The following is a 165,329-nucleotide window of genomic DNA, read 5'->3' as shown; positions in this document are numbered from 1 at the left end:
TTTCTTTCCGCTTGTCAACACCTTTTTGACCTTTCTACCTTTTTGATAGTTATTTCTTCCGTTGTCTGCTTTTTTGCGCTATTTTGTACAATTATTCGTCACTTTGGTTACTTGTCCAGCTGGAACTTGGCCGTAGTTCCTATGATTTACCCGCCAAGTCTAATAATAATCCAAATAAACAAAATCGACCTGCACAGAGCTCACGCTCCGTACAGGTCTTATATAAATATAGAATATGCAGCTAATTGCCGAAAGCAGCCTCAAAACCGCCTCTGTTAAAGAACAGTTCTCTGATAGCAAGGGCACAACCGGAAAGGAATCTGTGCTTGTCCTCGATGATAGAAAGCTCTATTTTGCTTGATACCAGCGAGCCGCCGATCTCTGTTACTGCGTCCTTGATCTTCTGGAAAGTCTTTTCGTTCTGGATATCGAACTGGTGCAGCACGATCTTCTGCGGATTAGTAGAGAAATACAGGTTGTTCAGCAATACTGCAAGGAGCTTGAGCTCGCTGTCGAGTATCTCTCTTACAGCCTCGTCGTTCTTTTCATATGCCATTGTAATCATATCACGGGTGATAGACTCAAAATTGCCCCTTGCTACCTCATACAAGAACGGTGTCTTTTCCTGTGAGAACACCTCTCTCAGCTTGCTGAGGGTAGCGGAAGGCGTGAGCTCGCTTTCAACACAGCCTCTTCTGCCGCAAGCGCAGGTTCTGTCAGACATTGGGTTTATTATCATCTTGTCAACAAAGTTCGTTCTGTTGTCGTATGATACGATAGGGTCGTTAAGGTTCGTTACAACAAAGTGCATAGTGTTGCCATACTGCAAGAAGGCGATATTATGCCTGTTGATATCCTTAGTCTTGAGGAAGTCGATATTAGCCATAGCCGTGCCCTTGACAGAGTTGTCAAATACCAGCGGCAGCTCAGTCTTTTCTCTGATCTGCGCCTTGAGCTTGTTATAGTTCGGCTCGCCGTCCTCAACGTCAATGCCAAGTCTTGAATACATTGTTGGGAAAATGCCAAAGCCAATGCCAAGGATAGACTCCTTGCTGAGGCAGTTGTCGCCCAGCACTTCATTTATGGACTTCTCTGTAAAATCAAAGATAGTCTTATAATCTGTGCTTTCGTCGATAGCAAGATTTCTCTTATCGAGCACCGCACCTGCCAATGTAGACAGTCCAACGCTGACGATATCCTCCTCGATAGTCACACCGATAACGAACTTGTAATGGTGATTTATGTCGATAAGTATTTTCTTTCTTCCTCTAGGGGCTTTCTCAGTAACGTGCTTGTATTCGCCGATCTCCTGGATAATACCCTGCTCGATCATCTCATTTGTGATGATCGTTACCGCCGCTCTTGTGAGCTCCAATGTTCCTGCAATATCGATTCTCGATGTAGGGCCTCTCTGCTTGAGTATCTTGAGGACCTGCATACGGTTTCTGCGCTTCAAGTCAAGCTTGCTTATGCCGTGCTGCTCCATAACTTAACGTTTCCCTCCGGATATAATTCTTAAATTGTGTAATTGTGTACACATAATGTATAATGCGCCAAAAACGCATTAGGACAACGCCTCAGAATTCCTGCGGCTTTGTCCCGATAATCACACGTCTCGTCTATTTTCTAAAGAATTATAACAAACAAATTTAAACTAGCTATTAACAATCAATTATCATTTAACTGTTTACCGAAGCTTTACACTCTGTTAAAGAATCTCAGATTCGTCAATATCGTCCTCGATCTCTTCGCCGTTAAGGATAGCCTTGAGGGTCTCAACTTCCTCGTCTGTAAGGGTGATACCCTTGCCCATTCTGCTGTGATCGGGATTCCATTCTCTGAGATCGTATTTAGGCTCTCTCTCGTTCCAAGAAACCTTGTTGAGCTCCTTTGTCCAGCCCTTTGCGTTCTCTGAAAGCACACCCAGTCTTTCTGTGATCTCGAATTTCAATTCTGCCATAATAAAAACCTCCATTGGTGATATTGCGCAGCTTTTAGCCACACTTTTTACACTATTATAATTATATAAAAGCAATTCTATCGCAAGGATATGATCGCTTATTTACCTTTATATGCCCAGTCGATCATCTTATTCCAAATACGCTTTCTGTATATCACAAGAAACGCCAGTATCTCCACAGCCGCCGCAAGCACGCCGACCCATATTCCTGCATACGCCATCATAAGCAGATCAAGAGCGATAACGCTCACGCCGATATTTCTCACTCTTCTGCACCTTATGAGCATTGCCGCAGAGAGTATCACAAGGGCTGCGCTGAACGCAATAAAGCCGTGTCTGAAAACAAGGCTCAGCGGCATAAGCACAAGGAGTGTATACATGATCTTGCTGTTGTTTTTGTAAATTCCGAAACAGAACGCCGCAAAGAGCAGCGCATAGATTATAATGCCCTTTGTGAGCAGATCAAGCGCCACGAGCACAGCCAGCGCCGCAATGCCGATACAAAGCTTACCAGTGCTTATGCTGACAAATTTAGCTGCCAGCTTTGCAGGAAGAAGCCTGTAAAATACGCTTTCGATAGCCTTTCTGTTGAGGATAAACACAGCCGCAAAAAGCAGAGCGATAACGCCATAAAGCGGTATATTATGCATAAGGTCAGTTTCAAAAAGGCATATGAACATCATCACAAGCAGGACGATATTGTTTATTATCATCTTCTTGATATCAATTCTGAATGGCACAAGCTTTCTTGAGTCGATAGCTCTGATGATAAATACTGTCAGATAAGCCGCAACCGTTGATATCGGCGGGCCGTAAAGGCCTATCCTTGGGATAAGGATAACGTTTAGCCCCACGTTTATCACGCCCGAAACAAGGCTTGTGAAAAGCGAGCGCTTTGTCTCCTTTGCCGCAAGGTATATCGAGCCCATAAATGTTGTGAAGCAGGAATATATGGTTGCATAGATTATGATAGGCGAATATCTCACGCAGTCACGGAAATCTGCGCCTATCCAGAAATTAGTCACAGGCTGAACGATGAGCAGACAGCCTGCCACAAGGATATAAAGCAAGCTCTGGTTGAAGTCAAAAACATTCTCATAGAACTTGTCTCTGTCGTCGGAATCGTTCTCTGTTATGGCGGACATATTCCAAGCCTGTCCAAACATAAGATAAACTGTCGAAACAAGGTTCGGTATCTTATAAGCCGCCGAAAGCACGCCGTTTGCGTCCGAGCCGAGATAATGTGTTGTCATAAATGAGTCTGAGCTGTTTGTGATGAGCCACAAAAGCTGCGCAGGGATAAGGGGCACGGAATATTGCAGCATAACCTGCAAAAGCTCCCTGTCGATATCCTTGAAGTTGATATATCGCCAAAGTTTTGACTTGAAGGTGAGGAATATCACGGAAATAAGGTCGGAAAGTATTGTGGCAAGGAGATATTTCTGAATGCCCGTACCCTCGCCAAGGAAGCTGCTGGGCAGCACCATATAGAAGAGCGCCGTCCAAAACAGGGTGAAAAATGTGGTCAAAATGCCGTTAAAAGCGAACAGCTTCACCTGTTCCATTGCACGGACGAATGTTGAATACAGCGATTTCATACTTGAGGTGAAAACATACACATAGAGTATGACGCTGTAACCGCCTATATACTTATCCGCCACCCCTGTCAGCGACACAATAGGCAGCAAAATACCAAACACCGCCAAACCAAAGAAGCATATAAGATTGCCAAGCGTGAAAACTTTCACCTTGTCGTAAGCCTTATCAAGACCAAATCTTATTATCGCCTCTGTGATAGTCATTGTCACCAAAGGGATTATCCAGTTTGCGATCTGAGTGAGAACGTCCGTTACGCCAAGCTCAGCACGAGTAAGATAATTGGTATAGATAGGCACAAGCAGCAATACCAGCACTTTCGAGCTGAACGAGCCTATGGCAAATACCAGCGTATTTGAAAACAGCTTTTTATAGCTGCTCTGATTAGTAGTTTCCGACATTTATAAGATCCTCGCTGTAAATTTTCAAAACTAAAATATGGTATCAAATTTGCATATAGGATTATTATAACACATAACTTGAGTTTTTGCAAATTTTTTGACTGACAGGACGGAATTTTTACAAACCGCTTGCAATCGCCGCAGAATTATAGTATAATGATAACAAGTAAAAGACGGAGCAAATTGCGATAATGTGCAATGCGCAAAATAATTTTTAATAATTTTTATCGGGAGGTCTTAATAATGAGCAAAGGAATGAAAGTATTTCTGATACTGTTTGTATCTGTATTCACAGCAGGCGTTGCGGCAAATATCATCTGCGAAATTTTCAAAACAAGACTTCAGAAATATTACTCTGTGGACTAAATCGTTAAATTGTCCGCCGATAAACAAGGCGACCACGGACGGCATATTTTTTGCCGTCCGTTTTTTTCTGACAAATCGGCAGGTCATAACAAAACAATATAATGGGACGTCGAGGACGCCGTCCCCTACAAAAAACATAAATTTTTATTTTTGATCTGAAACTTTTTTGCCCATATTCCCGACTATTGCAATGAAAACACAAAAAATGAAAGGGGGAAATGCTGTGAATGACAAATTCAGCGATATTTTCGTCAAGACTTATAATGATACTTACGATTACATATGCAAATATCTGGCATTGAAATTTAACTGTCGTGAGCTTATCGAGGACGCTTTGCAAAGCGTTTATCTTGATTTTTACCGAGCGCTTATCAATACAGAGGGAAAGATACGAAATCCAAAACATTACATTCTGCGGATAGCAAAGCGCTATGTTGCCGACCATTACAAAGACAAAGAGAAAAACACTTTCGAGGATATCGACAGCCTTGACATTCCCGATGACAAAATGCTAAGAAAGCTTGAAAATGCAGACTTTTTCGACTATGAGCAGGTTATGGGGACGCTAAAAAAAGCGGACGAGCTCACCTATCGCATTTTCGTTTTGCATTATCAATACGGCTATACGATAAAAAAGACCGCCGCTATCACAAAGCTGCCCCAATCCACGGTGAAATCAAAGATATACCGTATGCTGGACAAGCTTAAAAAGACTTATTGTGAAAATTCAGACAACCAAAAAAATTTGGAAAAGGAGGACAAAAGCTATGAAAATGACAGAGATAATGGCTCAGGCTCATCAGCAAAACAAAGCCAGCGGGCTTGAAAAGCTTATGCAAAAAATAGACAGTAAGGCTTTCATCACCAGCACCACGTCTGAGATCATTGACGACACGCCCTTGCCGCAAAAGTCGCAAAAAATAAAAGTTAAAAAGAACAAAACAAGCGCTGTCATTATCGCAGCCTGCGCCGCATTGGTTGTGGGAGCTTTTTCATTCAGCCAGCTTTTGAATTCTGACATTCCCGATATCGCCGACAGCAGCAAGGCTTCCGCTGCGGCAGCCCCAACAGACGACCAATTTTTCACCATTCCCAATATGAAAAATATGTCCGCCGACAGCGTAAAACAGCTTGTCACCAAAGCAGGGGGCGTTGCGGTCATTCGAGAGATATATGACGACAACGTTGAGGCAGGCAATGTGGTCAAGACCGACCCGTCAGCAAATTCAGTCGTTCCGCAGGGCGATATCGTGACGATATATGTAAGCAAAGGCGCTTTGACCGAAACGAACTCAGAAGCGGAAGTTGAAAACAAAAATGACGTTTCTATCCCAATAGACCTTGAAAACGACCAGCGGCAGACCGCCCTTGAAAACGCTAGTGACACCGCCGTTATTCAGTCTATCCTAAACGCAAAGTCCGCAGAATTTGGCATTTTGTCCATTGAAAACTGCGTTGATTATCTTGACGTTGTGGCAGGAACTTCCGACAATGTTTTGCGCATAAAGGCGTATCTTGAGGCCTACGGCGTTGACCCTGCGCTTTGCGATGTTCACACATATTATAAAGAGCCAAGCGGCGATCTCACCGTCAGCGATGAGCCTGTCACAAGCTTAAAATCTATCCAAAATATCGTAAAAAAGCTTGCCGATAAAGGCTATCAGCCAAAATACACCAGTTGTGCAATATCCGAAACAGAGGGCGTTTGCTTGATAGGCGTTGCATACGAGCACAACATCAATGAAATGAAAGCCCTTTTGTCCGCCTGCAATGTTGACTTATCCTATGTTGAGATCAAAATCGACAGCCTTGTTGCCAACGCCGACATAGATATGCAGGCCATTGCAAAAGAGCTTGATGAAAACAAGACTGCATACAACATCGCCAATGTGGAATACATTTATCCCGAGACGGCAGCATGGGTCGAAGCCATAAAGATCGACTTTTCAAACAGCGAAAAGTTCAGCGATCTGATAGATCACGTCAGCCACAAATACGGCGATATTTTTTCGCAAATGCCCTTCTCCATTGGCGGCGGAGACTATTATTTCTACGGATAAAAAACATAACAAGACCGCTCTGCGATATACAGGGCGGTCTTGCTGTTATAAACATCACAAACAAAATCTATGGCTGCCGATGACCGTGACAGTTGGTTTTGAGTGCATATAGGCATTAGAGGTTTTCGCCGGGTTATAATAATAAATACAGCCCCCTGTTGGATCCCAGCCGTTGAGTGCGTCACGGGCGGCGTTATAGGCGGAATCCGCCACAGGCTCATTGAACTGGCCGTCCACGACTGCAGTAAAAGCGCCGTTTTGATAGATGACCCCCGACAGGGTATCGGGGAACGATGGGTGCTCGATACGATTTAAAATGACCGCTCCCACGGCGACCTGTCCGACGTAAGGTTCGCCCCTTGCTTCTGCGGAGATAATTCTAGCCAGCAAGTTGATATTCTGCTCAGTAGCGGAAGGCACAGAGCCGATTGATATACCCAGCGCTCTAAGAGTTTGCGACCCTGCGGTACCTGTTTGGCTTATTCCCTGTTGTTTTTGGAATTTAAGCACAGCCTGTCGTGTTTTTTCGCCGTAATATCCCGTAACAGAGTCGTTAAAAAGCCCACGCTCTTTAAGTCTTTCCTGTATAGCTTTGACCTCGTTTCCGCTTGACCCCATTTGCGAAAGCACGTTATCAGCTCGTCCGCTCGCCGCCGATATCCCAGCCAGCGACATCATAAGCGCAGTCACAGCTGCGGCGGCTTTTGCTCCGAGCCCTACTGATATTTTTGAAGATTTCATAGTTTGACCTCCTTTTCGGAGATAGTTTTTGCATATTATTTCAAAATATTCTTGTGACGTTGTTGTGTCGCAAAATCGCTAAAAGATAAAAAAAAGAAGCACAGCTTCTGCTATGCTTCTTGGAGGCTGTCGAAAAACTCAAAAGTAACGGGCGAACGATGTTCGACCCTACAAAAATACTGCAAATTCACGCTTTCTCTATTCCCCATTTTAAAATCCATCGCCGCTAGGCGATTCCTTCATTCCTCACTCCTCATTCCTCACTTAAAAGCTATGTTCTCTATTACGAAACTAATGCCATAACTACGCTCGAATACGCTCCATAAGATGTCACTCCATTGACGGTTTTATACGCTCTGACTTTAACAAACTTCAATGAAAATTTATCCAAGTTCTTCAAAGTCGCTGATGTTGCTCCCTTGACTGTACTAACTTTCTTGAACGCTGTTCCGTCGTCTGACAGGTACACCTCATATCCCGTTGCGCCGCCAACTGAATTCCAGCTAACTGTAAGCTGTCCCGATTTACCCGACTTCACTTTACAAGTTGCTTTCGCAGGCTTTGTCACGCCCTCGATAGCTGCTGACGGTTTCTTAGAGGCGAACTCTTTTCCGCCGACATATTTCAGCGCTTTGATCTTATAAGTATAGCCCGTTGCTCTCGAAAGCCCTGTATCGGTATATGTGAGCCCGTCGACTATTTTCAGTCTGACCCACTTTTTATCCTTAGTATCATATCTATAAACGATATATTTTTCTGCGCCATTTGTTTTCGACCAACTTATTTTAAGGCTTTTCTCGCCCGTAGCGGCTATTTTTCCGCCTGTGACCGTTGCAGGACGTATCTTGAATGTAACGCTCTTTTCGCCCTTATAATAGCCCTTGCCTGTGATCTTTATCGTGGCTGTGCCTATGGACTTATTTGCCGAATAGCTGAGAGTATAATCTGTGTTTTTCGTCAGCGTTTTCGTGCCGTCCGTGACCTTTGGCTGTGGTGATATCGCCTTGCCTGTGTATATCTGATCGCCGACTGCGGATATTTTGCAGTTTGATATCTTTGATGTTACTGTGACTGTGCATTTTGCGGTCTTTCCGCCTGTGGTATAGGCTGTGATAGTTGCCTTGCCAATGCCCTTTGCCGTGACCTTGCCGCTTGAGACCGCTGCGACCTTGCTGTCGGAAGATTTCCAAGATACATAGTCTGTAAGCCCTGTGCCGCCGTTCATTGCGGCCGTAAGCGATGAAGTCTTGCCCTTTTCGACTGTAAGGCTCGATTTGCTCAGCTTGACAGATGTTGCAAGCTTTATCGTCGTTTTGACAGTTTTTGTGGCTGTGTTGCCGTATTTGTCATATACTGTTATCTTTGTTACATATTCGCCGCTCTGATTTGAATGATCGGCGGTGGAGATATCAGCCTTTGCTGTGTTTCCGCTGAGCGTGCCGACAGCGAACTTCTTTGAAGCCTCGCCGCTCTTTGTGGTATAAGTCGGGAAAGTGACCTTTGCAATGCCGTTTGCGTCCGTGACCGTGCAGGAAATTTTATAGCCCTTTGCGGTTATATCCGTGACCTTTACCGCCGATATCTTCGGCGCTGTGGTATCGACATAAGTCTTTACAGTCTGCTGCGACTGATTGCCTGCTTCGTCCGTTGCTGTGATGACGGAAACATAATATCCGTCCTTGCTGCCGAATGACGAGGTCTTGACTGAATAAGAAAGGTCGTTCACCGCCGTGGTGAATGTGCGTGATATCTTATTTGATGAATCCCCCGAAAAATAGGTCGTGACATTCACCGAAGCAACGCCCCTGTTGTCGGAGATATCAGCCTTCAATGTATAGCCATTTTTTGTGATATTCTCGCTTCTGACATTGTTGATAGCGGGGGGCGTTTCGTCCATATCGAGAGACTGCTCAACGCCGTTTATATACAGGCGATAGAAATAATGGTTCTTTGTGAGCACCTTTCTGTTCACGACTGTATAAACCTGATTATTCCACGTCCACTTATAATTCTGCTCGATAAGGGTCGCCGTGCCGGCATTGCAGTCTTTTACGATTGCAACGTGGGAATAGTCCTTATCCTGCATAATATCGCCGGGCTTCGGGTTGGAAACTGTGCGCAGCTCTGCCTTTTTGCCCCACACATAAACGCTCGGCTTATCGTCAACCATATTGATATTATAGACCGTTACGCCGAATTTTTCCTCATAAAATCTTGAAACATATCCAGCGCAGCAATAATAGCCCGTGTCTGAATATCCCAGTACATACTGTGCGTCAACGCCCTCAAAGCTGTCAACAGTCTGATAGTTGTAATCGACTGTAACAGTCTGCTCGTTGTAATAAACTGCGTTCGCAGGCATAGTGAACAGACCTGCGAAAATTGCGCACACAAGCGCTCCCACCGCCGCAATGATATATTTTATCCTGTTGTTATGTGTTTGTGTTGCCGAAAAGGCTTGTGACGCCATTTGTGTTACGCCTCTTTTCTTCATAATATCCATACCTTAGCTTTATCGTTTTCGACGAAAGCGACAAAGCGCAGCCCGACCATTTTTCGGGCTGTAAGCTCATAATATCACAAAGGTTACAATTTGGCAACAAAAATTAAGCGTTTTCGCCGATATGACTAAAAAATTTGACATATTTCACAGGCACACAAGTTCGATATAGCAAAAACCCCCATTTTACGGGGATTTCGGTCTGTCGCAAAAGCCACAAATCAACGGGCGAACGCTGTTCGCCCCTACATATAAACAGCGTATTTACGCCAATTGTTTAGGGCTTATAAAAAATGAGCGGATAGAACCACTATCCGCCCAAAATTATTAAGTTATTTAAGAATGTAGTAAAGTCAGTTCAAGCCGCAACTGCCGAATTACTCATATATCTCGTCATTTTTGCAGGAGAAGTTCGTGAATGTTGCCTTGCCGCCTTTGCCCTCAACCTTGTGAGCGTAAAGACCTATCACAACGCCTGTGAAATTGCCTGCAACTTCCGTCGAAAGGAACTTCGCCTGTGCGCCGCCCATATCAATGGCTTTGCCGTCAAGCTCTGCGGAAAATGCGTAGGTGAAATTAGCCGCCTTACAGATAAGCTTTGTGGCGCTTTCGCCCTCGGGGAGCTTTGTGATATGATCTTCGTGACGGATATCGCCGATACAAAGGCGGCGGAAAAGCTCCGTGCCCTCGACTGTCTTTCTAAGGCCTATCTCATAATGCTGGTCGGGGGTCATATAGAACACAAGGCCTGCTTCGCCCTCTGTTATGGTTAGATCGCATTGGACAGTCTCGTTCATTTCTTTTTGTCTTATGCAGACAAATGCAGGCGAGCCGTCGGCTTCAAATATAGTATGATCGTTGGGCCTGAGAGAAAAGGCCTTGTCTGAAAGCTCATAAAGTGACATATCAGGGTTCTGCATAAAGCACCATTCTCTGCCAACTTTTGTGTTCTCGAATGTGAACTCGCTCCAATGCTCCTGCTTGACCGTGTCGGGGATAAGATCAGTGTTAAACTGAGCCTTTGTAGTGCCATTATCGCCCATTGTGAACCAGCCCTTGCTGTCGAATTTTACAGGCACAAGGTATACTTCTCTGCCCGTTGTATGGTGCATGACCCATTGATGGATCTGGCGGAAGCCAAGGTGCAAGCACCAGAAATTGCCGTTTTCATCTTCCACAAGATCGCCGTGACCGCAGCCCTGTATCTGATATCCGCCAAGGTTTCTGTTTGTGAGAACAGGGTTGTTTTTATAACCCTCGAACGGGCCATAAGGGGTATCGCCCTTTGCGTAAACTATCATATGGCCGTATTCTGTGCCGCCCTCGGAAGCCATAAGATAATAGCTTTTGCCGATCTTGTAAAGGTGTGGGCTTTCAAGAAAACGTCCGCCAGCCCCTGCCCATATCATCTTGCTTGGTGTGAGCTTTTCGCCGTTTTCGACATTTATCTCGCATTGTGTAATGCCGTGTCTGCCCTCGTCGTCCTCGCCGTTGGACATAAAGTACGCTTTGCCGTTTTCAAAGTAAAGCGACGGGTCAATGCCGCCCTGTGCAACATAGATCGGGTCAGACCATTCGCCGTGGATATCGTCGGTATAAACATAGAAATTTCCGCCGTTTGTGACATTGGTGGTCACCATATAAAATCTGCCGTCGTTATATCTGATAGTTGGCGCATAAATTCCGCCTGTTGAGCCTGCGCCCTCCAATGGCAGCTGGCTTTCACGAGTCAAAACGTGGCCTATCTGCGTCCAGTTCACAAGGTCGGCGCTTTCAAACAGCGGCACGCCCGGGAAAAACTGAAAAGAGCTTGTTACCATATAAAACTTATCTCCGGCTCTGCAAACGCTCGGGTCGGGATAAAAGCCCGATACGACAGGGTTTGAATATATCATATTTATACCTCCGTGATCTTCTATTGATTTTCTGTTTTTGTGTCTGTATCTGTATTTATACTTGTTCTCATTATATCGCAGTCAAAGGTGCAATGCAATAGCATTTTGTGCTTTTTTCGGTGTATTTTTGCGCCTTTTATGCTATCCGTTTTGTTGTGTCGTTTTTATATTTTTAGTCAAGATCGTCCTCTTCTTCATCAAGGCTGTCGAGGGCGCAAATTGTTGTGAGCCTTGTCGAACAACAATTTTCTCCTACATTAAGCTAACCATTTTTTATTATTGAATCTGCATAGACTGCATTAATAATACTTTCGTTCAATACAGCAAACTACTTGAAAAATTTGAATATGTATGTTATAATAACAAAGACATTATAAATAGTTATATAGACATATGACCCGTGATGTCAAGTTCCAAATTGCAAAACAACAAAAGAAAGAAATGGAGAACCTATGAAAATATTTAGCAAGACAGAAAGAATTTTATCATCAAAAAGGAAGCTCAGTCTTATAGCTTGTGCCGCATTGTGCGCAAGCCTGCTTTGCGCTTGCTCTGAAAGCGGTGCAAATTCCAGTTCAAACTCAAGCGCTGGGGAGACCTCTGCGGTATCAAAAGCCGAGGTAGTTTCAAAGGCTGATGATACAAGCTCTGCGGCAGAAAGCGGCAGCGATATAGATACCTCGGCGGCAGACAACACAAGCTCCGCCGCACAAAGCGAAAGCTCTGTCGACAGCAAGGCAGACGATGAGACTTCTTCTATCACACCTGCAATGTGGAAGGTAACAGACGATAAGGGCAGAACAATGACTATGCTTGGCTCTTTCCACGCACTCAAGGACGAATGTTATCCTCTGCCGAAAACGCTGACCGACGCTTACAACAGCGCCGATATCCTTGCCGTTGAATGTGATATCACTATGACGAACGAGGACGGCGAATATATGAAAAATCTTATGAAGCAAATGCTTTATAATGACGGCACCACCCTCAAAGATCACATTTCCGAGGGCGGAATGAAAATACTGGGCGAATATCTTTCCACTTGGGGAATGAGCACAGACGCTTTGCAAGCTTACAGACCTTGGGCTGTATCAAGCACGCTGGACTCTCTTCTCATACAGGATATGGACTTTGACAGCGACAAGGGCATAGACAATTATCTTCTCGAGCTTGCCCACAGCGAAAACAAGGAGATATATGAAGTCGAGTCTGTTGATTTTCAGATGAATATGCTTATAAACTTCTCTGACGATATTTACGATCTGATGTTCAGAAGCCTTGAGGGCGAGACGCAGGAGACACAGAAGCAGTCAATGGAAGAACTTTACGAAGCTTGGAAGTCGGGCGACACAGATAAGTTCATCGAAGAGGACGACAATGACGAACTTGCGGCGCAGACTGCCGACGATGAAAAGATCGCAGAAGATTACAATAACCAAATGCTTTATGACAGAAACAAAACAATGGCGGCAGCTATCGAAAAGCTGCTTGACGAGGACAAAAACGTGTTCTATGTCGTCGGTGCGGCACATTATGTCGGCGAGGGCGGAATACTCGACCTGCTGGAAAAGGACGGCTACACAGTCGAGAGGATAGAATACTAAATCACACACCATAACTACAACTTAAATCAAAAAATAGGGGGAAATCATTATGCCTCATTCATCGGGCGGAGGCTCTCACGGGGGCGGTTCACACAGCGGTTCGGGATTTTCAAGCAGTTCGTCGTCAAGTTCGGGCGAATCAAGCGCTAGACACGTCAGGACCACAAGCTTTCCCGGCGCAAGGCGATATGTTTACTATCATAACTATCAGCCTGTATATGTTTATGCCGATTATGACATTCGCAAGACAACGGCCACAGGCAAGTTTTTCAGCATTTTAGGCAGCGCCGTTATGCTGCTGTTCGGCATTTTGCTGCTGGCAATGTGTTATGAAAAGCCGCAGAAAATGGCTGCCGACCCGTCTTACAGCTGCGTAATAAAGGACTCTGCCTATGTCATAGACACCCCAAACAAGGTGCAAAACGCTATCGAAAGGTTCTATAACAAGACCGGTATCCCCGTTGAAATTATGACGGTCAACAATGAGGACTGGCAGAACGATTATTCCGACCTTGAGGACTTTGCATATGATACCTATGTGTCGGAATTTGACGACGAAAAGCATTGGCTCATCGTCTATTCTGAGCCGACTTTCCCCGACGCTGATTTCAATGACTGGTACTGGGAGGGTATGCAGGGCGATGAGACCGACAATATCCTCACGCAGGACAGCACGGACGATTTCAACGAGCTGCTGCAAAAATACCTCACCGCAAGCAGCCGCTATGACGTGAGTTCAGCCATCGCCTCGGCATTCAACGAGACCACTCCCCACATAATGGACGGACATATCGAATGGATATTCGTGCTTTGGGGACTGATATTTGTAGGCATTGGCGGATATGAGATATACAAAACAATGCTCACAAACCGAAAAGAGTTCCGCAGCGCTGTAAGATGTTCGGAGAGCTCAAAGGAGGACACCTGCGAATACTGCGGCAATGTTTACGTTGTGGGAACTTGCCTGCAATGCCACATTCATCGGGCGGAGGTTCTCACGGAGGAGGCTCACACGGCGGCTCTCATCATAGCAGCAGCCATTCCCACGGCGGTTCGGGGGGAAGCACTCGTCACACAAGGAGCACATACTTCCCAGGGTCAACAAGATATGTATATTATCATCACCACAGGCCTGTATATGTTTATGCAGATTATGACATAACACAAAAGCCCAGCAAGCTGAGATATCTGATATTACTCTTTTATGTACCGTTTATAATTGTAATATTCGGTATGATAGCGGACTGCTATCATCACCCCAAAAAGCTTCCGCAGAATTACGATTACCGCATTATAATAGAAGACAGAGCGAACGTGCTTGGTGATGAGACGACCCTAAAAAATTCGCTGATAGCCTTTTACAACAAGACTGGCATTTCTCCTGCGGTCATAACGGTGAACAATTCCGACTGGCTGGGGCATTATTCAAGCCTTGAAAATTACGCATACGATCTTTATGTAAATCATTTTACAGATGAAAGTCACTGGCTTATCGTGTATTCTCAGCCTAATGATTATTCCACAAGCGACAGCTTTGTAGACTGGTACTGGGAGGGTATGCAGGGAGACGACACCGACAGTATCCTCACCGACGCTGTTACAGATGATTTCAACAACAAAATGCAAAAGAACCTCACCGCAAGCACACGCTATACAGTCAGCTCGGCAATAATTTCGGCATTTGACGACACCACGCCCACCGTAATGAAAGCGACAATAAACTGGGAAATGATCGGTGTTGGCGGATTTATGCTGTTATTTATGTGCATACACGCATTCTTTATGATCGGCTTCAACCCGAAAGCAAAGAATTACGCCAAAGCACAAAAGTGCCCGACATACACGAGGGAGGAAAAGTGCGAATACTGCGACAACATTTACGTTGTAGGCACCTGCACAGAATGCCCACATTGCGGTGCGCCAATACCGCCCCACAATGAGCAGGCTTCGGCTGAACAGGCTAATGCTAATGTAAATGCTAATGGTAATGGCTATTCTTATCCAAATCAATAAATAACGAACGCAAAATTAAACAAACGAAGATAAAAAGCCACGGGCGAACAATTTTCGCCCGTGGCTTTCTTTATTAATACCTTATCGTCTGCTATTATCCATTAACCATACATTTCCGTCTGCTGTGCAAAGCTGTACACCTTTTCGGAATTCGGGTCTATGGCAACGCCCTTTGCGTGGAAAAGTTCTGTTATTGTGACGAATTCATATCCCTGCTCTTTAAGTGCCGGAATAATTTTGTCAAGCGCCGCAACAGTCTGAATGTTTCCGCTCATATCGTGGAGCAGGATTATTCCGCCGTCCTTTGCCTGCGCCAATACCTTTTCAACACGCTGCTCGATATCAACAGCATTGTTGTAATCCTCTGCGCCATAGCCGCATATGAACGGCATATCGATATTATCAAACATATGCTGGTCAACGGCAATATAAGGCGGACGGAAAAACTTCGGGCGTTCCCCTGTTATCTCCTCCACCTTATCGGAAGTGAAATCTATCTCCGCCTTTATCTCCTCAGCGGAAAGCTTTGTCATATCCGAATGGCTTTGTGAATGGTTCTGTATATCGCAGCCCATATCATATGCACGCTTCATAACCTTTGCGCTGTCCTCTGTGATGTTATTGCCAATAACGAAAAACGAAGCCGTTACGCCGTGCTCTTCAAGCTTATCGAGCACAAGTGGCGTTGTATCTGTGTTCGGACCGTCGTCAAATGTAAGGGCTATCACCTTGCCGTAATCGGAAGGGTCACGGAGCGGTCGGCGCTGAGCCTGTGAGCTGTCGTCCTTTGAATTGTCTGAGTTGGCTGAATTGCCTGAATTAGCTGAGCTTGCGTCGTTCTGAGCTGCGCAGCCTGCCGTCATTGCAAGGCTGAACGCAACTGCGCCCATAAAAATACTTTTAAGCACCTTTTTCATAGTTCTATCTTCCTTCACTTTTTTCACTTTGATTTTCTGTTTTATTCTTAAACTTAAAACACCTTCGGTATATAGTCACGGCTATGATAGCGTAGATCGTTGCTGTTATCATTCCCACGATAACGTCGCTTGGATAATGCACGCCCACATACAGCCTTGAAAGTGCAATAAGAAACGCCATTATCAGTGCAGGAACGCCGTATTTTTTCGGCAGCTCCATAAACATCACCACCGCCACGGCAAATGAAGCCGTGGTATGCCCCGAAGGGAATGAATAGTCCGACTGCGCCGAAACTATCCTGTTGAGCGCCTCGATAGCTTCATAGGGGCGAGTTCGTGCCACCACGTTTTTTATTATCAAGTTATTGATCGTAAACGCCGCCGCCAATGAACAGGCCGAGACAATTCCCGTCTGACGGGTCTTTTTGAAAATTATCATCAGTATGCAAAGGGCGATCCACAATATTCCTGCGTTGCCAAGGCTGGTGATGAATTTCATTATTGGGTCGAGCCAGCCTGTGCGCAGGTTGTCCTGTATCCACAACAGGATATCGCCGTCAAGTTTTATAAGTGCGTCCATTGAGTGTGTTCGCTCAGCTCCTTTACTTCCAGTTTTGGATATATCTACCTAACAAATATTTACACTAAAACTGACAAGCCCGTCAAAAAACGGACTTGTCCTTTGTTTATTAGTTTGCGTGTTCACATTTAGGCAACCTTAAATTATGAGAAGTTCATTTTTAGCACCAAAAGTCTTAATTTTCTTTGTGCCAAGCAAAACAAATTAAATTTTGCGCAAATCATAATTTCCAGTTGCAAATGCCTTAAAGCTTAACAGGCTCTATCTTCCAAATATTCTCCGCATAGTCCTTGATAGTTCTGTCGGAAGAGAACTTGCCTGCGTTTGCGATATTCAGCCAGCATTTCTTTGCGAAGGCAAGCTTATCCTTGTAATCAGCGTTGACTTTGAGCTTTGCCTGAACGTAGCTTTCAAGATCGCCGAGAACGTAATAATGATCTGGAACGTGCCAGCTTGCGCCGTCTGTAAGGGCTTTGTAAAGTTCCTTGAAGCTGCCCTCCTCATTTGAAGGCACGCCGCCGTCTGAAAGGCTGCCGTCGATAAGCTTGTCGAGGACACGCTTGATCTTTTCGTTCTTGAAGAGTATCTCACGAGGGTCGTATTTCGGCATAATCTCCGCAAGTTCTTCGACCTTTGCGCCGAAGATATAGTTGTTCTCCTCGCCGGCTTCCTGCACGATCTCGACGTTTGCGCCGTCATATGTGCCAAGGGTAACAGCGCCGTTGAGCATAAGCTTCATATTGCCTGTGCCGCTTGCCTCTGTGCCTGCTGTAGATATCTGCTCGGAAACGTCTGCCGCCGTAACAAGCTTTTCAGCGTAGGAAACATTGTAATTCTGAACGAAAACGACCTTGATGAGATCCTTTGTCTCAGGGTCGGAATTAACAAGCTTGCCGATCTCGCCGATAAGCTTGATGATAGCCTTTGCCCTGCGATAGCCCGGAGCAGACTTTGCGCCGAAGATGAACGTTGTCGGTGTGAAGTCCTTTATCGAGCCGTCCTTTATGCCATAATAAATATAAAGGATAGAAAGTGCATTGAGGAACTGTCTTTTATACTCGTGAAGTCGCTTGATCTGAATATCGAAAATTGTGTTCGGGTCGATATCAACGCCGTCGTGAGCCTTTACAAAGTCAGCAAGGCGGTTTTTCTGCGCTTCCTTGACAGCCATAAACTCCTTGAGCACAGCCTCATCGTCAGCATATTTTTCAAGCTTTTTGAGCTCGTCCAAATTCTTTACCCAATCTGCGCTGCCGAGAAGCTTTGTGATAAGCGCTGAAAGCTCTGGGTTGCAAAGTGCGAGCCAGCGACGCTGAGTAATGCCGTTCGTCTTATTCTGAAATCTTTCGGGATAAAGTTCGTACCAATCTTTGAGAGCGTCCTTTTTAAGTATCTCCGTATGGATAGCGGCAACGCCGTTTACATAGCTTGACACATAGATAGCCATAAACGCCATTTTTACCATACCGTCTGCCACCGGAGCAAGCTTTTCGATATACTTTCTGTCCTTTTTAAGGGAATACATATCCTTAATAAACTTTTCGTTTATCATAAGGATATAAGTATAGACCTCAGGCACGACCCTTTCAACAAGTCTGCTGTCCCATTTCTCGAGGGCTTCCGCCATAATGGTATGATTTGTATAATTGAACACCTTATGAGCGATCTCGAAAGCCTTATCGAAGGTATATCCGTGGCAAGCGCAAAGCTGTCTGATAAGCTCGGGAACAGCGATAACTGGGTGGGTGTCGTTGAGCTGGATAGTGATATAGTCGCCGAGGTTGTCGAGAGTGCCGAACCTAGCGAGGTGCTTTTTGATTATATCGGTGACGGAAGCGGAAGAGAAGAAATATTCCTGCTTAAGGCGGAGGATTTTGCCCTCCTCGCAGTTATCGTTAGGATAGAGCACCTTTGAGATATTCTCGGCGTCATTTTTAGCCTTAACAGCGCCGTCGTAATTGCCGCAGTCGAACTGAGCGAAGTCAAAATCGTCAACGCTTTCAGCCTGCCAAAGTCTGAGAGTGCCAACATTTTTCGTGCCGAAGCCGATAACAGGCATATCATAAGGAACGGCATAAACAGTCTGATCGCCGTACTTTACAATGACCTTATCGTTCTCACATCTTTTTGACCAAGGGTCGCCGTACTTTGTCCAGTTATCAGCTTCTTCCTTTTGGAAGCCGTCCACTATCTTCTGCTTGAATAGGCCGTACTTATATCTGATGCCATAGCCGTCAAGAGGCAGGTCGTGAGCTGCTGCTGAATCGAGGAAGCAAGCGGCAAGTCTGCCAAGTCCGCCGTTACCAAGTGCAGCGTCCTCGATATCCTCGAGGTCGTTAAGGCTTCTGCCGTGAGCTTTGAGCAACTCGTCAACCTCGTCGGTAATGCCAAGGCAGAGGAGGTTATTATAGACAGCTCTGCCCATCAGAAACTCCATAGACAGATAGCAGGCTCTTCTGCCGCCCAAATGTGCTTCACGGCTGGCGCTCCAGTCCTTGCTGATAAGCTCCATAGTGGTAGCAGAGATACTTTCGTGCAGCTGCCAAGATGCAGCGTTCTCTACTGTTGCGCCATATTTTTTATCAAGGTCTTTGCTCAGTTCGTTATAAAACAGTTCTTTATCCATAATTCTCTATCCCTTCTTGTTGATTTTCTATTATGCTTGACTATTACGTTGCTTAAGGGGGTGTAGTTATGTCGCAAAATCGCTCCGCTGCGCTAGTTTTTGGTACGAGTGCAAATTCGGACTTTTGGAACTTTCCAATTCAAAAATCATCGCCAACGGCGATACCTTAATTCCTCATTCCTCACTATGAGCGCTCCTCACTTTTGCGTTTCTCACTTAACCGTTCTTCCATACGTTTTCGTGAGCTTCAACAATCTATTCGCCACTTCATCATCAAGCTGCCCAAGGCTCTCCAGTCGCCATTGCCAATTGCCGCCCAACGTTGACGGCGTATTCATTCTCGCTTCCCCGTCAAGCCCCAATATATCCTGCATTTGCGCTATGGCTGTATCACACACGCTCGACCAGCAAAGTCTCACCATCGCCCAAGGCACTAACTCGTCCTTCGTTACGCCAAGATAATCTTTGCAATACTCCGCCGTTTTCTCGTCGCAGGACTTTATCCAGCCAAGTATGGTCTCATTGTCGTGGGTTCCAGTATAACAAATGCTGTTAGTAGTCTTATAATTGTGTGGCAGATAGCCGTTCGTGCTGTCGGAATCAAAGCCGAACTCCAGCACTTTCATTCCCGGATATCCGCTTGCCGCCAGCATTTTTACAACACGTTTTGTAAGGAAGCCCAAGTCCTCTGCGATTATCTTTACGTCGCCCAGCTGCTTCTTTACTTCCTTGAAAAGCTTCATATCAGGGCCTTTGCGCCACTTGCCCTTTTTGGCGTTCTTTGAGCCGTATGGTATGCAGTAATAGCTTTCAAAGCCCCTAAAATGGTCTATTCGCACGATATCGTATGTATCCTTTGCAGCGCTTATACGTCTTATCCACCAGCGGAATTTGTCCTTTGCTATATAGTCCCAGTTGTAAAGGGGATTGCCCCACAACTGTCCATCTGCCGTAAAAGCGTCGGGAGGACATCCTGCCACCTCAACAGGCTTTTTATCTTTGTCAAGGCTGAAATACTGCGGCGTGCTCCATACCTCAACGCTGTCATATGCAACGTATATCGGGATATCGCCGATTATCTCAATGCCCTTTTCGTTGGCATAAGCCTTTAGCTTTTTCCATTGCTGAAAGTATTTGTACTGTACAAAACACCAAAAGTCGATATCTTCGGCGTATTCTTTTCGTGCGTTCTTGACGGCTTTCGGCTTGTACATTTTAAGCGGTTCGTCCCATTCATACCAAGCCTTGCCCTTGTTGGCGAATTTCAGCGACATAAACAGGGCGTAATCATAAACCCAGTCTTTGTTTTCGATAACGAACTTTGAATAGCCTTTCTCGGGCTTTTTGCGAAAGCGCTTGTGGGCAGTCCGCAGAACTTTGAATATCGTCTCGTATATCCTGCCGTAATCAACTGCGGTCTTGTCGCCGCCCCAGTCAAGTTCTTTGTACTCTGCGGCTTTGAGCAAGCCCTCTGCTTCAAGGGCTTCCAAGTCTATAAAATATGGATTTCCTGCAAAGATAGAAAAGCTCTGATAAGGCGAATCGCCGTAGCTCGTAGGAGAAATGGGCAATATCTGCCAGCACTTCTGACCGGCCTTTTCAAGAAAATCCACGAAAGCATAGGCTTCCCTGCCCAGCTTTCCTATACCATAATCGTTAGGGAGAGAGGAAATGTGCATTAAAATTCCCGATTTACGCATAAAAAATGCTCCTTTCACTTTTTCGTACATTCTGACACGAAAAATACAATGCTCCGATTATAATTATACTACTTTTTTACCTTTTTGGCAATAGAAATATGACGTATTCTTTACGAATATGCAATTTTATGCGATTTTTTACAAAAAGCCCGAGAAAAAGCCGACGAATAGTTTTGACCTACTCGTCTCGAAACAGTCCATCGCCAACGGGCGACCACAAATTGTTATGAGCTTAGTCGAACAACAATTTTTCGCCCCTACATTTTTTTATTTTGCTTATAATTTTCCAAAAACGGGTCACAATACTGCTGAAACTTATTTTGATCGGAGGCAAGCAAAATGAATATGTCAAATCTTTCAAGGCGTACTGTTGTGAGGATAATATCCTTTGCGGCGGCGCTTATTTCGGTGCTTGTGGCAAGAAATTTCCAGCTTATGAGCCGTGCGGACAAGTCGCTGAGGTCGGTGGAATACACCTATTCACGGGCAATGGGCGACCTCTGCGACGCTGTTGAAAACGTCAGCGACACCCTTGAAAAAGAGCTTTACGCAGGCTCAGGCAAAATGCACCAGTCGCTGGCGGTTAAACTTTATCGTGAAGCGGCTTCCGCAAAGATCGCCCTTGCACAACTGCCGATAGAGCGGCTGGAGCTTGAAAACACCTACAAATTTCTTTCACAGGTGGGCAATTATTCCCTTTCCGTCAGCGAAAAGCTTATGAACGGCGAGGAGATATCTGATAAAGAATATGAGAACATTGCCGCACTTTATGACTTTGCAAAGTCACTTTCCCAGGATATGTGGGAGCTTGAAAGCTCAATATCAAGCGGAGAGATAGACCTTGTCTCGGCGACCACCAGCGACACAGCCGAGACTGATCCGCCCACAGTAACGGAAGGCTTTTCCGACTTTGAGGACAGCTTTGACAGCTACCCCAGCCTTATCTACGACGGACCATTTTCAGACAATATCCTCGAGCGCACACCGAGAATGACAAGCTCAGCGGAAGCGGTGACGGAGCAAAAAGCGCTCGAGCGCTGTTCACTAGGGCTGAACATCAATTCCACAGAGTTCACGGAAGTATCCAACGTTGAGGGCAAAATGCCCTGCTGGCGATTTTCAAACAACGATAAGACTATCGCCTGCGAAGTGACGAAAAACGGCGGCTATATCTCATATTTTCTCAAAAGCAGGATAGTTGAAGAGACTTCTCTCTCAAATGAGCAGGGCGTAAAAGCGGCGGAAGAGCTTCTTGACGATCTTGGCATTTTGTCGATGACGACCACCTATTATGAGAATATCGACAACGTGCTGACCGTTAATTTCGCATACAAGGACGTTGACGTCTGCTGTTATACCGACCTTATAAAGGTCTCCGTTGCAATGGACGATGGTGAAATACTGGGCTTTGACGCAAAGGGCTTTCTTGTGAACCATATGGAAAGGGAATATCCCGATAGCCTTATTTCCGAAAGCAGAGCCGAGGAAGCCGTATCACCAAGGCTGAAAATCAAGTCACAAAGGCTCGCACTTATCCCGACCGAAGGGCTTGAAGAGCGGCTTTGCTATGAATTCAAATGCACATCTGAAAGCGGCAGAAACGTGCTTGTATATGTCAATGCACAGACCGCCGAAGAGGAGCAGATACTCATACTTGTGGAAAGCGAATCCGGCACTTTGACGATATAAAGGGCGCAAAAACGTGTATGCCGCTTGCCACAAACTTTATATCAAAAACTTAACTATGATAAAAACAAAGGAGCATTGTTATGGAGAATTTTGCAAATTCAAAGACCAAAGAGAACCTTATGAGAGCCTTTGCAGGCGAAAGCCAAGCGAGAAATCGCTACACAATGGCGGAGGAGCAGGCGAAACAGCAAAAGCTTTTCGTCCTCGCCGACCTTTTTAAGTTCACGGCGAACCAAGAAAAAGTCCACGCCGAGATATTTTATAATCACCTCAGCGAACAGTCGGGGCAGACTATCCACATCGACGGCGGTTATCCCGTTGACATCTCAAAGGATGTCTGCTCCCTGCTGGATATGGCGGCGCACAACGAATTCCAAGAATCGGACGACGTCTACCTTGCTTTTGCCGATATGGCAAGGCAGGAAGGCTTCGGCAAGATCGCACAAGACTTTTCAAATATCGCCAAGATCGAAAAGGCCCACGGCGACAGGTTCAAAACATTTTCCCATATGATGAAAAACAACAAGCTTTTCACCTCCGACGAGAGCGAAACTTGGGTATGCCTTAACTGCGGATATATCCTAGAGGGCAGCCAAGCGCCGCAGAATTGCCCTGTCTGCGGCAAAGAGCAGGGATATTTTATAAGGCTGTCAATGGCGTCTTGGGGTGCGGCTTGCAGGAATTAAGGCGATATAAGTGTCAGTTATAGCGACAAAGCTTAGTCATAATACCGCCGCAAAGGCATAAAAAACGGGCGACCAAAGGTCGCCCCAAACTATCGCAAAAGTAGCAAATCAACGGGCGAACGCTGTTCGCCCCTACATATCGTCGTGTGATCTCAATTAACCAACATCGTACTTGAGAACAACAAATTAAACTCTGTACGGTTTAATGCTGTGTGCAGTTTAACGCCGGTCTGCTCCTCGGGCTACTATGTAAAGTCGCCCGAAGTACAGAATAAGCGAATTTGGTGCAGGGGCACGCCCCTATCAATGTGTGGTTTAACATTGGAATTTTCCAAGCGGCGCAAAAAAATACGCCGCAACAAAGTACGGCGTAATTAAATCGGGTGCAAGCACCCGTGGTGGAGGTGAGGAGAATCGAACTCCTGTCCGAAAACCTATCCCCACGAACTTCTACGAGTGTATTCTGTTATTTCGGATTTCTCCCATTCCCTTGCAGAAAGGCAAGCAGACACGCCTTCCTGCTCAGTAGGCTGTAATACATCCCAAGGCTACAACCATTGCCAAGAAACGTTCACCACTGATCGACGCCTTTACCAAAGCCGTGGTACTCTAAGGCAAGACGAGCGCTGACTTAAGCAGCAGCTAATTCAAAATTATCGTTGTCGTCTAATTTTTAAACGTACGCCGTTTAAAGAGTGTGCGCTCCTCTACTCGCTTATCGTGCTTCAAGATCCCCGTCGAAACCTTTACACCCCCGTGTATTTGCCCGACCGACTTGCGCAATTGTGTTATCCACGATCTTTCAAAGCCCGCTCAATATCACGCTGAGCCGCCTTTTTAGCCATATCGTCACGCTTGTCGTGAAGCTTTTTACCTTTGCAGAGCCCAAGCGCAAGCTTTACCCTGCTGCCCTTGAAGTAAAGCGCCATAGGAATAAGCGTCAAGCCCTCCTGCTGAACTTTGCCCATAAGCCGCATTATCTCACGCTTGTGGAGCAAAAGCCTGCGCACCCTCCTCGGATCACGATTGAAAATGTTGCCGTGCTCGTATGGTGAAATGTGCATACCATTTACCCACATCTCGCCGTCATCAATGGAACACCAGCTATCTTTCAGATTAACACCGCCGTTCCTTATGGACTTCACTTCCGTGCCCACAAGCTCAATGCCGCATTCGATCTGCTCAAGCACAAAATAATCGTGACGAGCCTTGCGGTTGTCTGCGATCTGCTTTGTTCCTGTCTTGTCAATAGCCAATACTTCCACCTCACTTTGCTTTTAAGGCGATCGTTGCCTTTTTTCCTCTCGTGGAATACTATTATAACACCATTTGCCCCCTTTGTCAACAGCGAACAAGGTCGAAATTTTACCCATAAAAACAGCGCCCGCCGGAAAATTATCCCGACAAGCGCTGTTTTATGGAAATTGTTATGGGGGGTAAAGTTAGTGCCGCCCCTTAGCATTGACCCATAAAGATCAACGCAATAAGGCAAAGCCCCGTTACAACACAGCTCAGCGCTGCGTTTATATTATCGATTTTTTCTGATGTAAGCTTTTTCATATTTAAAACCTCCTCTTTTAATTCGCATAAACTGTTGTTATTCCGTCCTAAGCGCAATAACAGGGTCTTTCTTTGCAGCGATCCTTGATGGGAAAAGTCCTGCGATGAGCGTAAGACAAATGCTTATGATTATCAGTATCACAGCCGCAAATATCGGTATCGTCGCCCTTATCGGAACTTCTGTCAAGCTCGAGATTATTGCGTTTATCGGGATAGTCAGCAGGTAGGATATGATGATTCCAAGTGCGCCTGCCACAAATCCCACAATGACCGTTTCAGCGTTGAACACTCTGGATATATCCTTCTTTGAAGCACCGATGCTTCGCAGAATACCGATCTCCTTGGTTCTTTCCAGTACGGAAATGTATGTTATAATACCTATCATTATGGACGATACCACAAGAGAGATCGCCACGAATGCGATAAGAACATAGCTGATAGCGTTTATTATCGAGGTGATAGAGGACATCATAAGTCCCACATAATCGGTGTATTCGATCTTGTCCGCTTCATCAACGCTGTTGTTGTAATCGTCGATAAGGTCGATTATCTTCTCCTTTGAAGCAAAGTCAACAGGATAAATGTTTATGCTGCTTGGCTTTTCAACCGTCGCATAACCCAGCGTTTTCATATTCGTGTCATAGTTTGAAGTGGAATATTTTCCGCTGTTTGCAAGATCGGCAGCCGCCGAGTCAGACTGCTCTTTGAGCATTTGCTGCATAAGCTCCATCTGCTCGTCCGTCAGCGAAGCGATATATTTCTTCTGCGTCTCCGTAAGGCTTGACATATCGCCGCCCTGTATTGCGGACATATCCATCGAGCCCATTGCGTCCATTCCTATATCCGCAAGATCGCCTGTGTCGGAAGCTCCGCTCTGCTCCATAAGCGCCTTGTATTGCTCTTCCGTCATTCCGTCGGGTATCTGCATTTGCGCCGCTATCTCTTCATCTGAAAGTGAACTGTCTGCAGTTTCAGCCTTGCTGTCCGCTGTGCTGTCTGTGATAATCGCACTATCTGCAACGCTGTCCGTGCTGTCGGAGCTGTCTGAATTGTCTGCACTATCAGAATTATCCGCAACTTCCTCGTCGCTCTTGAATTTAAGTCCTGTGAAAACGTCTATATCAGGGTTAGTTTTCTGCTCCTTAACTATCTCGCTTTCGTCAACTTGATCGATAAGATAAGTCATAAGATCGTGACGATAACCTATCGCTCCGTTGATAGAAGAAGCGGAAGCGTCCTCGTTAGGTCTCAGAATACCAACAACGCTAAGCTCTGTGCCCTTTGCAACGACCTTTTTCATATAGTCTTCGTCGCCCGTCATATCTTCCCAAACGCCGTCCTTTTTCTGATAGAAGTCCGGTGTAGGAACGACCTTGAACTTGAGATCAAGAAGCTCATCATAGGTGTAAGTGTGCTGGGTGTCGTCGATGGAGATATCCTCCCCGGCCAGCGCCCTCTTCACAATGCCGTTTAGATCCTTCGGGTCAAGAAGTCCCAAAGAGTAAAGATAATAGTCGTTGAGCTCATTGTTCTTGTCGATAACGAGCACAACTTCGTTGTATTTTTCGGGGAGACGACCTGCGATAACGTCATACTGGGTGTCGATAAGATCGTCATTGTCGATCATTTCCGCCCAAACATCGCTGCCCATTCCCATCATACCCATCGAGCCCATTGTGGACATCGCCTCAGTCTGAGTTGAGCTCATATAGCCCATATCCTCAAGAAGCGTTGAAGGGTTGACCTGCATAACGCCATTATCATTTTCCGTGAAAACGTTCAGCGTCGTTGAATAGCCGTACTGAACGTCGGAAGTAAGCTTCTTTATATCCTCGTTTTCATCGAGATATTCCTTGAACTTTTCAAGGTTGTTGACCTTTGTTTCCGCCATAAGGGTGTTTATCATCTCGCCCATTGCGTTCTGAGAATAAACTTTGTCCTTATCGTGGTTGCCCGAATTTTCGTGGGTCTCGGCCATTGTGTTCATAATCTCGCCGATACTAGCTGTGGTCTCCGTTATCTGAAGCGGATAGCTTGAAAGTGTGTCCGACTGCACCTGATCGATATAAAGCTGAACGCCGTTTGATACGGAAAGTATCAGCGCAATGCCGATTATACCGATAGAACCTGCAAAGGAAGTGAGCAGCGTTCTCGCCTTTTTGGTCAGCAGATTGTTTTTACTGAGGGAAAGAGCCGTAAGAAAGCTCATCGAAGTCTTTAGCTTCTTTCGGTCTTTCTTTGCCGCCTTTTTATCAGCCTTTGTTGGCTCTTTCTCCGCCTTTTTGATAGGCTCGATAACGTTCTTGTCAAGTGGGTCGGAATCGTCCGTCACTCTGCCGTCCAAAAGCTTTATTATCCTCGAAGAATATTTCATCGCAAGCTCGGGGTTGTGTGTTACCATTATGATGAGCTTGTCCTTTGAAATGCTCTTGAGCAGCTCCATTATCTGCACGCTTGTCTCAGTATCGAGTGCGCCCGTAGGCTCATCCGCCAGCAGGATATCCGGATTATTCACAAGCGCTCTTGCAATAGCCACACGCTGCATTTGTCCGCCCGACATCTGATTCGGCTTTTTGTCAAGCTGGTCGCCAAGTCCCACCTGCTCGAGAGCCTTGACAGCTCTCTCCCTGCGTTCAGATTTCGACACGCCCGAAAGTGTCAGCGCAAGCTCAACATTTGAAAGCACCGTCTGATGAGGGATAAGATTGTAGCTTTGGAACACGAAGCCGATAGAATGATTTCTGTAAGAATCCCAGTCGCTGTCCTTGAAATCTTTTGTAGACTTGCCGTTGATATTAAGATCGCCGCTTGTGTACCTATCCAGACCACCGATGATATTAAGAAGCGTGGTCTTTCCGCAGCCCGACTGACCGAGGATAGAAACGAACTCATTCTCACGGAAGTCAATGCTTACGCCCTTGAGGGCTGACACGGTGGTATCGCCAACGATATAATCCTTTTTTATGTCCTTTAAACTAAGCATTTCTCTCTCCTTACAAATCTGATATCTCTACGAGATATTAGATAATATTATCTCTATTATGGAATTATTATATCCCCATTTTATAAACTCAGTTTAAACATAACTCAAAAGGCAGAAAAATTTTGTCGCAGAGTGAAATGTTAATGTGATGTTAATAATTAAGTGATATAATAAAGCAGATATGACAAATATGACAAATTGCGATCAGCCGTGTGAGGAGGAAGTATAAAATGTTTCACATACTTGTTGTTGAGGACGACCCGAACACACGCAGGCTCACCTGTGATGTGCTCAGCGATAACGGCTACACGCCCATTGAAGCCAAGGACGGCGTTGAAGCCCTTGATATAATGGACGAAAAGCACGTCGACCTTATAATAATGGATGTTATGATGCCCCGAATGGACGGCTTTGAGCTGTGCGAGACCATAAGAAAGGCAGGCTTTCAGACCCCTGTGCTTATGGTGACGGCAAAGGAGACCGCTTTCGACAAAAAGCAGGGTTTCAAAAAAGGCACGGACGATTATATGGTAAAGCCCGTTGACGAGGAAGAAATGATACTGCGTATACAAGCCCTTTTGCGCCGTTCCAAGATAGTAAGCGACCACAAGATAACAGTCGGCGACACCACCCTCGATTACGATTCCCTCACAATTATCCACGGCGGCAGCGCAAAGGAGCTTCCGCCAAAGGAATTTATGCTCCTTTACAAGCTTCTTTCCTATCCAAACAAAATCTTCACACGCCGCCAGCTTATGGACGAGCTATGGGATATGACCTCCGACACCGACGAGCGCACCGTTGACGTCCACATAAACAGGATAAGAGAGCATTTGAAAGGCGCAGGCGTGGACGATTTCGAGATCGTAACAGTAAGGGGCTTGGGCTACAAAGCCGTCAAGCTGAAAGGATAGCGCAGGCTTATGAAAAAACATTCCATATCCACACGGCTTTCCGAGCGCAGGCGCAATTATACGATGAACGCCAGCATAGTCTCCGCCGTGTTTATGATTATGATGTGGGCCGGTATGCTCACAGGCCTTATAATGGTGCTGATACGAAAATGCCTGCATTTTTTAACGCCCCTGCAAATGCCCCTTGTGGTGCTTATCGTTGGACTTATCGTCAGCGTTATGATCGGAACGTGCATTTCCGCAGGCGTGGCAAGCAAGATAGTAAAGCCTGTCCGACAAGTAAAAAAAGCTATGCACAGGGTCGAAAAGGGTGATTTCTCCCAGCGCCTTGAAATAACAGGCTTCAATGGTGAGATAGACGAGCTTATCGAAAGCTACAACAAAATGGCGGAAGAGCTTGGCGGCATTGAAATGTTCCGTGAGAATTTCATCAACAGCTTCTCCCACGAGTTCAAAACGCCGATCGTTTCCATACAAGGCTTTGCAAAACAGCTGAAAAAAGAAAATCTCTCCGAAGAGAAAAAGCAGGAATATATCGACATCATAATAAGCGAATCAAAGCGCCTGACCAACCTGTCCTCAAATATCCTTATGCTGACAAAATTCGAGAACCAGCAGATAATCACCGACAAGACGGAATTCTCACTTGATGAGCAGATACGAAACAGCATTTTGCTTCTCGAAAAGCAATGGACTGCGAAAAATATCGACTTCGATATAGAAATGCAGGAGATATCCTACATTTCAAACGCCGAAATGCTGTCGCAAGTGTGGGTGAACATCATCGGCAATGCCATTAAATTCTCCCCAGAGGGCAGCACAATTTCCGTGAAGCTGTTCCAAAGCAAGGACGATATAAGAGCGGAAATATCCGATCGTGGCATCGGAATGGACGAAAACACCATCCGCCACATTTTCGAGCGTTTTTATCAAGGCGACAAAGCCCATTCCGCAGAAGGCAACGGCCTTGGCCTGCCCCTTGTGAAGCGAATCGTTGAGCTTTGCAACGGCAACATTAGGGTGGAATCGGAATATGGCAAAGGCACAAATTTCATCGTCACCCTGCCAATAGAAAACGGCAATTGAAAAACAAGCACAAAAAAACCGCCTAGTTAGGCGGTTTTTATTTATATTCCAAAATTATTCAGCCGAGCCGATCTTAGAAACAGCGTCTCTTGTGCTGTTTACGTCCTTAAGGCTCTTTGTGAGCACCTCTGCGGCGTCAGCAAGGGTCTTGTTGAGGTTGTCGGAAAGTGCCTGACGGATAGCTTTGTCCTTAGCCTGCGCCTGCGCAACGATGTCGGCAGCCTGCTTGTTTGCTTCCTCAGCCACCTGCTTTGCGTAATCAGCAGCCTGCTTGAGTATCTCTTCCTGCGCAACAAGCTTCTTAGCCTCTTCCTTGGCCTTCTTGATGATCTCGTCAGCTTCCTTGTTTGCCTCTGTGAGGATATTCTTCTTGTCTCTCGTCATATCCTTTGCACGCTTGATCTCGCCTGGGAGATTAAGTCTGATGCTGTCGATGTATTCACGCATCTGCTCAACATCGATCACCTTCTTGTTGGAAAAAGGCACGTTTGATGACTTGTCCAGCAGTTCGTCCATAAGTTCAAGAATTTCGTCTACGTTCATTATTAAAACACCCTTTCATTTACTGATCCATACTATTTTGTGGCTTGTAAAGCCTTTCTGTTATCCGCTCCAATATCTGCGGCGGAACAAAGCCTGTGATATCTCCGCCAAAGCTTGCGATCTCCTTCACAACGCTTGATGAAAGGAACATATTCTCACCCGTTGTGGTGAGAAAGACCGTCTCAGCGTCGCTGTAAAGCTTCTTGTTGGCAAGAGCCATCTGAAACTCATACTCAAAGTCGGAAACGGCACGAAGTCCCTTTACAATGGCGTTCGCACCTGTGCGCTGGAGATAATCCGCCAGCAGACCGTTATAACAATCCACCACCACGTTATCAAGGTGCTTTGTTACCTCGATTATCATTTCCATACGCTCCGCAGGAGTAAAAGCGGCTTTCGATTTGTTGGCGTTGAATGACACCAGCACTATTACTTTATCAAAGAGCTTTGAAGCTCTGTCAATTATGTCGAGATGACCCACCGTAACGGGGTCAAAGCTTCCCGGGCAAACAGCGATACGCATTAAAAGTCCTCTTCTTTCACGGGAGTTTTGTAGACTGTCAGCGCAGTCTTTCCATATTTATACCTCTTATGAAGTTTAAGTCTGCCGTATTCTTCACCCAGCGTGAGCTCTTTTTCGTGTTCGCAAACGACGATAGCGCCGTCGTTGAGCTTGCTTTCCACCAGCGGAAGCGCCTGCTCGATAAGCCCCATTCTGTAAGGCGGGTCGATAAACACGATGTCAAGTCCTGCCTTTGCAGTCTTTAAATACTCAATGCTGTCCATATTCAGCACACGGGACTGCTTCAAAAATCCGCAGGCGGACACATTATCCTTTATAATAGCCACGGCGTCGGGATTTCTATCCACAAAAACGCAATGTACAGCTTCACGGCTGAGAGCCTCAATGCCCATTTGTCCGCTTCCTGCGAACAGGTCGAGCACGGAGCTGCCTGGAACATCGAACTGTATAATGGAAAAAACAGCCTCTTTTACCATATCAGTAGTAGGGCGTGTATCCATCGAATCAAGTGTTTTTAATTTTTTTCCACGGCAAGAACCAGTAATAACTCTCATAAAAATAACTCCAAAAATAAATCTATACAGATATTATACTATATTAATTCACGTTTGTCTATACCATTTCACCGAATTTTCATCACTTTTTCAAATTTCTATGCGTCACACAAAAAAGGGACTCCCTCACGGAAGTCCCTTTAGTAATTTTTTCAATAACAACAGTTATCTTAGAGATAAACTACTTTCTCAAAGTGAAATTTACTTTCTCGAGAGAAAACTTATTTTCTCTTGGATACTACGATAGCTGCACCTGCAAGAGCGATACCTGCGAGAGCGATACCTGCTGTTGCGCCTGTGTTAGCTGTGTCGTCGGAAGCAGCTGAAGAAGTAGATGTTGTGCCTGTTGTGTTAGACTTTGTAGATGTAGTTGCAGCAGTCTTGCTGTCTGTCTTAGAGTCAGCCTTGCTGTCTGTCTTTGAGTCAGTCTTGCTGTCTGTCTTTGAATCAGTCTTGCTGTCTGTCTTAGAATCAGTCTTGCTGTCAGGTGTGCTTGTGGAATCATCGCCCTGTGTTGGGAAGAATACCTTAGCTGTGTATGTGCCGTTGCCTGTTACGTCTGGCATTTCAAATGTTGTGCCTGCTGGGTTAACACCGTCTGGCTTGTTGCCAAAGAATGTTGAAGACCAGTCAGCGCCTGCTGTCTGGAAGCCGCCGCCTACATATGCCTTACCAGAAAGGTCAGATGAAAGTCCATCAATTGTGAATGTTACTTCGATAGTCTTTGAAGGAAGAGTTGTGAATACTGTTGTAGCTCCGTCCTTACCACCGTTTATGTCGGCGTTATAAACGTTAACGAGCTCGAGCTTGAGCTCATCGCCCTGCCAGTACATCATACCTGTACCGTTAGCTGTTACAACGTTGTCATCGAACTTGATCTCGTCGATAGAAACCTTAACAGGAACTGTTGTCCAGTCCTCAGGCTCCTTGCCGTCTTCCTGAAGAACGCCGTTAGCAACAGCCTCGTCCTTTGTCATTGCAATATAAAGACCAAATACAGAAACGCCGTCATCATTGTTTGGACCCTTGCCTGCGTCAGCAGCAAAAGCAGTAGTAGCCATAGCAGTTGCAGCGATAGTTGCAGCAGCCATACCTGCGAAAATCTTTGTAAGTTTCATTTCTAAAACTTCCTTTCTTAAATAACTTTAAATATATTGTACTTTATTTTCCGAAAAATTTCAATCGGCCGAATCAACAAATATGATATCGTTTTCTTATGCACACCTAACAATTTTGCCTATGGAATTTTGGAAAATTAGCTGAATTTGCAACGATTATATGACGATTTTGCTATATATAAAAATAATAAACCGTGTCAGATCCGTGCACAACGCCTAAAGCCCCGTGCGGTCGGCGATCTTTTTGGTCTGCACCTTGCCCGTGACTTTGAGCACAAGCTGCCTTGGTGCGAGCCTTGCGCCCACCGAAAGCACCTTTATGGAAGCTTCTGGGATAATGATGAGTTTGCCTGCGAACATTCCGTTTACCGCCTTGTCTGCGCAGTATTTCGGAGTTATGGACTTCACACCGAACTTGCAGTTCGCAACGTCATTGAATTCCGTGTCAACAGGTCCGGGGCAAATGGCGCAAATATGCACATTGCTGCCCTTGACTTTCAGTTCCTCGTAAATTGCGCTGGTCAGGCTGACAACATAAGCCTTTGTGGCATAATAAGCCGCCATCATAGGGCCGCCGTCCATAAGCCCCGCCGAGGACGCTGTGTTCAAAATATACCCACGATCAGCCTTGATGAAATCCTGCAAAAACAGCTTTGTCAGAATGTGCACCGCCGTAACATTGGTGTCGATCATTTTAAGCTCCGTGTCAAGCTCCACCTCGTCAAAGCTGCCAACATATCCAAAGCCAGCATTGTTCACAAGCACGGAAACTTTCTCGTCCTTGACCTCATCGTACAGCCTTATGCACTCTTCTCTTTTTGAAACATCGCAAACGATAATGCGAGTGTTTTCGCCCAGTTCCTCCGCAAGCCCTCTGAGCCTGTCCTCACGCCTAGCGCAAAGGATAACACGGAAGCCCCTTTTATAAAGGTTGCGAGCGATCTCTCTGCCGATACCCGAACTTGCGCCCGTTATCAAAGCTGTTTTTGCCATAATAATATCCCCATTTCAGTCATTTGACTTTTATCATAGGTTTAATATATCATAATATCCACCACTTTGTCAAGCACTTTTTAATTCGGGAATAACTGTACTTCGGGCGACTTTACTTTGCAGCCCGAGGACGGGACAGGCGTTAAACCGCACACAGCATTAAACCGTACAAAGTGCGACAAACTGTCGAAAAACAGCAAACCAACGGGCGACCACAGGTCGCCCCTACAAAAAAAATCATCGCCGCTAGGCGATACCTTAATTCCTCACTCCTCATTCCTCACTAAAGCGTCAAGCCGTCTGTCTTGTAAAGATAATGCAAATTTATAAATATCTATTGACATTTTATTAAAAATATGTCATAATGTAAATATGTGATAAGGGCAAATTAAGAAATATGAGAAAATTAATATGAAACGGAGATATTTTAACTATGAGTGCAACCCTTTGTATCCTCGCCGCAGGACTTGGCAGCCGCTTTAAGGGCGGTATCAAACAGCTTGAACCATTCGGCCCAAACGGCGAAATTATTATGGACTATTCCATTTTCGACGCTATCGAGGCAGGCTTCGATAAAGTCGTGTTTATAATAAGGAAAGATATCCGTGACGCTTTCGATCAGATGATCGGCAACAGGATATCAAAGTATGTGAAAGTCGATTACGTCTATCAGGAGCTTGACTGCCTACCGGAGGGTTACAGCGTTCCCGACGGCCGTGTAAAACCTTGGGGTCACGGACACGCCGTTTGCTGCTGCAAGGGCGTTATCAACGAGCCTTTCGCCGTTATCAATGCAGACGATTTTTACGGCAAAGAAGCTTTCGTAAAGCTCCACGATTTCCTCAATGGCGACCACGCTGACGACGGCAAGCTCCACCTTGGAATGGCAGGCTTTATCCTCAAAAATACCCTCAGCGATTTCGGCTCTGTAAACAGAGGCGTTTGCGAAGCTTCAAACGGTATGATGACCGACGTTGTTGAGACTTACAATATCCGCCGTGAAGCCGACGGCAAGGTCTATGCAGGCAAGGAAGAGACTATCCAGCTTGACGAAAATTGCTATGTTTCAATGAATATGTGGGGCTGCCCTGCAAAATTCATCGACAGACTGAACGAAATGTTCGCAGATTTCCTCGCAGAGAATAAGAACAGCCTTACAGCTGAGTTTTTGCTCCCTGCCGGTATAGATAATATGATAAAGTCAGGCGAGGCTGATTGCCGCCTGCTGGAAAGCCGTGACAAGTGGTTCGGCGTTACTTATATCGAGGACAAGCCAAGCGTAAAGGCTGAGATCGCAAAGCTTATCGAAGCTGGCGTCTATCCAGAAAAGCTTTGGAAATAAGAAGAAATAACAAGGTTTAAAATCAAATAAAATGCCAACAATAAGTCGGGCGGGAAATTTTAATATTTCTCCTCCCGACTCTTTTTTTGTGCCTTGCCGCCACGAATTTGTAAAAAGTATAGAAAATCCTTAATTCGACAAAAAAGCACTTGAAAAAGAGTACAAAATATGTTATGATAGTCTTTGAAACGGATCGTATCAGATACGTTTGGGAAAGGGATCGAAATGGATACTCGAAACATTCAAAACGAAAGAAATATACGAAATTTAAGAAATAAACGTGCAGGTCAGCAGCAGGGCATCGTGTCTTTGAGCTGTATAGCCTGCCTTGCATTTGCCGTTATATGGGGCTTTCACGGCACAAGCAGCGCAAATAAAGCAGTGAAAGTGCATAAAACTACTAATAATTCAAGCTCTGTCGTGGCGATAGATACAGATACAAGCTCAAACAGTTCTGAGGCTGATTCACAAGCCGACAGCTCTTCCATTGACGAAAGCAATGTTGACGACAGTTCAGAAGTTGTCCACGATGACGCCGACGACCTTGCGGACGCTGTTTTCATCGGCGACTCACGAACAGTCGGTCTGCAAAATAACTGCGACAGACCAAAGGCGACCTTCCTCTGCTCTGTCGGTATGCACATCGACACCGTTATGACCGATCAGAACATCACCCTTTCAAACGGCAATGCCGGTACTGTTATCGACGCTCTTGGCGAAAGACAGTACGGACGAATTTATATAAATCTCGGCACCAACGAGCTTGGCTGGCCTTATATCGACACATTCAAGGACTATTACACCCAGCTCATCACAAAGATACAGGAAATTCAGCCAAACGCTGCTATCTATGCCGAGTCCATACTTCCTGTAACGGCTGAAAGAAGCTTGCAGGGCGACTCCATAAACAACACCAACGTTGCAACTTTCAATCAGGCTATCTCGGAGGTTGCCGCTCAGATGGGAATAAATTATCTCGACTGCACAGGCGCAGTTTCAGACGCCAGCGGAAACCTTCCTGCGGAAGCTTCCACCGACGGAATCCACCTTATCGGCGAATACTGCGATAAATGGCTTGGTTATATCATCGACAACACTTAATAGACTATATTTACTATAAAGAAAGGAAAGAAAAGATTATGAAAACAAAGAAATTTCTCTGCACACTTATGGCAGTTATGTGCTTATCAGCAGCAGCTCTCGCAGGTTGCGGCTCAAGCTCTGACAGCAGTTCGACAGGCTCGACAAATTCCGCTGCACAAGCTCAGACAGACGAGAATATCGACGTTGCAGCCGTTGCGGACAAGCTTAAGGACGGCGTTGAGTTCAAGGACGAAATGGCAGAACTTGACGAAGCAAAGATCGAAAAGATCATCGGTATTTCCGCCGACAGCTATGTAAAGGGCAAAGTATATGTAAGCTCCTCAGGCGGAACAGCAGAAGAGATCGACTGTTTTGAAGCCAAGGACGCCGACACCGCAAAAACTATCGCCGACACCCTCACCGCAAGAGTTGAGAGCCAGAAGAAAGTTTTTGAGAACTACGTTCCCGAAGAGATGACAAAGCTTAACGACCCTGTTCTTGTAACAAAGGGCAATTACGTTTTCCTCTGCCTTTCAAACGATAACGACAAGGCAAAAGAGATAATAGGCTAAACCAAGGCGACTAAGCGACTAACATTTCGTAAATTTTACAGGAGTAACTGATTTATGCTTTTTTCTAGTACAACATTTTTGTTCGCCTTTCTGCCTATTGTACTGATAACATATTACATCGTCCCACGCATAATGCGCAACTTGGTGCTGTTTGTTTTCAGCCTTGTGTTTTACGCTTGGGGCGAACCTGTTTATATAGTGCTTATGCTGGCTTCCACCATTGTGGCGTATATAACGGGCATTCTTGCGGATAAAAAGCGAAAAGGCGCAGGCAAGCACATTCCTCTCATATCGATGCTCTTCGCTGTCGTGTGGAACCTCGGCCTGCTGCTGTTTTTCAAGTATACAGACTTTTTCATCGGTGCGGCAAACGGCATTTTCGGCACGCAGATAAAAACTCTCGGCCTTGCCCTGCCTATCGGAATATCATTTTACAGCTTCCAGACCCTTTCATACGTTATCGACGTTTACAGGGGCGATGTTAGAAGTCAGAAAAACTTCCTCACCCTTGCCACCTATGTTGCACTTTTCCCGCAGCTCATCGCAGGCCCTATCGTAAGATACATCGACGTTGCAGAGCAGCTTGAAAAGCGCCGTGAAACTATCGACAACTTTGCACAGGGCGTGTGGCGCTTTGCTATCGGTATCGGCAAGAAAGTTATCCTCGCAAACAATATCGGTGCACTTTTTGATACCATATCAAATTCATCGCAGTCAGAGCTCAGCGTTGCCGCAAGCTGGCTGGGCGTGATAGCATACACCTTCCAAATATACTTTGACTTCTCGGGCTATTCTGATATGGCAATAGGTCTTGGAAAAATGTTCGGATTTGACTTTCTCGAGAACTTCAATTATCCTTATATCTCCCAGTCTATCACAGACTTTTGGAGACGCTGGCATATGTCCCTTTCAAGCTGGTTCAGAGATTATGTCTATATCCCTCTCGGCGGCAACCGTAAGGGCAAGGCAAGACAATGCCTTAACATTATGATCGTGTGGTTTTTAACAGGCTTTTGGCACGGCGCAAACTGGAACTTTATGCTTTGGGGCGTTTATTTCGGCATCATACTCCTCTGCGAAAAGCTTTTCCTCGGCAAAGCTATCGCAAAGCTGCCTGCATTTTTCAGACACCTTTACGCCCTTATCCTTATCGTTATCGGCTGGGGAATATTCTCCTATGAAGATTTCGGCAAGCTCACGCAGAATTTCAAAAATATGTTCGGCGCAGGCGGCCTGCCGATGATAAATCATCAAACGGTATTTTGGCTTTCGCAATACGCCGTTACTATCATTATCCTTATCATCGCTTCAACTCCCCTGCCAAAGAAGCTTTGCACAGTCCTTGAAAACAAGCTTCCGCAAGCTTGCGGCTTTGTAATAAAGCCATTGACAGCCCTTGTCCTGCTTGCAGTTTCAACTGCATATCTTGCAGGCATTTCGTTCAATCCGTTTCTGTATTTCAGATTTTAAAGGAGGGAGGGCTAAGCTATTATGGAAAATAACAACAATAACAATAACAAGAACAGCAAAAACAGCAATTTAAAGAATTATATAATGGCAGTCTGCTTCCTGCTTTTCATTTTCGGCTTTGCGGTGGCAAGCTTTATCTCTGAGGACAGAGAATTTTCAGAAAACGAGAACAGATATCTCCAGCAAGCCCCCGAATTCTCTTGGGAAAAGCTGAAAGACGGCGAGTTCACTACCGATATCGAGACCTATATGTCCGATCAGATATTCCTGAAAGACGAGCTCGTGAGCCTAAAGACCGCTACTGACAGAACGCTCCTCAAGAGCTATCAAAACGGCGTGTATTTCAGCTCCGACGGCTATTATTTGCAGGACTATCAGGAAAACAAAGCCCTTATCGAGAAAAATATCGGCTGTATAAACGACTTTGCGAACAGCCTTGACGCTGACGTTGACGTAAACTTTCTACTTGTGCCAAACGCAATTTCCGTGCTGAGCGACAAGCTCCCAGCCGTCACACAGACCGACGATCAGCTCCAGTCTGAGAAGTTCCTAAGCTCTATCCTCAGCGACAAAGTAAAGCTTTGCTTCCCATATGACCAGCTTAAAGAAGCTTCAAAGAGCACGCAAGTTTTCTATAAGACCGACCACCATTGGACGGCAGAGGGCGCAAAAATAGGCTTTGACGCACTTATGAACACAATGGACGAGGATATCCCACAGGTGGATTATTCTATCGAGAACATCGAGAATTTCCGTGGCACCCTTTATTCCAAAGCGCCGATATATTCCGCCGCATACGACACTATGCACCTTTATACCGACCCCGACAACAAGCTTTCCGTGGAATACGTTCAGGAAAACAAGACGTCCGACAGCCTTTTCGACGAAAGCTTCAAGGATAAAAAGGACAAGTATTCAACATTCCTCGGCGGCAATTTCGCCCTCACAAAGATCGAGACACAGGGCGAAAGCGACGAGAACGTCCTTATTATAAAGGACAGCTACGCAAACACAGTTATGCCATATTTCGCCAGCAAATATCAGCACATCACAATGATAGATATGCGCTATTATCATATGATGGACAAGACCGTCAGCGAATATGTGAAGGACAACGGCATCAAAAAGGTCATATTCCTTTACAATATGGACTTTTTGAACACAGATAATAACTTTATTTGGCTGGAATAATTTACAGGGGCGACCTTTGGTCGCCCGTTATTTTTGCGACAATATAAATATATCACCCGAAAGAAGGACACATTATGACATTCACACCATACAAGCGCAAAGCTTATTATTACGAGACCGACAGAATGGATATCGTTCACCATTCAAATTACGTCCGCTGGCTTGAGGAAGCAAGGGTCGATCTTATGGATCAGCTCGGCTGCCCCTTTCACGAGATCGAAAACCGTGGGATAGTCTCCCCAGTCCTGTCGGTGGAGACACATTATAAATACCCAGTCCGTTTCGGCGACGAATTTGAGATTCGCTGCAAACTTGTGAAATTCAACGGCTGCGCATATGAGCTGGGCTACGAAGTTTTCAACCTCACCACGAAAAAAATATCCTGCACAGCCCACACCTCCCATTGCTTCACCACCGCCGACCTAAAGCCCATTCGCCTAAAAAAGAATTTCCCCGATATCTATGAGAAATTCCAATCCGCATATAAAGCCTATCTTGAAAAGGCGCAGGATAACGAACGCACATAACATAAAGTGTAGGGGCAGCCCAATAGCCCACGCCTATGTATAATTGTGTACCAAAAAACAGCGCTCCGTGATAATCGGAACGCTGTTTTAATATCATTATCCGTTTTAATTAGTCTCCGCCGCACCAAGCACAGTCTCAACGCTCGCAAGCCATTCGTCATAGCCGCAAAGCCCCTGCTTGTTCCAGCGACATTCACCGCATAGCCGCTCAAAATCGCACTTTTTCATATTGCTTTTAAGCCTCTCGAGCGCCTCAAAATATGATAGACCGCACTTTTCTTCAATGCCCGAAAGCTCGCACACAAGCCTGTCTTTGTCGGAAACGGTCTTGTCCTGCCCGTCAAGCTTGCAGCCCTTAGGCAGCCTGTTGGGACAATTTGCGCATATCATATCGCTTTCGCAAACAAGCTTCACAGCCTCACCGCTGCCCTCAAGCCTGTCCTTGACAGCCTGCATATTCACCGAAAATCCGTCGCTGTAACCCTTGCCCTTAAAAAGCGGCAAACACAGCAGATGATGAAATCTCAGCGTCGAAATGTTCTCAACGCTCTGCAAATTATGCCCTCTTGTAAGCATAGCAGCCTGTTTTTGCAAGACGGCTGACGATCTCAATGCTGATAAGATAAGCCGCAACTACTGAGATAATGTCCTTTACAAGATAAGGAACAGATACGAGAAGAATTGACTTGCCAAGGGAAATGTCAGCGATAGCAGCATACTGGATAGCACCAAGGAGATGATCGCAAGCAAGACCTGCAATGCCAAGAGCGATAGCGATGACCTTGCCGCTGATCTTGTTTGAGCAGAACTTTGCGCCAAGTCCGCAGAGGAAAGCCATTACGATAAAGCCGTAAATAAATCCGCCTGTGTAGCCCGTGATCACACCAAATCCGCCTGACCAGCCGGCGAATACTGGCACGCCTACCGCACCAAGAAGCGCATAGACTAAAGCCGCAGCAGCACCGCCCTGCCAGCCGAGGAAATAACCTGCAAGAGCAACAGCAAATGTCTGAAGCGTTACAGGAACGTGGGTCGGCAGAGGAATGGTTATCTGCGAAAGCACAGCGATTATCGCCGCCATAACGCCCACGCCTACTATCATTTTTGTCTTGTTTTTAGCATTATTATTCATTTTCTATCCTGTCCTTTACGATTTATTTGACATTTAATATTGTATCATATAAAAAACGAATTGTCAACCAAAATAAAATCAATTGGTATACAATTATAAAAACAAGCATACCCGAACTTTTATGTAATTTCAATAAAAACAGCGTAAATACGCAGAAAAATCATCTCCACAGGCGATACATTCATTCCTCATTCCCCATTTATTCTCCCTCACGCAAGCGCTCTTTGTGCAAAATCACGTCAAAAGATGTTAAAAAAGGCAACAAAATATCAAATATCACAAAAATCTTAAAAATCGCATAAAACCTATTGACATATGCCCTCGGGTGTGGTATAGTATAGATACGCTAAAACATACTAAACGACTAGGAATAATATGAATTGAAATGAGGGACGTTGAAATGAAAATCGAATACCTGAAACTGAAAACAACGTATGATTCACGAATGTGTCCTGCAATGTGTTGCTGTTAAAAGTTAGGGCAACGGGTATCATAGTTTTTAGTTATACGATGTTTAATTTTTAAATTGACTGAATAAATCGGATTTGGTCACAATTGGTCACAAGGATTTGATCTTAACAAAATTAATGAAAATGAAAAAGTGAAAGAGGTAATTTAAAATGAGCGCAATAAACGAAAGAAAACTTAAATTTGAAACACTTCAGCTTCACGTTGGTCAGGAAACAGCAGACGCAGTTACAGACGCAAGAGCTGTTCCGATCTATCAGACATCATCATACGTTTTCCACAACTCTCAGCACGCTGCCGACAGATTTGCTCTTAAGGACGCTGGTAACATCTATGGCAGACTTACAAACCCAACTGAGGACGTTTTTGAAAGACGTATTGCAGCTCTTGAGGGCGGTACAGCAGCTCTGGCAGTCGCTTCCGGCGCAGCAGCAGTAACATACGCTATCGAGAACGTTGCACTTGCAGGCGATCATATTGTTGCAGCAAAGAACATCTACGGCGGCACATATAACCTGCTTGCACACACACTTGTTGATTACGGCATTACAACAACATTCGTTGATCCTCTCGATCCTTCAAACTTTGAAAAGGCTATTCAGGACAACACAAAGGCTCTTTATATCGAAACTTTGGGCAATCCAAACTCTGACGTTGTTGATATCGAAGCTATCGCAAATATCGCACACGCACACAATATTCCACTTCTCGTTGACAGCACATTCGCTACTCCATACCTCGTAAGGCCTATCGAGTACGGCGCTGACATCGTTATCCACTCTGCAACAAAGTTCATCGGCGGCCACGGCACAACTATCGGCGGCGTTATCGTTGAGAGCGGCAAGTTCGATTGGAAGAAGTCGGGCAAGTTCCCACAGCTCACAGAGCCAAACCCAAGCTACCACGGCGTAAGCTTTGCAGACGCAGCACCGAGCGCAGCATTCGTAACAAGAATCCGTGCTATCCTTCTCCGTGATACAGGTGCCACACTTTCACCTATCCACGCATTCATCTTCCTTCAGGGACTTGAAACACTTTCTCTGAGAGTTGAGCGTCACGTTGAGAACGCACTCAAGGTAGTTGACTTCCTTAACAAGCACCCAAAGGTAGAAAAGGTTCATCATCCATCAGTATCCGACGATCCAAGCCAGCAGGCACTTTACAAGAAGTATTTCCCTAACGGCGGCGGTTCTATCTTCACATTCGAGATCAAGGGCGACGCAAAGACAGCACAAGACTTCATCGATCATCTGAAGCTCTTCTCACTCCTTGCAAACGTAGCAGACGTTAAGTCTCTCGTTATCCACCCGGCTTCCACAACTCACGCAGAGCTCAACGAAGCAGAGCTTGCAGATCAGGGCATCAAGCCAAACACTATCAGACTTTCTATCGGTACTGAGCATATCGACGATATCATCTACGATCTGAGCGAAGCATTTGACGCTATCTAAAAAAACTTGCCATTACGGTTTTTACCTTAAATACAAACCTCTAATATCAACAGCTGACAGACAAATAGCTTGTCAGCTGTTTTTTTGTGCCCATAAAAAAGCAGAGCGCCCCAGTCGCCCTGCCCTTCTAACGTAAAGAAAAGAGAAAAGTCAATCGCCGCAGGCGATACCATAATTCCTCACTACTTTTCCAGCTCAGATATCTTATCAATACGTCTCTGATGCCTTCCGCCCTCGAACTCAGTCTCAAGGAAAACATCGACCAGCTCGATAGCCAATCCGGCGCCAAGCACCCTCGCACCGATGCAAAGCACGTTTGCGTCATTGTGCGCCCTTGTGTACTTCGCAGAGAAATAATCCGAGCAGCAAGCCGCCCTTATGCCCTTGATCTTGTTTGCGCTCATCGACATTCCAATGCCCGTGCCGCAAATGAGTATTCCTCTGTCATATTCGCCCGAAGCCACCTTCTCGCAAACTTCCTTCGCCTTGTCAGGGTAATCGACCTTTTCCCCTGCCTGTATGCCGAAATCCGTGTATTCAACGCCCTTCTCGTCAAGATGTGCAAGTATCTCCGCCTTGAGTTCCGGACCTGCGTGATCGCAGCCAATAGCAATCTTCATTTTCTTTTCCTCCTGCAAAATTATTGATCTTATAAAAAATCGGTAACCAACGGGCGAACAATGTTCGCCCCTACTATTTTTTGTAGGGGAGCGGCGAAATTTCTGCTTTGCAGAAATACGACGTCCCACTTTCTCTTTGTTTTTTTGATAGACTTATTCTTCTCTACGTCCGTCATTTATCCCTATGAGCCTTGTCTTTTTCAGCCTTTGTGGCCTGCAAGTAGGAAACCTCCAGCCTGTCCGCCGATATCATAAGCTCTGGCTCAGCCTCCACCGCAAGACATATTGACGAAGCCCTTTGCAGCCTGTTAGGATAAGCCGCAACCACAACGCCGTCGTTCTCCGCAAAATATCTGTCCTTGATATCCTGCGCATAATCGCCCACAAGCATTGCTTTCTCCGTTATCTCTGCGGCAAAAATATCCTCCTCAGAGCATACCCTGTCCGCAGAAATGCGCCCGATCTTTCCGCCTTTGCATTCAAATTCCGCCGCATAAACGATCTTCGGACGTGCTCTCATAACCGAAATTATCCTGCCCTCAAATGCAATGCAGTTGTAAGCAAGGGCAAGCAGAGTGGATACCCCGGCGCTTTTAAGGCTCTCACAGCCGAAGCACATTCCCTTCACCGCCGCAACGCCTATCCTAAGCCCCGTGTAAGACCCAGGGCCGTTCGCCACCGCCGCACAATCAAGATCACCGTAGCAAAGCCCCGTCTCTTCAAGCGCCTTGCTCACCATCGGAAGTATCACCTGCGAATGGGTCAGCTTCGTGTATACCGACTTTTCCCACAAAAGCTTCTCTCCGTCCGTCAGCGCAACGGAAGCCACCTTTCCGCTGGTATCAATAGCTAATATTTTCAAATCTGTCATCTCCCTCAGCGGCTGTAATTGCGATCTCACGCCTGTCCTCGTCTATCCGCTGAATATCTATCCTAATGGCGTCCCCGGGAAGCTCCTCCTCGATATTTTCCGACCATTCCACCGCAAGCACCGTGTCATCGTCCATATAATCGAAAAAGCCCGTTGTCTCAAGATCGTCCGCCGAATTTATCCTGTACATATCAAAGTGGATAAGGCTCAGCTTATCCCCCCTGTACTCGTTCACAAGGGCAAATGTGGGCGAAGTCACCTCGTCGCCAAGACCCATTCCAACGGAGATACCCCTTGTGATAGTGGTCTTTCCTGCACCAAGACCGCCGCTGTATGCGATAAGATCGCCGCCTTTCAGCCGCTTGCCTATCTCCTCGCCAAGAGCGATGGTCTCCGCCGCCGAATCGGTCTTATATCTGAAAGTTTTTCCGATCAAATCATCACCTCATTACCCTATATTTATAAACTTGTGTAGCCCACGATAAAAAGGCTGTTTTTCTTCATAAGCTCGTCAATTGCGCCTATCTCAGTCTGATCTTTCACGGTGTTGTAAAGATTGTAAACGTATATTTTCCCGTCCTCTTTCACCGCAAAGACCGTGTGTATGCCGCTGAAAACATTGTCCCCAATATGGAACGCTATTATCACAGGCCTCCCCTCGTCAAGCGCCGCCTGCGCCTCTTCCGCCTTGCAAAGCTTTTGATACGGGATATCCAGCGCCTTGAAAAGACCGCTTATCCGCCGTGGGTTTGAACCCAGCGAACCGTCTGCGGCAATAAGCGCATTTTTCTCAAAATCCGCCGCAAGCTGCGCAATATCGGGCTTTTCGCCGATGTAAAGCAGATAATTATAAGCCGCAATGACCTCGCAGCCAACACTGGCAAACCTCGTCTTGCCAAGCACCATATCGCACACAGGAGAATTTTCCTGCCCGTATTTTACAAAGCCGTCTATTTTTATCTCGCTGTTGTGCCGATAATTGGCACTTTCAGCGTCTTTCTCATCAAAAAGCTTCCAGCGCATATCGTCCTCCGCCGAGCTGTCTGTATCATCGCCCGAACTTTCCGTATCGTCCAAGCTGTCCAAACTGTCCGCCCCACTTGAAAATGTGAAATCAGTTTCACATTCCGAGCTGGTTTCACACTCAGTTTCATATGAAACCGCACTATCAGTTTCAGTATAAGCCACCGTATTTTGCATATCAGCGTCATTTTTATGACCGCAGCCCACCAATAAAGCCGCCGTCATTATTGCAAATGTCGCCAACAGCAGAAGTCCCGAGCCTTTCATCAAAGCTCACCCTTGTCCTTGAAGTAGTTGAGCATAAGATCGACCATTCTGCCGTAAGACTTTTTGCCGTCCTCAACGCCGTTGAGCTTCAGCGAACTCTCCATTGCCTTGTCGGAAATTTCGCCAACAGCCTCGCTGTCAAAAACCGTGTCCTGCGCCTCGTCAACGCTGCGCCAGTAATCCCAGTTGGCCTCGATATCAGCCCACACCTCGTCGCAGATAGAATTATCAAAATCCACCTTTTTGTTATCTGAAGCGTAATCAAATATCTTGCCTCTTACCTCCGTCAGCGCCGCAAGATAGCCCGAATAGCGATACTCAACATTGTCGCTCCTGTCGCAAGCCATAAAGGCGATAAAATTCGCCTCGTCCTCTTGAATGTAGCCCTTTGTGTGGGCAAGCTCGTGACAAACCGTATCGGGCAGCTTTGCCTTGTACATATCTCGATTGTAATTTGCTTCCACAGAAAACGGGAAATAAATGCCCATAAGGTCAAGCTGGCTCATAAAAAACGAGCACATTATCCCCTTTGGCTTGACGTAATATCCGCCAAGATTTTCAAACTCGTCCCCTAAATTCCCCATTGCCACCTGCGCAGTCTTGTCAAGATCAGCGGTCAAAACGAATTTGCCCTCATCATCACGCTGAACTTCTTGGCTTAGCTGGTTTATCTCCGCCACAAGCTTGTCGCCAAGAGCTTCAAGCTCCGCCTTCGTGTGCTGTTCCGTGGGGATATCATTGAGCTGTGCAAAGCTTGAACAATGGTAAAGTATAAAGCAGTTGAAAGTCTGCACCGTCACCACAAAAGTGACTATCCAAAGATATACAAAACCGAATATTTTCGCCGTTTTGCGCCGCCTGCCCTTTCTCACAATAACAAGAACGATCATCGCCAAGAGCGAAAGCGGTATGCCGAAAACGGCTATCATAATAAGTATCTCGCCGAATGAAAATGGCAAAAGGGAGGTGAGCCTGCCGTATGTATTCTGCCATATGGGGAACACATTAGCGGTGTACCAATCGCAGAAAGCCGTGCTTTTCCAAGCGATAACGTTGAGCAAAACGCTGATAAGAATAAGTCCAAGACAAATAATTACCTGCCTCGAAAAGCGCTTTTTCGGCTTTGGCTCATCAGTCTTTTCAGCCTGTTCACTCTTCCCAACCTCAACAGCCGTCTGCATATAGTTCACCTCATTTGCCGTGACTTTTCTGATCTAAAGATCAGAAAAGTCCATATATATTGCCCTCATTATCACAATCTATGCCGTATGCCGCAGGCTTCTTTGGCAGACCTGGCATTGTCATAATGTCGCCTGTGTAAACTACCACAAATCCTGCACCGGCAGACAACCTCAGATCTCTTACTGTGATCTTGAAGTTCTCAGGCTTGCCAAGCTTTGTTGCGTCATCAGAAAGCGAATACTGCGTCTTTGCAACACAAACAGGAATGTCGCCGAAACCAAGATCGTTTATCTCCTTCAAAGCCTTTTCAGCCTGCTTTGTGTAAATTACGCCGTCGGCACGATAAATTTCCTTCGCAAGAATGTCAAGCTTTTCCTTGATAGACAGCTTTTCATCATAAAGCGGCTTGAAGTTGGAAGGCTTTGTCTCGATAGTCTTGCAAACCTTCTCTGCAAGGTCGATACCGCCCTCTGAACCCTTTGCGAATATCTCAGCAAGTGAGAACTCAACGCCAAGCTCGCCGCAAACTCTCTCGATAACTGCAAGTTCAGCTTCTGTATCTGTGTGGAACCTGTTGATAGCAACAACAACAGGCACGCCGAATTTGTGCATATTCTCAACGTGCGTCTTGAGGTTCACAATACCCTTTTCAACTGCCTCAACGTTCTCTGCCGTCAGTTCAGTCTTCGGCACGCCGCCATTATACTTGAGCGCCCTTACTGTGGCAACAAGAACAACGCAGTTTGGCTTAAGGCCTGCAAATCTGCACTTGATGTCAAAGAACTTCTCTGCGCCAAGATCAGAACCGAAGCCTGCCTCTGTGATAGTGTAATCAGCAAGCTTGAGTGAAAGCTTTGTTGCTCTTACAGAGTTGCAGCCGTGTGCGATGTTTGCGAATGGGCCGCCGTGGATAAGAGCAGGATTGTTTTCAAGGGTCTGCACAAGATTAGGCTTCAATGCGTCCTTGAGAAGCGCAGTCATTGCGCCGCAGCCGCCGATGTCCTTTGCATAAACAGGCTTGCCATCTGTGGTGTATGCAACAAGTATCCTCTCGATCCTTGCCTTGAGATCAGCAAGATCAGAAGCAAGACAAAGAATAGCCATAATCTCAGAAGCAACAGTTATCTGGAAAGAATCCTCTCTAGGGATACCGTTCACCTTTGAGCCAAGACCGATGATAATATCTCTCAGCGATCTGTCGTTCATATCCATACAACGCTTGAAAAGTATCCTCCTCTGATCTATGTGAAGATCATTTCCCTGCTGCATATGATTGTCGATAAGAGCGCAAAGAAGATTATTCGCCGCCGTGATAGCGTGCATATCCCCCGTGAAGTGAAGATTGATGTCCTCCATAGGCACTACCTGCGCATATCCGCCGCCTGCTGCACCGCCCTTGATTCCGAATACAGGGCCAAGTGAAGGTTCTCTCAGCGCAAGCATAGTTTTCTTGCCGATCTTGTTCATAGATTCAGCAAGGCCAACTGAAATAGTCGTCTTGCCCTCGCCTGCCGGTGTAGGGTTGATAGCGGTGACAAGAATAAGCTTTCCGTCCGGATAGTCCTTAGTCTTTGCGTAAAGCTCCTCCGAAAGCTTTGCCTTGTAATGGCCGTATGGCTCATATTCGTCCTCGGAGATACCAAGCTTTGCAGCCACCTCTCCTATTTTCAGCATTTTTGCCTGTTTTGCGATCTCGATATCTGACAGCATTAAGATCATTTCCTTTCAAATTTATTTTCGTTTTTGTTTTCCAACACAAAAATATCATACCAAGGCAATACCTGTATGGTCTTGCCCATATATTATAACACATATCCCTTTACATTTCAACATTTTAGTGTGAACAATTGCGGTAAAAAGGCATAAAATCCAAGCAAAAAAACGGGCGAACATCGTCCACCCGTTTTTATATCCGATCAAATCGTTTTTTCGTCTTTTACGCCTTTTCCGCCACATCATCGCAGCCGCAGTCAACGCCGTTCTTGACATCGTCAAATGCCTTGAGCATTGCCTCAGAAGGCGCCTTTGTGCAAAGGCTCACGATAACGATAAGCACAAGGCTCACCGCAAAGCCAACTACCAGCGAATAAAGTCCAGTCTTGTCCGCAAGGGTCTGTCCGCCGGCAAGTGGGATATAGTCCCATATGATAACGGAAAGCGCACCCGAAGCAACGCCTGCTGCCGCACCTGCAAGGTTCGTCCTTCTCCAGTAAAGGGACATAAGCACGATAGGGCCAAACGAAGCGCCAAGACCCGCCCAAGCGTTTGATACAAGACCCATTATGCTGCTCTTAGGGTCAAGAGCGATTATGTATGCGATAACAGCAACAACAAGTACTGTGATACGGCTGACAAGCAGAACTTTCTTGCTGTCTGCCTTTGGTGCGATGCAGGAATGGTAAATATCCTCAGATACCGATGAAGCCGTTACAAGAAGCTGAGAATCAGCCGTTGACATTATGGCAGCAAGTATTCCGCAAAGGAAAATTCCGCCGACGAATGGCAGACCGATATCAGAATTGAAAACTTTCTGTATCATCTCGATAAAAACGTTCTCCGACTTGCTGTTTTCAAGCACAGGTACAAGATAAGCCCTGCCCACGATAGCTATAAAGCAAGCGAAGCAAAGGGATATTGCACACCATACGCAGCCGATAACTCTTGACTTCTTTACTTCCTTTTCGGAGCTTATAGCCATAAATCTAACAAGGATATGAGGCATTCCGAAATAGCCCAGCGCCCAGCCAAGCCGAGAGATTATGTCGATTGCCGAAAGGGTCTGACCCTTTTCGTCATTGAAAATGTTGAGGTAATGATGCGCTTCAACGCCGCTTGCCGTGATGTTGTCCATAACGTTACCTGCGCCAACAAGGAAAAATGCGATGATAGGGATAGTCACAACGCCTGCCAGCATAAGAAGCCCCTGAACAAAGTCAGTCACGCAAACCGCCATAAATCCGCCCATAAATGTGTATCCGAGAATTACCACAGCGCCGATAGTAAGACATATCTTGTAGTCGATACCGAAAATGGAGTTGAAAAGCTTTCCGCCTGCTGAAAGCGCAGAAGCCGTGTAAACAAGGAAGAACACCACGATAGCGATAGACGATACCAGCAGCATGATCTTGTGCTTGTCCTCAAATCTGTTTTCAAGATATTTCGGCAGCGTAAGGGAATTGTTCGCCCTGATAGTGTATCTTCTGAGTCTTCCCGAAACTATCGCCCAGTTAAGGATAGTTCCGATAAGAAGTCCCACAGCTATCCATATCTGACCTGTGCCGTATGCGTAAACCGTGCCCGGCAGACCCATAAGCATCCAGCCCGACATATCCGAAGCCTGCGCAGAAAGCGCCGCCACCCAGCCGTTAAGACCTCTTCCGCCAAGGAAAAAGTCCTCCGAGCTTTTTGTCTTTTTCATATATGCAGCGCCTATAAGAAGCATTCCAGCAAGATAAAATGCGAATGCCACCAGCGTCCATATCATATCTGATCTCATCAATTACCTCTTTTCCGAAGCAAGACAACGCCCTGCCCCATATCATACTGTTTACTTTGTATTTTGTATATTATTGCATTTAACGGCAATGCCGCACAAGAGAATTTCCCCTGTGCGGTATTGTCTGAATATCTAGCCGACATCTGTCACACACGGGCGAAAGCAAATTGTTGTGAGCCTTGTCGAACAACAATTTTCGCCCCTACATTATTTGCAGCGTCCAATTACTTAGCCTTAGTCTTGATCTCCTCATCAAGCTTAGCGATAAGATCGTCAACAGGCATCGCAGGAAGCTCGCCTTCTTTTCTCGAACGAACTGTAACCGTGTTGCTATTCATCTCATTGTCGCCGATGATGAGCATATAAGGGATCTTTTCAAGTCTTGCAGCCTTGATCTTAGGACCGATGTTCTCGTCTCTGCTGTCAACTGTAACTCTCATACCCATTGCAGTCATTCTGTCTGCGATCTTCTGAGCGTACTCAACGTGATCGCCCTTGATAGGCAGAAGTCTAACCTGCTCAGGTGCAAGCCAGAGCGGCAGAACGCCTGCGAAATGCTCCAGCATATAAGCAAGTGTTCTCTCATAGCAGCCAAGTGAAGTTCTGTGAATGATATAAGGCAGCTTCTTCTGACCGTCCTTGTCGATATAATACATACCGAACTTTTCAGCCAGAAGCATATCGATCTGGATAGTTACAAGAGTATCTTCCTTGCCGTAAACGTTCTTGTACTGGATATCCAGCTTAGGGCCATAGAACGCAGCCTCGTCGATACCGATATCATAATCAACGCCAAGATCGTCAAGGATAGTTTTCATTGCCGCCTGAGCGTGCTCCCATTGCTCTGCCGTGCCCTCGTACTTGTTCTTAGGGTTAGCAGGGTCCCACTGTGAGAATCTGAATGTGCAGTCCTCGAGAAGTCCAACAGTCTCGAGCATATACTTTGCAAGCTCAAGACAGCCCTTGAACTCTTCCTCAAGCTGGTCAGGTCTGAGAATGTAATGACCCTCTGAGATAGTGAACTGTCTTACTCTGATAAGACCATGCATCTCACCGCTGTCCTCGTTTCTGAAAAGCGTCGAAGTCTCAGTCAGTCTCATAGGCAGATCTCTGTAAGAACGCTGCCTGTTAAGATATACCTGATACTGGAAAGGACAAGTCATTGGACGAAGAGCGAAGCACTCTTTTTCCTCATCATATGGATCGCCGAGAATGAACATTCCGTCAAGATAGTGATCCCAATGTCCCGAGATCTTGTAAAGGTCTCTCTTAGCGAAAAGCGGAGTCTTTGTGAGCAGACAGCCCTTTGACTGCTCAACGTCCTCAACCCAACGCTGGAGAAGCTGTATAACTCTTGCGCCCTTTGGCAGCATAATAGGCAGACCTTGCCCAACATAGTCAACAGTTGTGAAATACTCAAGATCTCTGCCGATCTTGTTGTGGTCACGAAGCTTAGCCTCTTCCTGCTGCTTGAGGAACTCTTCCAGCATTGAAGCCTTAGGGAAAGCTGTGCCATAGATTCTCGAAAGCTGCTTGCCGTCCTCAGCTTTGCCCCAGTATGCACCCGTGCAGGAAAGAAGCTTTACAGCCTTGATAGAAGCAACGCTCATAATGTGAGGGCCTGCGCAAAGATCAACGAAATCGCCCTGCTTGTAGAATGAAAGCTTTTCGCCCTTGTCATCGTGCTTGTGGATAAGCTCTACCTTGTAGTCCTCGTTTCTCTCTTCCATAAGCTTGATAGCCTCGTCAACAGGAAGCTCGAAACGCTCGAGAGCGTAACCTTCCTTTGCAAGCTTCTTCATCTCAGCCTGTATCTTTTCAAGATCAGCAGGAGTGAAAGGCTTTTCCACCTCGAAATCATAATAGAAACCAGTCTCAGTAGCAGGGCCTCTTGCAAGCTTTGCCGCAGGATAAAGGTTCTTTACAGCCTGCGCCATAAGGTGAGAAGCCGTGTGCCAGAAAGTCTCCTTGCCGGCCTTTGAATCGAATGTCATAACCTCGAACTCGCAGTCGTGATCTACAACAGTTCTGAGGTCAAAGACCTGTCCATCGAGCTTTACGCAGCAGGCAGCCTTGTAAAGACCCATTCCGATGTCCTTGATTATCTCGCTTGCAGCCATTGCCTGTTCGATCTCACGAACAGAGCCGTCTTTAAGTTTCAGCTTTATCATTTTTATTCCTCCAATTTATATAATGTTGTAATTTTTTATCAAAACGTGCAATGCACGCTGTTTTTCCGTTTGACCTACCACGGGCGATCGCAGGTCGCCCCTACTAGTGCATATACCCTATTATTTGAAATTCAGCAGTTCAGTATACTGCGTCAGATAAACATATATCCAAAAGCAAAGCAGCACAACGCTCAGCACCGTCGATATATCCCCCAGCACTTTTCTTGCGCCCTTGCCCACAGCCCATTGCTTTGTGCCGTCCTTTTTTCGCCTGCATATTAGCTGCGAAAAAAACGTGTTGAACCAGTAAGAAACTATCCATATGGGCAGGAACGTGAGAAATCCCTGCTTGTAGGATATTGTCCCCTCCCAGGATATCCAAGAAACATACCCTGCCGCCGCATATGCGCAAAAGCCGACTGTATAGCAAATGATTGCAAGGATACGCCTTGTTTTCATCGCATTTCCCTCTTTCATAGTACCAACACCCTCTTTCGCAAATAAGCCAATAAAAAATCCCACAGAACAGCAAAACCGTTCTATGGGACGATGTAATCGTGATTCCACCCAACTTCATACACAGATAAACCACCCGTGTACCTCATTAGCTGCTCCTCTAACGCTGAGCCTGCGGCGTTTATTGGACGCACTCGGGGGCGGTATTCTCAGCTTCTCAGTCCTGCGCCGATCACAGCCCGTTTTCACGTTCAGCACTCTCTGTAAAGACCTTCCACCCAGCCAAGACTTCCCCGTCAAAGCATTGAAATATACGGCAGGATAAATTTTCGATAACATTCTCCTACCTCAGCTAACATTTTATCACCTCGTTTGATATTTGTCAAGCCCTTTGTTAGAAAATATATAATTTTGTGGATTTAACTAAAAAAATTCTTGACAAGCGGAGTATTTTATTATACAATAATGTTATGCATTATATTTTTTATATAATTGACAGACTGTAAAAACGGTCTGCGTTTTTTATAAAATAAATTTTGCAATTTTGTATCTTTACAATTTAATATTAGGTGAATATCTCTGCGGATATAAAGGACGCAAAAACGCCTTGCTGCGGCGGTATTCATACTTTCTAAGTAAGAAGGAGGAAAGCTATACATATGGGTCCAGGTACTGTTATTCTACTATGTGTAGTTGCTCTTATTCTTGGCGCAGGCGTCAGCGGTCTTATCTGCTTCAAGCAGGGCGTAAGCTATCGCAAAAAGACGGCTGAAGCTGCAATGGGTTCTGCCGAAAAGGAAGCTGAACGCATTGTCGAGGACGCAAAGAAGAACGCTGAATCTCTGAAAAAAGAAGCTTTGGTAGAAGCTAAGGACGAGATACACAAGTCACGCCAGGAAACTGAAAAAGAGCTTAAAGAGAGACGAATCGAGGTATCCAGACAGGAAAGACGTATCCAGCAAAAGGAAGAATCCGTTGACAGGAAGCTGGATAATCTTGAAAAGAAGGATGAACAGCTCCAGAACAAGCTGAGATCAGCCGATGAAAAGGTGGCAGAAGCCGACAGGATCAAGAAGTCACAGCTCGATATGCTGGAAAAGATCTCACAGTTCACAGTCGATCAGGCTAAGGATTATCTTCTTTCAAAGCTTGACGAAGATCTGGTGCACGAAAAGGCCATAAGGGTCACGAATTACGAGAACCAGGTCAAGGAGGACTGCGAGGCAAAGGCAAGACAGTATATTTCTCTTGCTATCTCAAGATGTGCCGCAGATCAGGTCTCCGAGTCTGCCGTGTCTGTTGTTGCGCTGCCTAACGATGAAATGAAGGGACGTATCATCGGACGTGAAGGAAGAAACATCAGAACTATCGAAACTCTCACAGGCGTCGATCTTATCATCGACGACACACCGGAAGCTATCACTATCTCCTGCTTTGATCAGGTAAGAAGGGAGATCGCAAGGATCGCTCTTGAAAAGCTTATCCAGGACGGCCGTATCCACCCAACACGTATCGAGGAAATGGTCGAAAAGGCAAAGCGTGAGGTCGAGCTCAAGATCAAGCAGGAAGGCGAAAGAGCTATCCTTGAGACTAACGTTCACGGCGTTAATCACGAGCTTGTCAAGCTTCTTGGCCGTCTGCGTTACAGAACAAGTTACAGACAGAACGTACTTAACCACTCAATAGAGGTGGCTCACCTTGCAGGAATGATGGCGTCCGAACTGGGCGTTGACGCAAACCTTGCAAGAAGAGCAGGACTGCTCCACGATATAGGCAAGGCTCTCAGTTACGAGATCGAGGGTTCACACGTTCAGATCGGTGTGGACGTCTGCAAGAAGTACAAAGAAAGCCCTGAGGTTATCCACGCTATCGAAGCCCACCACGGCGACGTTGAAACAAGAACAGTCGTTGCGGCGCTGGTACAGGCGGCTGACGCTATCAGCGCAGCAAGACCGGGTGCAAGAAGCGAGAATTACGAAAACTATATCAAGAGACTTCAGAAGCTTGAAGAGATATGCACGTCTTATGACGGCGTAGAAAAGTCCTTTGCTATCCAGGCAGGCCGTGAGGTAAGAATTATGGTTCAGCCAGAGAAGATCAACGACGAAAAAATGGTGCTCGTTGCTCGTGAGATTGCCAAGAGGATCGAAACGGAAATGGATTATCCGGGACAGATCAAGGTCAATCTCATCAGAGAGAGCAGAGCTATCGAATACGCAAAGTAAAACCAAACGTAATTTGTGTAAACAAGGCGGGCAAGCTGTTAAGGGTTGTCCGCCTTTTCACTTTGTTGAGTGAGGAATTAGGAGTGAGGAGTGAGAAATTAAGGTATCGCCTAGCGGCGATGTATTTTTATTTTCAATTCTCATTTCTGCAATAAAATATAATAAAATATTGTAGGGGCGAAAAAATTTTTTTCATCCCTGCAAACACAACAAAAAAAATCGAGACTGTTGAAAAACACCAAAATAACGGGCGAACGCTGTTCGCCCCTACATATAAACAGCGTATTTACGCCAATTGTAGGGGACGGCGTCCTCGACGTCCCACTTTTGTCGGACTTTTTCAACAAGCTGAAAAAATCTATGCTTTTTTGGGGGATAATTTATGTCAAAAGCAAAAGAGAAAAAAGAGGTCACTACCAATCAGGGTAAAAAGCACCTTTTCGGAAGCTCCGAAAAGTCCGACTTTATCCTCAATATGACCGCCGAATCCGCACAAAAGCTGTGCGGCGTTTACAGCATTATCGCAATGCTGGTGCTGTGCGTCATCACTATCCCGTATTATTTCACCCAGAATATCAAATACGGAATGGACGAAAGCACCCAGCGAGATCTTTATCTCAATGAGAAATTCATCTTCTTTATCTCCGCCGCTGTACTTGCGGTGGGATTTATCGGATTTATCATTTTCCTTATAGCAAATATGAAAAAACAGGTTGAGCTAAAGGACAACAAAAGTCTTTGCGTCGCCCTTGCGGTGATATTGCTTTCGGTTGTGTCCTGTGTAATGGCGGCGGACGTTTTCACCGCATTTTACGGCTATCTCGACCGCTCCGAAGGTATGCTCACGATCTTGGGCTATTGGGGACTTTTCGCCGCAGGAATGACCGTCACAGCCGATAACCGCCGCATAAAACTCAGCGATGTTATCGTCGGTATCGGCACATTTCAGTCCATAGTTGGCATTTTGCAGGCTATCCCAGCCACAGGCAAAGTCGTTCCTAACTATTTCCGTGAACTTTTCGACAGCTTCTCCACCGAGGGTATCCAGTATACAAAAGAATACGTCGCCACAGGCTTCCTCTGCACACCATTCGCATTGGCTGCCGTGCTGACGGTGATATTCGCATTCGCCCTCAACGGAATGTTGTATGACGGCTCAAAGCCAAGAAAAATTTTCTATGGCATTTCAGCCGCACTTATGAGCGCAGCCGCAATGCTCACCTGCGTTGTGCCTGCCGTTATCGGCATAGGCTCTGTCCTGCTGGTATCTCTCATCATTGCCGCAGTCAAGTCAGGTACAGCAAAGGATAAAAAGCCAATACTTGCCTGCATATGCGCAGTCGTTGTTATCGGCGGCATATTCGGCGGACTTTTCGCCGCAGGAGAGTTCAGACTTCTCGACGAAAAAATAATCTTCCACGACAGCTTTGACCGCCTTTCTATCACAGGCACAGGCAGAAACGGCGACGACTCACAATGGATATACCCCTACCTTTGGGATGACGGAATGTACACCGCCCAGCAGAACCTTGTCTGGGGCACAGGTCCCGATAACTGGAGCACCATATTCAACACAGGCGCAATAATCGACCGCTCTTATAACGAGTATATCGACCTTTTGCAGTCAAGAGGAATCATAATCTTTGCGCTGACAATCGTGTTCCTTGTGATGACCCTTGTGAAAATGATAAAGCTTCTTGCAGGCTTTATCAAGGATAAAAACAGCTGGACAGCCTGCGCAGTCTCCGCCGCAGTAATAGGCTACCTCGTGCAAGCCTTTTTCAACATCAGCTCCGTAACATCATCGCCATATTTGTGGATAACTCTTGGCCTTGTGTGGAGCTATACCGCAGTCAAAGGCGCAAAAACAAAATAATGAATAAACCACAACAAACCACAACGGGCGAATATTTTTCGCCCGTTGTTTTTTTTGCCGCTTTGCAATTTTGCCACGTTCATTTTTTCCATATCCCCACCCCATTATCCACCCAACGGGTATAAATATATTAGCTTTCACATATATTGGAATAATGGCCTGCTTTTCCGAAACTCCCCCGTTCATAAATTATGAGCGCATTTGAGCGGACGAGATCTAGCGAGATTGCAAGAGAATGAGTGAGCTAAATTAAAAATTCCTGTTCCGGCTGACCGCCGCTGACTTCCCAAGCCTTTGGCGGAATTTGCACTTGCACACACCTTATGATATAATCATATTAAACCAAAGGACAAAAAACTGCGGCTGATAATATTATCAATATCTAAAAAATCGACTAATCTATCCCCCACCATTCATAACGTGAGGATATCAGAAAGGAAAAAATTATGAGCAAAGACAAGGTCATCGACATATCAACAAGAAAAACAGGCAAGATCGTGGGCATATGCGTAGCCGCTGCGGCAGCTATCGTCATAGTGGCTTCCTCCGTTGCCATCGTACCGGCAGGCTGCACAGGCGTTGTGACGACTTTCGGCAAGGTCTCCGACACAGCCCTCAACGAAGGTCTCCACTTCAAAATACCTTTCGCCCAGCAGGTCAATACAGTTTCCAATAAGATACAGGTCTATGAAGCAGACGCCGACGCAGTCTCAAAGGACCTCCAAACAGTAAGTTCCACCATAGCCGTGAACTTCCGTATCAAGTCCGCCTCATCGTCCAGCATTTTCAAGAACATCGGCGCTGACTATCAGAACGTTATCCTTATGCCCACCGTGCAGGAATGTATGAAATCCGTCTGCGCAAAATATACCGCCGAGCAGCTTATAACAGAGCGTGCGCAGGTAGGCGATGAGATAAAGAGCCAGCTGGTTGAAAAGGTCGACGAATACGGCATTGAGATAGAGAAATTCAACATCGTGAACTTTGATTTCTCCGAAGAGTTCAACCAAGCTATCGAAGCGAAACAGGTCGCCGAGCAGAACCTTCTCAAGACCAAGACCGAGCAGGAGCAGGCTATCGTTATCGCCGAAGCCGAGGCCAAGAAAAAGGTCATCGCCGCCGATGCAGAAGCAACGTCAATCAAGACCAAAGCCGAAGCTCAGGCAGACGCCAACAAGACTATCTCCGCTTCTCTCTCCGATGAGATCATAAAGTATCAAACTATCGACAAGTGGGACGGCGTTCTGCCAAAGGTCGCAAGCGATGCAAACCCTCTCGTTTCAATGGATATCAACGACAGCAAAACTGCCGAATAACATAACTTTCCTGCATTATCCTGCGTAAATATGCGCAAATATGCGCAATTTTTCACCCGACTATGTTAAATGACATTAGCTAATTGTGAAAAACGCCGACTGGCAATGTTTAAAATTAGCCAACAAAACAAAAATTGCTCATTTTTGAACGTATTATGACAATTTTCTTGACATAACCGCTTATTTTTGGTATGATTAAAGTATTAATGTGGATTAATGTGTATATTTAACAGATTAAAATTAGCAAAATAGCAAAAATAATTAAGGCGAAAAATGTGTGGGTCTGCCCTTATCGCCTTAGTAGTTTGGAGGAGACAAATGCTGCAAAAATTCTATCGCACATTGGGATTTGCTCTCATTTCCCTTAATACGTTCTGCACGCCGATAATGGCATACGCCGACAGCGAAGGCGGCGATATCAACATCGGCAGCGGCTTTATCTGCGCAATAATAGGCGCACTTATAACAGGCTGCGTGCTGGTATCAAAAAGCCGACAGAAAAATAAAGCCACAAAGGCTGATAAATACATAAAAACAAACTTAAAGCTCCACGACCGCCGTGATATCTATATCAGAACTACCACCGATAAGGTCAAGCTGAATAAGGATTAAGGAGGGCGCAAAATGGCTGTAAATATTTCATATAAATGCCCTACCTGCGGCGCAGAACTTTTTTGGAGCGCTGAAAAAAATTGCTGGGCGTGCGAATATTGCGACGGACAGTTCACCCTCAAAGAACTTGAAGCAGCAGGGGGCGACGCTAAAAAAGCGGAAGAGCTCAATAAGGACAACGTTGAAAAGCACGAAGAGGTGGATAAGGAAGAGTATAGCGCTTCCAATGACGGAACTGTCGGCAGCGACCTTGTAAAATATACCTGCTCCCATTGCGGCGCAGAGATAATAACCGATCGCTCCACAGCAGCAACAGTCTGCGTTTATTGCGGCAACGCCGTTATAATGGGCGAGCAGATAATAGACAATTTCTCCCCCGATTACGTTATCCCATTCAAAGTGCCTAAGAAGGACGTTATGGAAGCTTTCCGCCAGTTCAGCAAAAAGCCTCTCACCCCGAAGGATTTCGACTGCGATAAGATAGTCGATAAAATGCAAGGCGTTTATATCCCGTTTTGGCTCTATTCCGGCGGCTGCACAGGCTCAATTACAGGCGAAGGCATAAATACAAAAACGTGGACGTCCGGCGGATATCGCTACACAGAAAAGAAGTTTTACAACATCTATCGTGACGGCCAGCTTGATTTTGAAGCCGTCCCCGTTGACGCTTCCTCAAAGACCGATAATGACGCTATGGATTCTATCGAGCCTTTCGATTATTCCGAGCTGACGCCTTTCAATCCTGGATATCTTTCAGGATATCTCGCCGAAAGATACGATGATGACAGCCAGAAATGCTTCCCTCGTGCAAAGGAAAGAATAGAAAACACCACCCGTGACGAGCTACGCAAGACCTGTAATTATGACAGTGTCGATATCCGTGACTATACAAAGCACACCGAAATTATGGACACCAAATATGCAATGCTGCCAACTTGGCTGCTTTATACAACATATAAGGATAAACCCTATTTCTTTGCAATGAACGGTCAGACAGGAAAGTTCATCGGCAACCTGCCTATCGACAAGGCAAAGCTTGCGCTCTATTCGCTCCTCGGCGGCATAGGCGGCTTTGTTATCGGCATAATAGGCGGTTTTATGGGCATATTCTAAAGCCCAATTTTCTAAGCCAATAAGCCAAAGATCTAGGAATATAATTTGTAATTTGTAACGGAGGGTAAGCAAAATGCCTGGTATATCAGTTGCGCTTATCGTAAAATTAGTCATAATCGTGGCGGCAGTCGGCTGCGCATTCGCAACGGCGATCTCGATAAAAAACAAAATAGGCGGCGAACTTGGCAGAGCACATAGGCTCCTCAAAGCCATAAACGACGCCACCGAAGAGAATATGAGCCAGCCAATGAGCTTCACAGTTGTTGACCCAACTATCCTGCGAAGGGTGGCGAAGGACTTCCCCGAATTTGACGACAAGCTTGCAAGAAGCATTATCGAAAATGCCGTGTATAAGCATTTTCTCGTCATAAACGGTGAAGAATCCCCAGATAATCTCGAGGGCTGCTCAAACGCCCTTATCGAAACGCTTAGAGCCAAAGCGGCTGATAACGCCTCCAGCCCAAAGCCTATCCATTATGACAACATCGTTATACACCGCTCGCAGATAACAGGCTATCGCAATAATCTTGAAGTCGCAGCGGTAACATATCAAGTGGCGCTGGAATATCTCACCAACGGCTCAAAAGCGCAGCATATCTATGACGCCGATTATACATATTATCTCTCCGTCGGCGATCAAGGCGAAAACGTCAGCCTTATCTGCCAGCATTGCGGCGCACCGATAGATACCACAGGCGATAAAGTCTGCCCATACTGCGGCGCTGAGATACACAGCTCTATCGAAAGAACGTGGAAAGTCAGCCGTATAGGCAGGGTGATATAAACCCGTTTATGGCAACAAACCCAATTTCATACATTAATAACGCTTCTCTGCGTAATTATAAAAAATCTCTCGGACAAAATGCGCAATAAGATCGCATTGATCCGAAATTTCAACAACGAAAGGATAAAAAACTATGGGACTTATCAGAATGCTCACTTCAGCAGTCGGCTCAACATTTGCCGATCAGGTAGTTGATTACTTCAGATGTGAAGATATGTCAACAAAAATTCTCTGCCAGCCGGGTACGCTCGTAAAGAGAAACGGCACAACAAACAACGCTTCTGACGGCGTTATCTCAAACGGCTCACGCTTTGACGTTGCCGTAAATCAGGCTGCTCTTCTTATCGAAAACGGCAAGGTACACGATTTCGTAATCGGTACTGCTGAAACAGCAGGCCAGTATAAGTACGATTCAAAGGCTGCGCCATCACTTCTCGGCGGCGGCTGGCGTGATTTCGGCGCTTCTATCAAGGAGATCGGCAGAAGATTCACCGCAGGCGGTCAGTCTCTCAACACGATGAGACTTATCTACATAAACCTCAAGCCTATCCCGGGCAACAAGGTCGGCTTCGGCAAGATACCTTTCAGAGACGGCGAAATGAACCTTACTCTTAACGCACAGGGTCACGGCCAGTATGAGCTTCAGATCATCAACCCAATGAACTTCTATGAGAACGTAGTTCAGAATGTAAATTCCGTCCTTTCTGTTGACAGTCCCGACGGCGCAACCGTTCTCGGACAGCTCAAGGCTGATATGACTCCTAAGTTCCAGATCGCTCTTACAAAGATCGCTGCCCTCAAGATACCATACGATCAACTTGGCGCGTATCCGGATGAGCTTGCAGCCGCAATGAATGAAGCCCTCCGTGAAAAGTGGGCTAACAAGGGTATTGAGATCACAAGCCTTGCTATCGAACTCAACGTTGATGAAGAGTCCAAGAAGAGGATCGCAAAGTTCCAGGAAGCCAAGACCGCAGGAAGCGACCCTTCAATGCTCTATGCAATGGACAGAATGTCGATAAACACCGCAAGAGAAGCCGCTGCCAACAACTCAAACGGCGCAATGGCAGGCTTTATGGGAATGGGAATGGCAGGCGGAATGATGGGCCAGCCAATGGATGCATCAATGTATCAGCAGCAGATGATGAACCAGCAGGCAGCAGCACAGGCCGCTCAGCAAGCAGCGCCTGCACAGGCACCGGCCGCAGCACCAACACAGCAGGCTGCCCCGACAGACGGCTGGACTTGCGCTTGCGGAGCAACGAACACAGGCAAATTCTGCGCAAACTGCGGTCAGCCTAAGCCTGAGCCAAAGCCAGCGCCAACATCTGATAGCTGGACTTGTGCTTGCGGCACAGAGAACACAGGCAAGTTCTGCGCAAACTGCGGCCAGCCAAAGCCACAGAAGCCTGAGGGCTGGACTTGTTCCTGCGGCGCAGTAAACAAGGGCAAATTCTGCGCAGAATGCGGCAAACCAAAGCCGGCAGCAGAGCCGCTTTACAAGTGCGACAAGTGCGGCTGGGAACCGGCAGACCCAAAGAACCCACCTAAGTTCTGCCCAGAATGCGGAGACCCATTTGATGATAACGACATCAAAAACTAATTTTTTTAATTCGCATAGTCTGGACTACGGGTTGACTTTACATAGTAGCCCGAGGACAGGGTCGCTAAAGAAAAAACTATTGCATTGAGCTCTCAACTAAGCTAAATGCGAATTGCGAAAACACAAAAATTGATAAGTGCGGAATTTTTCCGCACTTGAGACTGTTGAAAAACGCCACAATAACGGGCGAACGCTGTTCGCCCCTACATATAAACAGCGTATTTACGCCAATTGTAGGGGACGGCGTCCTCGACGTCCCACTTTTGTCAGACTTTTTCAACAAGCTGAAGTGCGGAATTTTTTCCGCACTTATTTTTTTGCACACAAAAAAAGCACAGCAACGAACCAAGTCCGCTGCTGCGCTTTTTTACTGATCTTTGCTGATATCAGATATTTATCTTATGATTAGTATATTTGCTTGAAAGCTTCAACCTTGCCATAGCCTTGTTGAGAGCCGCCTGCGAGTGGTAGTATTCGGAAATGCTCTGCTTCTGGCGCAAACGTTCCTGCGCCCTTTCCTTTGCCGCCTCCGCACGCTTTGCGTCGATCTCGTCTGGCCGCTCGACCGTGTCCGCAAGTATGGTCACATACGAGGGCATGATCTCAACGAACCCGTCGCTGACTGCGGCGTAATGCCATTCGTCCCCGACCCTGTATCGGAGCTCTCCCGAATTAAGGCAGGTTATCATCGGCTGGTGGTTCGGCAAAATTCCGAAAGAACCGTCCTGTCCAGGAAAAACCAGCTCGTCGCACTCTCCCGAAAAGAAAACGTGGTCGCTGGCAAGGATCTCAAGCTTGAATGTCTTTACCATTTCAATGCGCTCCTCTCGGTGTTATTCCTCGCTCTCAAGCTGTTTTGCCTTTTCGATAACGTCGTCGATAGTGCCTGCGTTAAGGAATGCAGCCTCAGGATATTCGTCCATTTCGCCGTCGATTATCTTCTTGAAACCTCTGATAGTCTCCTTGAGCGGTACATATTTGCCCTCGATACCCGTGAAATTCTCTGCAACGTGGAATGGCTGCGAAAGGAATTTCTGTATCTTTCTCGCTCTGTAAACTGCTATCTTGTCATCGTCGTCAAGCTCTTCCATACCAAGGATAGAAATGATATCTTGAAGCTCCTTGTACTTCTGCAAAAGCTCCTGCGTCTTTCTTGCAACTTCGTAATGCTCTTCGCCGACAACGTCAGGCTCGAGTATTCTCGATGATGATTCCAGCGGATCAACGGCTGGATAAATGCCCTGCTCAACGATCTTTCTTGAAAGTACCGTCGTTGCGTCAAGGTGTGAGAATGTGATAGCAGGCGCTGGGTCGGTCAAGTCGTCCGCAGGAACGTAAACTGCCTGTACAGACGTGATAGAACCCTGCTTTGTTGAAGCGATACGCTCCTGCAATGCACCCATTTCATTTGCAAGGGTCGGCTGATAACCAACGGCTGACGGCATTCTGCCCAGCAGCGCCGATACCTCAGAACCTGCCTGTACAAATCTGAAAATGTTGTCGATAAAGAGCAAAACGTCTTGGTGCTCCTTGTCTCTGAAATATTCCGCCATAGTCAGACCAGTCTGCGCAACTCTCATTCTTGATCCAGGCGGTTCGTTCATCTGACCGAACACTAAGGCGGTCTTTTTGATTACGCCCGAATCTGTCATTTCGTGCCAAAGGTCGTTGCCCTCTCTTGAACGCTCGCCAACGCCCGTGAAGATAGAATATCCGCCGTGCTCTGTGGCAACGTTTGTGATAAGCTCCTGAATAAGCACCGTCTTGCCAACGCCTGCTCCTCCGAACAGACCGATCTTACCGCCCTTCGCATAAGGCGCAAGAAGGTCGATGACCTTGATACCTGTCTCGAGAATCTCCGTCGCAGGCTTCTGGTCTTCGAACTTTGGCGGCTCTCTATGGATACCCCAGTATTCGTCAGCCTTTACAGCCTCGCCGCCGTCGATAGTCTCGCCAAGAACATTGAACATTCTGCCAAGCGTTCCGTCGCCAACAGGAACTTTGATACACGAACCTGTTGCCGTGACCTCCATATCCTTTTCAAGTCCGTCGCTGGAAGCCAGCATTATTGCTCTAACTGTATTGTTGCCCATCTGCTGAGCAACTTCCATAACCCTTGTCTTTCCGTCAAGCTGAACTGTGAGAGCGTCCTTTATCATCGGGAGCTTTCCGCTTTCAAACTCAACGTCCACAACAGGGCCCATAATTTCAACAATTTTTCCCTTTTCCATATCGTTTTACACCTTTCCCGAAAGTCTAGCTCTCGTTCTTTTGAGCGTTGGCACCGCTGACGATCTCGGTGATCTCCTGCGTGATCGCCGCCTGTCTTGCACGGTTGTATTGCAAAGACAGATCTTTTATCATTTCAGAGGCGCTTGTGGTCGCTCCGTTCATAGCCGTCATTCTTGCGTTCTGCTCGCTGGAGAATGCCTCCACCAGCACGCCGAAGATAAGTCCCTTCATATAGTTCGGAACAAGGTGATCCAAAACCTTTTCAGGGGTCGGTCTGAACGTTACGATGTCGTGATCCTGCTTTCGCATAGGGTCTTTGAAGTCCTCACGCTCCAGCGGGAAAAGCTTGAGCATCTCAGGCTCCATATCCATTGAATTGACCATTTTGGTGTAAATTACATACACCTCGTCAAGATATTTTCTCTCATAAAGATCGGTGACAGTCTCGGCGATAGCCCTCGCCCTATAAAGGGTCGGGTTCTGCGCCGTGTAAAGAAACTCGCCGTCGATCGTTACGTTCTTTCTTGAAAAATAATGTCTGCCGATCTGTCCCACCACAAAGAGACAGGTGTTTTTGTGCTTTGCAAGCTCCTGCTCTGCCATTTTCAGAACGTTGTGGTTATACGCTCCCGCAAGACCCTTGTCCGCCGTGACGACGATATATCCTATCATCTTGTCCTCGGGGGCTTTCTCCTCACGCTGATCGAAATACTTGTGCTCGATCTCCGGCGTGTGCAGGAGGATATGATGAATGGTAGACTGGAGCTTTTCAAAGTAAGGCACCGTGTTTTCAAGGCTTTTCTTAGCCTTTTTGAGGTTTGAGGAGGATATAAGATACATAGCGTTTGTGATCTTCATGATCTCGCTGACGCTTCCTATCCGCTCCCTTATTTCTCTCATTCCTGCCATAAGGACGGCAGCCTCCTTTCTATTGCATTATAAGCTAAGCTTGTAAGCTTTTAGCTTTTTTATCTTCCCTGCTTGAATTCCTTTGCCGCAGCGACGATCTTTCCTTCAAGCTCCTCTCTCATAACCTTCTTATCGTTGATCTCGCTTATGATATCGCTGTGATTTGCCTCAAAATATGAAAGCATATCAAGCGTGAACTGTCTTATATCCTTAACAGGCACATCGAGCATAAGCTTGTGCTGTGCGCAGCAGAGGATAATGACTTCCTCGTGCATAGAATAAGGATGATAGAGCGGCTGCTTGAGTATCTCCACCAGTCTGTGGCCGTGGTCAAGAAGCTCCTGCGTGGTCTTGTCGAGCTCCGAGCTGAACTGTGTGAACACTTCCATTTCTCTGAACTGTGCAAGGTCGATACGCAGATTGCCCGATACCTTCTTTATTATCTTCGTCTGAGCCGCACCGCCCACACGGGATACTGAAAGTCCAACATTTACCGCAGGTCTTACGCCCGAGAAGAAAAGCTCCGTCTCAAGGAATATCTGTCCGTCTGTGATAGAGATAACGTTCGTCGGGATATATGCGGAAACGTCGCCAGCCTGTGTTTCGATTATCGGCAAAGCAGTTATCGAACCGCCGCCGTGTGCGTCGTCAAGACGGCAGGAACGCTCCAGCAGTCTTGAATGGAGATAGAAAACGTCGCCAGGATAAGCTTCACGTCCCGGTGAACGCTTGAGCAGCAAGCTCATCGCTCTGTATGCAACGGCGTGCTTTGAAAGATCGTCATAAACGACGAGCACGTCCTTGCCCTTGTCCATAAAGTATTCAGCCATTGCCGTGCCTGCATAAGGGCATATGTACTGGAGCGGCGCAAGGTCGCTTGCCATTGCGGCAACAACTATGGTGTAATCCATTGCGCCGTGCTTTTTAAGGTCGCTCACGAACTTCGCAACTGTGGAAGCCTTTTGACCGATAGCAACATAAACGCATATCATATCCTTGCCCTTCTGATTAAGAATAGTATCGAGGGCAATTGAAGTTTTACCTGTCTGTCTGTCGCCGATGATAAGCTCACGCTGACCTCTTCCTATCGGGAACATCGAGTCGATGGAAAGTATACCTGTTTCCAGCGGAACTGTAACAGACTTTCTGTCGCAAACGCCTGCGGCTTCACGCTCGATAGGGTAATAATCGTCATACTCTATCTCGCCCATTCCGTCGATAGGCGCACCCAAAGCGTCAACTACTCTTCCAAGCAGCTTTTCGCCAACGCCAACGCCTGCCTTCTTCTTTGTTCTCACTACCTTTGAACCCTCGGTCAGACCGTAATCGGAACCAAGAAGAACGCAGCCGAGAGTTTTTCTCTCAACATTCTGAACTATGCCCTTGACGCCTGTTTCAAATTCCACCAGCTCGCCGTACATTGCGTGATTAAGACCGTATACATTGACGATACCGTCATTTATGGATATTATCCTGCCCGTTTCATTTACTTGGGTCTTTGCCTCAAAGTCCTGTATCTCACTTTTGAGCACCGAGATAATATCGCTCCTGCTTGAACCTGCCAAGCCGTTCACCTCCCTGAAATCTTGTTCTGCAAAGCTTTTATCATTCCTTGGAAGCTCTTGTCATACTCAACGCCCTCCACCTCAAGGCGGTAGCCGCCGATAAGCTCTTCGTCCTCCGTGATATCAAGCAGAACGTCCGAAACGCCGTACTTCTTTTTCAGCGTTTCCTTTATCTTGTCTATCTGCGCTTCGTCGGGTCTTGAAACGCAGTAAAAATCAGCTTTAAGTATATTTTTGCTCTTCAAAAGCTCTTCTTCGTATGCTTCAAATATCTCCGTGATGCGCTCCATATGACCGAAGCTGCACATCACTTTAAGAAAGCTTCTCAAGCCGTCGGGAAAAAGCCTGTCGATGACTTTTTCCTTCTCTGTAAATTCCACAGCGGGGCTTGCAAGGACTTCTTTAAGCTCTTCACAGCTGTCAAAAAGCGCCTCGGCGGTCTTTACGTCCTCCTCTTTCGGGGAAAGCTCAAAGAGCGCCCTGCCGCAGACCTGCTCGGGATAAAAGATCATTTAGAAGCACCTACCTCCGAAAGAAAATCATCAACGGTCTCCTTGTCGGACTCTCCGCCAACATTCTTCTTTATTACTTTCGCCGCAGCAAGCATTGCAAGATCGGCGATCTGATACTTAGCGTCGTCAAGAGCTCTTTCCTTTTCATTGGCAATGGACTTTTCAGCGTCCTTTATGATCTTTGCCGACTCTGCTCTTGCATTCTCGATCATAAGATCACATTCCTTGCCTGCTCTTTCCTTTGCCTTGTTGGTTATCTCAACAGCCTGACTGTGTGCGTCGGCGATCTCGGCCTCATAATCGGCTTTCATCTTTTCGGCGTCAGCCTTTGCCTGCGCAGCGCCGTCAAGGTCGCCCTGTATCTTGGCTGTTCTTTCGTCCATCATCTTGCAGACGGGCTTGAAAAGGAACTTTTTAAGGAGCAGATAAAGGACAAGCAGATTTACTATCGTCCAAAGCAAACTCAGATCCAAACTCAGCATAATAATGCTCCTTTCAATTCAATCAATTGCTAATTTTTCGCCGCAAAAACGGCTCTCCTCATTACCTATATTACTTGAGGAAGAAGATGATAAGGATAGCTACGATAAGACCGTAGATAGCTGTTGCCTCTGCGAGGGCACAACCGAGAAGCAGAGAACTTCTGATATCCTTCTTGGCCTCAGGCTGTCTTGCGATAGATTCTGTTGCCTTACCTGTTGCGATACCGATACCGATACCTGCGCCTATACCTGTTATTACGGCTACTGCCGCACCGATAGCTACTAACATAATATATACCTCCGTTTGTTATTACTTCAAGAAGAAGATGATAAGGATAGCGACGATAAGTCCGTAAATAGCTGTTGCCTCTGCGAGGGCACAACCGAGAAGCAGAGAGCTTCTGATATCCTTCTTTGCTTCCGGCTGTCTTGCGATAGACTCCGTTGCCTTACCTGTTGCAAGTCCGATACCGATACCTGCGCCTATACCTGTTATTACGGCTACTGCCGCACCAATAGCTACTAACATAATTATACCTCCGTTACTATTCTTCGTCCTCTATCGCTTCATTTATAAACAGCGATGTAAGGAACACGAAAACATATGCCTGGATAAATCCATCGAAAATGTCGAAATATGCTGAGAACGCCAGCGGTATGACCACAGGGCACACAGCTTCGATTAGCTCCATAATGATATACGAAGCGAGCACGTTACCGAAAAGTCGCATACACAGCGAAAGCGGTCTGATAACAAGCTCCATAACATTCAGCGGAGCGATTATCGCAACAGGCTGGGCGAAACTTTTGAGCCAGCCCTTTGTGCCCTTCGCTCTTATTCCTGCGACCTCGACCAGCACGATACTCATAATTGCAAGACCTGCCGTTACGTTAAGGTCCTTTGTCGGCGGCGTAAAGCCCAGCAGACCGATGATATTCGCAAAGCCTATATAAATAATGACTGTTGCAAGGAACGGGAAATAAGCCATTCCCTTTTCGCCAAGCTGCTCTCCGAAAAAGTTTCTTAAAAAGCCCACGAACGATTCAAGCATCATTTGCTTTCTGTCGGGCACAAGCTTCAAATTTCTTGTGAGCAGTATTGACAGCACCACCAGTATCGCCATAATTATCCACGTCACCACGCAGGAAACAGGGACAGGTATGCCTCCGAAAAGCGGTATCTTGAAAGCTATCTGCGTTTCCATAGCTTCCGAGAGCCTTTCGGAAATTCTCTCCAGCATTCTATCACCTCCAAAAAAAAATAAAACCAATAAAGACGCCAACCCCAAAAAGGTAAAGAAGCATAAAGCCGTACCCCTTTGCGGTCATTGCAATCGTCATTGATTTCATCCAGATAAAATCATCTTTTATCCGCACAATGTCCTCAAAGGCACTCCCCCAGCGGTACAAAAGACTTGATTTTTGTTTACGAATATATTATAATACAACTATAAGCATATGTCAAATAGATATTTTCTATTGTAAACATACATCTGACGTATGGATATTTTACTTGAATTTGAGTTTATATACATCACATTTATGTTAATAACATCCAAGAAGCAACGAAAAACGACAGAAAATAAGTCTAAGAAAGAAGTGACAGGATATGAGAGAGATCAATTTTGAGCATTACAAGATATTTTATTACGTTGCGAAATTCCAAAACATAACAATGGCTGCGAACTATTTATTTTTGTCCCAGCCCAGCATAAGCCGAAGCATAAAAAATCTTGAGGACGAGCTTGACTGCAAGCTGTTCATACGCTCGAAAAAGGGTGTTGAGCTCACCACGGGGGGCGAAATGCTTTACAAGCACATATCCATAGCCTGCCACCACATTTTCTCCGCAGAGGAAGAGCTTGCGCTCATAAGCGAGCACGACCGTTCTATCGTGCGATTGGGCGGAAGCGAGGTCGCTCTGCAAAGCTTTCTTATTGACAGGATAGTTGAATTTCACAAGGAGCACCCGAACATTCAGATAAAGATAGACAGTATGTCAACCCCTGACGCTATCGAAGCGCTGAGGGCAAATCTTATAGATGTTGCGGTAGTGACTTCGCCATTTTCCGACAAGACGGGGCTGAACATCAACATAGTAAAGAAGCTTCAAGATATCGTGACAGCAGGAAATGGTTTTGATTATCTCAAAGACAAGGAGATAACGCTGCACGAGCTTGTGAAATATCCGCTCATATGCCTTAAAAACACCACCACCACGAGAAACTATCTTGACCATATATTCCGTCAGCACAATCTGCTTTTGCGGCCTGACATCGAGCTGACGTCCATAAACTTTGTAATGCCGATGGTAAAGAACAATCTTGGCATAGGCTTTTTACAGCTTGCGACTGCCAGCGCTGAGATCGAGGCAGGAAACATATTCCGCTTAAAGATCAAAGAGCCAATTCCGCCGAGGAACATTTGCGCTGTGACGGCCTCGCAATACGAGACCCCCGAGCCTGTTCAGCGGTTTATTGACAGTTTACTGGAGAAGGAGAAGCTGCTGGAGAGTTAAGGCGGCTCCAAACACCTGCATTTTGCAGGCTATTTGACACAATCATCTTCGACGTGCGAACAATGTTCGCCCCTACAATTGACAATAAAATCTCTAAGCTATTCGTCTTTCATTTATTTCTACTAGGAGGATATTATATGAATGTTTTTGAAAGTATTATGACTGAATTAAAAGAAGCTGTTGATTATGAAAAAAACAAGCCGATCGACACAAAAGAAATCATCGCCAACGGCGATACCACCATTCCTCATTCCTCACTCCTAACTCCTCACTCTACTGCTGTTGACGACATTTTTGAGAAATAAAAAAATACGTTCCAGATGTAGGTTTACAATAGATGTGTTACAAAACGTATCACATCTATTTTTTTATGCCTAAATCTGAGAAAATCGGAAGTAGGTATGCAGGGGGTAAAGGTTAGTATTACCCTTTACCCCCTACCGCACAATCGCACAAGCAGGCAGAAATGCAAGTAAATACGCCGTTTACGGTTGTGCGCTCATATGGAAAAATAATCGCACACGCACAAACATAAGCGCACAGAGGTGAAAAATAATGCCGAAACAGTCTTGTAATTGGTGTTTTACAATAAATAATCCGTCAAAGGTCAAGACCTGCGGTGAAAAGGATAAATTTAAAGACCTCACGTTTGATACTAATGAAAAGGTTATAAATTTCATTATGCAGTATGAAGAAGTAAATTACTATGTCTTTTAGCGTGAGAGAGGTCATAACGAAAATACCGAACATATTCAAGGCTTTATACAGTTTAAAAATCGCAAGCGTGGCACTACCTTACAGAATATGTTCCCACCTCAGTTCTTTCACGGAGAGTTCGCCAACGGCACAGCGCAACAAGCAAGCGACTATTGCAAAAAGTCAGATACTCGCATAGGCGAGGTGCAGGAGTGGGGCGAACTGCGTGTAACAAAAGGCGGTAAACAGCTTACAAATGAAGATATACTGCAACGCATAAAGGAAGGTGCTGACGATATCAAACTTCTTGAAGAATTTCCACAGCTTTGGAATCAAATTGACCGCCTGCAAAAAGTCCGTGACCTTTACGTCTTTGATAAGTGGCGTAACGTGTTCCGTGATGTTCAGGTCACATATATCTGCGGACAATCGGGAACAGGTAAAACAAGAAGTGTTATGGAGCAGTACGGCTATGATAAAGTATATCGTATCACCGACTACAAACACCCCTTTGACAGCTACCACGGACAAGACGTTATTGTATTTGAGGAGTTCAGAAACAGCCTGCCTATTGATAATATGCTTAACTACCTTGACGGCTACCCTCTTGAACTTCCTGCAAGATATATGAATAGGATAGCTTGTTTTACAAAGGTGTATATCATATCAAATTGGAACTTTGAAGAGCAGTACACCGCTATTCAACACAAGTATTATGAAACTTGGAACGCCTTTGTTAGGCGTATCAATAAGCTTGTTACATATAAAGACGGGATGATATTTGAGGAAGCCGACCTCAGATCATATAAATTGAAGTATAATCTTGAAAAAGACGAAAACTTACAACCATAACGAAAGGACGAATGAAAATGAAAAACTATGACAACCCTAAAATGTTCCGTGACGAAGCAGTCAGCCTTGAAAGGTTTGTACTCTCACACAGTTTTCTCAAGCCGTATCTTGATAGCTATAATATCCATATGGCAAGGTATTTTCTGAGCGGTGAATATGAGTGCAGGAAAAGGGCACTTTATTTCAAGAAGAAAATACAATCGTGCTAGTTGTACAATCTGTACAAAAAAACACCCTATAAAAATATAAACATACGAAATAACTTGATATGCATTGACATTATGCTTGATATGTGATAATATCTAAACATAGCAAAGAGTACAAATAATTGTACAGCAAATGAAAGGAGTGTACGTTTATGTACATAATCAAAGGATTTAAGAAAAACTCAGGAACGCTAAAAAACGGCAAGCCGTGGGATAATTACACGCTGTTTTGCCTTAAAGAAGAAAACGGCGTAACAGGTTACGGCGTGCAGGCTGTGAAAGTGCCTACAAGGGTTTTGCAGAACACTTTCCCCGACACTTCCGCACTTATCGACACGGCAATCAAGATCAATTATGAAGTCAGAACTTACGGCGGACAGGAAAAGCCTGTTGTTGTAAGTATTGATATACTTTAATCAATGAAAGGAGAAAAATACAATGGGTGCTTCGCTCCTCGGTGTAGGTATCGGCGTTGTAAGAAAGCTTACAAAGGGCAAGGCATAAGCCTTGTATATTCACCGCTTGGGGTGGGGCTTCTGCTCCGCCCCTTGTTTTTTTATCTTAATGAAAGGAGATTATATATGAAAAAACGAATTAGACAAGCTTTGTGCATTGTTTCCGCCCTTGTCTTGATGTGCGTTTCGTTTGTCCTGCCTGCGAGCGCGGATACAACATATCCTGCCCTAACTACAAGTAATGTTTCTGATGTATTGCTCGCAAATTATAAGAATATCCTTAACAAACATTGGGGAACTTCTGATTTAGCTTTGTATTGTTGCTTGGGCTCAAAATTCTGATAATAGTATTGCTTATCGTATTGAAGTATTTGATAAAAAGTATATTGGTACTACAGTTAGTTACAATGGACTTTATTACGGTCATATTGGTGATAATGGTTGTGAGACAACCGAAGATATTGTTAATGGTTATTGGAATAATCGTAATCTTAATTTTAACAATCCTTTTTACTCATCATCTCTTTATAAATCTCTTACTGGTCAATCGTCTATTCAATTTCATATTGTTTATTCAAACATCAAAATTGATGGTGTAACGGATATTGTTGACCCCGACGCCCCCGTTGTCCCATTTTCCGTTCAGTATTCCCGAAAACTCACAACAGGTATGTCACGCTCGGGAACATTGTCCGCTCCGGGTGCAAAAAATGACGGCGAAACCATAACAAACAACAATATAGATGTTACTGTCAAGCTTACTGACGAATACAAGCAGGCTATGCAAAAGGCTCTTGATAAAGACCCGAAAGCAACGCAATATACATATCAGTATGTATTGTTCATAACACCATATAACCCGAACATTTACGGAACTAAAAAAGCTATGGACGGAGCAATTTATACATTTCTTGATAAGTCAAAATACGTACTTACAACAGCTTACGGCAAAACAAAATCTAATACAACAACTGATTCAAAGTACGATACTGTCAGCACGCCCGACAGTTCTTCCGCCGATACTTCTTCGGGAAACGTTGGCGAAATGACCTCTGAAAATGCTGACGGCGTTGCAAATACCGCTTTCTGCAATGGCGTTACACCACTTTTCGGCTTGCCTATCGCTAATGGTGCAAATATGACCAACACGCACACGATAAATCTTGAAAATATCAAAGGTGCTGACAAACTTGGAGAACAGGATATTTTGTATATCGTTGTTGTAGGCAAAAGGTATCTGTATGAAACAGGTGCTGAGGGCTACGCTAAGGACTTCTACGCCAATAACGCAGAGTTTAAGACCTTTTACAAAGAGCTACCCGACAACGCTGTAGCAAGCAAGATAAATGGCTTGTATGGTGGCAATGGTTACGATTTTTACACCGTTGTTTCTGACGGATTTTCATTCAAAGATTATCCCGACTACAAACCATTAGAGATAAACGGCGTTGAATATCCTACGGATAAGTCTATTTCTGATATGCTTGATGACCCATTTCCACCTAGTAAATTTACCGATTATGACGGACTTGAAAACGGAACAGATTTTGATACAAAAGAAGATTTTGACGAATACATAAGAAATAAGACTTATGATGAAGAATTCGGCTCATTTAGCTTTAATCTCTCTGACATATCATCAATTTTTGACAGCACATCAGATTTCTTTAAGTTTATGACCGCAAGTATAGGTCTTATGCCGTCTATCTTCATTACCGTGCTTATTGCTTTTTTCACTATTATGCTTGGCATTTGTATTGTAAAGTGGGCTATAAAATAAGGGGGCATTTATGAATTTCTTTGATACAATGAAAACTGTTTTCGGTGCTATATGGAACTTGTTCGGGCTCCAACTTCGTTTCGGTCAGTATAGTTTCACGCTGGGTGCAATGCTTATCGGATTTTTTGTTATCTCCTGTTCGATCGCATTGCTACATTATCTTCTAAATGGTGATTAATATGTTAGATTTGATTTTAAATTTGCTTATATGTTTCATAATAATGCTTATCCTATGGCATTTTAACAAGAAAGGATATTGATATGTTAGCTATACTCAAACTATTTGTGATAATACTTTGTATTGTCCTTATGTTCTCCGCACTCTGCGGCGTGGCGGTCTTTGTATCAGATATCAAGCGTTTTAAGCTTGACACTCAAATGAGCCTGCCACGCAAAAAGCTTATAGAGCGGTATGTAGACCAACAGGAACTTGAAAAGGGCGGTGATAATAATGCTGTATGATGTTGAAAATTCCTGTTACCAACTTCTCAAACTCTTGGGCTGTGACCTTTCCGCAATCGACACTATAACCACTTGGAAACAGTTCGGTGTACTTTGCATTGAGTTCATTTTTGCCTGCATAATGCTTTATTTGTTGTGGAAGATGTTGTATAACGCTATGATAAGATTTTTCAATCCGAGAAAGTGGTGATAATATGGTTATTTTAGATTATTTCGTTCGTCTGCCTGCCCTTACTGCTTATGTATCATATGATAAAGCCACAGCCCTTTATTTCAACTGGAAACAGCTTTTTCAAGGCTGGGGCATACATTTATACGTCGGCAAGTTTGGAGCTGGCAAAACCTCTCTTATGGTGACGGAAGCGTACAAGCTGTGCTGTAAGTATCCTCAACTCAATATTGTCACGAATATTAAGCTTTCGGGTTTTCCCGAATATACAAAGATTTATCCCCTTAACTCTCCGCAGGATATCTTGAACGCTCCGAAAAACACGCTAGTATTGATTGATGAGATAGGAACGATTTTCAACAGCCGTGATTTTTCGGGAGGTCGCAACAGCGTTCCGAAAAGCCTTTACCAGCATTTGTGCCAATGCAGAAAACGCCGTATGATGATACTTGCCACAGTTCAGAGATTTAACCTCTTAGACAAGCAGATACGTGACATTACGGCAGATGTTACCGCCTGCCGAACGTATTTCAGACACCCTTTTACAAGGCTTATGACGGGCTATAAGTACGATATAGAGGAGTATGAAATGTACTCCGAAAATCATTCATACACCCCTGTTTGTTCGTCAACGGTCACACATTTACAGCGTAACCAATACCGCAAGCTTTATGATACTTCGGAACTTGTGACGAATATGCTCAACAGAGATTATATATCTGATGAAGAAATATTGCGTAATTGTGATAGCGAGAGCAATAATATCCCCCTTGATCGCAAACAGAATAAGCGTATGCGTAAGCAAAGCAAATGGTAGAAAAACACCGCTGAGGTTGCCTTTAGGCTCTCAGCGGTGTTTTGTGCTATTGCATATTGTTGTATTTTTCATCAACAAGTATTTGCTTTATTTCCTGCAACTCCTTGTTAGTCTTGCTCGTGTTAATTGCTGTGCATACTATTGCTATAAATAGCACAAGGTTGATTATTATGCTTACTATCGCAAAGCCTAACAGCATTGTTGCCAATGCCTCACTTGAATTAATTATCTCACTCATTTTCTATCCCTCGCTTACGTTGTTTAAATATTCTGTCAGCAATTTTTCAATGATTTTCGCTACACTTGTTTTCTCCTTGATTGCTTGTATCTTCGCTTTTTCAAGAATGTCTTGGTCAATCGTTGTTGTGAATTTTACCTTTGACATTATTATCACTCCTTTGCCTTAGTATATCACACTTTTCCAAATACGTCAATACGTATATTCGTGTAATTTGCCTATTGCAATATACGTATATACGTGTTATAATAAATACAGACAAAGGGAAAGCGGATAACCCACAAAACCGCAGAAAGGGTTGATTGATATGAAAAGACATTATTTTTATAAGGTTGAATTTGATGTAAAAAAATACGGCTCACATTATGAATTTTACTGTATGGCTTGCAATATGAAGGAAGCACGTACCCTTGCTTCGGCTTATTGGATTAATTCTCATCATTTTACCCCTATGTCTCATATAATCGTATCTCGTGTTAGCGATTACAAACCTTATACACTTTTTACATTTTATCGTGTTGCAGAACGATTACAAACCTTATACACTTTTTACATTTTATCGTGTTGCAGAATATTAAAGGTGGTGATTTTATGCAGCTATTTATTATCATTGGCTTTGCCCTGTTGCTTGTTATACTTGATATTTGTATAATTGATGATATGTTTTTCTACGGCAATAGCCTTTACTTTCTCTTGCCTTTTGCAAACTATCTCTCTATTGCGCTTTTCGCTATCTCTTACTATTTGTCTTAATGTCTGTGTATCTATCCATCAAGCGGACGGCTGGGGGTGAATTGCTGAGTGTTGGAAGTGTTGGAATGTTGGAAACCAACAGCTTACAGAGTTTTCAACATTTCAAAGCTTTCAATGATTTCAATGCTCTGCAAGAGGGGAACGCCGTTCAAGATTTCCCCTCTTTACCTATGGTTATGATGAAAGGACGATTGAAAATGAAAACTTCTAATCAGCTCGCAAGTTATCGTGAGAGCCTTGTGAAATACGCTCTTAAGTACGGCGTTACAAAAGCCGCTATCAATTACAATACCAATAGACAATATGTCTATCGTTGGAAAAATCGCTATGACGGCACTACAAAGAGCCTGCTCAATCGTTCTCATTGTCCAAAGTCTTTTCCAACCGCTCATACTGAGAGTGAAATAAACCTTATCAAGAACTACCACCGCAAAAACAAGCACACAGGACTTGTAATGCTCTATGTTAAGCTTGTACAAGCAGGCTATAAGCGTTCTATCACAAGCCTTTACAGACAGCTTAGAAGGCTTAACGCTATCACTGTTAAGCTACCAAATCCAAAGATAAAGCCAAAGAAATACGAAACAATGTTTTATTGCGGTCAGCGTGTTCAGATTGATGTGAAAGTTGTTCCGACTTCTTGCATTATCGGTACTGAAAAATACTATCAGTATACAGCAATAGACGAGTACAGCCGTAAACGCTTTCTAATGGCGTTTAAAGAGCAAAGCACATATAGTACATATCAGTTTGTAGAAGCATTGCAAAGCGCTTGGAAATTCAAAATAGAGTGTATTCAGACCGACAACGGCTCGGAATTTACTAACCGCTTTAACACAAATAAAGATAAACCCTCGTTGCTTGATATTTGGTGCAAGAAACACAACTGCATACATAAGCTTATAAAGCCTATGACCCCACGTCATAACGGCAAAGTTGAACGCTCCCACCGCAAGGATAACGAATATTTTTACGCCACACACAAATTCTATGACTTTGAGGACTTCAAGCGACAGCTTAAACGTTGGAACTATCAGTATAACAACATTCCGACACGTGCGTTAGATTGGAAAACTCCACAAAGTGTATATAATGACTATATTAAATTTGGTGAAGTATACGAATTTAACTATAATAAATAAAAAAATGTGTAACACATCATTGACAAACCAACATGAGAAATAAAAAAATACGTTCCAGAGACCTTGCATTTACCTTGGTTTCGTGTTATAATGAATATATATTTGTGCAAAAGGGGTGATCCGTTTGAATAAAGAGCTGCTTTTATTGCTGGGCAAGCTGGCTATCGGGTGCGTTATTATTATGTCGCTTATCGTTATTGCCTGCCTTATTACGCCTAAGCTCGCTCAGTTCATCGAGAAGAGACACCCGAACCTTGCGGAGAATGACGATCCCGAAAGGGTGGACGACAATGTAACGGGCAATGACCCCAGGAATTACAATGTTCAGGGTATGTTTGACAAGTCTAAGCTTGATGATTGGGATCCAAATTACAAGATATATAATGAGGATATTTACGCTTTTAACTTCAAAAAGAAGAAAAAGCAAAGCCCTGAAAAGTCCGCCGATAATGTTGATAATACTGAGGATACAAGGGGCGGCGAATAGCGGCGCTATTATAATAGTATAAATTTATATGAATATAAATGCAAGAATATAAGAAGTTTAATTGGAAAGAGGTTTTTATAAATGGCTAAGGACAAGAAAATGGTCAATGCGATCACCTCAATGGACGAGGATTTCGCAAAGTGGTATACTGACATTTGTATGAAGGCTGAGCTTGTTTCATACACAAGCGTAAAGGGCTGTATGGTAATAAGACCTTACGGCTATGCGATCTGGGAGAACATTCAGCGCATTATGGACGGCAAGTTCAAGGAGCTTGGTCACGAGAACGTTAATATGCCTATGTTTATCCCTGAGAGCCTGCTTCAGAAGGAGAAAGATCACGTTGAGGGCTTTGCGCCTGAGGTCGCTTGGGTGACACACGGCGGAAGCGAGAAGCTTGAGGACAGACTTTGCGTTAGACCGACTTCTGAGACTTTGTTCTGCGAACATTATGCTGACATTGTACACTCTTACAGAGATCTGCCGAAGCTTTACAATCAATGGGTATCTGTTGTACGTTGGGAAAAGACCACAAGGCCATTCCTGCGTTCGAGAGAGTTCCTTTGGCAGGAGGGTCACACTATTCACGAGACCCCTGAGGAGGCAATTGAAGAGACAGAGAGAATGCTGAACGTATACGCTGATTTCTGCGAGCAGCAGCTTGCTATGCCAATTGTAAAGGGCAGAAAGACGGAGAGCGACAAGTTTGCAGGTGCAGAGGCGACATACGCTATCGAGGCGCTTATGCACGACGGCAAGGCTTTGCAGGCGGCAACGTCGCACTATTTCGGCAATGGTTTTGCAAAGGCATTTGACATAACATTCACGGGCAGAGACAACAAGCTTGCTCACCCATATCAGACATCTTGGGGTTCGACGACTAGACTTATCGGTGCTATCATAATGACACACGGCGATGACAACGGACTTGTTCTGCCACCAGCAGTTGCGCCGATACAGGTAGTTATCGTACCAGTTGCGCAGCACAAGGAAGGTGTACTTGACAAGGCTAGGGAGCTTTACGAGCAGCTCAAGGCGGCAGGCATAAGAGTAAAGCTTGACGATTCAGAGCAGTCGCCAGGCTGGAAGTTTGCTGAATACGAGATGAAGGGTGTACCTGTAAGGCTTGAGATAGGTCCTAAGGACATTGAGAACGATCAATGCGTACTTGTAACGAGACACGATCGTGAGAAGGTATTCTGCAAGCTTGGCGATCTTATAGAGACTGTCAACGAGAGGCTTCAGGCTGTACACGATGGACTTTACGAGAAGGCGCTTGCCAACAGGGAGAGACGCACTTACGTTTGCAAGACCCTTGACGAGATAACGGCTGCTCTCGAAGAAAAGGGTGACGGTTTTGTCAAGGCAATGTGGTGCGGCGAAGAGGCTTGCGAGGACAAGGTAAAGGAGATCACAGGTGTTGGCTCGAGGTGCATACCTTTTGAGCAGGAGCACATTGATGATGTTTGCGTTTGCTGCGGCAAGCCTGCTAAGCATATGGTGCTTTGGGGCAAGGCTTACTAATTTGATATTTTATAGAGAGCGTACTTTTGAGAGTGCGCTCTTTTTGTTTTGTAGTGCGATTGATGTTACGTCGGGGGTAGCTGTGTCGCAAAATCGCGTCGTTCCTGCTGCCTACCAAATATGGGGCGTTGATTTTGTGCGACATTCACAAAAAGTTTATTCTTTGTTGACTTATGTTTAACTTTGCTTTATAATATTACTTATAACGTCAACTTCTCAAAAATATATACACGCAGTTGCTAAGGAGACAATGTAAATGGTTTTTATTGGCGATTATGAAAATAAGAATATAGTCAAACGGCTGTCTGCGCTGGTGGTCTCGCTGATGATGGTTTTCTCTCTCGGCGGCGCTCTATCGGTGGGTCAGCCTGTTTTTGCGCAGGAAGTTATCAGTTCTGCCGGCTCCACCGCTAATGGTGCGGACTTCGACTTCTCACATATGAAGATCGAAGAGATCAACGTTTGCGCTGATTTTAACGCTGACAACACCGCTTTCGCTACTGCTGACAAGCAGATACAGGCGGCGCTCGACACGGCGAAAGTCAACTCACGAAAGGGTATCACCACAAAGGTAATTATCCCGAAAGGTACTTATCTTTTGTCAAGCTCTTTGGTGGTTTACAGCGACACTTGGATATACTGCGAGGATGGGGCTGAGCTCAAGAGGTGTTCGCCTTTTGGCTCGCTTTTAAAGACCGACCCCAACGGCATTGGCGGTTATGACGGGGTGCAGAATATTATCCTCGAGGGCGGCGAATGGAACGGCAACACGGCGGAATACCCCAGTCTTGCGGAATTTTCTAATCTGAGGTTCGCACATTGCAGGAATTTGCTTCTCAAAGACGTTCACGTTTCCAACAATGCGGACGGACACCACGTTGAGATCGGCGGTGCGGCTGATGTTACTATCGAGGAGTGCGTTTTTACGGGTTACAGCGGTGAGCTCAAAAAAGAGGCTATCCAGCTTGACTGTATGAACAGCGAAGAGGTTTTTGCAGGCTATGCGCCCTTTGACGACACGGCTTGCGAGAACGTTGTTATAAAGGACAATTTGTTTTCGGGCATTTGCCGTGGACTTGGTTCACACTCTGTGACTGTGGGGGTATATTACAAAAATATCCTCATTGAGGACAACACTTTTGAAAACCTCAGCGGCACGGCGATGATAATGTATAATTATCAAGACTGCACTATACAAAACAACACTTTGACCAATTGTGCCAGCGGAATTGAATTCAAGTCGATGTCACGTTTGCCCGACAGCAATTTCCACGCACCTGCTCAGGGTTCGATGGATAGCGCAATGGAAAATGTTGTTTCAGACGCTAATTCTGTTATCACGGGCAACACAATAGCCACCAACGCCACGGACGACAATGGTTACACTTGCGGAATTATGCTGGCAGGATATGAGGTATCGGGCAGCGAGATCATACCGGATTATGACTTTTGCATAACGGGCGTTGAGATATCGGAAAACAGGATAGAATCAACGGGAACGACCCTTATCATCAATGACGCTGCAAACTGCGTTATTGATTCAAACGTGCTTATTTGCGGTCACGACGGGGTGAATTTCAAGGACAAAAACAATGTTAGCATTACGGACAGCAACGAGCTTGTCATAACGGACAATCTTGTTTCCGACTCGGCGAGGAGCGGAATTTTGCTTTCAAACAGCTCTTTCAACACCATTTCGGGAAATACTGTGGCCAATGCAAATTACAATGGCATAAATATTTTCAGCGGTTCGGCTTCTAACAAGCTTATTGGCAATACTGTTTACAATCCGCAGAAAAACGGCATTTCCGTTTCGGCGGACTCGGCTGCGCTTATCGAGGGCAACACCATCACGAACGCCGCAGAGAACGGCATTTCGGTATACTGCTATTCGGACGCTGACTGCAAGAACAACACTATCACCGCAAGCGGCGGTCACGGCATTGCGTACAATCTTGACACAAGCGGTGAGATCGTTGCGAACAATGTTGCATATTCTCAGCGTGACGGTGTGACTGTGACAAACCATAGCGAGGACGTTGACGTTAAGGCGAACAGCATTTCGGGCAGCGCTGGCAACGGCGTTTCGGTATCGGGCTACACGGCTAAGGATATCGAGGTAGTGAAAAACACTATCGACACCACGGGGCGCAACGGAATTTCCGTCAGCTCAAACAGCAGCGCTGAGATCAAAGACAACACGCTGAAAAACGTCAGCGCTATGGCGTTGATGAAGAGCGAAAACTCCACTATCACCCTTTCAAAGGTGACGGAAGTCAAGGCGGTGTCCGTCACAAAGGACGCTGTTAAGCTCAGCTACTCGGGTGGTTCGACAAACAAGTGCGGTTATGAGATTTATCGCAAGGTGGGCTCGCAGAGCTGGAAAAAGCTTGGCGAGACTGCAGCGACGACTTATTCTGACGGCACGGTTTTAGGGCAGAACACCTATTATTACAGGGTGCGCTGTTATGAGACTGTTGGCGGAAAGAAGATATACGGCGATTACTCCGACCCTTACAAGGTGCAGAGTGCAAAGGTTTCAAAGCTTTCCAACACATTGATAAGCGGCATACCTGAGAAAAAGGTTTGGACGGGCAAGGCTATCGTGCCGAATGTTGTGATAAAGAACGAGGGCAAGAAACTTGTCAGCGGAAAAGATTACACGGTGAAATGCTCTTCAAACAAGGCTGTTGGCACGGCAAAGGTAGTTATCACGGGCAAGGGAAATTACTCGGGCAGCGTGACAAAGACTTTCAAGATAGTGCCCCAGGGGCAGAGCATAACTATCAAGGCCGGAAAAGCCGACGAGAAGGGCGAGACTTTCACGGCGGCTGTGGCGCTCAAAAAGCACAGCTTCAACACGGGTTATCAGATACTTTACGCCGACAACAGCGGATTTAAGAACTACAAGTCGGTATGGATAACGGACTGCAAAAAGGCGTCGGCGGAGATAAAGAAGCTGGCTGTGGGAAAGGTCTGGTATTTCAAGGCGAGAGATTATAAGACTGTGGGCAAGACGAAATGGTACGGCGAATGGTCGGGGGTAAAGACTGTTAAGGTTGAGAAGGTCGAGAATAACGAGAAAAAGGCGATACCATAATTCCTTATTCCTCTCTTAAACGCTTTGTGCGGTTTAACGCCAAACAGAGCGGTTATATTAAAAAAGTGTATTGACAGACTTTGTTTAATGTGGTATAATTCAAAGAGTAACAAGGAAGGTGAATATAATGAACAATGTTGTAAAGGGCGATCAGGTAAAGGATTCATACGGAAAGATCTATGATGTTCTCGAGGTTCACGAGCACAATGTTCTGGTACTTGAGCAGGGCAAGCCGTATTGGGAGCGTATCTGTATGGGCCGTTTCGATTTCAACGCCTATTTCAGAAGCACCGATGAGCCTTTGGCGGATATTCCTCTGCCGTCTGTTGACGACGATCATTTCGATGACGAGGAAGAAGAATAAGATTTTTGAAGCGGTCGGCATTTGCGTGTTGACCGCATTTTTATTTTTGCGATCATATTCATATATTGGTTTCACAAAAAAGTTGATAAAGCAAACGGGCGAACACACCAAAATGTTCGCCCGTTTTTGTTGTTTGATCTATTTTCACTTTTCACTTTTACGCCGTTTCTTCGGCAAAGTTTCCTGTATATAGCTGATAGTATTTGCCCTTCTTGGCGATAAGTTCATCGTGAGTGCCACGCTCGATTATCCTGCCCTGCTCAAGTACCATTATGCAGTCTGAGTTTCTGACTGTGGAAAGTCTGTGGGCGATAACGAATGTTGTTCTGCCCTGCATAAGGGCGTCCATTCCTGCCTGCACGAGGCTTTCAGTTCTTGTGTCGATAGAAGACGTTGCTTCATCGAGGATAAGGACCGGTGGATCGCCGACTGCGGCTCTTGCTATTGCGATAAGCTGGCGCTGACCCTGTGAGAGGTTTGAGCCGTCGCCTGTGAGGACTGTGTTATAGCCCTCGGGAAGTCTTTCGATAAAGCCGCTTGCGTTGGCGAGCTTTGCGGCCGCCATACACTCTTCGTCCGTTGCGTCAAGGTTGCCGTAACGGATATTTTCCATTACTGTGCCTGTGAAAAGGTGGGTATCCTGCAACACTATGCCCAAAGTTTTTCTAAGGGCAGGCTTCTTTATCTTTGTGATATTGATGCCGTCATAGCGTATCTTGCCGTCTTGAATATCGTAAAAACGGTTGATAAGGTTTGTGATAGTGGTCTTGCCTGCGCCTGTTGAGCCGACAAATGCTATCTTCTGACCAGGTTTTGCGAAAAGCTTTACGTCGTGGAGGACTATCTTGCTGTCGTCGTAACCGAAATCTACGCCATCGAACACAACTTCGCCTTCCATTTTCTTATAGTCGACTGTGCCGTCAGCCTGATGGCGGTGCTTCCAAGCCCACATTCCTGTACGCTCTTTGCACTCTTCGATCTCGCCGTTCATATTGTACTTTGCGTTGACAAATTCAACATAGCCTTCGTCTGTTTCGGACTTCTGATCGAGGAGATCGAAAAGTCGCTGTGCGCCTGCTGTTGCCTGAACGACGAATGTCATCTGCTGGCTTATCTGTGTGATAGGCTGGGTGAAGTTCTTGTTAAGGGACACGAACGTTACGATAGTACCGAGGGTGAGGCCTGCATAGCCGTTTATTGCGAGGATAGCGCCGAGAATTGCGCAAAGTACATAGCTAAGGTTGCCGATATTTGCGTTTATTGGCATCATAATGTTTGCGTACTTGTTGGCTTCGTTTGCGCTTACTCTAAGCTTGTCGTTTATCTTTACGAAATCTTCTATTGCTTTATCCTCGTGGCAGAAAACCTTTACGACTTTCTGTCCGTCAAGCATTTCCTCGATAAAACCGTCAACTGCGCCGAGGTCACGCTGCTGGGCTGCAAAGTGCTTGCCCGATTTTGAAGCGAGGTCGTTTGTTACCTTTACCATAAACAGCGCCATTGCGATAGAAAGTATTGTCAGCGGAATGTTCAGCACGATCATTGAGATAAGTGTTGAAACAAGGGTCGCTGTGGAGTTTATAAGCTGTGGGATACTTTGGCTTATGAACTGTCTAAGGGTATCAACGTCGTTTGTATAAACTGACATTATATCGCCGTGTGGGTGGGTATCGAAATATTTGATAGGAAGTGTTTCCATATTGAGAAACAGATCGTCTCTGATATTTCTAAGAGTGCCCTGTCCGATATTTACCATTATTCTGTTATAGGCATAGGAAGCGGCTATACCGACCACATAGACTACTGCAAGGCCGCCGATAGCTTTTGCGAGGGGTGAGAAATCGTGGCTCTGAGTTTTGAGCATCGGTGTGATATAATCGTCAACAAGGGACTGAATAAACATCATTCCCGCAAGGGTGGTGACAGCCTGCACGAGGATACACACAACGACTGTGATGAAAGAGAATTTATAGCTTTTGAGCATATATTTCATTACTCTGCCGAGAATTTTCATCTGATCGCCCGACATTTTCGGCTTGCCCATTTTGCCGTTCATAGGCTCTTTTGCGTTTGGATCATTCTTATTATTTGGCATATTAAGCTTCCTCCTTTCCTGCTGATGTTGCGGCTGTTGGGACATCGAAGTCTCCGCCGCCCTTTATCTGTGATTCGTAAATTTCCTTGTATATCTCATTATTTGCGACCAGTTCATCGTGAGTGCCGAAGCCGTTGACCTTTCCGCCCTCGAGGACGAGGATCCTATCGGCGTCCTGCACGCTGGAGATACGCTGTGCGATGATGAACTTTGTTGTGCCGGGGATAGACTTTGCGAAAGCTGCTCTTATCTTAGCGTCAGTTGCGGTATCGACTGCGCTTGTGGAATCGTCAAGGATAAGGACTTTCGGCTTTTTGAGCAGCGCTCTTGCGATACAAAGTCTCTGCTTCTGTCCGCCGGAGACGTTTGTGCCGCCCTGCTCGATATAGGTATCATACTTATCGGGGAAGCGCTCGATAAACTCATCTGCGCAGGCTGCTTGGCAGGCTTCGATGCACTCAGCCTCGGTAGCGTTTTCGTTGCCCCAGCGGAGGTTATCGAGTATGGTGCCCGAGAAGAGGACATTTTTTTGGAGCACTACTGCCACCTGATTTCTCAGATATTCCATATCGTAGTCCTTTACGTCCTTGCCGCCGACGCAAACTGAGCCGCTGTCTACATCGTAAAGACGGCTGATGAGGTTCACAAGGCTGGTCTTTCCGCAGCCTGTTGAGCCGATTATGCCGATAGTTTCGCCCGACTTGATATGCAGGTCGATATCTGTGAGAACCATTTTGCCGTTGCCGTGCTTATAAGAGAAGCTTACGTTATTGAAGTCAACAGAGCCGTCCTTCATATCTGTTGAAGGGTTTTCGCCGTTGTGGAGATCGGGCTGCTCTCTGAGAATTTCAGAGATACGTCTGATACTAGCAGTTGACATTGAGATCATAACGAAGATCATTGAGAGCATCATAAGGGACATCATAGCGGAGATGACATATGTGAAAACTGAGGAGAGTTCGCCTGTTTTCATCACGCCGTTTACGACGTTCTTTGCGCCCAGCCAGCTTATGAGCATTACGCAGGAATAGATAACGAACATCATAACAGGGTTATTAAGGGCGATAAGGCTTTCGGCCTTGACGAACATTTTATAGAGGTTGCCCGAAGCTTTCTTGAACTTTTTCTGCTCGAAGTCCTCTCTTACATAGGCCTTAACGACTCTGATAGCGGAGACGTTTTCCTGTATGCTTGCGTTGAGGTCATCATACTTTTTGAAGGCTTCTGTAAAAACTGCCATTGTCTTTTTGATGATGATACCGAGGACGATGCCGAGGAGCAGGATAGCTGCAAGGAAGATAAGGCTCATCGAGCCGCTTACAGCGAAGCACATTGCCATTGCGCAGATGAGCATAAGGGGCGCTCTTACGGCGATACGGATTATCATCTGATAGGCGTTCTGCACGTTTGTGACGTCGGTGGTCATTCTTGTAACGAGGCCTGCGGTGCTGAACTTGTCGATATTTGAGAACGAATAGGTCTGCACCTTGCGGTAGATAGCTTCACGGAGGTTGCAGGCGAGGCCTGAGGAAGCGGAGGCGGCGTATTTACCTGCCAGAAAGCCTGACAGAAGGCTTATCATAGCGGCGACGACCATAAGTCCGCCGAAGATATAGACGTTAGTCATATTGCCTTTTTGAATACCGTCGTCGATTATTTTTGCCATTATGAACGGCAGCAGCATTTCCATAAAGACTTCCAACGCTGTAAAGATCGGTGTTAGGATAGAGTCTTTTTTATACTGCTTGATCTGAGCGATTATTTCTTTCATTCAGATCTCTCCTTTCTGTAATTTATTTGCTATTTATTATTTGTTATTTATTGTTTGGAAAGATATTATCTATCATTTTTCTTTGGAGCGTTTCCATATGGTCAAGCTCCTCATCGGAGAAGTTACAGAAAGCGCTTGTTTCTATTTTAGCGAGGCAATCGCAAATATCCTGCTGGAGGTCATAGGCTTTTTGAGTAGCTATGATCTTCTTATGTCTTTCGTCCTCGTCGCTGCCCTCATAGGTAAGATATCCGCCCGCACGGAGCTTTTTGATAAGTCCCGAGACAGTAGCACGGGAGATATTGAGGTCGTGGTGTATAGCTGTTGAGAACACGGGCTCGCCGTTATGCTCCATTATATACATCAAGACGTGGCTTTGGGCGGCTGTTATGCCCTTCCCTGCCAACATAGTATTTATCTCGCACTCTATTTTAAGATGTATATACTTTGAATACCTCAAAATATTCTTTTTTCTGTTATCCGCCAAATTGTTCGCCTCCTTATATGTTTGTGCCTAACAATTTTCTTTACCTAATAATATCACAAAATCACTTGAAAGTAAAATTCAAATATGTTATAATAAATAAAAGAATTTTATAGATAACGATTAGTTTTACTTTTTGTTAACACTTGTTTACCAAGCGAAACTTTTGTGGTGATTTCAACTATGGTTCGGGGTTGGGTTTGTGCAGTGTGTACAAAATCGCTATTTAGTACGATTTTGTATGCCATAAAAAGGCGCAGGTGGGACGTCGAGGACGCAAATTGTTGCGAGCTTTGTCGAACAACAATTTTCCCCTACAAATAAAACATCGCCGCTAGGCGATACCTTCATTCCTCATTCCTCACTTATACACGCTCTTTATAGAAAGGAAAACAATATATGAATACAGTCCAACTTGAGTGTTTTCTCGCTGTCGCACAATATCTTAACTTTTCCAAGGCGGCGGAAGCTGTCAACATTACTCAGCCTGCTGTCAGTCATCAGATAAATTCCCTCGAGGACGAACTCGGCGTGCGGCTTTTCGTCCGCACCAGCAAAAATGTTTCCCTCACCAACGAGGGCATTATGTTTATCTCTGACGCTGAACAAATTCTCAAGATAGCTGGTTCTGCTAAATTTCGCCTATCCGAAAAACCAAAGGACGAACCCGTGCGTATCGACATCGGCTGCCACAACCAAGCGGAAGTTGACGTGCTCCCTCCTGCGATAAGGGAGCTTTCCAAGCTTTACGCCGATCTTCTGCCCTCTATCCACATTCTGCCCTTCAAGTCTATCGACAATCAGCTCAAAGATCAGAAGATACAGCTTTTGCTATCTTTTAGAAGCTCTCAGTCGCAGCCTTTTGATTTCACAGAACTTTGCCGCTGTCGTCTTATGTGCATTTGCAGCCACGATCACCCACTTGCTGCGGCAGAGAGTCTTGATATTGACGATATCACAGGCAGACCGATATTTATTGAACGACACACCTGTCCCGACGACGTTTTTGCTTTACAGCACAGGCTGCTTGCTCACGGAAAGCTTGAAAAGATCACTTTCTGTGGCGATTATGAAAGCGCTTTGGCTCTTGCGGAAGCTGGGCTTGGATTTATGATATTCCCTGTTATCGGCGACACATTTAGAGGAACGTTGAAGTGTATTCCTATAAATGGTGTTGATGAAATGATTTTCGGGGCGTATTATTTGCGCTCGCAGCTTGAACCGCAGGCACGGGATATGATAAAAATTTTGCAGCGGCAATTTAAGTAAATTGAGCAATAAAAAATAATGCTGTTTGCGGAACAATATTGGCAAAGGGCACAAAGTCGGCTTATTGATTTGTGCATATCGACGATTTTATGCAAAGGCTCTTGACTTGGAGCTAACTCCAAGTGATAAAATATATACAATACAAAATATAAGAGACTGTTGAAAAACGCCAAAATAACGGGCGAACGATGTTCGCCCCTACATATAAACAGCGTATTTAAGCACATATGCAGGGGACGGCGTCCTCGACGTCCCACTTTTGTCTGACTTTTTCAACAAGCTGTGCGACCTTCGTTCGCTTTGCTTTTTCTCACTTAATTCTTAATTAACAAATTAGGCATTGACAGCGACTTTAAAACGTGGTATACTGATTTCATATGTAAAAAACGTTGACGGAGACAGTAGGCTTTTTGCGAAAATCTCAGCGAGCCGCCGATAGTGCGAGGGCGGTATGACAAGCTTCAAGCTGAATATCACTCCCGAGTTGCAATGCCCAAAGTGCTTTGATCTTTATATTTGCACAAGTAAGCTTCGCCGCTTTTCCTGCGTTAAAGGGAACGCATATGTCGGTATGCTGAAAAGGTGGTTTGCGAATGGCTTTACGGCTTTCGTCCTGTTTCAGGGCGGAAGCCTTTTTTATTGCGCTGCGCAATTTTGTCTTTTGGCGTTTTTGTAAATGTGCGTAAATTTTCCTAAATTTATGATCAGAAAATCAGAAAGGATTGATCTTCGTGTACAAAAAGGTTGACACCAATCTGAACTTTGTTCAGAGAGAAAAAGAAGTCGAAAAATTCTGGGACGATAGCAATATCTTTGAAAAAAGTATTGACAGCCGTAAAAAGGGCGAGTCCTATGTTTTCTATGACGGCCCTCCGACGGCTAACGGCAAGCCGCACATCGGCCACGTTCTCACCCGTGCTATCAAGGATATGATACCAAGATACCGTGCGATGAAGGGTTATCAAGTTCCTCGTAAGGCAGGCTGGGATACTCACGGACTTCCTGTCGAGCTTGAAGTTGAGAAAATGCTCGGTCTTGACGGCAAGGAGCAGATCGAGGAATACGGACTTGAGCCATTCATCAAGAAGTGTAAAGAGTCTGTATGGAAATACAAGGGAATGTGGGAGGATTTCTCAGGCACAGTTGGTTTCTGGGCTGATATGGAGCACCCTTACGTTACCTATGACAACAACTTTATCGAGTCTGAATGGTGGGCTCTCAAGCAGATATATGACAAGGGCTTGCTTTACAAGGGCTTCAAGATAGTTCCTTACTGCCCACGCTGCGGAACTCCCCTTTCTTCTCACGAAGTTGCTCAGGGATACAAGACTGTTAAGGAACGTTCTGCGATCGTTCGTTTCAAACTTGTTGGCAAGGATGAATATTTCCTCGCTTGGACAACAACGCCTTGGACGCTGCCTTCAAACGTTGCGCTTTGCGTAAACCCAGATGAGACTTACTGCAAGGTCGAGGCTGCTGACGGCTACACTTACATTCTCGCTGAGGCGCTTCTCGATACTGTTCTTGGCAAGCTTGCAACAGAGGACAAGCCTGCATACAAGGCACTTGAGACATACAAGGGCAGCGATCTTGAGCACATCGAATACGAGCCTCTTTATGAGTGCGCTGCTGAAAGTGCAAAGAAGCAGAACAAGAAGGCACATTTTGTTACTTGCGACAGCTATGTAACTATGTCAGACGGTACAGGTATCGTACACATTGCGCCTGCTTTCGGTGAGGACGACTCCCGTATCGGCAGAAATTACGATCTGCCTTTCGTTCAGTTTGTTGACGGCAAGGGCGATATGACTGCTGAGACACCATTCGCAGGAATGTTCGTAAAGGACGCTGATCCGGAAGTTCTTAAAGATCTTGACAAGTCGGGCAAGCTTTTTGCTGCACCTAAGTTCGAGCACGATTATCCACATTGCTGGAGATGTGGTTCACCGCTTATCTACTATGCAAGAGACACTTGGTTCATCAAGATGACAGATGTCAAGGACAGACTTATTGCAAACAACAACACTATCAACTGGATACCTGAGAGCATTGGTAAGGGACGTTTCGGCGACTGGCTGAAAAACGTTCAGGACTGGGGAATTTCAAGAAACAGATATTGGGGCACACCGCTTAACATTTGGGAATGCGAATGCGGTCACAGACATTCTATCGGTTCTATCGAAGAGCTGAAGTCGATGTCAGACAACTGCCCTGAGGATATCGAGCTTCACAGACCATATATCGACGCTGTAACGATCAAGTGCCCTGAGTGCGGAAAGCAGATGCACCGTGTATCAGAAGTTATCGACTGCTGGTTCGATTCGGGTTCGATGCCTTTCGCTCAGCACCATTATCCATTTGAGAACAAGGAGCTTTTCGAGGCTCAGTTCCCTGCTGACTTCATTTCTGAGGCGGTTGACCAGACAAGAGGCTGGTTCTATTCGCTGCTGGCTATCTCAACGCTTATCTTTGACAAGGCGCCTTACAAGAACGTTATTGTGCTTGGTCTTGTTCAGGACGAGAACGGTCAGAAGATGTCAAAATCAAAGGGCAACGCTGTTGACCCATTTGAGGCTTTGGCTAAATACGGCGCTGACGCTATCAGATGGTATTTCTACACCAACTCTGCGCCTTGGCTGCCGAACAAGTTCCACGACAAGGGCGTTACAGAAGGTCAGAGAAAGTTTATGGGCACACTTTGGAACACATATGCTTTCTATGTGCTTTATGCTGAGATCGACCAGTTCGACCCGACAAAGCACGAGATCGAATATGACAAGCTTTCCGTTATGGACAAGTGGCTGCTTTCAAAGATGAACTCTATGATAAAGGCTGCTGATGACAACCTTAACAATTACAGGATTCCAGAAGCTGCAAAGGCTATGCAGGAATTTGTTGACGATCTTTCCAACTGGTATGTAAGAAGAGGCAGAGAGAGATACTGGGCACAGGGTATGTCACAGGACAAGATCAACGCTTATATGACCCTTTACACGGCACTTGTCACACTTTCCAAGTGCGCAGCTCCTATGGTCCCATTCATCACAGAAGAGATCTATCAGAACCTTGTTAGAAGCGTTGACAAGGACGCTCCTGAGAGTATCCACCTTTGCGATTATCCAGTTTGCGATGAGAATATGATCGACGAGAAGCTTGAATCAGATATGGAAGAGGTACTTGAGATAGTTGTTCTTGGACGTTCTGCAAGAAACGGCGCAAGCCTCAAGAACCGTCAGCCGCTCAGCGTAATGTACGTTGCAGCTGACCACGCACTTGACGATTACTATATCGACATCATCAGAGACGAGCTCAATCTCAAGGAAGTTCAGTTCTCAAACGATGTATCTGCATATATCGACTACAAGTTCAAGCCACAGCTCAAGACCCTTGGTCCAAAATACGGCAAGCAGCTTGGCGAGATCAGAACTCAGCTTTCACAGCTTGACGGCCACAAGGCAATGGGCGAGCTCAACGAGACAGGCAGCCTCAAGCTCAACATTTCTATCGGCGAGATCACGCTTGACAAGGAAGATGTTCTTATCGAGTCTGAGCAGAAGGAAGGCTTCTACACCCTTTCTGAGGGCGGCGTAACTGTTGCTATCAGCACAGTTTTGACACCTGAGCTTATCGAGGAAGGCTTTGTAAGAGAAGTTATCAGCAAAGTCCAGACGATGAGAAAAGACTCCGGCTTTGAGGTAATGGATCACATTACAGTTTATGTCAGCGGCAGCGAGAAGGTAACGACAGTTGTAGACAAGAACAGAGACAGCATTTCTCACGATGTTCTTGCGGACAACATCATTCTCGGCGAGGCTAAGGGCAATGTCAAGGATTGGGATATCAACGGCGAAAAAGTTTCTATCGGCGTTGAGAAGATCTGATAATTTGAGATAATATGAAAAGAGCGCACAAATGAATGTGCGCTCTTTTTTTGTGTGCAAAAATTTGACAAATAAAGATATTTGTGTTATACTTTATGTCGGAAAAGGTAGATCTATACGGTAGGCGGTTGTCCTCCAAACGTACATAATCTGAATATTGTCGGCTGAAAAGTCAGGCAAAATAGGATATGGAAACGGAGGTGATAGAATGGACTTAGTTTACTTCGTATTGACTATTGTGTTACTGATCGTTCTTAATGAACTGATAAAGAACATAAAAAAATAACCGCCCCACGACCAAATAAGGCAGTTATTTTTCAATAACAAAGCATATGAGGCCAACCGTCTATACGATCTGCCTTTTCTATTTTTATTATACAACAATTTTTAGGACGTGTCAATAGGTTGGCACGCTTTTGTTTTGAAATATATCTGTGTGAAAAGGATGAGAGTAAGATCATCGCCAACGGCGATACCATAATTCCTCATTCCTCACTCCTCATTCATCACTACAATTTGAAATGGACGGGCATTCCGTTTTTCATTGCTATTTTTACTTCGCCTTGAATGAGGGGCAGGAAGTATTTTATCGCTTCGGGTCTTACGTCGCTGCCGTCTTGGGATATCCACTTTGAGGGGAAGAACTTTTCTTTGTTGGCGGTCTGATGTGCGTCGGCGCTTTCTACTGTCACAACGTATGGCACGTCGCTGAGGCGCTTGAATATCATCATCTTGCCTGTTTCGCCTGCCAATGCTGCCCTTACGCCTGCGGAACCGATCTCCTCGGCTTCGTCTATGTCAGTCTTTGAGCAGATGTGGGATGAGCAGCGCTGCATAACGTTTAGCTCGATGGAACGGACTTTGCAGCCAATGTTTTCCTTAACAAGCTGCTCCAATGTCTTGCCGATGCCCGAAAGATACTCGTGGCCGAAATTATCCACCATTCTCGGCTTGTTTTCCTCGCCCTTGAGCTTTACGCCCTCGGAGACTGCAACGATAACTGCCTTGTGCTTTGCCATTTGACAGCGAACGTCCTCAAGGAACTTCTCTGCGGTGAATTCACGCTCTGGGAGATAGATAAGGTGCGGAGCGATCTCGTCATTCGCCCTCAGAACGCAAGTTGAAGCCGTCAGCCAGCCTGCGTGTCTGCCCATTACCTCAACGATCGTAACGGACTCGATCGAGTAAACTATGCTGTCACGGATTATCTCTTGGATAGTTGCGGCAACATATTTTGCGGCAGAGCCAAAACCAGGGGTGTGATCTGTTATTGGCAGGTCGTTGTCGATAGTCTTTGGCACGCCTATCACCTTTATATTCGAGCCAACGCTTGCGATATAATCGGAAAGCTTTGCGACTGTATCCATTGAATCGTTGCCGCCAATGTAGAAAAATGCTTCTATCCTGTGCTTTTCAAGACAGTTGAGGATACGCTCATAAGTCTCGCTGCCCTCTTCCACATCGGGGAGCTTGTATCGGCAAGAGCCCAAAACTGTGGACGGGGTCTGTCTCAGAAGCTCCATATCCTCGTTGGTCTTTATGACCTGTCTGAGGTTTATGAGCCTGTCGTTTATTATGCCCTCGATACCATTAAGAGAACCGAAAACGGCGTCGATCTCCGGAGTTTTAACAGCCTGCTTGAAAACGCCCACCAATGACGCATTTATTGCGCAGGTCGGTCCGCCTGATTGTGCAACGGCAATATTCATACTTGATCTATCTCCTCACCAATTATAATAAATTTAATCTCAAGTTTTCATATATTAATATTTATGATTATTATAGCATACAATATAAAGAATTAAAAGCCTAAAAGCAAAAATCGCATAAAAGTTTTCACTTTGTCACAAAATAAGGTAAGTGGAAAACGTTATCTATATCGAATAATGAAAAAACATATTTGCTCTCACGAGTTTATCATAAGATTTTCATATGATACATCAGGCAACAGCGCATAGGGATTGTGCGTAAGATGCGCCGTCAGATTTTTTGTCAGATCATCTAAAAACGGCGCAGGCATACTAGCGTATGTCAAGTCGTTTTTGGGTGATATGGCGGAAAATCTGCAAGCAGATTGCGTGCAAAGCCGCTGGACGTTCCCTATGCGCTGTTGCCTGTAATTAATGTAACCGAATTTTAATTGACAGGCACGAAATTTTTATGTATAATTATATTGAACGATCACGAAAACAGTCGAAATATGCTTTATGGCGTATTTTGCGGTTTGTGAAATTTTGAAAGGATTGAGCATTTATAATGTCTGACAATAGAAACAGAGAAAATTATAACCGCAGACAGCAGGGACAACATTATGATCAGCGTCCTCAGCAGAGTGCCGCTTCTTCGACTTGGCTGACGCCGACGGTAAAGGGCATAATCGCTATACTTATCACTCTGCTTGTGGTAATAATCGTTGTAATGATATTCGCAAAGAGCTTGTTTATAAACACGAACACCACCCCGAAAAAGACGGGTACTATCACTTCGACAGAGTACGTTCCGCCAAAGACTACGACCACGACGGAAGCTCCCGAAGAGACTAAAAAGACCAAAAAGACCACCGAAGAGGACGAAGACCCGTACAGCGGCGACGACAGCGAAAGCGGTGACGCAGTTGGCGATATCCAATGTATAAGCGCTGTTTACCTGCACCCACAACCGACTTCAAGCTCGGAAAATCTGCTGACTATCCCATCGGGTGCGACCTGCAAATACTACCGCAATGAAAACGGCTGGTATTATGTTGAATACAACGGCACAAAGGGCTATGCTTGGCAGACGTTCTTCTCTACTCCGCCACAGGGGTAACATTTGATTACGATCTATTTCATCAACTTTCTTAAATAACGAAAAAAATACAGGGCTTTATGTCCTGTATTTTTTGCTTTGGTGGGGGTTAATTACGTGCAAACAGATATAAAAAGGCGCAACAAAAGGGTGGCGCAATACAATGGATAGTGTAACACGGAGAGTAGGCAAAAAAGGGTTATCAATAAAAATGTAGTGCAAACAAAAGGGGCGACCAAAGGTCGCCCCTACATTGTGTTCTATTTATAATAGCGGATAGCTAACGGGCGAACGATGTTCGCCCCTACCGTTTTAAAAAGAAACCTTTTGACCCTCCGAACCGATGCCCTTAACTGTGTAGTATGCTACGCCTTCTTCAGGCTTGATGTAGAGTGTTACAGTCTTTGGTGCTCTGTGACCCTTTGCCTTGTAGTCAGCCTTGGCAGCTTCAACGATAGTGTCAATGTTGATGTCTTCCTTGCCGCCGATCTGAAGGATAACTTCGTCCTTTACCTCTGCCTTGACAGCCTTCTTGACTGTTTCCTTCTTCTCCTTTGTTGCCTTTGCTGCGGTCTTTACAGCCTTTTCAGCAGACTTTACTGCCTTCTTTGCTGTTGCCTTAACGGCTTCGCCTGTCTTTTCAGCGGCAGCCTTTACCTCAGCCTTGACTTCCTTTACAGCCTCTTCTGCCTTTTCAGCAGGAGCATTGATCTTCTTTTCAGCCATTACCAAATCTCTCCTTACCTTATTACATTACTTTTTATCGACTGCTTCTTTAAGAGCCTTGCCAGCCTTAAATGCCGGAACTTTCTTTGCGTCAACGTGGATAGGCTGCTTTGTTGCAGGATTGATAGAATCCTTTGCAGCACGGTCTCTTACCTCAAATGAACCGAAACCTACTATCGAGACCTTTTCTCCCTTTGTCAAAGCCTCTGTGATAGTGCCTGTTACTGCTGAAAGTGCCTGCTCGGCCTCCTTTTTAGTATAGCCGCCCTTTTCTGCGATCGCAGCGATAAGATCATTCTTTGTCATTTTCGTGCTACCTCCATAATAATTTTAAATTTTTTATTGTTTGATATGCTGTACAATGCCATTTTGCGCATTTGCACAACCGCCCTTTTATGCTGTTATTATAACTTATTTGCCTGTGCTTGTCAATTTATTTCCCCCATTTTACGGGCTTATACGCAATCTTTGTAGCTTTTCATAAAAAAACTGAGGCACTCAAGGCACAATTTTGTACTTATTCACACCGTAGAAACAGAATTTATAATTTAGCCACATTTAACTTATTTCATAATTGCAATTATTTTATGAACCCACGGTTTTTAGGCATTTGCCTTTTTGCACCTTGGTATATTATTACACGAGCCGTCATTTATTATTCATTTTTGCGTTACAATATACGCCTCGAGCATAAAAATATCGCAGAGGATAATTTTCACCTTCTGCGATATTTCTTGTATTCACTTTTCAGATTTCGGCTGGGGCAGTCCGTATCGCTCATAAAATGCGGCGATATCATCTTTGCTGCGGACAAATTCCGCATACATAAGCTCGTGCCTGCTGCGATCGTAAAAGCCAATCGTCTGTTCACCTGTGCAGCTGCCCGTCATAATGAGCACTTCCATTCCCTCGCACTCTTTCGGCACGCTGCCCGATATCTTCTTTTTGAAAATGCTCATTTTATCACTTCCGCAATCAAATTTCTTAATATTTTTTCAGCCGTCTTATATAAGCAAAGGTGTAGTCCTCGCCCTTGTCTTTTAGCATTGTCAGCAGCTTTTCGATAAGCTCTGAAGTCTCGGGGTGGATAACTCTTGTTTTCTTTGCCTTGAGAAAATACGCCAGCGGTGCGCCGTCGTCATAGCTGTCCTTCATATATATCTTGCTCGCCGCAACCCTGTCGCAGAACATTTCTTTTACATATTTCAGCGGCATTTTCACAGGCTCCATAAGCTTTGTTTTGGTGTTGTAATCTGTCCAATACTCAAAATGGTGCTTGTTCCTGCCCTTGTGGTGCATCCAGCCGTAGGAAAAGCCGTAGGCTTCCCTTTCGCCTTCGTGTGGGGAGCGTGTGCCTTGATAATATTTACAGCCGTTTATAAATTCCTCGGGGGAATATTTCGACAGGTCGTGGCGCAGCCCTTGCCAGGGTATGCCTGCCCTAAAGCAGTTTTTTATTACCCCGTGGCGATGTCTTGTCACGGTCTTGAAATGCTCCCAAGCTTTTATCAAGTTACTCGTCTCCTCCTGCGTGAGCCGTCAATGCGGCACGCACTATATTGATATATTAATATATTGATATGTACATTATACTACTTTGCAGCCGAAAATGCAACCTTGCATTTATCGTTCTTTGTACGTTGGCAGACTGAAAATTACCCGAAAACGCTGTGCGATAAACTGCACATTTTGCAGAGGGCTATTTTCTTATTCCGCATAAATCCAGCAGCGGACATTCACCGCAGCGCTCGCCTCTTGCCTTGCAGTATTCACGACCGAACAGCACGAGCCTATGGCAGAAGTCTGAGGACTTTTCTGGGGGCAATATCTTTCGCAGGTCGGCTTCCACCTTTGCAGGCTCTTTATTGCTTGTGAGACCGAGCCTGCCGCATATCCTTATACAATGGGTATCCGTCACCACCGCAGGCTTATGAAAAACGTCGCCCATAACAAGGTTGGCGGTTTTTCTGCCTATGCCTGCGAGAGTGGTTAGCTCTTCGATAGTGTCAGGTATCTCGCCGCCGAAATTCTCCATTATCTGCCTGCACATCGTTACGATAGAGCGAGCCTTCGTCTTGTAAAGTCCGCAGGGCTTTATTATCTCCTCGATATCAGCGACATCGGCATTTGCAAAGTCCTCGATAGACTTATATTTCGCAAAAAGGTCTTTTGTTACGATATTGACTCTTGCGTCGGTGCATTGGGCTGAAAGCCTGCCTGCTATCATAAGCTCGTGGGGGGCTTTGTAATCAAGGGAGCATATGCCCTCGGGATAGACCTGCTCAAGGCGCTCTATTATAAGCTCTGCACGTTCTTTTTTGGTCATTTTTCGCTGCTCCTTTCTATATAGGTATTATCGAAACACATTCCGTGATATTTTCTATGTTGTAAACATTGTACACCTTTTTGCAGGATTAGTCAACCGCACTTTCATTTTCACAGTCGTTGGAGCGTTCATTCGTGCGCTATATTGTCCGCCGTATGCAATCAAGCGTATTTCGCCCGACTGCATACACTCAGCAAATTGCACTAAAAAATCTCTCAATTCATAGCGATATGGTTCGTTTTATGAATGTTTGAGCGCCATTTTGCTTCACATTTCAAAAAAAGACTATGATTTTTATACAATTTCAATAAAATTATGAAATTTTTCGATTTAGCACTTGCAAATTGAAAAATAGTATGCTATAATGTATCTATGATGTGCGGGACAGATCGTGAAGCCCACACACGAAAACTAATTTATAAGATGGGAGTTTTAATAATGGCTTTGAAAAATGCATATCTTGAAAGCGTTTATGAAAAGGTTGAAAAGAGAAACCCTGGAGAAAAGGAATTTCTCCAGGCAGTATATGAGGTTCTCGAAAGCCTCGTTCCTGTTGTAGAAAAGAGACCTGACCTCGTTGAGGCTGGCATCATCGACAGGATCGTTGAGCCTGAGAGACAGATCATTTTCCGTGTTCCTTGGGTTGACGACAACGGCAAGGTACAGGTAAACAGAGGTTTCAGAGTACAGTTCAACTCTGCTATCGGTCCTTACAAGGGCGGTATCAGACTTCATCCATCAGTTTGTGCTTCTGTAATCAAGTTCCTCGGCTTCGAGCAGATCTTCAAGAACAGCCTTACAGGTCTTCCTATCGGCGGCGGCAAGGGTGGTTCTGACTTCGATCCTAAGGGCAAGTCCGACGGAGAAGTTATGAGATTCTGCCAGAGCTTTATGACAGAGCTTTGCAAGCACATCGGCGCTGACACAGACGTTCCTGCCGGTGATATCGGTACAGGCGCTAGAGAGATCGGCTTTATGTTCGGTCAGTACAAGAGGATCAGAAACGAGTTCACAGGCGTTCTTACAGGTAAGGGTCTTTCTTACGGCGGATCACTTGCAAGAACAGAGGCTACTGGTTATGGTCTTTGCTACTACACAGCAGAGATGATCAAGTGTATGAAGAACGAGACATTCGCTGGCAAGACAGTTGTTATCTCAGGTTCCGGTAACGTTGCTATCTACGCTACTGAGAAGGCAACAGAGCTGGGCGGCAAGGTAGTTGCACTTTCTGACTCTAACGGTTACATCTATGATCCAAACGGCATCAACCTCGATGTTGTTAAGCAGATCAAGGAAGTTGAGAGAGGCAGAATCAAGGAATATGTTAACAGAGTACAGGGCGCTGAGTACCACGAGGGTTGCAGCGGAATCTGGACTATCAAGTGCGATATCGCTCTTCCATGCGCTACACAGAACGAGATCAACGAAGAGTCTGCTAAGGCTCTCGTAGCTAACGGCGTATTCGCTGTTGCAGAGGGTGCTAATATGCCTTCAACTCCCGAGGCTATTGCAGTATTCCAGAACGCAGGCGTTCTCTTTGGACCAGCTAAGGCTGCTAACGCAGGCGGCGTAGCTACATCTGCTCTTGAGATGTCACAGAACAGCGAGAGACTTTCTTGGACATTCGAGGAAGTTGACGCTAAGCTCAAGACAATTATGACAAACATCTTCCACAATTCTTACAACGCAGCTAAGGAATACGGTCTGGAAGGCAACCTGGTTGCAGGTGCTAACATCGCAGGCTTCCTCAAGGTTGCTGACGCTATGAAGTGGCAGGGCGTTGCTTACTAATCTTTATTAGTAGGACAAATTGCTGAATTGCTATAAAATTTCAAAGGACGACTTTCGGGTCGTCCTTTTTTTGTGCATAAAAAATCCCTTTGGTGGTAAAAATAGAATAAAACCAACACGGAGGGACTTGTAACTTATGAAGATACTGTTTTATGACGCAAAGCAATATGATATCGACTCATTCGAGGGGGAGCTTAAAAGCGGCGGCAGGGCTTATGCTGACATTCGTGCGGACTACATCGCCGCAGACTTGGCCCCCGAGACCGCAAAGCTTGCGGAGGGCTATGAAGCGGTATGCGCTTTTGTGAGCTCTGCCATAACGGCGCAGGTGTTAAGGCGTCTGGGCGAGCTGGGGGTAAGGCTGCTATTAATGCGCTGCGCAGGTTACAACAATGTTGACCTTGCGGAGGCAAAGCGCCGCAACATCACGGTTATGAGAGTGCCGAGATATTCCCCCGAGGCGGTGGCGGAGCACGCAATGGCGCTTGCGCTGGCGGTAACAAGGCGTATACACAAGGGCTACATCAAGGTGAGAGAGAACAATTTCAGTCTTACGGGGCTTATGGGCGTTGACCTTCACGGCAAGACTGCAGGTATAATCGGCACGGGAAAGATCGGCGCAGCAATGTGCAAAATTTGCCGTGGCTTTGGAATGGACGTTATCGCATACGACGTTTACGAGAACCCCGAACTTGACTTTGTGAGCTATTATCCCCTCAGCGAGGTGCTGAAAGCAAGCGATCTTATATCGCTCCATTGTCCGCTGACGGAGGAAAGCTATCATCTTATCAACACCCAGACGATCGAGCTTATGAAGGACGACGTTATCTTCGTGAACACCTCCCGTGGGGCGCTTGTGAACACGGAAGATCTTATCAAGGGCATAAGAAGCCGCAAATTCCACGGCGTCGGGCTGGATGTTTACGAGGAGGAGACTGAGAACGTCTTTGAAAATCGTCAGGAGGATATCCTTGAAAGCTCCATAACCGCAAGGCTTATGTCATTTCCGAACGTTATCGTGACCTCTCACCAAGGCTTTTTCACAAAGGAAGCCCTTACTGCCATAAGCCGCACCACCCTTGAAAACGCTGCGGCGTTTGGGCGTGGGAAGATAATAAAAGAAAATGTTGTGGAATAATTATTGCACAAAAAAAACGGGCGACACAGGGTCGTCCGTTTTTATTTTTTGCATAATATACCAATATGACGAGTAACGGGCGAACACTGTTCGCCCCTACAAATCACGCAGATACGTTGTTTTTAAAATTTGTTAAGCGTAATAGGTCGTTCCGCCTGCTCTGAGCACGGAATTATAAATGCTTGCGCCTGCGACCACAGCAATGATGAGATAGATAACAAGGATCACCGCTGCGATGATAAGGGAAGCTCTGTAAAAATTCACGATAGTCTTGTTGTGCTTGGTGGCGTTGCAGACAATGAGTATCATATAAACAAGGCCGACGATCGGGATACACATTATCAGAAGGGTGGCAAGACATCTGCCGAGAGATTCGGGTTGCTCGCCGCTCTGATACATCGGCTGGGAATTGAACATCGAACCGTACTGATTGTATGGGTTCTGCTGATAGGGGTTCTGATTGAACTGATTTTGCTGGTTAAACTGGTTCTGCTGGTTGTACTGATTGTTCTGATAGCCTTGGTTGGACTTCTCCTCAAATTTCTGTCCGCAGGTGTCGCAGAACATTGAAGCGTCGTCCATTACAGCACCGCAATTTTTGCAAATTTTTGACATAGTTTTTCCTCCATAATCTTAACTTTTTCTTATCTTCCTTTGATCCCGATATTATCGGAATTTGCTATTATTATACTACTATTTATATATGTTTGTCAAGACAGAGGGAAATTGTTGTTCGGCAAGATATTGGCGTTTCCCTTATTTTTTGAAGCATTTGACAACTTACACACAATGCGGTATAATGATATTACAATATCTAGGGGAGGTAATGTATTTTGTCACAGTTTTCTGCGCTTTTAAAGGAGTATACTGAACGCAGCGGGGTCACTATCAAGACCCTGTCTGAAATGTGCGGCATTGAAAGAACTTATCTGCATAAAATTCTCAAGGGCGAAAGAAAAGCGCCAAGCGTTGAGTTCGTCAGCGAGATAAGCCGACAGCTTATGCTCTCGGCGGAGGACAGGAGCGAGCTTATAAAACAATATGAGATCGCCGAAATGGGTGAAGCGGTTTACAGCCGCCGCAAACAGGTCGCTGAGATAATCCATTCTATGGCAGCGGCAAGCGCTGAGGCCGAAAAGACCATACCTTTCAAGACCAAGATAGAGCTTGAAAATGTGCCGGAGACCTCGGTATATACCGACAGCAAGGAGCTTTTCAGAAATATTCAAGTGCTGCTTTCCTATGATGTGCAAAACGGCTCAGATATACGCATTATCGCCCAACCATCGGGGTATCTTTCAAGGCTGCTCAATTACTGCTTTGAAAGCAAGGACTCGAATATTTATCACCTTTTCTGCGTGGATAATTCGGGCAATCGTGGCAGTGCTTATGACAATAAATATAATCTTGATATTTTTCCCTGTATGTGCGAACTTGCTATGGAGCACGAAAAATATTACCCCTTTTTTTATTATGACAATGCTGAGGCGCACATAAATTCAACATCACTTATGCCGCAGGTCATTATAACAGACAATTTTGTTATTTGCACCGACGATAAGTATGAGGAGGGCGCGATATACAGATCGCCTGTTATGGTGCAGTTTTATCTTAGGCAGTTTGAAAAGCTACGCAAAAAGTGTATGAAGCTTCTTGAACACGCCGTGGATATTATGGAATATGTTTACTTTTGGTATGACGAGGCTGCAAATTTTATCAGTATGGATTTTCAGCCCTGCACGATGATGTGCCTTACCGAGGAAATATTTGACGCACACGCAACTCTGCCCCCAGATATGAGAGACCTTATCAAAGAAAAGCTCGAGCTTGGCAGAAAGTCGCTTTTATCATCAAGCTTTACAAACCTTTTCAGCGAAAAAGGCCTTGCGGAATTTATGGAAACAGGCGAGATATTCGAGCTGCCCAGCGTGCTTTACACTCGTCCAACTCTTGCGGAGCGCAAGATAATGCTGCAAAATATGATAGTCCTTTGCGAAAACGGCATTTGCGATTACAGGATAATAAAGAACGATTATTTTGCAAGCAGCCGAAACCTTTGCATTAACGTGGCGGAAAATTCAAGCCTTAATATCGTCGCACGAAACGACAGCTTCAAGGACTTTTCTTAGATGAAAGTAAACGAGACCAGCGTTATTCAAGCGTTCTGGGATTATTATAATTATCTTCTCACCACCGACAATGTCTGCACGCCTGAGGAGACTATCGAGATAATGAGATCATATTTGTAACAAAGAAAAAACAAGATCGGGCGAAACAATAATTCGTCCGATCTTTATTTTAGCTGTTCTTTCATTGCCGCAAGAAGCTTTTTCTCCCGCCGTGAGACCTGAACCTGCGTCATTCCGAGGGCTTTCGCCGTCTCCACCTGTGTCTTGTTTTGGAAATACCGCAGGAAAATAAGCTTTCTGTCCTGAGCGTCAAGGGTTGATATCACCTGCCGCAGAGACAGCCTGTCAGTTATCTCTTTGTCGGGGGCTTCAATGGGGATATCTATCTGCCCGTGCTTGTCATCGTCGTCAGAGTTTTCCGTCAAACTAAGGGGCGGCAGGGCGACGTTCAGCGCAAGGGTCACGCTTTCCTCGCTCTCCCCCGATACCTCGCAAAGTTCTGATATAGTCGGCTCTCTTCCCTGCTCAAGGGCGAAATGCTCTCTGTCACGCTGGAGGCGCATTGAAAGCTCTTTCACGCCCCTTGAAACTTTTATTGTGCCGCCGTCACGGAAAAGCCTTTTTATCTCTCCGAGTATTACGGGCACGGCATAGGTTGAAAACCGCACCCCACGTTCGGGGTCAAAAGCCTTTGCGGCTTTCACAAGGCCGATACAGCCTGCGCCGTAAAGGTCGTCATATTCAATGCCACGATTGCGAAAGCGGTTTGCGCAAAGGTGCACAAGCCCGAGATTTTCCTCCGCAAGAGGGGAATCGCAAGAATTGCAATTTTTGTCCGTATCGACAGTATGGATGCTATCGCTCATAAGCTATATGCTCTGCTTTCTAGGTTTAAGAGTACGTTCCAGCACAAGGGTCGTGCCCTCCCCCACACGGCTGCGCACTTTTATTTTATCCATAAAGCTTTCCATTACGGCAAAGCCAAGGCCTGCACGCTCTTCCTCGGGGGCGGTGGTGAAAAGCGGCTGCATAGCCTGCTCAACATCTTTTATGCCGCAGCCCTTGTCCCGTATTTTTATGTACACTTTTCTGCCGTCGAAGATCCTTATCTGCATAAAAATCTCCCCGACAGTATCACGATAGCCGTGAACGATAGCGTTTGTCACCCCTTCCGAGACGGCGGTCTTGATATCCGCAAGCTCATCGATCTGTGGGTCAAGCTGAGTAAGGAAACCGCTGACTGCAATTCTAGCAAAGCGCTCATTTTCAGAATAACTGGGAAAGGAGACCTTCATCTCATTTATAGGTTTCCGCTTCAATTTCATCACTCTCCTTTATTTTTTCCTCTTCCTTTTTGATCTCTTCATCATTTTCATTCTGCTCCGCAGCATTGTCGCTATCGGTCTTGACCTCGCTGATAAAGGGCTTTATATCGGTTATTATTTTCGTCAGCCTGTGGATACCTGCAAGCTGGAGCACCTTTCTGATATAGGTTGGCGGTGAAGCCACGAGCACCTCGCCGTCCATTTCGTTAATGATCTTGTATCTGCCCATAACAAGCCCTATCCCCGAGCTGTCCATAAAGGTCACCCCCGAGAAGTCAAGGATAAGCGTTCGGGGCAAATGCTGTCTTATAGCCTTGTCGATCTCGCCCCTGAAATATCGGGCGGTGTGGTGGTCGATATCGCCGCATATAGCGGCTATGACCGTCCGTCTTGACGGATAACTGCGTATTTCCACATTCATTCTTATCATTCCTTTCATTTTTTCATATTTTCTGAGCTGTCCGCTGAAAATATATTATCACCAGCGCCGTGATTATTTTGTCGATTGATAAAAACGGGCAAAAAAAATACAGGAACACACAATTAGTGTATCCCTGTATTTTCGGTAATATTTATGTTAAGACAGAATTTCTGTCTTAAAGCCTTAAATTATTAAATTGTCAGATCATTAAAGCCCATTCGGATTGTTCTTGATGAAGTTCCAGCTGTCTGCTGTCATTTCGTCAAGGCCGTACTGTGCTTCCCAGCCAAAGACCTTCTTTGCCTTTGTTGTATCAGCATAGCAGGTTGCGATATCGCCTGCACGTCTTGGCTTAACAACATATGGCAGCTCCTTGCCGCAAGCCTTTTCAAAGCTGTGGAGAACGTCATAAACGCTTGAGCCCTTGCCTGTGCCGAGATTTACAGCGTCAACGCCCTTGTTTTCCATAACGTACTTAACTGCGCAGAGGTGACCTCTTGCAAGGTCAACAACGTGGATATAATCTCTCACGCCTGTGCCGTCCGGAGTATCGTAATCATCGCCGAACACGCCCAGCTTTTCAAGCTTTCCAACAGCAACCTGACAGATATAAGGCAGAAGATTGTTCGGGATTCCGTTCGGGTCTTCGCCGATAAGTCCGCTCTTGTGTGCGCCGATAGGGTTGAAATATCTGAGAAGCGATATAGACCAGTCGTTATCAGAAACATAAACGTCTCTGAGTATCTGCTCGATCATAACCTTTGTGTAGCCGTATGGGTTTGTTGCAGAAGTTGGCATATCCTCAGTATAAGGCGCCTTATTGACAGGGCCGTAAACCGTTGCGGAAGAAGAGAATACTATCTTCTTGCAGCCGTATTTTCTCATTGCCTTGATGAGCATAAGAGTGCCTGTTATATTGTTATGGTAATATTCAACAGGCTTTGCAACGGATTCACCGACTGCTTTAAGGCCTGCGAAATGGATAACGGCGTCGATCTTGTTTTCTGCGAAAATCTTTTCCATTGCCTCAAGATCAAGCAGATCAGCCTCATAAAAACCGAAATCCTTGCCCGTGATCTTCTTTATTCTGTTGAGAGCTTCCGGCTTTGAGTTTGAGAAGTTGTCAACGATAACTACTTCATAGCCTGCTTCAAGAAGCTCAACACAAGTGTGGCTGCCGATAAAGCCTGCCCCGCCTGTAACAAGTATTTTTGCCATATCCATTACCTCCTGCGATATCTCGGGGCAACGCCCCTGTTTTGTTTTATCTTATTTCACGATACTATTATAACATTATTTCGCAGCCTTTGCAATAGTCTTTTGTTTCATTTAAGCGAAAAAGTGAAAAAATATGCTATTCTTATGTTTATATAGATAGCCATTCAGACAATGGTCGATGATGCAATGTGCACTGACTGTTCTGCGTTTCGCCGGCGGGTTTTCGCAGCTCGTTTTTGTGTACAAACGGTGAAAACAAAGGGTCTGCGGTTGACAATGAACTGTAAATGATATATAATTATGGGGAATGGTCAAATTTCAAAATTTCTCAGAAAGGGGCTTTTTTCGATGAATTTCTTTATGGTCGGCTCGTTTTTTATGCTTTTTATGCTTAACGCCGATTGGGCGTCCAATTATGCTGTAAAGCTTGTGGGCTTTATATTTTTCGTTTTGGGCACAATGGAAGCCGCCGATTTCACCGACGCTTTCTCTCATATAAAAAAGCCTGCTGTAACAAGCGCTGCAATGTGCGCAGTCGCCTTTGCGGCTCAGCTTCTTATGAAGCTTTTAAAGCCTGCTGCAATGGCTTCAAATATAATAAGCATACTGCTTTTTGCGGCGACACTTTATATGTCGCTTAACGTTTTCAGAATGTTCGTGAACGCTTTAGACAGCCACAGAGAGCTTGTGGACGATGTTTCACATATCGTCCGTTTACAAAGCAATTTCAACAAGCTTGCCATTTTCACAATAATAAACTTCTGCGGCGATGTGCTCAACAGGCTCATTCCTTTGGAGCTTTTCACCACCCTCGGTGGCGTTGTCACGGCAATATCAAAGATACTTATTTATATATTCCTGCTTATCCTGCTTTTCAGCTTCAACAAACTGAGGACAGATTTTGACAAGCGGCAGGAGCGCACAAGCGATCAATAGGAGACAAATCATCAGAACGTCACACAAGGGCGTTCTGTTGTTGTGTAAAATCATAAAATCAAAAACAAGAAAAGATCAAAACAGAAATAAGGAGACTAAAAAAATGTTATCGGTAATAATCCCAAGCTATAATGAAGAGGGCAACGTGGCAAAGACTGCCTCGGTTGTTTCAAAGCTTCTCAGCGAAAACGGAATAGACTATGAGCTTATATTCGTAAACGACGGCTCAAAGGACAAGACCTGGGAGATGATCTCGAACCTTGCGAGAAATGACGAGCACATCGTTGCGGTGAATTTCTCGAGAAACTTCGGCAAGGAAAGCGCTATCTTCGCAGGACTTGAGACCGCAAAGGGCGACGCCTGCGTGCTTCTCGACTGCGATCTCCAGTTCCCGCCGGAGGTCATAATCGAAATGTACAACATCTGGAAGAACAATGATGTTGACGTTGTTGAGGGTCGAAAGAGATCGAGGGGAAAAGAAAACCCTGTTTACAAATTCTTCTCCCTGTGGTTCTATAAGATGATAAACAAATCCAGCGGACTTGATATGGAAGCCGCTTCCGACTTCAAGCTCCTTGACAGAGCGGTGGTGGACTCCCTCAACGCAATGCCCGAAAGGCTCACATTTTTCAGGGCGATGTCAAGCTGGGTAGGATACAAGACCGAGCGTGTTTACTTTGACGTTGCGGACAGAGAGATCGGCGAGTCAAAATGGTCTGTGAGCGCACTTTTCAAATTCGCCGTCAACAGCATAACGTCTTTCACCTCCGCACCAATGCAGATAGTAACGATCTGCGGCGTTATAACCTTCATCGTGTCAATAGTGCTGGGACTTCACACACTTATAAAGAAGATAATAGGCGCTTCCGCCGTTGGCTTCTCAACTGTCATTATACTCCAGCTGCTCACCACAAGTATTATAATGTTCAGCCTTGGTATCATCGGATTTTACCTTTCTAAGATATATGAAGAGATAAAACAGCGCCCGAGATACATAATAAGGGATATCGTCAGAAAAGACAGCGACGAGACTAAGCCCGACAGAAAATAAACGCAATTAAAGCACTCGTGTAGGGGCGACCTTTGGTCGCCCGCAGTCTTTCACAACCATACATAAAAGGAGAGATACTCAGCCAATGGAAACAGCAAAAAAAAGCCGCCGTTCCTTTCCTGTTTTTCTGAGGGAATGGTGTTATGACAAGAGACTGTATTTTCTTGTGTTCTTCCTGCCTGTGGCGATAATGTTCGCCGCATACGCATTTTTCAAGATACACCCGATCGGTGACAGCTCCGTGCTGGTGCTTGATCTTAACGGACAGTATGTGTATTATTACGAACAGTTCCGTGACGCTTTCCACGGAAACGGCAGCTTCATTTACAACTGGTCGAGAAACCTAAGCGGCGAAATGTTCGGCATATTCGCTTATTACCTTGCCAGCCCGTTTATGATAATACTGCTTTTGCTGCCAAGAACGATTATGGCAACGTCTATCCTCATTATGCAGCTTGCAAAGATCGGCACGGCTTCTGTTACCTTTATGTTCTTCTTAAAGAAGATATCAAAAACAAAGCCAAAAACCATATCCCTTGTGATATTCCCGACGATGTACGCTCTTATGGCTTATATGGTCGTTCAGCTTATGGATCCGATGTGGCTTGACGGACTTATCTATCTGCCGCTTATCTGCTGGGGCGTTCAGCGCCTTGTGAACGAGGGCAAGCTTATCCCTTATATCGTGCCACTTGCGCTTATGTTCATCGCACATTTTTATATCGGCTATATGGTGGGAATTTTCACATTCCTGTATTTCTGCTGGTACTGCCTTTCAAGAGAGGGCAGGTTCTTTCCGAAAAAGTTCTTCTCACGCTGCGTTGCATTCGGCGTCGGAACGCTGGTGGCGCTTATGTGCGCAGCCTTTGTGCTCATACCGGTGTACAATTCGCTGAAGCTTGGCAAGTTTGAGTTCACCGACCCCGACTTCTCCCTTGCAACGCAGTTCGACTTTTTGACATTCATCACAAAGCTTTTCCCGATGTCATATGACACAGTTTACCCAGAGGGTATGCCGATGATATACTGCGGAACGGCTGTACTGCTTCTTGTGCCACTCTTCTTCCTTAATAATAAAATATCAATGAAGGAAAAGACTTCCACAGGGTTGCTTACGATGTGCCTTGTGATACTGATGTACATAAAGCCTGCGGATATGGCAATGCACGGCTTCCAAGTTCCAAACTGGCTGCCTTACAGATATTCATTTGCATTCTCTTTCCTGCTGGTGGTTATGGCGTTCAGAGCCTTTGAGAACCTTGAGGGCATAACCGCAAAGAATATCGGCGGCGTGTTCTTTGGACTTATGGTGTTCCTTTTCTGGTGCGAAAGAGAGAACTATTCTCACTTCCAGCTCTTTGAAACAAAGGTCAGCGACACAGGCGAGAGCACAAACGTTATCCAAGGCATATGGGTATCTATGATAGCACTTTCTATCTACTTTGCCCTTATCTATCTGATGAAGAAATATCCAAAGTCAAAGGCGGTTTGCATTGTAACCGTTGGCGTGCTTTGCGTTGAGCTTTTTGCAAACAGCGCCGACACTATCGACAAGATCGACACAGACGTTGCATACAGCAAATATTCTTCCTATGAGCCTTATATGACCCAGACAAGAAACGCCGTTTCGATGATGAAAGACTACGATCAGTCGCTTTTCTATCGAATGGAAGCCACTTTCCACAGAACTGTAAACGACCCTATCGGCACGGGCTATATGGGCATTTCACACTCCAGCTCAACGATGAACGCCCCTGCCCTTTCAATGCTTCACAAGCTTGGCTACGCTTACGGCGGACATTACACGAAATATGACGGCACAACGTTTATGACCGACGCCCTTTTTGATATCAAGTATCTTATGGACAAAACGGGCAACACCTCATTCGTTGGCTCGAGAGTGAAAGTTCCCGAGGAATACAAGCTCACCACGGAATACACCGAGGGCGACGCAACTTATAAATTCTACAACAACCCTAACGCTCTTGGTTTGGGACTTGTTTCGCCAAAGAGCATTGAGGATATCTCCCTTTCCGACACGAACCCATTTGAAAATCAGAATATGATCTTCAACGCCCTCGCAGGAAATACCACACAGTATTTCACACGAGTTGCCCTTGTGAACAGCGAAATGGAGAATGTTGCGACATCAAAGCTCACCGACGGTCACACGAAATATTATCCTGCGGACTCTTCTATCGCAGAGTGCCACGTTGACTATGTTGTGCAAATGGACAAAGGCTCATACCTTTATATGTATCTTCCTACCAGCTATGAAAGAAGCTGCAATGTGTGGATACAGGACGAGGACAAGTATATGGAAGGCTCCGACCCGATGGATTATGCAGGTCAGTTCTTTGTGGGCGATAACTATTCTATCCTCAACCTCGGCAAGTTCACGCAGGGTCAGAAGATCAGAGTGCGTGTGACTATCTCAAACGACGATAACGAAGCATTCTGGAAAGAACAGCTTTTCTATTCATTCGACTATGACACATTCTCCGCTGACTGCGCAGCTCTCCAGCAGAACGTTCTTGACGTAACAAAATTCGAGGACACATACCTCGAGGGCACGGTAACTTCCGACAGCAGCGATAAGGTGCTTTTCACAACCATTCCCTATGAAAATGGCTGGACGATCAAGGTAAACGGCAAGACAGTCACACCGGGCAAGTCCCTTGACAGCCTTATCACCATACCACTTGAGCAGGGCGAGAACGTCATAACGATGAAATTCTCACCAAGCTACTGGAAGCTTTCCATAATAATTTCAATATTCGGGCTTTTGGTGCTCATCGTGATATTCCTTTTTGAGTACAAAAAGGGCAAGGTTATGAAAAAAGCTCTTGCCAAGGCGCATTTTACAGCTGAATATGCTGATAATGGGGCTAAATCAGATAAGGTTTTGACAGTCGGTGAAGGCTCTGCGCCTATCGCAGACGACACCGCCGAAGAGGATATGCAGATATTCCGACCAAATGACCCAGACAACGAGAAGATGAAGCACATCAACGAAATGATGAAAAATATTCTCGGTGAAGATAACGACAGTACAGTCGATGACACGGCAGACAATGGCGATGACAGCGCCGCAAATTCCGACAGCAAGCAGGAATAAACGCCGTTTATCACCCTTTGCACCGATAAAAAACCTATTGACAAGGCTTTGATAAAATAGTATTATAATAGAGACGGAAACGCTTGTCCGTCTCTATTTTTCTGCAACAAATGCAACAAATGCAACAAAAAAGAACAACAAATAGAAAGGAAGCTTACAAAATGACAGAAAACAAGACCTATCGCAAGAAGCTCACATATGCAGGAGGTTCCCTTTGCGTGCTGAGCTTTATTGCCCTTATCCTATCCCTTTGCGCCGCACTTATCGAGCCTGTTGGAACGATGATATACAACAGCATTTTCACAAGGTCCATAGGTTACATCAACGCAAGCGGTATTTCCACCTATGTTTACGGCTATGGCGTTGCGGTTATGACGGCGGCTTTCAGTCTTGCGGCGTTTTTCACATCTGCAAGGGCGAAGTCGAAGAAAAAGCTTGACGGCGCATTCGCAGGCACACTCATCACGGTGTCCCTCGTGCTCACGGCAATGTCTGCAATTATGACCTTTGAAGCCCTCAGAACAGGCACCCTTTCAAACGCTATCAATTACGGATATGACAACGACATTTTCATTGCGGCGGTATCTCTTGCAAAGGACGCTCTTCCGCTCATTTCAAACTTCCTGCTTTTTATCGGCGGACTTGTCCTTGCCAGCAGACTTATGGGCGAAGATTTTGCCGCAAATATACCATATGTAAAAAAGTCTCAGTCACAGTATGACCCACAGGCAGGCGCTATCCCAATGCCGGTTCAGCCTGCTCAGCCATATATCCAGCCCGACCTTGACCAGTTCAGAAAGCCTGACAATGCTGAGCCTGTTATGGCGCAGGTCAATAACGCAGCCGATCACGACAAGACGGAAGCTGTTCCAAATCAGATACAGCAGCCGCAACCCCAGCAGACCCCTGCGGAGGAAAAAGCCGACGTTTCCGATATCGCCGACATAGAAAGCTCAACGCTGACAAAGTGTCCAAACTGCGGCAGCGAACTCAAAGAGGGCGCAAAGTTTTGCAGCGTTTGCGGAAACAGGCTGTAAAAATTAAAATCAAACAACGATATAAAGATACACAACATATCGGAATATAAAAACAACGGGCGAACATTGTTCGCCCGTTTTTATGTCCGTATTCTTTTTTATTGTGTTTTTTATCGCCAATATTAGATCTCAAATTTTCCGCACAAAGCCCATTCAAGCCGCATATAATAAACCGACAGACCTGTCAGAGATCAACGTGGCTGCAAAAAATGCCGCCGTCCTTTGTGATGTCGATATAAGCATAGCTTGCAGGGAGGCCGTCCCTCGGCTGACCTGCGCTACCGGGATTGAGAATGTGTATGCCCTCTTCATAAGCGTAATAACGGCAATGGGTATGACCGAAAAGCGCAATCTGCGCACCGATCTCCTTTGCCTTATAGAATATCCTGTCCGTTGAGAACTTCACGCCCCACCTATGTCCGTGGGTAAAGAAAATTTTTATGCCGCTGTCGGTCATATAAATATCGTTCTCGGGGGTCAGCGAGGCAAGATCGCAGTTGCCCGAAACGTTTATTATCTTTTTGTCGAGATACTGCACACGCATCGAATCAAGGTCTCTTTCGCCGTCGCCGAGAAAAATAAACAGGTCGGCGTCGCCGTTACGCTTAAAAATCTTGTGCATTGCAGAATAATTGCCGTGGGTATCGGAAAAAACTATGATCCTCATTTTGCTATTTGCACCCCGTTTCCTAGAATCAATATACAGATAATGCAATTTATACGATCCAGCAAACCCGAACAAAGTCGGCGCCTAACGGGTGAACGCTGTTCGCCCCTACAAATCGCACACTAACTTATATTGCATTATCACATTATCGCACATTCATAATTCTGTTTATTATAACATAAATATTTATAAATACTATTAGGCATTTGTAAAAGTATTTATGCGCCAAACAAGGAGAGATGACATATGAACCAAAACAGTAATCTCAGCTCGATGAACCCCAAAGCTATGCAGGCGCTGCTTGCGGTGGCTTCAAAAAAGCTTGGCACTACCCCCGAAGTGCTGCAAAAACAGCTTGAAAGCGGCGTTTATGACAAAGCGCTGGCAGGTATGCCGCAGAACGAAGCCGCAATGCTCAAGCAGGCGCTTTCAAATCCAAAGACCGCAGAGAAGATACTTTCCACCCCACAGGCAAGGGCGATCTTTCAAAAGCTTCAGGGCAAATAATAAATAAGGCTGCAATCTCAAGGCAAAACACGAAAACACAGGCGGTGATAGATTGGACGATCTGATGAATAAGCTTCAAAGCGTACTTAATGATGAAGAGAGTATGAAGCAGATAAAAGAGCTTGCGGATATGCTCACAAGCGAGGGTCAAAACGGGCAGGCTATGCAAGATATGCCGCAGCAACAGACTGCTCAGCCCCCTGCCGACTTCTCACAGCTTCTGCAAAGTCTCGGCGGAATGATGAACAGCCAGCCGCAATCGCCGCCCCAAAGCCAGCCCAGCGCACCAAGCTTTGATATCGCAAAGATTATGAAGCTGCAAGGCATTATGCAAAGCGCCTCAAAGCCCGATAAAAATATTGACCTGCTTATGGCGCTGCGGCCTTTGCTGAAAGAAGAGAACCAAGGGAAGATCGACAGGCTCGTGAAGATCTTCAAGCTTTTTGCGATTTATCCTGCGCTGAAAGAAAGCGGACTTCTGGGAGGTGATCTCTTTGGCTTACTCTGACAACTCCGTGCAAGGGGACAAGAGCTTTTCAACTATGCAGGAGGAAGCTATCAGACGTGTCCGTGAAATGCAGCGGCGGTCAAGAAGCATTGTTGGCGCAGAGGATACCACGACTTTTCAGCCTCCGCCAACACAAGCGCAAACACAAAGCAGACCTGTCCAGCAGTCATCATCGTCACAATCGCAAAGCAAGCCTGCCTCCTCCCTGCTGGGGGGACTTCTCGGCGGCAAGGACGGCACGCCTTTTGACCTCGGCGGCGTGAAGATCGACGAGGAAAAAGCCCTTATCGGTATGCTTATCTACATATTGTACAAACAGGGCGCAGATATAAAGCTGCTCCTAGCATTGGGGTATCTGCTGCTGTAAATATCGTTGTAATTTGCTTGACGATAAGTATATTTTTTGTTGTTTTCCCCAACCTTCGGCGAGGAAAACAACATCTACACTTTTATTCGGACAAGTCCACAAACCGCTTGACAAATACAAGATATTGTGGTATCATTGATTACAGACACAATTTGTGCTTAGAAAATCGATAAAAAATAATTCAGACTGATAAAAAGAGAGGTAGTGTAAAATGGTAAACGTAAATGTAACAGGCGGCGAAATGTCACAGGCTGAGATCAACGCTTATATCGACAGGGCGCAGAAGCTTTATCCCGAAGAAACCATCGAGGCCATCGACCTTAAGATCGACGGCGATTTTGTTGACGTTGATTATCATTTTGCCGATGTGCCTTTCCAGCGCATAAGACGTATCACAGGCTATCTTGTTGGTACACTTGATAGGTTTAACGACGCAAAAAGAGCGGAAGTCCGTGACAGAGTAAAGCACGGTCTTACAGCGCCGTCAAATCAGCAGTAATAAATTAAGGCAGCACCGCACAAGGCACGCCTAGCGGCTTTGCACGCAATCTGCTTGCAGATTTTCCGCCATATTGCACAGAAATTTCTTGACATACGACAGTATGCATGCAAAATTTCTATACAATCTGACGAAAAATCTGACTGCGCATCTTACGTACAATCCTTGTGCGGTGCTGCCTTAAGCTTGATATCGAGCCGTCTGTGTGGTGGGCACAGGCGGCTTTTTGTGTTGACATTGGGCAGGGCTTGTATTATAATGATAGGTATAAATGTGGGAATTTTAGAATATCAAGCGACCAAAGGAAGTGTGCAAAATGAAGCTGTTTTATCCCGAGATATTTGAAAAATTCGTCTGCACAGGTTCGGAATGTTCCGACAATTGCTGCGAGACCGACTGGGACGTTGAGATAGACGATGACACCTTTGATTTTTACAAGAAGCTTGACAGCGATATCGGCAGGAAGTTCGTTGGCTGCGTCACAGAGGACGAGGGCTGCAAATATCTTGTCCACAAGGACGGCAAGTGCCCAATGCTCAACGAAAAGGGGCTTTGCTCCGTTCAGCTTGCATACGGCGCAGAACGCATTTCGGATATCTGCCGTGAGCACCCACGCTTTTACGAATGGTTCGGCAATTACAAAGAGGCCGGCGTAGGGCTTTCCTGCGAAGAGGCCGTGCGAATGTATCTTTCCGACCCCGAGCCTGTAAAATTCCACTCAAAGGATATCGACGAAGAAGCGGACGATCTTGAATTTGACGAGACCGCTCTTATCGCAATGCTGAAGGCTCGCACAAATATGATAGCGCTTTTGCAGGACAGGGCTTTGCCTATCAAGGACAGGCTGACAATCGCTCTCAACGCCGCAGACTGCATACAATTTGCTCTTGACAGCGGCGATCTGACAGATATCGACAAAATGGTCAACGGCTATAAGACTGACAGCACTCTGCTCCGGCGTATCAACGAGGAAAACAGCGATCTGCCCGACCCAATAAAAACGGCTTGCGACCTGCTGGAATATCTTTTGCACCTTGACTATATCGATGCATTTATCCCTCAGCGGCTTAGATCTGCAAGGGAATATCTGCTGGGCTGCGGCGATATGCCGAAGTTTGAGCATAGCGGCGAGGTGGAAAAGCTTGCGGTGTATTTTGTTTACAGATACTTCCTTAAAGCCGTCCGTGACCTTGATCTGCTGTCAAAGTTCACGGCTATGGCGGTGATAATATTCGCATTTGCGGCGATAAGCATAAGCCAAAATTCCGACACCGCCGACAGGTTTTTGACCCTAAAAGAGCTTTGCAAAGAGATAGAATACTCGCAGGACAATATGGACAGGATATATGACGACAGCTATATGGACGATCGGCTGTCATTATCGGCTGTTTTCAGCCTGTTGGAAATATTTTGACAAATAAATATGCGCAACTTTGTTACTTTGTTACTTTGTTACTCTGTTGCTTTGTTATCCAATTTTAACTGATCTGTAATTGACATTTTGAACAAAACAGGGTATAATAAGACAAGGTATTATGTAAAAAATCTGAAAGGGAGGCGTATCTCGTCTGACGTTCAGAACTCTGCTTTGTCAGACGGAGGTAACATAAAATATGGATAATAAAAACAAAAGCACCGCTTCCCGCAAAACAACTGGCGGCGCTGCCAGCGTAATTGCAATAATAGTTGTTGGAATTTTCGTACTGTGCGTGATCGTGCTCCTTGCAAAGGGTCTTTTCGCAAGCAACAGCGCAGAAGTTCCAAAGGGCATAAACACAGCCACGATCAATACAGATCAGACAGAGCCTTCCCCTGCCGAAAGCTCCGCCCCGACGGATACTTCCGCCGCAGAGGTGACAGAAAGCTCGACTGACTCATCGGCGGAGACCACCAAGACCACCACGGCGGACGACTCCAGCCAGAGCGAGATACTTGACGTTATGTACGTCACGGAATATGCTTATCTCCACGTTGCGCCGGATAACGAGGCTGAAAACATCGTTTGTATGTCCCCGGGCGTTGAGGTCAACGTGCTTGAATATGAGGACAACGGCTATGTGAAGATAACGTTCCAAAATATTGACGGACCGCTTACTGGCTATATCTACAAGGATTATCTTGCAAGCTATAATGTCAAGGACGCTCAGTAAAATTTGACCACAAGCAAAAGCAATATCACGCCGCACAGAGCTTTTTGTGCGGCGTTTTGAATATTTTGAATAGCAGAACTCTAGGAAAGGAGACTGCAAAATGCCAAAATACAAAACCTTTTTCCCACTTGAAAACGGCGCAAAGCTTGATTTTATACTAGATATCGGCAAGCGAAGCCGACTTTCGATGAGCTTTCGTGACGGAATGTTGGAAATAAAAGTGCCCTATGGCTGCCCGAAAGACAAAATTTACGCTTTCATCACCGACAATATCGACTGGATAAACCAGCGGACTGACAAATATCTAAACCGCCCCGGCCTGCCAAAAACATACACAGACGGCGAGATATTGCGGCTTATGGGCGAAAACATCGTCCTAACCACAGTCAGCGCTCAACGGTATTTTACCCCGAGGATAGAAAGCGGCAGGCTGCTCATCGCCGTCAGCAAGACAAGCGACAAGGCGTACATAAAGGCGCAGACGGACAAGTTCATAAGCGAGCTGACCCTCAGCGAGATAAGGGAAAGTATGAACCGAATGATGAGCGCCACAGGTCTCACCCCCGAAAAAGTCACCGTGAAGCCTATGACCGCAAGCTGGGGGCGGTGCATTTCAAACCGCCATATCTCCATAAATTCAAAGCTTGTTATGTACCCGAAAGAGTGTATGGATTACGTCTGCCTGCACGAGCTTTGCCACCTTGTACATATGGATCACAGCAAGGATTTTTGGGCGCTGGTGGAAAAATTTTGCCCCGAGTGGAAGCGCATTAGGGACGAAATGAAAGAATAGCGAAAAAGGCTGCCGTATCAATGTGATACAGCAGCCTTTTATTTTGTCTGTATTTATTTAAGAATATCTGTCTGCTTCTTCCTGCCGAGAATATAAAACAGCACCGAAAGCACCGCAACGATAAGTTCCGTGACAGGGAACGAAAGCCACACGCCCGTGAGCTTGAAAAGCTTTGACATCACAAATGCCATTGGCACAATGAGCGCAAAGCCCCTCAAAACTGTTATCACCTGCGCAGGTACGACACGCTCAGACGCCGCAAAGAACGACGACATTATTATATTTAACCCTGCAAAGAACATTCCAACAAAGTATATCCTCATTCCACGCTCTGCCATTTCCTGCAAGGAAACGATGTTTTCGCTGTTGAATATCGCGACTATCTGCGAGTCGAATATTATTATCGCCCCTACCACAAGGCAGGCTATTATTATCTGCGCTGTTATGGAATATCTCAGCACGGCTTTGAGACCCTTTTTGTCACCACGGCCGTGGCAAGCGCTGATAAGAGGCTGTCCTCCCTGTGCAATGCCTGTGAATATCGACGCCGCAACGATCGAAATATTCGCTATGACAGCATATGCCGCAACGCCTGTGTTTCCTGCCAGACCCAATATTATCATATTGAAAGCCAGCACAACGATTCCCGACGAAAGCTCCGTTACAAGGGACGGCACGCCGATAGCAAGGGACGATCTGCAAAGGGCAAAGTCCAGCCCCGACTTAATGAAATGAAAGCTGTTGCGCTTTTTGATCTTATAGCTTGACAGCACGCAAAGGCTTATAACAGGTGAAAGTCCAGTCGCCAATATCGCACCAAAAATGCCCATATCGCAGGGGAAAATGAATACATAGTCGAGAATAATGTTTGAAAAGCTTCCCGTCAGCATTGCGATCATCGCAAGCTTTGGACTGCCGTCGTTTCTTATAAAGCAATTGAAAAGGTCGTTGCAGACGAAAAACGGCGCAAATATCATAAGCACTTTGAGATAGGTATCAGTCAGCCCCACGACTGAACCCTCTGCGCCGAGAAGCCTTGCCAGCGGTTCGGAAAAGAACACGCCGCCGATGAGATAGATAAGCCCTGCCAAAAGCGCCATAACAAAGGCGTTTGTGAACACCCTGCTGCATTGCTTGTCGTTGCCTTGGCTCTTGTAAACGGCGAATTTCGTTGCGCCGCCCATTCCGAGCATAAGCCCCGTGCCGTGGATAAGGCTGTAAATCGGTATTGCGATATTCAGCGCCGTTACGCCGTCTGCGCCCATACCCTTTGATATGAAAAACGTGTCCGCAAGAATATAGCAGGAAACGCCTATCATTCCCAGCACATTCAGCGAGGCGTATTTTATAAAATCCTTCAAATACGAATGTGAATCATTCATTTATTTGCTTTCCTCCAATTTTTTGGCTATAAAAATCCCACAAAAAAACGCCGGACACGAGCCGTCTTTTAAAGCCTAACGACAGCCCGTCCGACGCTTGACCTTTACCCGGAGGCAAAGGTCAGCCGTACATATTACTTCAAAGTATTATAGCAAAAAGCGCAGGGTTTGTCAAGCCCGATGATAATGTTTATTCTCATATCAGTCTCTACAAATAATATTAAATAAATGTTAAATCACGTCCCTTTTGCTTGACACTTTTTTAACAAAGTTATATAATAAGTATGGCGCAATATGTGATTTTTTATATGGTACAATGTTATATTTATATATCGCACATACTGATATGATATAACAAAAAAAAGTTGCAAACAATGCGCAAGAAAACAAAAGAAGGAATAAATATGAATTTAACACACCTCAGATATATGGTCGAAGTTGAGAGGCTTGGCTCGATAACAAAGGCGGCTTCCGCACTTTATATGGGTCAGCCTAACCTTTCAAAGGCGATAAAGGAAATGGAGCGAGAGGTCGGCATACCGATCTTCAAGCGCAGCGCAAAGGGCGTTGTGGCCACGGAAAAGGGCAAGCAGTTTTTGCAGTATGCGAAAGCAATCCTTGTGCAAATGGACAAAATGGAGAGCCTTTACAAGGACAACGGCGAAAACACCGCAAGCTTTTCGCTACTCAGCCCGAGAGCAAGTTACATAACCCACGCTTTCACGGAATTTGTAAACAAGCTGGACAAGAATTTGCAGCTCGACCTCAAAATTAAGGAAACCAACTCGATGGACACTATCAATTCCATTGTCGAGTGCGAATATAATCTCGGCATAATACGCTGCCCTGTCGCATATGAGAGCTTTTTCACTTCTATGCTGGAAGAGAAAAAGCTCAAATATCACAGCGTTTGGGAATTCGATTACGTCCTCATTATGAACCAGCACAGCCAGCTTGCAAGGGAAAACGACATCAACGAAGCAGTTCTTGAAAAGTATATCGAAGTGCTCCACGGCGACAATGTTGTGCCGAACATTTCCACCACCTATCAGAAAAAGAACGCAGAGATAAACAATCACAGCCGCCACGTTTACGTTTATGAGCGTGGAAGCCAGTTCGATATCCTCGCTTCCTGTCCCGACGCATTTATGTGGGTGAGCCCTCTGCCGAGAGAAGTCTTGAAGCGCTACGGCCTTGTTCAGCGCCGCTGTCCGGAGATCAAAAAGACGAACAAAGACCTGCTCATTTATCAGAGCAACTACCGCCTAAGCCACACAGATCAGCTTTTCCTTGACGAACTTGACTGTGTGATAAAGGATATCTCGGGCTAAAATGCTGATTTGAAATACTGAAAATTTAACATACCAAATACCAAAAGCAAAACAGGTTTGAAAGCTCATAGAACTTCCAAACCTGTTTTTTATGTGACTTCTTACTTTTTATGTAGGGGCGAACATCGTTCGCCCGTTGACCGCTATGTTATTGAGAGATCATCACTTTTCGTCATATATCACCCAACTGATATTTTTCGGGCTTATCTCGTCAAGATATTCCGACGGCACAGTAACGACTATCTGCCGCTTTGCCGCCAAGCCCTGCCGATCCTGCGGGATACGCTTTGCAACGTATATTGTCAGCGCATTGCCTGTTTTCACAGCCTTGACGGTCTCAAACTCTATCGACTGAAAGCCCGACATTTCAGCACGGAGGAACACGATATGGGTGTTAAATCCGCCCTCCTTCTCGAAAGCTTCCATATCCGATTTGAGCGCCTGTATCTCCAGCTCGCCGTTATATTTTTTGTAATACTCCTTGAAATCGGAGTAACTTGAAAACGTTTTCTGATAAGGAAATGTTACGTTTGCATCGCTGCTGCATTCATATACTTTCTGCTCGAAAGGTATTGCCGTGGAGCTTTCGCCACTGTTTTTTGTCTCATAAACGGCGTATTCACCAGCATAATATGTAACGCTTTCGCCCTCTGCGATCTCATAAATGCAGTCTGATGATAACGTCACGCTTGAAAGAAAAAGCTTTCCGTCGCTGAAATTTGTCTCTGAAAGCACTATATCGGCGCTGTCGCCGTCACGATCGGGCACGCACAGCAAATTTACAATGCTCTCGCTTTGACAAAGTGTTATCTCGGCGCTTTTCTTATTTTTCACCAGCTCGAGAAAATCTGCCCAGCGCATATCGCTGCTTTCGGAAGCGTTCACAAACACCATTTCGTTTTCCTCGGCGATATCCGCCGTTATCTCTCTGCCGTCCCAAAGGGACATATAATTGCGCCCAAGGCTCAGCGACTTGTCCGCAGCGTTATTGTCAAGTGGCGTAACGCCGCTGTTATCCTCCCCCACAGCGCAGGAAGCAAAGCACGCAAGGGCACAAATTACACAGGCTGTCAGAAAAGCTATTTTTCCTATTCTATTTTTTTTCAGAAGCAATACCTCGCCTCCAACTCACCATATTGAGCCTAGTGGCTCTATCTTATTAATTATACCATATCGGCATTATTTTGTTAATATGTATTTTAATCAAATAATATCTCTCATCTTTGGTGATTATGCTTATTTTTCATCCCAACTCAGCAAAGCAATGTTTGCATTATTCTATACGCTGTGGTATAATAAGAATGAAAAGATGTAGCATTACCTAACTGACAGAAAACAGGAGGAAATAAAATGGCAAGAGCAAAGGTTGACCTTATCACGGGATTCCTCGGAGCAGGCAAGACCACTTTCATAAAAAAATACGCAAACTATCTTGTTCAAAGCGGAATGAAGATAGGTATACTTGAGAATGATTTTGGTGCGGTGAATGTTGATATGCTGCTTTTGCAGGATATTATGAGCGAAAACTGCGACCTTGAAATGGTGTCGGGTGCTTGCGACAAGGACTGCCACAGGCGGCGTTTCAAGACAAAGCTCATTTCAATGGGAATGAGAGGGTTTGACAGGGTTCTTATTGAGCCTTCGGGCATATATGATGTTGACGAATTTTTCGATGTGCTCCGTGAAGAGCCTCTTGACAACTGGTTTGAGATCGGCAATGTGATAACCATAGCTGACGCAGGACTTGAGGACGAGCTTTCCGACGAATCGGACTATCTGCTTGCTTCACAGGCAGCCAGCGCAGGTGCGATAATACTTAGCCGCTGTCAAGAAGTGGGTGCAGAAGATATCGCTCACACAAAGGCGCATTTAACGAAAGCGCTTGAAAAATTCCATTGCTGCCGAGACAGTCAGCCGATCGTTATCGCAAAGGACTGGGGTGCATTGACAGATGAAGATTTTGCGCAGATAGCTTCCTGCGGTTACGAACCCGACTCTCACGAAAAGCTATGGTTCGATCAAGACTCTGCTTACTCCTCGTTATACTTTATGAACAAGCACGTTCCTGTTGGCGGACTTGAAAAGCTTGCCGCTTCTTTAATGTCCGACCCTGCTTGCGGCAGGATATTCCGAGTAAAGGGTTTTGCTTCCTCTGGTGATGAGTGGTTCGAGCTCAACGCCACTCACCGTGAAATAACTGTTCGGCCTATTGAGCGTGGGCAGGAGATAATCATTGTTATTGGCGAGGGGCTTAACAAAGAGGCTATTGAGGGGTATTTCGGGTAAACGATACTATCCCACAAAAAAACGGGCGAACAATGTTCGCCCCTACAAACGTGCGTAAATGCGCAATTCTAATGTAGGGGCGACCTTTGGTCGCCCGCTTTCGCTTATTTCGTTTTTTGTTTTGTGCTTTTTACTTTGTCATCAAGTCACAAACCAAATTTGCAAACTCTACTGGATTATCTATCGACATACCCTCGATAAGCAATGCCTGGTCATAAAGCAGCTTTGCGTAGTCCTTCAGCTTATCCTTATCCTCTGCATAAAGGCTCTTAAGCTTCTCGAATATCGGGTGATTTGGATTGATCTCGAGCGCTTTCTCCGCTTTGACCTTATTGCCATCATTTTGCGGCATTGAATTGAGGACTTTCTCCATTTCGATAGTTATGCTGCCGTCAGATGAAAGGCATACAGGGTGAGTTTTCAGCTTCTTTGAAAGACGTACTGTCTTTACCTTATCTGAAATAGCTTCCTGCATAAATGCGAACATATCCTTATTCTCTTCGTCAAGCTTCTTAGCCTCTTCCTTCTCTTCCTCTGTATCGAGGTCAAGGTCAGCGTCGCTTATTGACTTGAACGGCTTGCCGTCGTAATTTATCATCACCTTGATAGCGAATTCATCAACGTCCTGTGTGAAGTAAAGGACTTCATAGCCCTTATCTTTGATCTTTTCAAGCTGCGGCAGCATTTCAATTCTTTCCTTTGTCTCGCCGCAAGCATAGTAGATCTCCTTCTGATCTTCCTTCATTCTTGAAACGTATTCCTTGAGAGTTACGTTCTTGCCCTCGAATGATGATGGGAACATAAGAAGGTCTTTGAGCGTATCGTTTGCAGCGCCGTATGACTGATAGATACCGAACTTGAACTGAAGTCCGAATACGCTGTAAAACTTTTCATACTTTTCACGATCGTTCTTGAGAAGCTTTGCAAGCTCGTTCTTTATTGACTTTTCAAGGTTCTTTGCGATTATCTTGAGCTGTCTGTCCTGCTGCAAAAGTTCACGGGAAATATTGAGTGAAAGATCCTCAGAATCCACAACGCCCTTTACAAAGCTGAACCAATCCGGCAGCAGATCTGCGCACTTTTCCATAATCATTACGCCGCTTGAATAAAGCTGGAGACCCTTTTCATAGTCCTTTGAATAATAATCGAAAGGCGCACGGGCAGGGATATAAAGCAAAGCGTCATAAGTTGCAACGCCCTCGTTCTTTGCGTGGATATGTGTAACAGGGGGCTCATAGTCGTTAAACTTCTCCATATAGAAGTTGTTGTAATCCTCGTCCTTGAGCTCGCTCTTGTTCTTTTTCCAAATTGGGGTCATACTGTTAAGGGTCTCGATCTCCTTGTGAACCTCAGGCTCTTTGCCCTCTTCATTGTAATGTGTATGCTCCACTTCCATTTTGATCGGGAATCTGATATAGTCTGAATACTTCTTTACAAGCGACTGTATCTGATACTGCTCGAGATAATTTGAATACTTCTCGTCCTCAGTATCGTCCTTGAGGGTCAGCGTGATAGTTGTGCCAACGCCGTCAGGCTTCTCGCACTCTTCGATAGTGTAGCCCTCAACGCCGTCAGAAGTCCACTTGTAAGCCTTATCGCTGCCAAAAGCCTTTGTTACAACAGTAACTTCCTTTGCTACCATAAATGTTGAATAGAAGCCAACGCCGAACTGACCGATAATGTCAACGTCGTCACCAAGGTCGTTATCCTTCTTGAAAGCGAAAGAACCAGAATTTGCGATAGTACCGAGGTTGTTTTCAAGGTCTTCCTCAGTCATACCGATACCGTTATCTGAGATAGTAAGCGTTCTCTTGTCCTTATCCACAGCGATATTGATAGCGAAATCGCCCTTGTTAAGACCGATGGAAGTGTCGGTCAGCGATTTGAAATAAAGCTTGTCGATAGCGTCGCTTGCGTTTGAAATGACCTCTCTGAGGAAAATTTCCTTGTGAGTATAGATCGAGTTTATCATCATATCCAGCAGTCTTTTTGATTCTGCCTTAAATTCCTTTGTCTGCATAAAACATCAACCTTTCCTAAAATTATTTTACTTTCTTAATTTTAAATTATATTTGCTCTAGTCAATTAGCACTCTCATCATTTGAGTGCTAATTATATTATACAACACACTTGATAAAATGCAAGAGTTATCACAAAATTTCTCTTATTTATTTACATTTTCATAACATTTTATCACCCTATCATCAAATAACGATTTGCAAAATTCATAGGATATGTGCTATAATAGAATGATAAGTAGGGGCGAACAGCGTTCGCCCGTTAGTCTCCAGCTTTTTATGAGTTTTTTTACTTGATAATTCAGCTTTACGACCAAGCATTTTCATCGGGAGGTATCATCTTGAATAGTGAAAATACTGAAAATATAGAGATCATCGACACATCACCGACCCTAGCAGATAAAGAGGCCGAAAAGAAAGCCCTTTTCGCCGATTGCGTGAAGCTTTCTCTCAGCCTTATACTTTACAACTTTTTCAACAAAGTTTTCACAGCGATGTTTTTCTATGCCGCATACGCATATCATTCGGGCAAATTCACCCTGAACTACACCACAGCCGTAACATATCTTCGCAAGCAGACCGCCTTTGTTAGCTCCACCGCTTTCAATATGACGGCGAACCTTTCCATTACGCTGATGAGCTTTATAGTTTTCGCCATACTGTTTCGCTGCTTGTTTAAGAGCCGTGCAAAAAGCTATCTCCACGCCAAGGGCAAGGGAGCAGTCGTGGGGCTGAAATGGTTCTCAGCCTGCTTTGTGGTCAATCTGCTGCTTTCACAGTTCGTTTCAATGCTCACAAATCTGCTTGGACAGCGTGGCGTTTCCGTCCCCTCCACAGATTTCAGCATACGCCACCCCTCCGCTGCGGCAATAATCTTGCAGCTTGGCTATGTCGTGATAATAGCCCCTATCATCGAGGAATGTATCTACCGTGGAGCAGTCCTCACGGCTCTTGCGCCATATGGTCAAAGCACGGCGGTGCTCTTCTCCGCCCTTGCCTTCGGACTTATGCACGGCAATATCCCACAGGCGGCTTCCGCTTTCGCAACAGGCTTTGTTTACGCCATTATCGCCGTAAAATGCGGCTCTGTCCTGCCGACTATCATAATACATTGTCTCAATAATCTTCTCGCAAATTTCTCGACTTTAGCAAGCGCCGCAGGCATAAAAAATTACTCCACAGCCCTTAGTATCGCAGAAATAGTCATCGGCCTGTTCGGCTGTCTTGTGCTCTTTGCGAGCTTTAAAAAGCTTGCCCTTGATGACAGCGACAAAGCCCTTTCACCAAAGGAGACCCGCAAAGTCGTTTTCACAAATCCTGCTGCGATAATATATCTTCTCTGCCTTATCTATCCGATAGCAAAAAGCCTTGTGCTGGCAAATGTGGGATAAGTTTGATAACTTAATAAACAACAAACCGCAGAACGAGATCAGTCGTCCTGCGGTATTTTTATTATTACTTTATATCCAGATCAGCAAAATCCTTTGGCGTAAAGCGGTGATAGCTGACATGGCCGAGATCGTCGCTCAGACAATAGCGATAGCTGTCGGGCTTGCCATCGGGGAAATATGCGAGATAATCGAACTCGTCGTCCTCGATCTGCTCAAAATGCACGTTGTCGGAAAAGCTTCTGAAAAGCTCCTCAAAATCCGCCGCCTTTGCTCCCGAATAGAGCTTTTCAAGCAGCGCCTTGAGAAAAACAGGCTCCTCAACGCTTTCGTGGATAAACTTCACGCCCTTTGCAGGAACCGTTATGCCAAAGCGCTTTTCTGTTTCGGAATACTTATAGCTTGTCTCGCCGATAGTGTCCTTTGCATAGCCGCTGAAATCATCGAGAGCCTTTTTCATACCCTCAACGTCAAGGTCTTCATCAAGGAGATTGTTCAGCGCCCTTAGGGGATAAAATATCCCCACATCGTTCGGCGAATAGCCCAGCTTGAGCTGCGATTCCTTTATAACATCTATAAGATTGTTTTTCAATGCCTCGTAATTCATTTTTTACGCTCCTGTCTAAATTTGTGCATTTATATAATCATAGTTAGTTGCCTTTACCCGTTTATTATACCACGGTCACAGCTTGTTGTCAAATATAAAACTTTTGCATATTGCACAAAAAGTCACAGAAAATGCTCAAAAAGCTATTGCAAAAGAATATAGTATGTGCTATAATATTCACATCAAGTAAACGATTACCACAAGCAATTATGGGGATATCCCCGAGGGAAAGAGGTTATCTGAGTGAAACATTCATCACATTCAGCAAAAAGATTTTTGATGCGCTCCGCCGCACTTATTATGGCAGGCGTTATGGCGGCTATGACAGGCTGCGGAAAAAGCAAGGACGAGGAAAACAAAGTCAAGTTCAATGACCTTGACCAGACCGCTATCACAGAGGCAATGGGTCTGGGCTGGAATTTGGGCAACCAGCTGGAAGCTTCCAGCGGCGGACTTCCTAGCGAGACCTGCTGGGGCAACCCCGAGATAACAAAGGAGCTTATCGACGCCGTTAAAGCACAGGGCTTTAAGTCGGTGAGAATACCTGTTTCATATCTCGATATGATCGGCGACGGTCCTGAATACACTATCGACAGCGATTGGCTTGACAGAGTGCAGGAAGTCGTTGACTATGTTGTTGACAACGATATGTTCGCAGTTGTGAATATGCACGGCGACGGTTATTACACTGTCGACCACGCTTGGCTGCTATGCGCAGAGGACGACGACAAGCAGGTGGAGATAAAGGACAAGTACGGCAAGGTTTGGAAGCAGATCGCTGACCGCTTCAAGGATTATGACGAGCACCTTATCTTCGAGTCAATGAACGAAGAGTTCAACAATGACTATGGCAAGCCCGACTCAAACGCATATGAGAACATCAACGCGTACAATCAGATATTCGTTGACACAGTAAGATCGACAGGTTCAAACAATGAAAAGCGCTGGCTTCTTATCCCGGGCTGGAACACGAATATCGAATACACAGCCGGCGATTACGGCTTCAAGCTCCCTACCGATGAGGGCTGCAAGGCTGACGGAAAGAGGATAATGGTATCAGTTCATTATTACGACCCATACAACTTCACTATCGACGAGAACAAGACCGCAAGAACCCAATGGGGCAAATACGCTGTCAAAAATTACGACAACTGGGGACAAGAAGATTACGTTGACCAGCAAATGCAATTGCTCAACGAAAAGTTCGTAAGCCAAGGCTACCCTGTAATAATCGGCGAGTTCGGCGCACAGGACAAGACGGAAAAGTTCGCAGATTACAACGAGTTCAGACGTTACTGGTCGGAATATCTTATCAAGGCGGCAAAGAAAAACGGCGTGATCTGCATTTACTGGGATAACGGCTACAACGGCGACAAGGGCTTCGGCATAATCGACAGAAACACCCTTGAGATCACTCAGCCCGACCTTATCGCAGGAATGATGAGAGCCATAAACTCCACCGATGATTACGAGATACCATCACCAAATGGTTATACAGAGATAAGAAAGAGCGCTAAGGCTTCTTAATTATTAGCACAACAAAAACGGCGAAAACAGCAAATCATCGGGCGACCGAAGGTCGCCCCTACACATTAAAATGGCGTATTTAAGCGCATATGTAGGGGCGAACATCGTTCGCCCGTTCTTTTGTGTCCTATTTTTTTCGATATATTTTTATTTCCAGCACTTTATTTGCACAAACAAAAGCGGACAATGCCCGAAAGCATTATCCGCCTTGAATTTTTTTATCAGAACTTCTCCGAAATATATCTCTCCGCAGATGAAAGTGCGTTCGCACCGTCTGCGCAGGCCGTTATCACCTGTCTGAGCGGAGTTGTTCTCACGTCGCCTGCCGCAAAGAAGCCCTCTGCCGAGGTCACGCCGTCCTCTCCTGCGATGATATATCCGCCGCCGTCAACGTCGCATACGCCCTTGACCGGGTCGGTGTTGGGGATACTTCCCACGGCGCAGAATACGCCGTCCACCGCAACGGACTTGCTCTCGCCGCCCTGCGTATAAACAAGCCCTTCGGCATTGTCTCCGCCCGTGACTTCCGACAAAACTGCGCTCATAACAGGCACGATGTTCTCGGTCTCAGCAACCTTTTTCTGCAAAGCCTTTGAAGCCCTGAACTGGTCACGCCTGTGGATAAGGAAAACAGTCTTTGCAAGCTTTGAAAGATAAAGTGCGTCACCAAGCGCCGTGTCTCCTCCGCCTATCACCGCAACCACCTTGTCCTTGTAGAAAAATCCGTCGCATACCGCACAATATGAAATGCGCTGCTTGCCGTCACCCTTTACGCCGAGGTGTCTGTATGAAGTGCCTGCGGAATAAATAACAGCCTTTGCGGTCTTGACTGCGCCGTCCTTGAATGTTATCTCCCACAAGCCGTTTTTTTTGACAAAGCTTTCAGCCTCGCCCTCGAAAAATTCCGTGCCAAGGGTCTCAGCCTGCTCTCTGAACTTCTCGCCCAGATCATAACCGCTTATGCCGTAAAGCCCCGGATAATTATCCACCCTTTCAGTAATGGATATCTGCCCCGTGCCCATAAAGTCCTTTTCCACCACAAGCGCCGAAAGGGTCGCCCTTGCAGCGTATATTGCGGCAGTCAGACCGGCAGGGCCGCTTCCTATTATAATAACGTCATAATCAGCTTTTCTGATATCGCTCATTTTGTCACACTCCTTTAAATGCTTCTCCGATGATAAAAATTATAAAAATAAATTTGATAAATTCGCAATTTTCGCCCTACAAGTATTTTCGACAGACAGGTGAATATTATTCGTGAGCCATACACACGCACGTTGTATAATATGAGCCATTAGCTATTGAACATTCGATACACGCAAAATGTCAAGTTTAGGCTGTCAAAAACGTGGTAACCAACGGGCAGTTTCATAAATAATGCCGATAATCCAAACGGGCGAACGATGTTCGCCCCTACATTGTATATAAACCACACCAATCGCACCTTGTACGGTTTAATGCTTGTCCCGTCTTCGGGCTACAAAGCACGTCGCCCGTATTCCAGAGTATGCGAATTTAAAAAAGCGAACTATTAAATATAATACATCGGTTCGGCGGTTTTTTCAAGTGCTTCTTTGTCATAATATTCGATAAGCTGCTCTAAAGTCACCGATCGAGCGAATTTTCGCAGCTGATCTTCGATCTTGCTCCACATAAATTCGTCAAGCACCTTTGCAAATTCGCTGTTTTCGGAATTTAAAAGCGCAATGTCATTTCCCAGTACCGACGGGTCAAGTGCGTCGATTATGTCCTTGAGAGTGATCTCGCCGGCGCTCCTGCCAAGAATGTATCCGCCCTTTGAACCCTTTATTCCCTTGATGAGCTTTGCGTGCCTTAACGATGAAAGCACCTGCTCAAGATATTTTCCTGATATACCTCTGCGCTCTGCTACGCTGTAAACCGTGACGGTCTCACCGTCTGCCGAATTTATGGCAATGTCAGCAATGGCGATTATTCCACATTCTACCTTTGTTGATATCTTCATTAGCGCACCTCCTGTTTCGCTTTGTGTTCCGCCGCCTTATAAAATCATTTCATTATTAATTATTATAGGAAAAAGCGTGGCGGCTTCGTCTCACATTTTAATAATCTTAATCATACTAATCCTATCAACATAATATATTTTATACTTTTTTGAGCAAACTGTCAAGAGTTTTCATAAAAATAAGCTGATAATTTAAAAGAAATGTTAAATATCTAGTATTCCTATTGACTTTATATGATTTATGTTGTATAATTAGCACATAAGATAAGACAGAACTTGAAGCTTTGTCTTTCAAAACACGATCAAAGCACGGCAACAAGCGGTTTTGTATCGCCCGTGATGATCTGACAGGGGGTATGTCCTTTTGAAATTCAATACAGCTTTGCTGCACGGCGGCTTTGAGCCGGAGAAAACAACAGGCTCAACTCTTACACCTATTTATCAGGTGAGCGCATTTGCGCAGGAATCTGCCGAACAGCTTGAAAAGGTTTTTAATAACAGAGCACCCGGATACGCCTATACAAGAATAAGCAATCCAACGGTGGCTTCATTTGAAAATAGGGTCAACGCACTTGAAAAAGGCGTGGGCGCCGTGGCTTGTGCCTCGGGAATGGCTGCGGTTACAATGTCCCTGCTCAATATCCTCAAAGCAGGCGACGAGATAATCTGCGGCGCCGGACTTTTCGGCGGAACTATCGACCTTTTTGGCGACCTCGCCGCTTTCGGTATCAAAACGCACTTCGTTAAGCACGTCACCGCCGAAGAGATCGCTCCTATTATAAATAAGAATACAAAGGCTGTTTTCGCCGAGCTTATCGGAAACCCGAACCTTGAGATAGTCGATCTTAAAGCCGTCTCAAAACTTGCCCACGAAAACAATACAGTCCTTGTTATAGACAGCACAACGGCTACGCCTTATATCATCAACCCATTCGACTTCGGCGCTGATATCGTTGTCCACTCGACTTCAAAGTATTTCAACGGCGGCGGAAATTCCATAAGCGGCGTGATAGTCGACAGCGGAAATTTCAAGTGGGACTATGAAAAATATAAAGGCCTTGCGGAATATAAAAAGTTCGGCAAGTTCGCTTATATCGCAAAACTTAGAAACGGCATTTGGAGAAACGTCGGCGGCTGCCTCGCTCCAATGAACGCCTTTATGAACAGCGTGGGAATGGAAACGCTGGGACTTAGAATGGAGCGATGTTGCCACAATTCATTGAAGCTCGCCGAATTTTTCGAGAGTTGCGAGGGCATAAGCGTGAATTATCCCGCACTTGAAAGCAGCCCGTCCTATGAACTTTGCAAGAGCCAGCTCGGCGGCAAGGGCGGTGCCATACTCACAATAAGAGCAGGCTCAAAAGAAAGAGCCTTCAAGCTTATAAACGGCTTGAAACTTGCAACTAATGCAACTAATATCGGAGATACAAGAACGCTTGTCATCCACCCTGCAAGCACTATCTACGCCCACGGCAGCGAGGAGCAGAAGATAAACGCAGGCGTGTTTGAGGATACCATAAGAATAAGCGTTGGTATAGAGGATACAGAGGATTTGATCGAGGACTTTAAGCAGTCCATAGAAAACCTTTAAAACAGGAGGAAAACACTATGGCAGTTGATTACGCAACACTAAAAAAAGGCGGATTTATGCGCCAAAAGCAGAAAAATAACTTCTCTCTCAGACTGAGAGTGGTCGGCGGAAACCTTACGGCAAAGCAGCTTGCTGCTATCGCTGAGGTGTCCGATAAATACGGCGAGGGCTATGTTCACCTCACCTCCCGTCAGAGCGTTGAGATACCTTTTATAAAGCTTAACGATATCGACGAGGTAAAGGCGGCTCTTGCAAAGGGCGATGCAGAGCCGGGCGTTTGCGGTCCGAGAGTTAGAACTATCACAGCTTGTCAGGGCGCAGCAGTCTGTCCAAGCGGCTGTATAGATACATACGCTCTTGCAAAGGAACTTGACGAAAGATATTTCGCAAGAGAGCTTCCGCACAAGTTCAAGTTCGGTATCACAGGCTGTCAGAACAACTGCCTTAAATCCGAAGAGAACGACGTTGGTATCAAGGGCGGAATAAAGGTAAAATGGAAAGAATCCGATTGTATCGGCTGCGGCGTGTGCGTAAAAGCCTGCCGTCAGGGCGCTCTTACAATGGAGGACGGCAAGATCGTCCTTGACGAAAGCAAGTGCAACTTCTGCGGACGCTGCTTTAAAGCCTGCCCGACAGAAGCTTGGGATACTATCCACGGATATATCGTTTCATTCGGCGGACTTTTCGGCAACCACATCAACAAGGGCGAAACTGTTATCCCATTCATCGAGGATAAGGAGACCCTTATGAAGATATGCGACACCGCTATACAGTTCTTTGACGATAACGCAAACCCTGGCGAGAGATTCAAATTCACAATCGACAGAGTTGGCAGAGAGAAATTCAGAAATACTATACTGGAGGTTTACAACAATGGCTGATTACAAAATTGACGATACAGTAGATATCACCGACGTGGTTTGCCCCACAACTTTCGTGAAGGCAAAGGTAGCTCTTGAAGAGCTTGACGAAGGTCAGATACTTTCAATAAGAATGAATGACGGCGAGCCGGTCCAGAACGTGCCGAGAAGCATTAAGGAAGAGGGTCACAAGATACTCAAGCTTATCGACAACGAGGACGGCACTTACGACCTCATAGTTGAAAAGGTGGGAGATTAATGGCAGTAAGAGCAAATAACGATACCTTTGAAGCAGAGATAAAGGAAGCAGGAAAGCTCGTAATTGCGGACTTTTATTCAGATTCCTGCGTTCCCTGCAAGCGAATGTCTCCCCTGCTGGCGGAGACCGAAGAAGCCAATGCCGACAGCGTGAAGCTTGTAAAGCTAAACATAAACTTTGACGCCGAGACCGCTCAGAAGTATAACGTGACAAGCGTTCCGACACTTGTTTTCTTCAAGGACGGCGAAGAGAAAGCACGTCTCACAGGGGCAGTAAAGAAAGCTCAGCTAGAAGAGACTATCGCTTCGGTAAAATAAAAATTAATAAGAGTACAATAATTTAGTAAAAATCAAAATAAAAAATAAGGAGAATGTTTTATGACAATCACAGTTGCAGGCAATAAAAAGGAAGTTGCAGAGGGTCTTACAGTAGCACAACTCGTTATCGACGAGAACGTTGAGACCCCACAGTACGTTACAGTAACTATCAACGACGAATTTGTTGAAAGCGGCGCATTCGAGAGCACAACGCTCAAAGACGGTGACGTAGTAGAATTTCTTTACTTTATGGGAGGCGGTCAGTAATGGCATTCACAAACGAACAGCTTGAGCGTTACTCACGCCACATCATTCTTAAAGAAGTCGGCGCAAAGGGACAGAAAAAGCTCCTTAACGCAAAGGTACTCATCATCGGCGCAGGCGGACTTGGTGCACCTGCCGCTATGTATCTTGCAGCCGCAGGCGTCGGCACTATCGGCATTGCGGACGCAGATGAAGTCGATCTCTCAAATCTTCAGAGACAGGTCATCCACACAACACAGGACGTTGGCAAGGCGAAAGTTCTTTCCGCAAAGGAAACAATGGAAGCTATCAACCCTGACGTTAAGGTCATAACATACCGTGCCTTCATCGACAGCGAAAACATTATGGATATCATCAAGGACTATGATTTCGTTATCGACGGCACAGATAATTTCCCTGCAAAGTTCCTTATCAATGACGCCTGCGTAATGGCTAAAAAGCCTTTCTCACACGCCGGTATCATCAGATTCAAGGGTCAGCTTATGACATACGTTCCTGGTCAGGGACCTTGCTACCGCTGCGTATTCAAGAACCCACCACCGAAGGACGCTGTTCCGACCTGTAAGCAGGCAGGCGTTATCGGCGCAATGGGCGGCGTTATCGGAAGCCTTCAGGCAATGGAAGCTGTCAAGTATATCCTTGGCGTGGGAGACCTTCTCACAGGCTATCTGCTCACATATGACGCACTTAAAATGGAATTCCGTAAGGTAAAGCTCCCACACGATACAAAGGGCTGCGCAGTTTGCGGCGAGCACCCGACTATCACAGAGCTTATCGACTATGAACAGGCAGAATGTGACGGTGTACATCTATGATAAAACTCAGCAAAAGCGATTATGAAAAGATACTGCGCCACGCTGAAAGCGAGCTTCCAAACGAAGCCTGCGGACTTATCGGCGGCGTAAAAGAGGGTTCAGACAAGATAATAAAGAAAGTCTATCTCCTCACAAATATCGACCATTCAAACGAGCATTTCTCTCTCGACCCAAAAGAGCAGCTTGCTGCCATCAAGGATATGAGAGCGGAAGGACTTGTACCACTTGGCAACTGGCACTCTCACCCAGAGTCGCCATCACGCCCATCAGAAGAGGACAAGCGCCTTGCCTATGACAAGACCGCAAGCTATATGATCCTCTCCCTTATGAACAGAGACGAGCCTGTGCTCAACTCCTTCCATATCGAGGGAACAAATTCCGAAAAGGAAGAGCTTGTTATCGAATAGTCAAAAACCAGAAGCACAAGAAAACTTCATCATATTTCATATTTTAAAGCAAAAAGACTGACCCGAGCGTTTACCCGAGCCAGTCTTTTTATATGGTAAAGTTCAAAAAAGGGATAACAAATTATAATTTTTATCGTTTATATGATATTATTGTAGGGGACGGCGTCCTCGACATCCCACTTGAATTTGTACCTATCTTGTATCAAAATTCCATCTTCCGATAAGAGTCTATCGCACCACGGTGCTGAACGCTTTCGCCGCAGAAGCGGTTTGAAAAATCAATGCACCGCTCAAGCTGTTCGCCGCTGAGATCTCCCACATTTTCCGCCGTCACGTCAAGCTGACTGAGGGCATAGAGAAATGAGCCTATAAAGCCGTCGCCTGCGCCCGTGGTGTCAACAGCCTTGACCTTTGCGCTCTTTGCGAAGCCCTTTGCGCTCTTGGTGAAAGCGTACGCTCCCGCTGCGCCGCAGGTGTATATAACGAGCTTTACCTCGCCCGTGAAAAGCTTTGGCAGCGCAGCGGTTATATCGCTCTCTCCCGTGATAAATTCAAGTTCCTCGTCTGATATCTTTACAATGTCCGCCAAAGGGATAAACTCGTTGACAGTCGCACGAAGGGCTTCCCTGTCGCTCCAAAGCGGAAAGCGCAGATTAGGGTCAAAGCTTACCAGCGCACCATTTTCACGAGCATAAGATATTGCACGCCTGTGGGCTTCCTTCATCGGAAAATCCCCCAGCGACACACTGCCAAATTGCAAAGCGTAGCAATCATCGAACCATTCTTTCTCCACCTGCTCCGCCGAAAACAGCATATCGGCAGAGGGCTTGCGGTAGAAAGAAAACGTCCTGTTGCCGTCCTCTTCAAGGCTCACGAAAGCCAGCGCCGTGTTTGCCTTGTCGGTAAATTTCACAAGTGAAGTGTCGATTTTTGCCGCAGAAAGAGCCTTTTCGATCTTGTGGCCGAAAGGGTCGTCGCCAAGCTGGGTGATGAATTTCGACTGTCCGCCAAGCACCGTGAAAGCTGCGCAAACATTGGCAGGCGCACCGCCGACTTTCGGACTGAAAGCGCTCACGTCCTCAAATGGGCAGCCCGTTTCAGAGGGGATAAAGTCTATCAGCGCCTCGCCGATAGCCATAAGAGTTTTATGAGTGTTAATTTTTGTCATAAAAATTCCCCCTTTCAGAAGTCCCAAACCTTTGCGTCAAAGCCCTTTACAGCCAGCGAAACTTTCTCATCGGGATAAAATCTCGTTGACATTACCACCTCGCCACCGTTGAGATAGACCTCAATGCTAGACATATCCGCAATAAGCCTTATGCTTTCGACCTTTGCGACCTCAGCATTTCGCACCTTTCGGCCGCTGCCGTACTTTTCATCACTAAACACCATCGAAAACAGCCCCTTTGCGCTGTCAAATCTAAACTCAAGCTTGCCGTCAAAGTCGATAGCAAAATCGCCCTCGCCTTTAGTCTCGCCCTCAAGCTCCAATGGCAAAGGATATTCTTTCACCTCGCCGTCCAAATGCTCCCTTTCGCTCTTTCTAAGCTCTTCAAACTCAGCGATAGGAAGCTGTCTAAGCTTTCCGTCCTCCCCAAGAGTTATCTCTCTCGGCAAAGTCAAACAATGCTGCCAGCCAAGGTCAACAGTCGCATTGCCGTAAGCCTCGTTGTCCATTCCAAGCCAGCCGATCAAAATACGCCTGCCCTTGCAGTCCTCAAAAGTCTGCGGCGCATAAAAATCAAAGCCCATATCCCATTCGATAAAATCACCGAGCTGACTGTCCTCCAGCCTGCCATTAACGGGAAAATAGCCCGACTGATTAAGGTTCTGCCACTTTGTTTCAAAATGCTCCATACCCTGTGGGCAGGTGCTCAAAAAGCCCTTTCCGCCCACCTCGAAATAGTCGGGGCATTCCCACATATAGCCATAGCCGTCCTTGAAAACTTTCGCCGTAAAAGTCCAGTTCACAAGATCCTCCGACTGATAGACCAGCACTGCGCCCTTGTCATCGAGAGTTCTCGCACCAAGCACCATTTTCCAAACCGCTCCGTCTTTCCAGACCTTCGGGTCTCTGACGTGGCAGGAGCAGTAATCGGGATAATCGCAGTTTTTGAGCAGCACCTGCTTCTCGCTCATATCGCTGCCGTCCGTTGTGGTGACGTGGATAACATTCGCCCCACGGCCGGCCGTAACGTAATCATAATCGCCGATGAATTTCACATTGCCCGTGTAAAAAATATGCAGAACACCGTCATTTTCGACAGCGCTGCCCGAATAAACGCCGTTTGCGTCCTCCGCAATGCTTGGCATCATAACCGCCCTGTCGTACTGCATATGGAAAAGGTCTTTGCCGTGATAATGTCCCCAGCCACGAGGGGTCTTGCCGTCGGCTCTTTCGGGGCTGTACTGGAAATACACCTGATATTCGCCGTTATAACAGCTCAAGCCGTTAGGGTCGTTGAGCCAGCCGTCGGGAGGCTCAAGGTGAAATCTCTGACGCCACTTTGCGTTTTTAATGCGCTCTCTGTTTGCGATCTTTTCTGTATTGTTCATTTTTATCTCCTTATATCTTTAAAACCTTACCGATATTTACAAATTAATCTTCGATGAATTACAAATTTCCGATATGGTGCATTTGCAGCTCCTATATCAAATTATACAGAAGCCGCAAACTGTTCTCGCAAAACCAAATGCAAAATGCAACCATATCTAGGATATATTATGAAGTATGGATAGCTAATTGATTCGCAATATACAAATATGCGATCTTACGCCATAACCTTGAGCAGCTTTTCGCCCATTGTGATGTCGCAGTCCTCCTCTGCCATTGGCTCAACGGAAGCGTAATCGTCCGAATTGCCCACCAGTACAGGGGTGATAGTCTTGTAGCCCTTGCTCTTTATGAAGTCGATATCGAATGTGATAAGGGTCTGTCCTGCTGTGAAGCGGTCGCCCTCTGCGATGTGCGGCTTGAAGCCCTCGCCCCCAAGCTCAACGGTATTGATACCAACGTGGATAAGCAGCTCCTTGCCGCTGTCAAGTTTAAGGCCTATTGCGTGATAAGTGTCGAAAAGGGTTTCGACTGTTCCGCTTGCTGGGGCGATAACTTTGCCCTCTGACGGCTCGATAGCAGCGCCAAGTCCGAGTATACCCTGCGCAAATGTGTCGTCTGGAACATTTTCAAGCTTTACTACCTTGCCGCTGAGCGGTGCGATGATAACGCTGTCGTCAACTGCCTCGATAGCAGGAACGCTCTCTGTGTTTGCTGTATTTGCTGTGTTGTTTGTATCGTCAGACTTCTCAGACTTTTCAGCCTTTTTGCCTCTGATCTGCTCATTATTTGTGCCAAAGAACCAAGTGAGGATAAAGGCAACGCCCATTGCAATAACCATTGAGATTATGTACTTAACAGGGTGATTGAGTGTGAGCAGGATAGCGAAAATGCCAGTTACGCCTGTTGCCGTTGCACCAAGGTGAAGGATAGAAGCTGCCATAGCGCCTGCTGCACCGCCGATAGCGCCGAAAATGAAAGGCTTAACAAATCTAAGGTTAACACCGAATATAGCAGGCTCTGTGATACCGAGCATACAAGAAAGTGCGGAAGGATATGCCATTGATCTTACCTTGTTATTCTTGCTTCTGATAGCGACTGCAAGGCAGGCAGCGCCCTGTGCCATATTTGCAGCGGAAGCAAGCGGCAGCCAGTATGTAACACCGTATTTTGCAAGCTGACCGATATCAATAACAGTATACATATGGTGAATACCTGCAACGACTGTTGTCGAATAGAAGCCGCCCATAATAAACGAGCCAATGCCGTATGGTATCATTATAAGCTTCTGAACACCTGTGATAATGCCGTTTTCAAGGGCAACGAATACAGGGCCGATGAAAGTGTATACCGCAAAAGCCGTAACAGTAAGGCTCACCAGCGGTGTAACGAACAGGTCGATTATATCGGGCACGACCTTGTGAAGCTTCTTTTCAATCTTTGCAAGAATAAACGAAGCGATTATTATGGGGATAACGTGACCCTGATAACCTACCATATGAACGTTGAAAAGTCCGAAGATCGAGAAGGTCTTTTCATAGCCCATTGTTGAAACTGTCCAAGCGTTTTGCAGATCGGGGTGTATAAGGAACATTCCGATAACAGCGCCAAGATATGGGTTTCCGCCGAACACCTTTGTTGCCGAATAGCCGATAAGGATAGGCAGGAATGTGAACGCCGCATTTGAAAGCAGCTTGAATATCGTAAATACATAGCCGTCCGTGTCAAGGCTTATGAAGCCGTTTGCCGACATAAAGTTCAGCGCCTCCATAATGCCCATTATAAGTCCGCCTGCAACGATAGCAGGGATTATTGGAACGAAAACGTCGCCCAAGGTCTTGATAAGTCTCTTGAACCAGTTCTGCTTCTGCGCAGCCTGCGCCTTGAGATCGTCCTTTGAAGCAGCTTCAACGCCTGCCTCTGCGATAAATTCATCATACACCTTGTTGACTGTTCCCGTGCCGATGATTATTTGAAGCTGTCCCGAAGCCTCGAAAACGCCCTTTACAACGTCGATGTTCTCAAGGGTCTCTTTGTCGACTTTATTATTGTCGGCGATTATAAGCCTTAATCTTGTTGCGCAATGTGCTGCGCTTGCGAGATTTTCCTTGCCGCCGATAGCAGAAAGAATTTCCCGTGCTGACTTTCTGTAATCCATAATATCCCGTCCTTTTTATGTATTTTTTATTTTTTGTCCGGACTGAAATTCTGCAACGGTTTCACAAAAAATGTGGTACCAATTTCACTGTCTATATTATATTACATTTGCCCCTTTATGTCCATTGACAAATAATATAAACTTATAGACCCCTCTTGTATGGTTTCACACAGTTTCACATTTCATTTGTCATTTTGTTGCATTTTTGCACAAGAAAACAAAAAACGGCCGAGATTTCCCAGCCGTAAAAAATATATACCCTATTTCATCGCCGTCGAATCACGCTCGATTATCTCATAATCAAGGGTCAGCGTTTTCGGCACAGGGCTGTTCTTTTTAAGTGAGGAGAGCAGCATTTGCGCCGCCTCGATACCTGCGGTCTTGTAATGAAAATGCGCCGAAGTCAGCGTTGTGGACATAACCTTGCAGAGCTGCGAATCGCCAATGCCTGCGATCATAATATCTTCGGGAACTCTCAGCCCCTTTTCCTTGCAGCAAAGCATTGCTCCTGCGGCGATAGTATCGGTTGCGCAGAAAAGAAAATCGGGGGTCTCATCGTTCTTGATAATGGCCGCAGCCTTTTCATATCCCGAATCCATTTTGAACTCAGCCGTCGCCATATTCTCTTTTTTTATCTCCATTCCATAGTCCGCCAAAGCCTGCAAAAAGCCCTCTTTTCGGGCAAGTCCTGCCGCCTTGTCCTCCTCCGTCACGCCGATGAAAGCAGGGCGTGTGCGGCAATTTCTTATCATAAGCTCCGTTACGCCATAAGCCGCCTGCCTGTCGTCGTGGCAAACGCAGCTCAGCCCACGATATTCCTGCCCCACGATCACAACAGGGACGTGCATTTTTTTGAGCACAGCCTCGTGCAATGGCGTAAATATCGAAGCCAAAAATATCACGCCGTCCACACGATTATTTCTAAACAGTTCGAGGTATTCCACTTCCTTTTTAGGGTCGTTTGCGGCGTTCACAAGCAGCAATTGATAGCCCTGCTCACTGAGCACACGGCTTATGCCCTCCACCTCTTTTGAAATGCTCTCACTGGAAAGTTTCGGTATTATCACGCCAACAAGCTTTGTTATCCTTGTGCGGACGTTCTGCGCCTGCGTGCTCGGCGAATAGCCCGTTTTTTTCACGGCGGCTTCAATAAGCTTTCGCTTGTCCTCGCTGACATAGCCGTCGTTGAAATATCTGCTCACCGCCGATTTCGACACCCCTGCAATGCTGGCAAATTCTGAAATGTTCATAATTATTGTGCTCCTTATTTCACAAAATTCACGTTAGGTTTCACATCAGTTTCATATGAAACCATTATAACATACATTGTGTGAAATTTCAATAGGTTTCATATGAAACCGTCTCGCATTTTTAAAGAGAAGAGATAGTTGTAGATATATCTTCATCGTTGTGAGCATATGAAACAAACATCGCTTCAAATTGTGAGGGGGCAATGTAAATGCCATTTGAAAGCATATGGCGGTAAAATTCGCCGTAGCGTGCGGTGTCGCAGGCTCTTGCTTCATCATAGCTTTTTACCTTTTTGTCGGTGAAAAATACTGTCATAAGTGAGCCAAGACGATTGACGTTCAGCCCCTTTGCCTCCATTGCCGTCTGGAGCGCCGCACTCTTTTCATCAAGTTTTTGGTAAAAATCGGGGATATTTTCTATCTGCTTTATGGTCTCGATACCGGCGGCAACTGCGCAGGGGTTGCCCGAAAGCGTGCCTGCCTGATAGACTGAGCCGAGAGGGGCGACACATTCCATAATCTCACGCCTGCCGCCATAAGCAGCCAAAGGCATTCCGCCGCCGACTATCTTGCCAAGGGTCGTGAGGTCGGGGGTAACGCCGAAAAGCTTCTGCGCTCCGCCGTCGGAAAGTCTAAAGCCTGTGATGACTTCGTCGAAGATCAGCATTGCGCCATTTTTCTCTGTGATATCACGGAGAAATTGCAGAAAACCCTCCTCAGGCGGAACAACGCCCATATTTGCGGCGCAAGGCTCAACGATAAGTGCGGCGATGTCCCTTCCAAACTGGTCGAAAAGCTTTTCAACTGAGGCGGTATCGTTGTATTTCGCAAGGAGAGTGTCCTTTGTGCAGCCTGCGGTCACGCCTGCTCCCGAGGGGATAGACTGTGTCATAAGTCCCGAACCGGCTTTGACGAGCAGTCCGTCAGAATGTCCGTGATAACAGCCCTCGAACTTTATGATCTTGTCACGGCCTGTGAAGCCCCTTGCGGCTCTTATTGCGCTCATAACGGCTTCTGTGCCGGAATTTACAAGGCGGAGCATTTCCATTGAGGGGAAGTTCTTTTGGATAAGCTGGGCAAGGGTTATCTCGCTCTTATGGCAAGCGCCGAATGTCAAGCCCTTATCGCAGGCGGCCTTTACGGCGTTTATGACAGGCTCGCAGCAATGGCCGAGAATGTTCGGCCCCCAAGAGCACACATAGTCGATAAATTCATTGCCGTCCTCGTCCCATATCCTCGAGCCTTTGGCGTGGTCGATAAAAAGCGGAACTGTGCCAACGGCCTTGCAGGCTCTTACAGGGCTGTTCACTCCACCCGGCATAAATTCGCAGGCGGTCTTGTAAAGGGCTTCGGACTTTGCGGTATTCAAATTCAAGTTTAAATTTGCCATTTTTTACTCGTCCTCCTTTATCCATTTTGCCACGTCAAGGGCGTGATAGGTGATGATGATATCTGCGCCTGCACGCTTTATGGCGGTCATATTTTCCATAACGATACGCTTTTCATCTATCCAGCCAAGCTGTGCGGCGGCCTTGACCATTGAGAACTCTCCGCTGACATTATATGCGGCGATAGGCAATTCAAAGCGCTGTCTTGCTTCTTTTAGCACGTCAAGATAAGCAAGGGCAGGCTTTACCATTACCATATCTGCGCCCTCTTCGATATCGTCCTCGATCTCACGAATAGCTTCTCTGCCGTTGGCAGGATCCATTTGATAGGACTTTCTGTCGCCAAAGCCCGGTGCGGACTCTGCGGCGTCACGGAATGGCGAATAATATCCCGAGGCGAACTTTGCGCTGTATGACATAATAGGTATATCCGCAAGGCCGTTTTCATCGAGGGCGGCTCTTATAGCCTCCACTCTGCCGTCCATCATATCTGAGGGAGCGATGATATCTGCCCCTGCTTTTGCAAGGCCAACAGCCATTTTGCTGAGCAACGGCAGGGTCTCGTCATTGAGTATCTTTTCACCGCAGACCATTCCGCAATGGCCGTGGCTGGTGTATTCGCAAAGGCAGACGTCGGCAATTATAAGCAGATTGGGATAGTGCGCCTTGATATATCTCACCGCCTGCTGAGTAACGCCATTGTCGTTATAGGCCTCTGAAGCAAGCTCATCCTTGTGCTTTGGGATACCGAAAATAAGCAGTCCCGAAATGCCGCTTTCGGCTATCTGCGGCAAAATCTGCTCCAGATTATCAACGGAATACTGATAGACCGTGGGCATTGAGTCAACGGGCTTCATAATGTCCTCGCCCTCTGCGACGAATATGGGATAGATAAAGTCCGCAGGGGAAAGCCTTGTTTCACGAACCATTCTTCTCATTGACCCATTTGCTCTTAAACGTCTGAATCTTCTCATTTTTATGCGCTTCCTTTTTATATAGTATATAAAATAAATTATAATTTGTATGACAAAACAGGTGTAGCATATAACAGCTAAACGATATAAGTCCGAATTTGCCAAACAAAGCAATCAACCAACGTGCGAACATAAATTGTTGTGAGCCTTGTCGAACAACAATTTTCGCCCCTACATATAAGCTTAATATTATTTAGCATTGTCCCTTTGTACCAGCTCGATTATACCCTCTGTCGTGCTGACTTCGGGGATAAGGGGTGAATTTATGCCGAAATTTGCAAGTTCTTTGGCGGTCACTTCGCCGATAGCAACGCTTTTCGTGTGGTCGGAAAGCTGTCCTCCGCCGCCGAAAAAGCTTCGCACGCCGCCAGCGCTTGCGAATATTGCATAGTCCGCTTGTATAACTTCACCGCCGCCATAACAAGGCTCATAGGTGTGGATATCCTCAAATGCTATGCCATTTTGCTCCAGCGGCTTTAAAAGCTCAGCCGAACCCTCTGAGGAACGCAGTATGCAAAGCTTTTTACCATTTGCGATATTCTGCGCCAAAGCTTCGCCAAAGTCGGCAGAGTTGTACTTTTCAGGCACAAGGTCGGGGATAAGGCCTGCGTTTTCAAGCTTTTTCGCCGTTCCGCTGCCTATTGCCGCAATTTTCACTCCGCTCAATCTTCGCAGATCAATGCGGAAGTCTTTAAGGCGCTTGATGAAAATTTCTGCGCCGTTGGGACTTGTCAAAGCTATCCAATCAAACTCCCCTGCGGCGATATTTTCAAAGGCGTTTGCGACTTTTTCGCTCTTGTTTTCAACGATATCAAAACCGCCACAGCGATAGGCATATGCGCCAAGGTCGCCGAAAGCTTTGATAAGCCGTTTTGCAAGACCCAAGGTCGAAGTTATTGCCGCTGAAACGCCGTACAATGGCGGTATATACGTTGGCGAAAGATCATATGCGGCGGTATCTCCAACCACCGTCACCGCTGGGGGAAGGATATTCTCAGCCTGCGCTTTTTCGGCAATGTCACCAAGAGTTGCTCTGACCGATCGCTGGTCGGCTGTTGCGCCTTTTGATATCACCGCCGCTGGAGTGTTGGCGCTCATTCCGCCCTTGATAAGGCGATGGGCGATATCGGTGAGATTTCTCAGCCCCATAAGAAACACCAGCGTTCCGCCACATTTTGCGTAGCTTTCAAGCTGTTCGGGCAAAAGATCGTCGGCGGTGTGGCCTGTTATAACGTGGAAACTTCTAGCCGTTCTGCGGTGCGTGACGGGCACGCCTGCAAGCTCGGGTGCTGTGACCGCCGACGTAACGCCGGGGATAAGGCTATACGGGATATTGTTTTCACGCAGAGCCATTATCTCCTCGCCGCCACGGCCGAAAACGAAAGGGTCGCCGCCTTTGAGCCGCAGCACAATTCCGCCATTTTTCACGCTTTTGGCCTTTTCCACCAGCAGGGCGTTTATATCCTCCTGCTTTGCGCTGTGGTGTCCTGCACGTTTGCCGACGCAGATTTTCTCGCAGCCCTCTTTACAAAAATCAAGCAGCCGCTTATCTATAAGGCTGTCAAATACCACCACATCGCAGCTTTTGACCGCTTCAAGCCCACGGACTGTTATAAGATCGTGATCGCCGCAGCCTGCCCCTGCCAATATCACCCTGCCTGCGGTATTGATCGTATTATTTTTGCTCATAGCTTTTTCACCAGCTCTCCTGCCAATCGGATATGCTCGCCTTTTGCACATTCGCCGCTCGCATATCTGCCTTTTCCATCTGAGATAATAAGCTTTGCCCTGCCGTTTTCGATAGAGCAGAACGCCCCCACTGGAACTGTGCAGTCTGCGCCGAGAAGCTTAACGACTTCACGTTCGGCCTCAAAGCTTTCCATTGTTGGCTTGTGGGAAATGGCGTTCGCAACCTCTGCGGCAAAGCTTTCAATGCGGCATTGCACCGCTATTATCGCCTGACAAGGGGCAGGGATAAACTCATCGGCGGTGAATTTTTTCACCTCATAATCCGCCATTGAAAGCCCCAGCCGCTCTATGCCTGCGGCACAAAGTATTATGCCGTCAAAGTCGCCGTTTGCAAGCTTCCCAAGGCGTGTGTCAACATTTCCTCTGATATTCCCAAAGCGGACGTTCGGATAAAGCTTCAAAAGATTTTCACGGCGGCGCTTACTGCCTGTGCCTGCCAAAAAGCTTTCGTCCTTTGCGATAGATCTGCCTTTTTTTGTTATAAGCATATCACGATAGTCGCCACGCTCCAAAACGCCGCATACCGCCGTGCCCTCTGCAAGGTCAACGGGCAGGTCTTTTGCGCTGTGGACGGCCATATCTATCTCACAGGCCTTGAGAGCGGTCTCGATCTCACCCACAAAAACGCCCTTTCCGCCGATGACTTCAAGGGGCTTGTCAAGTGTTCTGTCGCCCTTGGTGGTGAATGGGATTATCTCGATCTTGACCTGCGGAAAAAGGGCTTTTATGCGCTCCGCCACAAGGCTTGTCTGCGCCATTGCAAGGCGGCTTTTTCTTGTGCCTATTTTAATGGTATGGTTAGTATAATTGGTGTTATCTGCCATATTATCATTCGACCCCATTTCCCGAATATTCTGAACTTATCATAATGATATCAAAAAGCTGTTCCGGCGAAAGCTTTTCAAGGGCGGTGTCGTCAAGCTCAAGGCAGAGCTGCAAAGCGTTCGCCATAAACTCTTTGCGAGCCTTTTCCGTCTGGATATTTTCCAGCACGATATCACGAAGGCCGCCCATTATATCGCAAATCTGCGCCGTATTGACAGGGATATCGTCCTCGATAGTTTTTCGCAAAAATCCTGCCAATGTCGGGCTTTTTCCTGCGGTGGAAATTCCAATGCAGGCGTCGCCCTTATTCACAAGGGCTGGGAAATAGAATGTGCAATTCTCAGGGCTGTCAACCACATTACATAGGATATTATGCGCTTTGCAAAGCTCAGAAATACGGCTGTTAAGCCCTTCATCACCTGTGGCGGCGATAACGAAAGCCTTGCCTGCGATATCATCGTCACAAAATGGGCGCTCTTCAAGATTCACAAGCCCCTTTGCTGCAAAGGCTTTTATCTCCTCTGCGGCTGTGGTAGCCGTCACCGTGATGAGGGGCTTGAAAGGCAGAAGCTTTTCTATCTTCCGCAAAGCAACCACTCCGCCGCCCACCACAAGGCAGGGAGAATTTTCAATATTCACAAAAAACGGAAAGTACGGCATTTTTATTTTCCTCCCTGCTTCGGTTTGTCAAAATTGTCTAAGATCTCAAGATCGTTCAGCACTTTTATCACCTGCAAAAATGCGTCCCCCGAAAGCTCTGATTTCAGCTTAAAGAAAAGCTCCTTTGCGGAAAGGCGCTCCAGATCGGCTTCCATAGCCGAAAATCTCGGCAGGAAGCTGTGGAAAGCAAGCTGTTTTTTCAGCTCGTCCATATCCTCTTCTATCATCGCCTTGGCTCTTTCAACGCTGTCAAGCTTCTGAGCGTTGTTTTCCTCCGCAAGCTTTGAGAAATAGTCGATATCAACAAGCTTTGCGCCCTTATCTGTCACCGCAGGGTCGATATCGTTTGGCACGGCAAGGTCGATAAAAAGCTTTGGCATTTGGGTTTCGGCTGTGTTTATCCTATCCGCCGTGAGGGTGAAATGAGGGCTGGTGGTGGCAGATATCACGCAATCACACCTATTTATATAGTCATAGCGCTTGTCATAGGGGATAATTTCAAGCGAGGGGTTCTCTGAGGCAAGCTCAAACTCTCTGTTATGGCTGCGAGAAGTTGCAAGCACCTTGACATTTTTATAGGAAAGCAGGTCTTTGAGCAGACTTGTGCCTATTTTTCCGCTTGCGCCGATGAGCATAACGGTGACGTTTTCGCAAAGCTTTGCTGCGCATTTTGCCGCAAGGGTGGCGGTGGAGACGGAGGTCTTTGAAAGCTCAGTCTCGGTCTTGATACGTTTTGCCGTCGTAACGGCGCTTTGGAATATCATATTGCACTCCGCCGAAAGGGCGATACGCTCCTTTGAATAGGCATAGGCGGATTTTATCTGACCGAGTATCTCGTCCTCGCCTATGACCATTGATTCTATTCCGCAAGCAACGGAAAAAAGGTGCTTTACTGCGCCCTCGCCGCTGAATATCATAAGCCTGCGCTTTAGCTCTTCGGGGTCGATATGGTCGGCGATATTGTCGGAAAGAAGCTTTATTGCCGCTGAAATGCCGCCAAAGCAGTAAAGCTCGGTGCGATTGCAGGTGCAAAGGAGCACGGGGCTTTTATCCCCTGCGGAAAAAAGCAGCTTTTCACTGGTGCTGTCGCTGAATGTGAAAAGGCTGCGGAAATTTTTGTCGCAAAGCTTATAGTTTATGCTTATGCAATTAAAACGATCATATTCAACCCTGTTCAATAGTGAATGTGCTTTTATCTCCGACATTTTATCTCCGCCCCTGCTTTTTATGTTCTATATCCTATTATTCTTATATGTTTTAATATAACTAAATATATCACATATTCAATTCATTGTCAACGGCGGCAAATGGCGTTGTTATGCACTCATTTATGCGGTTTATATATAAAGCCAACAAAAGAATGCTTTTAATTATATCATTTGTGTAAAATTCACACAAAGTTAACTTAGGGCTATTGACAATCGGGGGCGGAGCGTTTATAATAATAACATAGCAATCCTATCAATTTAGTATGATTACATTTCACAAAGAAAAGAGGAGATAAAAAGTGGGCAGAAAATGCAGAAAATGCGAAAAACGCAGACATTTACGCAAGATCGTGGCAGCATTGACCTGCGCTGCTCTTATCACGGGGCTTTCGTCCTGCGGCTCTTCTGACAGCGGTTATATTATAAATGTATCATACGACCCTACACGAGAGCTTTACGAGGAATACAACCAGCTTTTTGCGGAGCATTGGAAGCAGCAGACCGGAAATGATATCGAGGTCATTCAGTCTCACGGCGGTTCGGGCAAGCAAGCGCTTGAAGTTGCAAACGGCCTTGACGCCGATGTTGTTACGCTGGCGCTGGAAGCTGATATCGACGCTGTAAAGGACGCAGGGCTTATCGACGGCGACTTTGTTGACGAGTTCCCACTTGACAGCTCACCTTACACCTCGGCAATAGTTTTTCTTGTGAGAAAGGACAATCCAAAGAACATTCACGACTGGAACGATCTGCTTCGTGACGACGTTGGCGTTATAACGCCGAACCCTAAGACTTCGGGCGGCGCAAGGTGGAATTATCTTGCGGCTTGGTATTATTTCGAGAAGCAGGGACAGAGCGAACAGCAGATCGAGGACAGCATTAAAAAGCTTTATCAGAACGTGCTTGTGCTGGATTCTGGCGCAAGGGGTGCGACGACTTCATTTGTCGAGAACAGACAGGGCGATGTGCTTATCGCTTGGGAGAACGAGGCGTTCCTTTCGCTGGAAGAGAATTCGGGAGATTATGAGATAGTCGTGCCGTCCGCTTCGATACTTTGTCAGCCGACTGTTGCCATTGTTGACGAGGTTGTTGATATGCGTGACACGAGAGACGTTGCAGAGGAATATCTTAACTACCTTTATTCAAAAAAGGCGCAGGAGCTTGAAGCAAAGTGGTATTACAGACCAACGGACGAGAGCGTTCTTGAAAAGTATGAATATCAAAAGGACAGCAATGTTATAAAGGATATCCCACAAGACGGCAAGTGGATAGTCACAAGCGTCGATCTGACGGACATTTCCCACTTCGGCGGCTGGAAAGAAGCCACAAAGAAGCATTTTGCCGACGGCGGAATATTCGATTCGATATATGAAAAATAGTATTTGCGAATAATTGTTGCAGATTTTTACGAAAGGCTTTGGAACACAATGGATAATGCAAAAGAGACTAAAATAAAACAGAAAAAGACAAAAAGCGTTATCCCGGGTTTCGGCATTTCACTTGGGGTCACGGTGGCGATACTGGGGCTTGTGGTGCTTATACCGCTGTGTTCGCTAGTGGTGTATACCTCAGAGCTTTCCTTTTCGGAATTCATCGCAAACGTCACAAAGCCGAGGGTGCTGGCAAGCTACAAGGTCAGCCTTTTGACTGCGCTCATTGCGGCGATAATAAACGGCGCAATGGGGCTTATCATAGCGTGGGTGCTGGTGCGATACGAATTCCCAGGCAAGCGCATTCTTGACGGCATAATAGAGCTGCCATTTGCTTTGCCGACTGCTGTGGCAGGCATTGCCCTCACTCATCTGACAACATCAAACGGCTGGGTGGGAAAGATATTCGCAAAGTTCGGCATTGATATTGCTTACACACGCATAGGCATAACGGTGGCAATGGTGTTCGTCGGAATACCATTCGTGGTGAGAAGCATTCAGCCTGTGCTTGAAAAGATAGACGGCTCTTATGAGGAAGCGGCTGGCATAATGGGCGCTTCAAGGGCAAGGACGTTTTTCCAAGTGATACTCCCCGAGATAAAGCCTGCGCTATTCGCAGGAATGACGATGGCTTTCGCAAGATGTCTCGGCGAATACGGCAGCGTGGTCTTCATTGCAGGAAACACCCCTTATGAGACGGAGATAACTCCCCTGCTCATAATGTCGGAATTACAGGAATTTGATTATTCGGGAGCGACTTCTATCGCACTTGTTATGCTCGTAATGGCGTTTATAATACTGCTTGTGAATGCGATCGTTCAGAGCAGAGCTTCAAAAAAGATAGGAAGCGTGGCATAACATCAACATAAAAAAGCAAGGAGAAAAGTGAAATGAACGGCAAAAAAGAAGGCGGAGCGGTGAAGTGGATACTCATTGTGGTAAGCGTGCTGTTTCTCGGCGTTATGCTGGTGCTTCCTCTTATTTATGTGCTTGTGACGGCTTTCGGCAGCGGAATAGGCGTTTTTCTGAAAGCTGTTACCGATAAATACGCTTTGAAATCTGTACTGCTGACGTTGGAAGCCACGGCGTTCTCCGTGATAATAAACACGATCTTCGGACTTTATGCCGCTTGGACGATAACAAAATTCAGCTTCAAGGGCAAGAAAGTGCTTTCGGCGCTTATCGACCTGCCGCTGACAATATCCCCTGTTATCGCAGGACTTATCTTTCTTTTGACCTACGGCAGACAAAGCTTTATATATCCTTATCTCAGATATTTCGGCATTCAGATAATCTTCGCTGTGCCTGGCGTTATATTGGCGACTGTGTTCGTAACATTCCCTTTTATCTCGAGGGAGATAATACCTGTTCTCAATGCCGAGGGCAAGGACGAGGAAGAGGCTGCGGCGCTTATGGGAGCGAAAGGCTTTTACATATTCAGAAAAGTCACGCTGCCGCATATCAAATGGGCGCTGCTTTACGGTATCGTGCTTTGCGCTTCAAGAGCTATGGGCGAATTTGGTGCGGTATCGGTGCTTTCGGGACATCTGAGAGGCAAGACCAACACAATGCCGCTCCATATCGAGCTTCTTTATCAAGGCTATGACTTCACGGGAGCATTTGCTGTGTCGGCTCTGCTGGCGGCAATGGCTGTGGTGATACTCATTGTCAGAAATATTCTTGAACACAAGGGAAAGAGGGATGGCAATGTACGTTGAGCTTAGAAATATAAACAAGGTTTTCGGAGATTACAAGGCTTCCGACAACGTGAATTTCGGAATAGAAAAGGGCAAGCTTATCGGCCTTTTAGGCCCAAGCGGCAGCGGCAAGACCACTATCCTGCGAATGATAGCAGGACTTGAGACCCCCGACAGCGGCGAGATCGTTATTGACGGCAAGGTGGTGAACGATCTGAAACCAAGTCAGCGTGGAATCGGTTTTGTGTTTCAGAACTACGCTCTTTTCAGATATATGACAGTTTATGACAACGTGGCTTTCGGTCTTAAAGTTCAAAAAGCTGACAAGAAATACACAAAAGAACGTGTTATGGAACTTATAAAGCTCATCGGGCTGGAGGGACTTGAAAAGCGTTACCCTTCACAGCTTTCGGGCGGACAGCGCCAGCGTGTAGCTTTTGCAAGAGCCTTAGCGCCGAACCCACAGCTTTTGCTCCTTGACGAGCCTTTCGCCGCTATCGACGCAAAGGTAAGGCAAGACCTTAGGATCTGGCTCAAGGATATGATCGAAAAGCTTGGGGTGACGAGCATTTTCGTTACCCACGATCAGGACGAGGCTATCGAGGTCGCAGACGAGATAATCATTACCAACAGAGGCCGTATCGAGCAGATCGGAACGCCTTATCAAGTTTATCAAAACCCACAGACGGCGTTTTCGGCGGCGTTTTTCGGACACACGACTGTTGTTAAAGACTATCAGAAGTTCAACACCTTTGACGAGGTGGAAAACGCTGACGAGGCTATCATCAGACCTGAGTTCGTAAAGGTTGCAAAAAAGACGGAATTTATGCGTTACGGCAGTTCCGCTTCCGAGGGCGTTGTTGAGCGTGTTTCATTCAGAGGCGACACGACAGAGCTTAAGATACGCACCAACGGAGAACTTCTCACAGCAAGGCGTGGACTTGACGAACCGACTGTTGAGGTCGGCGAAAAGGTCAGCGTATTTATTTACAGGCTGTTCGTGACCGCCGGTGGCAAGGCTCATCTTCTTGAAAACAAGGCGCTGGACGAAGGCTCGGTATTTATTTGACATCGTTCATTGTTTGCTAACATTTATATGATATATTTTATATCGGAAATATAGAAAACCAATTTCTAAAAGGGGTTGAAGAAATGAAAAAGGAAAAGCTTCAAACGGATATACTTATCATTGGCGGTGGAACGGCCGGCTGTTATGCGGCGCTGGCCATTTCGGAACATTCAAACGCCAAGGTTCTTATCTGCGAAAAGGCTAACATCAAGCGTTCGGGCTGTTTGGCGGCAGGCGTAAACGCTCTTAACGCTTACATAACCGAGGGCAGAAAGCCGCAGGATTATGTTGATTATGCAAGAAAGGACGCTGCGGATATCGTAAGAGGCGATCTGCTGCTTTCAATGTCTGAAAGGCTCAACAGCGTGACCGAAAGGCTCGAAAAGCTGGGTCTTGTGATACTTAAAGACGAAAACGGCAAATACGTCACACGAGGCAACCGCAACCTTAAAATAAACGGCGAGAACATCAAGCCGATACTTGCGGACGCTGTTTCGGCGCTTGAAAACGTGACGGTGCTCAACAATGTGAACATCACGGATTTTGACGTCAAGGACAACCGCATAAACGGCGCATTCGGCTTCGGCATTGAAAACGACACTTTCTATACTATCGAAGCAAAGGCTGTTATCGTTGCCACAGGCGGTGCGGCTGGACTTTACAAGCCAAACAACCCTGGTTTCTCACGTCACAAAATGTGGTATCCCCCATTCAACACGGGCGCAGGATACGCAATGGGCATTAAGGCCGGCGCTGAGATGACCACATTTGAAATGCGCTTCATCGCACTCCGCTGCAAGGACACTATCGCTCCGACAGGAACTCTTGCGCAGGGCGTTGGCGCAAAGCAGGTCAACTCGCTGGGTGAAGTTTACGAGACAAAATACGGCATAACAACTTCCGAACGTGTTTACGGAACTGTTATGGAAAATATCGAGGGCAGAGGCCCTTGTTATCTGAGGACTGAGGGCATTTCCGATGAGCAGGACGAATCGCTTTTGAAAGCTTATCTCAATATGGCGCCTTCTCAGACACTCAAATGGATAGAGAGCGGCAAAAAGCCTTCTCAGCAGAATGTTGAGATCGAGGGAACAGAGCCTTACATCGTTGGCGGTCACACCGCAAGCGGTTACTGGGTGGACGATAACAGAGCCACCACAGTCAAGGGACTTTACGCTGCTGGCGACGTTGCAGGCGGCTGTCCGCAGAAATATGTTACAGGCGCACTTGCCGAGGGCGAGATCGCAGCACTTGCGGCGGCAAAGTTCATTGAGAACGAAAGCTGCGGCGAGATATCAGAAGCTTCCGAAAATGCCCACATCGCAGAGGTTGAAGGCTTCCTCAAAAAGGGCGAAAGACAGTTCTCTGCTGAGCAGCTTGAAGAGGCAATGCAGACCGTTATGGATTCATACGCAGGGGGCATAAAGACAAATTACCGCTTCAACGAGAAGCAGCTCGATATTGCAGATTACAAGATCAGACAGCTCCAGACCCTTTCCGACAGTCTTGGCGCAGAGGACTTCCAAGAGCTTATGTATATTTACGAGCTGAGAGAGAGGCTGACGGTTTGCCGCAGCGTTATCGCTCATCTTAAAGCAAGAAAAGAAACACGCTGGCACAGCTTTGCGGAAAATCTCGATTATCCTGAAAAGGACGATCAGAACTGGCACAAATACGTCAACTCAAAGCTTGAAAACGGCGAGATCAGGATAATATTCAGAGACCTTATCGGGGAGGGGGAGCATTATGAGCATAGCGATAGATAAGTCAAAATGTATCGGCTGCGGAAGATGCCGTGGCGTCTGCCCCGGAACGCTTATAAAGCAGGACGAGAACGGCAAGGCTTACATCAAATATCCGAAAAACTGCTGGGGCTGCACATCTTGTATAAAAGAATGCCCTGTTCACGCCGTTAATTTCTATCTCGGCGCTGATATCGGCGGAATGGGAAGCCTTGTTCACACCGAAAAGGACGGAGACATTCTCCGCTGGATAATAAATCACCCCGACGGCGAGACCTCTGAGATCGACGTCGATACAAAGCAGTCAAACAAATACTAAAATGTTTAAATATAAATTATTAGGAGGACAGACTATGAGCGAATTTTCACACCTCGACGAGCTTGAAGCTGAGGCAATATACATCATAAGAGAGGTTGCTGCGGAATGTGAAAAGCCTGTTATGCTTTATTCCATAGGCAAGGACAGCTCTGTAATGCTTCATCTTGCAATGAAGGCATTTTATCCCGAAAAGCCACCTTTCCCATTTATGCACATCGACACCACCTGGAAATTCAAGGATATGATAAAGTTCCGTGACGACCAGGCAAAGAAGCTTGGTATCGAAATGCTGGTCTACACAAATGAAGAAGGCGTAAAGAACGGTATCAATCCATTCGATCACGGCGCAGCTTACACAGACATTATGAAAACGCAGGCGCTCAAGCAGGCGCTTACAAAGTACGGCTTCACAGCGGCTTTCGGCGGCGGCAGACGTGACGAGGAAAAATCAAGAGCAAAAGAGAGAATTTTCTCATTCAGAAACGCAGCGCAGGCGTGGGATCCGAAAAATCAGCGTCCTGAAATGTGGAAGCTTTACAACACAAAGATCAACAAGGGCGAGAGCATAAGAGTTTTTCCTATCTCAAACTGGACAGAGAAAGACATCTGGCAGTACATAAAGCGTGAGAACATCGACATCGTGCCGCTTTATTTCGCCGCAGAAAGACCTGTCGTTTACCGTGACGGCAACATCATAATGGTTGACGACGACAGATTCCCGCTGAAGGAAGGCGAAGTGCCTGAGATGAAGTCAGTTCGTTTCAGAACGCTTGGCTGCTATCCTCTGACAGGCGGTATCGAATCGACAGCACACACTCTTGACGAGATCATCGACGAGACCCTCAGCTCTGTTTCATCTGAGAGAACATCGAGAGTTATCGACAACGAGGCGGCAGGCTCTATGGAAAGAAGAAAAAGGGAGGGCTATTTCTAATGAAAGGCTTATTGAAATTTATTACTTGCGGAAGCGTGGACGACGGAAAGTCAACGCTTATCGGTCATATCCTTTACGACGCAAAGCTTCTTTACGCCGATCAGGAAAAAGCGCTTGAGCTTGATTCCAAAGTGGGAAGCAGAGGGGGAAAGATAGACTATTCACTGCTGCTTGACGGACTTATGGCAGAACGTGAGCAGGGCATCACTATCGACGTTGCATACAGATATTTCACCACAGACAACCGAAGCTTCATCGTTGCGGACACTCCGGGTCACGAAGAATACACAAGAAATATGGCTGTTGGCGCTTCATTCGCTGACCTTGCCGTTATCCTTGTGGACGCTTCACAGGGCGTGCTTGTTCAGACACGCCGTCACGCTCGTATCTGCCGCCTTATGGGTATAAGATACTTTGTTTTCGCAGTAAACAAGATGGATCTTATCGACTATGACGAGGCAAGGTTCAAGGCTATCGAGCAGCAGATTGCTGAGCTTTCAAAGGAGCTCAAGCTTGAGAACGTAAAGATCATTCCCCTTTCTGCAACAGAGGGCGACAATGTTACAGTAAAGTCCGACAAGATCGGCTGGTATAAGGGCGAGCCGCTTCTTGAATATCTCGAGAACGTTGATATCGACCTTGATACAGAGCAGGGCTTTTATATGCCTGTACAGAGAGTATGCCGTCCGAACAGCGATTTCCGTGGTTTTCAGGGTCAGATCGAATCAGGCAGCGTGAATGTCGGCGATGAGATCATCGCTCTGCCAAGCAACGAGAAGATACACGTCAAGCAGATCCTTGCAGCGGCAAAGGACGTTCAGACAGCTTACAAGGGTCAGCCTGTTACTATCACCCTCGACAAAGAAGTTGACGTATCAAGAGGCTGCGTGCTGGTAAAGGACACAGACCTTGCGGCATACAAGAAGCTGACTGTAATGCTTCTTTGGATGGACGACGCTCCGCTTACAGCCGGCAAGGACTATCTTGTAAAGCTTGGCACAAAGACTATCACAGGTATCCTCACAAAGATCAATTACGCTGTTGACGTTAACACAGGCGAGCACAAGCCTGCGGAGAGCCTTTCAAAGAACGGTATCGCACTTTGCGAGATCGTGCTTTCAGAAGCTATCGTTGCAGATCAGTTTGAATATCACAAAACTTTGGGCGAGCTTATCCTTATCGACAGAGTATCAAATATGACATCAGCCTGCGGCGTTGTTGAAGCCCTCGATCAGAAGAGCGGCGAGTTCTCGGGCAAGGCTTCATTCAAGCAGGGCGATCTTGAGGCAAGAGGCGACATTTTCGAGGAATTCTACTATGACGCAGAAAGCCTTGCGGTGCTCAAATACAACACAGTAAGCAAGACATACACAGTCGGCGACGAGATACCGACAAAGGGCGAAAGCTATGATTATCCTGACGATTTCGACATTCTCGTGCTGAGAGATTCTATCGCCGTTACAGTAAGGGGCAAGAAGATCACAGCTATCCAGCCTATCAGCGAATACAAGTACAGCGGCGTGCCTGTTATAAACGGCCGTGGCTTCAAGGTGCTTGTATCATCTGAGGAAGAGGCTGCAAAGTTCCTTGAGGAATACCTTGGTTCTGAGGAAGAGTCAAGAAACAAGCTGCTCAACCAGTATATGAGCTTTGACGCATACAGAAAGATATCTTTCAAGAATGCTTCTAAGGCGTAAAGACTAAATTAACGCTGATTAAATAAAACGTAGATCAAGCGGGCGACCACAGGTCGCCCCTACATAACAAAAATGCTCTCCTAACAAAATAGGAGAGCATTTTTATTGTAGGGAACGGCGTCCTCGACGTCCCGTCGGTTTCTTCCCCTTGGTGTTTACATTACTTCGCACATTCTATCATTGCAAAATATTTCTAACAGCGTGTACACGGCAGACCTCTGTGCATTTGCCGCAGTTTGTGCACTTGTCGTAATCTATAACAGCGTGGTTGTTCTGAACTGTTATTGCGCCAGACGGGCAATTCTTTTCGCAGAGCTTGCAGCCTATGCAGCCGTTTGGACAAACGGAGCGTGTCACTCTGCCCACGTCCTTTGACGAGCAGCAGATATCAACGCTTTGCGAAATTTTTCTCACGGCGATAAGTCCGTTTGGGCAAGCCTTTGCGCAAAGTCCGCAGCCCATACACTTTGCCTTGTCGATAACGGCGATACCGTCTACGATAGAGATCGCACCCTGCGAACATACTGCTATGCAGTCGCCGTAGCCGAGACAGCCGCTTGTGCAAAGCTTGCTGCCGTTGTAAAATCTGTTGCAGGCGGCGCAGCTTTGAATGCCGTCAAAGTCGTATTTATGGGGCGTGTGAGAACAGTCTCCCGAACAGCGGACGAATGCCACCTGCGGCTCTGCGGCGGACACTTCAACGCCCATAATCTCGGCGATCTTCTTTGCGGCAGCTTCGCCACCCGGACGGCAAAGGTTGCACTCTGCGCCCTTGTGGACGATAGCATCTGCATAGTCTGCGCAGCCCGAAAAGCCGCAAGCGCCGCAGTTTGCCTGCGGAAGGGCTTCTGCGATAGCGTCAGCTCTTTCGTCGGTCTCAACGGCGAAAACCTTTGAAGCCACCGTCAGCAGAACGCCTGCCAATATGCCCAAGGCGGCAAATATAGCCAAAGGGATCAAATATTCCATATCATTCTCCTCTTTCAAAATTTCAATTTTCAAATTTATTTAGTTTGGTCTTGTTATATTATCCATAAAATCAAGGGTCATCTTAATGCGGTTTTTGATATTCACGTCCGCCGTGCCAGAATCGTAATCAACGGCGGTGATAATGCTTTCGGGATAAATCTTTTTTATGCGCTTTATTATGCCCCTTGCGCAGGTGTGGCTAACAAGACAGCCGAATGGCAACAGTATCACAACGCCTTTGCAGCCGTTTTTCAGCGCTGAGCACATTTCCGCTCCGATAAGCCAGCCGTCGCCCATTGTTTCGCCAAGGCAGCCAAAGCTTTCGCCGTAGCTTTTTAATGCCCCATATTCCTCCATAGGCTCAAAGCCGCTTTGCACGAGCGCCAAATTCATCTTGCGCCAAAGCATTTTCATATAGCCGATGAGAGCTTTTGCCCCCACGCCAGCCAAAGTTTTTCTGCCGTAAATGTTATCGTCATTTGTGCAGGAATCGGCGAGGTACATTATATATGGCACAAAGCCACTCATATATATCTGACAGCCGAGGTCACGGAGGTATTTCTCCGTTTCGCCGTTGCCGAGAGCGCAGAACTTTATGTAAAGCTCCCCCGTTATGGCGATCTTCTTGACCTGTCTGCTTTTATTGCATTTTATCTCTGCAAAGCTTTCGCATATCTTGCGGAATATCACGGGCATTGCGATCGGGTCGGCGGCTTTGCCTTGCTCAAAAAGCTTCGAAAGCCTGCTGTTCCAACGTCGGACAATGCCGAGGGCTTCGCCTTTTTTCAGCTCATAAGGCGAAATCTCGTTGTAAAGATACAAAAGCAGATCGCTGTAATATATGGCCGCACAAGCCGTCAGCACCATTTTCGGCGTTATGGAAAATCCGCTGTGCTTTTCAACGCCGCTGACATTCAGCGACACCACAGGAACATTTTGCAGGCCGGCCTTCAAAAGGGCTTTCCTCAGCAGCATAATGTAATTGCACGCTCTGCACCCTCCACCTGTTTGCGGCAGGAGCAGGGCTGTTTTTGCAGTGTCATATTTGCCGCTTTTTAATGCACATATAAACTGCCCTATTATGAGATTGCAGGGAAAGCAAACGTCGTTATTTGAATATTCCCAGCCTGCGCTTATCATTTCCGCCCGACTGTATTCATTCACCCCGATAACATCGCACTTATATCCGCCGCTCAAAAATGCGTATTTCAGCAGCGGAAAGTGAAAATCCAACATCGAGGGTATCAATATAGTGTGGGTCTTTTTCATCGCCTTTGTAAATTCAGCCCTTGTGTGTTTCATATCAAATTATCAGATTATCAGATTATTCCAGAGAAGCCCATAAAGCTAAGGGATACTATTGAAGCGGCGATAAGGGTCGCAGGAACACCCTTGAAAGTTTCTGGGAAATCGCAATTCTCTATCCTTGCTCTCACGCCGCTGAAAAGGAGAAGCGCCAATGTAAAGGCAAGACCTGTTCCAAGTGCGTTTGTGAGTGACTGAAGGAAGTTATAGCCGTTGTCGATATTTCCGATCGTTACGCCAAGCACGGCGCAGTTCGTTGTGATAAGGGGCAGATAAACGCCGAGAGCCTTGTAAAGCGGCGGCATCATCTTTTTCATCACGATCTCAACAAGCTGAACGAACATTGCGATAACGAGAATGAACGCCACGGTTTTGAGGTACTCAATGCCGAAATGCTCCAGCAGTCTGTAAACGGGGTATGTGATAGCGGTTGCGCATATCATAACGAATATTACCGCTGCGCCCATTCCGACAGATGATTTCATCTGCTTTGAAACGCCAAGGAAAGGGCATATGCCCATAAACTGCGAAAGCACAACGTTATTAACGAACACGCAGCCGATAAGTATAAGGATATAGCTCATTATTCAGCCTCCTTTTCTGCTTCGATCTCAACTTTGCATTGACCCTTACAAAGCGCTGCATTCGGGCAGCCCGAGCAGGATATCTCCTGCGGCGGTTTCTTGTTTGCAATCTTGTTTACGATTGCGATAAGACAGCCCAGCACGAAAAATCCGCCTGCTGGCATAATGAACACGGTCATAGGATTATCGCAGATGAATGGTATCTTGAAACCGAACCAAGAGCCTGTGCCAAGTATCTCTCTGATCGAGCCCATTGTGAAGAGTGAAAGCGTAAAGCCAAGACCCATTCCAAGGCCGTCAAGAACAGAGGGTAGAAGCTTGTTCTTGCTTGCAAAAGCTTCCGCTCTGCCGAGAATTATACAGTTTACTGTGATAAGAGAAAGGAACACGCCGAGAGCGCTGTAAAGCTCAGGGATATAGCCTTTCATAAGAAATTCGATAAGTGTAACGAAGCCTGCGATTATAACGATGAAGCAAGGCAGACGAACTGCTTTGGGGATAACGTTTTTCAGCAGGGATATAACAAAGTTTGAGCACACCAGCACGAATGTGGTGGCAAGACCCATACCAATGCCGTTTTTAGCCATTGTTGTGACGGCAAGAGTTGGGCACATTCCAAGCAGGGTCACAAGGGTCGGATTCTGCTTTATAATGCCTTTGGTAAATTCATAAAGATTGGAATTTTTCTCAGCCATTTAATATCTCCTCCTTATGCTCGTCAAAAAGCTTTACTGCCTTTTTGCAGGCCGATTTCATTCCCTTTGATGAGAATGTTGCGGCTGTGACGTTGTCGACAGTATTTTCATCTGTGTCGGAGTTATAGCCCTTGAACTGGCTGAGGAAGCTGTCGTCCTGCACCTTTGTGCCAAGACCTGGTGTCTCGCCGATAGACAGAAACTTTATGCCCTCGATAGAGCCCTCGCTGTTTATGCCGATCAAAAGATGAAGTCCGCCCTTTGAATAGCCGTCCTCTGTTATCTCGATCACGCAACGGTCGTTCTCTTTGTCGGTGATGATAGAGTTCACGCCCTCAGTATCGAATGTAACAGGCGTCTTTTCAGAAGCGTTCTCATCGAGCATTATCTCATAATCGCCGTCGCCGAAAATGGCCTCGCAGCCTGCTTTCATATCGTCCGTCAGCACGCCCGTGTTGTCAACATAGGTTGCGTTATAAGCCATAACGAGCAGTCCGCTGACCACTATACATATTATAGTAAGCACCAATGGAGGCATTATTTTTTCTTTCATTTGCCGCTCGCCTCCTTATTTTTTATCGCTTTGATAGCCCCGAGAGGCTTTGTTCTTGTTATCATATCAATATACGGCGTAAGGATATTCATAAGCAGTATCGAGAATGAAACGCCCTCCGGATAAGAGCCCCAGAAACGTATCACGCAGGTGATAATACCGCAGCCAATGCCGAATATAACTTTGCCCGGCTTTGTAACAGGTGTTGTGACGTAGTCTGTCGCCATAAAGAATGCGCCAAGCATTACGCCGCCTGCGAGTATCTGATAAACGCCGTCCTCTCCGCAAAGATAGGAGAAAACAAATACTGTGCCGATGAAAGCAAGTGGAGTATGTACGGCGATAATTTTTCTAACGATAAGATAAAGTCCGCCGAGAATGAGCGCCGCCGCAGAAACTTCGCCGAGACAGCCGCCCGTCCTTCCGATGAACATATCAAGATAGCTTTCGCTTTTGTTCACAAGTGGCGTTGCCGACGTTACGGCGTCAACTGTGTTTGTCATCGGCTCGACCCAATGGGTCATATTGCCTGTGAAAGCAAGCATAAGAACGATACGTCCCACAATGGCAGGGTTAGCAAAATTCTGTCCCAATCCGCCGAAAAGCTGTTTTACTATAACTATTGCCACAAATGTGCCGATAGCAGCCTGCCAATAAGGCATTGTGACAGGAAGATTGAACGCCAGCAGCATTCCTGTTACAAGGGCGGAGATATCCCTTGTGGTGTCGGGCCTTTTCATCACGATATTGCAAAGCTTTTCCCATATGAAAGCCGTTATCATACAAAATCCCGTGAGCATCAGCGCCCTTCCGCCGAAAACATATGCCGACATCACAAGGGCTGGACATAGTGCGATGAGCACGTTGGTCATAACCTTAGAGGTCGAAATATTGTCCCTTATCTGCGGTGAGGGACTTACAAGCAATTTTTCCATTGTTATCCTCAAACCTCCTATATTAGCTTCTTACAAAAGCTTTTGCAAGTTGATTTTTCTCTGCAAGGTCACGCTTTGCAGGACAAACATACGAGCAAGAGCCGCAGTTCATACAAAGCCCTACCTTTAGCTTTTCAAGGGCTTCCTTGTCACGGCGGTCATAAGCTTTTTCAAGCTCCGTCGGCATAAGGTTAAGCGGACAGGCTGAGATACATCTTCCGCACTTTATGCAATTGGTCTGTGCGCACTTGTCCTCTATCTTGCCCTTACTGTTGCCTTTATCATCGCTTTTTTCCTTGAAAGCAAGGATAGCGTTGCAGGTCTTTGTTATAGGCGTTTCAAGGTCATAAAGGCACATTCCCATCATAGGGCCGCCGAAAAGCGCCTTTCTCACCGCCTGCACATTGCAGTCCGCAAACTTCAATATATCCTCCGCCGACGTGCCGATAGGCGCTTTTACATTGCAAGGCGTTGCCACGATATCGCCGTCAACTGTGATACGCTTTGAGATAAGCGGCATACCTGTCTTTGAATAGTTTCCGATAAAGCCTGCTGTGGTGACGTTCATCACGATAACGCCCTGATCTGACGGAAGCTGCCCCTCGCCAACGATACGTCCCGTGGTGTTAAATATTATCACCTTTTCAGCGCCCTGCGGATAGCAGGAACGCAAGGTCATAACCTCGATATCGCTGTCGTAAGCGGTCTTTTCTTTCATAAGCTTTATGGCCTTGGGCTTGTTGTCCTCAATGCCGATAACGGCTTTTTTCAGCCCCAGCATATTCTTCACAAGCTTTATTCCCGTGAGAACGTCCTCCGTGTCCTCAAGCATTTCACGATAGTCGCTTGTTATGTACGGCTCGCACTCGGCGGCGTTTATAACAAGGGTATCCACCTTGTATTTGCTTTCGTCAAAATTCAGCTTGATGTGTGTCGGGAAGCCTGCGCCGCCCATTCCACAGCAGCCCGATTCTCTCACCGCTTCGCAAAGGCTCGCCTTATCGGTGATAACAGGCGGCTTCACTTCGTCAGAAACGGTCTGCAAGCCGTCAGTCTCGATCTCCACCGCCTTGCAGGTCTTGCCGTTGGCGTTGAGTATCTCAACTATCGCCGACACCGTGCCCGACACAGAAGAATGCACAGGGCAGGACATAAAAGCGCTGCTTTCGCCGATCTTCTGCCCAACCGCAACGGTATCGCCCTTTTTGACGATCGGCTCACAGGGTGCGCCCATATGCTGAGCCACTGATATCCTTACCTTTGAAGGCAGCGGAATTTTGATCGTTTCGCTGTTTTCTGTTCCCTTTTTATGAGAAAGGAAAATACTGTTCAGCTTCATAGATTTTTTATCCCCCAGTCTTAATAATGAATTATTTTCGTATTCGTGTAGGGGCGACCTTTGGGCGCCCGCCTTATTGTCAGTTGCCGTATTTTCGACAACTTTGCGCACTTTATTTTTCAAGCTTTTTGCGCACTTGAAAAAAGTAAAAATATATGCTATAATGTTGTGAGTATAATGAAACTCAGTTTTTGCAAGCATTGAGCAGAGCTTCGCATTCCTTTATAAAGGCTCTAAGTTCTGCGTTGCGCTCCACAGGAAGTTCAAGCTTTACCGCCGCAGAGGGCTTCACACGATAAGCCTGCGAAAGCTTTTTGGCTTGCTGCGGAAAGAAACGCTCAAAAAGCGCTTTCGCTTCATCACTGCTCAGCTTGAAAAGCTTGTCGGAATTGTGCGGATTTTGTTCGTATACCTCACGGAAAAGCAGATACTCAAAGACTTTCATCTCATCTGAAAGCTGCTTGTCAAGGCCTTTCAAGGCGCTTTTCTCCGTCAGAGCATTTATAAGGCTAAGTCCGCCGCCGTCGTTTATACGGATATCGGCCTTGTCGGACAAAGGCTCTGCATTTTCGCTTGCGCCGAGAACGGCTTCATAGCTCACGCCGTAAAGCTTTATAAGTTCCACGACAATATTAAGAGAGCCCTGCTTTCTTCCGTGTTCTATGGCGGATATGCAGGACTGGCTCGTGCCGACGGCTTTCGCCGCTTCACGCTGGGTGAGGCCCTTTTTCCGTCTCGCAGCAAGAAGCTTTTCACCCACAGCACAGACAAATTCGGTTTTATTGTTGTTTTGCATATTTTGCATTGTTTGCATTACTTGCATTATGTTTCTCCGTTTTTCGTCTTTGATTATTTTATTATACTATATTTCATTTAGTTTGTAAATAGAATTTTCAAACAGTATTAAATTAATTTGTACAAGTTTGCATTAGCTAACAAGCAAAGAAGATATACCATTATAATATATGAGTACAAATACACTTACAGAAAGCAGGTGACTTCATCGGGCAGGGGAACTTGTCCGGAAAGCATATGAAAGGTTACAGAATAGTTTTTATACGTCACGGAATGACTCAGGCAAATTTGGACGGCAGATATATCGGCACAACTGATCTGCCCCTTTGCCGTGAGGGCGCAGACGCTTTATATGAAAAGCTCGAAAAGTTCGATTATCCCTCAGTTCAAAAGGTCTATACTTCGCCGCTGAAAAGGTGCAAGCAGACCGTTTCCATTCTCCAGCCAAACAGACTTGTGGCTGAAATGCCCGAGCTTCGTGAAATGGACTTCGGCAAGTTCGAGAACAAGACCGCCGAGGAGCTTATGAACGACCCCGATTACGAGCAGTTCATAAAGGGCGGCCTTGACAATCCTCCTCCGGAGGGAGAGTCCACAAGGGACGTTGTAAACCGCTGCTATGAAGCGCTGAACATCATCATTTCCGATATGATGTATGAGGGCCTCACCAATGTTGCGGTATGCACCCACGGTGGACTTATTATGAATATGCTGGCAGGTTTCGGCGTGCCAAAGAGAAAGCCAATGG

Annotated in this window: 155 protein-coding genes, 1 other RNA gene and 1 pseudogene (1 of these 157 cut by a window edge); 78 read left to right on the top strand and 79 right to left on the bottom strand. The window is 45.9% G+C overall.

What is annotated here, in order from left to right; all coding sequences use genetic code 11:
* Nucleotides 1–241: 241 nt before the first annotated feature.
* The 3 genes from QZ371_RS05155 to QZ371_RS05145 all read right to left on the bottom strand — a co-directional run bounded on the left by QZ371_RS05155 (nucleotide 242) and on the right by QZ371_RS05145 (nucleotide 3,957).
* The gene (locus QZ371_RS05155) at nucleotides 242–1,486 is read right to left on the bottom strand and encodes an ROK family transcriptional regulator (protein ID WP_295210324.1); all 1,245 of its coding nucleotides are present in this window, start codon (nucleotides 1,484–1,486) and stop codon (nucleotides 242–244) included.
* Nucleotides 1,487–1,708: 222 nt separating this feature from the next.
* Nucleotides 1,709–1,960 (bottom strand): YdbC family protein, encoded by a 252-nt coding sequence (locus QZ371_RS05150; protein WP_295210322.1) that lies wholly within the window; start codon nucleotides 1,958–1,960, stop codon nucleotides 1,709–1,711.
* 98 nt (nucleotides 1,961–2,058) lie between these two features.
* On the bottom strand, nucleotides 2,059–3,957 hold the full coding sequence (locus QZ371_RS05145; RefSeq protein ID WP_295210320.1) for a polysaccharide biosynthesis C-terminal domain-containing protein: 1,899 nt from the start codon (nucleotides 3,955–3,957) through the stop codon (nucleotides 2,059–2,061).
* A 243-nt stretch (nucleotides 3,958–4,200) separates the two neighbouring features.
* Here QZ371_RS05145 and QZ371_RS05140 point away from each other — a divergent pair, with 243 nt between their 5' ends.
* From QZ371_RS05140 to QZ371_RS05130, 3 genes are all read left to right on the top strand, one after another.
* Nucleotides 4,201–4,323, top strand: a complete 123-nt coding sequence (locus QZ371_RS05140; RefSeq protein ID WP_295210318.1) for a hypothetical protein — start codon at nucleotides 4,201–4,203, stop codon at nucleotides 4,321–4,323.
* 223 nt (nucleotides 4,324–4,546) lie between these two features.
* Nucleotides 4,547–5,149, top strand: a complete 603-nt coding sequence (locus QZ371_RS05135) for a sigma-70 family RNA polymerase sigma factor (protein WP_295210316.1) — start codon at nucleotides 4,547–4,549, stop codon at nucleotides 5,147–5,149.
* Entirely contained in the window at nucleotides 5,091–6,383 is a 1,293-nt protein-coding gene (locus QZ371_RS05130; protein WP_295210315.1) for a PASTA domain-containing protein, read from the top strand. The genes QZ371_RS05135 and QZ371_RS05130 overlap by 59 nt, the downstream gene beginning before the upstream one ends.
* A gap of 54 nt (nucleotides 6,384–6,437) precedes the next feature.
* Here QZ371_RS05130 and sleB read toward each other — a convergent pair whose 3' ends face one another.
* The 3 genes from sleB to QZ371_RS05115 form a co-directional block, all read right to left on the bottom strand.
* Complete coding sequence (gene sleB, locus QZ371_RS05125) at nucleotides 6,438–7,061, bottom strand: spore cortex-lytic enzyme (protein WP_295210339.1); 624 nt, start codon at nucleotides 7,059–7,061, stop codon at nucleotides 6,438–6,440.
* A 346-nt stretch (nucleotides 7,062–7,407) separates the two neighbouring features.
* The gene (locus tag QZ371_RS05120) at nucleotides 7,408–9,618 is read right to left on the bottom strand and encodes a CHAP domain-containing protein (protein ID WP_295210307.1); all 2,211 of its coding nucleotides are present in this window, start codon (nucleotides 9,616–9,618) and stop codon (nucleotides 7,408–7,410) included.
* A gap of 383 nt (nucleotides 9,619–10,001) precedes the next feature.
* Complete coding sequence (locus tag QZ371_RS05115; protein ID WP_295210306.1) at nucleotides 10,002–11,519, bottom strand: glycoside hydrolase family 43 protein; 1,518 nt, start codon at nucleotides 11,517–11,519, stop codon at nucleotides 10,002–10,004.
* A gap of 452 nt (nucleotides 11,520–11,971) precedes the next feature.
* Between QZ371_RS05115 and QZ371_RS05110 the strand changes: the two genes are divergently transcribed.
* From QZ371_RS05110 to QZ371_RS05100, 3 genes are all read left to right on the top strand, one after another.
* Nucleotides 11,972–13,123 carry a TraB/GumN family protein gene (locus QZ371_RS05110; RefSeq protein WP_295210305.1) on the top strand — a complete coding sequence of 384 codons (1,152 nt, stop codon included), beginning with the start codon at nucleotides 11,972–11,974 and terminating at the stop codon, nucleotides 13,121–13,123.
* A 49-nt stretch (nucleotides 13,124–13,172) separates the two neighbouring features.
* On the top strand, nucleotides 13,173–14,285 hold the full coding sequence (locus QZ371_RS05105; RefSeq protein ID WP_295210304.1) for a hypothetical protein: 1,113 nt from the start codon (nucleotides 13,173–13,175) through the stop codon (nucleotides 14,283–14,285).
* A gap of 71 nt (nucleotides 14,286–14,356) precedes the next feature.
* Nucleotides 14,357–15,136 carry a TPM domain-containing protein gene (locus QZ371_RS05100; protein ID WP_295210303.1) on the top strand — a complete coding sequence of 260 codons (780 nt, stop codon included), beginning with the start codon at nucleotides 14,357–14,359 and terminating at the stop codon, nucleotides 15,134–15,136.
* 101 nt (nucleotides 15,137–15,237) lie between these two features.
* Here the strand turns inward: QZ371_RS05100 and QZ371_RS05095 are convergent, their stop codons facing one another.
* The 4 genes from QZ371_RS05095 to malQ form a co-directional block, all read right to left on the bottom strand.
* The gene (locus tag QZ371_RS05095; RefSeq protein ID WP_295210302.1) at nucleotides 15,238–16,053 is read right to left on the bottom strand and encodes a polysaccharide deacetylase family protein; all 816 of its coding nucleotides are present in this window, start codon (nucleotides 16,051–16,053) and stop codon (nucleotides 15,238–15,240) included.
* 4 nt (nucleotides 16,054–16,057) lie between these two features.
* The gene (locus QZ371_RS05090; protein ID WP_295210301.1) at nucleotides 16,058–16,633 is read right to left on the bottom strand and encodes a phosphatase PAP2 family protein; all 576 of its coding nucleotides are present in this window, start codon (nucleotides 16,631–16,633) and stop codon (nucleotides 16,058–16,060) included.
* A gap of 244 nt (nucleotides 16,634–16,877) precedes the next feature.
* Nucleotides 16,878–19,259, bottom strand: coding sequence for a glycogen/starch/alpha-glucan phosphorylase (locus tag QZ371_RS05085; RefSeq protein WP_295210300.1), 2,382 nt, complete (start codon nucleotides 19,257–19,259; stop codon nucleotides 16,878–16,880).
* Between the two features lie 212 nt (nucleotides 19,260–19,471).
* Nucleotides 19,472–20,959 carry a 4-alpha-glucanotransferase gene (malQ, locus tag QZ371_RS05080; RefSeq protein WP_295210299.1) on the bottom strand — a complete coding sequence of 496 codons (1,488 nt, stop codon included), beginning with the start codon at nucleotides 20,957–20,959 and terminating at the stop codon, nucleotides 19,472–19,474.
* 339 nt (nucleotides 20,960–21,298) lie between these two features.
* On the opposite strand from malQ, the gene ypeB reads away from it, so the two are divergent.
* Nucleotides 21,299–22,648, top strand: a complete 1,350-nt coding sequence (ypeB, locus tag QZ371_RS05075) for a germination protein YpeB (protein ID WP_295210297.1) — start codon at nucleotides 21,299–21,301, stop codon at nucleotides 22,646–22,648.
* Nucleotides 22,649–22,728: 80 nt separating this feature from the next.
* Nucleotides 22,729–23,334 (top strand): rubrerythrin, encoded by a 606-nt coding sequence (gene rbr, locus QZ371_RS05070; RefSeq protein WP_295210295.1) that lies wholly within the window; start codon nucleotides 22,729–22,731, stop codon nucleotides 23,332–23,334.
* Between the two features lie 396 nt (nucleotides 23,335–23,730).
* On the opposite strand, the gene ssrA is transcribed toward rbr, so the two are convergent.
* The 3 genes from ssrA to QZ371_RS05055 form a co-directional block, all read right to left on the bottom strand.
* Nucleotides 23,731–24,090, bottom strand: a transfer-messenger RNA (tmRNA) gene (ssrA, locus tag QZ371_RS05065).
* A gap of 32 nt (nucleotides 24,091–24,122) precedes the next feature.
* On the bottom strand, nucleotides 24,123–24,584 hold the full coding sequence (smpB, locus tag QZ371_RS05060; RefSeq protein WP_295210338.1) for an SsrA-binding protein SmpB: 462 nt from the start codon (nucleotides 24,582–24,584) through the stop codon (nucleotides 24,123–24,125).
* A gap of 347 nt (nucleotides 24,585–24,931) precedes the next feature.
* The gene (locus tag QZ371_RS05055) at nucleotides 24,932–27,877 is read right to left on the bottom strand and encodes an ABC transporter ATP-binding protein/permease (RefSeq protein WP_295210293.1); all 2,946 of its coding nucleotides are present in this window, start codon (nucleotides 27,875–27,877) and stop codon (nucleotides 24,932–24,934) included.
* A 230-nt stretch (nucleotides 27,878–28,107) separates the two neighbouring features.
* Between QZ371_RS05055 and QZ371_RS05050 the strand changes: the two genes are divergently transcribed.
* Both QZ371_RS05050 and QZ371_RS05045 read left to right on the top strand, forming a co-directional pair.
* Entirely contained in the window at nucleotides 28,108–28,791 is a 684-nt protein-coding gene (locus QZ371_RS05050) for a response regulator transcription factor (RefSeq protein ID WP_295210291.1), read from the top strand.
* A 9-nt stretch (nucleotides 28,792–28,800) separates the two neighbouring features.
* Complete coding sequence (locus tag QZ371_RS05045) at nucleotides 28,801–29,877, top strand: HAMP domain-containing sensor histidine kinase (protein ID WP_295210289.1); 1,077 nt, start codon at nucleotides 28,801–28,803, stop codon at nucleotides 29,875–29,877.
* 54 nt (nucleotides 29,878–29,931) lie between these two features.
* Here the strand turns inward: QZ371_RS05045 and QZ371_RS05040 are convergent, their stop codons facing one another.
* The 5 genes from QZ371_RS05040 to QZ371_RS05020 form a co-directional block, all read right to left on the bottom strand.
* Nucleotides 29,932–30,420, bottom strand: a complete 489-nt coding sequence (locus QZ371_RS05040; protein ID WP_295210287.1) for an ATPase — start codon at nucleotides 30,418–30,420, stop codon at nucleotides 29,932–29,934.
* A 19-nt stretch (nucleotides 30,421–30,439) separates the two neighbouring features.
* Nucleotides 30,440–30,943 carry a pantetheine-phosphate adenylyltransferase gene (gene coaD, locus QZ371_RS05035; protein ID WP_295210285.1) on the bottom strand — a complete coding sequence of 168 codons (504 nt, stop codon included), beginning with the start codon at nucleotides 30,941–30,943 and terminating at the stop codon, nucleotides 30,440–30,442.
* Nucleotides 30,943–31,497 (bottom strand): 16S rRNA (guanine(966)-N(2))-methyltransferase RsmD, encoded by a 555-nt coding sequence (gene rsmD / locus QZ371_RS05030; RefSeq protein ID WP_295210283.1) that lies wholly within the window; start codon nucleotides 31,495–31,497, stop codon nucleotides 30,943–30,945. Before rsmD ends, coaD begins: the two co-directional genes overlap by 1 nt.
* A gap of 221 nt (nucleotides 31,498–31,718) precedes the next feature.
* Nucleotides 31,719–32,615 carry an NPXTG-anchored protein gene (locus QZ371_RS05025; RefSeq protein WP_295210281.1) on the bottom strand — a complete coding sequence of 299 codons (897 nt, stop codon included), beginning with the start codon at nucleotides 32,613–32,615 and terminating at the stop codon, nucleotides 31,719–31,721.
* A 216-nt stretch (nucleotides 32,616–32,831) separates the two neighbouring features.
* The gene (locus tag QZ371_RS05020) at nucleotides 32,832–33,608 is read right to left on the bottom strand and encodes an SDR family oxidoreductase (RefSeq protein ID WP_295210279.1); all 777 of its coding nucleotides are present in this window, start codon (nucleotides 33,606–33,608) and stop codon (nucleotides 32,832–32,834) included.
* Nucleotides 33,609–34,041: 433 nt separating this feature from the next.
* Between QZ371_RS05020 and QZ371_RS05015 the strand changes: the two genes are divergently transcribed.
* The 6 genes from QZ371_RS05015 (at nucleotide 34,042) to QZ371_RS04990 (ending at nucleotide 39,793) form a co-directional block, all read left to right on the top strand.
* Nucleotides 34,042–34,950 carry a nucleotidyltransferase gene (locus QZ371_RS05015; protein WP_295210277.1) on the top strand — a complete coding sequence of 303 codons (909 nt, stop codon included), beginning with the start codon at nucleotides 34,042–34,044 and terminating at the stop codon, nucleotides 34,948–34,950.
* Nucleotides 34,951–35,175: 225 nt separating this feature from the next.
* Nucleotides 35,176–36,051, top strand: a complete 876-nt coding sequence (locus QZ371_RS05010) for a GDSL-type esterase/lipase family protein (RefSeq protein WP_295210275.1) — start codon at nucleotides 35,176–35,178, stop codon at nucleotides 36,049–36,051.
* 38 nt (nucleotides 36,052–36,089) lie between these two features.
* A complete protein-coding gene (locus QZ371_RS05005; protein WP_295210273.1) occupies nucleotides 36,090–36,605 on the top strand; it encodes a DUF4358 domain-containing protein in 516 nt (171 codons plus the stop codon).
* A gap of 54 nt (nucleotides 36,606–36,659) precedes the next feature.
* Entirely contained in the window at nucleotides 36,660–38,075 is a 1,416-nt protein-coding gene (locus QZ371_RS05000) for an MBOAT family O-acyltransferase (protein WP_295210271.1), read from the top strand.
* A gap of 21 nt (nucleotides 38,076–38,096) precedes the next feature.
* Nucleotides 38,097–39,266 (top strand): DHHW family protein, encoded by a 1,170-nt coding sequence (locus tag QZ371_RS04995; RefSeq protein WP_295210269.1) that lies wholly within the window; start codon nucleotides 38,097–38,099, stop codon nucleotides 39,264–39,266.
* A 74-nt stretch (nucleotides 39,267–39,340) separates the two neighbouring features.
* A complete protein-coding gene (locus QZ371_RS04990; RefSeq protein ID WP_295210267.1) occupies nucleotides 39,341–39,793 on the top strand; it encodes a thioesterase family protein in 453 nt (150 codons plus the stop codon).
* Nucleotides 39,794–39,898: 105 nt separating this feature from the next.
* Here QZ371_RS04990 and QZ371_RS04985 read toward each other — a convergent pair whose 3' ends face one another.
* Together QZ371_RS04985 and QZ371_RS04980 are read right to left on the bottom strand one after the other, a co-directional pair.
* Complete coding sequence (locus tag QZ371_RS04985) at nucleotides 39,899–40,348, bottom strand: DUF1284 domain-containing protein (RefSeq protein WP_295210265.1); 450 nt, start codon at nucleotides 40,346–40,348, stop codon at nucleotides 39,899–39,901.
* A gap of 1 nt (nucleotide 40,349) precedes the next feature.
* Nucleotides 40,350–40,925 carry a biotin transporter BioY gene (locus QZ371_RS04980; protein ID WP_295210263.1) on the bottom strand — a complete coding sequence of 192 codons (576 nt, stop codon included), beginning with the start codon at nucleotides 40,923–40,925 and terminating at the stop codon, nucleotides 40,350–40,352.
* A gap of 620 nt (nucleotides 40,926–41,545) precedes the next feature.
* Here QZ371_RS04980 and QZ371_RS04975 point away from each other — a divergent pair.
* Entirely contained in the window at nucleotides 41,546–42,844 is a 1,299-nt protein-coding gene (locus tag QZ371_RS04975) for an O-acetylhomoserine aminocarboxypropyltransferase/cysteine synthase family protein (protein ID WP_295210261.1), read from the top strand.
* Nucleotides 42,845–43,026: 182 nt separating this feature from the next.
* Here QZ371_RS04975 and rpiB read toward each other — a convergent pair whose 3' ends face one another.
* From rpiB to QZ371_RS04930, 9 genes are all read right to left on the bottom strand, one after another.
* Nucleotides 43,027–43,464, bottom strand: a complete 438-nt coding sequence (rpiB, locus tag QZ371_RS04970; RefSeq protein ID WP_295210259.1) for a ribose 5-phosphate isomerase B — start codon at nucleotides 43,462–43,464, stop codon at nucleotides 43,027–43,029.
* Between the two features lie 172 nt (nucleotides 43,465–43,636).
* Nucleotides 43,637–44,326 (bottom strand): tRNA (adenosine(37)-N6)-threonylcarbamoyltransferase complex dimerization subunit type 1 TsaB, encoded by a 690-nt coding sequence (gene tsaB, locus QZ371_RS04965; RefSeq protein WP_295210257.1) that lies wholly within the window; start codon nucleotides 44,324–44,326, stop codon nucleotides 43,637–43,639.
* Nucleotides 44,307–44,771: a tRNA (adenosine(37)-N6)-threonylcarbamoyltransferase complex ATPase subunit type 1 TsaE gene (tsaE, locus tag QZ371_RS04960; protein WP_295210255.1), complete on the bottom strand. Its 465-nt coding sequence runs from the start codon at nucleotides 44,769–44,771 to the stop codon at nucleotides 44,307–44,309. Before tsaE ends, tsaB begins: the two co-directional genes overlap by 20 nt.
* A gap of 23 nt (nucleotides 44,772–44,794) precedes the next feature.
* Nucleotides 44,795–45,625, bottom strand: a complete 831-nt coding sequence (locus QZ371_RS04955; RefSeq protein ID WP_295210253.1) for a hypothetical protein — start codon at nucleotides 45,623–45,625, stop codon at nucleotides 44,795–44,797.
* Complete coding sequence (locus QZ371_RS04950; RefSeq protein WP_295210251.1) at nucleotides 45,625–46,806, bottom strand: DUF3810 domain-containing protein; 1,182 nt, start codon at nucleotides 46,804–46,806, stop codon at nucleotides 45,625–45,627. Before QZ371_RS04950 ends, QZ371_RS04955 begins: the two co-directional genes overlap by 1 nt.
* 40 nt (nucleotides 46,807–46,846) lie before the next feature.
* A complete protein-coding gene (locus tag QZ371_RS04945) occupies nucleotides 46,847–48,517 on the bottom strand; it encodes a formate--tetrahydrofolate ligase (protein WP_295210336.1) in 1,671 nt (556 codons plus the stop codon).
* A 226-nt stretch (nucleotides 48,518–48,743) separates the two neighbouring features.
* Nucleotides 48,744–50,303, bottom strand: a complete 1,560-nt coding sequence (gene putP / locus QZ371_RS04940; protein WP_295210249.1) for a sodium/proline symporter PutP — start codon at nucleotides 50,301–50,303, stop codon at nucleotides 48,744–48,746.
* A gap of 224 nt (nucleotides 50,304–50,527) precedes the next feature.
* The gene (thrS, locus tag QZ371_RS04935) at nucleotides 50,528–52,474 is read right to left on the bottom strand and encodes a threonine--tRNA ligase (RefSeq protein WP_295210247.1); all 1,947 of its coding nucleotides are present in this window, start codon (nucleotides 52,472–52,474) and stop codon (nucleotides 50,528–50,530) included.
* Between the two features lie 120 nt (nucleotides 52,475–52,594).
* Nucleotides 52,595–52,951, bottom strand: coding sequence for a hypothetical protein (locus QZ371_RS04930; RefSeq protein WP_295210245.1), 357 nt, complete (start codon nucleotides 52,949–52,951; stop codon nucleotides 52,595–52,597).
* 638 nt (nucleotides 52,952–53,589) lie between these two features.
* Here QZ371_RS04930 and rny point away from each other — a divergent pair.
* The 7 genes from rny to QZ371_RS04895 all read left to right on the top strand — a co-directional run bounded on the left by rny (nucleotide 53,590) and on the right by QZ371_RS04895 (nucleotide 62,459).
* Complete coding sequence (gene rny / locus QZ371_RS04925; protein WP_295210243.1) at nucleotides 53,590–55,155, top strand: ribonuclease Y; 1,566 nt, start codon at nucleotides 53,590–53,592, stop codon at nucleotides 55,153–55,155.
* A gap of 382 nt (nucleotides 55,156–55,537) precedes the next feature.
* Nucleotides 55,538–57,031, top strand: coding sequence for a hypothetical protein (locus QZ371_RS04920; protein WP_295210241.1), 1,494 nt, complete (start codon nucleotides 55,538–55,540; stop codon nucleotides 57,029–57,031).
* Between the two features lie 446 nt (nucleotides 57,032–57,477).
* Nucleotides 57,478–58,347, top strand: coding sequence for a prohibitin family protein (locus QZ371_RS04915; RefSeq protein WP_295210239.1), 870 nt, complete (start codon nucleotides 57,478–57,480; stop codon nucleotides 58,345–58,347).
* Nucleotides 58,348–58,665: 318 nt separating this feature from the next.
* Nucleotides 58,666–58,959 carry a hypothetical protein gene (locus QZ371_RS04910; RefSeq protein ID WP_295210237.1) on the top strand — a complete coding sequence of 98 codons (294 nt, stop codon included), beginning with the start codon at nucleotides 58,666–58,668 and terminating at the stop codon, nucleotides 58,957–58,959.
* Nucleotides 58,960–58,971: 12 nt separating this feature from the next.
* Nucleotides 58,972–60,072 carry a hypothetical protein gene (locus tag QZ371_RS04905; RefSeq protein WP_295210236.1) on the top strand — a complete coding sequence of 367 codons (1,101 nt, stop codon included), beginning with the start codon at nucleotides 58,972–58,974 and terminating at the stop codon, nucleotides 60,070–60,072.
* Nucleotides 60,073–60,145: 73 nt separating this feature from the next.
* Nucleotides 60,146–60,856, top strand: a complete 711-nt coding sequence (locus tag QZ371_RS04900) for a zinc ribbon domain-containing protein (RefSeq protein WP_295210235.1) — start codon at nucleotides 60,146–60,148, stop codon at nucleotides 60,854–60,856.
* A 133-nt stretch (nucleotides 60,857–60,989) separates the two neighbouring features.
* Nucleotides 60,990–62,459, top strand: coding sequence for an SPFH domain-containing protein (locus tag QZ371_RS04895; protein ID WP_295210233.1), 1,470 nt, complete (start codon nucleotides 60,990–60,992; stop codon nucleotides 62,457–62,459).
* Nucleotides 62,460–62,845: 386 nt separating this feature from the next.
* Here the strand turns inward: QZ371_RS04895 and QZ371_RS04890 are convergent, their stop codons facing one another.
* The 9 genes from QZ371_RS04890 to QZ371_RS04850 form a co-directional block, all read right to left on the bottom strand.
* Nucleotides 62,846–63,271, bottom strand: coding sequence for a F0F1 ATP synthase subunit epsilon (locus tag QZ371_RS04890; RefSeq protein WP_295210231.1), 426 nt, complete (start codon nucleotides 63,269–63,271; stop codon nucleotides 62,846–62,848).
* Nucleotides 63,272–63,292: 21 nt separating this feature from the next.
* Nucleotides 63,293–64,690 (bottom strand): F0F1 ATP synthase subunit beta, encoded by a 1,398-nt coding sequence (atpD, locus tag QZ371_RS04885; RefSeq protein ID WP_295210229.1) that lies wholly within the window; start codon nucleotides 64,688–64,690, stop codon nucleotides 63,293–63,295.
* A gap of 25 nt (nucleotides 64,691–64,715) precedes the next feature.
* Nucleotides 64,716–65,600 carry an ATP synthase F1 subunit gamma gene (atpG, locus tag QZ371_RS04880; RefSeq protein WP_295210228.1) on the bottom strand — a complete coding sequence of 295 codons (885 nt, stop codon included), beginning with the start codon at nucleotides 65,598–65,600 and terminating at the stop codon, nucleotides 64,716–64,718.
* 59 nt (nucleotides 65,601–65,659) lie between these two features.
* On the bottom strand, nucleotides 65,660–67,174 hold the full coding sequence (gene atpA, locus QZ371_RS04875) for a F0F1 ATP synthase subunit alpha (RefSeq protein ID WP_366558693.1): 1,515 nt from the start codon (nucleotides 67,172–67,174) through the stop codon (nucleotides 65,660–65,662).
* Nucleotides 67,171–67,677 (bottom strand): FoF1 ATP synthase subunit delta, encoded by a 507-nt coding sequence (locus tag QZ371_RS04870; RefSeq protein ID WP_295210224.1) that lies wholly within the window; start codon nucleotides 67,675–67,677, stop codon nucleotides 67,171–67,173. Before QZ371_RS04870 ends, atpA begins: the two co-directional genes overlap by 4 nt.
* The gene (gene atpF / locus QZ371_RS04865; RefSeq protein WP_295210222.1) at nucleotides 67,674–68,159 is read right to left on the bottom strand and encodes a F0F1 ATP synthase subunit B; all 486 of its coding nucleotides are present in this window, start codon (nucleotides 68,157–68,159) and stop codon (nucleotides 67,674–67,676) included. The genes QZ371_RS04870 and atpF overlap by 4 nt, the downstream gene beginning before the upstream one ends.
* A gap of 70 nt (nucleotides 68,160–68,229) precedes the next feature.
* Nucleotides 68,230–68,448, bottom strand: a complete 219-nt coding sequence (atpE, locus tag QZ371_RS04860; protein ID WP_022288192.1) for an ATP synthase F0 subunit C — start codon at nucleotides 68,446–68,448, stop codon at nucleotides 68,230–68,232.
* A gap of 21 nt (nucleotides 68,449–68,469) precedes the next feature.
* Complete coding sequence (atpE, locus tag QZ371_RS04855) at nucleotides 68,470–68,694, bottom strand: ATP synthase F0 subunit C (protein ID WP_295210334.1); 225 nt, start codon at nucleotides 68,692–68,694, stop codon at nucleotides 68,470–68,472.
* Nucleotides 68,695–68,704: 10 nt separating this feature from the next.
* Nucleotides 68,705–69,400, bottom strand: a complete 696-nt coding sequence (locus QZ371_RS04850; RefSeq protein WP_295210219.1) for a F0F1 ATP synthase subunit A — start codon at nucleotides 69,398–69,400, stop codon at nucleotides 68,705–68,707.
* 368 nt (nucleotides 69,401–69,768) lie between these two features.
* On the opposite strand from QZ371_RS04850, the gene QZ371_RS04845 reads away from it, so the two are divergent.
* From QZ371_RS04845 to QZ371_RS04795, 12 genes and pseudogenes are all read left to right on the top strand, one after another.
* Nucleotides 69,769–70,677 carry a LysR family transcriptional regulator gene (locus QZ371_RS04845; RefSeq protein ID WP_295210217.1) on the top strand — a complete coding sequence of 303 codons (909 nt, stop codon included), beginning with the start codon at nucleotides 69,769–69,771 and terminating at the stop codon, nucleotides 70,675–70,677.
* 137 nt (nucleotides 70,678–70,814) lie between these two features.
* Entirely contained in the window at nucleotides 70,815–70,982 is a 168-nt protein-coding gene (locus QZ371_RS04840; protein ID WP_295210214.1) for a hypothetical protein, read from the top strand.
* 250 nt (nucleotides 70,983–71,232) lie between these two features.
* Nucleotides 71,233–71,394: a hypothetical protein gene (locus QZ371_RS04835; protein WP_295210211.1), complete on the top strand. Its 162-nt coding sequence runs from the start codon at nucleotides 71,233–71,235 to the stop codon at nucleotides 71,392–71,394.
* 27 nt (nucleotides 71,395–71,421) lie between these two features.
* Nucleotides 71,422–71,544: pseudogene (locus QZ371_RS11560) on the top strand (hypothetical protein); the annotation flags it as partial.
* Nucleotides 71,545–71,577: 33 nt separating this feature from the next.
* Entirely contained in the window at nucleotides 71,578–72,225 is a 648-nt protein-coding gene (locus QZ371_RS04830) for a hypothetical protein (RefSeq protein WP_366558699.1), read from the top strand.
* Between the two features lie 17 nt (nucleotides 72,226–72,242).
* Nucleotides 72,243–72,434, top strand: a complete 192-nt coding sequence (locus QZ371_RS04825; RefSeq protein ID WP_295210209.1) for a hypothetical protein — start codon at nucleotides 72,243–72,245, stop codon at nucleotides 72,432–72,434.
* Nucleotides 72,435–72,583: 149 nt separating this feature from the next.
* Nucleotides 72,584–72,847 carry a hypothetical protein gene (locus QZ371_RS04820; protein WP_295210207.1) on the top strand — a complete coding sequence of 88 codons (264 nt, stop codon included), beginning with the start codon at nucleotides 72,584–72,586 and terminating at the stop codon, nucleotides 72,845–72,847.
* A gap of 709 nt (nucleotides 72,848–73,556) precedes the next feature.
* On the top strand, nucleotides 73,557–74,666 hold the full coding sequence (locus QZ371_RS04815; RefSeq protein ID WP_295210204.1) for a hypothetical protein: 1,110 nt from the start codon (nucleotides 73,557–73,559) through the stop codon (nucleotides 74,664–74,666).
* Between the two features lie 10 nt (nucleotides 74,667–74,676).
* Nucleotides 74,677–74,844: a hypothetical protein gene (locus tag QZ371_RS04810; protein ID WP_295210201.1), complete on the top strand. Its 168-nt coding sequence runs from the start codon at nucleotides 74,677–74,679 to the stop codon at nucleotides 74,842–74,844.
* An 83-nt stretch (nucleotides 74,845–74,927) separates the two neighbouring features.
* Nucleotides 74,928–75,128 (top strand): hypothetical protein, encoded by a 201-nt coding sequence (locus tag QZ371_RS04805; RefSeq protein ID WP_295210198.1) that lies wholly within the window; start codon nucleotides 74,928–74,930, stop codon nucleotides 75,126–75,128.
* Nucleotides 75,118–75,318: a hypothetical protein gene (locus QZ371_RS04800; RefSeq protein ID WP_295210196.1), complete on the top strand. Its 201-nt coding sequence runs from the start codon at nucleotides 75,118–75,120 to the stop codon at nucleotides 75,316–75,318. The genes QZ371_RS04805 and QZ371_RS04800 overlap by 11 nt, the downstream gene beginning before the upstream one ends.
* Nucleotides 75,319–75,322: 4 nt before the next feature.
* Nucleotides 75,323–76,114: a zonular occludens toxin domain-containing protein gene (locus QZ371_RS04795; protein WP_295210193.1), complete on the top strand. Its 792-nt coding sequence runs from the start codon at nucleotides 75,323–75,325 to the stop codon at nucleotides 76,112–76,114.
* A 46-nt stretch (nucleotides 76,115–76,160) separates the two neighbouring features.
* On the opposite strand, the gene QZ371_RS04790 is transcribed toward QZ371_RS04795, so the two are convergent.
* Nucleotides 76,161–76,352 (bottom strand): hypothetical protein, encoded by a 192-nt coding sequence (locus tag QZ371_RS04790; RefSeq protein ID WP_295210190.1) that lies wholly within the window; start codon nucleotides 76,350–76,352, stop codon nucleotides 76,161–76,163.
* 3 nt (nucleotides 76,353–76,355) lie between these two features.
* Nucleotides 76,356–76,499 carry a DUF6364 family protein gene (locus QZ371_RS04785; protein WP_295210187.1) on the bottom strand — a complete coding sequence of 48 codons (144 nt, stop codon included), beginning with the start codon at nucleotides 76,497–76,499 and terminating at the stop codon, nucleotides 76,356–76,358.
* An 803-nt stretch (nucleotides 76,500–77,302) separates the two neighbouring features.
* On the opposite strand from QZ371_RS04785, the gene QZ371_RS04780 reads away from it, so the two are divergent.
* The 5 genes from QZ371_RS04780 to QZ371_RS04760 all read left to right on the top strand — a co-directional run bounded on the left by QZ371_RS04780 (nucleotide 77,303) and on the right by QZ371_RS04760 (nucleotide 83,722).
* Nucleotides 77,303–78,247, top strand: coding sequence for a DDE-type integrase/transposase/recombinase (locus QZ371_RS04780; protein ID WP_295210184.1), 945 nt, complete (start codon nucleotides 77,303–77,305; stop codon nucleotides 78,245–78,247).
* Nucleotides 78,248–78,371: 124 nt separating this feature from the next.
* Entirely contained in the window at nucleotides 78,372–78,734 is a 363-nt protein-coding gene (locus QZ371_RS04775; RefSeq protein ID WP_295210181.1) for a hypothetical protein, read from the top strand.
* A gap of 81 nt (nucleotides 78,735–78,815) precedes the next feature.
* The gene (proS, locus tag QZ371_RS04770; RefSeq protein ID WP_295210178.1) at nucleotides 78,816–80,258 is read left to right on the top strand and encodes a proline--tRNA ligase; all 1,443 of its coding nucleotides are present in this window, start codon (nucleotides 78,816–78,818) and stop codon (nucleotides 80,256–80,258) included.
* Between the two features lie 256 nt (nucleotides 80,259–80,514).
* The gene (locus tag QZ371_RS04765) at nucleotides 80,515–83,358 is read left to right on the top strand and encodes a right-handed parallel beta-helix repeat-containing protein (RefSeq protein WP_295210175.1); all 2,844 of its coding nucleotides are present in this window, start codon (nucleotides 80,515–80,517) and stop codon (nucleotides 83,356–83,358) included.
* Between the two features lie 127 nt (nucleotides 83,359–83,485).
* Nucleotides 83,486–83,722 (top strand): hypothetical protein, encoded by a 237-nt coding sequence (locus QZ371_RS04760; protein WP_295210173.1) that lies wholly within the window; start codon nucleotides 83,486–83,488, stop codon nucleotides 83,720–83,722.
* Between the two features lie 157 nt (nucleotides 83,723–83,879).
* On the opposite strand, the gene QZ371_RS04755 is transcribed toward QZ371_RS04760, so the two are convergent.
* The 3 genes from QZ371_RS04755 to QZ371_RS04745 are packed head-to-tail and all read right to left on the bottom strand — an operon-like array spanning nucleotide 83,880 to nucleotide 88,075.
* Nucleotides 83,880–85,778, bottom strand: coding sequence for an ABC transporter ATP-binding protein (locus QZ371_RS04755; RefSeq protein WP_295210332.1), 1,899 nt, complete (start codon nucleotides 85,776–85,778; stop codon nucleotides 83,880–83,882).
* Nucleotides 85,779–85,818: 40 nt separating this feature from the next.
* Nucleotides 85,819–87,588, bottom strand: a complete 1,770-nt coding sequence (locus QZ371_RS04750) for an ABC transporter ATP-binding protein (protein WP_295210171.1) — start codon at nucleotides 87,586–87,588, stop codon at nucleotides 85,819–85,821.
* A 43-nt stretch (nucleotides 87,589–87,631) separates the two neighbouring features.
* On the bottom strand, nucleotides 87,632–88,075 hold the full coding sequence (locus QZ371_RS04745; protein WP_295210168.1) for a MarR family winged helix-turn-helix transcriptional regulator: 444 nt from the start codon (nucleotides 88,073–88,075) through the stop codon (nucleotides 87,632–87,634).
* A gap of 396 nt (nucleotides 88,076–88,471) precedes the next feature.
* On the opposite strand from QZ371_RS04745, the gene QZ371_RS04740 reads away from it, so the two are divergent.
* Together QZ371_RS04740 and ileS are read left to right on the top strand one after the other, a co-directional pair.
* Nucleotides 88,472–89,341 (top strand): LysR family transcriptional regulator, encoded by an 870-nt coding sequence (locus tag QZ371_RS04740; protein WP_295210165.1) that lies wholly within the window; start codon nucleotides 88,472–88,474, stop codon nucleotides 89,339–89,341.
* Between the two features lie 731 nt (nucleotides 89,342–90,072).
* On the top strand, nucleotides 90,073–93,222 hold the full coding sequence (gene ileS, locus QZ371_RS04735) for an isoleucine--tRNA ligase (RefSeq protein ID WP_295210162.1): 3,150 nt from the start codon (nucleotides 90,073–90,075) through the stop codon (nucleotides 93,220–93,222).
* Nucleotides 93,223–93,731: 509 nt separating this feature from the next.
* On the opposite strand, the gene QZ371_RS04730 is transcribed toward ileS, so the two are convergent.
* Nucleotides 93,732–94,931 (bottom strand): 6-phosphofructokinase, encoded by a 1,200-nt coding sequence (locus QZ371_RS04730; protein WP_295210159.1) that lies wholly within the window; start codon nucleotides 94,929–94,931, stop codon nucleotides 93,732–93,734.
* Nucleotides 94,932–95,478: 547 nt separating this feature from the next.
* On the opposite strand from QZ371_RS04730, the gene QZ371_RS04725 reads away from it, so the two are divergent.
* Nucleotides 95,479–96,030 carry an SH3 domain-containing protein gene (locus tag QZ371_RS04725; RefSeq protein WP_295210156.1) on the top strand — a complete coding sequence of 184 codons (552 nt, stop codon included), beginning with the start codon at nucleotides 95,479–95,481 and terminating at the stop codon, nucleotides 96,028–96,030.
* 291 nt (nucleotides 96,031–96,321) lie between these two features.
* Here the strand turns inward: QZ371_RS04725 and QZ371_RS04720 are convergent, their stop codons facing one another.
* The 5 genes from QZ371_RS04720 to nth form a co-directional block, all read right to left on the bottom strand.
* Complete coding sequence (locus QZ371_RS04720) at nucleotides 96,322–96,735, bottom strand: DUF6465 family protein (RefSeq protein WP_295210154.1); 414 nt, start codon at nucleotides 96,733–96,735, stop codon at nucleotides 96,322–96,324.
* A gap of 27 nt (nucleotides 96,736–96,762) precedes the next feature.
* Nucleotides 96,763–97,041 carry an HU family DNA-binding protein gene (locus QZ371_RS04715; protein ID WP_295210150.1) on the bottom strand — a complete coding sequence of 93 codons (279 nt, stop codon included), beginning with the start codon at nucleotides 97,039–97,041 and terminating at the stop codon, nucleotides 96,763–96,765.
* Nucleotides 97,042–97,475: 434 nt separating this feature from the next.
* Complete coding sequence (locus QZ371_RS04710; RefSeq protein ID WP_295210147.1) at nucleotides 97,476–97,694, bottom strand: hypothetical protein; 219 nt, start codon at nucleotides 97,692–97,694, stop codon at nucleotides 97,476–97,478.
* A gap of 25 nt (nucleotides 97,695–97,719) precedes the next feature.
* The gene (locus QZ371_RS04705) at nucleotides 97,720–98,244 is read right to left on the bottom strand and encodes a DUF5662 family protein (RefSeq protein ID WP_366558698.1); all 525 of its coding nucleotides are present in this window, start codon (nucleotides 98,242–98,244) and stop codon (nucleotides 97,720–97,722) included.
* 190 nt (nucleotides 98,245–98,434) lie between these two features.
* On the bottom strand, nucleotides 98,435–99,061 hold the full coding sequence (gene nth / locus QZ371_RS04700; RefSeq protein WP_295210143.1) for an endonuclease III: 627 nt from the start codon (nucleotides 99,059–99,061) through the stop codon (nucleotides 98,435–98,437).
* A 438-nt stretch (nucleotides 99,062–99,499) separates the two neighbouring features.
* On the opposite strand from nth, the gene gdhA reads away from it, so the two are divergent.
* Entirely contained in the window at nucleotides 99,500–100,852 is a 1,353-nt protein-coding gene (gdhA, locus tag QZ371_RS04695; protein WP_295210140.1) for an NADP-specific glutamate dehydrogenase, read from the top strand.
* A 136-nt stretch (nucleotides 100,853–100,988) separates the two neighbouring features.
* Nucleotides 100,989–101,990, top strand: a complete 1,002-nt coding sequence (locus QZ371_RS04690; protein WP_295210137.1) for a 2-hydroxyacid dehydrogenase — start codon at nucleotides 100,989–100,991, stop codon at nucleotides 101,988–101,990.
* A 132-nt stretch (nucleotides 101,991–102,122) separates the two neighbouring features.
* On the opposite strand, the gene QZ371_RS04685 is transcribed toward QZ371_RS04690, so the two are convergent.
* Nucleotides 102,123–102,605, bottom strand: a complete 483-nt coding sequence (locus QZ371_RS04685) for a hypothetical protein (protein WP_295210134.1) — start codon at nucleotides 102,603–102,605, stop codon at nucleotides 102,123–102,125.
* 218 nt (nucleotides 102,606–102,823) lie between these two features.
* Between QZ371_RS04685 and QZ371_RS04680 the strand changes: the two genes are divergently transcribed.
* Nucleotides 102,824–104,119: a helix-turn-helix transcriptional regulator gene (locus QZ371_RS04680; protein WP_295210131.1), complete on the top strand. Its 1,296-nt coding sequence runs from the start codon at nucleotides 102,824–102,826 to the stop codon at nucleotides 104,117–104,119.
* 164 nt (nucleotides 104,120–104,283) lie between these two features.
* Here QZ371_RS04680 and QZ371_RS04675 read toward each other — a convergent pair whose 3' ends face one another.
* The 4 genes from QZ371_RS04675 to galE form a co-directional block, all read right to left on the bottom strand.
* Nucleotides 104,284–104,985 carry a sigma-70 family RNA polymerase sigma factor gene (locus QZ371_RS04675; protein WP_295210128.1) on the bottom strand — a complete coding sequence of 234 codons (702 nt, stop codon included), beginning with the start codon at nucleotides 104,983–104,985 and terminating at the stop codon, nucleotides 104,284–104,286.
* A 3-nt stretch (nucleotides 104,986–104,988) separates the two neighbouring features.
* The gene (gene spoIIAB, locus QZ371_RS04670; RefSeq protein ID WP_295210330.1) at nucleotides 104,989–105,414 is read right to left on the bottom strand and encodes an anti-sigma F factor; all 426 of its coding nucleotides are present in this window, start codon (nucleotides 105,412–105,414) and stop codon (nucleotides 104,989–104,991) included.
* A 1-nt stretch (nucleotide 105,415) separates the two neighbouring features.
* Nucleotides 105,416–105,874, bottom strand: a complete 459-nt coding sequence (locus QZ371_RS04665; protein WP_295210125.1) for an anti-sigma factor antagonist — start codon at nucleotides 105,872–105,874, stop codon at nucleotides 105,416–105,418.
* 198 nt (nucleotides 105,875–106,072) lie between these two features.
* A complete protein-coding gene (galE, locus tag QZ371_RS04660) occupies nucleotides 106,073–107,083 on the bottom strand; it encodes a UDP-glucose 4-epimerase GalE (RefSeq protein WP_295210122.1) in 1,011 nt (336 codons plus the stop codon).
* Nucleotides 107,084–107,431: 348 nt separating this feature from the next.
* On the opposite strand from galE, the gene QZ371_RS04655 reads away from it, so the two are divergent.
* The 4 genes from QZ371_RS04655 to QZ371_RS04640 all read left to right on the top strand — a co-directional run bounded on the left by QZ371_RS04655 (nucleotide 107,432) and on the right by QZ371_RS04640 (nucleotide 113,225).
* On the top strand, nucleotides 107,432–108,019 hold the full coding sequence (locus tag QZ371_RS04655; RefSeq protein ID WP_295210119.1) for a hypothetical protein: 588 nt from the start codon (nucleotides 107,432–107,434) through the stop codon (nucleotides 108,017–108,019).
* A 103-nt stretch (nucleotides 108,020–108,122) separates the two neighbouring features.
* On the top strand, nucleotides 108,123–109,070 hold the full coding sequence (locus tag QZ371_RS04650; protein ID WP_295210117.1) for a glycosyltransferase family 2 protein: 948 nt from the start codon (nucleotides 108,123–108,125) through the stop codon (nucleotides 109,068–109,070).
* 85 nt (nucleotides 109,071–109,155) lie between these two features.
* Nucleotides 109,156–112,188, top strand: coding sequence for a YfhO family protein (locus QZ371_RS04645; RefSeq protein ID WP_295210114.1), 3,033 nt, complete (start codon nucleotides 109,156–109,158; stop codon nucleotides 112,186–112,188).
* Between the two features lie 161 nt (nucleotides 112,189–112,349).
* A complete protein-coding gene (locus QZ371_RS04640) occupies nucleotides 112,350–113,225 on the top strand; it encodes a zinc ribbon domain-containing protein (RefSeq protein WP_295210111.1) in 876 nt (291 codons plus the stop codon).
* 184 nt (nucleotides 113,226–113,409) lie between these two features.
* Here the strand turns inward: QZ371_RS04640 and QZ371_RS04635 are convergent, their stop codons facing one another.
* Nucleotides 113,410–113,892, bottom strand: a complete 483-nt coding sequence (locus QZ371_RS04635) for a metallophosphoesterase (protein WP_295210110.1) — start codon at nucleotides 113,890–113,892, stop codon at nucleotides 113,410–113,412.
* Nucleotides 113,893–114,138: 246 nt separating this feature from the next.
* Between QZ371_RS04635 and QZ371_RS04630 the strand changes: the two genes are divergently transcribed.
* The 7 genes from QZ371_RS04630 (at nucleotide 114,139) to QZ371_RS04600 (ending at nucleotide 118,716) form a co-directional block, all read left to right on the top strand.
* Nucleotides 114,139–114,399 carry a hypothetical protein gene (locus tag QZ371_RS04630; protein ID WP_295210107.1) on the top strand — a complete coding sequence of 87 codons (261 nt, stop codon included), beginning with the start codon at nucleotides 114,139–114,141 and terminating at the stop codon, nucleotides 114,397–114,399.
* A gap of 52 nt (nucleotides 114,400–114,451) precedes the next feature.
* Nucleotides 114,452–114,907, top strand: coding sequence for a hypothetical protein (locus tag QZ371_RS04625; protein WP_295210104.1), 456 nt, complete (start codon nucleotides 114,452–114,454; stop codon nucleotides 114,905–114,907).
* Entirely contained in the window at nucleotides 114,894–115,274 is a 381-nt protein-coding gene (locus QZ371_RS04620; protein ID WP_295210102.1) for a hypothetical protein, read from the top strand. Before QZ371_RS04625 ends, QZ371_RS04620 begins: the two co-directional genes overlap by 14 nt.
* Nucleotides 115,275–115,485: 211 nt before the next feature.
* Nucleotides 115,486–115,773, top strand: coding sequence for an anaerobic ribonucleoside-triphosphate reductase (gene nrdD, locus QZ371_RS04615; protein ID WP_295210099.1), 288 nt, complete (start codon nucleotides 115,486–115,488; stop codon nucleotides 115,771–115,773).
* A 316-nt stretch (nucleotides 115,774–116,089) separates the two neighbouring features.
* On the top strand, nucleotides 116,090–117,187 hold the full coding sequence (gene fliB / locus QZ371_RS04610) for a flagellin lysine-N-methylase (RefSeq protein WP_295210096.1): 1,098 nt from the start codon (nucleotides 116,090–116,092) through the stop codon (nucleotides 117,185–117,187).
* 199 nt (nucleotides 117,188–117,386) lie between these two features.
* On the top strand, nucleotides 117,387–117,923 hold the full coding sequence (locus tag QZ371_RS04605; protein ID WP_295210093.1) for an SH3 domain-containing protein: 537 nt from the start codon (nucleotides 117,387–117,389) through the stop codon (nucleotides 117,921–117,923).
* Nucleotides 117,924–118,023: 100 nt separating this feature from the next.
* On the top strand, nucleotides 118,024–118,716 hold the full coding sequence (locus tag QZ371_RS04600; protein WP_295210090.1) for a SprT family zinc-dependent metalloprotease: 693 nt from the start codon (nucleotides 118,024–118,026) through the stop codon (nucleotides 118,714–118,716).
* A gap of 53 nt (nucleotides 118,717–118,769) precedes the next feature.
* Here QZ371_RS04600 and QZ371_RS04595 read toward each other — a convergent pair whose 3' ends face one another.
* Complete coding sequence (locus tag QZ371_RS04595) at nucleotides 118,770–120,098, bottom strand: MATE family efflux transporter (RefSeq protein WP_295210087.1); 1,329 nt, start codon at nucleotides 120,096–120,098, stop codon at nucleotides 118,770–118,772.
* Nucleotides 120,099–120,502: 404 nt separating this feature from the next.
* Here QZ371_RS04595 and QZ371_RS04590 point away from each other — a divergent pair, with 404 nt between their 5' ends.
* Nucleotides 120,503–121,429, top strand: coding sequence for a LysR family transcriptional regulator (locus tag QZ371_RS04590; protein WP_295210084.1), 927 nt, complete (start codon nucleotides 120,503–120,505; stop codon nucleotides 121,427–121,429).
* A gap of 162 nt (nucleotides 121,430–121,591) precedes the next feature.
* Here the strand turns inward: QZ371_RS04590 and QZ371_RS04585 are convergent, their stop codons facing one another.
* On the bottom strand, nucleotides 121,592–122,542 hold the full coding sequence (locus QZ371_RS04585) for a hypothetical protein (RefSeq protein ID WP_295210081.1): 951 nt from the start codon (nucleotides 122,540–122,542) through the stop codon (nucleotides 121,592–121,594).
* Nucleotides 122,543–122,779: 237 nt separating this feature from the next.
* Here QZ371_RS04585 and QZ371_RS04580 point away from each other — a divergent pair, with 237 nt between their 5' ends.
* The gene (locus QZ371_RS04580; protein WP_295210079.1) at nucleotides 122,780–123,715 is read left to right on the top strand and encodes a GTP-binding protein; all 936 of its coding nucleotides are present in this window, start codon (nucleotides 122,780–122,782) and stop codon (nucleotides 123,713–123,715) included.
* 130 nt (nucleotides 123,716–123,845) lie between these two features.
* On the opposite strand, the gene htpG is transcribed toward QZ371_RS04580, so the two are convergent.
* Nucleotides 123,846–125,735 (bottom strand): molecular chaperone HtpG, encoded by a 1,890-nt coding sequence (gene htpG / locus QZ371_RS04575; protein WP_295210061.1) that lies wholly within the window; start codon nucleotides 125,733–125,735, stop codon nucleotides 123,846–123,848.
* Between the two features lie 339 nt (nucleotides 125,736–126,074).
* Between htpG and QZ371_RS04570 the strand changes: the two genes are divergently transcribed.
* Entirely contained in the window at nucleotides 126,075–127,124 is a 1,050-nt protein-coding gene (locus tag QZ371_RS04570) for a CPBP family intramembrane glutamic endopeptidase (RefSeq protein WP_295210060.1), read from the top strand.
* A gap of 64 nt (nucleotides 127,125–127,188) precedes the next feature.
* On the opposite strand, the gene QZ371_RS04565 is transcribed toward QZ371_RS04570, so the two are convergent.
* Nucleotides 127,189–127,728: a DUF3877 family protein gene (locus QZ371_RS04565; RefSeq protein ID WP_295210058.1), complete on the bottom strand. Its 540-nt coding sequence runs from the start codon at nucleotides 127,726–127,728 to the stop codon at nucleotides 127,189–127,191.
* A gap of 243 nt (nucleotides 127,729–127,971) precedes the next feature.
* On the opposite strand from QZ371_RS04565, the gene QZ371_RS04560 reads away from it, so the two are divergent.
* Nucleotides 127,972–129,255, top strand: coding sequence for a glycoside hydrolase family 5 protein (locus QZ371_RS04560; RefSeq protein ID WP_295210055.1), 1,284 nt, complete (start codon nucleotides 127,972–127,974; stop codon nucleotides 129,253–129,255).
* 221 nt (nucleotides 129,256–129,476) lie between these two features.
* On the opposite strand, the gene QZ371_RS04555 is transcribed toward QZ371_RS04560, so the two are convergent.
* Nucleotides 129,477–130,400, bottom strand: coding sequence for an FAD-dependent oxidoreductase (locus QZ371_RS04555; protein ID WP_295210052.1), 924 nt, complete (start codon nucleotides 130,398–130,400; stop codon nucleotides 129,477–129,479).
* 386 nt (nucleotides 130,401–130,786) lie between these two features.
* Nucleotides 130,787–131,239 (bottom strand): Rrf2 family transcriptional regulator, encoded by a 453-nt coding sequence (locus tag QZ371_RS04550; protein ID WP_295210049.1) that lies wholly within the window; start codon nucleotides 131,237–131,239, stop codon nucleotides 130,787–130,789.
* A 364-nt stretch (nucleotides 131,240–131,603) separates the two neighbouring features.
* Here QZ371_RS04550 and QZ371_RS04545 point away from each other — a divergent pair, with 364 nt between their 5' ends.
* The 7 genes from QZ371_RS04545 to QZ371_RS04515 are packed head-to-tail and all read left to right on the top strand — an operon-like array spanning nucleotide 131,604 to nucleotide 135,752.
* The gene (locus QZ371_RS04545) at nucleotides 131,604–132,830 is read left to right on the top strand and encodes an aminotransferase class V-fold PLP-dependent enzyme (RefSeq protein WP_295210046.1); all 1,227 of its coding nucleotides are present in this window, start codon (nucleotides 131,604–131,606) and stop codon (nucleotides 132,828–132,830) included.
* 17 nt (nucleotides 132,831–132,847) lie between these two features.
* On the top strand, nucleotides 132,848–133,711 hold the full coding sequence (locus QZ371_RS04540) for a 4Fe-4S binding protein (protein ID WP_295210043.1): 864 nt from the start codon (nucleotides 132,848–132,850) through the stop codon (nucleotides 133,709–133,711).
* A complete protein-coding gene (locus QZ371_RS04535; RefSeq protein WP_295210041.1) occupies nucleotides 133,704–133,949 on the top strand; it encodes a sulfurtransferase TusA family protein in 246 nt (81 codons plus the stop codon). Before QZ371_RS04540 ends, QZ371_RS04535 begins: the two co-directional genes overlap by 8 nt.
* Nucleotides 133,949–134,266 carry a thioredoxin gene (gene trxA, locus QZ371_RS04530; RefSeq protein ID WP_295210039.1) on the top strand — a complete coding sequence of 106 codons (318 nt, stop codon included), beginning with the start codon at nucleotides 133,949–133,951 and terminating at the stop codon, nucleotides 134,264–134,266. Before QZ371_RS04535 ends, trxA begins: the two co-directional genes overlap by 1 nt.
* 60 nt (nucleotides 134,267–134,326) lie before the next feature.
* The gene (gene thiS, locus QZ371_RS04525; protein WP_295210036.1) at nucleotides 134,327–134,533 is read left to right on the top strand and encodes a sulfur carrier protein ThiS; all 207 of its coding nucleotides are present in this window, start codon (nucleotides 134,327–134,329) and stop codon (nucleotides 134,531–134,533) included.
* On the top strand, nucleotides 134,533–135,345 hold the full coding sequence (gene moeB, locus QZ371_RS04520) for a molybdopterin-synthase adenylyltransferase MoeB (protein ID WP_295210033.1): 813 nt from the start codon (nucleotides 134,533–134,535) through the stop codon (nucleotides 135,343–135,345). Before thiS ends, moeB begins: the two co-directional genes overlap by 1 nt.
* Nucleotides 135,342–135,752, top strand: coding sequence for a M67 family metallopeptidase (locus tag QZ371_RS04515; protein WP_295210029.1), 411 nt, complete (start codon nucleotides 135,342–135,344; stop codon nucleotides 135,750–135,752). The genes moeB and QZ371_RS04515 overlap by 4 nt, the downstream gene beginning before the upstream one ends.
* Before the next feature lie 202 nt (nucleotides 135,753–135,954).
* Here QZ371_RS04515 and QZ371_RS04510 read toward each other — a convergent pair whose 3' ends face one another.
* From QZ371_RS04510 to hemA, 10 genes are all read right to left on the bottom strand, one after another.
* Complete coding sequence (locus QZ371_RS04510; protein WP_295210027.1) at nucleotides 135,955–136,920, bottom strand: carbohydrate kinase; 966 nt, start codon at nucleotides 136,918–136,920, stop codon at nucleotides 135,955–135,957.
* A 14-nt stretch (nucleotides 136,921–136,934) separates the two neighbouring features.
* On the bottom strand, nucleotides 136,935–138,308 hold the full coding sequence (locus QZ371_RS04505) for a glycoside hydrolase family 32 protein (RefSeq protein ID WP_295210024.1): 1,374 nt from the start codon (nucleotides 138,306–138,308) through the stop codon (nucleotides 136,935–136,937).
* Nucleotides 138,309–138,523: 215 nt separating this feature from the next.
* Entirely contained in the window at nucleotides 138,524–140,464 is a 1,941-nt protein-coding gene (locus QZ371_RS04500; protein WP_295210023.1) for a PTS beta-glucoside transporter subunit IIBCA, read from the bottom strand.
* Nucleotides 140,465–140,724: 260 nt separating this feature from the next.
* Entirely contained in the window at nucleotides 140,725–141,714 is a 990-nt protein-coding gene (locus tag QZ371_RS04495; RefSeq protein WP_295210019.1) for a LacI family DNA-binding transcriptional regulator, read from the bottom strand.
* A 121-nt stretch (nucleotides 141,715–141,835) separates the two neighbouring features.
* Nucleotides 141,836–143,083, bottom strand: coding sequence for a glutamate-1-semialdehyde 2,1-aminomutase (hemL, locus tag QZ371_RS04490; protein WP_366558697.1), 1,248 nt, complete (start codon nucleotides 143,081–143,083; stop codon nucleotides 141,836–141,838).
* 24 nt (nucleotides 143,084–143,107) lie between these two features.
* A complete protein-coding gene (hemB, locus tag QZ371_RS04485; RefSeq protein WP_295210015.1) occupies nucleotides 143,108–144,076 on the bottom strand; it encodes a porphobilinogen synthase in 969 nt (322 codons plus the stop codon).
* Nucleotides 144,077–144,265: 189 nt separating this feature from the next.
* Nucleotides 144,266–145,765: a uroporphyrinogen-III C-methyltransferase gene (gene cobA, locus QZ371_RS04480; RefSeq protein WP_295210012.1), complete on the bottom strand. Its 1,500-nt coding sequence runs from the start codon at nucleotides 145,763–145,765 to the stop codon at nucleotides 144,266–144,268.
* Nucleotides 145,762–146,649, bottom strand: a complete 888-nt coding sequence (gene hemC / locus QZ371_RS04475; RefSeq protein WP_295210009.1) for a hydroxymethylbilane synthase — start codon at nucleotides 146,647–146,649, stop codon at nucleotides 145,762–145,764. The genes cobA and hemC overlap by 4 nt, the downstream gene beginning before the upstream one ends.
* A gap of 4 nt (nucleotides 146,650–146,653) precedes the next feature.
* Nucleotides 146,654–147,310 (bottom strand): bifunctional precorrin-2 dehydrogenase/sirohydrochlorin ferrochelatase, encoded by a 657-nt coding sequence (locus QZ371_RS04470; RefSeq protein WP_295210006.1) that lies wholly within the window; start codon nucleotides 147,308–147,310, stop codon nucleotides 146,654–146,656.
* 2 nt (nucleotides 147,311–147,312) lie between these two features.
* Entirely contained in the window at nucleotides 147,313–148,515 is a 1,203-nt protein-coding gene (gene hemA, locus QZ371_RS04465) for a glutamyl-tRNA reductase (protein ID WP_295210003.1), read from the bottom strand.
* A 380-nt stretch (nucleotides 148,516–148,895) separates the two neighbouring features.
* Here hemA and QZ371_RS04460 point away from each other — a divergent pair, with 380 nt between their 5' ends.
* The 8 genes from QZ371_RS04460 (at nucleotide 148,896) to QZ371_RS04425 (ending at nucleotide 157,406) form a co-directional block, all read left to right on the top strand.
* Complete coding sequence (locus QZ371_RS04460; RefSeq protein ID WP_295210329.1) at nucleotides 148,896–149,897, top strand: sulfate ABC transporter substrate-binding protein; 1,002 nt, start codon at nucleotides 148,896–148,898, stop codon at nucleotides 149,895–149,897.
* 48 nt (nucleotides 149,898–149,945) lie between these two features.
* A complete protein-coding gene (cysT, locus tag QZ371_RS04455; protein WP_295210001.1) occupies nucleotides 149,946–150,806 on the top strand; it encodes a sulfate ABC transporter permease subunit CysT in 861 nt (286 codons plus the stop codon).
* A 32-nt stretch (nucleotides 150,807–150,838) separates the two neighbouring features.
* A complete protein-coding gene (gene cysW, locus QZ371_RS04450) occupies nucleotides 150,839–151,666 on the top strand; it encodes a sulfate ABC transporter permease subunit CysW (RefSeq protein ID WP_295209998.1) in 828 nt (275 codons plus the stop codon).
* Complete coding sequence (locus tag QZ371_RS04445) at nucleotides 151,656–152,714, top strand: ABC transporter ATP-binding protein (protein ID WP_295209995.1); 1,059 nt, start codon at nucleotides 151,656–151,658, stop codon at nucleotides 152,712–152,714. Before cysW ends, QZ371_RS04445 begins: the two co-directional genes overlap by 11 nt.
* An 83-nt stretch (nucleotides 152,715–152,797) precedes the next feature.
* Nucleotides 152,798–154,480, top strand: a complete 1,683-nt coding sequence (locus QZ371_RS04440; RefSeq protein WP_295209992.1) for an adenylyl-sulfate reductase subunit alpha — start codon at nucleotides 152,798–152,800, stop codon at nucleotides 154,478–154,480.
* Complete coding sequence (locus QZ371_RS04435; RefSeq protein WP_295209988.1) at nucleotides 154,461–154,775, top strand: ferredoxin family protein; 315 nt, start codon at nucleotides 154,461–154,463, stop codon at nucleotides 154,773–154,775. The genes QZ371_RS04440 and QZ371_RS04435 overlap by 20 nt, the downstream gene beginning before the upstream one ends.
* Nucleotides 154,776–154,809: 34 nt before the next feature.
* Complete coding sequence (cysD, locus tag QZ371_RS04430) at nucleotides 154,810–155,709, top strand: sulfate adenylyltransferase subunit CysD (protein WP_295209985.1); 900 nt, start codon at nucleotides 154,810–154,812, stop codon at nucleotides 155,707–155,709.
* Nucleotides 155,709–157,406, top strand: coding sequence for a GTP-binding protein (locus QZ371_RS04425; RefSeq protein WP_295209982.1), 1,698 nt, complete (start codon nucleotides 155,709–155,711; stop codon nucleotides 157,404–157,406). Before cysD ends, QZ371_RS04425 begins: the two co-directional genes overlap by 1 nt.
* A gap of 177 nt (nucleotides 157,407–157,583) precedes the next feature.
* On the opposite strand, the gene QZ371_RS04420 is transcribed toward QZ371_RS04425, so the two are convergent.
* From QZ371_RS04420 to QZ371_RS04385, 8 genes are all read right to left on the bottom strand, one after another.
* Entirely contained in the window at nucleotides 157,584–158,375 is a 792-nt protein-coding gene (locus tag QZ371_RS04420) for an RnfABCDGE type electron transport complex subunit B (protein ID WP_295209979.1), read from the bottom strand.
* Nucleotides 158,376–158,414: 39 nt separating this feature from the next.
* Nucleotides 158,415–159,677: a 2-hydroxyacyl-CoA dehydratase gene (locus QZ371_RS04415; RefSeq protein WP_295209976.1), complete on the bottom strand. Its 1,263-nt coding sequence runs from the start codon at nucleotides 159,675–159,677 to the stop codon at nucleotides 158,415–158,417.
* A 17-nt stretch (nucleotides 159,678–159,694) separates the two neighbouring features.
* On the bottom strand, nucleotides 159,695–160,264 hold the full coding sequence (locus tag QZ371_RS04410) for an RnfABCDGE type electron transport complex subunit A (RefSeq protein ID WP_022288499.1): 570 nt from the start codon (nucleotides 160,262–160,264) through the stop codon (nucleotides 159,695–159,697).
* Nucleotides 160,264–160,959: an electron transport complex subunit E gene (locus QZ371_RS04405; RefSeq protein WP_295209971.1), complete on the bottom strand. Its 696-nt coding sequence runs from the start codon at nucleotides 160,957–160,959 to the stop codon at nucleotides 160,264–160,266. Before QZ371_RS04405 ends, QZ371_RS04410 begins: the two co-directional genes overlap by 1 nt.
* Complete coding sequence (locus QZ371_RS04400) at nucleotides 160,952–161,512, bottom strand: FMN-binding protein (protein ID WP_295209968.1); 561 nt, start codon at nucleotides 161,510–161,512, stop codon at nucleotides 160,952–160,954. Before QZ371_RS04400 ends, QZ371_RS04405 begins: the two co-directional genes overlap by 8 nt.
* On the bottom strand, nucleotides 161,509–162,447 hold the full coding sequence (locus tag QZ371_RS04395) for an RnfABCDGE type electron transport complex subunit D (protein ID WP_295209965.1): 939 nt from the start codon (nucleotides 162,445–162,447) through the stop codon (nucleotides 161,509–161,511). The genes QZ371_RS04400 and QZ371_RS04395 overlap by 4 nt, the downstream gene beginning before the upstream one ends.
* Nucleotides 162,448–162,469: 22 nt before the next feature.
* On the bottom strand, nucleotides 162,470–163,786 hold the full coding sequence (gene rsxC / locus QZ371_RS04390) for an electron transport complex subunit RsxC (RefSeq protein ID WP_295209964.1): 1,317 nt from the start codon (nucleotides 163,784–163,786) through the stop codon (nucleotides 162,470–162,472).
* 184 nt (nucleotides 163,787–163,970) lie between these two features.
* A complete protein-coding gene (locus tag QZ371_RS04385; protein ID WP_295209962.1) occupies nucleotides 163,971–164,609 on the bottom strand; it encodes a helix-turn-helix transcriptional regulator in 639 nt (212 codons plus the stop codon).
* A 209-nt stretch (nucleotides 164,610–164,818) separates the two neighbouring features.
* Between QZ371_RS04385 and QZ371_RS04380 the strand changes: the two genes are divergently transcribed.
* Nucleotides 164,819–165,329: the 5' portion of a histidine phosphatase family protein gene (locus QZ371_RS04380; protein ID WP_295209959.1), read on the top strand. Its footprint extends 158 nt past the window's final position; only the first 511 of its 669 coding nucleotides appear in the window; its start codon is at nucleotides 164,819–164,821; the stop codon falls past the right edge of the window.

The sequence above is a fragment of the Ruminococcus sp. genome (assembly GCF_019423705.1).
GTDB lineage: Bacteria > Bacillota > Clostridia > Oscillospirales > Ruminococcaceae > Hominimerdicola.
Note: the sequence above shows the minus strand (reverse complement) of the source record. Positions and strands in the feature narration are given on the sequence as shown.

Coding starts and splice junctions, on each gene's coding strand:
- QZ371_RS05025 (WP_295210281.1), bottom strand. CDS start 32,615: ATGAAACTTACAAAGATTTTCGCAGGTATGGCTGCTGCAACTATCGCT.
- QZ371_RS04730 (WP_295210159.1), bottom strand. CDS start 94,931: ATGAATATTGCCGTTGCACAATCAGGCGGACCGACCTGCGCAATAAAT.
- QZ371_RS05130 (WP_295210315.1), top strand. CDS start 5,091: ATGAAAATGACAGAGATAATGGCTCAGGCTCATCAGCAAAACAAAGCC.
- QZ371_RS05010 (WP_295210275.1), top strand. CDS start 35,176: ATGGATACTCGAAACATTCAAAACGAAAGAAATATACGAAATTTAAGA.
- rbr (WP_295210295.1), top strand. CDS start 22,729: ATGGAGAATTTTGCAAATTCAAAGACCAAAGAGAACCTTATGAGAGCC.
- QZ371_RS05095 (WP_295210302.1), bottom strand. CDS start 16,053: ATGAAAAAGGTGCTTAAAAGTATTTTTATGGGCGCAGTTGCGTTCAGC.
- QZ371_RS04470 (WP_295210006.1), bottom strand. CDS start 147,310: ATGCCGTACTTTCCGTTTTTTGTGAATATTGAAAATTCTCCCTGCCTT.
- cobA (WP_295210012.1), bottom strand. CDS start 145,765: ATGAGCAAAAATAATACGATCAATACCGCAGGCAGGGTGATATTGGCA.
- rpiB (WP_295210259.1), bottom strand. CDS start 43,464: ATGAAGATTGCTATTGGCTGCGATCACGCAGGTCCGGAACTCAAGGCG.
- QZ371_RS04650 (WP_295210117.1), top strand. CDS start 108,123: ATGTTATCGGTAATAATCCCAAGCTATAATGAAGAGGGCAACGTGGCA.
- rsmD (WP_295210283.1), bottom strand. CDS start 31,497: ATGAGAGTTATTACTGGTTCTTGCCGTGGAAAAAAATTAAAAACACTT.
- QZ371_RS04415 (WP_295209976.1), bottom strand. CDS start 159,677: ATGAAACACACAAGGGCTGAATTTACAAAGGCGATGAAAAAGACCCAC.
- QZ371_RS04810 (WP_295210201.1), top strand. CDS start 74,677: ATGAATTTCTTTGATACAATGAAAACTGTTTTCGGTGCTATATGGAAC.
- QZ371_RS05110 (WP_295210305.1), top strand. CDS start 11,972: ATGAAAATATTTAGCAAGACAGAAAGAATTTTATCATCAAAAAGGAAG.
- QZ371_RS04815 (WP_295210204.1), top strand. CDS start 73,557: ATGTCACGCTCGGGAACATTGTCCGCTCCGGGTGCAAAAAATGACGGC.
- QZ371_RS04725 (WP_295210156.1), top strand. CDS start 95,479: ATGTCTGACAATAGAAACAGAGAAAATTATAACCGCAGACAGCAGGGA.
- QZ371_RS04420 (WP_295209979.1), bottom strand. CDS start 158,375: ATGGAATATTTGATCCCTTTGGCTATATTTGCCGCCTTGGGCATATTG.
- QZ371_RS04820 (WP_295210207.1), top strand. CDS start 72,584: ATGTACATAATCAAAGGATTTAAGAAAAACTCAGGAACGCTAAAAAAC.
- atpE (WP_022288192.1), bottom strand. CDS start 68,448: ATGTTAGTAGCTATCGGTGCGGCAGTAGCCGTAATAACAGGTATAGGC.
- QZ371_RS05100 (WP_295210303.1), top strand. CDS start 14,357: ATGATAGCGGACTGCTATCATCACCCCAAAAAGCTTCCGCAGAATTAC.
- cysD (WP_295209985.1), top strand. CDS start 154,810: ATGAGCGAATTTTCACACCTCGACGAGCTTGAAGCTGAGGCAATATAC.
- QZ371_RS04995 (WP_295210269.1), top strand. CDS start 38,097: ATGGAAAATAACAACAATAACAATAACAAGAACAGCAAAAACAGCAAT.
- QZ371_RS04630 (WP_295210107.1), top strand. CDS start 114,139: ATGAACCAAAACAGTAATCTCAGCTCGATGAACCCCAAAGCTATGCAG.
- QZ371_RS05105 (WP_295210304.1), top strand. CDS start 13,173: ATGCCTCATTCATCGGGCGGAGGCTCTCACGGGGGCGGTTCACACAGC.
- QZ371_RS05015 (WP_295210277.1), top strand. CDS start 34,042: ATGAGTGCAACCCTTTGTATCCTCGCCGCAGGACTTGGCAGCCGCTTT.
- hemC (WP_295210009.1), bottom strand. CDS start 146,649: ATGGCAGATAACACCAATTATACTAACCATACCATTAAAATAGGCACA.
- atpF (WP_295210222.1), bottom strand. CDS start 68,159: ATGCTGAGTTTGGATCTGAGTTTGCTTTGGACGATAGTAAATCTGCTT.
- QZ371_RS05020 (WP_295210279.1), bottom strand. CDS start 33,608: ATGGCAAAAACAGCTTTGATAACGGGCGCAAGTTCGGGTATCGGCAGA.
- QZ371_RS04835 (WP_295210211.1), top strand. CDS start 71,233: ATGCCGAAACAGTCTTGTAATTGGTGTTTTACAATAAATAATCCGTCA.
- QZ371_RS04505 (WP_295210024.1), bottom strand. CDS start 138,308: ATGAACAATACAGAAAAGATCGCAAACAGAGAGCGCATTAAAAACGCA.
- QZ371_RS04605 (WP_295210093.1), top strand. CDS start 117,387: ATGGATAATAAAAACAAAAGCACCGCTTCCCGCAAAACAACTGGCGGC.
- QZ371_RS04395 (WP_295209965.1), bottom strand. CDS start 162,447: ATGGAAAAATTGCTTGTAAGTCCCTCACCGCAGATAAGGGACAATATT.
- fliB (WP_295210096.1), top strand. CDS start 116,090: ATGAAGCTGTTTTATCCCGAGATATTTGAAAAATTCGTCTGCACAGGT.
- QZ371_RS05140 (WP_295210318.1), top strand. CDS start 4,201: ATGAGCAAAGGAATGAAAGTATTTCTGATACTGTTTGTATCTGTATTC.
- QZ371_RS04750 (WP_295210171.1), bottom strand. CDS start 87,588: ATGAAAGAAATAATCGCTCAGATCAAGCAGTATAAAAAAGACTCTATC.
- galE (WP_295210122.1), bottom strand. CDS start 107,083: ATGGCAAAAATACTTGTTACAGGCGGGGCAGGCTTTATCGGCAGCCAC.
- QZ371_RS04635 (WP_295210110.1), bottom strand. CDS start 113,892: ATGAGGATCATAGTTTTTTCCGATACCCACGGCAATTATTCTGCAATG.
- QZ371_RS05055 (WP_295210293.1), bottom strand. CDS start 27,877: ATGCTTAGTTTAAAGGACATAAAAAAGGATTATATCGTTGGCGATACC.
- QZ371_RS04760 (WP_295210173.1), top strand. CDS start 83,486: ATGAACAATGTTGTAAAGGGCGATCAGGTAAAGGATTCATACGGAAAG.
- QZ371_RS04910 (WP_295210237.1), top strand. CDS start 58,666: ATGCTGCAAAAATTCTATCGCACATTGGGATTTGCTCTCATTTCCCTT.
- QZ371_RS04805 (WP_295210198.1), top strand. CDS start 74,928: ATGTTAGCTATACTCAAACTATTTGTGATAATACTTTGTATTGTCCTT.
- QZ371_RS04720 (WP_295210154.1), bottom strand. CDS start 96,735: ATGGCTGAAAAGAAGATCAATGCTCCTGCTGAAAAGGCAGAAGAGGCT.
- QZ371_RS04500 (WP_295210023.1), bottom strand. CDS start 140,464: ATGGATTACAGAAAGTCAGCACGGGAAATTCTTTCTGCTATCGGCGGC.
- htpG (WP_295210061.1), bottom strand. CDS start 125,735: ATGCAGACAAAGGAATTTAAGGCAGAATCAAAAAGACTGCTGGATATG.
- QZ371_RS04580 (WP_295210079.1), top strand. CDS start 122,780: ATGGCAAGAGCAAAGGTTGACCTTATCACGGGATTCCTCGGAGCAGGC.
- QZ371_RS04765 (WP_295210175.1), top strand. CDS start 80,515: ATGGTTTTTATTGGCGATTATGAAAATAAGAATATAGTCAAACGGCTG.
- ypeB (WP_295210297.1), top strand. CDS start 21,299: ATGAATATGTCAAATCTTTCAAGGCGTACTGTTGTGAGGATAATATCC.
- QZ371_RS04905 (WP_295210236.1), top strand. CDS start 58,972: ATGGCTGTAAATATTTCATATAAATGCCCTACCTGCGGCGCAGAACTT.
- hemB (WP_295210015.1), bottom strand. CDS start 144,076: ATGAGAAGATTCAGACGTTTAAGAGCAAATGGGTCAATGAGAAGAATG.
- QZ371_RS04785 (WP_295210187.1), bottom strand. CDS start 76,499: ATGTCAAAGGTAAAATTCACAACAACGATTGACCAAGACATTCTTGAA.
- thrS (WP_295210247.1), bottom strand. CDS start 52,474: ATGATAAAGCTGAAACTTAAAGACGGCTCTGTTCGTGAGATCGAACAG.
- QZ371_RS04510 (WP_295210027.1), bottom strand. CDS start 136,920: ATGACAAAAATTAACACTCATAAAACTCTTATGGCTATCGGCGAGGCG.
- QZ371_RS04435 (WP_295209988.1), top strand. CDS start 154,461: ATGAGCATAGCGATAGATAAGTCAAAATGTATCGGCTGCGGAAGATGC.
- QZ371_RS04385 (WP_295209962.1), bottom strand. CDS start 164,609: ATGCAAGTAATGCAAACAATGCAAAATATGCAAAACAACAATAAAACC.
- QZ371_RS04870 (WP_295210224.1), bottom strand. CDS start 67,677: ATGATCTTTTATCCCGAGCAGGTCTGCGGCAGGGCGCTCTTTGAGCTT.
- QZ371_RS04740 (WP_295210165.1), top strand. CDS start 88,472: ATGAATACAGTCCAACTTGAGTGTTTTCTCGCTGTCGCACAATATCTT.
- cysT (WP_295210001.1), top strand. CDS start 149,946: ATGGATAATGCAAAAGAGACTAAAATAAAACAGAAAAAGACAAAAAGC.
- gdhA (WP_295210140.1), top strand. CDS start 99,500: ATGGCTTTGAAAAATGCATATCTTGAAAGCGTTTATGAAAAGGTTGAA.
- QZ371_RS04990 (WP_295210267.1), top strand. CDS start 39,341: ATGACATTCACACCATACAAGCGCAAAGCTTATTATTACGAGACCGAC.
- QZ371_RS04495 (WP_295210019.1), bottom strand. CDS start 141,714: ATGAACATTTCAGAATTTGCCAGCATTGCAGGGGTGTCGAAATCGGCG.
- cysW (WP_295209998.1), top strand. CDS start 150,839: ATGAACGGCAAAAAAGAAGGCGGAGCGGTGAAGTGGATACTCATTGTG.
- QZ371_RS04655 (WP_295210119.1), top strand. CDS start 107,432: ATGAATTTCTTTATGGTCGGCTCGTTTTTTATGCTTTTTATGCTTAAC.
- QZ371_RS05050 (WP_295210291.1), top strand. CDS start 28,108: ATGTTTCACATACTTGTTGTTGAGGACGACCCGAACACACGCAGGCTC.
- QZ371_RS04975 (WP_295210261.1), top strand. CDS start 41,546: ATGAGCGCAATAAACGAAAGAAAACTTAAATTTGAAACACTTCAGCTT.
- QZ371_RS04675 (WP_295210128.1), bottom strand. CDS start 104,985: ATGAGCGATAGCATCCATACTGTCGATACGGACAAAAATTGCAATTCT.
- QZ371_RS05120 (WP_295210307.1), bottom strand. CDS start 9,618: ATGAAGAAAAGAGGCGTAACACAAATGGCGTCACAAGCCTTTTCGGCA.
- QZ371_RS05090 (WP_295210301.1), bottom strand. CDS start 16,633: ATGGACGCACTTATAAAACTTGACGGCGATATCCTGTTGTGGATACAG.
- QZ371_RS04550 (WP_295210049.1), bottom strand. CDS start 131,239: ATGAAGATATCAACAAAGGTAGAATGTGGAATAATCGCCATTGCTGAC.
- QZ371_RS04920 (WP_295210241.1), top strand. CDS start 55,538: ATGTCAAAAGCAAAAGAGAAAAAAGAGGTCACTACCAATCAGGGTAAA.
- QZ371_RS04955 (WP_295210253.1), bottom strand. CDS start 45,625: ATGAAAGGCTCGGGACTTCTGCTGTTGGCGACATTTGCAATAATGACG.
- QZ371_RS04980 (WP_295210263.1), bottom strand. CDS start 40,925: ATGAATAATAATGCTAAAAACAAGACAAAAATGATAGTAGGCGTGGGC.
- QZ371_RS04440 (WP_295209992.1), top strand. CDS start 152,798: ATGAAAAAGGAAAAGCTTCAAACGGATATACTTATCATTGGCGGTGGA.
- QZ371_RS04710 (WP_295210147.1), bottom strand. CDS start 97,694: ATGAGCATTTTCAAAAAGAAGATATCGGGCAGCGTGCCGAAAGAGTGC.
- QZ371_RS05115 (WP_295210306.1), bottom strand. CDS start 11,519: ATGATATATTCAAACCCTGTCGTATCGGGCTTTTATCCCGACCCGAGC.
- QZ371_RS04890 (WP_295210231.1), bottom strand. CDS start 63,271: ATGGTAAAGACATTCAAGCTTGAGATCCTTGCCAGCGACCACGTTTTC.
- QZ371_RS04840 (WP_295210214.1), top strand. CDS start 70,815: ATGAATGTTTTTGAAAGTATTATGACTGAATTAAAAGAAGCTGTTGAT.
- QZ371_RS05040 (WP_295210287.1), bottom strand. CDS start 30,420: ATGAACGTAGACGAAATTCTTGAACTTATGGACGAACTGCTGGACAAG.
- QZ371_RS05045 (WP_295210289.1), top strand. CDS start 28,801: ATGAAAAAACATTCCATATCCACACGGCTTTCCGAGCGCAGGCGCAAT.
- QZ371_RS05155 (WP_295210324.1), bottom strand. CDS start 1,486: ATGGAGCAGCACGGCATAAGCAAGCTTGACTTGAAGCGCAGAAACCGT.
- QZ371_RS04565 (WP_295210058.1), bottom strand. CDS start 127,728: ATGAATTACGAGGCATTGAAAAACAATCTTATAGATGTTATAAAGGAA.
- QZ371_RS04790 (WP_295210190.1), bottom strand. CDS start 76,352: ATGAGTGAGATAATTAATTCAAGTGAGGCATTGGCAACAATGCTGTTA.
- QZ371_RS04825 (WP_295210209.1), top strand. CDS start 72,243: ATGAAAAACTATGACAACCCTAAAATGTTCCGTGACGAAGCAGTCAGC.
- QZ371_RS04945 (WP_295210336.1), bottom strand. CDS start 48,517: ATGCTGTCAGATATCGAGATCGCAAAACAGGCAAAAATGCTGAAAATA.
- QZ371_RS04595 (WP_295210087.1), bottom strand. CDS start 120,098: ATGAATGATTCACATTCGTATTTGAAGGATTTTATAAAATACGCCTCG.
- coaD (WP_295210285.1), bottom strand. CDS start 30,943: ATGCGTATCGCTGTTTGCCCGGGAAGCTTTGACCCCGTTACGGTGGGT.
- QZ371_RS04930 (WP_295210245.1), bottom strand. CDS start 52,951: ATGAAAGAGGGAAATGCGATGAAAACAAGGCGTATCCTTGCAATCATT.
- QZ371_RS04540 (WP_295210043.1), top strand. CDS start 132,848: ATGGCAGTTGATTACGCAACACTAAAAAAAGGCGGATTTATGCGCCAA.
- QZ371_RS04800 (WP_295210196.1), top strand. CDS start 75,118: ATGCTGTATGATGTTGAAAATTCCTGTTACCAACTTCTCAAACTCTTG.
- rsxC (WP_295209964.1), bottom strand. CDS start 163,786: ATGAAGCTGAACAGTATTTTCCTTTCTCATAAAAAGGGAACAGAAAAC.
- QZ371_RS04590 (WP_295210084.1), top strand. CDS start 120,503: ATGAATTTAACACACCTCAGATATATGGTCGAAGTTGAGAGGCTTGGC.
- QZ371_RS05145 (WP_295210320.1), bottom strand. CDS start 3,957: ATGTCGGAAACTACTAATCAGAGCAGCTATAAAAAGCTGTTTTCAAAT.
- proS (WP_295210178.1), top strand. CDS start 78,816: ATGGCTAAGGACAAGAAAATGGTCAATGCGATCACCTCAATGGACGAG.
- malQ (WP_295210299.1), bottom strand. CDS start 20,959: ATGCGTAAATCGGGAATTTTAATGCACATTTCCTCTCTCCCTAACGAT.
- QZ371_RS04645 (WP_295210114.1), top strand. CDS start 109,156: ATGGAAACAGCAAAAAAAAGCCGCCGTTCCTTTCCTGTTTTTCTGAGG.
- QZ371_RS04715 (WP_295210150.1), bottom strand. CDS start 97,041: ATGACAAAGAATGATCTTATCGCTGCGATCGCAGAAAAGGGCGGCTAT.
- QZ371_RS04755 (WP_295210332.1), bottom strand. CDS start 85,778: ATGAACGGCAAAATGGGCAAGCCGAAAATGTCGGGCGATCAGATGAAA.
- trxA (WP_295210039.1), top strand. CDS start 133,949: ATGGCAGTAAGAGCAAATAACGATACCTTTGAAGCAGAGATAAAGGAA.
- QZ371_RS05000 (WP_295210271.1), top strand. CDS start 36,660: ATGCTTTTTTCTAGTACAACATTTTTGTTCGCCTTTCTGCCTATTGTA.
- spoIIAB (WP_295210330.1), bottom strand. CDS start 105,414: ATGAAGGTCTCCTTTCCCAGTTATTCTGAAAATGAGCGCTTTGCTAGA.
- QZ371_RS04535 (WP_295210041.1), top strand. CDS start 133,704: ATGGCTGATTACAAAATTGACGATACAGTAGATATCACCGACGTGGTT.
- nth (WP_295210143.1), bottom strand. CDS start 99,061: ATGACCAAAAAAGAACGTGCAGAGCTTATAATAGAGCGCCTTGAGCAG.
- QZ371_RS04515 (WP_295210029.1), top strand. CDS start 135,342: ATGATAAAACTCAGCAAAAGCGATTATGAAAAGATACTGCGCCACGCT.
- QZ371_RS05085 (WP_295210300.1), bottom strand. CDS start 19,259: ATGGATAAAGAACTGTTTTATAACGAACTGAGCAAAGACCTTGATAAA.
- QZ371_RS04640 (WP_295210111.1), top strand. CDS start 112,350: ATGACAGAAAACAAGACCTATCGCAAGAAGCTCACATATGCAGGAGGT.
- sleB (WP_295210339.1), bottom strand. CDS start 7,061: ATGATGTCGCTGGCTGGGATATCGGCGGCGAGCGGACGAGCTGATAAC.
- thiS (WP_295210036.1), top strand. CDS start 134,327: ATGACAATCACAGTTGCAGGCAATAAAAAGGAAGTTGCAGAGGGTCTT.
- QZ371_RS04895 (WP_295210233.1), top strand. CDS start 60,990: ATGGGACTTATCAGAATGCTCACTTCAGCAGTCGGCTCAACATTTGCC.
- QZ371_RS04780 (WP_295210184.1), top strand. CDS start 77,303: ATGAAAACTTCTAATCAGCTCGCAAGTTATCGTGAGAGCCTTGTGAAA.
- QZ371_RS04845 (WP_295210217.1), top strand. CDS start 69,769: ATGAGAGAGATCAATTTTGAGCATTACAAGATATTTTATTACGTTGCG.
- QZ371_RS04400 (WP_295209968.1), bottom strand. CDS start 161,512: ATGAAAGAAAAAATAATGCCTCCATTGGTGCTTACTATAATATGTATA.
- QZ371_RS04405 (WP_295209971.1), bottom strand. CDS start 160,959: ATGGCTGAGAAAAATTCCAATCTTTATGAATTTACCAAAGGCATTATA.
- putP (WP_295210249.1), bottom strand. CDS start 50,303: ATGAGATCAGATATGATATGGACGCTGGTGGCATTCGCATTTTATCTT.
- QZ371_RS04915 (WP_295210239.1), top strand. CDS start 57,478: ATGAGCAAAGACAAGGTCATCGACATATCAACAAGAAAAACAGGCAAG.
- nrdD (WP_295210099.1), top strand. CDS start 115,486: ATGGTAAACGTAAATGTAACAGGCGGCGAAATGTCACAGGCTGAGATC.
- QZ371_RS04445 (WP_295209995.1), top strand. CDS start 151,656: ATGTACGTTGAGCTTAGAAATATAAACAAGGTTTTCGGAGATTACAAG.
- QZ371_RS04795 (WP_295210193.1), top strand. CDS start 75,323: ATGGTTATTTTAGATTATTTCGTTCGTCTGCCTGCCCTTACTGCTTAT.
- QZ371_RS04555 (WP_295210052.1), bottom strand. CDS start 130,400: ATGAGCGATATCAGAAAAGCTGATTATGACGTTATTATAATAGGAAGC.
- moeB (WP_295210033.1), top strand. CDS start 134,533: ATGGCATTCACAAACGAACAGCTTGAGCGTTACTCACGCCACATCATT.
- QZ371_RS04685 (WP_295210134.1), bottom strand. CDS start 102,605: ATGTCAAAAATTTGCAAAAATTGCGGTGCTGTAATGGACGACGCTTCA.
- rny (WP_295210243.1), top strand. CDS start 53,590: ATGGGTCCAGGTACTGTTATTCTACTATGTGTAGTTGCTCTTATTCTT.
- QZ371_RS05005 (WP_295210273.1), top strand. CDS start 36,090: ATGAAAACAAAGAAATTTCTCTGCACACTTATGGCAGTTATGTGCTTA.
- hemA (WP_295210003.1), bottom strand. CDS start 148,515: ATGTCGGAGATAAAAGCACATTCACTATTGAACAGGGTTGAATATGAT.
- QZ371_RS04900 (WP_295210235.1), top strand. CDS start 60,146: ATGCCTGGTATATCAGTTGCGCTTATCGTAAAATTAGTCATAATCGTG.
- QZ371_RS04600 (WP_295210090.1), top strand. CDS start 118,024: ATGCCAAAATACAAAACCTTTTTCCCACTTGAAAACGGCGCAAAGCTT.
- atpG (WP_295210228.1), bottom strand. CDS start 65,600: ATGGCAGGAATGAGAGAAATAAGGGAGCGGATAGGAAGCGTCAGCGAG.
- atpD (WP_295210229.1), bottom strand. CDS start 64,690: ATGGAAAAGGGAAAAATTGTTGAAATTATGGGCCCTGTTGTGGACGTT.
- QZ371_RS04690 (WP_295210137.1), top strand. CDS start 100,989: ATGAAGATACTGTTTTATGACGCAAAGCAATATGATATCGACTCATTC.
- QZ371_RS05150 (WP_295210322.1), bottom strand. CDS start 1,960: ATGGCAGAATTGAAATTCGAGATCACAGAAAGACTGGGTGTGCTTTCA.
- QZ371_RS04425 (WP_295209982.1), top strand. CDS start 155,709: ATGAAAGGCTTATTGAAATTTATTACTTGCGGAAGCGTGGACGACGGA.
- QZ371_RS04850 (WP_295210219.1), bottom strand. CDS start 69,400: ATGCTGGAGAGAATTTCCGAAAGGCTCTCGGAAGCTATGGAAACGCAG.
- QZ371_RS04950 (WP_295210251.1), bottom strand. CDS start 46,806: ATGCAGACGGCTGTTGAGGTTGGGAAGAGTGAACAGGCTGAAAAGACT.
- QZ371_RS04665 (WP_295210125.1), bottom strand. CDS start 105,874: ATGATAAGAATGAATGTGGAAATACGCAGTTATCCGTCAAGACGGACG.
- QZ371_RS04410 (WP_022288499.1), bottom strand. CDS start 160,264: ATGAGCTATATCCTTATACTTATCGGCTGCGTGTTCGTTAATAACGTT.